The organism is Pseudomonas sp. F3-2 (assembly GCF_038804275.1).
GTDB lineage: Bacteria > Pseudomonadota > Gammaproteobacteria > Pseudomonadales > Pseudomonadaceae > Aquipseudomonas.
On record NZ_CP152388.1, the window covers coordinates 5,266,836 to 5,497,521 of the forward strand.

General features: G+C 60.7%; 184 protein-coding genes, 2 tRNA genes, 2 pseudogenes and 1 riboswitch (2 of these 189 only partly in view). Of the genes and pseudogenes, 91 read left to right on the forward strand and 97 right to left on the reverse strand.

The window, feature by feature from the left end; all coding sequences use genetic code 11:
• Nucleotides 1-383 carry the 5' end (the start) of a Flp pilus assembly protein CpaB gene (cpaB, locus tag AAGQ88_RS23620; protein WP_342653745.1) on the reverse strand. The gene continues 565 nt to the left of window position 1, outside the view, so the window shows 383 of its 948 coding nt (coding positions 1-383); its start codon is at nucleotides 381-383; its stop codon lies beyond the left edge, outside the window.
• A 316-nt stretch (nucleotides 384-699) separates the two neighbouring features.
• Between cpaB and AAGQ88_RS23625 the strand changes: the two genes are divergently transcribed.
• Nucleotides 700-894: a Flp family type IVb pilin gene (locus AAGQ88_RS23625; protein WP_342653746.1), complete on the forward strand. Its 195-nt coding sequence runs from the start codon at nucleotides 700-702 to the stop codon at nucleotides 892-894.
• A 55-nt stretch (nucleotides 895-949) separates the two neighbouring features.
• The gene (locus AAGQ88_RS23630) at nucleotides 950-1,360 is read left to right on the forward strand and encodes a response regulator (protein ID WP_342653747.1); all 411 of its coding nucleotides are present in this window, start codon (nucleotides 950-952) and stop codon (nucleotides 1,358-1,360) included.
• 90 nt (nucleotides 1,361-1,450) lie between these two features.
• Here AAGQ88_RS23630 and AAGQ88_RS23635 read toward each other — a convergent pair.
• The 3 genes and pseudogenes from AAGQ88_RS23635 to pbpC form a co-directional block, all read right to left on the reverse strand.
• A pseudogene (locus AAGQ88_RS23635) lies at nucleotides 1,451-3,128 on the reverse strand (POTRA domain-containing protein).
• A 187-nt stretch (nucleotides 3,129-3,315) separates the two neighbouring features.
• Nucleotides 3,316-4,866, reverse strand: coding sequence for a collagen-like triple helix repeat-containing protein (locus tag AAGQ88_RS23640; RefSeq protein WP_342653748.1), 1,551 nt, complete (start codon nucleotides 4,864-4,866; stop codon nucleotides 3,316-3,318).
• Nucleotides 4,867-5,193: 327 nt separating this feature from the next.
• The gene (gene pbpC / locus AAGQ88_RS23645; protein ID WP_342655875.1) at nucleotides 5,194-7,506 is read right to left on the reverse strand and encodes a peptidoglycan glycosyltransferase PbpC; all 2,313 of its coding nucleotides are present in this window, start codon (nucleotides 7,504-7,506) and stop codon (nucleotides 5,194-5,196) included.
• A 164-nt stretch (nucleotides 7,507-7,670) separates the two neighbouring features.
• On the opposite strand from pbpC, the gene AAGQ88_RS23650 reads away from it, so the two are divergent.
• Nucleotides 7,671-7,964: a hypothetical protein gene (locus tag AAGQ88_RS23650; protein ID WP_093464803.1), complete on the forward strand. Its 294-nt coding sequence runs from the start codon at nucleotides 7,671-7,673 to the stop codon at nucleotides 7,962-7,964.
• Nucleotides 7,965-8,132: 168 nt separating this feature from the next.
• On the opposite strand, the gene AAGQ88_RS23655 is transcribed toward AAGQ88_RS23650, so the two are convergent.
• Nucleotides 8,133-13,055 carry an alpha-2-macroglobulin gene (locus AAGQ88_RS23655; RefSeq protein ID WP_342653749.1) on the reverse strand — a complete coding sequence of 1,641 codons (4,923 nt, stop codon included), beginning with the start codon at nucleotides 13,053-13,055 and terminating at the stop codon, nucleotides 8,133-8,135.
• 149 nt (nucleotides 13,056-13,204) lie between these two features.
• Here AAGQ88_RS23655 and AAGQ88_RS23660 point away from each other — a divergent pair, with 149 nt between their 5' ends.
• Nucleotides 13,205-14,542: an MATE family efflux transporter gene (locus AAGQ88_RS23660; RefSeq protein ID WP_342653750.1), complete on the forward strand. Its 1,338-nt coding sequence runs from the start codon at nucleotides 13,205-13,207 to the stop codon at nucleotides 14,540-14,542.
• Here AAGQ88_RS23660 and AAGQ88_RS23665 read toward each other — a convergent pair.
• The 5 genes from AAGQ88_RS23665 to AAGQ88_RS23685 form a co-directional block, all read right to left on the reverse strand.
• Nucleotides 14,539-15,756, reverse strand: coding sequence for a contractile injection system protein, VgrG/Pvc8 family (locus tag AAGQ88_RS23665; RefSeq protein ID WP_342653751.1), 1,218 nt, complete (start codon nucleotides 15,754-15,756; stop codon nucleotides 14,539-14,541). The genes AAGQ88_RS23660 and AAGQ88_RS23665 overlap by 4 nt on opposite strands.
• A 228-nt stretch (nucleotides 15,757-15,984) precedes the next feature.
• Complete coding sequence (gene speA, locus AAGQ88_RS23670; protein WP_093464815.1) at nucleotides 15,985-17,898, reverse strand: arginine decarboxylase; 1,914 nt, start codon at nucleotides 17,896-17,898, stop codon at nucleotides 15,985-15,987.
• A 184-nt stretch (nucleotides 17,899-18,082) separates the two neighbouring features.
• Entirely contained in the window at nucleotides 18,083-18,454 is a 372-nt protein-coding gene (locus tag AAGQ88_RS23675; RefSeq protein WP_342653752.1) for a translation initiation factor Sui1, read from the reverse strand.
• 185 nt (nucleotides 18,455-18,639) lie between these two features.
• On the reverse strand, nucleotides 18,640-19,185 hold the full coding sequence (locus tag AAGQ88_RS23680; protein WP_342653753.1) for an NUDIX hydrolase: 546 nt from the start codon (nucleotides 19,183-19,185) through the stop codon (nucleotides 18,640-18,642).
• A 3-nt stretch (nucleotides 19,186-19,188) separates the two neighbouring features.
• Nucleotides 19,189-20,280 (reverse strand): DUF2333 family protein, encoded by a 1,092-nt coding sequence (locus AAGQ88_RS23685; RefSeq protein ID WP_285424149.1) that lies wholly within the window; start codon nucleotides 20,278-20,280, stop codon nucleotides 19,189-19,191.
• A 447-nt stretch (nucleotides 20,281-20,727) separates the two neighbouring features.
• On the opposite strand from AAGQ88_RS23685, the gene AAGQ88_RS23690 reads away from it, so the two are divergent.
• The 13 genes from AAGQ88_RS23690 to AAGQ88_RS23750 all read left to right on the forward strand — a co-directional run bounded on the left by AAGQ88_RS23690 (nucleotide 20,728) and on the right by AAGQ88_RS23750 (nucleotide 37,778).
• Nucleotides 20,728-22,392 carry a PleD family two-component system response regulator gene (locus tag AAGQ88_RS23690; RefSeq protein ID WP_342653754.1) on the forward strand — a complete coding sequence of 555 codons (1,665 nt, stop codon included), beginning with the start codon at nucleotides 20,728-20,730 and terminating at the stop codon, nucleotides 22,390-22,392.
• Between the two features lie 132 nt (nucleotides 22,393-22,524).
• Nucleotides 22,525-24,327, forward strand: a complete 1,803-nt coding sequence (locus AAGQ88_RS23695) for a protein-disulfide reductase DsbD (RefSeq protein WP_342653755.1) — start codon at nucleotides 22,525-22,527, stop codon at nucleotides 24,325-24,327.
• A 152-nt stretch (nucleotides 24,328-24,479) separates the two neighbouring features.
• Nucleotides 24,480-24,932, forward strand: a complete 453-nt coding sequence (aroQ, locus tag AAGQ88_RS23700; protein ID WP_074751988.1) for a type II 3-dehydroquinate dehydratase — start codon at nucleotides 24,480-24,482, stop codon at nucleotides 24,930-24,932.
• Nucleotides 24,933-25,012: 80 nt separating this feature from the next.
• A complete protein-coding gene (gene accB, locus AAGQ88_RS23705) occupies nucleotides 25,013-25,474 on the forward strand; it encodes an acetyl-CoA carboxylase biotin carboxyl carrier protein (protein ID WP_093464829.1) in 462 nt (153 codons plus the stop codon).
• A gap of 17 nt (nucleotides 25,475-25,491) precedes the next feature.
• Nucleotides 25,492-26,856 carry an acetyl-CoA carboxylase biotin carboxylase subunit gene (gene accC, locus AAGQ88_RS23710; RefSeq protein ID WP_342653756.1) on the forward strand — a complete coding sequence of 455 codons (1,365 nt, stop codon included), beginning with the start codon at nucleotides 25,492-25,494 and terminating at the stop codon, nucleotides 26,854-26,856.
• 303 nt (nucleotides 26,857-27,159) lie between these two features.
• Nucleotides 27,160-28,038 (forward strand): 50S ribosomal protein L11 methyltransferase, encoded by an 879-nt coding sequence (gene prmA, locus AAGQ88_RS23715; RefSeq protein ID WP_342653757.1) that lies wholly within the window; start codon nucleotides 27,160-27,162, stop codon nucleotides 28,036-28,038.
• A gap of 55 nt (nucleotides 28,039-28,093) precedes the next feature.
• The gene (locus AAGQ88_RS23720) at nucleotides 28,094-29,455 is read left to right on the forward strand and encodes a DUF3426 domain-containing protein (protein WP_342653758.1); all 1,362 of its coding nucleotides are present in this window, start codon (nucleotides 28,094-28,096) and stop codon (nucleotides 29,453-29,455) included.
• Between the two features lie 282 nt (nucleotides 29,456-29,737).
• On the forward strand, nucleotides 29,738-30,733 hold the full coding sequence (gene dusB, locus AAGQ88_RS23725; RefSeq protein ID WP_342653759.1) for a tRNA dihydrouridine synthase DusB: 996 nt from the start codon (nucleotides 29,738-29,740) through the stop codon (nucleotides 30,731-30,733).
• Between the two features lie 14 nt (nucleotides 30,734-30,747).
• The gene (gene fis, locus AAGQ88_RS23730) at nucleotides 30,748-31,068 is read left to right on the forward strand and encodes a DNA-binding transcriptional regulator Fis (RefSeq protein WP_007907419.1); all 321 of its coding nucleotides are present in this window, start codon (nucleotides 30,748-30,750) and stop codon (nucleotides 31,066-31,068) included.
• A gap of 74 nt (nucleotides 31,069-31,142) precedes the next feature.
• Nucleotides 31,143-32,750 (forward strand): bifunctional phosphoribosylaminoimidazolecarboxamide formyltransferase/IMP cyclohydrolase, encoded by a 1,608-nt coding sequence (gene purH, locus AAGQ88_RS23735; RefSeq protein ID WP_342653760.1) that lies wholly within the window; start codon nucleotides 31,143-31,145, stop codon nucleotides 32,748-32,750.
• Between the two features lie 175 nt (nucleotides 32,751-32,925).
• Nucleotides 32,926-34,221, forward strand: coding sequence for a phosphoribosylamine--glycine ligase (gene purD, locus AAGQ88_RS23740; protein ID WP_342653761.1), 1,296 nt, complete (start codon nucleotides 32,926-32,928; stop codon nucleotides 34,219-34,221).
• Nucleotides 34,222-34,319: 98 nt separating this feature from the next.
• Nucleotides 34,320-37,115 (forward strand): hybrid sensor histidine kinase/response regulator, encoded by a 2,796-nt coding sequence (locus AAGQ88_RS23745; RefSeq protein WP_285424140.1) that lies wholly within the window; start codon nucleotides 34,320-34,322, stop codon nucleotides 37,113-37,115.
• 66 nt (nucleotides 37,116-37,181) lie between these two features.
• The gene (locus AAGQ88_RS23750) at nucleotides 37,182-37,778 is read left to right on the forward strand and encodes a MarC family protein (protein WP_285424139.1); all 597 of its coding nucleotides are present in this window, start codon (nucleotides 37,182-37,184) and stop codon (nucleotides 37,776-37,778) included.
• Nucleotide 37,779: 1 nt separating this feature from the next.
• Here AAGQ88_RS23750 and AAGQ88_RS23755 read toward each other — a convergent pair whose 3' ends face one another.
• From AAGQ88_RS23755 to cobG, 6 genes are all read right to left on the reverse strand, one after another.
• Nucleotides 37,780-38,415 carry a hypothetical protein gene (locus AAGQ88_RS23755; RefSeq protein ID WP_342653762.1) on the reverse strand — a complete coding sequence of 212 codons (636 nt, stop codon included), beginning with the start codon at nucleotides 38,413-38,415 and terminating at the stop codon, nucleotides 37,780-37,782.
• 71 nt (nucleotides 38,416-38,486) lie between these two features.
• Nucleotides 38,487-39,299 (reverse strand): hypothetical protein, encoded by an 813-nt coding sequence (locus tag AAGQ88_RS23760; RefSeq protein WP_342653763.1) that lies wholly within the window; start codon nucleotides 39,297-39,299, stop codon nucleotides 38,487-38,489.
• A gap of 228 nt (nucleotides 39,300-39,527) precedes the next feature.
• Entirely contained in the window at nucleotides 39,528-41,240 is a 1,713-nt protein-coding gene (cobJ, locus tag AAGQ88_RS23765; RefSeq protein WP_342653764.1) for a precorrin-3B C(17)-methyltransferase, read from the reverse strand.
• The gene (locus tag AAGQ88_RS23770; protein ID WP_342655876.1) at nucleotides 41,240-41,971 is read right to left on the reverse strand and encodes a precorrin-2 C(20)-methyltransferase; all 732 of its coding nucleotides are present in this window, start codon (nucleotides 41,969-41,971) and stop codon (nucleotides 41,240-41,242) included. The genes cobJ and AAGQ88_RS23770 overlap by 1 nt, the downstream gene beginning before the upstream one ends.
• Nucleotides 41,971-42,597, reverse strand: a complete 627-nt coding sequence (locus tag AAGQ88_RS23775; protein WP_342653765.1) for a precorrin-8X methylmutase — start codon at nucleotides 42,595-42,597, stop codon at nucleotides 41,971-41,973. The genes AAGQ88_RS23770 and AAGQ88_RS23775 overlap by 1 nt, the downstream gene beginning before the upstream one ends.
• A complete protein-coding gene (gene cobG / locus AAGQ88_RS23780; protein ID WP_342653766.1) occupies nucleotides 42,590-43,942 on the reverse strand; it encodes a precorrin-3B synthase in 1,353 nt (450 codons plus the stop codon). Before cobG ends, AAGQ88_RS23775 begins: the two co-directional genes overlap by 8 nt.
• Nucleotides 43,943-44,311: 369 nt before the next feature.
• Here cobG and cbiE point away from each other — a divergent pair, with 369 nt between their 5' ends.
• The 20 genes from cbiE to ureC all read left to right on the forward strand — a co-directional run bounded on the left by cbiE (nucleotide 44,312) and on the right by ureC (nucleotide 61,879).
• Nucleotides 44,312-45,514: a precorrin-6y C5,15-methyltransferase (decarboxylating) subunit CbiE gene (cbiE, locus tag AAGQ88_RS23785; protein ID WP_342653767.1), complete on the forward strand. Its 1,203-nt coding sequence runs from the start codon at nucleotides 44,312-44,314 to the stop codon at nucleotides 45,512-45,514.
• The gene (locus AAGQ88_RS23790; protein ID WP_342653768.1) at nucleotides 45,514-46,611 is read left to right on the forward strand and encodes a cobalt-precorrin-5B (C(1))-methyltransferase; all 1,098 of its coding nucleotides are present in this window, start codon (nucleotides 45,514-45,516) and stop codon (nucleotides 46,609-46,611) included. The genes cbiE and AAGQ88_RS23790 overlap by 1 nt, the downstream gene beginning before the upstream one ends.
• Nucleotides 46,608-47,345 carry a cobalt-precorrin-6A reductase gene (locus AAGQ88_RS23795; RefSeq protein ID WP_342653769.1) on the forward strand — a complete coding sequence of 246 codons (738 nt, stop codon included), beginning with the start codon at nucleotides 46,608-46,610 and terminating at the stop codon, nucleotides 47,343-47,345. The genes AAGQ88_RS23790 and AAGQ88_RS23795 overlap by 4 nt, the downstream gene beginning before the upstream one ends.
• A 109-nt stretch (nucleotides 47,346-47,454) precedes the next feature.
• Nucleotides 47,455-47,757, forward strand: a complete 303-nt coding sequence (locus AAGQ88_RS23800) for a type II toxin-antitoxin system RelE/ParE family toxin (protein WP_342653770.1) — start codon at nucleotides 47,455-47,457, stop codon at nucleotides 47,755-47,757.
• Nucleotides 47,758-47,759: 2 nt separating this feature from the next.
• A complete protein-coding gene (locus AAGQ88_RS23805; protein WP_342653771.1) occupies nucleotides 47,760-48,050 on the forward strand; it encodes an addiction module antidote protein in 291 nt (96 codons plus the stop codon).
• A 70-nt stretch (nucleotides 48,051-48,120) separates the two neighbouring features.
• Nucleotides 48,121-48,549 carry a DUF2946 domain-containing protein gene (locus AAGQ88_RS23810; RefSeq protein ID WP_342653772.1) on the forward strand — a complete coding sequence of 143 codons (429 nt, stop codon included), beginning with the start codon at nucleotides 48,121-48,123 and terminating at the stop codon, nucleotides 48,547-48,549.
• A gap of 50 nt (nucleotides 48,550-48,599) precedes the next feature.
• Nucleotides 48,600-49,073, forward strand: coding sequence for a copper chaperone PCu(A)C (locus tag AAGQ88_RS23815; RefSeq protein WP_342653773.1), 474 nt, complete (start codon nucleotides 48,600-48,602; stop codon nucleotides 49,071-49,073).
• A gap of 109 nt (nucleotides 49,074-49,182) precedes the next feature.
• The gene (locus tag AAGQ88_RS23820; protein ID WP_342655877.1) at nucleotides 49,183-49,569 is read left to right on the forward strand and encodes a DUF2946 domain-containing protein; all 387 of its coding nucleotides are present in this window, start codon (nucleotides 49,183-49,185) and stop codon (nucleotides 49,567-49,569) included.
• A 78-nt stretch (nucleotides 49,570-49,647) separates the two neighbouring features.
• On the forward strand, nucleotides 49,648-51,024 hold the full coding sequence (locus AAGQ88_RS23825) for a PepSY domain-containing protein (protein ID WP_342653774.1): 1,377 nt from the start codon (nucleotides 49,648-49,650) through the stop codon (nucleotides 51,022-51,024).
• A 357-nt stretch (nucleotides 51,025-51,381) separates the two neighbouring features.
• Nucleotides 51,382-52,647, forward strand: a complete 1,266-nt coding sequence (gene urtA / locus AAGQ88_RS23830) for an urea ABC transporter substrate-binding protein (protein WP_093464894.1) — start codon at nucleotides 51,382-51,384, stop codon at nucleotides 52,645-52,647.
• Between the two features lie 213 nt (nucleotides 52,648-52,860).
• Nucleotides 52,861-54,450, forward strand: coding sequence for an urea ABC transporter permease subunit UrtB (gene urtB, locus AAGQ88_RS23835; protein WP_342653775.1), 1,590 nt, complete (start codon nucleotides 52,861-52,863; stop codon nucleotides 54,448-54,450).
• The gene (urtC, locus tag AAGQ88_RS23840; RefSeq protein ID WP_342653776.1) at nucleotides 54,450-55,529 is read left to right on the forward strand and encodes an urea ABC transporter permease subunit UrtC; all 1,080 of its coding nucleotides are present in this window, start codon (nucleotides 54,450-54,452) and stop codon (nucleotides 55,527-55,529) included. The genes urtB and urtC overlap by 1 nt, the downstream gene beginning before the upstream one ends.
• On the forward strand, nucleotides 55,526-56,380 hold the full coding sequence (urtD, locus tag AAGQ88_RS23845; protein WP_093464902.1) for an urea ABC transporter ATP-binding protein UrtD: 855 nt from the start codon (nucleotides 55,526-55,528) through the stop codon (nucleotides 56,378-56,380). Before urtC ends, urtD begins: the two co-directional genes overlap by 4 nt.
• Nucleotides 56,381-56,523: 143 nt before the next feature.
• Nucleotides 56,524-57,222, forward strand: a complete 699-nt coding sequence (gene urtE / locus AAGQ88_RS23850) for an urea ABC transporter ATP-binding subunit UrtE (protein ID WP_093464905.1) — start codon at nucleotides 56,524-56,526, stop codon at nucleotides 57,220-57,222.
• A 47-nt stretch (nucleotides 57,223-57,269) separates the two neighbouring features.
• Nucleotides 57,270-58,115 carry an urease accessory protein UreD gene (locus tag AAGQ88_RS23855; RefSeq protein WP_342653777.1) on the forward strand — a complete coding sequence of 282 codons (846 nt, stop codon included), beginning with the start codon at nucleotides 57,270-57,272 and terminating at the stop codon, nucleotides 58,113-58,115.
• Between the two features lie 195 nt (nucleotides 58,116-58,310).
• Nucleotides 58,311-58,613: an urease subunit gamma gene (locus tag AAGQ88_RS23860; RefSeq protein WP_093464911.1), complete on the forward strand. Its 303-nt coding sequence runs from the start codon at nucleotides 58,311-58,313 to the stop codon at nucleotides 58,611-58,613.
• A 28-nt stretch (nucleotides 58,614-58,641) separates the two neighbouring features.
• Nucleotides 58,642-59,184, forward strand: coding sequence for an N-acetyltransferase family protein (locus tag AAGQ88_RS23865; protein ID WP_342653778.1), 543 nt, complete (start codon nucleotides 58,642-58,644; stop codon nucleotides 59,182-59,184).
• Nucleotides 59,185-59,213: 29 nt separating this feature from the next.
• Nucleotides 59,214-59,750 carry a GNAT family N-acetyltransferase gene (locus AAGQ88_RS23870; protein WP_342653779.1) on the forward strand — a complete coding sequence of 179 codons (537 nt, stop codon included), beginning with the start codon at nucleotides 59,214-59,216 and terminating at the stop codon, nucleotides 59,748-59,750.
• Entirely contained in the window at nucleotides 59,747-60,052 is a 306-nt protein-coding gene (locus AAGQ88_RS23875; RefSeq protein WP_110951083.1) for an urease subunit beta, read from the forward strand. The genes AAGQ88_RS23870 and AAGQ88_RS23875 overlap by 4 nt, the downstream gene beginning before the upstream one ends.
• 126 nt (nucleotides 60,053-60,178) lie before the next feature.
• Complete coding sequence (gene ureC / locus AAGQ88_RS23880) at nucleotides 60,179-61,879, forward strand: urease subunit alpha (protein ID WP_342653780.1); 1,701 nt, start codon at nucleotides 60,179-60,181, stop codon at nucleotides 61,877-61,879.
• Between the two features lie 44 nt (nucleotides 61,880-61,923).
• On the opposite strand, the gene AAGQ88_RS23885 is transcribed toward ureC, so the two are convergent.
• Entirely contained in the window at nucleotides 61,924-62,280 is a 357-nt protein-coding gene (locus tag AAGQ88_RS23885) for a thioredoxin family protein (RefSeq protein ID WP_342653781.1), read from the reverse strand.
• A 148-nt stretch (nucleotides 62,281-62,428) separates the two neighbouring features.
• Between AAGQ88_RS23885 and AAGQ88_RS23890 the strand changes: the two genes are divergently transcribed.
• On the forward strand, nucleotides 62,429-62,653 hold the full coding sequence (locus tag AAGQ88_RS23890) for a hypothetical protein (protein ID WP_342653782.1): 225 nt from the start codon (nucleotides 62,429-62,431) through the stop codon (nucleotides 62,651-62,653).
• A 160-nt stretch (nucleotides 62,654-62,813) separates the two neighbouring features.
• Complete coding sequence (locus AAGQ88_RS23895; protein ID WP_285424120.1) at nucleotides 62,814-63,947, forward strand: HAMP domain-containing sensor histidine kinase; 1,134 nt, start codon at nucleotides 62,814-62,816, stop codon at nucleotides 63,945-63,947.
• 324 nt (nucleotides 63,948-64,271) lie between these two features.
• On the opposite strand, the gene AAGQ88_RS23900 is transcribed toward AAGQ88_RS23895, so the two are convergent.
• Nucleotides 64,272-64,571 (reverse strand): chaperone modulator CbpM, encoded by a 300-nt coding sequence (locus AAGQ88_RS23900; RefSeq protein ID WP_342653783.1) that lies wholly within the window; start codon nucleotides 64,569-64,571, stop codon nucleotides 64,272-64,274.
• Between the two features lie 2 nt (nucleotides 64,572-64,573).
• On the reverse strand, nucleotides 64,574-65,524 hold the full coding sequence (gene cbpA / locus AAGQ88_RS23905) for a curved DNA-binding protein (protein WP_285424118.1): 951 nt from the start codon (nucleotides 65,522-65,524) through the stop codon (nucleotides 64,574-64,576).
• 298 nt (nucleotides 65,525-65,822) lie between these two features.
• Between cbpA and AAGQ88_RS23910 the strand changes: the two genes are divergently transcribed.
• Nucleotides 65,823-67,088, forward strand: coding sequence for an Hsp70 family protein (locus AAGQ88_RS23910; RefSeq protein ID WP_342653784.1), 1,266 nt, complete (start codon nucleotides 65,823-65,825; stop codon nucleotides 67,086-67,088).
• Nucleotides 67,089-67,214: 126 nt separating this feature from the next.
• Here AAGQ88_RS23910 and AAGQ88_RS23915 read toward each other — a convergent pair whose 3' ends face one another.
• Both AAGQ88_RS23915 and AAGQ88_RS23920 read right to left on the reverse strand, forming a co-directional pair.
• Entirely contained in the window at nucleotides 67,215-68,225 is a 1,011-nt protein-coding gene (locus tag AAGQ88_RS23915; protein ID WP_093464944.1) for a hypothetical protein, read from the reverse strand.
• A 235-nt stretch (nucleotides 68,226-68,460) separates the two neighbouring features.
• A complete protein-coding gene (locus AAGQ88_RS23920; RefSeq protein ID WP_342653785.1) occupies nucleotides 68,461-68,751 on the reverse strand; it encodes a PsiF family protein in 291 nt (96 codons plus the stop codon).
• A 149-nt stretch (nucleotides 68,752-68,900) separates the two neighbouring features.
• Here AAGQ88_RS23920 and AAGQ88_RS23925 point away from each other — a divergent pair, with 149 nt between their 5' ends.
• Nucleotides 68,901-69,794 carry a DMT family transporter gene (locus AAGQ88_RS23925; RefSeq protein ID WP_342653786.1) on the forward strand — a complete coding sequence of 298 codons (894 nt, stop codon included), beginning with the start codon at nucleotides 68,901-68,903 and terminating at the stop codon, nucleotides 69,792-69,794.
• Here the strand turns inward: AAGQ88_RS23925 and AAGQ88_RS23930 are convergent, their stop codons facing one another.
• Together AAGQ88_RS23930 and AAGQ88_RS23935 are read right to left on the reverse strand one after the other, a co-directional pair.
• On the reverse strand, nucleotides 69,795-70,031 hold the full coding sequence (locus AAGQ88_RS23930) for a hypothetical protein (RefSeq protein ID WP_285424114.1): 237 nt from the start codon (nucleotides 70,029-70,031) through the stop codon (nucleotides 69,795-69,797). It lies immediately after the preceding gene.
• A gap of 59 nt (nucleotides 70,032-70,090) precedes the next feature.
• Nucleotides 70,091-70,981: a triacylglycerol lipase gene (locus AAGQ88_RS23935; protein WP_342653787.1), complete on the reverse strand. Its 891-nt coding sequence runs from the start codon at nucleotides 70,979-70,981 to the stop codon at nucleotides 70,091-70,093.
• Nucleotides 70,982-71,233: 252 nt separating this feature from the next.
• Between AAGQ88_RS23935 and osmE the strand changes: the two genes are divergently transcribed.
• Nucleotides 71,234-71,572, forward strand: coding sequence for an osmotically-inducible lipoprotein OsmE (gene osmE, locus AAGQ88_RS23940; protein WP_093464959.1), 339 nt, complete (start codon nucleotides 71,234-71,236; stop codon nucleotides 71,570-71,572).
• Nucleotides 71,573-71,751: 179 nt separating this feature from the next.
• Nucleotides 71,752-72,285: a ferritin-like domain-containing protein gene (locus AAGQ88_RS23945; RefSeq protein WP_285424113.1), complete on the forward strand. Its 534-nt coding sequence runs from the start codon at nucleotides 71,752-71,754 to the stop codon at nucleotides 72,283-72,285.
• Between the two features lie 818 nt (nucleotides 72,286-73,103).
• Here the strand turns inward: AAGQ88_RS23945 and AAGQ88_RS23950 are convergent.
• Complete coding sequence (locus AAGQ88_RS23950) at nucleotides 73,104-75,170, reverse strand: AsmA family protein (protein WP_285424112.1); 2,067 nt, start codon at nucleotides 75,168-75,170, stop codon at nucleotides 73,104-73,106.
• A gap of 306 nt (nucleotides 75,171-75,476) precedes the next feature.
• Between AAGQ88_RS23950 and AAGQ88_RS23955 the strand changes: the two genes are divergently transcribed.
• From AAGQ88_RS23955 to AAGQ88_RS23985, 7 genes are all read left to right on the forward strand, one after another.
• Nucleotides 75,477-75,746, forward strand: coding sequence for a hypothetical protein (locus AAGQ88_RS23955; RefSeq protein WP_285424111.1), 270 nt, complete (start codon nucleotides 75,477-75,479; stop codon nucleotides 75,744-75,746).
• A gap of 127 nt (nucleotides 75,747-75,873) precedes the next feature.
• A complete protein-coding gene (locus AAGQ88_RS23960) occupies nucleotides 75,874-76,506 on the forward strand; it encodes a TetR family transcriptional regulator (protein ID WP_093464970.1) in 633 nt (210 codons plus the stop codon).
• Between the two features lie 216 nt (nucleotides 76,507-76,722).
• The gene (gene ureE / locus AAGQ88_RS23965; RefSeq protein WP_342653788.1) at nucleotides 76,723-77,223 is read left to right on the forward strand and encodes an urease accessory protein UreE; all 501 of its coding nucleotides are present in this window, start codon (nucleotides 76,723-76,725) and stop codon (nucleotides 77,221-77,223) included.
• Nucleotides 77,220-77,894, forward strand: a complete 675-nt coding sequence (locus AAGQ88_RS23970) for an urease accessory protein UreF (protein WP_342653789.1) — start codon at nucleotides 77,220-77,222, stop codon at nucleotides 77,892-77,894. The genes ureE and AAGQ88_RS23970 overlap by 4 nt, the downstream gene beginning before the upstream one ends.
• A 63-nt stretch (nucleotides 77,895-77,957) precedes the next feature.
• On the forward strand, nucleotides 77,958-78,572 hold the full coding sequence (gene ureG / locus AAGQ88_RS23975; RefSeq protein ID WP_062378949.1) for an urease accessory protein UreG: 615 nt from the start codon (nucleotides 77,958-77,960) through the stop codon (nucleotides 78,570-78,572).
• Between the two features lie 42 nt (nucleotides 78,573-78,614).
• Nucleotides 78,615-79,187, forward strand: a complete 573-nt coding sequence (locus AAGQ88_RS23980; protein WP_342655878.1) for a HupE/UreJ family protein — start codon at nucleotides 78,615-78,617, stop codon at nucleotides 79,185-79,187.
• Between the two features lie 246 nt (nucleotides 79,188-79,433).
• Nucleotides 79,434-80,570 carry an AGE family epimerase/isomerase gene (locus AAGQ88_RS23985; protein WP_342653790.1) on the forward strand — a complete coding sequence of 379 codons (1,137 nt, stop codon included), beginning with the start codon at nucleotides 79,434-79,436 and terminating at the stop codon, nucleotides 80,568-80,570.
• 603 nt (nucleotides 80,571-81,173) lie between these two features.
• Here AAGQ88_RS23985 and AAGQ88_RS23990 read toward each other — a convergent pair.
• The 8 genes from AAGQ88_RS23990 to AAGQ88_RS24025 all read right to left on the reverse strand — a co-directional run bounded on the left by AAGQ88_RS23990 (nucleotide 81,174) and on the right by AAGQ88_RS24025 (nucleotide 91,188).
• Entirely contained in the window at nucleotides 81,174-81,944 is a 771-nt protein-coding gene (locus AAGQ88_RS23990) for an SDR family oxidoreductase (RefSeq protein ID WP_342653791.1), read from the reverse strand.
• An 813-nt stretch (nucleotides 81,945-82,757) separates the two neighbouring features.
• A complete protein-coding gene (locus AAGQ88_RS23995; protein ID WP_062378956.1) occupies nucleotides 82,758-83,474 on the reverse strand; it encodes an ABC transporter ATP-binding protein in 717 nt (238 codons plus the stop codon).
• A complete protein-coding gene (locus AAGQ88_RS24000) occupies nucleotides 83,471-84,346 on the reverse strand; it encodes an ATP-binding cassette domain-containing protein (protein WP_093464985.1) in 876 nt (291 codons plus the stop codon). Before AAGQ88_RS24000 ends, AAGQ88_RS23995 begins: the two co-directional genes overlap by 4 nt.
• Entirely contained in the window at nucleotides 84,346-85,641 is a 1,296-nt protein-coding gene (livM, locus tag AAGQ88_RS24005; protein ID WP_342653792.1) for a high-affinity branched-chain amino acid ABC transporter permease LivM, read from the reverse strand. Before livM ends, AAGQ88_RS24000 begins: the two co-directional genes overlap by 1 nt.
• Nucleotides 85,642-85,643: 2 nt before the next feature.
• Nucleotides 85,644-86,558, reverse strand: coding sequence for a branched-chain amino acid ABC transporter permease LivH (locus AAGQ88_RS24010; protein ID WP_342653793.1), 915 nt, complete (start codon nucleotides 86,556-86,558; stop codon nucleotides 85,644-85,646).
• A 186-nt stretch (nucleotides 86,559-86,744) separates the two neighbouring features.
• On the reverse strand, nucleotides 86,745-87,878 hold the full coding sequence (locus AAGQ88_RS24015) for an ABC transporter substrate-binding protein (protein WP_285424105.1): 1,134 nt from the start codon (nucleotides 87,876-87,878) through the stop codon (nucleotides 86,745-86,747).
• A gap of 357 nt (nucleotides 87,879-88,235) precedes the next feature.
• Nucleotides 88,236-89,519: an FAD-binding oxidoreductase gene (locus tag AAGQ88_RS24020; RefSeq protein WP_342653794.1), complete on the reverse strand. Its 1,284-nt coding sequence runs from the start codon at nucleotides 89,517-89,519 to the stop codon at nucleotides 88,236-88,238.
• Between the two features lie 178 nt (nucleotides 89,520-89,697).
• The gene (locus tag AAGQ88_RS24025; RefSeq protein WP_342653795.1) at nucleotides 89,698-91,188 is read right to left on the reverse strand and encodes an aldehyde dehydrogenase family protein; all 1,491 of its coding nucleotides are present in this window, start codon (nucleotides 91,186-91,188) and stop codon (nucleotides 89,698-89,700) included.
• A gap of 174 nt (nucleotides 91,189-91,362) precedes the next feature.
• On the opposite strand from AAGQ88_RS24025, the gene AAGQ88_RS24030 reads away from it, so the two are divergent.
• The 4 genes from AAGQ88_RS24030 (at nucleotide 91,363) to AAGQ88_RS24045 (ending at nucleotide 96,040) form a co-directional block, all read left to right on the forward strand.
• Entirely contained in the window at nucleotides 91,363-92,268 is a 906-nt protein-coding gene (locus tag AAGQ88_RS24030; protein ID WP_093465001.1) for a LysR family transcriptional regulator, read from the forward strand.
• Between the two features lie 378 nt (nucleotides 92,269-92,646).
• On the forward strand, nucleotides 92,647-93,846 hold the full coding sequence (pncB, locus tag AAGQ88_RS24035) for a nicotinate phosphoribosyltransferase (protein ID WP_342653796.1): 1,200 nt from the start codon (nucleotides 92,647-92,649) through the stop codon (nucleotides 93,844-93,846).
• 64 nt (nucleotides 93,847-93,910) lie between these two features.
• Nucleotides 93,911-94,738 carry an ammonia-dependent NAD(+) synthetase gene (gene nadE / locus AAGQ88_RS24040; protein ID WP_285424101.1) on the forward strand — a complete coding sequence of 276 codons (828 nt, stop codon included), beginning with the start codon at nucleotides 93,911-93,913 and terminating at the stop codon, nucleotides 94,736-94,738.
• A gap of 285 nt (nucleotides 94,739-95,023) precedes the next feature.
• The gene (locus AAGQ88_RS24045; RefSeq protein ID WP_342653797.1) at nucleotides 95,024-96,040 is read left to right on the forward strand and encodes a DUF1338 domain-containing protein; all 1,017 of its coding nucleotides are present in this window, start codon (nucleotides 95,024-95,026) and stop codon (nucleotides 96,038-96,040) included.
• Nucleotides 96,041-96,225: 185 nt separating this feature from the next.
• Here the strand turns inward: AAGQ88_RS24045 and azu are convergent, their stop codons facing one another.
• Nucleotides 96,226-96,672: an azurin gene (gene azu, locus AAGQ88_RS24050; RefSeq protein ID WP_093465009.1), complete on the reverse strand. Its 447-nt coding sequence runs from the start codon at nucleotides 96,670-96,672 to the stop codon at nucleotides 96,226-96,228.
• Between the two features lie 428 nt (nucleotides 96,673-97,100).
• Here azu and AAGQ88_RS24055 point away from each other — a divergent pair, with 428 nt between their 5' ends.
• Nucleotides 97,101-97,274, forward strand: coding sequence for a hypothetical protein (locus AAGQ88_RS24055; RefSeq protein WP_342653798.1), 174 nt, complete (start codon nucleotides 97,101-97,103; stop codon nucleotides 97,272-97,274).
• A gap of 154 nt (nucleotides 97,275-97,428) precedes the next feature.
• Here the strand turns inward: AAGQ88_RS24055 and AAGQ88_RS24060 are convergent, their stop codons facing one another.
• The 11 genes from AAGQ88_RS24060 to rnr all read right to left on the reverse strand — a co-directional run bounded on the left by AAGQ88_RS24060 (nucleotide 97,429) and on the right by rnr (nucleotide 114,241).
• Complete coding sequence (locus AAGQ88_RS24060) at nucleotides 97,429-98,325, reverse strand: transglutaminase family protein (protein ID WP_342653799.1); 897 nt, start codon at nucleotides 98,323-98,325, stop codon at nucleotides 97,429-97,431.
• Nucleotides 98,325-100,826, reverse strand: a complete 2,502-nt coding sequence (locus AAGQ88_RS24065; protein WP_342653800.1) for a circularly permuted type 2 ATP-grasp protein — start codon at nucleotides 100,824-100,826, stop codon at nucleotides 98,325-98,327. The genes AAGQ88_RS24060 and AAGQ88_RS24065 overlap by 1 nt, the downstream gene beginning before the upstream one ends.
• A 134-nt stretch (nucleotides 100,827-100,960) precedes the next feature.
• The gene (locus tag AAGQ88_RS24070) at nucleotides 100,961-104,254 is read right to left on the reverse strand and encodes a transglutaminase family protein (protein ID WP_342653801.1); all 3,294 of its coding nucleotides are present in this window, start codon (nucleotides 104,252-104,254) and stop codon (nucleotides 100,961-100,963) included.
• A 297-nt stretch (nucleotides 104,255-104,551) separates the two neighbouring features.
• Nucleotides 104,552-106,861 (reverse strand): YgiQ family radical SAM protein, encoded by a 2,310-nt coding sequence (locus tag AAGQ88_RS24075; protein WP_342653802.1) that lies wholly within the window; start codon nucleotides 106,859-106,861, stop codon nucleotides 104,552-104,554.
• A gap of 104 nt (nucleotides 106,862-106,965) precedes the next feature.
• On the reverse strand, nucleotides 106,966-108,363 hold the full coding sequence (gene dnaB / locus AAGQ88_RS24080; protein WP_093465019.1) for a replicative DNA helicase: 1,398 nt from the start codon (nucleotides 108,361-108,363) through the stop codon (nucleotides 106,966-106,968).
• Nucleotides 108,364-108,512: 149 nt separating this feature from the next.
• Nucleotides 108,513-108,959, reverse strand: coding sequence for a 50S ribosomal protein L9 (gene rplI, locus AAGQ88_RS24085; protein WP_062379016.1), 447 nt, complete (start codon nucleotides 108,957-108,959; stop codon nucleotides 108,513-108,515).
• A 20-nt stretch (nucleotides 108,960-108,979) separates the two neighbouring features.
• Nucleotides 108,980-109,876 (reverse strand): hypothetical protein, encoded by an 897-nt coding sequence (locus tag AAGQ88_RS24090; RefSeq protein WP_093465021.1) that lies wholly within the window; start codon nucleotides 109,874-109,876, stop codon nucleotides 108,980-108,982.
• A gap of 41 nt (nucleotides 109,877-109,917) precedes the next feature.
• Nucleotides 109,918-110,148, reverse strand: a complete 231-nt coding sequence (gene rpsR, locus AAGQ88_RS24095; RefSeq protein WP_037015707.1) for a 30S ribosomal protein S18 — start codon at nucleotides 110,146-110,148, stop codon at nucleotides 109,918-109,920.
• Between the two features lie 28 nt (nucleotides 110,149-110,176).
• Nucleotides 110,177-110,599: a 30S ribosomal protein S6 gene (gene rpsF / locus AAGQ88_RS24100; RefSeq protein ID WP_062379020.1), complete on the reverse strand. Its 423-nt coding sequence runs from the start codon at nucleotides 110,597-110,599 to the stop codon at nucleotides 110,177-110,179.
• A 250-nt stretch (nucleotides 110,600-110,849) separates the two neighbouring features.
• Nucleotides 110,850-111,611 (reverse strand): 23S rRNA (guanosine(2251)-2'-O)-methyltransferase RlmB, encoded by a 762-nt coding sequence (gene rlmB / locus AAGQ88_RS24105; RefSeq protein WP_093465024.1) that lies wholly within the window; start codon nucleotides 111,609-111,611, stop codon nucleotides 110,850-110,852.
• Nucleotides 111,608-114,241 (reverse strand): ribonuclease R, encoded by a 2,634-nt coding sequence (gene rnr, locus AAGQ88_RS24110; RefSeq protein WP_342653803.1) that lies wholly within the window; start codon nucleotides 114,239-114,241, stop codon nucleotides 111,608-111,610. Before rnr ends, rlmB begins: the two co-directional genes overlap by 4 nt.
• Before the next feature lie 227 nt (nucleotides 114,242-114,468).
• Here rnr and AAGQ88_RS24115 point away from each other — a divergent pair.
• A tRNA-Leu gene (locus AAGQ88_RS24115) sits at nucleotides 114,469-114,555 on the forward strand.
• A 274-nt stretch (nucleotides 114,556-114,829) separates the two neighbouring features.
• Nucleotides 114,830-114,916: transfer RNA gene (locus AAGQ88_RS24120), tRNA-Leu, on the forward strand.
• Between the two features lie 173 nt (nucleotides 114,917-115,089).
• Here the strand turns inward: AAGQ88_RS24120 and AAGQ88_RS24125 are convergent.
• The 12 genes from AAGQ88_RS24125 to AAGQ88_RS24180 all read right to left on the reverse strand — a co-directional run bounded on the left by AAGQ88_RS24125 (nucleotide 115,090) and on the right by AAGQ88_RS24180 (nucleotide 130,154).
• Nucleotides 115,090-117,024 carry a methyl-accepting chemotaxis protein gene (locus AAGQ88_RS24125; RefSeq protein WP_285424092.1) on the reverse strand — a complete coding sequence of 645 codons (1,935 nt, stop codon included), beginning with the start codon at nucleotides 117,022-117,024 and terminating at the stop codon, nucleotides 115,090-115,092.
• A 150-nt stretch (nucleotides 117,025-117,174) separates the two neighbouring features.
• Nucleotides 117,175-118,467, reverse strand: coding sequence for an adenylosuccinate synthase (locus tag AAGQ88_RS24130; RefSeq protein ID WP_093465033.1), 1,293 nt, complete (start codon nucleotides 118,465-118,467; stop codon nucleotides 117,175-117,177).
• Between the two features lie 53 nt (nucleotides 118,468-118,520).
• On the reverse strand, nucleotides 118,521-119,708 hold the full coding sequence (locus AAGQ88_RS24135; RefSeq protein WP_285424091.1) for an ATP phosphoribosyltransferase regulatory subunit: 1,188 nt from the start codon (nucleotides 119,706-119,708) through the stop codon (nucleotides 118,521-118,523).
• Nucleotides 119,709-120,001: 293 nt separating this feature from the next.
• Nucleotides 120,002-120,871, reverse strand: a complete 870-nt coding sequence (gene hflC / locus AAGQ88_RS24140) for a protease modulator HflC (RefSeq protein WP_093465039.1) — start codon at nucleotides 120,869-120,871, stop codon at nucleotides 120,002-120,004.
• Nucleotides 120,871-122,046 (reverse strand): FtsH protease activity modulator HflK, encoded by a 1,176-nt coding sequence (hflK, locus tag AAGQ88_RS24145; RefSeq protein WP_093465041.1) that lies wholly within the window; start codon nucleotides 122,044-122,046, stop codon nucleotides 120,871-120,873. The genes hflC and hflK overlap by 1 nt, the downstream gene beginning before the upstream one ends.
• Nucleotides 122,047-122,142: 96 nt before the next feature.
• Nucleotides 122,143-123,444, reverse strand: a complete 1,302-nt coding sequence (hflX, locus tag AAGQ88_RS24150) for a ribosome rescue GTPase HflX (RefSeq protein WP_342653804.1) — start codon at nucleotides 123,442-123,444, stop codon at nucleotides 122,143-122,145.
• Nucleotides 123,445-123,456: 12 nt separating this feature from the next.
• On the reverse strand, nucleotides 123,457-123,717 hold the full coding sequence (gene hfq, locus AAGQ88_RS24155) for an RNA chaperone Hfq (RefSeq protein ID WP_093465047.1): 261 nt from the start codon (nucleotides 123,715-123,717) through the stop codon (nucleotides 123,457-123,459).
• A gap of 90 nt (nucleotides 123,718-123,807) precedes the next feature.
• Nucleotides 123,808-124,779 carry a tRNA (adenosine(37)-N6)-dimethylallyltransferase MiaA gene (miaA, locus tag AAGQ88_RS24160; RefSeq protein WP_342653805.1) on the reverse strand — a complete coding sequence of 324 codons (972 nt, stop codon included), beginning with the start codon at nucleotides 124,777-124,779 and terminating at the stop codon, nucleotides 123,808-123,810.
• Complete coding sequence (mutL, locus tag AAGQ88_RS24165; protein ID WP_342653806.1) at nucleotides 124,779-126,761, reverse strand: DNA mismatch repair endonuclease MutL; 1,983 nt, start codon at nucleotides 126,759-126,761, stop codon at nucleotides 124,779-124,781. Before mutL ends, miaA begins: the two co-directional genes overlap by 1 nt.
• Nucleotides 126,758-128,197 (reverse strand): N-acetylmuramoyl-L-alanine amidase, encoded by a 1,440-nt coding sequence (locus AAGQ88_RS24170; protein WP_342653807.1) that lies wholly within the window; start codon nucleotides 128,195-128,197, stop codon nucleotides 126,758-126,760. The genes mutL and AAGQ88_RS24170 overlap by 4 nt, the downstream gene beginning before the upstream one ends.
• Before the next feature lie 2 nt (nucleotides 128,198-128,199).
• Nucleotides 128,200-128,670, reverse strand: coding sequence for a tRNA (adenosine(37)-N6)-threonylcarbamoyltransferase complex ATPase subunit type 1 TsaE (gene tsaE, locus AAGQ88_RS24175; RefSeq protein ID WP_285424086.1), 471 nt, complete (start codon nucleotides 128,668-128,670; stop codon nucleotides 128,200-128,202).
• Nucleotides 128,658-130,154, reverse strand: a complete 1,497-nt coding sequence (locus tag AAGQ88_RS24180; RefSeq protein ID WP_342653808.1) for an NAD(P)H-hydrate dehydratase — start codon at nucleotides 130,152-130,154, stop codon at nucleotides 128,658-128,660. The genes tsaE and AAGQ88_RS24180 overlap by 13 nt, the downstream gene beginning before the upstream one ends.
• A gap of 62 nt (nucleotides 130,155-130,216) precedes the next feature.
• On the opposite strand from AAGQ88_RS24180, the gene queG reads away from it, so the two are divergent.
• Complete coding sequence (queG, locus tag AAGQ88_RS24185; protein WP_342653809.1) at nucleotides 130,217-131,335, forward strand: tRNA epoxyqueuosine(34) reductase QueG; 1,119 nt, start codon at nucleotides 130,217-130,219, stop codon at nucleotides 131,333-131,335.
• Nucleotides 131,336-131,344: 9 nt separating this feature from the next.
• On the opposite strand, the gene AAGQ88_RS24190 is transcribed toward queG, so the two are convergent.
• Together AAGQ88_RS24190 and orn are read right to left on the reverse strand one after the other, a co-directional pair.
• On the reverse strand, nucleotides 131,345-131,956 hold the full coding sequence (locus AAGQ88_RS24190; protein WP_285424082.1) for a trimeric intracellular cation channel family protein: 612 nt from the start codon (nucleotides 131,954-131,956) through the stop codon (nucleotides 131,345-131,347).
• A gap of 111 nt (nucleotides 131,957-132,067) precedes the next feature.
• Nucleotides 132,068-132,604 carry an oligoribonuclease gene (gene orn, locus AAGQ88_RS24195; protein ID WP_285424081.1) on the reverse strand — a complete coding sequence of 179 codons (537 nt, stop codon included), beginning with the start codon at nucleotides 132,602-132,604 and terminating at the stop codon, nucleotides 132,068-132,070.
• Between the two features lie 113 nt (nucleotides 132,605-132,717).
• On the opposite strand from orn, the gene rsgA reads away from it, so the two are divergent.
• A complete protein-coding gene (gene rsgA / locus AAGQ88_RS24200) occupies nucleotides 132,718-133,749 on the forward strand; it encodes a small ribosomal subunit biogenesis GTPase RsgA (RefSeq protein WP_093465077.1) in 1,032 nt (343 codons plus the stop codon).
• Nucleotides 133,750-135,054: 1,305 nt separating this feature from the next.
• Here rsgA and motB read toward each other — a convergent pair.
• Together motB and motA are read right to left on the reverse strand one after the other, a co-directional pair.
• Nucleotides 135,055-136,092, reverse strand: coding sequence for a flagellar motor protein MotB (gene motB / locus AAGQ88_RS24205; protein ID WP_285426766.1), 1,038 nt, complete (start codon nucleotides 136,090-136,092; stop codon nucleotides 135,055-135,057).
• A gap of 3 nt (nucleotides 136,093-136,095) precedes the next feature.
• Entirely contained in the window at nucleotides 136,096-136,947 is an 852-nt protein-coding gene (motA, locus tag AAGQ88_RS24210) for a flagellar motor stator protein MotA (RefSeq protein ID WP_093465081.1), read from the reverse strand.
• A gap of 212 nt (nucleotides 136,948-137,159) precedes the next feature.
• Between motA and AAGQ88_RS24215 the strand changes: the two genes are divergently transcribed.
• The 4 genes from AAGQ88_RS24215 (at nucleotide 137,160) to AAGQ88_RS24230 (ending at nucleotide 142,548) form a co-directional block, all read left to right on the forward strand.
• On the forward strand, nucleotides 137,160-138,695 hold the full coding sequence (locus AAGQ88_RS24215; protein ID WP_342653810.1) for an HDOD domain-containing protein: 1,536 nt from the start codon (nucleotides 137,160-137,162) through the stop codon (nucleotides 138,693-138,695).
• A gap of 45 nt (nucleotides 138,696-138,740) precedes the next feature.
• Entirely contained in the window at nucleotides 138,741-139,556 is an 816-nt protein-coding gene (gene rhdA, locus AAGQ88_RS24220; RefSeq protein ID WP_342653811.1) for a thiosulfate sulfurtransferase, read from the forward strand.
• 53 nt (nucleotides 139,557-139,609) lie between these two features.
• Nucleotides 139,610-140,479, forward strand: coding sequence for an archaetidylserine decarboxylase (asd, locus tag AAGQ88_RS24225; RefSeq protein WP_177182162.1), 870 nt, complete (start codon nucleotides 139,610-139,612; stop codon nucleotides 140,477-140,479).
• A gap of 281 nt (nucleotides 140,480-140,760) precedes the next feature.
• The gene (locus tag AAGQ88_RS24230) at nucleotides 140,761-142,548 is read left to right on the forward strand and encodes a molecular chaperone (RefSeq protein WP_342653812.1); all 1,788 of its coding nucleotides are present in this window, start codon (nucleotides 140,761-140,763) and stop codon (nucleotides 142,546-142,548) included.
• A gap of 78 nt (nucleotides 142,549-142,626) precedes the next feature.
• Here the strand turns inward: AAGQ88_RS24230 and serB are convergent, their stop codons facing one another.
• Nucleotides 142,627-143,844: a phosphoserine phosphatase SerB gene (gene serB, locus AAGQ88_RS24235; RefSeq protein ID WP_342653813.1), complete on the reverse strand. Its 1,218-nt coding sequence runs from the start codon at nucleotides 143,842-143,844 to the stop codon at nucleotides 142,627-142,629.
• Nucleotides 143,845-143,974: 130 nt separating this feature from the next.
• Between serB and AAGQ88_RS24240 the strand changes: the two genes are divergently transcribed.
• Nucleotides 143,975-145,498, forward strand: coding sequence for a histidine kinase (locus tag AAGQ88_RS24240; RefSeq protein WP_285426761.1), 1,524 nt, complete (start codon nucleotides 143,975-143,977; stop codon nucleotides 145,496-145,498).
• A gap of 283 nt (nucleotides 145,499-145,781) precedes the next feature.
• On the opposite strand, the gene AAGQ88_RS24245 is transcribed toward AAGQ88_RS24240, so the two are convergent.
• The 10 genes from AAGQ88_RS24245 to AAGQ88_RS24290 form a co-directional block, all read right to left on the reverse strand.
• Nucleotides 145,782-146,489, reverse strand: coding sequence for a PqiC family protein (locus AAGQ88_RS24245; RefSeq protein WP_093465095.1), 708 nt, complete (start codon nucleotides 146,487-146,489; stop codon nucleotides 145,782-145,784).
• A gap of 180 nt (nucleotides 146,490-146,669) precedes the next feature.
• A complete protein-coding gene (gene parC / locus AAGQ88_RS24250) occupies nucleotides 146,670-148,928 on the reverse strand; it encodes a DNA topoisomerase IV subunit A (RefSeq protein ID WP_342653814.1) in 2,259 nt (752 codons plus the stop codon).
• 10 nt (nucleotides 148,929-148,938) lie between these two features.
• The gene (locus tag AAGQ88_RS24255) at nucleotides 148,939-149,421 is read right to left on the reverse strand and encodes a TIGR02281 family clan AA aspartic protease (RefSeq protein WP_342653815.1); all 483 of its coding nucleotides are present in this window, start codon (nucleotides 149,419-149,421) and stop codon (nucleotides 148,939-148,941) included.
• A gap of 35 nt (nucleotides 149,422-149,456) precedes the next feature.
• Nucleotides 149,457-150,434: an esterase-like activity of phytase family protein gene (locus tag AAGQ88_RS24260; protein WP_285426758.1), complete on the reverse strand. Its 978-nt coding sequence runs from the start codon at nucleotides 150,432-150,434 to the stop codon at nucleotides 149,457-149,459.
• Entirely contained in the window at nucleotides 150,434-152,338 is a 1,905-nt protein-coding gene (gene parE / locus AAGQ88_RS24265; RefSeq protein ID WP_093465103.1) for a DNA topoisomerase IV subunit B, read from the reverse strand. Before parE ends, AAGQ88_RS24260 begins: the two co-directional genes overlap by 1 nt.
• Nucleotides 152,339-152,424: 86 nt before the next feature.
• Entirely contained in the window at nucleotides 152,425-153,045 is a 621-nt protein-coding gene (locus AAGQ88_RS24270; protein ID WP_342653816.1) for a YqiA/YcfP family alpha/beta fold hydrolase, read from the reverse strand.
• Nucleotides 153,046-153,154: 109 nt separating this feature from the next.
• Complete coding sequence (cpdA, locus tag AAGQ88_RS24275; RefSeq protein WP_342653817.1) at nucleotides 153,155-153,964, reverse strand: 3',5'-cyclic-AMP phosphodiesterase; 810 nt, start codon at nucleotides 153,962-153,964, stop codon at nucleotides 153,155-153,157.
• Nucleotides 153,965-154,424: 460 nt separating this feature from the next.
• On the reverse strand, nucleotides 154,425-154,832 hold the full coding sequence (locus AAGQ88_RS24280) for a hypothetical protein (RefSeq protein ID WP_342653818.1): 408 nt from the start codon (nucleotides 154,830-154,832) through the stop codon (nucleotides 154,425-154,427).
• A gap of 147 nt (nucleotides 154,833-154,979) precedes the next feature.
• Nucleotides 154,980-155,432, reverse strand: coding sequence for a DUF1249 domain-containing protein (locus AAGQ88_RS24285; RefSeq protein ID WP_285426754.1), 453 nt, complete (start codon nucleotides 155,430-155,432; stop codon nucleotides 154,980-154,982).
• Nucleotides 155,423-156,040, reverse strand: coding sequence for an NUDIX domain-containing protein (locus tag AAGQ88_RS24290; protein WP_093465111.1), 618 nt, complete (start codon nucleotides 156,038-156,040; stop codon nucleotides 155,423-155,425). The genes AAGQ88_RS24285 and AAGQ88_RS24290 overlap by 10 nt, the downstream gene beginning before the upstream one ends.
• 221 nt (nucleotides 156,041-156,261) lie before the next feature.
• Here AAGQ88_RS24290 and AAGQ88_RS24295 point away from each other — a divergent pair, with 221 nt between their 5' ends.
• Complete coding sequence (locus tag AAGQ88_RS24295; protein ID WP_285426753.1) at nucleotides 156,262-157,008, forward strand: RsiV family protein; 747 nt, start codon at nucleotides 156,262-156,264, stop codon at nucleotides 157,006-157,008.
• Here AAGQ88_RS24295 and cytX read toward each other — a convergent pair.
• Together cytX and thiC are read right to left on the reverse strand one after the other, a co-directional pair.
• Entirely contained in the window at nucleotides 156,977-158,266 is a 1,290-nt protein-coding gene (cytX, locus tag AAGQ88_RS24300) for a putative hydroxymethylpyrimidine transporter CytX (RefSeq protein WP_285426752.1), read from the reverse strand. The genes AAGQ88_RS24295 and cytX overlap by 32 nt on opposite strands.
• A gap of 153 nt (nucleotides 158,267-158,419) precedes the next feature.
• Nucleotides 158,420-160,306, reverse strand: coding sequence for a phosphomethylpyrimidine synthase ThiC (thiC, locus tag AAGQ88_RS24305; RefSeq protein ID WP_285426751.1), 1,887 nt, complete (start codon nucleotides 160,304-160,306; stop codon nucleotides 158,420-158,422).
• 171 nt (nucleotides 160,307-160,477) lie between these two features.
• Nucleotides 160,478-160,582, reverse strand: a riboswitch (TPP riboswitch).
• A 166-nt stretch (nucleotides 160,583-160,748) separates the two neighbouring features.
• On the opposite strand from thiC, the gene AAGQ88_RS24310 reads away from it, so the two are divergent.
• Entirely contained in the window at nucleotides 160,749-162,188 is a 1,440-nt protein-coding gene (locus AAGQ88_RS24310) for a TolC family outer membrane protein (RefSeq protein ID WP_342653819.1), read from the forward strand.
• A 393-nt stretch (nucleotides 162,189-162,581) separates the two neighbouring features.
• On the opposite strand, the gene waaA is transcribed toward AAGQ88_RS24310, so the two are convergent.
• Together waaA and AAGQ88_RS24320 are read right to left on the reverse strand one after the other, a co-directional pair.
• Entirely contained in the window at nucleotides 162,582-163,856 is a 1,275-nt protein-coding gene (waaA, locus tag AAGQ88_RS24315) for a lipid IV(A) 3-deoxy-D-manno-octulosonic acid transferase (RefSeq protein ID WP_342653820.1), read from the reverse strand.
• 14 nt (nucleotides 163,857-163,870) lie between these two features.
• Nucleotides 163,871-164,755, reverse strand: coding sequence for a LysR family transcriptional regulator (locus tag AAGQ88_RS24320; protein ID WP_342653821.1), 885 nt, complete (start codon nucleotides 164,753-164,755; stop codon nucleotides 163,871-163,873).
• A 106-nt stretch (nucleotides 164,756-164,861) separates the two neighbouring features.
• Here AAGQ88_RS24320 and AAGQ88_RS24325 point away from each other — a divergent pair, with 106 nt between their 5' ends.
• From AAGQ88_RS24325 to AAGQ88_RS24340, 4 genes are all read left to right on the forward strand, one after another.
• Complete coding sequence (locus tag AAGQ88_RS24325) at nucleotides 164,862-165,194, forward strand: SMR family transporter (protein WP_093465145.1); 333 nt, start codon at nucleotides 164,862-164,864, stop codon at nucleotides 165,192-165,194.
• A 62-nt stretch (nucleotides 165,195-165,256) separates the two neighbouring features.
• Nucleotides 165,257-166,432 carry an FAD-dependent oxidoreductase gene (locus tag AAGQ88_RS24330; RefSeq protein WP_342653822.1) on the forward strand — a complete coding sequence of 392 codons (1,176 nt, stop codon included), beginning with the start codon at nucleotides 165,257-165,259 and terminating at the stop codon, nucleotides 166,430-166,432.
• A complete protein-coding gene (locus AAGQ88_RS24335) occupies nucleotides 166,429-167,238 on the forward strand; it encodes an aldo/keto reductase (protein ID WP_342653823.1) in 810 nt (269 codons plus the stop codon). Before AAGQ88_RS24330 ends, AAGQ88_RS24335 begins: the two co-directional genes overlap by 4 nt.
• Before the next feature lie 36 nt (nucleotides 167,239-167,274).
• Nucleotides 167,275-168,237: a metal ABC transporter ATPase gene (locus AAGQ88_RS24340; protein WP_285426745.1), complete on the forward strand. Its 963-nt coding sequence runs from the start codon at nucleotides 167,275-167,277 to the stop codon at nucleotides 168,235-168,237.
• 10 nt (nucleotides 168,238-168,247) lie between these two features.
• On the opposite strand, the gene AAGQ88_RS24345 is transcribed toward AAGQ88_RS24340, so the two are convergent.
• The 7 genes from AAGQ88_RS24345 to msbA all read right to left on the reverse strand — a co-directional run bounded on the left by AAGQ88_RS24345 (nucleotide 168,248) and on the right by msbA (nucleotide 176,512).
• Nucleotides 168,248-169,066, reverse strand: coding sequence for a hypothetical protein (locus tag AAGQ88_RS24345; protein WP_342653824.1), 819 nt, complete (start codon nucleotides 169,064-169,066; stop codon nucleotides 168,248-168,250).
• Between the two features lie 66 nt (nucleotides 169,067-169,132).
• On the reverse strand, nucleotides 169,133-169,852 hold the full coding sequence (locus AAGQ88_RS24350; protein ID WP_342653825.1) for a hypothetical protein: 720 nt from the start codon (nucleotides 169,850-169,852) through the stop codon (nucleotides 169,133-169,135).
• A complete protein-coding gene (locus tag AAGQ88_RS24355) occupies nucleotides 169,853-170,827 on the reverse strand; it encodes a glycosyltransferase (protein ID WP_342653826.1) in 975 nt (324 codons plus the stop codon).
• Nucleotides 170,828-170,876: 49 nt separating this feature from the next.
• Nucleotides 170,877-172,298, reverse strand: coding sequence for a bifunctional D-glycero-beta-D-manno-heptose-7-phosphate kinase/D-glycero-beta-D-manno-heptose 1-phosphate adenylyltransferase HldE (gene hldE, locus AAGQ88_RS24360; RefSeq protein WP_285426741.1), 1,422 nt, complete (start codon nucleotides 172,296-172,298; stop codon nucleotides 170,877-170,879).
• A gap of 96 nt (nucleotides 172,299-172,394) precedes the next feature.
• On the reverse strand, nucleotides 172,395-173,795 hold the full coding sequence (locus AAGQ88_RS24365) for a PIG-L family deacetylase (protein ID WP_342653827.1): 1,401 nt from the start codon (nucleotides 173,793-173,795) through the stop codon (nucleotides 172,395-172,397).
• Between the two features lie 6 nt (nucleotides 173,796-173,801).
• Entirely contained in the window at nucleotides 173,802-174,698 is an 897-nt protein-coding gene (locus AAGQ88_RS24370; RefSeq protein ID WP_342653828.1) for a GNAT family N-acetyltransferase, read from the reverse strand.
• Complete coding sequence (gene msbA, locus AAGQ88_RS24375) at nucleotides 174,692-176,512, reverse strand: lipid A export permease/ATP-binding protein MsbA (protein ID WP_285426738.1); 1,821 nt, start codon at nucleotides 176,510-176,512, stop codon at nucleotides 174,692-174,694. Before msbA ends, AAGQ88_RS24370 begins: the two co-directional genes overlap by 7 nt.
• Nucleotides 176,513-176,629: 117 nt before the next feature.
• Between msbA and AAGQ88_RS24380 the strand changes: the two genes are divergently transcribed.
• Entirely contained in the window at nucleotides 176,630-177,286 is a 657-nt protein-coding gene (locus AAGQ88_RS24380) for a lipopolysaccharide kinase InaA family protein (protein WP_342653829.1), read from the forward strand.
• Between the two features lie 7 nt (nucleotides 177,287-177,293).
• Here the strand turns inward: AAGQ88_RS24380 and AAGQ88_RS24385 are convergent, their stop codons facing one another.
• The 4 genes from AAGQ88_RS24385 to AAGQ88_RS24400 form a co-directional block, all read right to left on the reverse strand.
• Nucleotides 177,294-178,145: a lipopolysaccharide core biosynthesis protein gene (locus AAGQ88_RS24385; RefSeq protein ID WP_342653830.1), complete on the reverse strand. Its 852-nt coding sequence runs from the start codon at nucleotides 178,143-178,145 to the stop codon at nucleotides 177,294-177,296.
• Nucleotides 178,135-179,271, reverse strand: a complete 1,137-nt coding sequence (locus tag AAGQ88_RS24390; protein ID WP_342653831.1) for an O-antigen ligase family protein — start codon at nucleotides 179,269-179,271, stop codon at nucleotides 178,135-178,137. Before AAGQ88_RS24390 ends, AAGQ88_RS24385 begins: the two co-directional genes overlap by 11 nt.
• 160 nt (nucleotides 179,272-179,431) lie before the next feature.
• Nucleotides 179,432-180,562, reverse strand: a complete 1,131-nt coding sequence (locus AAGQ88_RS24395) for a glycosyltransferase (RefSeq protein WP_342653832.1) — start codon at nucleotides 180,560-180,562, stop codon at nucleotides 179,432-179,434.
• Entirely contained in the window at nucleotides 180,546-182,303 is a 1,758-nt protein-coding gene (locus tag AAGQ88_RS24400; protein ID WP_285426733.1) for a carbamoyltransferase, read from the reverse strand. Before AAGQ88_RS24400 ends, AAGQ88_RS24395 begins: the two co-directional genes overlap by 17 nt.
• 354 nt (nucleotides 182,304-182,657) lie before the next feature.
• On the opposite strand from AAGQ88_RS24400, the pseudogene AAGQ88_RS24405 reads away from it, so the two are divergent.
• Nucleotides 182,658-182,738, forward strand: a pseudogene (locus AAGQ88_RS24405) (NYN domain-containing protein); the annotation flags it as partial.
• Nucleotides 182,739-182,878: 140 nt separating this feature from the next.
• Nucleotides 182,879-188,896 (forward strand): membrane-targeted effector domain-containing toxin, encoded by a 6,018-nt coding sequence (locus AAGQ88_RS24410; RefSeq protein WP_342653833.1) that lies wholly within the window; start codon nucleotides 182,879-182,881, stop codon nucleotides 188,894-188,896.
• Between the two features lie 46 nt (nucleotides 188,897-188,942).
• On the opposite strand, the gene AAGQ88_RS24415 is transcribed toward AAGQ88_RS24410, so the two are convergent.
• From AAGQ88_RS24415 to glnE, 8 genes are all read right to left on the reverse strand, one after another.
• Entirely contained in the window at nucleotides 188,943-190,394 is a 1,452-nt protein-coding gene (locus tag AAGQ88_RS24415; protein ID WP_342653834.1) for a lipopolysaccharide kinase InaA family protein, read from the reverse strand.
• Between the two features lie 92 nt (nucleotides 190,395-190,486).
• On the reverse strand, nucleotides 190,487-191,242 hold the full coding sequence (locus AAGQ88_RS24420) for a lipopolysaccharide kinase InaA family protein (RefSeq protein WP_342653835.1): 756 nt from the start codon (nucleotides 191,240-191,242) through the stop codon (nucleotides 190,487-190,489).
• Entirely contained in the window at nucleotides 191,239-191,973 is a 735-nt protein-coding gene (locus AAGQ88_RS24425) for a lipopolysaccharide kinase InaA family protein (RefSeq protein WP_093465197.1), read from the reverse strand. Before AAGQ88_RS24425 ends, AAGQ88_RS24420 begins: the two co-directional genes overlap by 4 nt.
• Nucleotides 191,973-192,779, reverse strand: coding sequence for a lipopolysaccharide core heptose(I) kinase RfaP (rfaP, locus tag AAGQ88_RS24430; protein WP_285426729.1), 807 nt, complete (start codon nucleotides 192,777-192,779; stop codon nucleotides 191,973-191,975). The genes AAGQ88_RS24425 and rfaP overlap by 1 nt, the downstream gene beginning before the upstream one ends.
• Complete coding sequence (locus tag AAGQ88_RS24435; protein ID WP_285426728.1) at nucleotides 192,776-193,900, reverse strand: glycosyltransferase family 4 protein; 1,125 nt, start codon at nucleotides 193,898-193,900, stop codon at nucleotides 192,776-192,778. Before AAGQ88_RS24435 ends, rfaP begins: the two co-directional genes overlap by 4 nt.
• Nucleotides 193,900-194,964 carry a lipopolysaccharide heptosyltransferase I gene (gene waaC / locus AAGQ88_RS24440; RefSeq protein ID WP_342653836.1) on the reverse strand — a complete coding sequence of 355 codons (1,065 nt, stop codon included), beginning with the start codon at nucleotides 194,962-194,964 and terminating at the stop codon, nucleotides 193,900-193,902. The genes AAGQ88_RS24435 and waaC overlap by 1 nt, the downstream gene beginning before the upstream one ends.
• A gap of 1 nt (nucleotide 194,965) precedes the next feature.
• The gene (gene waaF / locus AAGQ88_RS24445; RefSeq protein WP_342653837.1) at nucleotides 194,966-196,000 is read right to left on the reverse strand and encodes a lipopolysaccharide heptosyltransferase II; all 1,035 of its coding nucleotides are present in this window, start codon (nucleotides 195,998-196,000) and stop codon (nucleotides 194,966-194,968) included.
• A 275-nt stretch (nucleotides 196,001-196,275) separates the two neighbouring features.
• Nucleotides 196,276-199,227: a bifunctional [glutamate--ammonia ligase]-adenylyl-L-tyrosine phosphorylase/[glutamate--ammonia-ligase] adenylyltransferase gene (gene glnE / locus AAGQ88_RS24450; RefSeq protein WP_342653838.1), complete on the reverse strand. Its 2,952-nt coding sequence runs from the start codon at nucleotides 199,225-199,227 to the stop codon at nucleotides 196,276-196,278.
• A gap of 385 nt (nucleotides 199,228-199,612) precedes the next feature.
• On the opposite strand from glnE, the gene aceE reads away from it, so the two are divergent.
• The 5 genes from aceE to AAGQ88_RS24475 all read left to right on the forward strand — a co-directional run bounded on the left by aceE (nucleotide 199,613) and on the right by AAGQ88_RS24475 (nucleotide 209,489).
• Complete coding sequence (gene aceE / locus AAGQ88_RS24455; RefSeq protein WP_093465215.1) at nucleotides 199,613-202,258, forward strand: pyruvate dehydrogenase (acetyl-transferring), homodimeric type; 2,646 nt, start codon at nucleotides 199,613-199,615, stop codon at nucleotides 202,256-202,258.
• Nucleotides 202,259-202,406: 148 nt separating this feature from the next.
• Nucleotides 202,407-204,068: a dihydrolipoyllysine-residue acetyltransferase gene (gene aceF, locus AAGQ88_RS24460; protein ID WP_342653839.1), complete on the forward strand. Its 1,662-nt coding sequence runs from the start codon at nucleotides 202,407-202,409 to the stop codon at nucleotides 204,066-204,068.
• A 420-nt stretch (nucleotides 204,069-204,488) separates the two neighbouring features.
• Nucleotides 204,489-207,182 carry an EAL domain-containing protein gene (locus AAGQ88_RS24465; protein ID WP_285426722.1) on the forward strand — a complete coding sequence of 898 codons (2,694 nt, stop codon included), beginning with the start codon at nucleotides 204,489-204,491 and terminating at the stop codon, nucleotides 207,180-207,182.
• 128 nt (nucleotides 207,183-207,310) lie between these two features.
• Nucleotides 207,311-207,970, forward strand: a complete 660-nt coding sequence (gene msrA, locus AAGQ88_RS24470; RefSeq protein ID WP_342653840.1) for a peptide-methionine (S)-S-oxide reductase MsrA — start codon at nucleotides 207,311-207,313, stop codon at nucleotides 207,968-207,970.
• Between the two features lie 193 nt (nucleotides 207,971-208,163).
• Nucleotides 208,164-209,489, forward strand: a complete 1,326-nt coding sequence (locus AAGQ88_RS24475; protein ID WP_342653841.1) for a hypothetical protein — start codon at nucleotides 208,164-208,166, stop codon at nucleotides 209,487-209,489.
• Between the two features lie 87 nt (nucleotides 209,490-209,576).
• Here the strand turns inward: AAGQ88_RS24475 and rlmJ are convergent, their stop codons facing one another.
• The gene (gene rlmJ, locus AAGQ88_RS24480; RefSeq protein ID WP_342653842.1) at nucleotides 209,577-210,419 is read right to left on the reverse strand and encodes a 23S rRNA (adenine(2030)-N(6))-methyltransferase RlmJ; all 843 of its coding nucleotides are present in this window, start codon (nucleotides 210,417-210,419) and stop codon (nucleotides 209,577-209,579) included.
• 333 nt (nucleotides 210,420-210,752) lie between these two features.
• Between rlmJ and AAGQ88_RS24485 the strand changes: the two genes are divergently transcribed.
• Entirely contained in the window at nucleotides 210,753-211,019 is a 267-nt protein-coding gene (locus tag AAGQ88_RS24485) for a hypothetical protein (RefSeq protein WP_342653843.1), read from the forward strand.
• A 114-nt stretch (nucleotides 211,020-211,133) separates the two neighbouring features.
• Here the strand turns inward: AAGQ88_RS24485 and AAGQ88_RS24490 are convergent, their stop codons facing one another.
• Both AAGQ88_RS24490 and AAGQ88_RS24495 read right to left on the reverse strand, forming a co-directional pair.
• The gene (locus AAGQ88_RS24490; RefSeq protein WP_093465236.1) at nucleotides 211,134-212,237 is read right to left on the reverse strand and encodes a GlxA family transcriptional regulator; all 1,104 of its coding nucleotides are present in this window, start codon (nucleotides 212,235-212,237) and stop codon (nucleotides 211,134-211,136) included.
• An 816-nt stretch (nucleotides 212,238-213,053) separates the two neighbouring features.
• On the reverse strand, nucleotides 213,054-214,430 hold the full coding sequence (locus tag AAGQ88_RS24495) for an L-serine ammonia-lyase (protein WP_342653844.1): 1,377 nt from the start codon (nucleotides 214,428-214,430) through the stop codon (nucleotides 213,054-213,056).
• A 477-nt stretch (nucleotides 214,431-214,907) separates the two neighbouring features.
• On the opposite strand from AAGQ88_RS24495, the gene AAGQ88_RS24500 reads away from it, so the two are divergent.
• The 12 genes from AAGQ88_RS24500 to yccS form a co-directional block, all read left to right on the forward strand.
• Complete coding sequence (locus AAGQ88_RS24500; protein ID WP_285422656.1) at nucleotides 214,908-215,855, forward strand: choline ABC transporter substrate-binding protein; 948 nt, start codon at nucleotides 214,908-214,910, stop codon at nucleotides 215,853-215,855.
• A gap of 64 nt (nucleotides 215,856-215,919) precedes the next feature.
• Nucleotides 215,920-216,768: a choline ABC transporter permease subunit gene (choW, locus tag AAGQ88_RS24505; RefSeq protein ID WP_177182163.1), complete on the forward strand. Its 849-nt coding sequence runs from the start codon at nucleotides 215,920-215,922 to the stop codon at nucleotides 216,766-216,768.
• Nucleotides 216,765-217,946 carry a choline ABC transporter ATP-binding protein gene (gene choV / locus AAGQ88_RS24510; protein ID WP_093465246.1) on the forward strand — a complete coding sequence of 394 codons (1,182 nt, stop codon included), beginning with the start codon at nucleotides 216,765-216,767 and terminating at the stop codon, nucleotides 217,944-217,946. The genes choW and choV overlap by 4 nt, the downstream gene beginning before the upstream one ends.
• A gap of 309 nt (nucleotides 217,947-218,255) precedes the next feature.
• A complete protein-coding gene (betI, locus tag AAGQ88_RS24515; protein ID WP_093465249.1) occupies nucleotides 218,256-218,855 on the forward strand; it encodes a transcriptional regulator BetI in 600 nt (199 codons plus the stop codon).
• Nucleotides 218,856-218,939: 84 nt separating this feature from the next.
• A complete protein-coding gene (betB, locus tag AAGQ88_RS24520; RefSeq protein WP_342653845.1) occupies nucleotides 218,940-220,412 on the forward strand; it encodes a betaine-aldehyde dehydrogenase in 1,473 nt (490 codons plus the stop codon).
• Nucleotides 220,413-220,648: 236 nt separating this feature from the next.
• On the forward strand, nucleotides 220,649-222,349 hold the full coding sequence (gene betA / locus AAGQ88_RS24525; protein ID WP_342653846.1) for a choline dehydrogenase: 1,701 nt from the start codon (nucleotides 220,649-220,651) through the stop codon (nucleotides 222,347-222,349).
• A 235-nt stretch (nucleotides 222,350-222,584) separates the two neighbouring features.
• Nucleotides 222,585-224,027, forward strand: coding sequence for a TldD/PmbA family protein (locus AAGQ88_RS24530; protein ID WP_342653847.1), 1,443 nt, complete (start codon nucleotides 222,585-222,587; stop codon nucleotides 224,025-224,027).
• On the forward strand, nucleotides 224,027-225,352 hold the full coding sequence (locus AAGQ88_RS24535; protein WP_342653848.1) for a TldD/PmbA family protein: 1,326 nt from the start codon (nucleotides 224,027-224,029) through the stop codon (nucleotides 225,350-225,352). Before AAGQ88_RS24530 ends, AAGQ88_RS24535 begins: the two co-directional genes overlap by 1 nt.
• A gap of 73 nt (nucleotides 225,353-225,425) precedes the next feature.
• Complete coding sequence (gene mdtD, locus AAGQ88_RS24540; RefSeq protein ID WP_285422662.1) at nucleotides 225,426-226,868, forward strand: multidrug transporter subunit MdtD; 1,443 nt, start codon at nucleotides 225,426-225,428, stop codon at nucleotides 226,866-226,868.
• Nucleotides 226,869-227,111: 243 nt separating this feature from the next.
• Complete coding sequence (gene dbpA / locus AAGQ88_RS24545) at nucleotides 227,112-228,491, forward strand: ATP-dependent RNA helicase DbpA (protein ID WP_093465267.1); 1,380 nt, start codon at nucleotides 227,112-227,114, stop codon at nucleotides 228,489-228,491.
• 126 nt (nucleotides 228,492-228,617) lie between these two features.
• Nucleotides 228,618-229,796, forward strand: coding sequence for an NAD(P)/FAD-dependent oxidoreductase (locus tag AAGQ88_RS24550; RefSeq protein WP_342653849.1), 1,179 nt, complete (start codon nucleotides 228,618-228,620; stop codon nucleotides 229,794-229,796).
• A gap of 314 nt (nucleotides 229,797-230,110) precedes the next feature.
• Nucleotides 230,111-230,686, forward strand: the start of a protein-coding gene (yccS, locus tag AAGQ88_RS24555) for a YccS family putative transporter (protein WP_285422665.1). It continues 1,632 nt past the right edge of the window; only the first 576 of its 2,208 coding nucleotides appear in the window; its start codon is at nucleotides 230,111-230,113; its stop codon lies off the right edge, out of view.

A 230,686-nucleotide genomic window follows, 5' to 3' on the forward strand; every position in this document is an offset into this window, starting at 1 on the left:
GCCAGGGTGCCGCCAGCCTCGAAGCTGCTGTCGGTCAACCAGGTGCCGGCTGACAGCGGCCGCCAGGACATGCGCCCCACGGCGTCTTCGGGTTTGCTGAAGCTGCCGGGCGGTGCGACCTTCAGGCGTTCGACGATCAGATCGTCGGCAGTGATCGGCTGGTAGGCAGGGACATCCCGTCCCAGAACCAGAACGGACTGACGGGTGGGATCTTCCGAGGGTTTTTCCGCAACGACGGGAGTGGCAGCAGGCGCGGCGGCCGGATCCAGCGGCGCTTGAGGAGCAGGCGCAGTCTGGCGGCTCAGTACCAGTCCCCAATACCCTGCGAACAGGGCGCCCAGCAAAAACAGCACAGCAAGCCCCATGGTGACGCGACTGTTCATACGGCCCTCCCGTGCCTACTACAACTTCGAAAACGTTGGCAGTCCATCTGTCACTCAGTGGGCTTCGAACATTCATCCATTTCGGTATCAACGTTAGTTCACGTCATCCAAAACGCCATCAGATGTAGGAAATTTCAGCTAAGGGAATCCGTTCGAAGGCAGGAAGGCATGGGCCGATCCTGGGCACTAATACTTTCTGATTAATGCTTTCTCGTGATTGTGTAGTGGCGCAACGGGGTCAATGCTGTCAGCACGACGGATTGATAAACGCTTCATGCGTGTTTTGCCGCGCCCCCTGGCGCCGAGGAGAAGTCTGATGTTCCTTTGGTTATATATTTCCGCCCACATTCGCCGTTTCGTGAAGAATGAAGAAGCGGCTTCCGCCATCGAGTACGCCGTGATCGCGACGATGGTCGCTATTGTGGTAATCAGCTTTGTCACGCCGCTGGGCAATGCGGTAAAAGACAAATTCAACGATATAGTCACAGGCCTCGGCGGGAAGGCTATCTAGCGATTGAGCACCCCACTCAGGTTTACGCTTCCATGTTCCCGGCAAGGTAATGACGATGCCCTCCAAGCCCACACGCCAACAATTACTGCTCGTTGACGATGAAGAGGACGCCAACGAGGAATTGGCCGAGCTGCTGGAGGGCGAAGGCTTTTGCTGCTTCACGGCATCGTCCGTCAAAATCGCGTTGCAGCTATTGACCGCTCATCCGGATATCGCCCTGGTGATCACCGATCTGCGGATGCCGGAAGAAAGCGGCATCTCGCTGATCAAGCGACTGCGCGAACACACTTCGCGCCAGCATTTGCCCGTGATCGTCACTTCGGGCCATGCAGACATGGAGGACGTCAGCGACCTGCTGCGCCTGCAGGTGCTCGACCTGTTCCGCAAACCTATCTATCACGTTCGCTTGCTGGAAACGCTCAACAATCTTTTTCCAGAACCCAAGGTCTATCAAGTCGGCCAATAGCGCCTCATTCTTTGAGCGTCTGTCGGTTCGCAGTCTCCGTTTCCGCATCCTCTCACTCGCCTGCCGGCCGAGTGAGAGAAGGTGCATTTCTTACAGCTGATAACTGAAGCTCAGTGTGAACCTGGGGTTGCGGTTGTTACTGTCCAGGCCCACGTCGGACATCGGCTTGGCGGCCTCAAGCGCGATGTTGTAGTAGCGGGCATCGCCGAACCGCAGCCCCACGGCTGATGACGAAAGCTTCGAATCCTTGACCGGCAGGTCGTTGAACCAGCTGCGCGCCGCATCCAGCACGACATAGGGCTGCAGCACTTTCACCCAGTTGCCATCTCGCTTGAAGCTGTAGTTGACCTCGTACGCCGCCCCCCAGCCTTTGTCGCCCGACGCTTGATCGGTGGGGTAGCCACGCCCGAAATTCTGCCCGCCGAACTGCGCACGCTCGCTGTCCGGCAAGGAGTCATCGCTCCAGTACAGCGCCGCTGAAAACACGCCCTGCCAGTTTTCAAAGAACTTGTCGCTCTGCACGCCGGAAAGCCTCGCGCGCAGAAAATCCAGGTCGTAGACGTTGTCGTCGGTTTTCGCGCCCATGCCGTCGATGCCCTGATAGACACCCGCGCTGAGAATTCGCAGCTGGCGATCCGTGGATTTGCGCCAGTCGCCCTCGATCGCCAGCGCACGAATGTCGGTCTTGCTTTCAACGCTCAGAGGGGCGCCGATGACGCTGTAGCGCGTCTTGTCATTGACGGCATAAAGACGCGCGCCGGCGCTCAGCCACTCGTTCTGCGCGGCGATCAACGGATGAGTGATGCCCACGGAAAAACGATCGTTGTCGCGGCGTTGCCTGAGCTCAAGCCCGTTGTCCAGCGCCACACGGGTGCTGGGCTCGCTGCGGTAGTGCGAGCCTGAAACGCTGAGCTGCGTGCCTTCGGCATTGAGGTACTGCGTGTAGTCGAGGCGGTAGTAATGCTCCTTGTCATCGCCCGGCGGAAACAGCCCGCTGAGGGTCAACTGCTCGGCCATCGAGGTCTGCGCATTGCTGCTCAGACCAAGCAACGCCTGCAAGCCGTCGCGGCTGTCATCCGTGGTGCTCAACGTGCTGGTGAAGGGTTTGCGCGCCGCCTGCGCGAGCAGCGTCGTCGCGCCATCGGTGGTTCCCGGAGGCGGCACCTGAGCTTGCAGCGTCAGGCCTGGCACGCGACTCATCAATGCGGTGTAACGCTCGAAGGTCTTGCGTGTGAGCGGCCGCTCCTGCCTGATGTTGTCCACCAGTTGCTGCAAATAGGCCGCGACGTTACCCACGTCGCCGTCGAGCCGGTAATCCCGCACGTAGCCCTCGACCAGCACCACGCGCACCAGGCCCTCCTCAAAGCCCTGCTGCGGCAGAAAGGCGTACGACAACAGATAGCCGTCTTCCTGATAACGCCGGGTGATCGCGCGCGTTGCGTCGATCAGTTCCGCCAGCGTCGCATCGCGACCGATCAATGCCTGATAGGCCGCGCCCAATTGCTCCAGCGGGGTAGACCGTACCGCCCTCGATGCGGATTTTGCGCACCGCCACCTTGGTGCCCATCATCAGCGGCGTTGCGTCGGCGGGAGGCGTCGGGACTTGCAGCGCGGGCGTCTGCGGACGATAAGCGTCAGCGGGCAGGTTGGGTACAGGAAGGGTTCGTTCGCGGTCGTTGCTATTGAGGAAAGCAGGAAGCGGTTCGGCATTCGCGACAACCGGAGCGACGCAAATACCCAGCACCAGCACAGGTATACAAGCACGCATGAGGACACTCCATGGCCATACAGCAGCGGCATTGCACAGGCATAAAAAAAGACAGGGGATCATCCGACTCCCCTGTCTGAAACAAGCGTAGGCGTTGTACGAGAAGTCGCTACCCAAGCAAGCTGGAGAAAGAACACTGCATCGCGGACAACGGACTCGCGATAGTTCTCACACTGCCCAGCACTACTTACTTGCGGTTAGCCAACGCACCGTTCAAACCGCCGCCTAAAGCGCCTGTAACCCCGTTGAGCAGACCTCCCAGCCCACCCGCATTCGTGCCTGTGCCGTTCACCACGCCGCCGGTTTGCGCCACGGTATTGCCGACACTTGAAACCGTTGCGCCGAGCGCGGTCGTCACCTGGCTGCCGTTGCTGGCGCCAATCTGTCCGCCAAGGCCGCTGACGGCACCGCCCACCTGACCCAGCAGGCCGCTCACCGGACCACCCAAGCCTGTGGCTGCGCCGACGTTCTGGGTCAGGCCGGTCACGCCGTTAAGCACGGGTGTCACGCCAGCGGATACGTTTTGAGTCAGCGCTGCCACCGGCGCACCGATCGCAGTGTTCGCCACGCCGTTGCCACCCAGAATCGGCCCCAGCGAAGCCACCGTTACCCCGCCAGCACTGCCGTTGAGGCCGACCGCACCCAGCAGATTGCCGCCCGAGCCTGCCGTCAGCCCGCTGCCAGCGGCAACCACGACACCGCCGACATTTTCCAGCAGGCCACCACCCAGCGACGGCAAGGCAGGCAAGCCTGGCAAGCCCGGCAAACTGCCGCTGCCGCCGGAACCCGCATTGGCGTGCACATACCCTGCGGCGGTGCCGAGCACGTCACCCACTCCACTGAGCGACCCGCCCAAGCCACCGGTCACCGGGTTGTTCTGCGCGCCGTCTTTCAGGGTATCGCCGACGTTATTGAGCGTGCCCTTGACGTTCTGCAGCAGGCCGTTGACCGGCTGGCCCAGGCCCGTGGCGGCACCGACTTTGGCGGTGGTCGACTCAAGCATCGCCACCACAGGCACCAGTTTGTCGCCAAGCGCGTGGGTGGCAGAACCCAGCGGACCTGTCGTGGTGGCGACGCTCAACGTGTCGCCGAGCATCGTGACTTTCTGGCCGACGCCGTCGACCAGATCACCTGCGCCGCCGACCACCGTGCCCACCAGCGGCACCTGCTCGATGGCCGAATTGCGGGCGAACCGTGCAACGCCTGCACCCAACGACGACACGCCGCCGCCCAACTCGCCGGTCGCGCCGCCGACGCTGGAAAGCGTTGTGCCCAGGGCATTGCTGTCGGTGCCCAGCGTGCCCAGCCCGTCCACCAGGCCGCTGCTCACGCTGTTGGTGGCGTGTCCCACCGAGGACACCAGACCACCGGCGCCAGCCGTCAGGTCACCGGTGCCTGCGATTGAAAGAGACGAAACGCCCTCGCCTGCGCCAACCACCGCATCGCCGACCTGGCCGAGTACGGTGCCCAGATCGATACTGGTCTGCGCAGTAGTGCTGCGTACGACCGGCGGGCCTGGCGTGGTGGTGCCTCCACCTCCGCCCGTACCGCCCCCGCCCGTGCTGCCACCTCCACCGCTGCCACTGCCGCCGCCGGCAGTGCCTCCGGACGTGTCCGTGGTTGCTGAAGATCCGTTGACGTGGCTTTTCGAGCCACCCCCGCCACTGCTGCAGCCTCCAAGGCTGACGGCGAGAACCAGCGCCAATGCCGATGAGGCATAAAACATCCGGGTTTTCATAGGGAGAATCCTTCCTTAACGCATCGTTATCCTGCTCCCCGACGCCCGCCGAAAAGCATTTACCCTTGGGCCTCATATCAGCCCTCAGGCGCGGATCCAGCAATCCATAACTTGGTATTAACAACTTGTATGAATGCGCATGACAGCAACGTCTGACGAACATTTGTCCAACGAAATCAGCAAGATAGATAAAGTCAACGAGCCTTCAGGAAGGGGATCGAACGAAAGTTATATAGTCGTAATTGACTAGCCGAAGAGGCTAAAAAAGTGATGCCGGCGGCCGATGACCATTGCATGGGTTCGTCGTCCGTCACGATGAGCGCAGCTTCAATCCACCACGCTGAACTCTACCCGCGCCGTCTGCCCGCTCTCATCCAGGACGCTCAACTGATACCGCCCCAGCCGGGTGAACGTGTGGCTGTAGCTGTCCTGGTTCGCCGTGTCGCCAACCGGCGCGCCATCGATGAACCACCAGCGGCGACCCGTGCCGCCGAGCGCCGACAACTTCAGACGCAGCAATTGCTGACTGCCGGCCGGCAAGCGCAACTGATCGCCCTCACGGACACCGACGATGGACAGCGCCGGCGCAAGGCTCAAACCTTGCGGCGGGCAGGCCGGATCGCTGGCAGGCAAGCGCGCCTCTCGCCGCTCGGCCTTGGGCAACCACGGTTCCAGCGCCGAAGGCCAGAGCGCGACCTCGCGCGGCTGCGCCTGTGGACACCCGGCCGCGACGCGCAGGCCGGCCGGGTTCACCCAGATTTTTTCCGTCAGGCCCAACCCCAGTGGCTGGTCGGTCGCCTGCAGCGTCGGCGGCGTCGTGCCGTCCAACGTCCACGCAAAACGCTGACGTCGGCAGTTCGGATCGCTCTTGCTCATCGGCTGCCCCAGCGGCCAGCACACCGCCGCCACCCCCACGCTCAACGGCACCGGCAACACCGGCGCAGCAATGTTGCGCTGAGCATCGCGGTTAACCAGCAGGTCGTGAACCTGCAACATCAAGGGTGCAGCCGAGGCGAGCCCGAACTGCCCCGGCACCGGTGTGCCGTCCGGTCTGCCAATCCAGACACCGATCAGAAATCTGGGGCCCACGCCGATCGACCACGCGTCGCGAAAGCCATAACTGGTGCCGGTTTTCCACGCCAGTTGAGGACGTTGGACGAGCGCTGCGTGCGGGTCCAGATCAGGGCGTGACTGACCGCTCAATATGCGCCGGATGATCCACGCCGCACCCGGCGACATCATGGGTCGGTCGCGCAGGCGATCGTCGGGCTGCAAGCGGATATCGGCACTGCGCCCTCCTCGCGCGAACGCGCTGTAACCGCCGACCAGATCTTCCAGACGACTGCCCCCGCCGCCGAGAATCAACGCGAGATTAGGCTCGGCCAGTGGCGGCAGGGTCAATGGCACGCCGCCGTTGCGCAGTTCGGCCGCAAAGCGCTTCGGGCCGTAGGCTTCGAGCAGCTGAACCGCGGGCAGGTTGAGCGACATCGACAGCGCCGAACTGGCGGCGACGGGCCCGTTGAAACCTGATGAGAAGTTGCCCGGCCGATAATCGCCATATCGCCTCGGCACGTCCTGCAGCAGCGATTCGGAGTGGATCAGCCCGGCGTCCATGGCTTTGCCGTACAGGAAGGGTTTGAGCGTAGAGCCGGGCGAGCGCAGGGCACTGACCATGTCCACATGACCGAAGCGTCTGGCGTCGCCGATGTCCACTGAACCGACGTAGGCGCGCACCGCCATGTTCTGCGCCTCGACCACCAGGATCGCCGCCGAAGTCCGCTCAGGCAACCGCGCACGCCAGCCCATCAGCAGGTCTTCGAGCCTGCGCTGCAAGCCGGCGTCGAGCGTGGTCCGAATCAGCGGCGGGCTGTCGGGTCGGTTCAAGCGACGGGCCAGCAGCGGCGCCAGACTCGGCTCCTGCCGCGGCGCCAGCAACAAGGGTTCTTCGAGCGCTTCGTCGACCGCCTGCTGCGGCCAGGTGCCAAACTCGGCGAGGCGTCTGAGCACCTTGTCCCGCGCGGCCTGGGCACGTTGCGGATGCCGATCGGGACGCAGCCGGCTCGGCGCCTGCGGCAACACGGCCAGCAAGGCGGCATCGGCGCGGGTCAATTGCCGGGGCGATTTGCCAAGGTACGCCCAGCTCGCTGCGGCGACGCCCTGCAAAGTACCGCCAAAGGGCGCGCGATTGAGATACAGCAGCAGAATGTCCTGCTTGGACAGGTGCCACTCCAGCTGCGCAGTACGCCATAACTGGCGCAACTTGCCGGGCAACGTGCGTGAATGAGGATCGAGCAGCCGGGCGACTTGCATCGACAGCGTGCTGCCGCCAGACACCACGTGACCGCCGCTGAGGTTCTGCCAGGTCGCCCGCGCCAGCGCCATCGGGTTCACCCCCGGATGCTGGTAGAACCAGCGGTCTTCGTAAGTCAGCAACGCCTCAAGGTAATACGGCGAGACCTGATCGATCGTCACCGGATAGCGCCAGACGCCGTTGGCATCGGCAAAACGCCAGAGGGGAGTGCCGTCTTCAGCCAGCACCACGCGCGCCAGATCGTCCTTGGGCAGCGGCAGCGGCCAGATGCGGTCCGCGAGCCAGAGCAGCAGACATACCAGCAAAAACCCTGCAACAGCCCACCGCAGTGCGCGACGAGAGGCCAGCCAGAGATTCGACGTCCTGCAGCCGTTCACAAGAAATCCGCGTTTCATGCCCGACTGCCTTTATGCTTCACGGAACTCGCCACGGGCAGGAACGGCCAAAGCGAACAGTCCTTGTTTCGATCCCTCTTTTTCATCAGGAAGCAGATATGCAGGTAGAAAGCGTTTTCGAATGGCTCGGCCAGGTAATCGGTGCCGTGATCCGCTTCGTCGTCGACGGGCTCAGCTGGTTGTTCAACATGTTCACTCATGCCGGTGGCAATTTTGTCGAAGGATTGTCGCGTACGCTTGGCATGGACACGTCGCTGATCAGCATCGTCGCGCTGATCATCGGCCTGATGCTGCTCTACTCGGCCATCCGCGCCTTCATGCGCGCCTCGATCATCATGGGGATCATCTGGCTGTTTCTCGGGCTGTGGCTGCTGAGCTGGATTATTCATTGATCAACAGATTTGCCCAGTAGGAGCGTGGCTCGTCCCGCGATCTGCCGGGAACCGGCAGCAAACCCTGCGCAGGGGTCCGTCTGAGACTCCGCATTCACAGGGTTACGACGACTTCGTCGCCGATCGCCGGACAAGCCACGCTCCAACAGAACATCGCATCTGCGCGTCCTACTTCTTCCCTTTCACCACCAACTGAGCAGGCGCATCGCCCAGTGCTTGCCAGTTTGGCCGGTACATCGACTCCACTTGCGGCGGCGGCACACGGTAGGTGCCCGGTGTCACAGCTCGCGCCAGGTACAGCAAGTGCACGGTGTTGAATCCCTGCAGGTCCAGCGCCGCAACGTAACGATCGCCACGGAATTCCTGATGCTTGACCCCCGCGTTCTCCATGGACTCACGCCACTGTTTCACTGACTCGCTGGCGTCCTCGAGGCTGGCGGAGCTTTGCGCAAGATTCTGGTTCTCGATCTCAAGACCTGCGGGCAGCAGGTCCACGACCAGCGCATCCGGCACACGCTCCTTGGCTTTGACCTCCAGATGCACCAGCACCAGCTCACCGCTTTTCAGCGCGTTGAGGTTCAGCGCCTCGCCATCCATGCTTAGGTACTCGCGACGGATGCCCAGGTTCTCGCCGCCCGCCACGGGAGGCTGGGACGGATAGCCGGAAATCGTCATCTGCTGATAGAGCGTCTGACTGCCGCCGTTCTGCACGGTCAACGGCGACGCCAGCACCGAGCTGTCGAGTTTGACGCCAGGCTGGTCGTTGCTCAGTTCACGATTGTTGCTGCCGCTGTTAAGCGTCGCGGCCCACCGGCCTTCCGGCTTGCCGAGCAGATCACGCCCGGCGAGGAACAGCGAGTTGCGCTCCTGTGTCGACAGGTAGCGGCTGGCGGCAACCTGATCGGACAGTGCGAACAGCCGCTCCTCGACCTTGTCGGACGCCAGTTTGTTTTCTTCGAGCAACGCCAGAATCAGCGCCTGATCACGCAGCGGGCTGCCATAGTCGGCCAGCCAGTCATCGGCCTTGCGCCCCGCCGCCAGACCGGCCATCAGTGCCTGATCGGCGCGCGGCTTGTCGCCCATTTTTTCCAGCGCGATAGACAGCTGCACCAGTGGCAAGCCAGAGCGAGCGTCCGTACGGCGTTCGAACAGGCTGCGCAACGCACCCAGCGGCGCCTGCTGGCTGCGCGACAGAACGAGGCCAGCATAGGCCTGCACCGCGAAGCGAGTGTGATCGGCGTTTTCGCTGTAATTGACCTCGATCTGATTGCGCTCCTGCAGATAACGCAGCAGGCGCTCGTTGGCCTTCTTCAGGGCATCCGGCGGCACCGCGTAGCCTTGATCGCGAGCCCGCAACAGGAAATCGGTGACGTAGGCCGTGAGCCAGTATTCCTCTTCGCCGTCCGCGCCCCACAAGCCGAAGCTGCCGTTGTAACGCTGCATGCCGAGCAGGCGCTCGATGCCAAGCTCGATCTTGCGTTTGCGCTCGGCATCGGACTCACCCTCCAGACCAAGACGCTTGAGCGTCGCGGCATCCGCGTACAGTGCCGGGTACAGACCGCTTGTGGTCTGCTCCAGACATCCGTAGGGGTAAGCTTTCAGGGCGCGAATCTGCTCACCGAGGTTCAGCGGCGGACGGCTGGACACCGACAGCAAGGCCTCGCGCCCCGCCGGCTCGAACGCCTCGAGTGCGCCTTCCGGCAAGCTCCACGCCTGATCCTTGAGCACCGCGCGATACTGCCTGAGCATCGCCGGGTATGCAGGGCGCACGCCCAGGGTCCATTCGCGGGTGAACGCCGGCAGGTTCTCGCCCGGCAGGTCCAGCCCGTTGACAGTGACTCTGATCACGCCCTGGCCGAAACCGCCCTGGGCCTTCACCGGAATCTGCAACGTCGTGCGCTGCCCCTGGCTCAGGCTCAGTGCCTTGCTGCCTTCGCCTTCGGCCAGACTCAACTGACCGTCGACAGTCACCTGCACGTTGAGCTTCTGAGCCTTGCCAGACAGGTTCGACAGGTCCAGCGCGACCTTGGTCTGATCGCCTCCGGCCAGGAAGCGCGGCGCTGAAAGTTCGGCAATCAGCGGCGCTGCGACGACCGTTTTAGCCTCAGCCATCCCGTAGCGCTCGTCGGTCCAGGCCTGCGCCATGATCCGCAGTTCGCCATTGAAGTCGGGAATGTCGACGCTCACTTCGGCGTCGCCTTGCTCGTTCAGCGTCACGGGCGCGCTTTGCAGCGCGACGATGGTTACGCTGGTTTCGGGACGCTTGCCGCCCTTGGCCAGCGCAGCGTCGCCGCCGAACGCCAGACTCGCCAGACGATTGCGACCGGCTTCGATCAGTTGGCCGTAGACATCCAGTTGGTCGGCGCCATACGCCTTGCGCCCGAACAGGCTGGCGAACGGATCCGGCGTGGCGTATTCGGTGATGTTGAGAATGCCGACGTCCACCGCTGCAACCAGCACGTGCACATCCCTGGGAATCGAGCCATCGGCGTTCTTCGCGTTGACCTTGAGTTTCAGCGGCTGCTTGGGCCGCATCTTCTCAGGCGCGGTGATACTGACTGCCAGCTTGCGCTGCGAACGGTCCAGCGGCAGGTGCAGGACACCCACGGCGCGCTTTGGCGTAACGTTGGCTTTGCGCTCGCCAGGACGCACCACCAGGGCGCTGACGTACAGGTCATGCCGCGCCCATTTCTTGTCCAGCGGAACATCGAAGGCCTTGCCTTCAGCCGGCACATCGATCTCTTGCCACCACAGCGGGCCTTCGCTGGACTCGACCAACAGGTAGCCTTTGCCCGCAGCGGGTGGCGTCACTGTCACCTTCGCGGTGTCGCCGTCGGCGTAGGCCGGTTTGTCCAGCGCCAGTTTGACCTGATCAGGCCGCACCGCGCCGCCTTCGGCGTTGTCCTGCCAGCGATAACCGGCCCAGAACCGCACACTGCTGATCAGACCGGTGGCCGGATCCTCGACTTCAACGCGATACGGACCCCACTCCACCGGGAAACTGATCTTTGCCGTCGAGTCCTTCTTCACGCTGAGGGTCTCTTCGGAAAGATTGAGGAATTTCTCGTTGTAGTGATAGCTCCAGCCATCGCTGTCGGAATAATTCCAGTAGTAGTCGCGACGCTCGCGCACCAGGCGCACCTTGAGGTTGTCGGCAGCCAGCTTGTGCCCTTGGGCATCGGCCATCAGCACTTCGAACTCCACCGGAGCGTCACCGTCGGTGGCCTCACCGTCGAACAGCCCGCGCAGGCCCGGCATGGTTTCAGCCGGCCAGACCGGCTGAGTCAGGCGCCGGGTGATCGGCCGACCGCCCGACTCCTGCAGGCTGGCCTGCAGCACCAGTTCCAGCGGCGAGCGAGCCTTGGCCCACTGGCTGTCGATACTCAGATCGAGCTTGCCGTTGGCGTCCAGTGTGCTGTCTTCGATCTCGAGATCCTGCTTGAGGTCTTCTTCGGTCACGGAACCGAACTGATAACCCGGCAGCGCAGGTACAGCATCACGCAGCGGCCGCACGTACAGCTGGCCGGTCAGCCGGTTGCCCGATGCCGGGGCACCGTAGAGATAGCGACCATTGATGGCCACGTCCAGCGGCGCGTCAGGCGTCAACGGCGTTTCGCTGCCCTTGAGCTCCAGCGCCATGCGCTCTGGCAGAAAATCCTCAACCTGGAACTCGTAAAGCTGCGGCTTGCCGTCACCCAGATCGAAGACCAGTTGCCAACGACCGGTCGGGGCTTCTTCCGACAACTGCAATTGGTATTGATACAGTCCGGAAGCATCGGCGTCCCACACGAACTTGCGACTGACCTGCTCATCCGGACGACGCACTTCCACTGTGATCGGCTGCGGTTTCACGCTTTTGCCGTCGCTGTCGCGCAGCAGGCCATTGAGCAGCACCACCTCGCCCGGCCGATACAGGTCGCGCGGGCCAAAAATGAAGAACTGCAACGGGTGGGCCTGCGGGCCGGTGATATCGAATTCGGCCAGGTCCAGCGCAGCGGTGTTCAGACGCAACAGGCTGGTCTGTTCTCCCTGATGAGCGAGCAGCACTTGAGCCTTGGCGGGCAGCGGCAGTTCAGCATGACCTGCGTTGTCAGTCTTGCCCTGGCCGACCACCCGGCCTTTGTCGTCGTACAGTTCCAGATCGACGCCGCCGAGCGCTTTGCCGCCTTCGAGGGCCTGAGTAAAGACGTCCACCCGGTTGGCGTAGCGATGCGCCGACAAGCCGATATCGCTGAGCGTGAACAGCGTCGCGGGCTGGGAATAGTGGTAAGTGCCCGACGCGCGCATCACTGCCAGATAGACGCCGGGCTGCTGCAGTTGCTTGAGGCCCGCGATTGGCAGCAACACCGTTTCACGGGTGTTGCGCGCAGGATTGAGGTCGAACCGGCCGCCGTAGACCAGATCGGCCATGGGCAGCAGTTCCTGGGACTCGTAGCTCTGCAGGCTGGACGAACCTTCCCACGCGCTCAGGAATGCAGGCAATGAATCAGGCTTGATGCGAAAGAATTCAACGTCCACTTTGTCGACGTTCAGCGCGATCACTGGCAGACCTTCCGCCAGGCGCGTCGGCAGCAGACTGCCGCGGCTGGCAAACCCGACCGTGGCTTGCAGATCGGACGTCTCGAGCCGGGCCGAATACTCGGCAGCCAGCGCGTTGTTGTTCACCGCCACCAAGCCAGGATCGATCGTCAGCACCAGCTTGCGCTTGGGCTCCAGGTGCCGCAGTCGCAACTCCATCAGGTTGTCGGACAGCTCCCATGCGCCATCCACTTTGCCGTCCTTGCTGTCGACCAGGTGCACCTTTTCGGCAAATTTCTGATCCGGATTCAGGGGCACCGAGAAACTCAACGACAGCGTGCTGGCGCCGTCGAGCTGAACTTCCGAGACATCGACCACGGTCAGCTCGCGTCCGGCGTATCGCTTGCTCAGCGCAGGAAGGTCGACGGCAGGTTTGGGTTTCGCGGTTTCGACCGCCGCTGCTTGAGGGGCCGCAGGCTGGGCCGGGGCGGGTGCGGGTTTATCGGACGTGGAGGAATCGCAGGCACTGAGCAGTACCAGCGCGCAGGCCAGGAACAATCCTTTGTTAAGCATGAGGCACTCATTGGGCGGCAGTGATGAGGGAGCAGAAGTTATAGCACCGCAATCCCGTTCGTGAAGCGCGGCGCGGGAATAGACCGTGGCTTTGTGCGTTCGTTCTCATGCCAGTCGGCTTACAATGCCGGCCTTCTGCGGGAGTCTTCATGTCCAATTTCATCACTGACTGGCGCGACCGCGTCACTCACCGACAGGTGTGGGCGCTGGCTGCGCCCATGATTCTGTCGAATATATCGGTGCCACTGGTTTCGCTGGTGGACAGCACCGTGATCGGCCACCTGCCGCACGCTCATCAGCTGGGTGCCGTGGCGGTGGGCGGTACCTTGTACAGCTTTCTGGCCTGGGCCATGGGCTTTCTGCGCATGGGCACCACCGGATTCGCTGCGCAGGCGGCAGGCCGCAACGACGGAGCGGCGCTGCGCCAGGTCCTGCTGCAGGGGTTGCTGCTGGCGATGGGGTTCGCTGTTCTGCTGGGCCTGATCGGTTTGCCCTTCCAGCATCTGGCGCTCGGAATGATGCAGCCCTCGCCCGACCTTGACGACCTGACCCGCGAGTTCTTTCACACGCGCCTGTTCGGCCTGCCGGCTGCACTGGCCAGCTATGCGCTGGTCGGCTGGTTCCTCGGACTGCAAAACGCGCGGGCGCCGCTGGTGATTCTGCTCACCACCAACGCGGTCAACATCGCCCTGAACCTGTGGTTCGTCATCGGACTGGACTGGGGCGTCGTCGGCAGCGCGCGGGCGTCGGTGCTGGCTGAGTGGGTCGGCGCGCTGCTCGGCCTGGCGCTGACACACAAGGGGCTGCGCGACTATCCGGGGCAACTGGCGCTGTCGGCCCTCAAGCGTTGGCAAAGCTGGCGGCCCCTGCTGGCGGTGAACCGCGACATCTTCATTCGCAGCCTGGTGCTGCAATCGGTGTTCTTCCTGGTCACGGTGCAGGGTGCGCGGCTGGGTGATGCGACCGTGGCCGCCAACGCGCTGCTGCTCAACGGGCTGCTGGTGATGGCCCACGCACTGGACGGCCTGGCCCATGCGGTGGAAGCGCTTTGCGGACACGCGATCGGGGCAAAGGATCGGGACGCGCTGCGTCGCTCGCTGAATGTCGCCGGTGGCTGGTCGTTGATCTGCAGTGTCGCCTTCGCGGTGATTTTTCTGTTCGCCGGGCACCTGTTCGTCGAGATGCAGACCAACATCGAAGCCGTGCGTCAAATCGCCTTCGTTTACCTGCCGTATCTGGCCGTGTTGCCGCTGCTGGCCGTCTGGAGTTACCTGCTGGACGGCCTGTTCATCGGCGCCACCCGCGCCCGGGAAATGCGCAATGCAATGCTGGTCACCGCAGCGCTGACCGTCCCGTTCGCCTGGATGGCGAGCGGCTTCGGCAATCACGGGCTGTGGCTGGTTTTCCTGCTGTTCATGACGCTGCGTGCGCTGACGCTGGGGTACATCGCCAGACGCCTGAACAGCAGCGGCGGATGGTTCGATTAACACGGCCCCGCGCCCGAGCCTGGAAATGGCGGGTGGTCATTGCGGCGCTCGGCGGCATCGGCGATGGAGGTCAGCATGATCCTCAGCCCGCTCAGGGAAATGCTTTTTGAATCGATGGTCACTTCGCTGTTGCCGACCCGAAAACGCATTTCCGAATGTTCGGCCATGCGCACGACCAGTCTGTCGTCGACGCACACTTCGTTCGTGTCACCCATCAGCATGGAAGGGTTGATCCGCGTGGTGATCATGCGCCGTGACGCGTCCGGATCGGGGCATGTCTGCGGGTTGATGTCGGGGTCCCACAGCCTGTCGCTGATGTAAGGACGATCCGGATCGCCATCGACGAAATCAACCACGACCTCCATCCCGCCCCACCACTGCTCGGGGCGTCGATCAAGATGGTCGGCCAGCACGATCCAGCAATCGTTGAAACGCGCGCCCTCGCCCTGATGGCCCCACTCAAAACGCACTTTTATCCGGCCCTTTTCATCGTGCGTGGCGAGCGAAAACAGCTCGCCCGCCACACAGGCGCGTTGCAGGGTGGCGCGTCTGCGCAGGGGCGAGGCGGTTTTGCCGGCCGCATTGCCACGTGATCGACTGCTTGCGCGGGGCGGCTGCGCACTCGGACGATCAGGCGGCGCATCGACGAAGATGACAACGTGCCGCTTCGGCGAATGCTCGAAGCGATAGTGCACGCCCTCCTCTTCGCATAACCGCTGAAGCAGCTGAAGATCGCTCTCGAAATACTGCGCGCAGTAGTCACGAGTCGCGCAGGGCTGAGCGCGCTGCCAGAGGTAAAGGCCATCGACGATGCCATGCTCGTGCAACAGCTGCGCGATTATTGTTCTGGCACACATGCCTTGAAAGATCCGGCGGTTGTGCCGGAAAGCCATCAGGCCCAGTCGAGGACCAAACGTGATGTCGTAACGGATCGGCGCCTGCCCTGGCGACTGGGATTGCCCCGACCCGCCACTGCTGCGCACGATGCTCTGAATGTGCCCGTGGATACAGGGTTGCCTGGGGTGCGGATGCAGGAAGCCCGCGCTGAACAGGAACTCGTGCGCATCCAGCGGACCCTGCTCGGTGATGATCTGCAGCTCAAAGAAATAAGGGCGGTTGAACGGCTCGGCGCCCTTGCATGACAGCACCTCGAATGAGCGTTTGGGGCGCTGAATGTCCAGACGCAGACGCGTGGCGTTGACAGGGGATTGCATGGCGCGGATGACCTCGGCTGATGAGTGGCCGCGGATTCTGGCGGAGAAAATGCACCAAGTAGAGGGCACAAATGCAGAACAGGAAAGGACCTACAGCAGAGGACAGCAATGCAGGAAAAATCTGTAGGAGTCGTTTTCTTTCCTGCTCTGCCAACGTCGTATTTGATCGTCGGCAGCCAAAAAAAAACGGGCCCGTGAAGGGCCCGTTTCGTTCAGCCGGCAGGCGTGTCAGGAAGACAGGTACGAGGACCGTGTCAGTCCCAGACGCAGCGCGTCCAGATACTGGGTGCGCTCGCGCGGGCTGATCTTGGCGCTCGCGACTTTGTCCCGGTAATGGGTCATCAGCTCCTCCGGCGACAGGTGCACGTAACGCAGCATGTCTTCGATGGTGTCGTGGGTTTCGATACCGGCCGAGTAGGCGCTGCCATCGGCATTCTGGTAGATGTTCACCGAGTCGGTATCGCCGAACAGGTTGTGCATGTCGCCCAGAATTTCCTGATACGCGCCCACCAGGAACACACCCAGCAGATAGTCTTCGCCTTCGTTCAAAGCGTGAACGGGCAAGCTGGTTTCGATGCTTTGCTCGTCGACGTACTGGTTGATCTTGCCGTCGGAGTCACAGGTCAGATCCTGCAACACCGCGCGACGCAGCGGCTCTTCGTCCAGACGGTGCAGCGGGATGATCGGCAGCACCTGATCGATCGCCCAGGTGTCCGGCAGGCTCTGGAACACCGAGAAGTTGCAGATGTACTTGTCGGCCAGCTTGTCATTGAGCTCGTCCAGCACCTGACGATGCGAACGCTGACGCGCCTTGAGCGAGTTGTGCAGGCGACGACAGACCGCGAAATAACACTGCTCGCCCAACGCTTTTTGCGCCAGGGTGATCTTGCCGTCCGAATACTGCGCCGCGATGTCGCTCATATAGTGCGTTGCACGCCAGTACGTTTCGGTGACCATCTCGATGTCGGTCGGGCCGAGCAGGTCAACCAGCCACTGCAGGGTTTCGGGCAGGCTTTCCTTGTCAGTGATTTCCGGCACTTCGTCGTTGTGACGTTCGACGTCGGTGACCTGAATCACCAGCATCGCGTGGTGCGCCGTCAGCGAGCGGCCGCTTTCGGAGAAAATGTGCGGATGCGGCAGACCCTGCGCATCACAGAACTCTTTCAACATGCCCACTACGACACCGGCGTAGTCATCCATGTCGTAGTTGATCGAGCTGGCATTGCGCGAGTGCGTACCGTCGTAATCCACACCCAGCCCGCCGCCCACGTCGATGTGATCCACCGGCAGGCCCAGATTGCGCAGCTCGCCGTAGTAGCGAATCGCTTCTTTGAAGCCGTGCTGATAGTCCGCCAGGTTGGCGATCTGCGAACCCATGTGGAAGTGCAACAGCCGAATGCCCTGGTCCAGGCCCGCCTTGGTGAAGCGCTCGACCACCGACAGCAATTGCGCGGCGGACAGGCCGAACTTCGATTTTTCACCACCTGTGTCGGCCCACTTGCTCGACGCCAGCGACGACAGGCGCACGCGCAGCCCGACCTGTGGCGCCACCTTGAGCTCAGCGGCCTCTTCAATCACCAGCTCGACTTCGGATTCTTTCTCGATGACGATGAAAACGTTGTGGCCCAGCTTTTGACCCATCAATGCCAGACGGATGAACTCGCGGTCCTTGTAACCGTTGCAGACGATGGTGCCGCCCTTGGGGGCCAGCGCCAGCACTGCCATCAGTTCTGGCTTGGAGCCGGCCTCCAGGCCGATGGAAACGTCTTGCGTGGCGATGATGTTCTCGACCACCGCTTCCTGCTGGTTGACCTTGATCGGGTAGAGCGCGGTGTACTTGCTCTGGTATTCGAGGCGCGCGATGTTTTCGTCGAACGCACCGGTCAACTGACGCACGCGGTCTTGCAGGATGTCAGGAAAGCGGACCAGCAGCGGCAGAGACAAGCCGCTTTTGCGCAGCTCGTCGACTTGCTCGTACAGGTCGATGGGCGAACTGCCCGGGCCATTGGGGCGAACTTCAACGCGGCCGGCTTCGTTGATTGCAAAGTAACCGGCCCCCCAATGACGAATTCCGTAGACACTGCGGCTGTCCGCCACGGTCCATTGGCTGCCATCGTCTTTGCGTGTGCGTCGTACGGACATCGAAGTCCCCTATATAGAAGTCATAAAGCGCCAGCCATGACCGGCTGGGCGCAGTGTAAAGAGTGGAAATGACGGTTTGGCGCCAGCTCGCATGGGGCAGTAGACCCACGAGAACAGACAGAGTTTGCTTTAACGGGGCAGCGCCAGACCGACAGCGGAAACCGGGGCGGGAAGACCAGACGACTCAGCCGCCCGACTTTTTCGCCTTGAAGCCTTGCTTGACCAACTCGGCCAGCAGCGTCTCGACGTGATCGCCCTGGATCTCGATCACGCCATCCTTGAGCGCGCCGCCAGTGCCGCATCGACGCTTGAGCGTAGTCGCCAGTTCCTTGAGCGCGTCTTCGGCCAGTGCCACGCCGGTGATGGTCGTCACCGTCTTGCCGCCACGGCCTTTGCTTTCGCGGCGAACACGGGCGATGCCATCACCCTGCGGGATGACCGACGTTTTGCAGGTGCAGGCGTCGACAGGCTGACGGCATTCGGGACAATGCCGACCGGCGTCGGTTGAAAATACCAGGCCACCGAGGGCGGCGAAGGATGCGGCTTTTTTGGCCACTGGCAATCCTCTTCTTGAGGACCAAAGTCTGGTCGGGCAGAGCGTCAGAACACCAGTCTGCGGGCCGACCGCGAAGCCCCACTCAGGCAGGGGCAGCGCTACTGGACCGCAAGGGCGGTCCAGCTTGAAAAGTCGCGCAGTGTAACGGCAAAAAGCGGCGTTGCTAAGTGCAAATATGCGCCAATTTACGGGACATTTGCGACGTCGCCCAAATAGCGCTTCAACGCGGCCAAAGAGTCCGGGCAATAAGGCTTTTCGACGGTTTCGAGCAGCACCTGCTCGATGCCGATAAACCGCGCCTGGATAACTTCCTCAGGCTGCAAATTCAAGGGTCCGTCCCAGACCGCTGAAAACACCGCGCACCACAGACGGTTGCCTGGCTGATCGAAGAAGAACCGCTCGTGAGCCGTGAGTTCGACGCCCGACACACCCAGTTCTTCCTCCAGCTCACGCGCGGCGGACTCCGCGTACGTTTCATCCGCCTGAACCATGCCTCCGGCCGCCACATCCCAGTAGCCCGGATAGATCGCCTTGCTCAGCGTGCGCTGGTGCACGCAAAGCTCCCCGGAGGAATTGAACAGCAGGATGTAGGTGCCACGCCCGATCAGTCCTCGTTCGCGCAACTCGGCACGCGGCAGCGCACCGAGCAGTTGATCCTGACGATCAACCCACGCGATCAGCTCGGCATCGGAGGCCGCACGATGAGCCACTTCCTGATCCGAAACCGGCACCGATCAGCCCTGGGACAACAACTGGCGCAGGTCGATCACCGCCGCGTTGGCTCGCGACAGGTAATTGGCCATGACCAGAGAGTGGTTGGCGAACACGCCGAACGGGCTGCCGTTGAGAATCACCGGGCTCCACATCGGCTCCTGCGAAGCCTCCAGCTCGCGAATGATCTGACGCACGCTGACCGTTGCGTTTTTCTTCGCCAGCACGTCAGCGAAGTCCACTTCGATTGCACGCAGCAGATGCGACAGCGCCCAGGCCTGACCACGCGCTTCATAGAACACGTTGTCGATCTGCATCCATGGGGTCTCGACGATCTCTTCGTCCACCTGCGGCACTTCGCCCGGTTTCACGGTCACGGTGGACTGCGCTTCGGTTTTCAGCGTGCTGTTGAGTTTGACGCGGCCAACGCTGGCAGACAGACGCTGAGACAGCGAACCCAGGCGCGTGCCCACGTCGCCCAGCCAGTTATTGAGGTTGTCGGCACGGGTGTAGAACAGTGCGCCTTTCTGGTTCGGGTCGGACAGGCGTGCCTGATATCGGCTCAATGCAGCGATACCATCGCGGTACTGCGATTCGCTCGAAGGCAGCACCCAGCTTTTGTTGTCGAAGTTGAACAGCGGTTCGGCGCGCGCCAGATCGCCATCTTCAGCCGACTGCGACTGGGAGCGGGCGAAGTCCTTGCGCAGGGCCCGGCTCAGGTCACGGACTTGAACCAGCACGCCGTATTCCCAGCTTGGCGTGTTGTCCATCCACAATCCCGGAGGAAAACGGTCGTTGGAAATGTAGCCGCCGGGCTTGTCCAGCAGCGTCGAAGCGACGGTCTTGAGGGTTTCGACGGTGGTGTAACCGATCACCATCTGCTTGCCTTCGCGCTCAGCGGCCGCTTGCGCCTGCTGCTGAACCGGGAACAGCGCCGGTTCGCTGCTCCACCAGATACCCAGCACGATGGTCACGACCAGATAGATGCCAACCACCGCGCCCACCGCACGGCTGAAGAACAGACCGCCCCAATAACCCCGAGGCGCCTTGCCCACCGGCTTCTCGTCAACGCGTTCAGTTCCCGCGCTGCCCGAGCGCTTCTTCCAATCCAGCATGGCCTTGTCCTTTCAGTCACGAATTCAGTGCTTCTGACCGCAACCTTACAGCAAGGTGCGTTTGGCAGGAACGCGACCCGTTGTCCAGTTGCGTTACCGACGCGTCCGGGAACGTCATCGTCGCGCCTGCGCATGGTGACCTGCATGTACCGTCAGACACAAAGCGAAGCTGTTGGGCGTTAGTCGGAACGGGGCCTGCCCGACGCTCTTCGCATGAACTCAGGGATTTCCCGGCTCAAGTCGGGAAGCTGAGGCGCCTGTTTTTACGTGCCACTCATCAAATTTCCATCAGCGCTGGCACAGAACTCGCAATGAAAGCTGGAAAATTGACGCCCCGAGGCCTGAAAAAATGACAACAAAATGACTTGCGGTGCACTTGGGCGATAAAAGTAGTGCTAGCATAGCGCCAGCATTTGTATCGGGGTTTCCCCTATAAGTAGTCAGGTTATGACTGAAGCAGAAGATCCGAGCCGCGACCGCCTCAAACACCACTTCGCCCAGCGCGTCATCCACCAGGCACGTCAGATCCTGGAGGTATGGCAGCGCCTGCAGCAAAGCGAATGGTCGGCCTCGGACATGGCGGAATTGAGCGAAGCCAATCAGCGGCTATTGCGCTTTGCGGAGCGTTTCGAGCAGTTCGAGCATGCGCAGCTGGCGACGGCAATCGGGCAGTCGCTGGCCGATGTGGAAGCCAATCGCGGCCGGCTGAGCAGCGTGCTGATCACGGACCTCAATCGCCTGATGCAGCGGCTGTCCCGCACCGGTCTGAGGCATGGCGACCGACTGGATCAGACTTCCTTGCCGCCCCTTCGCAAACCGATTTACATCGTGTTGCAAGACCACGAACGAGGAGAACGGCTGGCCAAACAGCTGGAATTCTTCGGCCTGAGCGCGCAGTCGCTGGACAGCGTCAACGCCTTCCACGCAACGCTCGCCGAACGATTGCCTGCGGCGGTGGTGATGGACGTGGACTTCGGCGGCACCGGCGAAGGCCTCAAGCTCGCGTCGAAAATGCAGGAAGGGCTTGAGCAGAAACTGCCGCTGCTGTTTTTCAGTCATCACGAGACCGACACACCGACGCGACTGGCCGCCGTCCGCGCAGGCGGCGAAGAGTTTCTGACCGGCACACTCGAAGCCTCGAGCCTGCTGGAGAAGATCGAAATCCTCACCCGCGTGGCCCAATATGAGCCCTACAAGGTGCTCGTGATCGATGACTCCCGCGCCCAGGCCACGCACACCGAGCGCCTGCTCAACAGCGCCGGGATCGTCACGCGGACATTGTTCGATCCCATCCAGACAATGGCCGAGCTGGCGGACTTCCAGCCTGACCTGATCATTCTCGACATGTACATGCCCGGTTGCACGGGCACCGAACTGGCGAAGGTCATTCGCCACAACGATCGCTACGTCAGCGTGCCGATCATTTATCTGTCCGCCGAAGACGATCTGGACAAACAACTCGACGCCATGAGCGAAGGCGGCGATGACTTCCTGACCAAACCGATCAAGCCGCGCCATCTGATCACCACTGTTCGCAACCGCGCTGCGCGAGCGCGCAACCTCAAGGCACGGATGGTGCGCGACAGTCTGACGGGGCTGTACAACCACACGCACATCCTGCAATTACTGGAAGATTGCAGCTTTCGGGCGCGTCGCGAAAGCAAGCCGCTGAGCTTTGCGATGCTCGATATCGATCATTTCAAGAAGGTCAACGACAGCCACGGCCACCCAATGGGCGATCGGGTGATCAAAAGCCTCGCGCTGTTTCTCAAGCAGCGGCTGCGCAAGACTGACTACATCGGTCGTTACGGCGGTGAGGAATTTGCCGTCGTCATGCCCGACACCGATCTGCAGGCCGCTCATGACGTCCTCGATGAAATCCGTCGTCGCTTCGCCGAAATCCATTACCCCGCTCAGCCTGTCGACCTGTTCTGCACGTTCAGCGCCGGTGTCGTCGAGCTGGGCGAACACGACGATGCACTGATGATGGCGTCTCAGGCCGACGAGGCGCTGTACCGGGCGAAAAAGGCCGGCCGCAATCAGGTGCATGGGTTGCAGGAAGGATTCACCTCGTCCGGCGCGAGCAAGCACACGCAGGTTGATATCGTTTAGTCACCCGCGCCATCGCCGGCGAGCCCGCGCCACGGGCTTCGGCCGCACGCAAATATCCCGCACGACTCGGTGCGCCTGCACGCCTGCAAACACTCCGCTATCATGCGCGGACTTTTGTCATGCGAGACCACCATGCGCCGCCTGTTTTGTCTGATACTGCTGACCTTCGCCCTGCCCGCCTTCAGCGCGAGTCTGCTGGATAACAGGCCTGGCTCGACGTTCGGCAGCCCGGCACTGGGCAGCGCCGTCGACAACAGCAAGGACTTTCTCCCGGTTCGTGAGGCATTCCAGCTCAACCTCATCGACAGCACTGCCGAGTCGATCAAGCTGCAATTCGTCGCCACCGAAGGCTATTACCTCTATCGCCACCGCTTTCAGTTCCGCACCGAACCGGCCGACATTGGCCTGGGTGCGGCCCAGTTACCCGACGGCGAGAAGAAGCACGATGAGTACTTCGGCGATGTCGAGGTGTATCACGGCATTCTGGACATCAACCTGCCGCGCAAGGCTGGCGACACACGCCCCTTCACGCTGGTCGTGACCTATCAGGGCTGCGCCGACAAAGGCCTGTGCTACCCGCCGGAAACAGAACGCCTGAGCATCGCAGGGACAACCGCTGCCAAATCGGACCCTTCGCTACCCCCGAGCGCAGGCGTGGCGGACTTCAGCTGGAAACAACTCGCGCTTTTTTTCCTCGCCGGAATCGGCCTGACCTTCACGCCGTGCGTGTTGCCGATGCTGCCGATTCTTTCCGGCGTGGTACTGCGCGGGCAGATTGGCGGCCTGCGCGGGTTCTCGCTCTCACTCGCTTACGTGCTGCCGATGGCGATCTGTTTCGCCATGCTTGGCGCGCTGATGGGCATGTTCGGCGCAAGCCTCAATTTGCAGGCACGACTGCAATCGGCCTGGGTGCTGGTCCCTTTTTCGCTGTTCTTCGTGATATTCGCCATCGCCATGTTCGGCGCGTTCGAGTTGCGTCTGCCTCGCGCCCTGAACGATCGTCTGGACCGCATCGCCGGCAACACGCAGGGCGGCTCGCTGTGGGGCGCCGCAGTGCTGGGCGTGGTTTCGAGTCTGCTGGTTTCGCCTTGCGTGTCGGCTCCGCTGGCGGGCGCGCTGCTTTATATAAGTGCCAGCGGCGATACCGTGGGCGGCGCGCTGAAACTGTTCGCGCTAGGGCTGGGCATGGGCGCACCGATGGTGTTAGTCGCGACGGGTGGCGCGGCCTGGCTGCCGAAGAGCGGGCCTTGGCTGGTCACGGTCAAGAACGCGATTGGCGTTTTACTGCTGGCGCTGGCGATCGGCTTGCTCAGTCGGGTCATTCCCGGCCAGGCCACCTTGCTGCTGATCGGCCTGCTGTGGGCGGGCGTCGCGTTGTTTCTGGGTGCGCTGGAGTTCGGAGAAAAATCCACCCGTGGCCGTCTTGCGCAACTGCTGGGCCTGTTTTTGCTGGTCTACGCTCTGTCCTGCTGGTACGGCGCGCTGAGTGGGCGCACCGACCCGTTGCGCCCATTGGGTAACGACAAGGCGGCCTCTGGAACACAGACTTCCGCCCCCGATACGACCGGCCGTTGGCAGACAATCAGTAAGACGAGTGAGCTGGAACAGATCCTCGAAGATTCGAAAAACGCCGGACAACCGGTGCTGGTGGGCTGGTACGCCGACTGGTGCATCAGTTGCAAAGTGATCGAACATGACGTGCTGCCGGACCCGAAGATCGTCAGCCAGCTTACGGGGTTTCGTCTGATTCGCTTTGACATGACGGACAGCAATGCTGAGCAACGTGCGCTGCTCGACCGTTACAAATTGTTCGGACCGCCCGCGCTGCTGTTTTTCGGAAAAGATGGAAACGAGCTGGAAAATGTTCGTGTCGTCGGCGAAATCAACGTTCAGGCCTTCTCTGAGCGCCTGTCTAGAGCAAATGACCAAATTTAGTCTCATAGTCACAAACTTTGCGTGAATATCGGACATCGTGCTGAATATTGCCGGTAACTGGACAGTCCATTGCGGTTTCCGGCATAGTCGCTGCGCATCAACGGCTCGCATCTGATGCGAGCGTCGAAAACGCACACAACAAGGAACACACGATGGCGACTTTTCTGGTTCTTCACGGACCTAACCTGAACCTGCTAGGCACCCGGGAACCGGGCATCTATGGCTCGATCACGTTGGCCGACATCAACCAGGATCTGGAAAAACGTGCGCGCGAAGCCGGTCACCATCTGATGTATCTGCAGAGCAACGCCGAGTACGAATTGATCGACCGCATCCACGCTGCCCGCGATGAAGGCGTGGACTTTATCCTGATCAATCCGGCCGCTTTTACTCACACAAGTGTTGCAATACGTGACGCGTTGCTGGGAGTGAGCATCCCATTCATCGAAGTGCACCTCTCGAACGTGCACAAACGCGAACCTTTCCGCCATCACTCCTACTTTTCAGATGTCGCTGTAGGAGTGATCTGCGGCCTTGGCGCCAGCGGATACCGACTGGCCCTGGAGGCCGCCCTGGAACAACTGGCCACCCGTTCAAAGGCGTGAACGGCGCAGTTTCGCACTGAGCCACACAGCCTGAACCGGCTACCGAATACCCCTGACCGTCCCCTGGGAGTTGATGATTAATGGATATCCGTAAAGTCAAGAAACTGATCGAACTGCTGGAAGAGTCTGGCATCGACGAGCTGGAAATCCGTGAAGGCGAAGAATCCGTTCGTATCAGCCGTCACAGCAAGACTCCGGCACAGCAATACTACGCGCCGGCCCCGGTCGCAGCGCCTGCTGCACCTGCTCCGGCCGCTGCTCCGGCCGCCGCTGCCGCTGCCGAAGCACCAGCCGCAGCCAAGCTCAACGGCACCGTTGCCCGCTCGCCAATGGTCGGCACGTTCTACCGCAAAGCTTCGCCATCCTCGCCAGCCTTCGTTGAAGTCGGCCAGACCGTGAAGAAAGGCGACACCCTCTGCATCGTCGAAGCGATGAAAATGATGAACCACATCGAAGCCGAAACCAGCGGCGTGATCGAGTCCATCCTCGTCGAAGACGGCCAGCCGGTTGAGTATGACCAGCCGCTGTTCACCATCGTTTGAACCGCGGAGAGCCAACGATGTTGAAACCTGCGAAGTTGGAAAAAGTTCTGATCGCCAACCGCGGTGAAATCGCCCTGCGGATCCTGCGTGCCTGCAAAGAGCTGGGCATCAAGACCGTCGCCGTTTACTCCAAGGCTGACAAGGACCTGATGCACCTGGGTCTGGCCGACGAATCCGTCTGCATCGGTCCGGCATCGGCTGCTCAGTCCTACCTGCACATCCCGGCGATCATCGCGGCTGCCGAAGTGACCGGCGCCACGGCGATCCACCCTGGCTATGGCTTCCTGGCTGAAAACGCCGATTTCGCCGAGCAGGTCGAGAAATCCGGTTTTGCCTTCATTGGCCCCAAAGCCGACACCATTCGCCTGATGGGCGACAAGGTTTCGGCCAAGGACGCAATGATCAAAGCGAACGTGCCTACCGTTCCGGGCTCTGACGGCCCACTGCCGGAAGACGAAGAAGAAGCGCTGCGTATCGGCCGCAAGGTCGGCTACCCGGTGATCATCAAGGCCGCTGGCGGCGGCGGTGGTCGCGGCATGCGCGTGGTGCACAAGGAAGAGGACCTGATCGCCTCGGCCAAACTGACCCGCAGCGAAGCGGGTGCAGCGTTCGGCAACCCGATGGTCTACCTGGAGAAGTTCCTGACCAACCCGCGTCACGTGGAAGTTCAGGTACTGTCCGATGGCCAGGGCCACGCCATCCATCTGGGCGACCGCGACTGCTCGCTGCAACGCCGCCACCAGAAGGTGCTTGAAGAAGCGCCGGCTCCGGGCATCGACGAGAAAGCCCGCGCCGAAGTGCTGGCTCGCTGCGTCAAAGCGTGCATCGACATCGGTTACCGCGGTGCCGGTACGTTCGAATTCCTCTACGAGAACGGCGCGTTCTATTTCATCGAAATGAACACCCGCGTACAGGTCGAGCACCCGGTTTCGGAAATGGTCACCGGCATCGACATCGTCAAGGAGATGCTCAGCATCGCCGCTGGCAATCCGCTGTCGTACACCCAGGATGACGTGAAGATTCACGGTCACGCGCTTGAGTGCCGGATCAACGCCGAAGACCCGAAAACCTTCATGCCGAGCCCAGGCACGGTTAAGCATTTCCACGCACCGGGCGGCAACGGCGTTCGCGTCGATTCGCACCTGTACAGCGGTTATGCGGTTCCACCGAACTATGACTCGCTGATCGGCAAGCTGATCACCTGGGGCAAGGACCGCGACGAAGCCATGGCGCGCATGCGCAACGCCCTGGACGAAATCGTGGTAGACGGGATCAGGACCAACATCCCGCTGCACCGTGATCTGACCCGTGATGAAGGCTTCTGCAAAGGCGGCGTCAACATCCACTACCTGGAACACAAACTGGCCGGTGAGAAACACTGATCCGCCAGCACGTGCCACAGACCACAAAGCCGCTTTCGAGCGGCTTTGTTGTGTTTGAGGGGCGCGATCCCGTAGGACCGGCTTCAGCCGGGAAGCCCCCTGTGTGGACGACATCAACCTTGCGTTATGACGCCTGACGCTTTCCCGGCCAAAGCCGGTCATGCGTGTTCACCACCCCGCCAGATCACAGGCACCTCACAGATCGCGACACCCACTTTGTTGTTTCCCCGCGAACCCCGTAAACTTGCCGGTCTTTCGTGGCGCTGCGCCGCTCATTCTTTTCAAATTCGAAGGTAACCCGCCATGCCCTGGCTGCAAGTCCGTCTCGCCATCAGCCCAGAACAAGCCGAAACCTACGAAGACGCCCTTCTCGAAGTCGGCGCCGTATCGGTCACGTTCATGGATGCCGAGGACCAGCCGATCTTCGAACCCGAGCTGAACACCACGCCACTGTGGTCCCACACTCACTTGCTCGCGTTGTTCGAAGCGGACACCAACGCTGATCAGGTGCTGGCTCACCTGACCCTGCTCACAGGTGCCGAGCTGCCGGAACATACGCACGAAGTCATCGAAGATCAGGACTGGGAACGCAGCTGGATGGACAACTTCCAGCCGATGCGTTTTGGTCAGCGCCTGTGGATCGTGCCCAGCTGGCACGCCGCGCCTGAGCCGGACGCAGTCAATCTGCTGCTCGACCCGGGTCTGGCTTTCGGCACTGGCACACACCCGACCACGGCCTTGTGCCTGGAATGGCTCGACGGTCAGGACCTGAGCAATTGCAACGTGCTGGATTTCGGCTGTGGCTCAGGCATTCTCGCCATCGCTGCGCTGCTGCTGGGCGCCAGGCACGCCATAGGCACGGACATCGATGTTCAGGCGCTGGAAGCCTCCCGCGACAATGCCGGACGCAACCATGTCGCGCCGGAAAAATTCCCGCTGTACCTGCCTGAAGACCTGCCGCAAGAACCGGCCGACGTACTGGTCGCGAATATTTTGGCCGGACCGCTGGTTTCTCTGGCACCTCAGCTGGCCAGCCTGGTCAAACCCGGTGGCCGCCTGGCGCTGTCCGGTATTCTTGCCGAGCAAGGCGATGAAGTGGCTGCCGCCTATGCCGACACATTCGACCTTGACCCGATCGCCAACCGCGATGGCTGGGTGCGGATCACCGGTCGTCGTCGCTAGAAACCATTTGCCCTAAGATCCCGATTTCAGGCGCTCGTTAACCCCGGATACCCGCATGACCGACAGTTTCGTCACTCAGTGCCCGCATTGCCAGACCAGCTTCCGTGTCAGCCACGCCCAGTTGAGCGTGGCACGAGGCATGGTTCGCTGCGGCTCGTGCCTGCAAGTGTTCAACGCTGCCAGACAACTACTGGAACAACGCGCCGGGGCGCAGAACACCGCTCAAACCACCGAATCAGGGGTAACGCCGCCGGAGCCGGTCGAGGCCAGGCCCGAAGTCATTGCGCCGCAGTCGGTCGTGCTTGCTCCGCCCGCGCCTTTGCCGGTCAGGCAGGACCCACGCCCGGTCGACCTCGACAGCCTTGACCTGGATGATCTGGACGTCGAGCTCGCCCGTCTCGAACAGCGGGAAATCCAGCTGCCGGAATCCTTCGGGCGCGCGAGCCAGACCCGCGATCACGACGCCGTCGAATCATTCAGCGCGCGCCGTGATGAGCCGGATGTCGGTCAGGAATCGTGGGATCAGGGTCTCGGCCACGACGATGTCAGCCAGTTGCCAGAGCTGCGCGCCGAGGTGATCGAAGACCACGACGGCCCGGACCTCCATGAAGATCGGGCAGATCCGCACGTCGATGAGCACGAAGACCATCGCACTGAGCCTTCCTTCTCATTGACCCCTGACGATGACCTGGACGACGAGCCCGCCCGCGCTCAACGGTTGCGCAACGATGCCGAGCCTGACGAGCCGCACACTTCCGAGCGCTTTTCTGCTCTGGACGATGATGACGAGCGAGATCGCCATGACCATGAAGAAGACGACCACCCAGAGCCGCCTCACGGCAAACGTGGGCGAAGCGAACCCGGGCTGCGCGATCAGGCGTTGCTGGATCTGACGGATGACCCGCTGCAACTTGCCTGGCAGAAACCCAAACCCCGCTGGGGCCGGCGCATACTGTGGATGTTCCTGGTGCTGATCGCGTTGGCCGTATTGGCGGGCCAGTACATCTGGTATCACTTCGATGAGCTCGCGCGGCAGGATCAATATCGTCCCTGGTTCCAGCAGATCTGCCCGGAAGTGGGCTGTAAGGTTCCGTCGAAAGTCGATATCAAGCTGCTCAAGAGCAGCAATCTGGTGGTGCGCAGCCATCCTGAATTCCAGGGCGCATTGGTCGTGGACGCCATCATCTACAATCGCGCATCGTTCTCGCAGCCCTTCCCGCTGCTCGAACTGCGATTTGCCGATGCCAGTGGTCAGCTGATTGCCAGTCGTCGGTTCAAGCCCGGCGAATACCTGAGCGGCGAACTCGCCGGCAAGGATGAAATGCCGCCGCAGACGCCTATTCACATCGCGCTGGACATTCTCGATCCGGGAGCGAAGGCGGTGAATTACAGTTTGAGTTTTCGCTCGCCGGAGTAAAATCCGGGTTTGATGGCCGCCTGTCCCACGCACTGAAATGCGGCAGCGCGATCAGGCCAGCGCCGCCCGAAATCCGACGACAGTTTTATGACAATGCGCACCCGAACCTAACTGTTCGCGATAAGAAAGCAGCTGTTCAGATTTTATCCAATTCAGCCTTTATCCAGTCATCGAGAGCGGGTATCATGCCCACCCTTTTTCATACTCTGGGTCCCGTCTGATTGGGTGCAGAAGCACTTTTCGGACCAGACCTCGTGATTCGGCCCCACAACAGGTCACCCTATGTCGGCGGTACGCATCGGCCCATACACATTGCAAAACGGCTTGATCCTCGCCCCCATGGCGGGCGTCACCGACCAGCCCTTCCGGCAGCTTTGCCGCCAGCTCGGCGCGGGCCTCGTGGTCTCGGAAATGGTCACCAGTGACATGAGCCTGTGGAACAGCCGCAAATCCCGGCTGCGCATGATTCACGAGGGTGATCCCGAGCCACGCTCGGTCCAGATCGCCGGCGGAGACCCGCAGATGCTTGCGGATGCAGCACGTGCCAACGTCGAACTTGGCGCACAGATCATCGATATCAACATGGGCTGTCCGGCAAAGAAGGTCTGCAACAAGGCCGCTGGGTCCGCACTGTTGAAAGATGAACAGTTGGTGACCGAAATCCTGCATGCAGTGGTTGCAGCAGTCGAGGTACCGGTCACCCTGAAGATTCGCACCGGCTGGGACCGGGCGAACAAAAATGGTCTGACGGTCGCCCGGATCGCCGAACAAGCCGGAATACAGGCATTGGCGGTACATGGCCGGACCCGCGCGGATCTCTACACCGGCGAAGCCGAGTACGACACGATCGCGGCGATCAAGCAGGCGGTGTCGATTCCGGTATTTGCCAACGGCGATATCGATTCACCGGAAAAAGCCCGGCACGTCCTCGACGCGACCGGTGCAGACGGGTTGTTGATTGGCCGGGCCGCCCAGGGGCGCCCATGGATTTTTCGCGAGATAGAACATTACCTGCGCACCGGGGAGAAACTTCCTGCGCTGCCAATGGGTGAAGTGGAACGCATTCTGCTAGAGCATCTGGCGGGGCTCCACACGTTCTATGGCGATGTGATGGGCGTGCGGATCGCACGCAAGCATGTCGGCTGGTATCTCGCAACCTTGCCGGGCGCCAGGGAGTTTCGCGCCCATTTCAATCGTTTGGAAGATACGGAAGCACAGTGCGCCAACGTTCGGGAGTTCTTCTCCCAACGCGATAAAAGCCCGGAAGCAGGGAACTAAGAAGAGGTGGCCGCATGACGATGATGACAGAGACTTTAGTGAGTGGAACAACGCCCGTGAGCGACAACGTCAATTTGAAACAACACCTGAATACGCCAAGCGAAGAGGGCCAGACCCTGCGCGGAAGCGTCGAGAAGGCGTTGCACAATTATTTCGCTCACCTTGAAGGTGCTGCCGTCACTGATGTCTACAACCTTGTGCTCTCGGAAGTCGAAGCGCCGTTGCTCGAGTGCGTGATGAACTACGTCAAGGGCAACCAGACCAAGGCGTCCGAGCTGCTGGGGCTGAACCGTGGCACCCTGCGCAAGAAACTCAAGCAGTACGATCTGCTGTAAGCATCCAAAACACAAAAAGCGACCTGACCGGGTCGCTTTTTTGCTGAATTCTTTTGCTTTTGATGGAAGTTGAGATGACCGACCAGACTACCCGCCTGCCGATCCGCCGCGCCTTGATCAGCGTATCCAACAAGACCGGGATCCTTGAATTCGCCCGTGAACTCGAAGCCCTCGGCGTCGAGATCCTTTCCACCGGCGGTACCTTCAAGCTGCTCAAGGACAACGGCGTCGCAGCGGTAGAAGTCGCGGATTACACCGGCTTCGCAGAAATGATGGACGGTCGCGTCAAGACCCTGCATCCGAAAATCCACGGCGGCATCCTGGGCCGTCGCGGCACCGACGACGCCATCATGGCCGAACACGGCATCAAGCCGATCGACCTGGTTGCCGTCAACCTCTATCCGTTCGAAGCGACTGTTTCCAAGCCAGGCTGCGACCTGCCGACCGCCATCGAGAACATCGACATCGGCGGCCCGACCATGGTCCGTTCGGCTGCAAAAAACCACAAAGACGTCGCGATCGTGGTCAACGCCAGCGATTACGGCCAAGTGCTGGAGAACCTCAAGGCAGGTGGCCTGACCTACGCTCAGCGTTTCGACCTGATGCTCAAGGCCTTCGAACACACTGCGGCCTACGACGGCATGATCGCCAACTACTTGGGCAGCGTCGATCAGAGCGCTGAAACCCTGTCGACCGAAGGCCGCAGCGAGTTCCCGCGCACCTTCAACACCCAGTTCATCAAGGCGCAGGAAATGCGCTACGGCGAGAACCCGCATCAGAGCGCGGCGTTCTATGTCGAAGCCAAACCGGCCGAAGTCGGCATCGCCACAGCGACTCAGTTGCAAGGCAAGGAACTGTCCTACAACAACGTCGCCGATATCGACGCAGCGCTCGAGTGCGTGAAGAGCTTCGTCAAACCGGCATGCGTCATCGTCAAGCACGCCAACCCGTGCGGCGTGGCGGTCAGCCCTGACGCTGAAGGCGGCATTCGCCAGGCGTACGAACTGGCCTACGCCACCGACAGCGAGTCGGCATTCGGCGGCATCATTGCCTTCAACCGCGAACTGGACGCAGAGACCGCCAAGGCCATCGTCGAGCGCCAGTTCGTCGAAGTGATCATCGCCCCGAGCGTCAGCGCCGAAGCTCAGGCCATCGTCGCCAGCAAAGCCAACGTGCGTCTGCTGACCAGCGGCCAGTGGGATGCAGAGCGCGCCCCGGCGTGGGACTACAAACGTGTCAACGGCGGCCTGCTGGTGCAAAGCCGCGACATCGGCATGATCACCGCGGACGACCTGAAAGTCGTGACCAAACGCGCGCCAACCGAGCAGGAAATCCATGACCTGATCTTCGCGTGGAAAGTGGCCAAGTACGTCAAATCCAACGCCATCGTCTACGCCAAGAATCGCCAGACCATCGGCGTCGGCGCAGGCCAGATGAGCCGTGTGAACTCTGCGCGCATCGCGGCCATCAAGGCTGAGCACGCCGGTCTGCAGGTTCAGGGCGCGGTCATGGCATCGGACGCATTCTTCCCGTTCCGTGACGGCATCGACAACGCGGCCAAGGTCGGCATCACTGCGGTGATCCAGCCAGGCGGCTCGATGCGTGACAACGAAGTGATTGCCGCTGCCGATGAAGCCGGGATTGCAATGGTGTTCACGGGCATGCGCCACTTCCGCCATTGATACAGCGATTAACTGTGGGAGCGAGCTTGCTCGCGAATGCAATCGGTCAGAGACACCATGTCGTCTGACACACCGCTTTCGCGAGTAAGCTCGCTCCTCCAGAGTTGGTACGCGACGCTCAGATCGTCGACGTGCCAGCGACACCCACAGAATTAGCGTCATCGAGGTTTTTGAAATGAATGTTTTGATCATCGGCAGCGGCGGCCGTGAACACGCTCTGGCCTGGAAGGTCGCGCAGGACGCTCGTGTCGAGAAGGTCTTCGTCGCGCCGGGCAACGCTGGCACCGCCATCGAGGCCAAGTGCGAGAACGTCGCCATCGACGTCCTCGCGCTGGAACAACTGGCTGACTTCGCCGAAAAGAACGTCGCACTGACCATCGTCGGTCCGGAAGTCCCGTTGGTCGCCGGTGTCGTGGACCTGTTTCGCGCCCGTGGATTGAAATGCTTCGGCCCGACCCAGGGCGCGGCGCAACTGGAAGGTTCGAAGGCGTTCACCAAGGATTTCCTGGCGCGCCACAAGATCCCCACCGCCGACTACCAGAACTTCACCGAGATCGAGCCTGCCCTGGCCTATCTGCGTGAAAAAGGCGCGCCTATCGTGATCAAGGCCGATGGCCTTGCTGCGGGTAAAGGCGTCATCGTCGCCATGACGCTCCAGGAAGCAGAAGAAGCCGTGCGCGACATGCTCGCAGGTAACGCCTTTGGTGATGCCGGCTCACGCGTCGTGATCGAGGAATTCCTCGATGGCGAAGAAGCCAGCTTCATCGTCATGGTGGATGGCAAGAACGTGTTGCCAATGGCCACCAGCCAGGACCATAAACGTGTCGGCGATGGCGACAGCGGCCCGAATACCGGCGGCATGGGCGCCTACTCCCCTGCTCCGGTCGTGACCGCCGATGTGCATCAGCGCGTGATGGACCAGGTCATCTGGCCGACCGTCAGAGGCATGGCCGACGAAGGCAACGTTTACACCGGCTTCCTCTATGCTGGGTTGATGATCGACAAGGCAGGCAATCCGAAAGTCATCGAATTCAACTGCCGCTTTGGCGATCCTGAAACCCAGCCGGTCATGCTGCGCCTGCAGTCGAGCCTGGTCGAGCTGGTCGAAGCAGCATTGGCGCAAACGCTGGATACCACCGAAGCTCAGTGGGATCCACGCCCAAGCCTCGGAATCGTACTGGCCGCAGGCGGCTACCCTGGCGATTACGCGAAGGGTGAGCAGATCAATGGTCTGGATGCGGCAGCCCAGCTGTCGGGCAAAGTGTTTCACGCCGGTACCGCTCTGAAAGAGGGTCAGGTCGTGACTTCGGGTGGTCGGGTTCTGTGCGCGACCGCGCTGGGCGACAGCGTAGGCGACGCTCAGAAACACGCGTACGAACTGGCTGCAAAGATTGACTGGCAAGGCTGTTTCTACCGCAAGGACATTGGCTACCGTGCCATTGCCCGGGAACGCGGCGAACATCTGGAGTAAGTCTCGGTTCGGGCAGTCATCTCTGTTACCGCAGATGACTGCCCGCTCTTGCGGTGGCCTCCAGAGTTAACTGGCTTCATTCACGAAGGGATTTCGCCGTGCGCTGGCTCAGGATTGCCACACGTTTGACAGTTACCCTGCTGACCCTGCTCTGGATATCATCGGCATCGGCCGAGGTCAGCGCAGGATGGTCAGCGCTTGTCGACGATCAGGCGAACCTGCAACTCAGCGACATCCGCTCCTCCCATTACGATTCCCAATTCAGCCCGGTAGAGCTCGACAAGGTTCGCGCCACCGAGCGTGACGCCGCACTCTGGCTGCGCTACCGCCTGGCCCCCTCGAATCACGAAAAACTGGTGCGCATCTTCGCGCCGGACCTCGCCACCGTGGACATGTATGTGCTCGAGGGCGACAGCCTGATCGGCCACTCACGCTCCGGCAACAAGGTGCCGCGCGAGGCGCAACCTTTACCTTCCGTGGACTTTCTGCTCCCCGTCCCGCTCAGCGACAAACCGCTGGATGTGTATCTGCGGCTGAAGTCCGAGCAGGAGCTGCGTCCCAATATTTCGCTGGAATCAGCCGTCTCCAGCGCCGCCGATGAACGACGCCCGCTGCTGCTGGGGCTCTTCTTTGGCTCCCTGGCGATGCTGATCGTGCAGAACATCACGCGCTTCGCCCAATCGCGTTCGGTCAGCAGCCTGTGGCTGGCGGCCTGCGAAACGTTTTTGGGGCTCAGCGCGCTGCTGTTGCTCAACCTGCAGGCGCCCTGGTTGCCTCACTGGCATCTCGCCCAGACGCCCAGCGCGCACCTCGCGCTGCTGCTCGCCGCTGCCACCGGCCTGATGTTCGCCTACTGTTTCTTCGTTCAGCGTGGCGTCGAAGCGCTTAACCGCCTGTTGATGAGCGTGCTGTTGATCGTCGGCTTCGGCGCGCTGCTGGTGCTGTTCGTCGACACCCTGCCGTTGAACATTCTGACCTTCCTGCTGGTGGCGCTGACGACCGTGACGATCACGCTGGTCTCGGTCTTCCACCTGCAAAAGGGCTATTCACCGGCGCGTCCCTTTGTCATCGCGATGATCGTGTTCAACCTGGGCAATCTGGTGATACTGCCCGCGATGCTGTGGCTGACGAGCATCGCGGCGCAGACGTTGATCATCGCCGTGCTGGCCGTCTTCTGCCTGTGCGGCCTGCTGATGAGCATTGCCCTGAGCGAGCGCCATCGCAGCATCACCGAAAACAATTTCAGCATCAGCCGCGAACTGGCGGCCAGCACCGCCGAAATCAACGCCAAAGCAGAGTTTCTCGCCAAGATCAGCCACGAGATCCGCACGCCCATGAACGGCGTGCTCGGGATGACCGAGCTGCTTCTGGGTACGCCGCTGTCAGTCAAACAGCGCGATTACGTGCAGACGATCCACAGCGCCGGGAACGAACTGCTGACGCTGATCAACGAAATCCTCGACATCACCAAGCTCGAATCGGGGCAGATCGAGCTGGATGACGTTCAGTTCGACCTCAACGCCATGATCGAAGACTGCCTGAGTATCTTCCGCGCCAAGGCCGAGCAGCAGAGTGTCGAGCTGATCAGCTTCATCCAGCCTCAGGTCCCGCGGGTGATCAGCGGCGACCCCACGCGCCTGCGACAGACCCTGCTCAGCTTGCTGGAGAACGCGTTAAAGAAGACCGACGAGGGCGAGATTCTGTTGGTCGTCGCCCTCGACTCACGCGGCGGAAAACCGCGCCTTCGCATCGCCGTGCAGGACAGCGGCACACCACTGACGCCCAAGGAACGCGACGCGCTGCTGCACGCCGAACTGCACAGCAAGAATTTCCTGGCAGCCAGTAAAGTCGGCGGCCATCTCGGGCTGGTGATCGCCCGGCAGTTGATCCTGCTGATGAATGGCGAATTCGGTATTCAAAGCGGTACCAATCAGGGCAGCACGCTGTGGCTGAGCCTGCCGCTGGACGCCGAACGTCTGGAGCAACCGGCAGCGGACCTGGACAGCCCGCTCAAGGGCGCGCGGGTGTTGGTGGTCGACGATAACGATACGTGCCGCAAGGTGCTGGTGCAGCAATGCAGCGCCTGGGGGCTGAACGTCAGCGCCGTGCCGTCGGGCAAGGAAGCGCTGGCGCTGCTCAGAACCAAGGCTCACCTGCGGGACTATTTCGACATCGTGCTGCTCGATCAGAACATGCCCGGCATGACCGGCATGCAACTGGCCGCGAAGATCAAGGAAGACCCGAGCCTCAACCACGACATCCTGCTGATCATGCTGACCGGCATCAGCAACGCGCCGAGCAAGGTTATCGCCCGCAATGCCGGCGTGAAACGCATTCTCGCCAAGCCGGTGGCGGGCTATACCCTGAAGACCACGCTGGCCGATGAGTTGAACCAGCGCAACAAAGGCAACGCGACCTACCAGCCTGCTGCGGCCGTGAACAACGAAGTCGACGTGCCTTCGGATTTCAGGATTCTGGTGGCCGAGGACAACAGCATCTCCACCAAAGTCATCCGCGGCATGCTCGGCAAGCTGAACCTGCAGCCCGACACCGCCAGCAATGGCGAAGAAGCTCTGAGCGCCATGAAAGCCCAGCGCTATGACCTGGTGCTGATGGACTGCGAAATGCCCATTCTCGATGGTTTTTCGGCGACTCAACAGCTGCGCGCCTGGGAGATGGGCAACCAGCGAGTGCGTACGCCCGTGGTCGCGCTGACGGCGCATATTCTCGCCGAACACAAGGACCGCGCGCGCCAGTCGGGAATGGACGGGCATATGTCCAAACCGGTCGAACTGTCTCAGTTGCGCGAGCTGGTGGAGTACTGGGTCGAGCAACGCGCCCTGAACCAGGCAGCCCGACAGGCACACGACGAAGACCGTTATCAGCAAAACTGACGCTCAACGGGTTGTGGCGCCTGATAGACTTGCCCCCGTCCCAGTCTGCCGCGATGAGCCAAAACCATGCTTCACGTGTTGTTCAGCGTTTATTTGAAGATGCTGGTGCTCTACAGCCCATTCTTCGTCCTCTCCTGCTTCATCACTCTGAGCCGCGGATATTCACGTAAGGAGCGTCGTCACCTGGCGTGGAAAATCGCCCTCGCGACCCTGGTCTCCAGCGTGTTGCTGTACCTCTTCGGGCGTGTGATCTTCGGCGTTTTCGGCATTACCGCCGACGCCTTCCGAATCGGCGCCGGCAGCGTGCTGTTCATTTCCGCACTGGGCATGGCGCAAGGCAAATCAGGGGTCCAGACCGACAACGTCCAGCAGGACGTGGCGATCGTTCCGCTCACCATTCCTATCACGGTGGGCCCCGGGACCATCGGGGCATTGCTGGTCATGGGCGTGAGCCAGCCTCATTGGGATGACAAGCTCACGGCCATCGTCAGTATCGCGCTGGCGAGCCTGACCGTCGGCGTCGTGCTGTATCTGTCCAACAGCATCGAGCGCATCCTCGGCGACCAGGGATTGCAAATCGTCAGCCGACTGATGGGGCTGTTCGTCTGCGCCTTGGCCGCGCAGATCATCTTTACCGGCATCAGGGGTTACCTGCTGCCGTAGTTCACACCAGAGCGCGGGTGAGCACGTGCTCCAGCCGATTGTCGAGGTAGCGCGCCAACTCGTCGCGCCGACCCTGGTTGATGTCTCGGTTGAGCACATACCGGCCTCCTTTGACGTGCAGAATCACCCGCTTGCCACCGACGTGCACCGCATCGGTATTGAAACTCAGATAAACGCCGCACATCAGCACCACGACCTCTCCGGCAGCGGTTTTTTCGCAAGGCGCCAGTTGCAAAAATCGGCCCTTGCCTGCCACGGCCGAGTGATCGAAAAAAGCGCTCACGGTGCGATTCAGCCGGGCGGCGGAAAAACACCTGCGGACCATATGAGCAAGTTGCCCCGACCCGTAGGAGCCCACTATCTGAAAGAGCTCGTCGGCCCAATCGTCTGGATGACCGAGGACTCTGGATTCGGGGGTAATGAAGCTGGTGCGCTGCAAGCCGTAGGCTGCCAGCCGCTGGGTATAGACGTGCATCCAGACCGACCAGAATTCATCCCTGTCGTACGTGTTGCTGGCCGTCATGTCTGCCACGGTGATCACGTTCAGAATCGAGCTTTTCTCCTCGGCCGACATGCCGGGGGAAAAGGTCATGAGGTTACCGTAAGCAAACGCGGCTTCTACGCGCTGTGACGCCATTGCACACCTTCCTGGTGTTGTCGGCAAAAAAGGCGCATGGGCCAGCCGGTGGCACCATGCGCTCGCACATGTCAGCCACCCAGCGGCAGGTTCAGGATGTTATCGAACATGTAGTCATCCAGGCGGTCTGCCAGTCGCTGCTTGCCCCTTTGAAACCGCCCTTCGTTCAGCACCAGCTTGTCACCCGCTGACGCCACATCCACATCGCTCGACTGCCACTCCCAGAACAGAACGTTCGAGACGCTGTGGGATGTAATGAAGTAGATATTGGTGCTGACCAATACCACGTCGCCCTGTGGTGACTCCATGCAGACAGCGATATTGAATTTGCCATCCTGATGAGTACGGGACTCTTTCTGGAACAAACGAAGCGGCTCGCCGCCCTGACGCAGGCTGTTGACCGCATCTGACGCCAGATTCAGCAGCACTGCAGTGGATATGCCCGGAACGGCAGCCGCGGCGAGCGCGTTGGCGAGGATTTCCAGGCCAACCTGGTCCATTGTGAACTTGCGTGAGCTTGCGGAGTGCGCGCGCATGGAGTCGGCGAAGCCCGCCCACCCCAGGCCCTTCATGATGTCGGTCTTGTCTTTGTACCAGGCCTTGCGGCGCTCGGAGAGGTTGGCGATCTTACGCGTGCGATGCACCGCGGCCAGGTCCGAATAAAGCAGCGAGTTGGTGACGTAGTCCTTATGCTCGGCGGACATGTTGCCACTGAAAATGATGAGATGTTCTGGAGCGACCACCGCACTTTGCGGACCGCTGCTCTCGGACGAGTCAAAGCCTGGGCTCAGGCGCCCGGATGAAGCATCGATTGCATCCAAGGGTGATGGATGGCGGGTAGTGTCGAGGTTCAGGGGCTGACGATCGTACAGGGTGTGAATCATAAAAAAGTCCTTTTAGCAGATTGCCCTTCATGGGTGGGCTCAAGCTAACAAACACCACCCACGCACTCCACCCTCCACATGTGACCAATTCTTAGCAGACGCTTACCGCATTTCCGGCCTACGGACGCGGTTCTTTTGTCCTTCGCAAGTCAGGGTAACGGCTGACAGAAACACCAGTCGTTTCCCCTTCCGCAGTTGAGAGTCCCTTGCCCATTGCGAGTCACATGCTTACTTGACCGGTTTATCGCCATACCAACGTGGCGTGTAGACCCATTGCGAACCATCGGCGCGGGGAAACACGCTCGTGGTCGATGAACCCACCAGCACCATCGTGCGCATATCGACCTGCTCAGGCGTCAGCTCTCCCAAGGTGATGATGCGCAACGTCTGCCCCGGGCGGCCGATGTCTCGGCCCAGCGTGATCGGGGTCTGCGGGCTACGGTGCTGACGCACGATTTCCAGCGCCCGCCCCAGTTGCCAGGGACGCGAACGGGAGATCGGGTTGTAGAACGCCAGTGCGAGATCGGCCTGACAGGCGAGGTCCAGGCGCTTTTCGATGATGTCCCAAGGCTTGAGGTTGTCGGACAGGGACATCACGCAGAAGTCGTGCCCCAGCGGCGCGCCGGCCTGAGCCGCGGTCGCCAGCGAGGCCGATACGCCCGGCAGGATTGCCAGATCGACCGCGTGCCACTCGCTGTTATCGGATTCATGCAGCGCTTCAAGCACGGCCGCCGCCATCGCAAAGACACCGGGATCGCCGGATGAAACGACAACCACAGAACGGCCTTGCGCGGCCAACTCGAAGGCATGCCGGGCGCGCTGCATCTCCTCTCGATTATCCGTGCAATGAAGCACCTGATCGGCGCGAAACGGACCAGCCATGCGCACGTACGTTTCGTAGCCCAGCACGTCATTCGCACGCGCCAGTTCGGCCTTCACGGCAGGGACCATGAACTCAGCAGCGCCCGGGCCGAGGCCGATGACAGCCAGGCGGCCACGGCTACGGCCTATCCGTTGGACATCCAGCGGCTGTGCCGCGACTGCGATCGCGAGCCCTTTCATGGGAGTCAACGGGGGCAACAGCTGCGGCAACGCCTGTTGCGCCATCTCGCTGGCCGACGTCTGCTCCACGAAGCGCAGCGGTACGCCCAGTGCGTGAGCGGCGGCGTGCAGCGCAGCATTCGCCATCTCGCCGCTGTTCGCCACCAGACAGGCCAGCGACTGCAATGCGATGCGCGAATCGTGCAGCGCAGTCTTCACCGCCTCGGCCGGATCGGGCAGCGATCCATCAACGGCGACCACAACGTTGCGCGGATAGATCAGCAGCTCATGAGCTGAGGGGTCGCGCTCGCGGTAACCGACATGAATCGCAAGCTGGGCATGTTCGTCCTCAGGCAGTTGAGCCTGCGCCAGCCAGGGCGCCGCACCCTCGATGCGGACGCTTTCGCCGGACAGCAGATCGCTGACGAATCGCTTGCCCAGTTCCAGATCGCCCAGCGCGTAGCCTGGAGGCGGGTTCAGCAGGCAAGTGCCGAACCGCAGTTCGCCACTGGTGGTAATCGCAGCAGAGGTGTTCAGCGCAGCGGCGATTTCCCGGGCCATGACGTTGACCCCGCCCAGCCCGCCCAACAGCGGCACGACAGCGCTGCCATCTTCAGCGACCGCCAGGACCGGCGGCTCGGCGCCCTTCTCCAGCAAGACCGGCGCAAGCGTGCGGATGACGATGCCTGCCGCGCACAACGCGACGATAGGCGTGTCCTGCTGATACAGCTGCCGCAGCGTTGCGCCGAACTCCGAATAGGTGCGGTCCACGCCGTCGACACGCTCGGCCAGGCCGTGGATCAGCGCGTCCGGATACAGCTGTTGAATTCGCCGCGCTGTGGCCAACGCACCTTTGCCCAACACGACGATTGCCGGCGCCTTGCCGTCAGAGGCGCCCATCAACCTTGCCACCTTTCGCCCGGGACGATGATCAGCGAGAAATAAGGCGACGACATCGGATCGACTTCCGCCAGCGACACGACCTTCTGGTTCGCCATGGTCGCGCGCTCGACATACAGCGCCCGCTCGGCCAGCCCGGTCTCGACCAGCACTTGGCGCACTTTCGGCAGATTGCGGCCCAGCTTCATGATCACCGCCGCATCAGCGTCCACCAGCTTGCGCTTCAGCTCATCGGCCGACAGCACGCCAGAGAGCACGGACAAGCTCTGATTGCGGTACACCAACGGCGCGCCCAATACCGACGCGCCGCCAAGCATCGAGCACACACCGGGAACGACCTCGGCTTCGTATCGCTCGGCCAGCCGGTCGTGCAGGTACATGTAGGAACCGTAGAAGAACGGATCGCCCTCGCAAATGACCGCCACATCGCGACCTGCATCCAGGTGCGCGGCAACGTCCAGGCTGGCGGTGTCGTAGAAATCACTGATGATCTGTTCGTAGGACATCGGTGCAGGCAACGTTTCGGTGGTCACCGGATACACCAGCGGCATGAGCGTCTGCGCGGCCTGCAGGTGGGCCTCGATGATCCCGAAGGCGTTGCCCTTCTTGCCCTTGGCGACGAAGTACGCCACCACCGGCGACTCGCGCAGCAGACGCAGCGCCTTGACGGTGATCAGCTCCGGATCACCCGGCCCGACACCCAGTCCGATCAAACGACCGCGAGCCTGCATCATTCGATCTCCGTCGCGAGGGCGTTGACGGCGGCGGCCGCCATGGCGCTGCCTCCGCGGCGCCCCTGCATGATCACGTAAGGCACGCCGCGACTGTCGGCCGCAAGCATGTCCTTGGACTCGGCCGCGCCGACGAAGCCCACCGGAAAGCCCAGGATGAGTGCAGGTTTCGGCGCACCGGCGTCGATCATCTCCAGCAAATAGAACAGCGCGGTGGGCGCGTTGCCGATCACCACCACCGCGCCCTCCAGATGAGGACGCCACAGCTCCAGCGCCGCCGCCGAGCGGGTGTTGCCCAGCTCACGTGCAAGCTCGGGAACGCTGTCGTTCTTCAGGGTGCAGATCACCTGATTATTGGCCGGCAGCCGCGCGCGAGTGACACCTTCGGCAACCATGTGCGCATCGCACAGAATCGGAGCACCAGCGGCCAAAGCCCTACGCCCCGCCGCACCCGCGCCTGGAGAGAAGCGCAAACCTTCGGCCGCATCGACCATGCCGCAGGCGTGAATCACGCGTACGGCGAGTTTTTCCAGATCGGCCGGGATGTGCTCAAGCCGGGCTTCGGCGCGAATGATCGCGAAGGAGTTGCGATAAATCTCCTGACCGTCGCGAATGTAATCAATCATTGGTGCTGCTCCGTGAGTCGGCGATCAACAACGCGCCAACTGCTTCAATAGTGAGGTCACGCTCACGCAGTTGGCCAAATCCCGGCCGGTCTGCGTGACGAAAATAGAGGTCGTAGCGGCCGTCGGCAACGGCCAGCAAGGTCACCGGCGCGACGTGCGCAGCGGCGCATGAGCGCGTGCATCCGGACAGGTGAATCGCCTGACTGACGCCGTTGCTTTGCAACAAGGCTGCCAGCTTCAGGGCGTCGGCCTTGGTGTCCGCCAGCCCCTTTGCGCACGCCGCCGAGCCTGTGCAAGCGATGAGTTTCGACAGCGGCTCATTGGCGTCGCACAACAGGCCCGCGGCCCGCAGGCCGTCGAGTGCCGACCCTGACAGGTGCGCCGGGACATTGCGCAGCATGACGCTCTGCCACGGCGTCATGGCCAGCGTGCCGTCGCTTAGCTCGACAGACAGCTTCGCTGTGCTGCGCAACATGGACGGCGTCAAACGCCCCAAAGGCACGACGCCGCCCACGGAGGTGAGGCCCGGCTGTAACTGAGGTTGAACGCCGATGTGGGCGTTAGTCTGGGCGGGACGCCGTTGCCAGCCGGTGATAAGCGGGTCGGTATCAAGCGGCTGTGGCAATCGCGCGGCGAGCAGCTCAATGAAACGCGACGCGCCGATGTCCTTGAGCAGATCTCGCATCCGGACCTGGTCGGGACGCGCCTGATCGAGGAACAATTCGAGCACGGCGATGACCATTTCGTGCGCCGAATCGAGCGTCACGGCCGCCAGCGGCGAATGGCTCGCCGGACAACCGGCAAGGCCGAAACCAATGAGCGTCTGGCCGCCAATGACCAGCGCAGACATCCACAGATCGTGCGAATGTTCGAGCATCGCCAAGCCTTCACCGCCATCCAGCGACAACGCAAACTTGGGCGAGAGTTCATGCAGGCGCGGGTGATTTTCCAATGACTGCAAAATGCGAGCGCCCAGTGGCCGGACGTCAAGCACCTGGTGCGGATCGACCCCAGCCATTGGGCTGAGCATCAGATTGCGCACGTCATCGCTGGCAGCATTGCTGGGCCCAAGACCGGCGGCCAGGAGCATCGCAATCAAACTGTCGGCGTCCGTTCCGATGCCGCGAATCTGCAAGTTGGCGCGGTTGGTTGCCTCGATCACCCCGCCTGCAAACCGCTCGGCGGCGTCAGCGACAGCCTGCGCCTGCTCAGCCGAAATCACCCCGCCGGGCAGTTTGATCCGACAGATTCCGCCATCCAGCGCCGGCACGATACGCAACAACCCCGGACAGGCCGAGGGGCGTAGGGGTGCGGCAAGCGGGCGAGCGGACAACGGCTCGGTCAAGGGTTCACCTGATGGGATCGGACTGGGCATCGTGAAACGGATGGTTACAGGGGCCGTATTATGCCTGCTTTGGATGCAGGCATGAAAAGACGGTCTGTCGGATGGGATGTAATCGTGGTGATGAACGCACAGGGTTCGGACATGGCTTCAGGGTTCTGCTGCTCCAAGAGCAACGGACGATAGGGAGGCGCCGTGTGTGACGTCAGCAAACACCGCTCGCCAACCGGCCCGATTACGAAAGTTTCGGAAATCACCCACTTCGGCGTACATAAAGCCTTACGAATCGGGCCAGTCGGCGCGGTATCATGCCGACCTTATTCGCAGGTCCTGTAAAAGGCCCTTCGCATGCATCGGGTTTGAGGGCAATACATGGCGCCGTGGCTGACAGTCGTGGGAATCGGAGAAGACGGCTACAAAGGGTTGGGCAGGAATGCCCGGCACGCGCTGCTGCAGGCGCGTCAGGTGTTTGGCAGCTCGCGCCAGCTCGACCTTCTGCCGCTCTGCATCCAGGCTGAACGTCGCTTGTGGCCCAGTCCTTTTTCCTTGCAGCCTGTGCTGGAGCAGCGCGGCGAGCCGCTGTGCGTCCTGGCCAGCGGCGACCCGATGCTGTTCGGGGTGGGCGTCAGCCTGTCACGCCAGGTGCCCGCGGATGAGATGCGCGTGATTCCCGCGCCTTCTTCCTATTCTCTGGCCGCCGCCCGCCTGGGCTGGGCGTTGCAGGACGTCGTGACGCTGTCGGTCGTCGCCCGGCCACTGGCAGCGCTGAGTGCCCATCTGCATGACGGCGTACGCCTGCTGGTGCTGAGCAATGATGGCCAGAGCCCGGCGACCATTGCCGCGCTGCTGAGCGAACGTGGCTTCGGGCCGAGTCAAATGAGCGTACTGGAGCATCTGGGCGGCGACGCCGAGCGACGCGTTGACGCAATCGCCAGCGAGTGGGGAAACCCCGAAATCGCGGCATTGAATCTGGTAGCGATCGACTGCCGAGCACAACCAGACACCTTGCGTCTTTCGCGAGTGGGCGGCTTGCCGGATGAGGCTTTTCGCCACGACGGCCAGCTTACCAAGCGTGACGTCCGCGCCATCACGCTTGCCCGCCTGGCGCCTGTGCCAGGCGAACTGTTATGGGATGTCGGCGCGGGTTGCGGCTCGATCGGCATCGAATGGATGCGAGCACATCCGGGTTGCCGCGCGATCGCGATCGAGTCCGACGAGGGCCGTCAGCGTCTGATCGAGTACAACCGCGATGCGCTGGGCGTTCCCGGCCTGCAGCTGGTGCGTGGTCGAGCGCCGGACGCACTGCAGGGCCTCGAGCCGCCGGACGCTGTGTTCATCGGTGGAGGCGTCACCCGCGAGGGCGTGCTGGAAGCCTGCTGGCAGCAACTGCGCTCCGGTGGTCGGCTGATCGCCAATGCCGTCACGCTGCAAAGCGAAGCGATGCTCGTCAACTGGCGCGAACGCCACGGCGGCGAGCTGACCCGCATCCACGTGGCGCACGCCAGGCCGTTGGGCGAGTTCGACACCTGGCGTCAGGCGCTGCCTATCACCCTGCTCGAAGCGATCAAGCCCTGATGCGCGAAGAGACCGGCGAGCAACCTGCGCCGCTGCGCAGCGGCCTGACCACGGGAAGCTGCGCCACCGCGACGTCGCTGGCTGCCGCGCAACTGCTGCTGACGGGGCAAGCGCACGACGGCATCGAAATCACACTGCCCAAGGGCAGGCAGGTTCAGATGCGGCTGGAGTTCTGTCGCCTGCTTGCCGATGGCGCCGAAGCCGGAACGATCAAGGACGCCGGTGATGATCCCGATGTCACCCATGGCGCCCTGCTGTCTTCAAGGGTTCGTCTGATACCTGAACCCGGCGTGCGGTTTGTCGCAGGTCCGGGCGTAGGAACTGTCACCCGGCCGGGATTGGTGCTGGGCGTCGGGGAACCGGCGATCAACCCGGTGCCACGCCGAATGATGATTGAACACCTGACGCGCCTGGCGGACGAATCCGGTTATCGCGCAGGCTTCGAGGTCACGGTCAGCGTCGAAAACGGCAGCGAGCTGGCGCTCAAGACCATGAATCCTCGACTGGGAATCCTCGGCGGCCTGTCGATTCTGGGCACCAGTGGCATCGTTCGACCGTTTTCCTGCGCGGCCTATATCGCCTCGATCCATCAAGGCATCGATGTCGCCAAGACCAATGGATATGCGCACATTGCCGCCTGTACCGGCAACGCCAGCGAAGACACCATGCGCCGCGTGTATGCGCTGCCTGACATCGCGCTAATCGAGATGGGCGACTTCGTCGGCGCGGTGCTCAAGCACCTGCGCAAAGTGCCCGTGGACAAACTCAGCCTGTGCGGAGGCTTCGGCAAAATCAGCAAACTGGCTGCCGGGCATATGGACCTGCACAGCCGGCACTCCAGCATCGATCTTGAGCAACTGGCGCAGTGGGCCGCCGATGTCGGGGCTGATCAGGCGCTGCAATTGAACATCCGTGAAGCCAATACCAGCCAACAGGCGCTGGCGATGGCGAGCGCGGCGGGGATCGCGCTGGGCGATGCGGTTTGCCAGCACGCCTTGGCCTTTGCCCGCAGCGTCGTGCCGGCGCAGGTTCAGGTCGAAGTATTCGCCATTGATCGCCAGGGCGGCATCGTCGGCCGCGCCGGAGCTTTCCAGTGAGCGCCGGGGCAGACAAACGCGTGTTATTGCTGGGCGGCGTGACCGAAGCACTCGCCATCGCCCGAACCCTGGGCCCGCGGCACATCTACAGCCTGGCGGGCGTCGGGCGAGTACCGAACGATCTGCAGTGTCAGGTGCGCGTGGGCGGATATGGAGGCGCAGAAGGCCTGGCGCAATTCATCCGCGCCGAGGGGATCAATCTGATTGTCGACGCCACTCATCCTTACGCCGCGCAAATCAGCCGCAACGCCGTGGCCGCTGCCCGGATCGCCGGCATCGCGTGCTGGGCGCTACGCCGCCCCGCCTGGCAGGCGGGCCCTGGCGATGGCTGGCGAGAGGTCGGCGACTGGGCAGAATTAATGACCGCCCTCGCCCCTTTCCAGCGCCCGCTGTTCACCCTCGGCCGCGAACCGTTGCAGCACATCCACGAGATTCCGGAGCATCAATTCTGGACGATGCGGGCGCTCGAAGCCTGCCCTGGCAACGCACGATGCGAAGTGATCGGGGCGCGCGGGCCGTTTCTTCTGGCCGATGAGCGAGATCTGTTTGCGCGTCGCGACATCGACGTGCTCATCAGCAAAAACAGCGGAAGCAGCGCCACCGAACCCAAGCTTGAAGTCGCACGGGAACGCGGCCTGCCAGTGCTGATACTCAAGCGACCGGACTTGCCTGAGGCGGACAGCATGTTTGGGGATGTAGGGGCGTTGCGGGAGGCGTTGCGCGAATTTTCCTGAGTGCCGCCTTCTACCCTTTTGACATCCTCACGGCTAATACGAAAGTTCCGACCTGATCCAGCGGCTGCACCTGACTTCGGGAAAGTATCCTCCAAGATACATTTCCCGTATGATTTTTTTCGAGCGCTCCACCTCATTCTCAAGATGGCTCAGGTCCCTGAAAGACAAGGCCGGACAGCAGCGCATCTTCGCCAGAATAGACGCCGCCACCGAAGGCAATTTTGGTGACTGCCAGCCTGTCGGTGATGGTGTTTTTGAAATGCGCATACATTACGGTCCTGGCTACCGGGTTTATTTGACGCGCCGTGACAAGGTGATCTATCTGCTGTTAATAGGTGGCGATAAATCGAGTCAGGCTCGGGACATCCATCAAGCCAGAGAAATGGCGAAGAGCCTCGGTAAGAGGAAATGAATGTGAAAGAAGAATTCAAACCCTATGACACGGCGGAATATCTAGAGACGCCTGAGGACATGGCGGGGTATCTGGATGCATGTCTGGAAGAAGATTCAGGTGACGGAGCGCTCGTCCGGAAGGCACTTGGCAACATTGCTCGTGCCTATGGGATGACTCAAATCGCCAAGGACAGCGGACTGGGTAGAGAAAGTCTGTACAAAGCCCTCAGCACAAACGGCAATCCAGAGTTCGCCACCATCATGAAAGTGATCAAAGCGTTGGGGCTGAAACTGCATGCATCAACTGCATGAATGGCGGAAGCACTACCCGCGACACAACGCCGCACCCCAGTTTTTTACTTATCAAGACCGTTCAGGCTAAATGGCCGACATGAAAGAACAACAAAAGAACGTCATACGCCTTAAACGTCGCCGAGCTATCGCCTGGATTGCGTGTTTCGCGCTGCTGTTCGGGATGCTGGCGATGCCGATGACGCCGACCATGCCGCGTTCGCAGGGCGAACAATGGGCATGGGGCAGTTTTTGTACCGGCAGCGGCGGCTCCCGTGTGCTCGCTACGCAAATCAGTACCGGCGATCAGCACATGCCTGCCCCTCAGCCCCCCACGATCATGCAGCACTGCGCCTGCTGCTCAGGCTCTCTGACGATGGTCGCGGTCCCGACGGGCATGGGTTTCGGATTGTTTTCACTCGTTGAACCCGTACGCTTCCCGACGGCGGTGGTGGTCTTTCATGCCCCGCCGCGCCTGCAGTGGCCGACGCTCAATCCGCGTGCGTCTCCAAGAGTCTGACCGTTCGCTCGCGCTGTAACCTGCGTACTGAATGAAATGGAGACTGCGTTGTGTTGAAGATATTCACGCTGTTGGCGGCATTGCTGTTGCCGACCTGCTATGCCGAAGCTCATGATTTTACGAAGGGCCCGCTGACGATCGCCTCGCCCTGGTCGATGGAGCTGCCGCCTAATGCGCCCACCGTGGCCGCATACTTCGTGATCAGTAACACCGGTGCGGCCGATCGCCTGACCGGCGTGGACAGCCCGATCGCAGGGTCCGCTCAGTTGCACGAGCACGTGAGCAAGGACGGTCTGATGAAAATGCAGCACGTCGAGACCGTCGAAATCCCGCCCGCAAGTCAGGTCACGTTCGCGCCGATGGCCTACCACGTCATGCTGCTGGATCTCAAAGACCGCTCCAGACTGGTTGACGGTCAGCGCTTCCCGCTGACCCTGCATTTCGAGAAGAGCGGCGATGTGACCGTCGACGTTCAGGTGCAGAAGCAGGCCCCGGATAGCACTGCTGCGACCCACGTCCATTAACGCTTCACCACGCTGGCTCTGAAAACGCTTGAGCACCACACCCGCAGCACGCAACCGAACAGCCAACGCTCCTCGCAGAATGCAGGGCGCGTGGCTGAGCCTGTTTGCGATGCTCATGATCTTCATCGGGCCGCTGATTTCCCAGTCGATGCCGATGGAACATCACACCGGGATGCCCGCCACGATGGAGATGTCGATGCCGTCAGGCATGGACATGCCCGGCGCGATGGAGATGGAGATGGGCGCAAGCGAACACAGCGCACACCAACAGCGCAACGACGCCGCCGCCGATATCGATCATGTCATCTGGGCCAAGTGCGGATACTGCACGCTGCTGTTCAGTTGCCCGGCGCTGACCCAGACGCTGGCCGTCGTCGCACCGGTTCCACCCAGACCCGCCGATTTCTACAACGCCGTTCCGCAACGGGGCCATGCCCAGCGCAATGTCTTCGCGAACGCACGCAGCCGCGCCCCTCCGCTTTCGTCAGTCGCCTGATTCGAACAATCCGCAATCGCTGACCCTTCAGGGCTCGGCGTATTGCGCCGTGTTTATCCCTGACGGGAGCGCTTCACCATGTCCAGAACAAATGTGTCGTTCTACAACCTCGCGTGGCGATGGCATTTTTATGCCGGTCTGTTCGTCGCGCCTTTCATGATCCTGCTGGCGTTGACCGGGATCATTTACCTGTTCAAGCCGCAGCTGGATCCGTTGATGTACGGCGAGCTGCTGACCGTCAAACCCGGTCACCACATGCTGACGGCCGATGATCAGCAGAAGCGGGTCCTTGAAGCCTACCCCGATGCGCCGATCAGCAAGTACCTGCCCCCCGTGAATGCCCAGAGCAGTGCCCAGTTCGTGATCAAGCGCGAGGCGCGTGACGTTAACCTGTTCATCGACCCTTACACCGGCAAGATTCTCGGCACCCAGGATGCCAAGGACAATCTGCAAGCCATCGCCCGCGAGCTGCACGGCGAACTGATGATCGGCACTGTCGGTGATCGGCTGGTGGAGCTCGCAGCGGGCTGGGGGATCGTGCTGGTGGTTTCCGGTCTGTACCTGTGGTGGCCGCGCGGACGCTCGTCGGCCGGCGTGCTGTGGCCACGCGTCTCGGCCCGGGGCCGTGTGCTGTGGAGAGACCTGCACGCAGTAACCGGATTCTGGGGCTCGGTGGCGCTGCTGTTCATGCTCCTCAGTGGCATGACCTGGACCGGCATGTGGGGAAAAATGTACGCCGATGTCTGGAACACCTTCCCGGCCGCCATGTGGAACGAGGTGCCGAAATCTGACAAGCAGGCAGGGGATCTGAACAACGCCAGCGTCCAGACCGTGCCTTGGGCGATGGAAAACACCCCGATGCCGGTTTCTACCGGGGGCGACCATGCCGAACACATGCATCATCACAGTACGTCCAGCGCCCCCGCCGCGCCGACGATCACCTTGCAGCGTATCGTCGACATCGCGCACGAGCGCGCCATTGAGCCGGGCTACAGCATTACAGCGCCGAAAACGGCCGATGGCGTCTTCACCGTTTCCGTCTTTGCCGACGACCCGCGCAACGACGCCACGCTGCATGTGGACCAATACAGCGGCAAGGTACTGGCGGACGTGCGATACACCGATTACAGCGCGGTGTCGAAAGCGACCGAACTGGGCGTCATGCTGCATGAGGGCAAGATGTTCGGCTGGGTGAATCAGGCGATCATTCTGTTCATCTGCCTGATGGTGCTGCTCAGCTCGGTGAGTGGCATCGTCATCTGGTGGAAGCGTCGGCCACAAAACGGGTTCGGTGTTCCGCCGCTGCGCCATGACCTCCCCCGCTGGAAAATCGCGACGATCGTGATGGTGATCCTCGGCGTGGCCTTTCCGCTCGTCGGGATTTCCATGATGGCAATATGGTTGCTCGATCGGATAGCCATTTCGCGCTTTGCCAAAACGGTAACAACAGCTTAGATTGCGTCCTGCGGGGCCTGGAACCTTTTGGGTGGTTTAGTGATGAATTCCTCCTCATTTCCGGTTTCAGGCCCCGCCCTTCTCTTTGCCCGCTCACTGATGCGGCGCGCCTCACGCTCCTGATGCCGTAAAAACCTGTCGACCCGGACAACATCTGCGCACCAGTTCAGCGCACCTTGCGCACCATCCCGCCAGCCAGACCCCAGATTGGTGCGACCGGCGCCGTCTTCGCGACGCTTTCATTCGATTTTGCGACGTTTACACGCTTGGCCCAGCCTTTGCTAAAGCCTAAGCAGACTCAACATCTGCACCGCCAACAGCCGTCATTATTAAAAAATCAAAGAATGGAGCTAGCCAATGAAGCGTCGTAGTTTGCTTAAAGCGTTCACCTTGTCCGCATCGATCGCCGCGATGGGTTTGACCTGGACGGCTCAGGCCGCTGACACCATCAAGGTCGGCATTCTGCATTCTTTGTCCGGCACCATGGCCATCTCCGAAACGTCCCTCAAGGACATGGCGCTGATGACGATCGATGAAATCAACGCAAAAGGTGGCGTCAACGGCAAGAAACTGGAAGCGGTGGTCGTCGACCCTGCGTCCAACTGGCCGCTGTTCGCTGAGAAGGCCCGTCAGTTGATCACTCAGGACAAAGTGTCAGTGGTGTTCGGCTGCTGGACCTCGGTATCGCGTAAATCGGTACTGCCAGTGTTTGAAGAGCTCAATGGCCTGCTGTTCTACCCGGTGCAATACGAAGGTGAAGAGATGTCGCCGAACGTGTTCTACACCGGCGCTGCGCCTAACCAGCAAGCGATTCCTGCGGTCGAGTACCTGATGAGCGAAGACGGCGGCGCAGCCAAGCGCTTCTTCCTGCTGGGCACCGACTACGTCTATCCGCGTACCACGAACAAGATTCTGCGCTCCTTCCTGCACTCCAAAGGCGTGAAGGACAGCGACATCGAAGAGGTCTACACCCCGTTCGGCCACAGCGATTACCAGACCATCGTGGCGAACATCAAGAAGTTCTCCGCAGGCGGCAAAACCGCTGTAATTTCCACCGTCAACGGCGACTCCAACGTACCGTTCTACAAAGAACTGGGTAACCAGGGTCTGAAAGCGACCGATGTTCCGGTGGTTGCGTTCTCCGTGGGTGAAGAAGAACTGCGCGGCGTCGACACCAAGCCTTTGGTGGGCAACCTGGCTGCCTGGAACTACTTCGAATCGGTCAAGAATCCGGTCAACACCAAGTTCGTCGCAGACTGGAAGGCGTACGCCAAAGCCCACAACCTGCCGAACGCTGACAAGGCAGTGACCAACGACCCGATGGAAGCCACTTATGTCGGCATCCATATGTGGGCCCAGGCGGTCGAGAAAGCCAAGTCCACTGACGTCGACAAAGTCCGCGAAGCCATGGCCGGCCAGACCTTCGCAGCGCCGTCGGGCTTCACGTTGACCATGGACAAGACCAACCACCACCTGCACAAGCCGGTGATGATTGGCGAGATCAAATCCGACGGCCAGTTCAACGTCGTCTGGAAGACCAAAGAGCCAATCCGTGCCCAGCCTTGGAGCCCGTTCATTCCAGGCAACGACAAGAAGCCTGACTACGCGGTGAAGAGTAACTGACACATTGTCGGGCCCCGCGCCCGACACCTCCTGTAGGAGCGCGGCTTGTCCCGCGATCTGGCGCGAAGCGGCAGTAAATCCATCACATGCGGTGTATCTCTCACACCGTGTTTGCAGGTTTTACGACGGTTCCCCCGCCGATCACGGGACAAGCCTCGCTCCTACAGAGTTTCCCGCGGCGTCATGTCATGCGGGTGCTTTCAGGACACCGATATGCTCAGATATATCCACCACCTTATCCTCGCGCTGTGCCTGCTGCTGCCCTTGGCAGCCCATGCAAGCGACGCCGGTGACTTTGTCGCGGCCGAATCCTCGCAACGCGCAGAACTGCTGGAAAACTGGGCCGCCAGGCCCGATCCGGCGCGCGTTGAATTATTGATTGCCCTGCAGGAAGGCCGTGTGGCCGCTGACAGCAGCAATCGCGCCTTCATCCAGAATGGCGACACTTTCACGGCGGTCGACCCTAATGCCCCGGCATTGGCCGACGCCCCGAACCCTGACGAACCCGAGACGATCAGCCTGAACAACCGCCTGCGCGGTCTGGTTGAAACCGCGCTGGCTAGTCACCAGTTGCTTGCGGCCGACGCGAAACTGCGTCTGGCCGCAGCGCTGACCCTGCAAAAAACTGCGCGTCCGGCGCAGCTTCCACTGCTGATGCAACAAGTCGCCAGCGAGAAGGATGATGCGGTGCATTCGGCACTGACCCTTGCGCTGGCGAACCTGCAGCTGGTGGACACCAGCCCGACGGTACGCTTGGCCGCAGTGCGCCTGTTGGGTGAAACCGGCGATCCGCTGGCCCGCACGCGGCTGGAAAATCTGCTGGAGCCCAATGTCGAAACCGATCCTACGGTGCGCCTGGCGGCAGAAACCAGTCTGGCCCAAGTGAAGCGCAAACTGATGATCGGCGAGATTCTCGGCCAGGCGTTCAGTGGCATGTCGCTGGGCTCGATTCTGCTGCTCGCAGCACTGGGTCTGGCCATTACGTTCGGTCTGCTGGGCGTGATCAACATGGCTCACGGCGAGATGCTGATGCTTGGGGCCTACGCCACTTACGTCGTGCAGATCATGTTCCAGCGATACGCGCCCGGCGCGATCGAGTTCTATCCGCTGGTGGCGCTGCCGGTCGCGTTCTTCGTGACCGCGTGCATCGGCATGGCGCTGGAGCGCACGGTCATCCGTCACCTGTACGGCCGCCCGCTGGAAACCTTGCTGGCAACGTGGGGCATCAGCCTGATGCTGATTCAGCTGATCCGCGTGGTGTTCGGCGCACAGAACGTTGAGGTGGCGAACCCGGAATGGCTGTCCGGCGGGATTCAAGTGCTGCCGAATCTGGTGCTGCCGTACAACCGGATCATCATTATCGGCTTCGCGCTGTTCGTGGTGCTGCTGACCTGGCTGCTGCTGAACAAGACGCGCCTGGGCCTGAACGTCCGGGCCGTGACCCAGAACCGCAACATGGCCGCCTGCTGCGGCGTGCCAACCGGCCGCATCGACATGATGGCGTTCGGGCTTGGCTCCGGCATCGCAGGTCTGGGCGGCGTGGCCCTGAGCCAGATCGGTAACGTCGGCCCGGATCTCGGCCAGAGTTACATCATCGACTCGTTCCTGGTGGTGGTGCTCGGCGGCGTCGGTCAACTGGCCGGCAGCGTGACGGCGGCCTTCGGCCTGGGCATCGCCAACAAGATTCTCGAACCGCAGATCGGTGCGGTACTGGGCAAGATCCTGATCCTGGCGCTGATCATTCTGTTCATTCAGAAACGTCCGCAAGGCCTCTTCGCACTCAAAGGACGGGTGATCGACTGATGAACCAGCCAATGATGGTCACCGCCGCGCAACGCGCTGGCACCAAAGTCACGATCTCAATGGGCGTGGTCATCCTCGCCCTGCTGATCGCCCTGCCGCTGCTGTCGCTGCTGCCCGAAAGCAACCCGCTGCAAGTCTCGGCCTACACGCTGACGCTGGTGGGCAAGATTCTGTGTTACGCCATCGTTGCCCTCGCGCTGGACCTGGTCTGGGGTTACGCGGGTTTGCTGTCGCTGGGTCACGGGCTGTTTTTCGCGCTGGGCGGCTACGCCATGGGCATGTACCTGATGCGTGAAGCGTCCGGCGACAGTCTGCCGGCGTTCATGACCTTTCTGTCGTGGACCGAACTGCCGTGGTACTGGGTCGGCACTCAGCATTTCCTCTGGGCCATGTGCCTGGTGGTGCTGGCGCCAGGCCTGCTGGCGCTGGTGTTCGGTTTCTTCGCCTTCCGCTCGCGCATCAAGGGCGTGTATTTCTCGATCATGACCCAGGCGCTGACCTTCGCTGGCATGTTGCTGTTCTTCCGCAACGAGACCGGTTTTGGCGGCAACAACGGTTTCACCAACTTCCGTAGCATTCTGGGCTTCAGCATCACTTCCCAAGGCACTCGCGCCGTGTTGTTCCTGCTCACGGTGGCATTGCTGGCGGGCAGTCTGTTCGTGGGCTGGAAGCTGGCGCGCAGCAAGTTCGGCCGCGTGCTGACGGCCGTGCGCGACGCCGAGAACCGCTTGATGTTCTGCGGCTACGACCCGCGTGGCTTCAAGCTGTTCGTCTGGGTTTTGAGCGCGGTGTTGTGCGGCCTGGCGGGCGCGCTTTACGTGCCGCAAGTCGGCATCATCAACCCGAGCGAGATGTCGCCCACCAACTCCATCGAGGCGGCGGTCTGGGTGGCGCTGGGCGGACGCGGCACGTTGATCGGGCCGCTGCTGGGCGCAGGTCTGGTCAATGGCATGAAAAGCTGGTTCACCGTGGCGTTCCCTGAATACTGGCTGTTCTTCCTCGGCGCGCTGTTCATCGTCGTGACGTTGTACCTGCCCAAAGGCGTTATCGGCCTGATCAAGAAAAGGGGCGAGCAATGAAAAGCACTCCGACTCCGGCATTCGATCCGGTGCTGGACCCTAACAGCGACGCCGGCACCAGTCGCGATGCCATCGGGCTGGGTCAGGTCGCAGGCCCGGGCCTGAACACTCGTCACGGCACCATCCTGACGCTGGAGAACATCAGCGTCAGCTTCGATGGCTTCAAAGCGCTCAACGATCTGCATTTGTACATCGGTGTCGGTGAGCTGCGCTGCATCATCGGGCCCAACGGTGCGGGCAAGACCACGCTGATGGACGTGATCACCGGCAAGACGCGCCCAAGCCACGGCACCGCCTGGTTCGGCGAGACGCTGGACCTGACGAAGATGAGCGAGGTGGAAATCGCTCAGGCGGGGATTGGCCGCAAGTTCCAGAAACCGACCGTGTTCGAGGCGCTGAGCGTGTTCGAGAATCTGGAACTGGCGCAGAAAACCGATAAATCGGTGTGGGCCAGTCTGCGGGCAAGGCTCAACGGTGAACAGCGCGATCGCATCAACGAAGTGCTGGAAACCATTCGCCTGACCGCGTCGGTCTCGCGCCCGGCAGGTCTGTTGTCCCACGGCCAGAAGCAGTTTCTGGAGATCGGCATGCTGCTGGTTCAGGACCCGCAGTTGCTGCTGCTCGACGAGCCGGTGGCGGGCATGACCGATGCCGAAACCGAGTTCACCGCCGAGCTGTTCAAGACGCTGGCGGGCAAGCATTCGTTGATGGTCGTCGAGCACGACATGGGCTTTGTCGGCACCATCGCCGACCACGTCACCGTGCTGCACCAGGGCAGCGTGCTGGCCGAGGGGTCGCTTGAAGAAGTGCAGGCCGATGAGCGAGTGATCGAGGTTTATCTCGGCCGGTGAGTGACAACACGGATGATCGTTCCCACGCTCCGCGTGGGAATGCATCCGCTGACGCTCCGCGTCAGAGAGGGGACGCAGAGCGTCCATTGCGGCATTCCCACGCAGAGCGTGGGAACGATCATCAAGTTTCTGGGTAACAAGCCATGCTCCAGATCGAAAAGCTTCACCAGTACTACGGCGGCAGCCACATCCTGCGCGGTCTGTCCTTTGACGTGAAGATCGGTGAGGTCACGTGCCTGCTGGGCCGAAACGGCGTAGGCAAGACCACGCTGCTCAAGGTGTTGATGGGCCTGCTGCCCGCCAAGGAAGGCGTGGTGCAATGGGAAGGCAAGCCGATTACCGGTTTCAAGCCGCATCAGCGCGTGCAGTCGGGCATTGCCTACGTGCCGCAAGGGCGTGAAATCTTCGGTCGCCTGACCGTCGAGGAAAACCTGCTGATGGGTCTGTCGCGCTTCCCCGGCTCCGAAGCCAAGGAAGTCCCGGCGTTCATCTACGAACTGTTTCCAGTGCTCTTGCAGATGAAACAACGCCGTGGCGGCGACCTTTCAGGGGGTCAGCAACAGCAGCTGGCGATTGGTCGCGCATTGGCCAGCCGCCCGCGCTTGCTGATTCTCGATGAGCCCACCGAAGGGATTCAGCCATCGGTCATCAAGGAAATCGGCGCCGTGATCAAGAAGCTGGCTGCCCGGGGCGACATGGCCATTCTGCTGGTCGAACAGTTCTACGACTTCGCCGCTGAGCTGGCCGATCAGTACATCGTCATGTCCCGAGGCGAAATCATTCAGCAAGGCCGCGGCGAAAACATGGAGGCCGAAGGCGTGCGTGGTCTGGTCACCATTTGACGCGCTGATCGGATAAGGTAGACGCCCGCTAAAACGATAATGAACCCATGAATCTTCCTGCCCACACCGCGCTGTTCACTCCCAGCTGGCATGCCGAGCTGGAGCTGGGCTATGGGCGCTTCGGCGACAGCACGCGACCTGTTCAGCGTCGCCACAAAGGTCCGCTTCGGGTGCAGAAACACCTGTACGCCGAAGGTCCGGAAGTCTGTCAGCACATCATCGTCCATCCGCCCGGAGGCATTGCCGGTGGCGACCGTCTGGACATCAGCGCCAGCGTCGGCGCCAATGCCTGGGCGCAACTGACCAGCCCGGGCGCTGCCAAGTGGTATCGCGCAGCGGGCCCGGCGTATCAACAACTGAACATCCGTGTGGCCGCGGGCGCGACGCTGGAATGGCTGCCGCAGGAGACGATCGTTTTCAGTCAGGCCAAGGCCGAACTCACGACGCAGATCGATCTTGAGGGCGATGCCCGTCTGCTTTACTGGGACGTGGTTGCACTGGGGCGCCCGGCCAGTGGCGAGCGCTTCGATCAGGGCCACTTTCAGGCGCATCTGGATATTCGCCGCGACTGCAAGTTGCTGTGGCACGAGCGCCAGCGCATCACCGGCGACGATGGACTGCTGGATTCTCCCGTTGGCCTTGGCGGTAAACCGGTGTTCGCGACGCTGATCGTGACCGGCGAAATCGATGCTGAATTGATGGAGCGTTGCCGCGCGCTGGCTGACCATTCGCCTGTACGCGGTGACTTGAGCCAGCTGCCGGGCTTGATCGTTGCTCGCTGTCTGGCCGACGAAGCCCTCCATGCGCGGGCCTGGCTGATCGAACTATGGAAGCTGCTGCGCCCTGCCCTGCTGGGCCGGGAGGCGGTGGCGCCGAGGATCTGGAGTACGTAACGACACCGTTCCCTTGTAGGAGTGTGGCTTGTCCCACGATCTGCCGGGGACCGGCAGCAAGCCCGGAAAGCGCGGTGTGTCAGACATACCCGGCCAGTAGGAATTACGATTGCTTCGCAACCGATCGCGGGACAAGCCACGCTCCTACAGAGGTCGCAGCGCTTTCATTTATTTGGTTTTGAAACGGAAAACAACATGGACCTGACTCCACGCGAAAAAGACAAGATGCTGATTTTCACCGCCGGTCTGGTCGCCGAGCGGCGGTTGGCACGGGGTCTGAAGCTCAATTACCCGGAAGCGATGGCATTCATTTCCGCAGCCCTGCTGGAAGGCGCGCGCGATGGCCAGACCGTCGCCGAACTGATGCACTACGGCACCACGCTGCTGACCCGCGAACAAGTGATGGACGGGATCCCTGAAATGATCCCGGAAATTCAGGTGGAAGCGACCTTCCCGGACGGTACCAAACTGGTCACCGTGCACCAACCGATTGCCTGATACGTCTCTGGAACAAGTGAAAACGAACATGACTTATACGATTCGTGACGCACTGCTGACTGACATGCCTGCCGTGCTGGACATCTACAACGACGCCGTTCTCAACACCACCGCGATCTGGAACGAACAGCCCGTGGACCTGGCCAATCGCGAGGCCTGGTTCGCCGCGCGTCAGGCCCAGGCTTACCCGATTCTGGTAGCAATCGATGACCTTCAACAGGTGGTGGGTTATTCGTCATTCGGCGACTGGCGCCCCTTTGAGGGCTTTCGTCACACCGTCGAACATTCGGTGTACGTGCGCGCCGATCAACGCGGCAAAGGATTGGGTCCGCTGCTGATGAGCGCACTGATCGAGCGGGCCCGCGCCTGCGACAAACACATGATGGTCGCCGCCATCGAAAGCGGGAATGCAGCGTCGATCGCCCTGCACGAACGCCAGGGCTTCATCACCACCGGCCAGATGCCGCAGGTCGGTACCAAGTTCGGGCGCTGGCTGGACCTGACTTTCATGCAACTGGACCTGTCGCCGGGTGCGTCCGCCCCGCCTTCGCAGGCCCCTGCAAACACCTGATCCGTTCCCCTCTGAAAGGACTTCTGCTCATGAACGCCGCTCAGCTCCGACGTGTCACCAGTGAAAGCTTTGCGCACTATCGCCACGGCCTGGTGGCGCTGTTACTTGACGCAGTGCATCACGGCGCGTCAGTCGGTTTCATGGCTGACCTGGGCGCCGACGAGGCCTATGGCTGGTGGGAAGACATCAAGACAGAGGTGGAACACGGCAAGGTATTGATGTGGGTGGTGGTGCAGGAAGAACAGGTCCTGGCCACGGTGCAACTGGCCCTCTGTCAAAAGGCCAATGGCCTGAACCGCGCCGAAGTGCAGAAACTGCTCGTGCTCCATCACGCGCGCCGTCGAGGGCTGGCGACGCAACTGATGCAGGCTGTCGAGCAGGCCGCGCAGCAGCACCAGCGCGGCCTGTTGTATCTGGATACCCTCGCGGGTTCGCCTGCGGAAGATTTCTATCGCGCGCTGAGTTACGAGCTGTCCGGCAAACTCCCGGATTACGCCTGCAACCCGGACGGCGAATATCACGCCACCGCCATTTACTACAAGTTACTGTCGAGGAAGAGCGCATGATTCCTGGTGAATACCAGATCCAGCCCGGCGAGATCGAGCTCAACGCCGGACGCCGGACAATCACCCTCAGCGTGGCCAACAGCGGCGACCGGCCGATCCAGGTTGGCTCGCATTTCCATTTTTTCGAAACCAACGACGCGCTGACCTTCGACCGCGCGGCCAGTCGCGGCATGCGCCTGAACATTCCCGCCGGCACCGCCGTGCGCTTCGAGCCGGGTCAAGCGCGTGAGGTCGAGCTGGTGGACCTGGCCGGATTGAGGCGGGTTTTCGGTTTTGCCGGACGCGTGATGGGGAATCTCTGATCTCCGTCCTCTGAACTGACGTCATCGCGAGCAAGCTCACTCCTACAAGTCACATAACGCCCTGTAGGAGAGCTGGTTCGCGATAGGCCGCGCTGCGGTCATCCAGAACACATCTAAGGATGCAGCATGAAAATTTCCAGACAAGCCTACGCCGACATGTTCGGCCCTACCGTCGGCGACCGTGTGCGTCTGGCGGACACTGAGCTGTGGATCGAGGTCGAGCAGGACTTCACTGTCTATGGCGAAGAAGTCAAATTCGGCGGCGGCAAAGTCATTCGGGACGGCATGGGCCAAGGCCAGTTACTCGCCGCCGAAGTGGTCGACACGCTGATCACCAACGCCCTGATCGTCGATCACTGGGGCATCGTCAAAGCTGACGTGGGCCTCAAGGACGGCCGCATCGCCGCAATCGGCAAAGCGGGCAACCCCGATATACAGCCGGACGTCACGATCGCCATTGGCGCCGCAACCGAAATCATCGCTGGCGAAGGCATGATCCTCACCGCTGGCGGCGTCGACACGCACATCCACTTCATCTGCCCGCAGCAGATCGAAGAAGCGCTGATGAGTGGCGTGACCACCATGATCGGCGGCGGCACGGGGCCGGCAACCGGCACCAACGCAACGACCGTCACGCCCGGACCGTGGCACATGAAACGCATGCTCCAGGCCGCCGAGGCCTTCCCGATGAACATCGGCTTCACCGGCAAGGGCAACGTCAGCCTGCCGGAGCCGTTGATCGAGCAGGTGAAAGCCGGCGCCATTGGCCTCAAACTCCACGAAGACTGGGGCACGACGCCTGCGGCCATCGATAACTGCCTCAGCGTTGCCGATCAATACGATGTTCAGGTGGCGATTCACACCGACACCCTGAACGAGTCTGGCTTCGTCGAAACCACCCTTGGCGCGTTCAAGAATCGCACCATCCATACCTACCACACCGAAGGCGCCGGTGGCGGTCACGCGCCGGACATCATCAAGGCCTGCGGCTTCCCCAACGTGCTGCCGAGTTCGACCAACCCGACCCGGCCGTTCACCCGCAACACCATCGACGAGCACCTGGACATGCTGATGGTCTGCCATCACCTGGACCCGAGCATCGCCGAGGACGTGGCCTTCGCCGAGAGCCGCATCCGTCGGGAAACCATTGCCGCCGAAGACATCCTTCACGACCTGGGCGCGTTCTCGATGCTCAGCTCTGACAGTCAGGCTATGGGCCGCGTCGGCGAGGTGATCATGCGCACCTGGCAGACCGCCGACAAAATGAAGCGCCAGCGCGGGCCGCTGCCGGGCGACGGCGAAGGCAACGACAACTTCCGCGCCAAGCGCTACATCGCCAAATACACGATCAACCCGGCAATCACCCACGGCATCAGTCACGAAGTGGGCTCGATCGAAGTCGGTAAATGGGCCGACCTGGTGCTCTGGCGCCCGGCGTTCTTCGGCGTCAAACCGACGCTGATCCTCAAGGGGGGTTCCATCGCCGCCAGTTTGATGGGCGACGCCAACGCGTCGATCCCGACGCCTCAACCCGTCCACTACCGCCCGATGTTCGCCAGTTACGGCAGCTCGCTGCACGCCAGCAGCATCACCTTCATCAGCCAGGCGGCAATGGACGCAGGCGTTCCCGAGCAACTGGGCCTGAAGAAACAGATCGGCGTGGTCAAAGGCTGCCGCAGCGTCACCAAGGCGGACCTGATCCACAACGATTACCTGCCCAGGATCGACGTCGATCCGCAGACCTACCAGGTCAAGGCAGATGGCGTGTTGTTGTGGTGTGAGCCTGCTGACGTACTGCCGATGGCGCAGCGGTACTTTCTGTTCTGACCGGCTGTCCTGACCGGCGGCGGAGGAGACGTAGCGCGTCTCCTCTACTCCAGCTTTTTATCGATTTTTTTCTTGATGTCTTCTTTGATGTAACCGCCTATCACCTCTTCTATCTGCAACAAGAGAAGGGTGGGCGCCGACTGAATGTCGTAGCGAGTAGCAATCTCCTTGTTAGCTGCGAAATTCACCTCGAAGAACTTCAGCCCTACCTTCTCCTTATAATCTGCGGCGAGCTCCGTCAGGACATCGCTCATCCGTTCGCTGGCTTTCTTCTTCTCGTCACCACTGGCTTTGATCCCATTGGTAAACAGCACCACGGAAACCGCGCCACCTTGGGTGACATAGGGTGATAGCCACACATTTTGGTCAAAATTTTCGTCAGTTAATGTCGTCACGTCCATGATCAGTTCCTCGCTGCTAAGCCATTCGTAAACTGCGTTCGCACAACATCCGTGCTCGTACCTGAACAAATCGTCCTGCGGCCAATGCCTCGGGCACCCTGTGCGGTTTAACCGTAAGCCTGTAGAAACGCGCCGTCTACTGTCAGAAATGACAGTAACCCAGGCGAAAACCCGTTGTTCTTGCTGGCCCAACATCCCGCCAGGATGGACCGGCCTTTCCCAGCGCCATGCCAGCTACGACTACCTGCCAAAGATCGACGTCGATCCGCAGGCCTGTCAGGTCAAGGCAGATGGCGTGTTGTTGTGGTGTGAGCCTGCTGACGTACTGCCGATGGCGCAGCGGTATTTCCTGCCACAACGCCCATCCCTGTAGCAGTTCGGCTCGGTGGCAGCGATCCCGAGAACACCCGGCCGGCAAACCGTGCTGCTACAAGGTGTTGCGCTGGTCATTAAATCCGTTGTACTTCCTGCAACAACATGGCGTTAAGATGGCCGCCTCGCCCCTCATCGCCCCACCAGCAAGGTAGTCCCCCATGCGTCTTTCCGATTTCATTGTTGGGAACGTAGACCGTATCGTCGACGAGTGGGAAACGTTTGCCGCAACGCTGACGCCGGCTGCCGATTCGATGAGCTCGGTGGAGCTGCGCGACCACGCCAAGGCGATCCTGCTTGCTGCGGCGCGGGACATGAATACCGCGCAGACCCAGGCCGAACAGATCGCCAAGGCTCAGGGAGAGGACGTCGGCAAGTCGCCCACGCTGGATCAGGCAGCCGCCAGTCATGGCGAGCTTCGTCACACGGTCGGTTTTGATCTGGTGCAGATGACTTCCGAGTTCCGGCACTTGCGTGCCACCGTGATTCGCTTCTGGGTCGAAAGCCTGGGCGCGCCACAGATCAGCCATTTTTCCGACATGATCCGGTTCAACGAGGCCATCGACGAAGCGTTGGCCGAATCCACCGCGGCCTACGCCGATCGCGTCACGCGCTCTCGGGACATCTTTCTCGCGATTCTCGGTCACGACCTGCGCGCGCCCCTGCAGGCCATCAGCATGTCGTCGGAAATCCTGATGCGCAAAGCCGGCTTGAGTGATGCCGATATGGCTTATGTGACCCGGATCAAGAGCAGCAGCCGGCACATGGCAACAATGGTCAGCGACTTGCTGGAGTTCGTCCGCAGTCGACTGGGCGTGTCTTTGCCCATCGAGCGCAAGCCGATGGAGATGACCGTGGCCTGCCGCGATGCCATCGATGAAGCCAGCGCGGGGCATCCGGGCTGCGATCCCGATTTCACCAGCAGCGGCGACACTCAAGGCGACTGGGACCGCTCACGGATCGATCAGATGCTGCAGAACCTGATCGGCAACGCCCTGCAACACGGCGCTTCGACCCACAAGATCACGGTGTCCTTGGTGGGCAGCGAAAGCCACGTCAGCCTTTCCGTGCACAATGATGGCGAGCCCATTGCTCAAGAGGCGATCGGCAGCATTTTCGATCCGCTGGTGCGCTCGCTCAACGAAGAAGCTGGCACCCGCAACCCCTCCACCAGCCTGGGATTGGGGCTGTACATCGTCAAGGAAGTGGTCAACGCTCATAACGGCAGCATCACCGTGACGTCGAACTTCGGCGACGGGACCACCTTTATGGTGGTGTTGCCGAAGAGAGCCTGACCTGGAGAACGCGCACTCCCGCGCCGCATAACTCAAGTGCACCGCGCTCGAATGTAGGACCGGCTTCAGCCGGGAAAGCGCAGGGCTCACGCCGCGAATATGAGGGTGCGCCAACCGGCCTCTTCCCGGCTAAAGCCGGTCCTACAACGCATGTCCCGCGCACAACTGCAGTGCTATGCCGCGTAACCCAAGTGCACCGCGCTCGAATGTAGGACCGGCTTCAGCCGGGAAAGCGCAGGGCGTTACGCCGCGAATGTGATGGTGCGCCAACCGGCCTCTTCCCGGCTGAGGCCGGTCCGGATTCAGGACAGGCAGCAGAACCCCTCAGCCTTCCAGAAACCGTCCCAGCCGCTGTTTGAGCATGCGGTTTTCGGCGCGCACCTGTTCGAGCTCGTCCAGCAGATTCAACGCCAGCGCCACCCCGTCCCATTCCAGTTCCAGATCGTTGTGAAGCTTGACCGCGCGCTTGGCAACCGACAACGAATAGGTGTCGAACACCCAATCGTCCGGTCGCTGTCCCTGGGGCTCGAGAATGCCGTGCTCGACAATCTCGATGACGAAGGCGGCCGGCAAATCGACCACCTGACAGAATTCCTGCATGCCTACGACCAGGGTATCGCTCATGATCAGCTACTCCAGTGAGCCCTCGGATCGAATGCGGCCTTGTCGGCCAGCTTCTCCCAAAGGGCTTTGGTGGCGTCATCGGTGGACTTGGGCATGACGATCTTCAACTGCGCAAACAGATCGCCGCGCTGGCCCTGCTTATTCAACAGACCGTTACCTTTGACCCGCAGTCGCTGGCCGCTCTGGCTGTCCGGACGAATGGTCAGGTTGATCTTGCCTGTCAGCGTCGGCACCGCCACTTTCGCGCCCAGTGCCGCTTCCCACGGCGCCAGGGGCACCGTGATGATCAGGTCGTGGCCTTCGACATCGAATTTGGGGTGCGGCGCCAATCGGATGGTCAGGTACAAATCGCCGTTCTCACCGCCCGCGATGCCCGGTGCACCCTGGCCCTTGAGCCGGATGCGCTCGCCATCGGTGACGCCGGCCGGGATCTTCACGTTCAGGGTCTTGGTGATATCGGCCATCCGCTGACCATTGGCACTGTGCTGCGGCACCTTGAAGCTGACCTGCTTGGACTCGGTCGACAGCGTTTCCTCAAGAAATATAGCCAGTTCCATTTCCACGTCTTGCCCTCTACGGCCGGTGCTGCGCGTACGCCCGCCCTGTTGCCCACGATTGCCGAAGATCGAGCTGAAGAAGTCGGAAAAGTCTCCGCCCTCGAAACCGCCGCTGTTGAATCCGCCGCCTCCCGCGCCGCGCCCCTGCCACCCTGGAGGCGGCTGGAACCGGCCCTGCTGGCCGTACTTGCGGATGTCGTCGTACTCGGCGCGCTTTTCAGGGTCGCTCAGCGCTTCATAGGCCTCGGACGCTTCTTTGAATTTGTCTTCCGCGCCAGGCTCTTTGCTGACATCGGGGTGATACTTGCGCGCGAGCTTGCGATAGGCGGTCTTGATGGTTTTCTCGTCCGCCGTCGGCTCTACGCCAAGAATCTTGTAATAGTCTTTGAAGTCCATCTAACGGTCACCCATTCCGGAGTATCCAGCACAGTTGCGTACCGCGTTACCAGATGAGAACGCCGGTCGCGCTGAATGTTGCAAGGTTATCGGCACACGGCCTCACGTGCTTGAAACGGGTTTCAAACCGGGCCGAATGCAATGAAGAGTTGCCTGCAAGATTGGGGGTGCCGGGCGCTGATTCAAGCTGTCGTTGTGAAATAGACGCCTGTTGCGCGAAAAACCGACGTCGCGCCCTACGAATCCGGCGCCCACTCGCATACACTGCGCGGCCGTTTTTTTGACCGGAACGCAGAACATGAGCACCCCATCCCCAGCCCGTGCCCTTGGCATCGACTTCGGCACCTCCAACTCCACGGTCGGCTGGCTGCGCCCAGGAGCGGAAACGCTGATCGCGCTGGAGGACGACAAGATCACCCTGCCTTCGGTGGTGTTCTTCAACATGGAGGAGCGCCGCCCGGTCTATGGCCGGCTGGCCCTGCATGAATACCTGGAAGGGTATGAAGGCCGCCTGATGCGCTCGCTCAAGAGTTTGCTCGGTTCCAAGCTGATCAAGCACGACACCAGCGTGCTGGGCACCGCGATGCCGTTCAAGGACTTGCTCGGGCTGTTCATCGGCGAACTGAAAAAGCGCGCGGAAGCGGCGGCCGGTCAGTCGTTCGAGCACGTGGTACTGGGTCGGCCGGTGCATTTTGTCGACGACGACGCTGCGGCCGATCAGGAAGCCCAGGACACCCTGGCCGAGGTCGCACGCAAGATCGGATTCAAGGAGGTCTCGTTTCAGTTCGAGCCTATTGCGGCGGCTTTCGACTATGAGTCGACGCTTGAGCGTGAAGAGCTCGTGCTGATCGTCGACATCGGCGGGGGTACGTCGGACTTCTCGCTGGTACGCCTGTCCCCGCAGCGTCGGCGGGTCGATGACCGCCAGAGCGATATCCTGGCCACCGGCGGCGTGCACATCGGCGGAACCGATTTCGACAAGCAACTGAGCCTGCAAGGTGTAATGCCGCTGTTCGGTTACGGCAGCCGGATGAAAAGCGGCGCCTACATGCCTACCAGCACACACATGAACCTGGCGACCTGGCACACCATCAACTCGGTCTACTCGCAGAAGTCGCAGCTGGCGCTGGGTAGCATGCGCTATGACATCGAGGACACGCTGGGCATCGATCGCCTGTTCAAGCTGATCGAACAGCGCGCCGGGCACTGGCTGGCGATGGAAGTGGAAGAGACCAAGATTCAGCTCACCCACGCTGCCAATCGCGTCGTGCCAATGGACCGCATCGAAACCGGCCTGAACGTCGATTTGACCCGCGAGCTGTTCGAGTCATCGATCGATGCGTTGCTGGAGCGTGTGCGCGAGAGCGTCACCCGCCTGCTGAGCGACGCCGGGGTGGGTGTGACGGATGTCGACACGGTGTTCTTCACCGGCGGTTCGAGCGGCATTCCGGCGCTGCGCAACAGCGTGTCGGCCATGCTGCCCAACGCCCGACACGTCGAAGGCAATATCTTCGGCAGTATCGGCAGCGGCCTGGCGATCGAAGCGAAGAAGCGCTACGGCTGAGACGCCACTGCACGGAACCGTAGGAGCGCGCTTGCCCGCGAAGAGGTCTGAACCGGCGACATGGATGTCGTCCTACAGAACTCGATCGCGGGCAAGCACGCTCCTACAGGCAGAGTTTTCCGGCAGTCAGACCAGCTCTGCCTTGCGCAACTCGCTTTTCAGATACGCGTAATAGATCGGCCCGGCCACTACGCCCGGCAGGCCGAACGCTGCCTCGAATATCAACATCGCCAGCAGCAACTCCCACGACTTGGCGCTGATCTGCCCACCGACGATCCGTGCGTTGAGGAAATACTCGACCTTGTGGATCACGATCAGATAACCCAGCGCCGCGAGCGCGACCCAGATCGACAGCGACATGCCGACGATGAAAATCAGCGTGTTGGACATCAGGTTGCCCACCACCGGCAGCAGCCCGAGCAGGAAGGTCAGGACGATCAGCGTCTTGGTCAGCGGCAGGTGCACGCCACACAACGGCAGGATCACCGCCAGGAAAACCGACGTGAACGCGGTGTTGAGCAGCGATATCTTGATCTGTGCAAAAACGATGTTGCGAAACGCCTGGCTCAGCAGGTGCAGACGCTCGAACAGCGCGGCGGCCAGCGGCTTGCGTTTTGTGACATCGGGAATGCGTTGCAGCGCGATGATTGCGCCCAGCACCATGCCGATCAGCAGGGTGACGAACATGTGCGCAGCGCCCTTGCCCAGCAACTGCAACTCGCCGATGTGCTTGGTCAGCCAGGCGCTGAGCGACACCTGGAATTCGGTGGCGCTGGCGGGCAGGTAATTGTCGATGAAGGGCGGCAGCTGACCGCGTGCGCGATCAACCAGAATCATGAATTTGTCGAGCGAAGCGCCCGGATTCTCGGCTTCGTGCAGCACGAAACTGATCGCACCGGCAAACAGCAACGCCAGCACACTGACCACCAGCGTGCCCAGCAATGCCACTGCCAGCCAACGCGCCCGTTCGCCGGCGATCAGACGTTGCAGTTGCGGGGTGAGCATGTCGACCAGTTCATAAACCAGCAAACCGGCGAGAAGGCTGGGCAGGAGTTTGAGCGGTAACACCAGCAGCAGACCACCGAACACCAGGATGCAACTGGCCAGATACACATGACGCGGCGAAAACGTTGGCATACAGCCTCAAAACGAGCGGCTTGAAAAGATGGGCAGTCTGCCAGCCTTCCCGGTCGAGAACCAGCGTCGAGACGCGTCGTTAGTCGCGCGGACTGCCATGCAGCGACCTGTGGACGCGACTTCATTTGCCATCGGCCAATGCGGGCATCACACCCGCATCGGTTTCAATGCCGCCAGGCGAAAGAATTCGCTCTCTCAGCCCCTGCACCTTGGCAATAATCGGGTGACAAATGCGTCACTTTTTCTTCAGGCAATCGCTCATGAAAGCCTTGCGCTCATCGCCCTTCAACGCCTGTGTCGACGCGGTGGCGTTGCAGGTTTTCATCTTCTCCTGCTGAGTCGCGGCGGGCGCTGGCGCGGCCTTCAGGCAGGTACTCATGAAGGCCTTGCGCTCGTCGCCCTTCAACGATTTGGCCGCCGCATCGGCGTTGCAGGTGGTCATTTTCTGCTGTTGCGCGGTGGCGGCAAAACCTTGAGCACACATCAGCAAGCCCATGACCAGTAATGAAGCACGCAGCATTTTCATCGACTTTCTCCAGGACCGCCGCGCCCCGCGCAGCTTTCTGAGGAGTGTAGTCAAAAATGTTGCGGTATATTTCAAGCAATCCGCACCGTGGACTGGACGCCCGTTGCGACAAGCCGATAATGGCGCCTCATTCAACTCGCGGCGCCGCCATGCAATACCTTTATCCACTGCTCACGGTCATGATCTGGGCAGGCAATAACGTCATTACCAAAGCAGCCGCAGGTCGAATATTCCCTGCGGAGATCGGATTTTATCGCTGGGTGCTGGCCGGTTTGCTGTTCACCCCGTTCCTTCTCGGACCCGTGCTGCGCAATCGCGCGAAGATCAAACCGGTGATCGGCAAGATCGCGATTCTCGGCGTGCTGGGCATGGCGATCTATCAGAGCCTGGCGTACTACGCCGCCAACATCACCACGGCTACCAACATGGGGATCATCTTGTCCCTGGTACCCGTCATGACGCTGGGCATGTCGATCGCCACGCTCGGCACGGCACTGACTGCCGGGGCTTTGATCGGCGCGATCGTCTCGTTTGCAGGCGTTTTGCTGGTAGTTTCTCAGGGAAGTTGGGGCGTACTGATCGCCCACGGCGTGAATCTGGGTGATCTGATGATGCTGATCGCGACCCTTGCCTACGCAACCTACAGCACGCTGCTGAAGAAGTGGCAGCTGCGCTTGCCGCCGCTGCAGCTGCTTTACCTGCAGATACTGGTGGCCATCGTCGCGCTGTTTCCACTGTTTGCGCTGTCGCCAAAAACCGGGCTCAACCCCAGCAACATTCCGCTGGTGCTGTATGCGTGCATCCCGACATCAATGGTGGCGCCGTTCCTGTGGATGAAGGCCATCGGCATTCTGGGCCCGAGCCGCACGACATTGTTCTTCAACCTGGTGCCGATCCTCACCGCGCTGGTCGCGGCGCTGGCGCTGGGCGAGCAACTGGCGTCGTATCACTTCATCGGCGGAGCACTGACGCTTGGCGGCGTGATCCTGGCGGAACGCTGGACCACGCCATTGCGCACAAAGCCCATCCGCCGCCCTGAATGATCAGGCTTCGTCGGCGCTGCCGGCAGCGTGAATCGAGACGTCGGTGATTCCCGCCACATGGGGCAGGTCCACGTGCGGGTTGCCTGCATCCAGCGGATCGTCATCGACCGCAACATGGTGCTTGTGCGCCAGCTCGTGGACCACCTCGATGATGGGCACATCCAGATCGTCGATCACATCGACATGATGTTCGCCCGCCAGTGTGTATTCGATTTCGTACGTTTCTCTTTCGCTCATCGCCTCACTTCCTTAGCGATCCCTGATGGATCGACTGATCACGAACAACGGCTGCAATGTCAAAGACCAGCGGCTTTCAAACGTGCGGCGTGCTCGAGAAACAACCCCACGGGATTGGCTCCCTTGCCCACCAGACCGAGGTGCTGGTTGACGATATCGAAATGGTCGAGCGGGTAGTCATCACCGATGACAGTGCCCAGGTGCGAACTGAATCGCCCGACCATGCCATCAGATTGACCCCGCTCTTTCGTGAACGTGCGAGCGAATATTCGGCAGGTGAGATTAGTGGTATCGAACCGGTTCTTACCGCGATCCGTTCGCCCTGGCTGCAAGGTGCCCGACCAGGAGTAATAGCGCACACCGTTGACCAGCTCCTCGCCCTGCCCGCCCCATGTTTTCGGCAACCCCTGAGGAAACAACGTGTTGAAGCGTGCCACGCCGCGGGTGGTCAGCGAGTGATGCGCGGCGTCGACATCGGTGGGCAGCCGGGTTCCGCGGTAGCCGGTGTCCAGCAGGCCCATGAGCAAAGTGGTCAGGCGAATCGCTGCGTTGACCAGACGTCCTTTTACGGTGTGCGGGGGATAGTGCGCTTCCAGATAATCCGCCAGTTCCGAGCCATGGTTGGGTCCCGCAATGGAAGTGACCGACGCGACAAGGTCGGGACGAACCCCGGCCACGTAGCGGATGGTCAGGGCGCCCTGGCTGTGGCCGATCAGGTTGACCTTGGCAGCACCGGTTTCTCTGAGAATTTCCTGTACGCGCGCCAACAGTTGCTCGCCGCGTATTTCGGTGGAGTTGACCGCCGAGACCATTACCGGGATCACCGTCGCCCCGCCCTTGCGCAGCGCCGGCACGATGCCGAACCAGTAGGGGTAAACCACCAGTTTCACGAATCCCAACAAACCTGGCACCAGCACGATCGGATAACGCGTGGCCTGTTCTTGCGTCATGAGCGACTGATCCTTGTGCTGCATTTTAGAAGCGAGCTTGCCCGGGGAGGCCTCTGGCCGGCGACGGCTTGTTGCGCTTGCATCGACAACTGCGTGAGAAAGCGCGCCCATACAGACACTAGCCGCAAACCATGCCTCTATCATGACAAATGCGTGTAATGCCCCATCGCCATCAATTCGATCGAACTCTTTCACTTGCCCGCCGCTCATAACTGCATCGGCCAACGTGGCCTTTCCTGTGGAGTGACGGTTATGTACAAGCAATCTCTGGCAGTCGTGTTCGCAATGGCCGCAATGGCCGGCTGTACGTCGACAACCCTGCAGAACCCGGTGGACTTCGCGACCTATCGCAATGAGCCGCTGGTCAAGCAAGTCGACACCGGCATGACCGAGCAGCAGGTTCTGACCATCGGCGGCGAGCCGTCCACACGCTTGCAGCGCAAGGTGCATCCAGGCACCTGCAACAACTACATCCTCAACAAAGAAGGTCATCAGCAGGCCTACTACGTGAACTTCGACGCCAATGGCCGCGTGGACAGCAAAGGCTTCATGACCTGCGAGCAGCGTGAAACCAACGAGAAAACGATGTAACGCGACGCAAGCCCAGTGGTTGGAGTGGCAGCGCGGCGGCGACCTCGAAAACAAATAAAACTTTTGCCCGCGCACGCCACTCACACCTTAAGACCCGATCTTGCCGGGCCGCTGTCAGGCATCACACGACAGCGGCATCAAGAGCGAGACGGCAACCGGATTAGCCCCTGGAGATAATGATGAGCGAAGTACAGCAATTAACCGACATCAGCACCCTGCGAGAGCGCGCGCGCCACAACGTTGAAAACGGTGCCGTGACCGAAGGCTACGATGGCGACCGTGAAGAAATCATTCGCCTGCTCAATGCATCGCTGGCGACCGAATGGGTTTGCGTGCTCCGCTACAAGCGCCATTACTACATGGCCAAAGGTGTGAAAGCCCAGGTAGCGGCGGCCGAATTTCTGGAGCACGCCGAGCAGGAAGCCGAGCATGCCGACAAGCTGGCTGAACGTATCGTGCAACTGGGCGGCGAGCCCGAGCTCAACCCCGACCTGTTGTCGAAGAACTCCCACGCGCAATACGTCGCGGGCAACACGCTGAAAGAAATGGTCACCGAGGACTTGATTGCTGAACGTATTGCAATCGACAGCTATCGCGAGATCATCCAGTACATCGGCGACAAGGACCCAACCACCCGCCGGATCTTCGAAGAGATCCTGGCGCAGGAAGAAGAACACGCCGATGACATGGCGGATATTCTTGACGGTCTCTAATGTCGAGCAGCAATGCAAAAGCCAGGACCTGAGTCCTGGCTTTTTTGTGGGTCGCAAATATGTGCACGCTGCAAAAGTGTGGGAGTGAGCCATCTGTCTTTAACGCCCCCTTAGTTCTACGGCGTAACAGTCGACGCCTTCCCGGCTAAAGCCGGTCCTACGAAAAACTTGCAGCCGCTGTAGGACCGGCTTCAGCCGGGAACAGGCCGGTTCATGCTGTGAAGATGTAGCGGCCGGAATTCAGTCTTCGCGAGCAAGCTCGCTCCCACCGGTTCGTGTGCCTGGCGCGAGACCATGCCATGCCGCAATGCCCTTGTGGGAGTGAGCTTGCTCAAGAAGAGGCCGGTACATCCGTTGGAGATGTAGCGTCTGGAAATCAGTCTTCGCGAGCAAGCTCGCTCCCACCGGTTCGGGTGCCTGGCGCGAGACCATGCCATGCCGCAATGCCCTTGTGGGAGTGAGCTTGCTCACGAAGAGGCCAATTCATCCGTTGGAGATGTAGCGGCCGGAATTCAGTCTTCGCGAGCATGCTCGCTCCCACCGGTTCGGGTGCCTGGCGCGAGACCATGCCATGCCGCAATGCCCTTGTGGGATTGAGCTTGATCAGGGCAGCCATCGGACGAAGGCTGACTTCCAACCACTGCATCTCAACGGCCTGCACCGGCTCTTCCCGGCTAATGTCGGTCTTACGGTCGCCGCTAGCTTTTCGTAGGACCGGCTTTAGCCGGGAAGGCGTACGTCGTCGATCGATGGGACGGTAAGACAGTTGGCTCAGTCCCAGAAGCTGGATCAGCGCATGTCGAGACTACATGTCGAAACTACTGAACAGTCTTTGGCGCCTTGCCCGAACGCATTTGCTCGAGCAATGGAGCGCACTGGTTCGGTTCACCGCCGCTCGGCGCGACCAGCGCCAGCAAGCCGGCAGCAGGGCCTACCGCTGCGCCCAACAGAACCATGCCCGCGCCGCGCAACAGCAGCGGGCCTGATTGCACGCCGGCGCTCGGTTTGATGAACGGTCCGCGAACATACAGCGGCGAGCGCAGCGAGAACACGCGGAAGCCTTTGGACTCGGGACTGACTTTCATGTCCAGTTGCTCAGTCTTCATGTTGGCTGTGCCGTCGATATAGATGATCGCGTTTTCGGTGTCGAACACGAACAGCTTGGTCGTCGCCAGCCCGTCCTTGATGCCCAGATCGGATGCCGCGCAGTTGATCTTCACTTCCTTATCGCCGAACAGCGTACCGACGATGTAATTACCGACGTTAAGGCCCGCAATCTCCATCAGGTCGCGGCTGATCGCACCATCGTTGACCAGCATCTTCAGCTCGCCGTTCGCGGTCCCCAGCAACGCCGCGACCGAGTTGCCCTTGCCACTGATGTCGGCATCGCCATTGAGCTCACCGAAACTGGTTTTCATCGGCTCGAACGTCGGGAACAGCTGCTTGAGCTTGAAGTTGCGCGCCGTCAGTTTCGCACGGCCTTCCAGTGGCTGGGTGTGGCCGTTAAGTTTGATATCGGCATCGAGCTTGCCCCCTGCAACGCCGAAACGCAGTGGCTGCAAGCTCAACTGCCCGTCGTTGAGGACCACGTGGGTGTAAAGGTCGGTGAACGGCAACTCGGCACTTTGCACAATCTTCTTGCCGGTAAATTCCACGTCGGCGTCCATCGCGCTCCAGCGGTCGGTCTTGAACTCCTCGACAGGCAAGACTTTGTCCGCTGGCTGCTTGCTCTCGCCGCCACGGCTTTTCTGTTCGGCGTTAGAATCGGCGCCAATCAGTGGCTTGAGGTCAGCCATCAGCAGTTGATTTGAAACCAGGGCGCCCGTGAGTTTGGGCCGTGGCTGACTGGCGACGAACCCGAGATCGCCATGGATGTCGCTGTCGCCGATCTTGCCGTTGAAGCCTTTGTATTGAAACGAGGCACCCGCCGCATCGTGCAGCTTGGCAATCAAGCGACCATCGGTTGAATACGGTGGAGAATCGGGCAACGTCACGCCGGTCAAGGGGTACAGATTCCCCAGGCTGTCGCCGGAGAGCTTCAGCCGCAGGTCCAGTTCGCCCAGATTCTGTGGATCGGTGACAGTGCCGGCCACTGCAACGCGCGTATTGCCCGCGCTGACATCCGCCTGCACCGGGAAAGGCAAGGCTGCATCTTTGAGTGCCAGCAGGCCGCCGACTTTGCCGGTGCCGTTGAGCTTTTGCCCGTGATACTGACCTTTGGCGGTGAAACCAAATGCGTAGTCCTGAGCCGAGGCACCTTTGTCCTGGACCTTCTTGGCTTCGCTGCTGCCGACGATGTCACTGAACGGAATCGGCTTGCCCAATGGATCGATCACCACATCGACCGCAGTGTTGATCATCTGATCGTTGTAGCTGACGAACCCCTTGTCGAACCCTATCGAGCCGATATCCAGCACCCAGCTTGACGGCTCGGCGTTCGGGTCACTTTTCGGCAGGTCGAATACCCAGTTGGCGCGACCATCGGCCAGCCGCTCGATTCTGGCGTTGGGTTCGGTCAGATCAATGCGCGGAATCACCACGCGCTGGGCAAGCAGCGGCAAGGGCGAGAGGCGCAGTTCGACACGCTTGAGCGTGACCATTTGCGGATTTTTCGACCAATCGGGATTACCCAGCGCAATGTCTTCAGCCGACATGTGAGGCCAAGGCACCCAGGCCCGCCAACCGCCTTCGTCAGGCTCGCGGCGCCAGAGCACGGCCAGGTTGCCATTGATCGCGAACGGTCGATGCAACTCGGCAGAGACCTTTTCATTGATGGTCGGCTTGAGCCGGTTCCAGTCGAAAGTGGCGATCACAATGATCAGGATGGCCAGCAAAAGCACCATAATGGCGGCTGTCCAGGCGAAAATCTTACGGCCTCGCGTCATTGCGTTTTCTCCCCAAATACCGACGCCCCTTCCTGGCTGCGTCTTACACGTCTTAAGCCCTTCGACTGACAAAAGCCCTGTGGGTTTGATGAAATCTGGAAATGACTGCTCACAAAGTTCCGTACGCGCTCGCGACCCGCTGCCAGGCGGGCTTTTCAAAAACGCTGAAAGCCGCGTCCTGCAAGGCCTCGGCGGCCGAATCATTTTTGTCGATGGTCACCATCAGCTCTTTGAACTTCTTTATCCGGAGTGCCCCGGTAAAATTGCCAACATGTTCACTGACCACCCTTTTAGAGACACCACTTCATGAAACGCCAACTGATCGCCCTGACCCTTTCACTTCTCGCCTCGAGCGCATTCGCAATGCCTGCCAGCGAACAGCCGGTGCTCGGCGAAGTGAAGTCGGCTCAGCAGGTTGGCCTGCCAACCCTGGCTCAGGAAGGTCCGGACCGCTTGATCAACCAATATCAACGTGTTGCGGGTGACGATAACTGCAACAACCTGGCTCGCCGTTATCAGCGCGTTGCCGACAACGGCCCTGATCGCCTGATTCAGCAATATCAGCGCGTCTCCTGAGTCTGCTGTCTCCCGAAAAGCCCGGCCGGTGTGCCGGGCTTTTTCATGCCTGAACAAACCCGGTTCGACGCAGCGCAAACGCATTTGTTAGAGTGCTGCCCATCCTTACTTCAGATACGCACGCCTCATGTTGCCCCGCGCCGAACAGAAACAGCAGACCCGCCACGCCCTGCTCGATGCAGCCAGGGGTCTGATGGAGAGCGGGCGAGGCTTCGGCAGTTTGAGCCTGCGCGAGGTGGCCAAATCCGCCGGGATCGTGCCCACCGGCTTCTATCGGCATTTCGACGATATGGATCATCTGGGCCTGGCGCTGGTCAGCGAGGTCGGCCAGACGTTCCGCGAAACCATTCGCCTGGTGCGCCACAACGAAAACATCAACAGCGGCATCATCGATGCGTCGGTGCGCATCTTCCTTGACGTGGTCGCAGCCAATCGCTCTCAGTTTCTGTTCCTCGCCCGCGAGCAATATGGCGGCTCGCTCAAGGTGCGTCAGGCGCTCGGTACGCTGCGTGAAGCGATCATTGCCGACCTGGCGACCGATCTGGCGTCGATGCCCAAGTTCCAGCACCTGAACACCGATGACCTTTCCGTGATGGCCGATCTGGTGGTCAAGAGCGTATTCGCAATGCTGCCCGAACTGATCGACCCGCCCCCTCTTACGCTGGCGGAGCACCTGACGCCCCGCGCCAAGATCACCCAGCAGTTACGCTTCATCTTTATAGGCGCCAAGCGCTGGCAGGGGTTGGGCAGCACCGAGTAAATCCGCCTGTCGCAGCAATGCGTCTTGTCTGTGAATCCCGTTCACTCAGCAATCGCCCCATATCAGTGCGTTGGTTTTCATAAAGCACCAAGATCGCCCACTCCTGCGCCCCATCCTCAACCACATCTGCACTGTCTGTAGGCAAATTCTGTTTGCGCTGCCTGTTGGCAAGCCACTTGCTCTGCCAATTGCATCGCACATTGCTGGAATTTTCCGATGCTGGTGATTCATAAACGAATCGAACCCCAAGCCGAATGGGCCGCCGAGCTGCATTTGAATTTCGAAGCCCGGAGCAAAAGCCGCCTGCGCTGTTTCAGCGCCGAAGGTGAAGATGTCGGGCTGTTCCTTGAGCGCGGTCAGCAGCCATTGCGCGACGGCGACTTTCTTGAAGCTGAGGACGGACGCGTGGTGCGTGTCTGCGCTCGCCCCGAGCAGCTCATGCATGTGAGCTGCAGCAGTGCATTCGAATTGACCCGCGCCGCCTACCACTTGGGCAACCGTCACGTCGCATTGCAAGTCGGCGACGGCTGGCTGCGGCTGCTCGACGATTACGTGCTCAAGGCGATGCTCGACCAGTTGGGAGCAACGACCGAGTCCATCGAAGCGCCGTTTCAACCGGAACACGGCGCCTACGGCGGCGGTCACCACCACTCGCGTGCGGGTGAAGAGGACTTCAATTACGCGCCGCGCATTCACCAGTTCGGCGAACGCAAATGAACAAGGCCTGGGCGCTGCTGCGTCTGGCCAGTCCGCAGCTGCCGATCGGCGGCTACAGCTATTCCCAGGGACTGGAGATGGCGATTGAACAGCGCGTGGTCACCGATCCGCCCAGTGCCGCGCGCTGGATTGGCGATCAGTTGCTGCTCAACCTCGCGCGTTTCGAGGCCCCGCTGTTGCTGGCTCACTGCAACGCGGCGGCGCAAAACGACTGGGCCGCTTTGATGCAGTTGAGTGAAGAACACCGCGCCAGCCGCGAAACCCGCGAGCTGCATCTGGAAAGTCGCCAGATGGGTTATTCGCTCCAGCAACTGCTCAATGGCCTGCCTGAACTCGATGAGCCGGCGCGAGACTTTCTGCAGCGGATCGGCGAACCGCATCTGGCCCTCGGCTGGGCGCTGGCCGCGCGAGCCTGGCAAATCAGTCCGCAGGATGCGCTGGCGGCGTGGCTCTGGAGCTGGCTGGAAAACCAGCTCGCGGTATTGATGAAAACCCTGCCGCTGGGCCAGCAAGCCGCGCAGCGCCTGACCAGCGAGCTGTTGCCGTTGCTGCAGAACGCCCAGCAGAACGCCTCGGCACTCGATCCCGAACACATCGGCAGCGCCGCGTTCGGCCTGTCGCTGGCAAGCATGGCGCATGAGCGGCAGTACAGTCGGCTGTTTCGGTCCTGACGATGCAGGTCCTGACCGTCGCACCCCCAAGAATTGCAAAAAAAGATCAACGGAGAGCACTGAATGAACAGCCAACCCTTGCGTGTCGGTATCGGCGGCCCGGTCGGATCGGGCAAGACCGCGCTGACCCTCGCCCTGTGCCTGGCCCTGCGCGAGCGCTATAACCTCGCGGTCGTGACCAACGACATCTACACCCGCGAAGACGCCGATTTTCTGGTGCGTAACGAAGCGCTGGCGCCCGAGCGCATTATCGGCGTCGAGACCGGCGGCTGCCCGCACACGGCGATTCGCGAAGATGCGTCGATCAATCTTGAGGCGGTGGATCAACTGAATCGCCGCTTTGAGGGACTGGATCTGATCATCGTCGAATCCGGTGGCGATAACCTGTCGGCGACGTTCAGCCCGGAGCTGTCGGACCTCACCATTTACGTGATCGACGTGTCGGCGGGCGACAAACTGCCGCGCAAGGGCGGCCCCGGCATCTGCAAATCAGATCTGCTGGTGATCAACAAGATCGACCTGGCCCCGCTGGTGGGTGCTTCGCTGGAGATGATGGACCGCGACACCAAAAAGATGCGTGGCGACAAGCCGTTCGTGTTCAGCAATCAGAAAACCGGCCATGGCCTGGAGGACATCATCGCCTTCATCGAGCGCCAGGGCCTGCTGACCGCTGCCTGATTTCATCCATTCCAAGGCCCTCAAGGAAAACTCTTCATGTCCATGAACTACAAAAAATTCCTCGGCGCAGCCACGTTGTTGCTTGCCCCCGCTGTGGCGTTCGCGCATCCGGGCCACGATGAAAGTGGTCTGGTTGCCGGCATCAGCCATCCCCTCGGCGGGCTCGATCACTTACTGGCGATGATTGCCGTCGGCCTGTGGGCCGCGCAGCAGAAAGGCGCCGCTCGCTGGGCACTGCCCTGCACATTCGTCGGCACCATGTTGATCGGCGGCCTGCTGGGTTTTGAAGGCCTCGACGTGCCGGGACTGGAAAGCGGCATCGCGGCCTCCGTGTTTGCGCTGGGCCTGGCAGTCGCGCTGGCCGTGCGTCCTCCACTGTTCATGGCAGTCGGTGCAACGGCCCTGTTCGCGATGTTCCACGGCGTGGCGCATGGCCTGGAACTGCCTGAAATGTCGAGCCCTTGGGGCTATGCCCTTGGATTCGTCGGCGCGACCGCAGCTCTGCACGCCGCCGGTTACGCCGTAGTGAGGTTTCTGCCGACCGCCGCCGCACCGCTCGTTCGGATTGCCGGTGCAGTGTCGGCGGCGACCGGCGTCTGGTTGTTCGCGGGCTGATCTGAAAGGACGCTAATCCTGTAGGAGCGTGGCTTGTCCCGCGATCTGGCGCGCAGCGGCGGCAGAATCGGATGGCGCGGTATGTCAGGCAGACTGCATGCCCAGGTTTGACGACGACTTCGTCGCCGATCGCGGGACAAGCCACGCTCCTACAAACCGCGCAGATCAATCGATCCGCCATTCACCCCGTCATGCACGCCTCCTGCTACCATGTCGCGCAATCTGCCCCTGCCGTGACGCCATCCAATGCCTGACGCTTCCCTCTCTACCGCCAAGTCCTCACTGTCCGCCCTATTCGCCGAGGTGCAACAACACTTCATGCGGGTGGTCGTGCCGTTGTGGCAGGGTCCGGGATGGAATGCGCAGATGGCGTTGCCGTTCGAGGCGGTCGACGCCCAACATCAGCCTTTGCCGCCGCAGCGCTACCGGGCCATGGCCTGTGCGCGTCAGCTTTTTCTGTTTTCCAGCCTGATAGGTCATTCGGCCGTGCCAGAAGCAGGCGAACGCGCCGCTGCGCTCTTCCGTTCGTTACAGCGGCACTTTCACGACGCCGAGCATGGCGGCTGGTTCTACAGCATCGATCCACAGGGCGCGCCGCTGGATCGTCGCAAAGACCTCTACACCCACGCCTTCATCGTGTTCGCCTGCGCGCACTACTGGGGCAAGGTCCGCGAGCCGCTGGTCGAATCGGTACTCAATGCTGCGCTGACGGTCATCGCCGAGCGCTTTGCCGATGGGGACGGGTTGTACGAATCCGTGCTGGCCGAAGACTGGTCATCGCTTGACGCTGGTCCTCTGCAAAACCCTCTGATGCATTTGGCCGAAGCGTTTCTGGCCACCCTCGAGGTGCGGGAAGACGCCGACACACTGGCGGCGCTCGATGCGCTGGCGCAAGGCATGCAGCGGCGTTTCGTCGATGTCGAACTCGGCGTCATGCTGGAGAAACCGCTGGACGCTGTGGATAACTGGTCTGAGCCGGGTCATCAATTCGAGTGGTTTTATCTGCTGGAATCTTCAGCGCATTTGCGTGGCACGCCTTTGCACGGCTCGCTCACGACGGCGTTTGCTCACGCACAGGCGCAGGGTGTCGACAACGAAACGGGCGCGGTCGCCGCGATGCTGGAAGTGGACGGTTCGGTCAAGGACGGCACCCAGCGCATCTGGGCTCAGGCTGAATACCTGAGGGCGCTGACGCTGCGTCCGGGCAGCGAAGATCTGCTCGCGCGCCAACTCAACGCCTTGCAGCAACGCTTCCTGCATCCCGGCGGCTGGAATGAGTGTCTGGACAGTCAGGGCCAGATCAGCCGCAGCGACATGCCTTCCACCACGCCGTATCACCTGGCGACCTGTTACCTCGGCCTGGCCGAGTACTTCAACGCCTGAGCTGATTTCATGAGGGATCGGGCTCGCTCGCGGAGAGAGGAGTACACCCGCTGGGAATGCAGCGACTGAAATACCGTCTTCGTGAGCAAGCTCACTCCCACAATTCGACACCGTTCGACGCCTGATTCTGCGCCGTGCCCAACCCCCTGTGGGAGCGAGCTTGCTCGCGAATAGGCGAGGACAATGCTAGAGATTCGACGATTGCCAACTGTCTTTAACGCCCCCTCTGTTCAACGGCGTTAGACCCGACACCTTCCCGGCTAAAACCGGTCCTACGAAAAGCTTGCAACGTCTGTAGGACCGGCTTTAGCCGGGAAGAGGCCGGTGCTTGCTGTGGAGATGTAGCGCCCGGAAATCAGCCTTCGTGAGCAAGCTCACTCCCACATGGGCCGCGTATGCCGCGAGACAGCGCTGGGTCTATCCAACACGGCGACACCGCAGGTTTTCTGGCACGCGGAGCACCTGTAGGAGCGAGCTTGCTCGCGAAGAGGCAATCACATCCGCTAAAGATTCAGCGGTTGAACCCCCTCTTCGTAAGCAACTTCACTCCCACACGAGCGTCGTCAACACCCTCCCAGCGCGTGAGACGGTCGGGGAAACGACTTACTTCTCGCCGCGACTGCGATCAATCGAGAAACCTGCCCAGGTCTGGCTGACCGGCATCAGTTCCAGGCTGTTGACGTTGACGTGCGCCGGTGTGTTCATGATCCAGAAAATCGTCTCGGCGATGTCCCGGGGCTGGATCGGCTCGGCGCCGGCGTAGGTCGCGTCGTATTTGGACTGATCGCCACCGAAACGCACCAGCGAAAACTCGCTTTCGCACAGGCCAGGCTCTAGATTGGTCACGCGCACGCCAGTGCCGACAAGGTCGTTGCGCAGGTTAAGCGAGAATTGCCCGACGAATGCCTTGGTGCCGCCGTACACGTTGCCACCCGGATACGGATAGTTGCCCGCCACCGAACCCAGGTTGACGATGCTGGCGCCACGCCCGTAAGCGATCAGTCGAGACAGCAGCGTGCGGGTGGTGTAGACGAGCCCTTTGACGTTGGTGTCGATCATCGTGTCCCAGTCGTCCAGATCGCACTTGGGCGCAGGATCGATACCCAGCGCAAGACCGGCGTTGTTGATCAGGCCACGGATCTTCGCAAACTCGGCAGGCAGGCCTTCGACGGCCTTCTCGACCGCCTCACGATCGCGCACATCCAGTGTCAGGGTCTGAACCTTGGTCTGCTTCGACAACTCAGCGCTCAGCGCCTGCAGACGCTCTTCACGGCGACCGGTCAGCACCAGTGACCAGCCGGCCTCTGCGAAACGGCGTGCGCAGGCTTCGCCAAACCCGGAAGTAGCACCGGTAATGAACACGGTAGAAGTCATATCGTTCTCCTGACTGAGGGTTGCGGCTTATAGGGATAAGCGTTGGGTTAACGCAATCTGCGTTTGATGTAGGAAAGTTCTGGAGAATGCCCGTGCTGGCGGCTCTGGATCAAGTCTTCGCGCAACCATCGTCGTACGACATTGAGGCAGTACAAAAAACGTACAGCTGCAGCAAAGCCTTGCAACTTAAGGCCTGCACGCGGTTTTGCCCACCTTATCCACAGCCAGACTCACAAAATCCGGGGGCAACTCATTTGTTTGCATGCCCCGTCATACACGGCCTGTGGGCAACTCACGGGAGAGTTTCGCTTGACCTGCACGGACGTATCTGACACCTGACCGAGGGCAGACCTGCTCAAGTGGACAGGATCGAGGGCCACAAGCCAGAGATTGCGCTACCTGCGGCGGCCTTTCCAAGGGTTGCACACAGAGTTATCCACAGGACTGCGGACACCACCAACTGTATAAAAAACCAGCTTATAAAGCGTTGACAAACACCCTCAAAATACAGGCCGAAATCATTGATCAAAAATCAACCAATGCTCTGAAAGCCCCGTATTCAAAGGCTTGTAGCCAACTGCCACCAACTTATTCACAGTCAGTTCCACAGTAAAACTGAACAAGTCAAAACCGTGACAAAACAACCATTTGCAGCGGCTAACTGTCGCGCTTTGAGAGCACTGCAAAATTGTTTTCCACAATTGCCTGACGCTGTGTACAACGGCCCCTAATCACCGGCGGACCCCACCTAAAACAAAAACGCCCCGGGCGTGCAACCCGGGGCGTCAGCGTTCAAACCCATGTAATCAGAAATCAATGCCCGCCGAGGTAGGCGTTCCGGACTTCTTCGTTGGTCAGCAGCTCCTTGCCGGTGCCCGTCAGACGAATCTCGCCGTTCACCATCACGTAGGCGCGATCCGACAGCTTCAACGCATGGTTCGCATTCTGCTCGACCAGAAAAATCGTCATCCCTGTCTGCGCCAACTCACGCAGCGTGGAGAAGATCTGCTTGACGATGATCGGCGCTAGGCCAAGGCTTGGCTCGTCCAACAACAGCAGCTTGGGACGACTCATCAATGCACGGGCGATGGCCAGCATCTGCTGCTCGCCGCCGGACATGGTCATCGCCCGCTGATTACGACGCTCCTTGAGGCGCGGAAACAGCTCGAACATGCGCTGCATGTCCTCGCTGGCATACTTATCCCCAATCGGGATCGTGCCCATCATCAGGTTTTCTTCCACCGACATGTCGGGGAATACGCGGCGGCCTTCGGGCGATTGCGCGATGCCGTTGGACGCGATGTAGTGCGACGACTTGTGGGTGATGTCGGTGCCCTGATAGATGATCTGCCCGCTGGCCGCCCTTGGCTGGCCGAAGATCGACATCAGCAGCGTGGATTTACCCGCGCCGTTAGAGCCGATCAGGCTGACGGTTTCGCCCTCGTCGATGTGCAGCGATACTTTCTTGAGGGCCTGGATCGGCCCGTAGTACACGTCGATCTCTTTCAGTTCGAGGATCGGCTTACTCATACCAACTCCTCTTCATCAGCACCCAGGTACGCGGCGATCACTTTCGGATCGTTGCGAATCTGCTCCGGTTTGCCTTTGGCAATCACGTTGCCGTGGTCAAGCACGACGATATCGTCGGAAATCCCCATGACCATGCCCATGTCGTGTTCGATCAGCACGATGGTCATGTCGTGTTCGTCACGCAGATGGCGAATCATGCCGCTCAGCGCTTCGGTTTCCTGTGGGTTGAGGCCTGCGGCCGGTTCGTCCAGACAGATGACCTGCGGACGCGTACACATGGCGCGGGCGATCTCCAGTCGGCGCTGCTGGCCGTAGGACAATTCGCCAGCCAGGCGGTTGGCGCAGTCCACCAGATCCACCACTTCAAGCCAGTAGAAGGCCGTATTCATGGCGTCTTCTTCGGCCTTGCGGTAGCCCTTGGTATTGAGAATGCCGGCAATCATGTTGCGATTGACCCACATGTGTTGGGCAACCAGCAGGTTCTCGACGACCGACATTTCCTTGAACAGACGAATGTTCTGGAACGTGCGCGCCAGACCCGCCCGGTTCACCAGATGCGTGCCGCCGAACATTTTGTAGAACAGACGGCTGCCGAAGCGCTTGGGCGACGCGAAGTCGCTGGCGCGGAACTGCTCGCCCAGCAGCTGGATGACGTTGGTCTTCTTGCCGCGGGCGTTCAACTCGATGCGCCCGCCGGTGGCTTTGTAGAAGCCGGTCAGGCAGTTGAACACCGTGGTCTTGCCGGCTCCGTTGGGGCCGATCAGGGCGAAGATCGAATTGCGGCGCACCTCGAGGCTGACGTCGCTGAGGGCCTTGATGCCACCGAAGTGCATCATCAGGTTTTCGACGGAAAGAACGATTTCGTCGCTCATCACGCGCCCTCCACTTTTGCCAGCACGCCTTTGCGTGGTTGTACACCGGTACGGCTGATGCGAATCAGGCCACGTGGACGCCAGATCATCATCAGCACCATCAGGATGCCAAACAGCAGCACGCGGTATTCAGCGAAGCTGCGCAGCATTTCCGGAGCGACGGTCAGCACGAACGCGGCGATCACCACGCCCACGGTTGAGCCCATGCCGCCGAGCACGACGATGGCCAGGATCAGCGCGGATTCGAAAAAGGTGAACGACGTCGGGTTGACGAAGCCTTGATAGCTGGCGAAGAACACGCCCGCCAGACCCGCCGTCGACGCACCGATGGTAAACGCCGAAAGCTTGACCAGCACGTGGTTCAGGCCCATGGAGCGACAGGCGATCTCATCTTCACGCAATGCTTCCCAGGCGCGACCAACCGGCATGCGGGTCAGGCGGTGCTTGATGTACAGCACGGCCAGCACGACGAGGAACAGCACGGTGTAGATGAATATGAATTTCAGGTCCGGGTTGTATTCGAAACCGAAATATTCGTGGATGGGAATGCCGCCGTCTTTGGCACGCCGACCGAACTCCAGGCCGAAGAACGTCGGCGACGGCACGGGAACGCCGTTCGGGCCGCCTGTGAACGACAGCCAGTTGTTGAGCACCAGACGGATGATTTCGCCGAAACCCAAGGTCACGATCGCCAGGTAGTCGCCATGCATGCGCAACACCGGGAAGCCGAGAATGCAGCCCGCAAACGCCGCAGCGATGGCCGCCAATGGCAATGCCGACCAGAAACCCAGGCCCAGATACTGATAACCCAGCGCCAGACCGTAGGCGCCGATGGCGTAGAACGCCACATAACCCAGATCGAGCAGGCCGGCCAGGCCCACCACGATGTTCAGACCCAGACCGAGCAATACGTAGATCAGCCCGAGGATGACCACGGTCAGCAGGTACTTGTCGGCGAACACCGGGAAAATCACCGCGATCAGAATCATCAGCGGGATGATGAAGCGCAGCCGTGTCTTGTAGCCCGGCGGCAGTACATGCACGCCGGAGCCCGAGCTTTCGAAACTCTGAGCGATGGCCACGCCCTTGGGTGTCTGCAGAAACAGACTCATGAGGAAGCGGCCGACCGCTACCACGCCGACCAGCGCCGCTACACGACCCGGCTGCATGTTGAAGCCATAGCCGTCCAGCACGATGCCGACGATGGGACCGAACACGATCAGCGCCAGCAAGCCGGCGACCACTGCGTCGATCAGGCTTTGTTTGATATCGATGGGTTTAGTAGGTGCAGACATGGTTATACCTTCGCCACGAGTGGGCGACCCAGCAGGCCTTGAGGACGGAAGATCAGAATCACTACCAGCAGGCCGAAACTGAACACGTCTTTGTAGTCGGAGTTGATCAGACCGGAGAATTGCGACTCGGCAACCCCCAGGATCAACCCGCCGAGCATCGCGCCCGGCAACGAGCCAATGCCGCCCAGTACCGCGGCGGTGAAGGCCTTGATGCCGATGACGAACCCGGCGAAAAAGTCGAAGGTGCCGTAGTTCATGGTGATCAACACGCCGGCCAATGCCGCCATGGCTGCACCGATGACGAATACGTAGGAGATGATCCGGTCAGTGTTGATGCCCAGGATCGACGCCATTTTGCGGTCCTGCTGCGTCGCGCGGCACATGCGGCCCAGCTTGGTGTACTTGATGATATAGGTCAGTACGCCCATGCCAATGAATGCGGCAATCAGGATGAAGATCTTGGTGTAGGTGATCTGCACGAAACCGCTGCCTACTTCGAAGCGCATGGCGCCTTCGAGCAGGGTGGGAACGCCTTGCTGGCGAGGGCCCTGGGCGATCTGTGCGTAGTTTTGCAGAATCAGGGAAATACCGATGGCACTGATCAGCGGCGCCAGACGGGTCGAGTTACGCAGCGGTTTGTAAGCCACGCGCTCGATGACGAAACCGTACATACCGGTCACCACGATGGTGAAGATCAGCGTGCCGAGAATCAGGAACGGGAACGACTCGATGCCGAAGAAGGACAGCACGGCCAGGCCGATCGCTGCAAGGTAGGCGGAGATCATGTACACGTCGCCGTGGGCGAAGTTGATCATGCCGATGATGCCGTAAACCATCGTGTAACCGATGGCGATCAGGCCGTAAACCGAACCGAGGGTCAGGCCGTTGACCATTTGCTGCAGGAAAATACCATCCATCACGCACGCTCACGAACTTGAAAGGCCAACCTGGCGCGTACCGGTTTGTCTCCTCGTGAGAGACAGCGGGACGGCACGATGGCAACAGAAGAAATCCGGGGCAGCGCCTGCGCAGCCCCGATTACCGGAGAGCGTCGAGTCGAGGTCCGAATTCCGCGACACGACGCTTCCGACTAGGAGCTCAACTCACTTCTGCTTTTCGAGCTGGTGATATTTGCCGTCCTTGTCCCACTGGTAAACCACGTAGTCGGAGACTTTCAGGTCGCCTTTGGTGTCCCAGGCTTTCTCGCCCATGACAGTTTTGACCGGGTGGGCTTTCAGGAACTTGGCAGCGTCTTCGCCTTTGTTGGACTTGGCGCCGTTGAAGCCGGCAGCCAGGGCCTGAACCGAAGCGTACGCATACAGGGTGTAGCCTTCAGGCTCGTAACCCTTCTTGCGGAACTCTTCCACTACAGCCTTGCTGTCTGGCAGCAGGCGCGGGTCGGCACCGAAGGTCATGTACACGCCATCAACGTATTGCGCGCCACCAGCGGTAGTGACCAGCTCGTCGGTCACAACGCCATCGTCGGACATGAACTTGACGTCTTTCAGACCTTGTTCACGCAGCTGGCGGACCAGAGGACCGGCTTCCGGGTGCAGGCCGCCGAAGTAGACGACATCAGCGCCGGTAGAGCGGATTTTGGTGACCAGGGCGCTGAAGTCTTTCTCGCCACGGGTCAGACCTTCTTCCAGCACAGGCTTCACACCGCGAGCGGTCAGCTGTTTGGCGGTGGCGTCAGCCAGGCCTTTGCCGTAGGTGTCTTTGTCGTTGATGACCGCGACTTTCTTGGCTTTGAGCACGTCGACGATGTAGTCACCGGCAACGACGCCTTGCTGGTCGTCACGACCACACATACGGAACATGGCGCTCAGGCCGCGTTCGGTAACGGTCGGGTTGGTGGAGCCTGGGGTGATCGCGATGATGCCGGCTTCGTCATAGACTTCAGAAGCTGGAATGGTGGAAGAGGAGCAGAAGTGACCGACGACGCCAGCTACTTTGTCCGACGCCGCCTTGTTGGCGACCGCTACGGCCTGCTTGGGCTCGCACGCGTCGTCGTATGCGGTAATCGCGATTTTCTCGCCGTTGACACCGCCTGCAGCGTTGATCGCGTCGGCTGCTGCTTGAGCGCCTTTCATGTACTGCTCGCCAAACGAGGCGTTAGCACCGGTCATCGGGCCTGCAACGCCGATCTTGATGTCAGCCTGCGCAAAAGTAGCCGCACCCATTGCAGTAGCGACTGCGAGTGCCAGAAAGCCTTTCCTGTAAAACGTCTGCGACATGAGTTGGTGCTCCTAGGTTTTTTAATTAGCACTGCGACCACAGAGTTGCTCTGAGCAAGTGGCGTGCCATCGGTTTTTTATTCTGAAAAAAGTCATCGTTTTGTTGTTATGCGACTGATTCGAGCCCTTTTTAACTGGGCGTGCAACCGTCTAAACCGCGCAAGGTGCAACCCTGCGACATTGAAAGAGCAACCCTCCCGAATAATGCGCGCAACCGCGCCAAACTGACCTGTACAACCCTGTTGTTACAGCCTGCGTCACCGAACTGCACACCGCCGGTGCGGGGCCGCTACGGGACGCACCATTTCAGGTTAGTGGATGCACGACAAAGCGTTGGTCCAAGGTAGACATGCGGCCTCAGATGACAACTCTGAGGCACTGACCGGCATGGTATAGCGAAAAGCCAGCTTCGTACAAAGCACTGCGCAAACCGATAGCCGAGAGCGGCTGCATGTCGGCAAAAGGAATGGGCAGGACGGTCTTGTCACCGGTGCACAGGTAATCGGCGAACGCTTTGCCCACCACTGTGCCGGTGGTATTGCCGCGCCCGTTGAAACCGGTAACCGCGACCAATCCTGGTGCAGGCTCGAACACCCGCAGCAAATGATCGGGCGTAAATGCAATGCAGCCCGTCCAGGTGCATTCCCACTCGACATTCTTCAGATACGGAAAATAGTGCTGCTGGACGCGATCGGCCCAGGCCTTGAGGAACCAGCCCGGTTTCTGATTGCCATTGCCCAGACTGCCCAGCAACAGGCGTCCGTCGGCGTCGCGGCGAATACTGCTCAACACCTGACGGGTATCCCAGGAACCCTGGCCGCCCGGCAAAATCTGCTGCGCGGCCTCTTCGGTCAAAGGCGCCGAAGCCACCTGATAGTAATAGCCGGGGAAGAAATGCCGACGCAGCTCGGTCCACTCACCCTCGGTGTAGGCATTGGAAGCAATGACCACCTGATCGGCGAGGACCGAGCCGTTTTGCGTGATCACGCACCAGCGTTGGCCCTGTCGCTCCAGCTGCTTGACCGGCGAATGATCGAAACGCAGCCCGCCCAGTTTCGTGACGGCAGCGGCCAACCCGCTGGTATACGCCATCGGGTTGATGGTGCCTGCGCGCATGTCCAACAGTGCCGACGTGATTTGCCGGGTGCCGGTCGCCTCCTGGCAGGCTTTGCCGGTGAGCAGTTCGACCGGTGCGCCGCGGCGCTTCCATTGCTCCTCGCGGCTGCGCAGGTCGAGTTCACCTTTGGCGTTATGCGCCATGTGCAAGGTGCCTTTGCGCGTGGCCTGGCATTCGATGCCATATTTTTCGATCAGGCTGAACACCAGAGATGGCGCGTTGCCGAGCATGGTGTTGAGCTGACTGCCGACTTTCTCGCCGAAACCGGCTTCGATCTCATCAGGCGGAATCCACAGGCCGGCGTTCACCAGTCCTACGTTACGCCCCGAACCGCCCTGCCCCGTACGATGGGCCTCGACGATAACCACGCTCTTGCCTTGCTCGAGCAGATGAATCGCGGCCGATAACCCGGTGATCCCCGCGCCGATCACGCAGACATCAGCCGTAACCTCCCCTTTCAACGCCGCCGCCTCAGGCCTCTGCGGCGTCAGCGTTTCCCATAAGCATTCTTCGCGTAACGGCATCGCACAACCTCGGAAAGAGACAACGATGATTCAAATTCGGTGTTGTTTGTTATGACGCTATCGCGAGCAAGCTCGCTCCCACAAAGTGGATACGGCCGGAAGGTGCGCACCATTTTTTGTGGGAGCGAGCTTGCTCGCGAATAAGGTCAACGCGGCACTTTTATTGGCCGCGCTTCAATCAATCAAACGTAATCCCTTGCGCCAACGGCAGTTCGCGGGAGTAGTTCACGGTGGCGGTCTGGCGGCGCATGTAGCCTTTCCAGGAATCGGAGCCCGACTCACGGCCGCCGCCGGTTTCCTTCTCTCCGCCGAACGCGCCGCCAATCTCTGCACCACTCGGGCCAATGTTGACGTTGGCGATGCCGCAATCGCTGCCCAGCGCCGAGATGAACTGCTCCGCTTCACGCACGTCGGTGGTGAAGATGCACGAGGACAAGCCTTGCGGCACGTCGTTGTTCAAGCGCACCGCCTCCACGAACTCGTCGTAGCCGACCACATACAGGATCGGTGCGAACGTCTCGCTGCGCACCACGTCGCTCTGCTCCGGCATCTCGACGATGGCAGGCGACACGTAATAGGCGTTCGGGAACTGCTCGTCCAACTGGCGCTTGCCACCAAAGACCTTGCCGCCTTCGCTCAATGCCTGCCCCAGCGCTTCCTGCATGTTGTCGTAACTTTGCTTGTCGATCAGCGGGCCCACCAGATTGCCCTCCAGCGGATGGCCGATGCGCACTTTGGCGTATGCGGTCTTCAGACGCTCGACGAACTCAGCCTTGACCGAGTTGTGCGCGATCAGACGACGCAGGGTGGTGCAACGCTGACCGGCGGTGCCAACGGCACTGAACAACACGGCGCGAACGGCCAGATCCAGATCGGCACTCGGGGTCAGGATCATGGCGTTGTTGCCGCCCAGTTCGAGGATGCTGCGAGCGAAACGCGCGGCGATTTTCGGCGCCACTTCCCGGCCCATGCGCGTACTGCCCGTGGCACTGATCAGCGCAACGCGGGCGTCGTCGACCAGCGTCTCGCCGGCTTCACGGCCCCCGACAACGCACTGAGCAAGGTAGGGCGGAGCATCGGAAAACTCACCGGCAACGCGATCGAACAGCGCCTGGCAAGCCAAGGCGGTCAGCGGGGTCTTCTCCGAAGGTTTCCAGATCACCGAGTTACCGCACACCAACGCCAGCGCGGTGTTCCATGACCAGACGGCCACCGGGAAGTTGAACGCACTGATCACACCCACGACGCCCAGCGGGTGCCAGGTTTCACGCATGTGGTGGCCAGGACGTTCGGACGCGATGGTCAGGCCGTAAATCTGACGGGACAACCCGACAGCGAAGTCGCAGATGTCGATCATTTCCTGCACTTCACCCAGGCCTTCCTGAGTGATCTTGCCGGCTTCCCAGGAAACCAGTTCGCCCAGATCGGCCTTGTGCTTGCGCAGGGCCTCGCCGAACAGGCGAATCAACTCGCCACGGCGCGGCGCAGGCACTTTGCGCCAAGCCTGAAAAGCATGTTCGGCGCGGGTGATGCGCTGCTCGACTTCAGCGGCGCCTTCCCAGCTTACCGACGCAACCTGGCTGCCATCGATCGGGGTGTGCACAGGCTTGTCGCCCTTCTGATAAAGAGCAGGGTCAACGCCGAGGCGGGTGAGCAGGTCGTTTAGCATGGTATCTCCTGAGTTCGGATGGGCCGTAAACGCGAATGCGCAATACTGAAGTGGGTGCGGCCATACGGTGATAGCGTCAGCCTGTAGTAATAGCTGGATGGAAGTGGCTGAACAAACGACGATTAAGCGAGATATCATTCCGTTTTTTCATGCTGACTGCGGGCAAGCCTGAATATGCTGAACAAACGCCACCTTCCCTCGGTGACCGCGCTGCAATGCTTCGAAGCGGTCACCCGCCATCTGAGTTTCACTCGCGCCGCCGAGGAGCTGAACCTGACCCAGAGCGCTGTCAGCAAACAGGTCGCGCAGCTTGAGGAACTGGTGCAGCACCTGTTGTTCCGGCGCGTGCGGCGCCGTTTGCAGCTGACGCCCGCCGGCGCGTTGTACCTGAGCGAAGTTCGCAAGGTCCTGACGCAGATGGAGATGTCGACGCATTTTCTGCGTTCCTACGGCGGCGAAACCGAAGTGCTGCGTGTATCGACACCTTCGACCTTCGGGGCGCGCTGGCTGGTGCCGCGGTTGAAGGGTTGGCGATTGCGGCATCCGCACATTCATCTGGATCTGGTCAATGAACAGGAGAGCGACGACCTGGCGCAGAGTCGCTGTGACATGTCGTTCTACTTTGGCCAGGGGGCCCGTCCGGGCGCTGAAAGCGTTAAGCTGTTCAGCGAGGAACTGGTTGCCGTCTGCGCGCCTGACATCCTGCCGGACAAGCCTTTCACCGATCCGACGCAATTGGCCGAGCTGGTGCTGCTGCAGAACGCTCACCGACCGCAAGCCTGGCATGACTGGTTCGACAGCCAGGGCCATCAGACTGAACACAGCTATCACGGCCCGCGCTTTGAAACGTTCTACATGTGCATACGGGCGGCGCAGGTCGGCTGCGGCGTGGCGCTGCTGCCGCGCTTTCTGGTGGAAGAAGAGCTGGCTGACGGCAAGCTGATCATCCCCTGGCAGCACGCACTTCCCAGCCACGACGCTTACTACCTGGCGTATCCGGAACATGCAGCGGAAGTCCCGAAAATTCGAGTGTTCGTGGAGTGGATGCTGGAGCAGCTCAACGAGCCCACACCGCAGTGACGACTCGCGTTCGTGTCAAATACCGCAATAACAACGCACACTCGTAGGACCGGCTTCAGCCGGGAAGCAGCCGGTATGAGCACCATCGATTCTGCAGCAAGCCTCCTGACGCATTCCCGGCTGAAGCCGGTCCTACAAATTGGAGCTTCGGCAGTCCACGCACAGGCGTTTCAGCCCGTGTTTATCAGGTGCACCCAATCAATGGCTGAAACATTTCTGCCCCTCTCGCACGACGACTGGCATTATGTCCGCCATCGTCAATAACAGGCCGGACGTAGTGGCAGGAAGCCAACATTGGTGCTGCCACAAGGCTGTATGCGACATCGACCCGATTCCACGGCCGCACCCTGGGCGGCCACTGCTGGCTGGAGCGACACAATGAGTGAGAGCGCTTTCGCGGATCGCATCGTGCAAAACCTGCTCGATACCGACCTCTACAAGCTGAGCATGATGCAGGCTGTGCTGCACAACTACCCGAACGTGGATGTGGAGTGGGAGTTTCGCTGCCGCAACAACGAAGATCTTCGCCCTTATCTGACACAAATCCGTCAGCAGATCGAACAGCTCTGCGACCTGTCCCTGAGCGTGGAAGAAACCGGTTTTCTGGAACGCATCAACTTCATGAAGCCGGATTTTCTGCGCTTTCTCGGCCTGTTCCGCTTCAACCTTCGCTACGTGCATACCAGCATCGAAAACGATGAGCTGTGCATCCGACTTGCCGGCCCCTGGTTGCACGTGATCCTGTTCGAAGTGCCGATCCTGGCCATCGTCAGCGAAGTGCGCAACCGCCACCGCAATCCTGAAACGCTGCTCAGTCAGGCGCGCGATCAGCTGTATCGCAAGTTCGACTGGCTGACCGCGACCGCCACCGCAGACGAACTCGCCGATCTGAAGGTTGCCGATTTCGGCACGCGTCGACGCTTCTCTTTTGCCGTGCAGGAAGACGTCGTCTCGGTCCTGAAAAAGGACTTCCCCGGACAGTTCGTCGGGACCAGCAACGTCCATCTGGCGCGAAAGTTCGACCTCAAGCCGCTGGGCACGATGGCCCATGAATGGATCATGGCGCACCAGCAACTGGGGCCGCGCCTGATCGACAGCCAGATCGCCGCGCTCGATTGTTGGGTCCGCGAATACCGGGGGCTGCTGGGCATCGCTTTGACCGACTGCATCACCACCGACGCCTTCCTGAACGACTTCGACCTGTTCTTCGCCAAGCTCTTCGACGGCCTGCGCCACGACTCGGGTGATCCGGTGCAGTGGGCGGAAAAATGCATCCGGCATTACCAGAAACTCGGCATCGATCCGATGAGCAAGACGCTGGTGTTTTCCGACGGCCTGAACCTGCCCAAAGCCCTGGAAATATTCCGGGCGTTGCGTGGTCGGATCAATGTCAGCTTCGGCATCGGCACTAACCTGACCGCCGACGTCCCCGGTATCGCACCGATGAGCATCGTGCTGAAGATGACTGCCTGTGCTGGCCAGCCCGTCGCGAAGATCTCCGACGAGCCCGGAAAAACGCAGTGCAAGGACCCGGAATTCGTGTCCTACCTGCGTCATGTATTCAAGGTGCCAGCCTGACTCGAGCACCGCTTTTCACTTTCTTGAAATGCCTCTTTTTCTTCTTCCTCATGAGGAGTCAATCATGCAAGCCGTACAGCTCGAGATCGCCAGAGAACTCAAGGTTCAGGCCCCCTTCGCCACTCAGGGCGAGCTAGAAACCGAAGTTGCACGTCGTATTCAGTTCATCAAGGACTGCCTGCAAAACGCTCGCCTGAAGGTGCTGGTACTGGGAATCAGCGGCGGCGTCGACTCGCTGACCGCAGGCCTGATGGCCCAGCGCGCGGTGAAGGAGTTGCGCGACAGCACCGGCGACAACGCCTATCAGTTCATTGCCGTACGCCTGCCGTATCACATTCAGCACGACGAGCACGAGGCCACGGCCTCGGTGGACTTCATCAATCCGGACGAACGCCACACCGTCGACATCGCGCCGTCGGTGAAGGCACTGGTCGAGCAGGTCAAAGCGTTCGAGGGTCAGCCCGACGCTGCGGTCGACTTCGTCAAAGGCAACGTCAAGGCCCGCACGCGGATGGTCGCGCAGTACACCATCGCAGGCGTACGTGGCGGGCTGGTCATCGGCACCGATCATGCCGCCGAAGCGGTCATGGGCTTCTTCACCAAGTTCGGCGACGGCGCCTGCGACCTGGCGCCGTTGAGCGGCCTGGTGAAAAACCAGGTGCGCGCGATTGCCCGCAGCTTCGGCGCGCCGGAGTTTCTGGTCGAGAAAGTACCGACGGCCGACCTCGAGGACCTCGTACCGGGCAAGCCAGACGAGGCATCCCACGGCGTGACCTATGCCGAGATCGATGCATTCCTGCACGGCCAGCCTTTGCGTCAGGAGGCCTTCGACATCATCGTCAACACCTATCGCAAGACTCAGCACAAACGCGACTTGCCTTACGCGCCGTAAAGCAAGCGCATTGATGGGTCCGAAAACGCGCAAAACCTGTGGGAGCGAGCGGTGTCCTGGCCGCATCTGGACGAAAAGGCCAGCCATCCAAAACATTTTGGGTGGCTGAACCCGATTCCTCGCGGGCGAGTTCGCTCCTGCAGTTGATTCGGAGGATGTCAGCTGGTCGGCATGCAAGGGGCATTCAATAGAAAACGGAATGAACCCGTCGTTTTTTTTCGCTTGATGGCGTTCGTCATCGCAGCTTACATAGCGTCCTGACATTCTTGCCCAGAGCCGCTATCCATGACCGCTTTCCAAGGCCTTTTCAATCTTGTTGCGTCCACCGTTGGCCAGCCCGCTGCTGACTGGCTCGAACACCGTGTCGAGGTTCCTCAAGGCTTGCAGGACTTCTCCTGGTCGCAAGACGCGATCCATCGCGTCTGGATCGCTCAGGCCCTGAACCTGTGTCTGTTCCACAAGCTGGTGGAAGCCGTGCCGGACGGTCTGCGTTATGTGAACGAACAATTTGAATCGGGCCGCAAGGTGGTGTTCGACCACGGCGCGATCCGCACCGTCGACTGGGCTGACAACGGCGAACTGCCGCGCGGCCGCCTCGCGTTTTCCCGCCTGCTGGAGCCGCTGGGTTTTACCGACGTGCGCACCTATCCGCTGACAAAACTGAACATGACCGGCTGGGGCTATCGTCAGATGGACCTGCCCGAGCAGATCGCGCAGTTCTTCGTCTCCGAATTGCATCCCGGCCGCCTGAGCGAGGCATTCCAGCAGGCAGTCGGCCGCGTCGTCAGCTCAAGCCGTGACCCGCTGGGCAGCGAGGACCTGAGCACCCTCAAACGTCTGCACGCCACTCGCCACTGCAGCCTGGACGAAGCCAGGCGTCTGCTGCCCGGCCTTTATCGCGCCTTTGCCCGTCAGCACGGCGTCGTCAGCGAAGCTGACTATCGCCAACTGCTCAGCGAAAGCGCAGAAATGGCCTGGATTGCAACCGAAGGCAACAGCTTCAACCACCTCACCGATCGAGTCGCCGATCTGGAAGCAACGGTCGAGGAACAGATTCGCCGCGAGCGGCCCATGAAGGACAGCATCGAGGTGTCTACGTCAGGTCGCGTGATGCAGACCGCCTACAAGGCTTGCACGGTGAGTCGCGAGCTGCTGAATGCCGAAGGCGTGCTCAAGACGCATCAGGTGCCGGGGTCGTTCGTCGAGTTCATCCAACGCAAGATCGACCCGGACAACGGCAAGATCGACCTGAATTTCGACAGCAGTAATGCACAGGGGATTTTCAAGATGACCGCGTCTTGAGGGCTTTCTCAATTAGCGAAACCTGTGAATACCTGTAGGAGCTGGCTTGCCCTGCGACCGGCTGCGCAGCAGCCGTAAATCAGCAGCTTCGGTGTGTCAGGAAGACCGATGTTGCAGCATTTACGACGACCCTGTCGCCGGTCGCGGGACAAGCCACGCTCCTACAGGAAATCAAACGACGAATATTACTTCAGCGTGATCGTGCCTTTCATCATGCTGATGTGGCCGGGGAACGAGCAGAAGAAGCCGTATTTCTCGGCCGGATCGAGTTTCGAAACATCGAGCGTCACCTTATCGGTTTCGCCTGCGCCAATGATTTTGGTGTGGGCGATGACGCGCGCATCACCTTCTTTCAGATATTGCTTGTCGATGCCGGCGCTCAGGCCATCGGTGGCGATTGGCTGCATATCGGCTTCTTTGCTGATCACCAGGTTATGGCCCATGACGTTCTTGGGCAGGCTGCCGGAGTGTTTCAGGTTGACGGTGAACTCCTTGCAGCTCTTGTCGATTTCGATGGCCTTGGTGGAAAAGGTCATCTGGTCAGTGGAGTCGACCTCGACCGAACATTCCGCCGCCAGCAAATGCCCGCTGGCCAGGGTCAGGAAGGATGCGACTACAAGCTTGCGAATCATGGTACGTCTCCTAGTGGGTACTGCTGATTTTTGTATACAAAGACTGCCCTAACTTTGAACAATTTATCAACACCTGATTATGAAACTGTTCAGAAGGGCTCTATCAGGGCCATCGAGACAATCAAGCGGCGGGCAGCACTGTGGCCTTCTATCATCGCTCTGTCACTCATCTATCAGGACGATCATCATGCAACTCAACCACTTTTTCCGCAGCCTGCTCGCGGCCTATGCCTGTGGCGCTGGCGGCGATTACGACAGCGCGCGTCAGGACTATAGCCATTACGCCCAGGCCGGTCGCAATGCCTGAGCACGCGACACGCGCAGGTTTTTTGCCGGACAGCACATTGGCCCCCGCGAAAATACAGGCCCGAGTGAGCGCCGAACTCAGGCAGAATGAACGGACTTATTGCCCCACTTGAGGACTGCCCATGGCCAAACCCAACTATTCCTTCGCCAAACGCCAACGCGATCTGGCCAAGGAGCAGAAGAAAGAGGAAAAGGCTCAACGCAAACAGGCTGAAAAAGCCGAAGCGCTGGCCGAGGGTGACGCGGCGGACGAACATACCGCCGAGCAGCCAGGCGAAGAAAAACCGGCTGAATGAATTGATTGGAGACCGCTGACCTGCCTGCTGCGGGTCGGAATCACCCCTTGCTGAATGCGCTTGTCCGCGATGGACCTGTCCGCCGATACAGATGTGCCGGACTCACCTGCGCATCGCGGGCAAGTCCCCGACTGCAACCGATATCACGCCCGTCTTACTCTGCAATCGGCATCACGGTAACCCGGACTTCGGGGTCGTGATTACCCCCTCCCAGAATCACGCCACGCAGCGGCGAGACGTCAGAAAAGTCTCTGCCCCACGCCAGACTAATGTGCTCCAGCGCAGGCTGAATGTTGTTGGTCGGATCAAAATCCACCCAGCCGAGCAATGGACAGAAAACCGAAACCCAGGCATGCGATGCGTCAGCGCCGATCAGCCGGGGCTGGCCCGGCGGTGGTTGGGTAAGCAAATAGCCGCTGACGTAACGCGCCGCAAGCCCGCGGGAGCGCAGGCACGCCAGCATCAGATGGGCGAAGTCCTGACACACGCCACGGCGCGTTTCCAGCACTTGCACCAAAGGGGTCGCGACCTGGGTGGCTTCGCCATCGAACGTGAACTCGTCGAAGATTTTCTCCATCAATGCCTGCGCACACAGCAGCATCGGGCGCCCCGCCGGGAAGCAACTTTCCGAGAACGCCACGAACGACTGCTTCAAGTGCACATAGGGCGATTCGAAGCGATAACGACAGGCGTCGAGGATGTCCGGCGACATTTTCGACGCGCTGTAGGTCAAGGTGCCACGCGTGTGATCCCACGAAGCCGACTGCTGGAAATCCAGCGCGGGACGCTCCAGCACTTCGACGTGCAGTCGCGCATTGACCTGCAGTTCATCGTGGGGACGCTCGAATGCAAGGCGCGTCAGCGGGTTGCCGAAGACATCCAGCTCATCGCGGCGCGTGGTCGGTGTCGGGCTGATCTGCAGATCCTGTTCGAGGCATCGCTGCCACGGGCTGCATCTGGGCCACAGATGCGCGAGCTGCTGAGCGAGCGAAACCGGACTGTCGTATTTGTAGTGAGTGTCGTGAAGGATCTGGTAATGAGCGCTGTTCATCAGACGGACACCGTGCGCTGGCTGACATCATCGACATGGGCGAAATGGCGCAACGCCAGCCGGTCAGACACCTGACCGCTGATATCCCCAACGCTTTGCAGAAGATCGGCCAGCCCGTGCAGCGCAGCCTGGACACTGCTCTCGCCGAACAGGCCATTTTCCAGGCATCCCAGATCAAACACCGCCAGACGCTGGGTCAGCACAGTCAGGCTGTTGTCCGCCGGCGCACCGAAATCGTCGTTCAGGCGTTTGAGTGATCGCGCCACCAGCTTGAGCTGGAACAGCACGGCATGCGGGTTCTGGTCATCGAGCAGCAGCAGGTCGAGCACAGGAATCAACTGCGGCAGCGCCAGGTAACGCGAGCGGTACGTGATGCTGCTGTTGCCCAGCTCAAGCAGCCAGTCCAGTGCGTCCTGGTCGAACACGGCATCGCTGCGCAGAAAAGCCGCCAGCGTTGTGCTGAGGAATTGCAGGCGCTCGATGCGACGCCCGATCATCAAGAAGCGCCAGCCTTCGTCGCGGGTCATGTCATCCAGTGCAAAGCCGGACAACGCAGCCAGCGACATCACCAGCCGATTGAGAAAGTCCAGCAGCTCACCGAAGTCCGGGGCGTCGGTTTCAAGGCTCATCGCTTCGCGCTGCAGCTCGACCAGCGCCTGCCAGTTCTCTCGGGACAACTTGCCACGCACCTGAGAGGCTGCCCACTGCAGCCGCTGCAGGTTTGAACGAAGACTGAACGGCCACTCATCGCCGAGCAAAGCGGCCAGCAGACGCTCGTGCAGCGCCGTGCCTGTTTCCTCGTCTTCGCGGGGCAGCAGGTTCAACCGCTCGCCCAGTTCGACGGCGGCTTGCAGCGCAGCGGGGTCATCGCCGTCGACATAACGCGCCAGCATGATGCGCAGCAGCCGCGCACTGTCGTCGCACCGTTCGCAATAACGGCCGAACCAGAACAAGTTCTCGACGACACGCGAGGGCAGATAGGGATCGCGGCGAATCAGGTCATGCACGCCCAGGGACCGACGACCTTTCCACGGCTCGCTGCCCAGCGTCCGCTCACCCAGCACCCACGTGTCCTTGCTGGCCCCGCCGCGCTGCATCGACACCACGTCGGCATCGGCATCGGCGGCGACGCGGGTCAGCCCACCCGGCAGCACGCGGTATCCGTCTGCCGTCGCCACCGCATAGACGCGCATGCCGATGGCACGAGGTTGCAGCTGGCCGTCCTCGCCCTGCCAGACCGGCGCGTGGGACAACTGCGCCAGTTCCTGAGCGACGTAGGCGTAGGGCCTGGCCTGCATGCGCGCCGCCAATGCCTGGCGCTGACCCTCGTCAAGATCGCGACCGAAGACCGGGGCAAAACTCTGAGACGGGAAAGCCGGTTTGATCAACAGCTCGGGCAGCTTCTCGAGTGCCTGAGCGAGCACCGGCGGCTCGCCGCACCACCACGTTGCAATGGACGGCAGTATCAATTCTTCGCCGAACAGGTGTTCATTGATTTTCGGCAGGAAACCCAACAGGCCCGGCGACTCCAGCACACCGCTGCCCAGCGCGTTCGCCACCAGTACCCGACCTTGACGCACGGCTTCGAGCAGGCCCGGCACCCCGAGCGCGGAATCCGTTCGCAGCTCTAGCGGATCACAGAAGTCATCGTCCAGACGCCGCATGATGGCGTGCACCCGGCGCAGCCCGCTCAAGGTCTTGAGGTACACCGTGGCGTCGCGCACGGTCAGGTCGCTGCCCTCTACCAGCGGATAGCCCAGCTGCCCTGCCAGGTAAAGATGTTCGAAATAGCTTTCGTTGAAGCGACCCGGTGTCAGCAGGACGACCAGCGGCGCTTCGTGGCTGCTCGGCGCCTGACGCGCAAGGGTTTCTTGCAGCGAGCGGAAAAAGCCCGACAGGTGCTGCACTTCCAGATCGCGGTACAACTCCGGAAAAGCCCGCGACACGATGAGGCGGTTTTCCAGCGCGTAGCCTGCGCCCGAGGGAGCCTGAGTCCGGTCGGCGGTGACCCACCAGCGTCCATCCGGCGTGCGCGCCAGATCCACCGCATAAACATGCAGAAACGTGCCTTCCGGTGGCTTCATCCCTTGGCAAGGCCAGAGGAAATTGTTGTGACCAAAGACCAGCTCAGCCGGCAGCAAACCGTCGGCAATGAGTTGCTGCGGGCCGTAGAGATCAGCCAGAACGGCATTGAGCAATCGCGCGCGCTGGGCAATTCCGGCAGCGACCTGTTGCCACTCGTCGACCGGAATCAGATGCGGCAGCAGATCCAGTTCCCACGGACGATCCGCGCCCTTGGGGTCGGCGTAGACGTTGTAGGTGACACCATTTTCCTGAATCTGCCGGGCGAGCAACGCCTGACGCTGGATCAATTGCGCGGGCGTGCTGCGCTGCAAATGCTCGTACAGGCGCAACCAATGCGGCCGAACCGCGCCGCTGGCGTCGAGCATTTCGTGATAAGTGCCCGCAGAAAGCGGATATCGGTCAAGCAGGTCAGGCATGGAAGGCTCGGCAGACAACTAAAGGAGTCAGATTAGCGCAGACACAATGACACGCAGAGGCTCGCTTCCTTGCGGCCGCTTGCGGTGCCGGATCGCCTGACGATCGGGTCAGGCGATCGGTCCGGGCCGTGATCTTATCGGTGCAGACGCAGATCCAGCGTCATGGGCAGTTCATCGTTGATGGTCAGCGCAGGGACGGACAGCTTGCCGGGCGTGTGGCCGACGCGGAAGAACCGCGACAGGCGTCGGCTTTCGGCCTCGTTGGCGTTCACCGGCAGGGTCTCGTAATTGCGACCTCCAGGATGCGCGACATGATACTCGCAGCCGCCCAGAGAACGCTGCATCCAGGTGTCGAGGATGTCGAATACCAGCGGCGCATGCACCGGAATCGTCGGCTGCAGGGCGTTGAAGGGTTGCCAGGCCCGATAGCGCACGCCGGCCACGAATTCACCCACTCGCCCGGTGGGCTGCAGCGGCACGGGAACGCCGTTGCAGGTCAGCATGTAGCGCTGCGGCGGCAGACCGGTCACCTTCAACTGCAGGCGTTCAAGAGACGAGTCGACATAACGCACCGCGCCACCGGCGGCGCCCTCTTCGCCCAGCACGTGCCAGGGTTCCAGGGCCTGACGCAGCTCCAGTTCGATGCCGCTGACCGCGTAATCGCCGACCTTGGGGAATCGAAACTCCAGATGCGCGGCGAACCACTCTGCGCGCACCGGGTAACCCGCAGCGTTGAGCTCGACGATCACATCGGCAAAATCCTGCTCGATGAAGTGAGGCAGCATGAAGCGGTCGTGCAACTCGGTGCCCCACCGCGCCAGTTTTGCCGGGGCGTAAGGCTCACGCCAGAACCGCGCCACCAGCGCGCGCAACAGCAACTGCTGCGCAAGGCTCATTCGCGCGTGGGGCGGCATCTCGAATGCACGAAGCTCCAGTAGCCCCAGCCGCCCCGTTGCACCGTCTGGCGAGTAGAGCTTGTCGATGCAGAACTCGGCGCGGTGCGTGTTGCCGGTCACGTCGATGAGCAGGTTGCGCAGCAGCCGGTCCACCAGCCATGGCGAACATTCCTCGCCAGGCGCTGGCATCTGCGAGAAGGCGATTTCCAGCTCGTAAAGCGAGTCGTTGCGCGCCTCATCGACACGCGGCGCCTGCGAGGTCGGCCCGATGAACAGCCCGGAAAACAGATAGGACAACGAGGGATGGTTGTGCCAGTAGCTCAACAGACTGCGCAGCAGATCAGGTCGGCGCAGGAAGGGCGAGTCGCCCGGTGTCGCGCCGCCGAGCACGAAATGGTTGCCGCCGCCGGTGCCGGTGTGGCGCCCGTCGATCATGAATTTTTCGGTGGTCAGGCGGGTCAGCCGCGCCTGCTCGTACAGGAACTCGGTGCGCTCGACCAGCTCGTCCCACGTGGACGACGGCTGCACGTTGACCTCGATCACACCTGGATCCGGCGTGATGCGGAAGTTGGCCAGACGCGGATCGCTCGGCGGCTCATAGCCTTCCAGCAGCAGCGGACAATGCAGTTCCTGCGCAGTCGATTCAATGGCAGCGACCAGTTCCAGATAGGCCTCGAGCGACTGCAATGGCGGCATGAACACATAAAGCCGGCCACCTCGCACCTCGGCACTCAACGCCGTACGGGTCAACCAGTCGGCGGACTCGTCGATGACTGGCGTCCGCTCCGCTTCCGGGTCGGCCTGCTCGGTCAGCCCGTCCAGCCGGGACTGAAGCGCTTCACGGTCCGGCAGGTCCGGGAATTCCTGATTGGGGTCATTGGGGTGAATGTACGGATACTCGGCTGCCTTGACCCAGGGCTGCGAGGCGAGCGGAAGACGGTAGCCCAGGGCAGAGTCGCCCGGCACCAGCCGACAATGCTCGTCGCGCAGATACCAGCGCCCGCTTTGCCAGCGATCATCGGCGGCCGTGCGGGCCAGTGGCAGCACGTGCCCCACGACTTTGTCGAGCCCTTGGGAAAACACTCTGTTCAGCCGCGCACGCTCGAGTTCGTCGCCAAGCCGGGAGTCTTCGGCGGTGACGTTCTGCGGCAGCGCGCCCTCGCGCCACAGATAGTAGAAGTTGTCTTCGTAAGCAGGGAACACGTAGCGGGCAGGCAATTTCAGCCGTTCGGCAACGCTGCGCAGGAAGCGCCCGGCCGTCTCGCTGTCGGCGCCGTAGTCTTCGCTTTCATCGGCGATCAAGGCGTTGTTGCGCCATACCGGCTCGCCGTCACGTCGCCAGAAGCAGTTCAGCGACCAGCGCGGCAACTGCTCGCCCGGATACCATTTGCCCTGGCCAAAGTGGACGATGCCCTGAGGCGCATAATGCTTGCGCATGCGCTGGAACAGTTCAGCCGACAACGCCCGTTTCTTCGGGCCGAGCGCGGCGGTGTTCCATTCGCTGCCGTCACGATCGTCAATGGACACGAATGTCGGCTCGCCGCCCATGGTCAGGCGCACGTCATGGGCGGACAGGTCAGTGTCGATCTGACGACCCAGCGCCTGAATCTCCAGCCACTGCTCTTCGGTATAAGGCTTGGTGACACGCGGCGCCTCCCAGATGCGCTCCACCGACATGTCATGACTGAATTGGGTTTCGCACGGTTCGACCAGACCACTGATCGGCGCTGCAGAAGACGGCTCGGGACTGCAGGCCAGCGGAATGTGGCCTTCGCCTGCGAACAGTCCCGACGTCGCGTCCAGACCGATCCAGCCTGCACCCGGCAGATACACCTCGCACCAGGCGTGCAGATCGGTGAAGTCGACATCGGTGCCGGAAGGACCGTCCAGCGCCGCAACGTCGGCTTTGAGCTGGATCAGATAGCCGGACACAAAACGCGCTGCCAGCCCCAGATGACGCAGCAACTGCACCAGCAGCCAGGCGGAATCGCGGCAGGAACCGGAAGCGTTTTCCAGCGTGAACTCAGGCGTCTGAATGCCCGGCTCCATGCGAATCAGATAACCGATGTCGTTGGCCAGCCGCTGATTGAGATTGACCAGAAAGTCGATGGCCGGAATCGGCGTGCGGTCGATACTGTTCAAGTACGCCTGAAACTTCGGCGTCAGCGGGAGTTTTTCCAGATACGGCAACAGCTCGTGATGCTCTTCCCGGGCGTAGGTGAACGGGATGTTCTCAGCGTACGGCTCAAGGAAGAAATCGAAAGGGTTGAACACCGCCATTTCGGCGACAAGGTCGACCTCGATGCGCAACTCGTCGGTCTTTTCCGGAAACACCAGGCGGGCCAGGTAATTACCCTGCGGATCCTGTTGCCAATTGATGAAGTGATTGTCAGGCAGGACTTTCAGCGAATAGGACAACACACGCGTGCGGCTGTGAGCCGCAGGACGCAAGCGCACGATCTGCGGACCCAGTTCTACCGCTCGTTCGTAGCGGTAATGCGTGACGTGGTGCAAGGCAATGTGAATCGACACGGCGTGCCTCCTGCGAGCCTGGACGGTAGCGGAACCGCGCAAGACTTATGCCATCCAGGCAAGTCAGGCGCCTTCGGCGTTGATGATGCTCGCTCAGCTAAGCACAGCACCAAAATCGCGCCAGCTTCGGCGGACGGTGCAAGGGTCGCACGGAAATGAGGCGGGTGGGGTTATTTACGCGGGAACCGCCAATTTGCCGGGGGCCACGGTGCGAATCGTGGTCATTGGCGCGCAGGTTTTGAAAGGGAGAAAGTAAAACGCCAGCTCGAAAGCTGGCGTTTTTCACTGCGGCATCATTCAGCGTGGAAACACCGGCTGACGGGACGGCTTCTTGCTCTTGCCGCCCTTCCCGCCTTTCGCAGCGTCAGCGCGCTCCTTGGCCGCCTGCTTGTTGCGAGCAGCCGCAGCGGCCTTGGCCTCTTCACGCTTGTCCCACGGTTTGCTGCCGTCGCTGCCACGCTGGGGCAGGCCGGTGTGCTGGGTGAGAATCTTGGTAGTCTTGGCGACCTTGTGGCTTCCCACCGGCGTCGAGTTCTTGCGACGCGCGCTCTGGTAGCTGTCGGTTTCCGGCTGATGCAGCGGAATCAGCTGGTTCTTGCCCGAGCCGATGAGGTCGGAACGGCCCATGCGCTCGAGCGCTTCACGCAGCATTGGCCAGCCTTTCGGATCGTGATAACGCAAGAACGCCTTGTGCAGACGACGCTGTTCTTCGCTCTTGACGATGGTCACCGGGTCGCTTTTGTACGTGACCTTGCGCAGCGGGTTCTTGCCCGAGTGGTACATGGCAGTCGCGCTGGCCATCGGCGACGGGTAGAACGCCTGCACCTGGTCGGCGCGGAAACCGTTGCCTTTGAGCCACAGCGCCAGATTCATCATGTCCTCATCGGTCGTGCCCGGATGAGCCGCGATGAAGTAAGGAATCAGGTACTGCTCTTTGCCCGCTTCCTTGGAGAACTTCTCGAACATGCGCTTGAAGCGGTCGTAAGAGCCAATGCCCGGCTTCATCATCTGATTGAGCGGGCCTTCCTCAGTATGCTCCGGCGCGATCTTCAGATAGCCGCCGACATGGTGCGTGACCAGTTCCTTGACGTACTCCGGCGACTCGACTGCCAGGTCGTAGCGCAGGCCCGAGGCGATCAGGATCTTCTTCACGCCCGGCAGCTCGCGAGCGCTGCGATACAGCTGAATCAATGCCGAGTGATCGGTGTTCAGGTTCGGGCAGATGCCCGGGAATACGCAGGACGGCTTACGGCATGCGGATTCGATTTCCGGGCTTTTACAGGCGATGCGGTACATGTTGGCGGTCGGGCCACCGAGGTCGGAAATCACGCCCGTGAAGCCTGGCACCTTGTCACGGATCTCTTCGATTTCGCGAATGATCGAGTCATGGGAGCGGTTCTGGATGATCCGGCCTTCATGTTCGGTGATCGAGCAGAACGTACAGCCGCCGAAGCAGCCACGCATGATGTTCACCGAGAAGCGGATCATGTCGTACGCCGGGATTTTCTCCTTGCCGTACGCCGGATGAGGAACACGTGCGTATGGCATGCCAAACACGTAGTCCATTTCTTCGGTGGTCATCGGAATGGGCGGCGGATTGAACCAGACATCGACCTCGCCATGCCGCTGTACCAGCGCCCGCGCGTTACCCGGGTTGGTTTCCAGGTGCAGCACGCGGTTGGCGTGAGCATAAAGAACGGCGTCGTTTCGCACCTTTTCCATGGACGGCAGGCGGATGACGGTTTTTTCGCGGGTCATGCGCGGGCTCGCCAGGATCTGCACGACCTTGGCTTCATTCGGGTCTTCGACCGGCCCTTTTTCCTGCTCGATGGCGCAGGCCTGCGTGTCCTGCGTGTTGACGTATGGGTTGATGATCTTGTCGATCTTGCCCGGACGATCAATGCGCGTGGAGTCGACCTCGTACCAGCCCTCAGGCGTGTCACGACGAATGAACGCAGTGCCGCGCACGTCGGTGATGCTTTCGATCGACTCACCATAAGAAAGGCGATTGGCGACCTCAACGATGGCCCGCTCGGCGTTGCCGTACAGCAGGATGTCAGCGCAGGCGTCGATCAGGATGGAGTTGCGGACCTTGTCCTGCCAATAGTCGTAATGCGCGATCCGGCGCAGGGAGGCCTCGATGCCGCCGAGCACGATCGGCACATTCTTGTACGCTTCCTTGCAGCGCTGGCTGTAGACCAGGCTGGCGCGATCGGGACGCTTGCCCGCCATGCCACCCGGCGTATAGGCATCGTCCGAACGGATTTTCTTGTCGGCGGTGTAGCGGTTGATCATCGAATCCATGTTGCCAGCCGCGACGCCGAAGAACAGATTCGGCTCGCCCAGCTTCATGAAGTCGTCTTTGGACTTCCAGTCCGGCTGAGCAATGATGCCGACACGAAAGCCTTGCGACTCCAGCAGCCGGCCAATGATCGCCATGCCGAACGACGGATGGTCGACGTAGGCATCGCCGGTGACGATGATAATGTCGCAGGAATCCCAGCCAAGCTGATCCATTTCTTCCCGGCTCATCGGCAGGAAAGGCGCTGGCCCGAAACATTCGGCCCAGTACTTCGGATAGTCAAATAACGGCTTGGCTGCTTGCATGTCGATGACCAGTGTTCGTAATCAGGGAGGCGAGTTTCTCGTGGAAAATCGCGGGCGCGGAGAATAGCACAAAAAATAACCAATTCCGACCATTCGGCTAGGTTTTACTCGTCATCATCAAAGTTGTAACTGCCCGGCGCCAGGTTCTCGAAGCGCGTGTATTTACCAATGAAGGCCAGCCGCACGAAGCCGATCGGACCGTTCCGCTGTTTACCGATGATGATCTCAGCGATGCCCTTGTGCTCGGTCTCCGGGTGATACACCTCATCCCGGTAAACGAACATGATGACGTCGGCGTCCTGCTCGATCGCTCCGGATTCACGCAAGTCGGAGTTGACCGGCCGCTTGTTCGGGCGCTGTTCGAGGGAGCGGTTCAGCTGAGAAAGGGCGACCACCGGGCAGTTGAATTCTTTGGCCAACGCTTTGAGGGATCGCGAAATTTCGGAAATTTCGTTGGTCCGGTTGTCACCACTCGAGCCCGGAATCTGCATCAGTTGCAGGTAGTCGATCATGATCAGGCCGACATCGCCATGCTCGCGCACCAGGCGCCGGGTGCGCGCCCGCATCTCGGACGGGCTGATGCCTGCGGTATCGTCGATGAACAGTTTGCGGTCATTGAGCAGATTGACCGCCGATGTCAGCCGCGGCCAATCGTCGTCGTCCAACTGACCGGAACGCACCTTGGTCTGGTCGATACGCCCGAGCGAAGACAGCATACGCATGATCAGCGATTCACCTGGCATCTCAAGCGAGTAGACCAGAACCGCTTTTTCGCTGCGCAACACCGCGTTCTCGACCAGGTTCATCGCGAACGTGGTCTTACCCATCGACGGTCGTCCGGCGACGATGATCAAGTCCGAAGGCTGCAGGCCGCTGGTCTTCTCGTCCAGATCGGTGTAACCGGTGGAAAGGCCGGTGATGCCCTCGCCCAGGTTAAACAGCGTGTCGATGCGATCGATGGCTTTGGTCAGCAGATCGTTGACGCCGACCGGTCCGCCCGTCTTGGGCCGCGCCTCGGCGATCTGGAAGATCTGCCGCTCGGCCTCATCGAGAATCTCTTCTGCGGTGCGCCCTTCGGGATTGAACGCGCTGTCGGCAATCTCGTTACTGATGCCGATCAACTGACGCAACGTCGCGCGCTGGCGCACGATCTGCGCGTAGGCCTTGATGTTGGCGACCGAGGGAATGTTCTTCGCCAGTTCCGACAGATAACCGAGACCGCCGACCTGAGAGGTCTGGCCTTCTTTGTCCAGTTGCTCGGACAGCGTCACGACGTCGATTGGCAGGTTCTGATCAGCCAGCTTGGCGATGGCGCGGAAGATCAGACGGTGGTCATGACGATAGAAGTCGCCATCCGAAACCTGATCCAGCACGCGCTCCCAGGCATTGTTGTCCAGCATCAGACCACCGAGCACGGCCTGTTCGGCCTCGATGGAATGCGGAGGCACCTTGAGGGCAGCGGTTTGCAGATCGTATTGCTCGGGAGCGGAAATATCGTTCATGGCCACACGGAATCAGGGGGGTTGAATCAGGATACTCAGAAATGACAAAGGGCACGACCTGCGAACAGGATCGTGCCCAATGCTAACCGGCTGATGAGCGAGTCGCCAACCGATCAGACGCCCGCACCGAAGCGCGGGAATCGAACTGCTTAAGCAGCCACCACAACAACGCGAACGGTAGCTTCAACATCGCTGTGCAGGTGCACGGCAACGTCGTATTCGCCAACGTTACGGATGGTGCCGTTCGGCAGACGAACTTCAGCTTTGGCAACTTCAACGCCGGAGGCGGTCAGTGCGTCAGCGATGTCGTGAGTGCCGATCGAACCGAACAGCTTGCCTTCGTCACCAGCAGTTGCAGTGATGGTCACTTCCAGCTCAGCCAGTTGAGCAGCGCGAGTTTCAGCAGAAGCTTTCTTCTCGGCAGCGGCTTTTTCCAGCTCAGCGCGACGCTCTTCAAACGCGGCCAGGTTGGCAGCGGTTGCAGCGGTGGCTTTGCCGAAAGGCAGCAGGTAGTTACGACCGTAGCCAGCCTTAACGTTTACTTTATCGCCCAGGTTGCCCAGGTTGGCGATTTTTTCCAGCAGGATGAGTTCCATTTGGTAATAACCTCTTAACTTTAACCTTCACCGTTCGCAGAACCGTCATCGGCATCTTTCGACGCCAGCCGGCCGCGAAAATCAATCAGGCTGTCGACAATGGCAAACACCACCAGCAACGGATAAATCAGCTGCATGAACAGCAGAAGCGTGACGTACAACCCCACCAGCCAGAAACGGGTCAGGCGCTTTGCAGCCACCAGACCGTGAATCAGAGCCAGCCCCGCGAACATCAGCGGCACGCTGCACAACGGTGTCAGCATCGCCAGTTGCGGACCGAAGTTCGGCCCCACCAACATGCACACCAGCAGCACCAGCATCGGTGCCCGCGGGAGTCTCAGGCTGCGAAACTCGCGACCGAAACCACCCGGGTTATACAACAGCGCCTGCCAGTAACGCCCAAGGATCAGGCATACCACGCTGACGATCTGCAACAACGCTGCGATCAGGCCGTTCAGGACCGGTGTAATCAGTGCTCCCAGTCGCGCTCGCTCTTCTACCGACATCTGCTGGTAGACATCACCGAAGACGTGGGGCAGAAGTTTCTGCAACTCCCCCGCCATGGCTTCGATGGGCTCGCGGAAAACCGCTCCCAGAATCACTGCGTACAACAATCCCGCCACTACGCTGACCAGCAGCACGCGGACCCAGGACTCGCTGGCGCGCAACACGGCCGCCAACCCCCATGAACCCAGCAACACCATCAGGGTGCGAGGTTCACCGAAATACCACCAGACCAACGCCGGTAGCAGAGCCCAGGCGAGAACGCTCAAGGCGTCACTCAACCCGCGTCGCAGGAGCACAAGGCACCCTGCGGCAGCACTCAACCAGAACAACAGCGGCAACGCCGCACATCCCACCACTACGAGAGTGGCTTGCACGCGGCCGCGCATGATGAATTCAGCCAAGGCGCGCATGCGATTTATCCCTTACTGCTTTTTGTCGACTGAACCTGGTCTCAGCGGCCGTGGCTGTCGGTGTAGGCCAGCAGGGCCAGGAAGCGGGCGCGCTTGATAGCGGTAGCCAGCTGACGCTGATAACGAGCTTTGGTACCGGTAATACGGCTAGGAACGATCTTGCCGGTTTCAGATACGTAGGCTTTCAGGGTGTTGAGATCTTTGTAATCGATCTCCTTCACATTTTCAGCTGTGAAGCGGCAGAATTTACGACGACGGAAGAAACGTGCCATGTAATAGGCTCCTCAAAAGGTCCGTGGATTACTCGTCAGCGTTATCGCTGTTGTCGCTGTCATCACTGTCAACGCCTTCAGCGTCGGAGTGCTCAGGACGGTCGCGACGCTCACGGCGCTCACTGCGGTTCTCTTCAGCCTTGAGCATTTCGGACTGGCCGGTAACGGCTTCGTCGCGACGGATGACAAGGTTACGGATCACGGCATCGTTGTAACGGAAGTTGTCTTCCAGCTCGGCCAGAGCCTTGCCAGTGCACTCAACGTTCAGCATCACGTAGTGAGCCTTGTGAACATTGTTGATTGCGTAGGCCAGTTGACGACGGCCCCAATCTTCCAGACGGTGGATCTTGCCGCCGTCTTCTTCGATCAGCTTGGTGTAACGCTCAACCATGCCGCCGACTTGCTCGCTCTGGTCCGGGTGAACCAGAAAGATGATTTCGTAATGACGCATGAATGCTCCTTACGGGTTGTAGCCTGCCGCCAAAGCGGTCAGACAAGGAGTGAATAACACTGGTTTATCTTGCACAGGGACAGGCACAAAAGCGCCTGCCATGACAGCAAGGGGCGCAATTGTAGAGAAGCACCAGAGGCGGCGCAAGGAAATTGGTGATTATTTGAACAAAGGCAGGCTTGAGCTGTAAGCCGCAAACGACAAGCTGATCGCGGGTGGTTTCAGCTTACCGTTTGCCGCCTGAAACTCGTTACTTCCGTGAAGCGGCCGCCTTGACGCTGCGCTGGCGCATGGCTTCGAACAGGCAGACGCCGGTCGCCACCGACACATTGAGGCTGCTGACACTGCCTGCCATTGGCAGACGGACCAGATAATCACAATGTTCGCGGGTCAGTCGGCGCATGCCCTTACCCTCGGCGCCCATGATCATGATGGTCGGGCCGGTCAAGTCCTGCTGATACAGTTCCTGTTCGGCCTCACCGGCCGTGCCAACGACCCACAGACCGCGCTGTTGAAGTTTCTCAAGCGTACGCGCGAGGTTGGTCACCGCGACCAGCGGAATCACTTCCGCTGCACCGCAAGCGACTTTGCGCACCGTTGGCGTCAGCGTCGCGGACTTGTCCTTGGGCACGATCACCGCCAGCGCACCGGCCGCATCGGCGGTGCGCAGGCAGGCGCCGAGGTTATGCGGATCGGTGACACCGTCCAGCACCAGAATCAAAGGCGCGCCTTCCGTGCGATCCAGCAACTCGTCCAGCATCGCCTCGCCCCAGACCTGGCTCGGACTTACGTCCGCCACCACGCCCTGGTGAACACCCTCGACCCAAGCGTCCATCTCACGACGCTCGGCCTGCCCGACGGAAACCCGATTCTGGGCAGCCAGATCAATCAAGACCTGAACCCGTGGATCGCTGCGCCCCTCAGCCAGCCAGATCTGCTTGACCCGCTTGGGATGGTGACGCAACAACGCTTCTACAGCATGCACGCCGTAGATTTTTTCCAACGCACTCATGACTTGGCCTTAGGTTTGCGCACCCCACCGCTCTTCGCGGCAGGCGCCGAGCCCGATTTCGGCGGACCCTTACGATGTTTGCTCGGTTTTGCCGTCTTGCCTGCCGGAGCGGAATCACTCCTTGCCGGCTTTCCCGACGATGCCTTGCTACCGCCCTTAGCTTCTGCCAACAAAGCTTTTTTCAGTTCCCGACTCTTACGGACTTCAGCGTTTTTCGCGGCGGCATCACTGGGGCGGTAGGCCTCGACGACCGGTTCCTTGTTGGCACTGCGGCGACTCGGACGGGACGCGGTGGCCTTTTCCTTTTCTTTCTCTTTGGGCTGCTGGGCGGCAACCGGTTCAGCCGCTTTGCGCTTGCGACCGACCGGAGCGCTAGTCGTCTTCTCGGACATCTCGAAGTCGATCTTGCGCTCGTCCAGGTCAACCCGCATGACGCGCACTTCGACCGTATCTCCCAGTCGGAAGCTACGACCGCTGCGTTCGCCTGCCAGACGATGATGAACCGGATCGAAATGGTAGTAGTCCCCCGGCAATGCCGTGACGTGGACCAGACCCTCGACGTAGATGTCAGTCAGCTCGACGAACAGGCCGAAGCCGGTCACAGCCGTGATCACGCCCGGGAACGACTCGCCCACGCGGTCCTTCATGAACTCGCACTTGAGCCAGTTCACGACATCACGAGTGGCCTCGTCGGCACGGCGTTCACTCATCGAGCACTGCTCGCCCAATTGCTCGAGCACCGCCTCGTCGTAAGGATAAATGCGCGCTTTCGGAATGGTCGCAGCGCCTGCGCGGCGAACATGCGGCGTTTCCTGCTTGGAGCGAATCACGCTGCGAATCGCGCGGTGAGTCAGCAAGTCCGGATAACGACGAATCGGCGAAGTGAAGTGGGTATACGCCTCGTAATTCAGGCCGAAGTGGCCGTTATTGTCCGAGCTGTACACTGCCTGACTCAACGAGCGCAGCATGACGGTCTGGATCAGGTGGTAATCCGGACGATCCTTGATGGTTTCAAGCAGCGCCTGATAATCCTTGGGCGTCGGACCGTCTTTGCCTTTGTGCAGCGACAAGCCCAGTTCGCCAAGGAACGCGCGAAGTTTTTCCAGACGCTCAGGCGGCGGACCATCGTGAACGCGATAGAGGGCCGGAATTTCATGCTTCTTGAGGAATTCGGCAGTCGCCACGTTCGCCGCCAGCATGCACTCTTCGATCAGCTTGTGGGCATCGTTGCGTGTGGTTGGACGGATTTCGGCAATCTTGCGCTCGGACCCGAAAATGATCCGGGTTTCCTGGGTTTCGAAGTCGATTGCGCCGCGAGTGTGACGAGCGCCCAACAGCACCTTGTACAGCGCATACAGCTGTTTGAGATCGGGCACGACCTCGCTGTACTCACCGCGAAGCTGCTTGGCTTCGGTCGTTTTCGGGTGTTCGAGAATCGAGCTGACCTTGTTGTAGGTCAGGCGCGCATGGGAGTGGATGACCGCCTCGTAGAACACGTAATCGGTCATTTCGCCGGTCTTGGAGATGGTCATCTCACAGACCATCGCCAGACGATCGACGTGCGGGTTCAGCGAGCAAAGACCGTTCGACAGCTGCTCTGGCAACATCGGCACCACGCGCTCGGGGAAGTACACCGAGTTGCCGCGCACCTGGGATTCGGCGTCCAGCGCCGAGCCGATCTTCACGTAGCTGGAGACGTCGGCAATTGCCACGTAAAGCTTCCAGCCACCGGAGAACAGGCGCAACTTGCCCGGTTTGGCTTCGCAATAAACGGCGTCGTCAAAATCGCGGGCGTCTTCGCCATCGATCGTGACGAAAGGCAAATGGCGCAGATCGACGCGATGCTCTTTGTCTTTCTCTTCGACTTCCGGCTTGAGCCTGGCGGCCTCTTTGAGCACAGCCTCAGGCCAGACGTGAGGAATGTCGTAGGTACGCAGCGCGACATCGATTTCCATGCCCGGCGCCATGTAGTTACCCACGACTTCGACCACATCGCCTTGCGGCTGGAAGCGTGGCGTTGGCCAGTGGGTGATTTTCACTTCGACGAACTGGCCGATCTTCGCGTCGGCATTGCGGCCGGGCGTCACCAGCACTTCCTGCTGGATTTTCGGATTGTCCGGCACGACGAAACCGATCCCGCTCTCTTCGAAATAGCGGCCGACCACGGTTTCGTGGGCACGGGAGATGACCTCGACAATGACGCCTTCGCGGCGACCACGGCGATCCAGGCCCGAAACACGCGCGAGCGCACGGTCACCGTCGAACACCAGACGCATCTGGGCGGGGCTCATGAACAGGTCGTCGGAGCCGTCGTCCGGCACCAGGAATCCGAAGCCGTCACGGTGACCACTGATGCGGCCCAGGATCAGATCGAGCTTGTCGACAGGGGCGTAAGTGCCGCGGCGCGTATAGATCAGCTGAGCATCGCGCTCCATGGCGCGAAGACGGCGGCGCAAGGCCTCGATCTGATCTTCAGTCGTCAGGCCAAATTCTTCCACCAACTGCTCGCGGGCCGCAGGGGATCCGCGCTCGGAAAGGTGCGCCAGAATCAGCTCACGACTAGGAATGGGGTTTTCGTATTTTTCCGCTTCACGAGCGGCCTCGGGATCGAGGGACTGCCAATCGGCCATTAGAATGAGTTCACCTTATCTGTATGCAATTAGTTTGGCATATACCAGATTGAAACGCGAAGACAGCGTTTGCTGAGACATTTCGCTATTTCAAAAAAAATTTCACCTCGGGGGTTTACAGCCCCCAAACTCATCCGTAAGATGCGCCCCACAACGACGGCACTGCCACGTTGTAGTTGAAAATCAGACGGCTTTTTGAAAAATTAGTCGAATGAAATCAACGCCTTGCCCAGATGGTGAAATTGGTAGACACGCCAGCTTCAGGTGCTGGTGACCTTACGGTCGTGGAAGTTCGAGTCTTCTTCTGGGCACCAATTCAACGAAACCGAGCCAAGTGCTCGGTTTTGTGCTTTTTGCGGTTTGAAAACCTGTCACCGCTGAAAAACAGCCCTGAGCGTAGATCAGTTCCTCTTCTCTGTCCTCAACAGCAATCGAATGCCATGGGCGTGACCTCCTCATTGGAGACACAGGCCTGCCTGCTCGGGCCATCCTAAAACTCCGCTCCAAACACTCAACCTGCAACGCTCGATCGATATTTCGAAAAATTCAGTTGCATTGAAACGAAAAATCTAATTAAATCAGCGCCATGCCCAGGTGGTGAAATTGGTAGACACGCCAGCTTCAGGTGCTGGTGACCTTACGGTCGTGGAAGTTCGAGTCTTCTCCTGGGCACCAAATCAAACGAAACCGAGCCAAGTGCTCGGTTTTGTGCTTTCTGGGGTTCGTAATTTCACAGCCGACGCTCGCCTCATCTGCAGGCCGAGCGTGCTCGCGATCGCCCTGCACCCAGCCTGATGCATTGCGATTGCGAGCAAACTTACGTTTGCACTCAGTCGATCAAAACCGGATCAGGCACGGAACTGCCCCAAGCTCGCTTTCAGCTGTGCCGCCAGTTTGTCCAGCGTCTTGCCACTCGCCGTCGTCTCGACAACTGCCTGCGCCGCTTTCTCGGCCTGGGCATGGATCACTTCCACGCGCCCTCTCACCGCTTGCGCCCCCTTGGCCTGATGCTCAGCCGCTCGCGTCGCCAGCCCGATGGCGGCATGCACCTGCTCGACCGAAGCCTGAACCGTTTGCTGCAGCCGCGCACTGTCACGCAGCACGGCCAGCCCTTCCTTGGCCTGACGACCCGCAAGTCCAATGGTCGCGACCGCCTCTTTCGCGCCAGACTGCAGCTTGGCGATGTGTTCCTGAATGTCACCGGTCGAGCTTTGCGTCTTGCTGGCCAACGCGCGGACCTCATCGGCTACCACGGCGAACCCGCGCCCGGTCTCGCCCGCTCGAGCCGCTTCAATCGCTGCGTTGAGCGCCAGCAAGTTGGTCTGCTCAGCGATGCCATGAATCACTTCGAGCACCACCTCGATCTGCTCGCTCTGTTGCGCCAGGCGCTCAATGACCTGCGCCCCGGTTTCGACCTGACCGGCCAGCGCCTCGATCAAATTGCCGACCTGATTGGAGGTGCGCGTGTTCTCGTCCGTCGCCTGACGAATATCGATCACCTGACGCAAAGCCGCTTGCATGGCCTGGCTTTCCGCTTGTGCTTCGTCGGCCATCTGCGACAGCGCCTGAAGACTCGCCGCCACTTCGTCCCGTTGCAGCTCGGCAGCGGCATCAGCTCCGGCATTGCGCTTGCTCATCGCACCGATCTCTACGCCCGTCTGCTGAGCGACGTCGCCCGCCTCTCGCACGATCGGTTGCAGCTTATCGACGAAGCGGTTGACCGCTGCCGCCATCTCACCAATTTCGTCGTTGCTGTTGAGCTTCACACGTTTGGTCAGATCACCCTCACCGGCGGCCAGATCATCCAGCGCGCGGTTGAGCAATTGCAGTCGCAGCACCACTCGGCGCCCGAGAACGATCGCCAGCGCAATCAACACACCCAAGCCCACCAGCGCCAGACCGACGCCGATTCTCCAACGCAACGTCGAGGCCGCCTCCTGCACCGCCGAACCGGTATTGGTCGCCATCGCCGAAGCGGACGACTGCGCGTTTTGCAGGCGCGAACGCAACGCTGCCGAGCTTTCAGTCGCGGCCCCACCCAGACTGTCGGAAACCAATTGCTCGCCACTGCCGATCAACGCCGTGAAGCGCTTGTCCAGAGCTGCGAGGTTGTCTTCCACAGCACGGGTCGAGACGCCCATGCGCACTTTGCCGATTTCCACGCCGTTGGGGCTGATGGACGCTTCGACGTAGTAAACGGAAGGATCTTTTTGCGCAGCGTTCAGGACCTTGTCCATCGCCCGATCGCCCTCGCCTTTGGCCAGGAGCGCCTTGATCGATTCGTTCTCACGATTGAGGTAACGGGTGAGGTGTTCGCCCTGCGCGTCGTCGTAGACGACAAACAGCACGTTAGGATTGCGTTGAGCGCGCCGGGCAAATTCCGACAATGTCGGAGTGTCCCCATCCCACATCGCGCGCGGGGCGACGGCAGCAAGAAGCTCGGCCATGTCGGTCGCCGAATCCTTCAAGTCCTTTTCCAGCGTCGTACGCAACTGACCCTGCTCGTCCTTCAGACGGGCGGAAAGGCCTGCGCTCAATCGCTGACGCGTATTGCGCGATAAACCTTCCAGACTGGATGTTACGTCGCGGCTCGCCTGCTCCAGTTCCCCGGACAAGTGTTGCGAATCTACACTCAGGCGCGTAGCCAGATCGGCTTCAAGCGCAGTGACAGTGCTCCGGGTAAGGGCGACCGCCACCAGCACCTGCACCAAAAGGGCAATGCCGAGGGCAATGAATACGGGCCGCAGCAAGCGGCTGCGCAGAAGAGAAAGAACGGCCGACACAGGAGATCCCCCCACAACGAACGCCATTAAAATGATGGCATCTTTTATGACGGTATTTACAGCAAGGGTCGTGCCGTTGTGCTGATGGATATCAAGCGGGCAAAACAAAGGGCCGCCTGAGCGACCCTTCGTTTGTATTTCAACGACTTATCAAGCGAATGGGTGACGCAGAACGATGGTCTCGTTGCGATCCGGGCCCGTCGAAATAATGTCGATCGGTGCGCCGACCAGCTCTTCCAGGCGCTTGATGTAGGCGCGAGCGTTGGCAGGCAGCTCTTCCAGGGTCTTGGCGCCCAGGGTCGATTCCGACCAGCCCGGCACCTGCTCGTAGACAGGCTCCAGACCAATGTAACTGTCGGCATCGGTCGGAGCATCGATCACAGCACCGTTTTCGTTCTTGTAACCCACACAGATGTTGATGGTTTCAAGACCGTCCAGCACGTCCAGCTTGGTCAGGCAGATGCCCGAGATGCTGTTGACGTCGATGGCGCGACGCAGAATGACGGCGTCGAACCAGCCGCAACGACGGGCACGGCCGGTGGTCGCACCGAACTCGTGGCCACGCTTGGCCAGGAAGGCACCCACGTCGTCGAACAGTTCGGTCGGGAACGGACCGGAACCGACGCGAGTGGTGTAAGCCTTGGTGATGCCCAGGATGTAGTCGATGAACATCGGGCCCACACCGGAACCGGTAGCGATACCGCCAGCCGTGGTGTTGGAGCTGGTGACGTACGGGTAGGTACCGTGGTCGATGTCCAGCAGCGAACCTTGAGCGCCTTCGAACATGATGTCTTTGCCGGCGCGACGCATTTCATGCAGCGCAGCGGTGACGTCGAGCATCATCGGCTTGAGCAGTTCGGCGTATTCCATGCACTCGTCGAGCGTCTTCTGGAAGTCGACCGCAGGCTCTTTGTAGTAATTGACCAGTACGAAGTTGTGGTAATCCAGCAGCTCGCCCAGCTTGGCGGCGAAGCGCTCGCGATGGAACAGATCACCGATGCGCAGGCCGCGGCGTGCAACCTTGTCTTCGTAAGCCGGGCCAATGCCACGACCGGTGGTGCCGATCTTGTGCTCGCCACGAGCTTTCTCACGCGCCTGATCCAGTGCGACGTGGTAGGACAGGATCAGCGGGCAGGAAGGGCTGATGCGCAGACGCTCGCGCACAGGGATGCCCTTCTCTTCGAGCTTGTTGATTTCACGCATGAGTGCGTCAGGCGCCACGACCACACCGTTACCGATCAGGCACTGCACGCCTTCGCGCAGCACACCGGACGGAATCAGGTGCAGAACGGTTTTCTCGCCATCGATCACCAGGGTGTGACCGGCGTTGTGGCCGCCTTGATAGCGAACTACCGCGGTAGCATGTTCGGTCAGCAGATCAACGATCTTGCCTTTGCCCTCATCACCCCATTGGGTGCCCAGGACTACGACATTCTTACCCATAACACTTGTCCTCATTCACGCAAACTGGTGCCGGCTGCCGCCGACTGGAAAACTCAAGAGGCCAGCGGCATTACCTGCCAAAGCTCGCCGTGCTGAATCAATTGCCGATCACAGTCGGCTTCTTTCGCTGCCTGAACCTGCTGGCCCGGCAATGCCTGGACGACGCGCTGACCTTCGCCGCGCAGCTGACAGACTTTCTGCCAGAGCGCCGCATCGGTACTGTCGGGCATCCAGATACCGCCAGACGGTAACTCGATCTCTGCCCGCCCCAGCGTGACCAGGGTCTTCAGATCGGTGGAAAAGCCCGTCGCCGGACGCGCGCGCCCGAAGTCCGCACCGATGTCATCATAGCGACCACCTTGTGCGATCGACTGACCGACACCCGGCACAAATACCGCAAACACTACGCCCGTATGGTAGTGGTAGCCGCGCAACTCACCCAGGTCGAAGTACAACGGTAGCTCAGGAAAACGCGCCGACAGACGTTCGGCGATTTCCAGCAGATCATCCAGCGCTTCGAGCACCGGCCCAGGCGCCGCTGCCAGACGCTCGCGCGCCTGCACCAGCACTTCACGGCCGCCACACAGGCCGACCAGCGAACGCAGCATGCCGGCCAGATCCGCCGAGAGACCTTCGGTCAGGGCGATGACTTCATCGATGGCCTTGCGCTGGAGCGCATCGAACAGTTGCTGCTCGACCTCGCCGGACAAGCCTGCCGCACGGGCCAGACCTCGATAGATGCCGACATGCCCCAGATCCATGTGGACGTCGGGCACGTCCGCCAGTTGCAACATTGCCAGCATCAGGCTGATGACTTCGACGTCGCTGCTCGGGCTTGCATCGCCATACAACTCGGCGCCCAGCTGAATCGGGCTGCGCGAGGATGACAGTGCACGTGGTTGCGCGTGCAGCACGCTGCCGGCATAGCACAGACGACTCGGACCTTCGCGACGCAGCGTGTGCGCGTCGATGCGGGCGACCTGCGGCGTGATGTCCGCCCGGAAACCCATCTGCCGACCCGATTGCGGATCGACCACTTTAAAGGTGCGCAGATCCAGATCCTGGCCAGCACCTGTGAGCAGTGATTCGAGGTATTCGATGTGCGGGGTCACGACGAACTCGTAGCCCCAGCTTTGAAACAGATCCAACACCTGACGACGCGCCACTTCTATGCGCGCAGCTTCCGGCGGCAGTACTTCTTCGATGCCATCCGGCAGCAGCCAGCGGTCAACCGTTGCCATTACGCCTTTCCCCTATGATCCGGGCAGCCAACCCCTCGGGGCGAGCCTTGAGTGAAGCAGACAGCATTCTGCGGGCGCCAGACCGGAAACAACCCAACGCCTTGTGCGCCGCAGCTTTGCGAACACTGTCCTCGAAAAAACTGCCGCGCACGAATCACGCCACGGCCAATCAATCGTGTAGACGCAAAAAAGCCGGGAATTTCCCGGCTGCCGCATCATACACACGTTTTAGCGCGCGATCACCCCGCCGGGCAGTTTTGCCGCCCGGCGGAGCCATCGTTCGCGGGTCGCGATTACGGCTTGGCTTTCTCCAGATAGCGGAAAAACTCGCTGCCCGGATCGAGCACCATCACATCGCTCTTGTTGGCAAAGCTTTCGCGGTAGGCGCGCAGGCTGCGATAGAACGCGTAGAACTCCTGGTCCTGACCATAGGCCTTCGAGTAGATCGCGGCGGCTTGTGCATCACCGTCACCGCGCGCCTCTTCGGACTCGCGATAGGCTTCAGCCAGCAGCACACGACGTTGACGATCGGCATCGGCACGTATGCCTTCAGCCAGCTCGTTACCCTTGGCGCGATGCTCACGCGCCTCACGCTCACGCTCGGTGCTCATGCGCTCGAACACGCTGCGGTTCACTTCCTTCGGCAGATCGATAGCCTTGACCCGGACGTCAATGACCTCGATGCCCAGCTCTTTCCCGGCCATCGTATTCAGCGAAGCGGTGATATCGGCCATCAATGCGTCACGCTCACCCGACACCACTTCGTGCAGGGTGCGCTTGCCGAACTGGTCACGCAGACCGGATTCAAGACGGCGCGACAGACGCTCATCGGCGATTTGCTTCAGGCCCGATGTCGCGGTGTAGAAACGCTCAGCGTCCTTCACGCGCCATTTGGCATAGGCATCGACCATCACCGCTTTCTTTTCCAGCGTCAGGAAACGCTGAGTCGGTGCATCGAGGGTCAGCAGGCGGCCGTCGAACTTGCGCACCTGGTTCACGTAAGGAATCTTCACGTGCAGGCCCGGTGGAACATCGGCCTGAACCACTCGACCGAACTGCAGCAAAACTGCCCGCTCGGTCTGGGCAACGATATAGAAGCTGTTCCACGCAACGACTGCCAGCACGACACAGACGATCAGGGCGACCAGAGATTTATTGCTCATCAGCGAGTCTCCCTAGTGCGCGTGTCGCGTTGCTGTTGCATGTCCGCGGCCCGAGAGCCCGGATCGACTACGGTCGCTGCTGCGCCGGTAGACGGAGCAGAGCCAGTGCGGCTGCTTTCGATCATTTTGTCCAATGGCAGGTAAAGCAGGTTGTTCTGACCCTTGTCGCCGGTCACGAGCACCTTGCTTGTGTTGCTGAAGACTTCTTGCATGGTGTCCAGATACAGACGCTCGCGAGTGACTTCAGGAGCCTTGCGATACTCGGAGACAAGCTTGGTGAAGCGGTCCGCCTCACCCTTGGCACGCGACACCACTTCATCGCGGTAACCGTTGGCGTCCTCGACAATGCGCTGAGCCTGACCACGAGCCTCTGGAATCACACCGTTGGCGTAGGTTTCGGCCTGGTTGCGCGAGCGTTGCTCGTCTTCACGGGCACGGATCACGTCATCGAACGCTTCCTGAACTTCACGCGGCGCCGCAGCGCTCTGTACGTTCACCTGGGTCACGGTGATGCCGGTGCGATACGTATCGAGGAAACGCTGCAAGCGCTCCTTGATCTCGCTGGCCATCAATTCACGACCTTCGGTGAGCACCTGATCCATTGCGGTAGAGCCGACAACGTGGCGCAGTGCACTTTCAGTTGCATGCTGCAGACTGACTTCAGGCTGATCCACGTTCAGCACGAAATCCTGCAGATTGGTGATCTTGTACTGCACGGTCAGAGGCACCTCGACGATGTTTTCGTCTTCGGTCAGCATCTGGCCCTGCTTGCTGTACGCACGTTCGCGCGTCACGTTTTCGAGATACTTGCGATCAAATGGCGGGAAATAGATGTTCAGACCCGAACCGACCGTTTCGTAGTATTTGCCGAAGCGCAGGACAACGGCCTGCTCCTGCTCGTCGACCACGTAAATTGCGTTGTAGAGCCAGATCGCGAGCAGCACGACCAGACCGATGCCGAGCAGGCCAAAGCCACCGCCCTTGCCCGAACCGCCGCCACTGCCGCCGCCGTCACCACTGCGTTTCTTGCCACCACCGAACAACCCATTCAGGCTTTCCTGCAGCTTTCGGAAGGCCTCGTCGAGATCTGGTGGCCCCTTGCGGTCGCCGCCCTTGCGCTTGCCACCCCAAGGATCCTGATTATTCGAGTTGCCACCCGGCTCATTCCAAGCCATAGCGCTCTCCATCTGATAAAGCAAAGACGCGCCCGCGGCGCGCCGACCAATGCTACAGAATGCCCGTCAAAGCAGCACAACCGCTTTTTCAGGCTTTTATTGCAAAGTGTGTTGCTCGATGAATTCCAGCGGCTGCAGTCCTTCGCGACTCACCAGGCGATTGAGTTCAACTCGGGGTAAACGCACAGCCAACAGGCTCTGGCCTTCTTCATCATGCTCTTCGCTCTGTACCGCACCCAACTGGAAAAACTGGGCGCGCAACCGGGCGAAGCGTTGCGACAGGCGCAAAGTTCCAACGAACAGGTCGTTGCCCAGCAGCTCGGCAATCGCTTGCCGAAGCAGATCCAGACCACGACCGTCACGAGCAGAAACCCAGACCCGTTGCGGCTTGCCATCGGCATCGCGTTGTATCTGGGGCTCGACCCCTTCGAGCAAATCGAGTTTGTTATACACCTCGAGCATCGGCAAGTCCTGGGCACCGATCTCGCCCAGCACCACCATCACCTGCTCAATCTGCTCCATGCGCTCAGGCTCGTGAGAGTCGATGACATGCAGCAGCAGATCCGAATTGCTCGACTCTTCGAGCGTAGCCCGAAAGGCCTCGACCAGCTTGTGCGGCAGATGGCGGATGAAACCCACCGTGTCCGCGAGTACGATCGGGCCAAGGTCGTTGAGCTCGAGGCGACGCAGGGTCGGGTCGAGCGTTGCGAACAGTTGGTCAGCAGCGTAGACGTCAGAATCGGTGACCGCATTGAAGAGGGTCGATTTGCCGGCGTTGGTATAACCGACGATGGAAACAGTGGGAATATCGGCCCGTGAACGACCGCGACGCGCCTGATCACGCTGGCTGCGGACTTTCTCAAGCCTGCCTTTGATCTGACGCAGACGAACCCGCAACAGACGACGGTCCGTTTCCAGCTGAGTTTCACCCGGTCCACGCAGGCCGATACCGCCGCCCTGACGCTCAAGGTGAGTCCAGCCACGAACCAGACGGGTACTCATGTGCTCAAGCTGAGCCAGTTCGACTTGCAGCTTGCCTTCGTGAGTGCGCGCGCGCTGGGCGAAGATGTCGAGAATCAGGCCCGTACGGTCAAGCACGCGACACTCGAATACTCGCTCGAGGTTGCGTTCCTGACTGGGTGTAAGGACGTGATTGAAAATGACGATATCCGATTTTTCGGCTTTGACCAGATCGCGCAGTTCCTGGACCTTGCCGCTGCCTACCAGATATTTGGCCGTTGGCCGATGCCGTGGCACGTTTACGAATGCGACGATATCGGCGCCTGCCGAAAGAGCCAGTTCCCGGAACTCCTGCGGATCTTCGCGCGCCTCAGGGTCCTGACCATCCAAGTGAACGAGGATGGCCCGTTCACCACCACCGTGGCGCTCAAAGAACAAAGCAGACTCCTATCAGGCGTTACCTGGCTCTGCGTCAGCCTGGTCGGATTCGGACGCGCTAGGCAGACGAATAGGACGAACCGGAACGACGGTGGAGATGGCGTGCTTGTAAACCATCTGGCTGACAGTGTTCTTCAGCAAGATCACGAACTGGTCGAAGGACTCGATGGTGCCTTGCAGCTTGATGCCGTTTACCAGATAAATCGAAACCCCAACCTTTTCTTTACGCAAAGTGTTCAGGTAAGGGTCTTGTAGCGAATGCCCTTTTGACATGTGCCGCACTCCTTTAAGGATCAATAGAATAAATTCGAAAACATTGGCTTGGGCCGTTACCCCCCAAGGATAGACGGCTATTGCAAGGACTCAGCTCAATATGGAGACCGATCCCAGGTATTTCAAGGCGCGTGGCAGATTGTCGCAAGCCAGGCTGTCCAACCAGTGTAAATCTTCCCAGCTTCGCAACCAGGTGAACTGTCTCTTGGCCAACTGGCGCGTGGCGATGATGCCGCGTTCCTGCATCTGGTCATGGGTCAGTTTGCCGTCCAGATAGTCCCAGACCTGGCGATACCCTACAGCTCTTATAGACGGTAAATCCGAGTGAAGGTCCCCTCTCGAACGCAGCGCTATAACTTCTTCCACGAATCCCTCATCGAGCATTTGCCTGAAACGAAGAGCGATCCGGTCATGCAACACCTTGCGATCCGTCGGTGCTATCGCGAGATTTGCGACAGTATAGGGCAATTGATGACGCCCCGAAGCGCTAGCTTGAGCAGTTTGCGCACTTTGTTGCTCGCGATGTGCGGTCATGCTCATCCCGCTGACCCGATAAACTTCCAGCGCCCGAACCAGACGCTGCGGATCATTGGGATGAATTCTGGCCGCCGACACCGGATCGATGCTCGCCAGCTCATCGTGCAACGCCTGCCAGCCACGACTGGCCGCCTCGGCTTCAAGTTGTGCACGAACCTGAGCGTCAGCTGCCGGCATGTCCGCCAGGCCTTCCAATAGAGCTTTGAAATACAACATGGTGCCACCGACCAGCAGAGGAATTTTTCCTCGAGCGGTGATTTCAGCCATCGCCTGCAGAGCATCACTGCGAAAGTCTGCGGCCGAATAACTCTGCGACGGGTCGAGGATATCGATCAGCCGATGTGGATACTTGTCCAAAAGCGCTTTTGAAGGCTTTGCCGTGCCGATGTCCATGCCGCGATAAACGAGCGCGGAATCGACGCTGATCAACTCGCAGGGCAGCACTTTGGTCAGCTCGATGGCCAGGTCGGTCTTGCCAGCGGCAGTCGGCCCCATCAAAAAGATGGCCGGAGGAAGAGCACTCATCAGCGACCGCGCAGAAATAGTTTGTCGAGGTCGTCCAGGCCCAATTGGGTCCAGGTCGGTCGTCCATGGTTGCACTGACCACTTCGCTCGGTGTTTTCCATGTCGCGCAGCAGGCCGTTCATTTCCGGAATCGCCAGACGCCGGTTGGCCCGCACGGCGCCATGGCACGCCATCGTTCCCAGCAGCTCGTTCATGTGAGCCTGAACCCGGTCACTGGTGCCGTATTCCATCAGGTCAGCGAGAACGTCGTGCACCAGCCGGTTTGCCTCGGCCTGCTTCAACAACGCCGGGATCTGCCGGATCGCCAGGCTCTCGGGACCGAGACGCTGCAATTCGAAACCCAGCTGCTGGAAGGTGGCCATGTGTTCTTCAGCGCAATCGGCCTCACGCTGACTGACGGCGATGGACTCGGGCACCAGCAGCGGCTGCCCGCTCAAGCCTTCGCTGGCCATCGCGATTTTCAGGCGCTCGTACATGATCCGCTCGTGGGCGGCGTGCATGTCGACCAGCACAAGGCCGTGGGCGTTTTCAGCAAGGATATAGATGCCTTTGAGCTGCGCGAGCGCGTAGCCAAGGGGCGGGATATCGCCCTGAGACTCAGGCAGATCAACGCGCGTCCCGGGCTCGGGGTTGGCCGGAGTACCCGGCAATGGCGCAAAAAACGTGCTGTAGGCGGCGCGCGCCTCTTCGGCCGGCAACACCGACGCCGGACGCGGCGTGTACTGATATTGATAACCGGCGCCACTGCCTGAGCTGCTTGCTCCAGCGGGTGGATTCCAGGCCGGACCTTGCGGGGTCTCGAGCACATTATTGGCCAGACGCATTTCGCCCTGTGGGCCGAACTCACCCGCTTCTGGCCCGCTGGGGCGCACAAGCGCAGTGACCGACGTGGTCCCCGCCAGTTGATCCTCGGGGCGCACGTCGCCCAGCGCACGGTGCAACGTCCCGTAAAGGAAATCGTGAACCATGCGGCCGTCACGGAAGCGGACTTCGTGCTTGGTGGGGTGAACGTTGACGTCGACGACGGCTGGATCGACCTCGAAAAAGAGCACGAAGGTCGGGTGGCGCCCGTTGAACAGCACATCGCGATAGGCCTGACGCACCGCGTGGGCAACCAGCTTGTCTCGCACGGCCCGGCCGTTGACGAAGAAATACTGCAAGTCCGCCTGACTTCTGGAGAACGTCGGCAAACCGACCCAGCCCCAGAGTTTCAGGCCGTTGCGTTCAACCTCGATTGGCAGCGCCTGCTCAAGAAATCCCGGCCCGCACACTGCCGACACACGTCTGGCGCGGGCAACGTCATCACGGGCCTCGTGCAGGCTGAGAATGGTCTTGCCGTTGTGGCGCAGGTGAAAAGCCACATCGAAGCGCGCCAGCGCCATGCGCTTGATCACTTCCTGCAAATGATCGAATTCGGTCTTCTCAGCCTTGAGAAACTTGCGCCGCGCGGGTGTGTTGAAAAACAGATCGCGCACTTCCACCGACGTGCCCACCGGGTGCGCGGCTGGCTGGACGCGGGAAGCCATGTCGCGGCCTTCGGTCTCCACCTGCCAGGCTTGATCGGCGTCACGGGTGCGCGAGGTCAGTGTCAGGCGGGCTACGGAACTGATCGACGCCAGCGCCTCGCCGCGAAATCCGAGGCTCATGACACGCTCGAGGTCTTCGAGCTCGCGAATCTTGCTGGTGGCGTGCCGCGCGAGGGCCAGTGGCAGATCGTCCGCCGAAATGCCGCCGCCGTCGTCGCGCACGCGCAACAGCTTGATACCCGCCTGCTCAACGTCGACATCAATGCGTCGCGCACCGGAGTCCAGACTGTTTTCCAGCAGTTCTTTGATGACCGATGCCGGACGCTCGACCACTTCACCGGCAGCGATCTGGTTGGCAAGCCTTGGGCTGAGCAATTGAATACGCGCAGCTTCGGCCGCATTGTCGGCACCGGAGGAAACCTCGAAGCCCTGATCGTCCAGCAGCAGGTCGGTCATGGCTCACCCGCCAGTTCTGCGCTCGGAATCTTCAGTTGCTGCCCGACTTTCAATTCGTCCGAACCCAGATTGTTGGCGTTGCGCAGCGCCGCCATGCTCATGTCGTAACGCACGGCAATCATGCTCAGCGATTCGCCGGAGCGGACCGTGTGCTCGCGCGGCCCCATCGCCAGCTTGCCGTTGTCTCGCAGCCACGCGATGTAGGTGCCTTGCGGAGGATTCTGCTGGAAGAACTGCTTCACGCCTGCGGTGATCGAGCGGGCCAGCGCCTGCTGGTGACTCGTCCCCTCGAGCTTGTTGGCCTCGGCGGCGTTGGAAATAAAACCGGTCTCGACCAGGATCGACGGAATGTCAGGGGACTTCAGCACCATGAACCCTGCTTGCTCCACCCGGGACTTGTGCAGCGAAGTGACGCGGCCGATGTTGGTCAGCACTTTCTGCCCGACATTGAGGCTGGAGGTCAGCGAAGCGGTCATGGACAGGTCCAGCAACACGCCGGCAAGCATGCGGTCCTTGTCATCCAGGCTCACAGCGCCAGCACCGCCGATCAAGTCGGAACGGTTTTCACTGTCGGCCAGCCAGCGGGCGGTCTCGGACGTTGCGCCGCGCTCGGAGAGGGCAAAGACCGAGGCGCCGAACGCTGCAGAAGACGGCGCGGCGTCGGCGTGAATCGAGACGAACAGGTCGGCACCTTTGGCGCGGGCGATCTCAGTGCGTTTGCGCAACGGAATGAAGTAGTCGCCAGTGCGGGTCAGCTCAGCGCGATAGCCTTTCTCGGCGTTGATCTGACGCTGCAATTCTTTGGCGATCGCCAGCACGACGTTCTTTTCTTTCTGACCACGACCGCCGGAGGCGCCCGGATCTTCACCGCCGTGGCCGGCGTCGACCACGACTACGATGTCGCGCTTGCCATTCGGCACTGGAGGCAGCTTGATTTCCGGCTTGGACGGGCTGACCGGCACGGCTGGTGTCGCCGGCGCCGCCGTGGCAGGCGTGTCGGCAACGGTCGGCGTCGGGTTGGCATCGGCCGGATTGTCATACAGATCGACCACCAGGCGATTGCCGTACTGCTGGTTCGGGGCCAGCGTGAAGCTTTTCGGAGTCACGGCTTTCTTGAGGTCGATAACCACGCGCAGGTCGTCAGGCGTACGCTGGGCGGAGCGCATGCTGGTAATCGGGGTGTTGGCGGTCGGAATGTTGAGCGAACCACCCAGCATGGCGCCGTTGATGTCGATGACCAGACGATCCGGGGACTGGAGCGTGAAAACACTGTGCTGGACCGGGCCAGACAGGTCGAACACCAGTCGAGTGTTATCCGGAGCGCGCCATAAGCGGACACTTCGTACCTGTGTAGCGGCCAACGCGTCGACAGCCAATGTCGTCAGCAACAGTCCTATCACAGTAACCAGCGCGCGCATGCGCATACCTAACCCCATATCTATTTGATTTCCAAAGCCAAAGCGGCACACCACTTCTCGCCGCGCGAGCTTTTCGGGCTTAAGGTCAGCGCTCGACCTTCCGCGTGCGGCCTAATGGTAATGATCAGGTCAGGCTTTGGCAAAAAGCCTGCACCCAAATCAGGCCACTCGATCAAGCAAAGCGCTTCTCCTTCGAAGTAGTCGCGTATGCCGAGGAATTCTAGCTCTTCTGGATCAACAAGTCGGTAAAGATCAAAGTGATACGCGCGATTTCTCCCGATTTCGTAAGGTTCTACAAGCGTGAAGGTCGGGCTTTTTACCGCGCCAACGTGACCCAAGCCGCGGATGATTCCGCGCGATAACGTCGTCTTGCCAGCCCCCAGATCGCCCTCAAGAAAAATAATCCCATTGCTTTCAGTGACTTGGGCGATTCGCGCACCAAAGTGGGTCATGGCCTCTTCACCGATCAGGTGCAGGGTTAACTCAGACACGGTTGTTGCTCCTCCAGAAGCTGACGAATAACAGGAATCAGATCAGCGGCAGCCAGCCCGCGCCCGCTCGCTCCGCACTTTTCTCCGGCCAGCGCATGAAGCCAGACGGCCAGACACGCGGCGTCGAACGGGGCCATTTTTTGCGCCAGCAATGCCCCGATCACCCCGGCCAGAACGTCACCCAGCCCGCCTGTCGCCATCGCCGGATGCCCGTGATCGGCCAACGCGAGTCGTCCGTCCGGGCTGGCGATCAGACTGCCGCTGCCTTTGAGCACGCAGACCGCATTGAATTTCCTGGCCAGCGCCTTCGCCGCCGCGGGGCGATCACTCTGAATTTCCCTGGTGCTCACGCCTAACAAGCGCGCAGCTTCGCCGGGATGAGGCGTGATCACACAGTTTTCTGGCAGCTTCACCTGTCCGGACGCGAGCTGGTTCAAGGCGTCAGCGTCCCAGACTTGCGGCCGATCGGCATTGGCGGCGGCAGAAAGAAGCGCCCGCCCCCAACTGTGTTGCCCAAGGCCAGGGCCGACCACCAGAACGGACGCCGGCTCGATCAACCCGTGAAGCTGGTTGGCTGAGCTGACGCCTGCGCTCATTACTTCAGGGAAGCGTGCCAGGGCGGCAGTGATGTGCTCAGGCCGGGTTGCCAGCGTGACCATGCCTGCACCACAACGCAGGGTGCTTTCAGTGCTCAGTAACGCCGCACCGCCAAAACCCAGATCGCCGCCGATCACCAGAACACGCCCGTACATGCCTTTGTGCGCAGTGCGCGGGCGCGCATCGAGTTTCGGTAGATTGAACGTGTCCAGCCGCGTGACGGAGGCCTGCGCCTGCGCAACGACATCGGCGTTCGCTTGCAGATCATCGAATACCAGCTCACCGACCACATCCGGCGCATCGCCCGTGAACAGCCCGATCTTGAGACCGATGAATGTCACGGTGAGGTCAGCGCTTACCGCCTGACCCAGCAACCTGCCGGTGTCGGCACACAATCCGGACGGGATATCCACCGCCATGACAGGCAGACCGCAGTCATTAATGGCCTGGATCGCCTCGCTGTACGGCGAACGAATGTCCCCCTTGAGCCCGGTCCCGAGCAGCGCATCGACGACAATCCCGATAAGCGCCTGCTGCTGCCAGCGCTTGATGTCGACGCCTGCTGCTCGCGCTTCTTTATAAGCAGACTCGGCATCGCCGCTCAGCGCCGAAACATCGCCTACTGCCAGCACACTGACCTGCCAGCCGGCTCGCTGGGCCAAAGCAGCAATCAGATAGCCGTCACCGGCGTTGTTGCCATGCCCTGCCATCACGGTTAGTTGCCTGGCATCCGGCCATTGCCGGCGCAGTGCACGCCAGGCGGCATGGGCGGCACGCTGCATCAGCTCGAATCCGGGCGTGCCGGCGGCGATCAGGCGCGCATCGAGGTCGCGCACCTGCGCGGCGCTGTACAGTGCGTCGGGAAATGGGGGTTTGCTGTGCAACATGCGTCTTTGAGCTCCGATGTCTGGCAGAATTATACGCACCTGCGCCCCGGTGTCCTCTTTGCATGTCCGCGATAACTGTAGATCCATCCACAAACTCAGCGCCGCTCACGACGGCCGAGCTGTCCGACCTTGCTCGATCGATCAAGGACTGGGGCCGCGAGCTCGGCTTCCAGCAAATCGGCATCTCGGGGCTGGATCTGGCGGAACAAGAGCAGCACTTGCAGCGCTGGCTTGAAGCCGGGTATCACGGCGAGATGGACTATATGGCAGCTCACGGCAGCAAACGTTCGCATCCCGACGAACTGGTCCCGGGGACGCTGCGGGTCGTTTCGCTGCGCATGGACTATCTGCCCGGCGATACTGAGATGGCTCAGCGCCTGAGTCAGCCGGAGAAAGCCTACGTCTCTCGCTACGCCTTGGGGCGCGACTATCACAAGCTGATTCGCAAGCGGGTCCAGCAGCTGGCCGAGCGCATCCAGCAGGACATTGGCCCATTTGGTTTCAGGGCCTTTGTCGACAGCGCGCCCGTGCTGGAAAAAGCCATCGCAGAACAGGCCGGACTCGGCTGGATCGGTAAAAACACATTGGTGCTCAACCGCAAGGCAGGCAGCTATTTCTTTCTGAGCGAGCTGTTCGTCGACCTGCCGCTGCCGGTGGACGCTCCCCACGCCACTGAGCATTGCGGCCGTTGCAGCGCATGCCTGGACATATGCCCGACCAATGCCTTCGTCGGGCCTTATGTGCTGGACGCCAGACGCTGCATCTCTTACCTGACCATCGAATTGAAAACCTCGATCCCGGAAGAGCTGCGCGCCCTGATCGGCAATCGGGTATTCGGATGCGACGATTGCCAGATTGTCTGCCCATGGAATCGTTTCGCCAGGCCGACCGATCAGAATGACTTCAAACCCCGCCACGGGCTGGACAACGCCGAGTTGACCACGCTGTTTTTATGGGATGAAACGACCTTCCTCAGTAATACCGAAGGCTCGCCGCTGCGACGCGCGGGTTACGAGCGCTGGCTCAGGAATCTGGCGGTCGGGCTGGGCAATGCACCGTCGAGCATTCCGGTGATCGAAGCGTTGAAAGCACGACTGACCTATCCCTCGGACATGGTGCGCGAACATGTGGAATGGGCGTTGCGCCAGCATGAAGCCCGGCAGAACGCTGCAACGGTGTAGACCGCTTTATCAATGCCCATCTTTGTAAATGAACTTGGGCATTTCCCAGTGAAAACGAATGGCCAGTAAGCGCAGCAGCAGCCCGCCGAACAAGGTGATGAGGGTGCCCTGCTCGATGGGCAATCCCCATTGCTGGCACGCGATGAAACACCACGCGGCGGCAAACGAGACGCTGGCGTAGAGCTCACGACGAAAAATCAACGGGATGTCGTTGCAGAAGATGTCTCGCAAGATGCCGCCGAACACACCCGTGATGACGCCGCTTACCGCGGCGACCAGCAGGCTCAGCCCCATGTCCAGCGCGGTCATGCAGCCGATGAGCGTGAAGGCGACCAATCCCAGCGCATCAAGCACCAGAAACAGCGAGCGCAAGTGACGCATCAGCGGCGCGATGAAGATGGTCACCAGCGCCGCAACGCTGGTGAGAATCAGGTATTCCGGGTGTTTGACCCAAGTGAGCGGGTAATGCCCCAGGAGCACGTCACGCACCGAACCGCCGCCCAGCGCGGTGACGCACGCAATCAGCACGACGCCGAACCAGTCCATACCGCGACGTCCAGCGGACAAGGCGCCGGTCATGGCCTCAGCGGTGATGGCGATCAGGTAGAGCATCAACAGCATGGCGGCAGTCCCTGCGAAAAGAGGCGCAGTCTAACCACTGCGCCGGAGCACCTAAAGAGGGCAACGACGCAGATGTCGCTTGGGTAGCAACCTGCAGACGCGGGGCTGAGGTCAGACTTTGATGAAGTGTTCGCGATAGAAACGCAGCTCGGCGATCGATTCTCGAATGTCGTCCAGCGCCAGGTGCGTGCTGCCTTTTTTGAACTTCAACTCAGGCGACCAGCGTGCGGCCAGTTCCTTGAGGGTCGAGACGTCCAGATTGCGGTAGTGGAAATAGTTTTCCAGCGTCGGCATGCGCTTATAAAGGAAGCGGCGGTCCTGACAGATGCTGTTGCCGCAGATCGGCGAGCTGCGTTCCGGCACCCATTGCTTGATGAAGTCCAGGGTCATCGCCTCGGCTTCTGCCGTGGAAATTTTGCTGTCACGTACCCGTTGGGTCAGGCCCGAGCCGCCGTGCTGACGCGTGTTCCACTCATCCATGCCGTTCAGAAGCTCATCGCTCTGATGAACGGCGATCACCGGGCCTTCTGCCAGCGTGTTCAATTCGCTGTCGGTGATGATGGTGGCCATCTCGATGATGACGTCGTTATCCGGGTCAAGACCGGTCATTTCCAGGTCGATCCAGATCAGGTTCTGCTTGTTCTGCATAAGTCGGCTCCTCAACGTAGGCGCGCAGTTTAGCTCAGGCTGGCATGCTAGACTCCCCCGCGCTTCACTCTTCGGATGCTTTACGCATCATATAAATGGAACACTGAACACCCATGGCCAAACGCCAACTTAACCGCCGCCAGAACTGGCGCATCGAAAAGATTCAGGGCGAACGCGCCGCGCGTGCCGCCAAACGTGAATCTCAAGCACTGGAAACACTGGAAGGCGGCGATCTGGGCCCTGAACAGACAGGCCTGGTCATCGCGCATTTTGGCGTGCAGGTGGAAGTCGAGGCCCAGGAAGGTGAGTTGAGCGGGCAGGTATTCCGCTGCCATCTGCGGGCAAACCTGCCGGCGCTGGTCACGGGTGACAGAGTGGTCTGGCGGGCTGGCAATCAGGGCATTGGCGTCATCGTTGCGCAGCTGCCGCGCACTACCGAACTCTGCCGCCCCGACACGCGAGGCCAGCTCAAGCCGGTTGCGGCCAACGTCGACCTGATCGTGATCGTCTTCGCGCCGATGCCCGAGCCACATGCCAACCTGATCGACCGCTACCTGGTTGCAGCCGAACACGCTGGCATTCGTCCGCTGTTGCTGTTGAACAAGTTCGACCTCATCGATGAGCAAAACGCCCCGGCGCTGAATGCGCTGCTGGCGGTCTATCGCACGCTCGGTTATCCGGTGCTCGAAGTCTCGGCGCATCACGGCAACGGCATGCAGCAGTTGCAAGACCAGCTCGACGGCCATATCAGCGTGTTCGTGGGCCAGTCAGGCGTAGGCAAGTCATCGCTGGTCAACAGCCTGCTGCCAGAAGTCGGAACGAGGGTCGGCCCCCTGTCGGAGTATTCCGGGCAAGGCACACATACCACGACCACTGCACGCCTTTTCCATTTTCCGCGTGGCGGCGATTTGATTGACTCGCCCGGTATCCGTGAGTTTGGCCTGGGCCACGTCAGCCGTGCCGACGTCGAAGCAGGCTTCATCGAATTCAACGACCTGCTTGGCCGCTGCCGCTTCCGCGATTGCAAGCATGACCGCGAACCCGGCTGCGCGCTGCTCAAGGCGCTGGAAGACGGCCGCGTGCAGCAGCAACGTATGAACAGTTATCGATCGATCATCGCAAGCTTGCCCGAGAGCAGTTACTGAGGCCGAGACGAGAGCGCCTGAATTCATGCCCTTCGCCGGCCAACTCAGGGAAAAGCTCGCCCGCGAAGGCCTGATTTGCCACCCTCTGTTGAGCGGATGAACCGGCCCTTTTCGCGAGCAAGCTCGCTCCCACGGAGGGAAAAGCCGCTGCAGATGCGGCGCCCACGAATCCGCCTTCGCGGGCAAGCGCGCTCCTACAGAAGTGCAACAGCTTGGGATGTGGAGAAGCCTGGTCTTTCAGCCAGCCGAGATCCGGCGGGAGTGAGGCAACTGTCTTCAAAGAGCTCTTCGATCAGCGGCGCGATACCCGACGCGTTCCCGGCTAAAGCCGGTCCTACGAAAAGCTTGCAGCGTCAGTAAGACCGGCTTCAGCCGGGAAGAGGTCGGCCCTGCCGCCACATCTCCAGAGACTGTAGGAATGCCTTCGCGAGCAAGCTCGCTCTTACAGTGCGGGCAACAGCTTGGGATGTGGGGAAGCCTGGTCTTTCAGCCAGCCGAGATCCGGCGGGAGTGAGCCAACTGTCTTCAAAGAGCTCTTCGATCAGCGGCGCGATACCCGACGCGTTCCCGGCTGAAGCCGGTCCTACGAAAAGCTTGCAGCGTCAGTAGGACCGGCTTCAGCCGGGAAGAGGCCGGCCCTGCCTCTGCATATCCAGAGACTGTAGGAATGCCTTCGCGGGCAAGCTCACTCCTACAGTGCGGGCAACACCTTGGGATGTGGAGAAACCTGGTCTTTCAGCCAACCGAGATCCGGTGGGAGTGAGCCAACTGTCTTTGAAGACCTCTTCGATCAGCGGCGCGATACCCGACGCGTTCCCGGCTAAAGCCGGTCCTACGAAAAGCTTGCAGCGTCAGTAGGACCGGCTTCAGCCGGGAAGAGGCCGGCCCTGCCGCCACATCTCCAGAGACTGTAGGAATGCCTTCGCGAGCAAGCTCGCTCTTACAGTGCGGGCAACAGCTTGGGATGTGGGGAAGCCTGGTCTTTCAGCCAACCGAAATCCGGTGGGAGTGAGCCAACTGTCTTTAAAGAGCTCTTCGATCAACGGCGCGATACCCGACGCGTTCTCGGCTGAAGCCGGTCCTACGAAAAGCCTGCAGCGTCAGTAGGACCGGCTTCAGCCGGGAAGAGGCCGGCCCTGCCTCTGCATATCCAGAGACTGTAGAAGTGCCTTCGCGAGCAAGCTCGCTCCTACAGTGCGGGCAACAGCTTGGGATGTGGGGAAGCCTGGTTTTTCAGCCAACCGAGATCCGGTGGGAGTGAGCTTGCTCACGAAGAGGCCGGGCCAGGCGACCTCTGCGTCAGAGTCAGTTCTTGGTTTCGTCGATCTTCAACTGGCCTTGATCGAAGATGTTCAGCTTTTGACGGATTTCATGCGGCTGGGCGTAGGCCTGTGGGTCGACGGCTGGCGCACTGATGGATGCGCCAGGTTTGCCGGCCGGAGCCGTCGGTGAGGCGGGGGCAGGTGCGGCGTCCGTTTTGGGGGCTTCGCCTGCGTTCTGATCGCCTTCGATACGACTCTGCGCCTTTTTGGTCAGGACCACGATGTCGATGCGACGGTTGATCGGGTTTTCCGGGTGGTCCTTGTCATACAGCGAGGACGAGGCGTAGCCGACGACGCGCGCCACTTGCGGATCAGGATAACCCCCGGCGACCAGCGCACGCCGTGCGGCGTTGGCGCGGTTGGCCGACAGTTCCCAGTTGCCGAAGCCGTTGTTGCCGACATAAGGCGTCGCGTCGGTATGGCCACTGATGCTGACCTTGTTCGGCACCGCCTTGATGGTGTCTGCCATCGCCAGCAGGATGTCTTCGAAATACGGTTTCAGACGCGCACTGCCGATGTCGAACATTGGGCGGTTTTCAGCATCCATGATCTGAATGCGCAGGCCGTCCTGCGTAATTTCAAAGAGGATCTGGTCCTTGAACTTCGCCAGTTGCGGGTTCTCGTTGACCTTGGTCTGCAGCTCTTGCAGCAGCATTTCCAGACGCTCCTGCTCGACCTGTTCGGCCGCAGAATCCTGTTTGTCGGCGTCGACAGGCACGCGATCCGGTGCGGGAGTCGACTTGACCTCAGGGTTGAGCGTCTGGTCAGGCGACATTTCCGGCGAGCCGCCCAAATCGATGACGTAAGGCGATCCGCTGTCGGAGAAGCCCACGGGGTCCTTGAAATAACCGGCAATGGCGATCAATTGCTCAGGCGTAGCCGAGGACATCAACCACAGCACCAGGAAGAAGGCCATCATTGCCGTAGCGAAGTCGGCGAAGGCAATTTTCCAGGCGCCGCCGTGGTGCCCTCCGCCGAAGCGCTTGACGCGCTTGACGATAATCGGCTGATTATTTTCCATGGATCAACGACCGCGAACAGCTTGTTCCAGCTCGCTGAAGCTGGGGCGATGGGCGGGATACAGGACCTTGCGACCGAACTCTACGGCCAGTGACGGCGGCACACCCGAGGCGGATGCCACGAGCGAAGCCTTGATCGCTTCGAAAACGTTCATTTCTTCCTTGGCATCGTGCGCCAGGGAAGTGGCCAGCGGGCCGAAGAAGCCATACGCCGCGAGAATACCGAAGAAGGTACCGACCAGTGCCGCACCTACGTGCATACCGATCGCGGCCTTGTCGCCGGAACCCAGCGACGCCATGGTCACCACGATACCCAGTACCGCCGCGACGATACCGAAACCGGGCATGCCGTCAGCGACGCCGGTCACGGCGTGGGAAGGATGCTCGAGCTCTTCTTTCATGCTCAGCAGTTCCATGTCGAACAGCCCTTCGAGCTCGTGCGGCGCCATGTTGCCGGACGACATGATGCGCAGGTAATCGCAGATGAATGCGATCATCTTGGTGTCTTTCAGAATGCTGGGATATTTGGCGAAGATCGGGCTGTTCTCCGGCTCTTCGATATCGCCCTCGATCGCCATCATGCCTTCGCGGCGGCTTTTGTTGAGGATCTCGTAGATCAGCCCCAGCACTTCCAGATAAAAAGCGTGGGTGAAGCGCGAACTGAACATCTTCAAGGATTTCTTGATGACGTGCATGGTCATGTAACCCGGGTTCGCCTGCAAAAATGCGCCGAACGCCGCACCACCGATGATCAATACCTCGAAAGGCTGGATCAGCGCAGCGATTTGACCGTGGGAGAGTACGTAGCCGCCGAGGACGCTCGCGAAAACGACGATGATGCCGATAATTTTTGCCATAGAGAAAGATTACTTACTTAAGTCGGGTTCAAGGTCATTGTGCGAATAGCGTTCAAAACTCTTGTTCTACTTATCGGCATGAGTGCGCCAGACTATAGTCAAATCAAGCGAAAATCCTGACTGGCGTCTGATCCGGGCACCGCAACGCGAAGGCCATCATGATGCCATCATTCGACATTGATCAAAACCACCCAGCCGTATGGGCCTTGTGAATGCACTCTGAAAAAGCCTCGTCGCTCCCCGTCCCGCAAACGCTCGAAAGCTGGATAAAGCAACTCGATGGACTGGCCTTGCCAGTGCCAGCGCTGGCCCACAGCAAAGTGCAGGCAGCACTGACGGACAGCCGTCGTTCGCTGCGTGACATCGCCGACCTGATGCAGGACAGCCCGGCACTGGTGCTCAGCGTCTTGCGCGAGGCCAATCTGCACACCGGCGGCCTGACAGAGCCTGCGGAAAGCCTTGAGGTGGCGCTCAATCGCCTGGGACTTGCCCGCACCGAAACGCTGCTTGCGCGCTTGCCCAGTGCGCAACTGCAGGACATTCCGGTGGCGCTGCGCCAACTGCAACTGATCAGCCAGCACGCCACGCAACAGGCTTACGGCCTGTTCGCCAACCAGCTTGCGCGTCTGTGGCAGGACATCCATCTGGGCAGCCTTTTGTTTCTCTCGCCTCTTTGGCCGATGGCGCTGGCGCACCCCAAGCTGCTGGAAGAATGGGAGCTGAGGGTCATTCACAAAGGCGAGTCGGCCAAAACGGTGGAAAAAGCCCTGTTTGGCGTGCGCCTGCTGCACCTGTGCCAGGCGCTGGCTACCCACTGGCATCTGCCGATCTGGGTGACGCAGGGCTATAACCTGCTGATCGGCGAGCAGCGCAATCTGGTCAAGGTGCTGCGAATCGCCCACGAGAACGACGATCCTCTCAAGCAGCAACAGCAACTGGACGCCGACCTGCCCTTGCGCCGCTGGCTCAATCAGCCGGCCAACACCATCCTGCTGGCGAACGGCCTCGCGCTGTCGGCGCAACAGGCCTGGGACACGCCTCACAACCTGCGCTGGCAGCTGTTGACCAGCCTTTATCTGCAACAGCCTTTGATGGATTTGCAGCAACAGGTGCACCAGAACGCAGCCGCCAGCGGTCGTCAACATGCTGCGCCAGGCGTCTGGCATCCGGCTGAAGCGCTGTTGTGGCCATGGGATGCGCGCAGAGTCCACAAAGGTCTGCTGCCCGCCTCGCCTCCCACTCCCGAAGCCTTGCAGGTGTGGCGCAAACACTGCGCGGACCTGCTCAAGGAGCCCAGCCTGTTCACCAACGCCATGCACCTGACGACCTGCGCCAGAGACGCGCTGGTCGCCTGCGGCATGCAACGGGTGGCGCTGCTGATGATCGATCGCAAGACCGACAGCCTGCGCGTGCATCAGATTGCCGGCCTGGATAAATCCGCCGCCGCCCTGCTCGTCCCCTACAAAGACAGCACAGTGTTGCAGCGCCTGATGGCGCAGGCCACTCAACTGCGTCTGACACCAAGCAACAATGCGCAGTTTTCGGCGCTGATGCCGCCGCAGTTGCGCAACCTGTTCAGCGGCGAGAACCTGCTTGTTCGCTCGCTCGCAAGCAATGGACGCGTTGTGATGCTGGTGGTCGCCGATCAAGGCGGCGGGCTGTTCTCGGAAATGTCAGTGCAAGCATTCGGGAAAACCGGGCAGTGTATCGAGAAGGCTCTGACGACCTTTAGCCATCGCAATGGTTGATGGCTGAGCTACAATTCGCCTCTTTTTCCGATCTGGAGACGTCACATGTCTGCCTTCTCAAGCTTGCCACTGGTGATCGAGCCCGCGGATCTGCAGGCACGCCTCGGCGCTTCAGAGCTGATTCTGGTCGACCTGACCAGCCCCGCCCGTTACGAGGCCGGCCACCTTCCCGGCGCCCGCTTCGTCGACCCCAAACGTACGCAACTGGGGCTGCCGCCCGCACCGGGCTTGCTGCCGACTCAGGCGCAGCTCGAAGCGTTGTTCGGCGAACTCGGCCATAACCCCGATGCGGTCTATGTGGTCTATGACGACGAAGGCGGCGGTTGGGCCGGACGTTTCATCTGGCTGCTGGATGTCATCGGACACTCGAAATACCACTATCTCGACGGCGGACTGCTGTCGTGGCAGGCCGAAGGCTTGCCGCTGACCACGGAAGTACCCGCTCTTGCCGGCGGACCGGTTCCGCTGACGCTGCATGACGAACCCACCGCCACCCGCGAATATCTGCAAAGCCGCCTCGGCGCTGCGGATCTGGCCATCTGGGACGCACGCGGCCCAACCGAATACTCAGGCGAGAAAGTGGTCGCGGCCAAAGGCGGTCACATTCCGGGTGCCGTAAACTTCGAGTGGACGGCGGGCATGGATCAGGCGCGCAACCTGCGCATTCGCCGGGATATGCCGCAAATCCTCGAAAGCCTGGGCATCACGCCGGACAAAGAAGTCATCACCCATTGCCAGACCCACCATCGCTCCGGCTTCACCTATCTGGTGGCCAAAGCGCTGGGCTACCCACGCATCAAAGGCTATGCCGGATCATGGGGCGAATGGGGCAATCATCCGGATACACCGGTCGAGAAATAACGGGGCGCCCACTGGGCGTCGCAGCGTTTTTCCCTTTTTCAAACGCTTTAGGAATCTTGATGAAACAGCGTCTGTTCATTCTTTTTCAATATCTGCTTCCTCACCATCTGCTGTCGCGGCTCGCCGGCTGCGTGGCCGAATGCCGCGTGCGCTGGTTCAAGAACGCATTCACGCAATGGTTCGCACGCCGATACCAGGTCGACATGTCCCAGGCTCAAGTGGAGGACGTCACGGCGTACCAGCACTTCAACGACTTCTTCACGCGGGCGCTGAAACCGGGGGCTCGCCCTCTGGACCAGACGCCGGGCGCGATCCTCTGCCCCGCTGACGGCGCCGTCAGCCAACTGGGCCCGATCGAGCACGGGCGGATCTTTCAGGCCAAAGGCCACAGCTACAGCGTGCTGGAACTGCTCGGTGGCGATGCGCGCCTGGCCGCGCCGTTCATGGGCGGCGAGTTCGCCACCGTTTATCTGTCGCCCAAGGATTACCACCGCGTGCACATGCCGCTGGCCGGTACGCTGCGTGAGATGGTTTACGTGCCGGGTCGTCTGTTCTCAGTCAACCAGACCACTGCCGAAAACGTTCCGGAGCTGTTCGCCCGCAATGAACGTGCAGTCTGCCTGTTCGACACCGAGCGTGGCCCGATGGCCGTGGTGCTGGTGGGTGCGATGATTGTGGCCTCCATCGAAACGGTCTGGGCCGGGTTGGTCACGCCACCGAAACGCGAGCTCAAGACCTTCCGTTACGATGAGGCTGCACGTGCGCCGATTCATCTGGAGAAGGGCGCCGAAATGGGTCGCTTCAAACTGGGCTCCACCGCCATCGTGCTGTTCGGGCCGAATCAGGTGAAATGGGCCGAAACGCTGGCGGCAGGATCGCCCGTGCAGATGGGTCAGGCAATGGCATTGCCGACACAGGCGTGATTCTTGCGTACAAAAATCTTGAAACGCTTTTCTGGCGCTGCTCGGCCTTTCGTCGACAGCGCCGATGCGCGTCACAATTCAGATGGATCGGCCGCGCGACAATGTCACTTTGATATTAAAGCTGCGATGTCGAGCTGATGCTGCTAGAGTCGTTCATCGGTGTTGTAGGAAACTTCGTTTTCAATTGACGTAAACTTGCTCGTTTCGCTCGGCCAACGTGCCCCTCGCACCGTTGAAATCGCCGCCGACCGTGCCGGTAGTTGTTGGAGTTTGCCTGTCACATGAGTAATTTAAGTCTTCCTCTGTTGTTGCGCGCACCTGTGCCGACGCAGTCGAGCCTGTCGTTCTGTGACGCGACGCCAAAAGACCTCAAACGCTGGATCGCCACGCTGCCCAAAGCGAACCTCGGCGAAATGGCCCGCCAGCTGTATCAGGGCCTGGGCGAGCTCAACCAGCTGCTCACCCCCAGCGACAACCGCATGCAATTGCTCGAGCTGCTGCGCCCGGAAGTGTCGTTCGTGTGCAAGCATCTGGAGCGGCATTTCCTCAACCAGTCTGTCGTACTGGAAGAGCGTCCTCGCAAGGTCGCCAACCTGTGTCAGGCCCTGCAGAACCATCTGGCAATCGGCTACAAACAGATCATCGCCCGTGTTGCGCCCAAGCTCAGCAGAGACCGCATTCCGCTCCTCACCACCGCATTGCAGCGGGCCTTGCACTGTCTGAACGGCCCACTGATCCGTGCCAACCAGCTTTATTGTCCGGTGCAGGACGGCTTGTGGCTTGAGTTGCACCAGATCTACCAGATCGCGCGCCAGCACCAGTTGCACAATATTCCGGTTGCCGACAATCAGGCTCATCACACGCGCACGCTGACTGTCGAACAGACCTACACGGTCGCACTGTTGATGGGTTGCTCGCGCTGCAATCAGATGCGTCAGCACAACATCGGCAAGCTTGCCGACGCACTGGATGCGTGGAGCTCGATGGTCACGCTGCAGCAGCCGCTGGTCGAGGGCTCCAGCCTGTATGCCGTGTCGCCGAGCACTGACACTGCGCCGCGCTACACCTCGCTGTACGCCGAGGACCAGCGTGGCAACTTGCTTGGCATCGACCCACGCCCCTTGTCCGCCGCGCTGCAGCGCTACATCGAAACGCCTGTCGAGCAGCGATCGCAGTCATATCTGCACGTGCCACCAGGTTTGTCTGCGGACGTTCTGCAACATCTGGCCGCTGCCTGGGGAGACGTTTCAGAACGGGCATTCCAGCGCACGCCGGGCCAGGGCACGCTGACCGTCTGCGTCGGCATGAGCGCTTTGCATTACTTCGTCGGCGGCCAGAAGTGCTTCAGCGATCTGCTGCAGGTAGCCGCGGTGAGCAAAACGGCGGAATACACGCTGCAACCGCTGGAGCTGACTCGGCACGACCCGTGGGCGCAAGCCGTAGATGTGCAACGCAGCGGCACGTCGAGCACCCTGCTGCCGTTTGAAGAAATCGAATATCAGCGTGAAGAAACAGAAGCCAGCGCTGCCGCCGATGCTCAGAAGAGCTTCCCGACGTACAGCCTGCACATCGTCAATCACAGCCCCGGCGGTTATTGTCTGGCCTGGCCCAAGGAAGTCCCCGACCAGCTTCAGGCCGGAGAAATGATCGGCATTCAGGACCATGGCCATGGCTGGAGCATCGCGGTAGTGCGCTGGGTTCGCCAGGTGCGCAGTGGTGGCACACAAATGGGTGTCGAATTGATCGCGCCGTTCGCGCAGGCCTGTGGCATGCAACTGCTGCGGGCCGAGCAGAGCAGTCAGTACCTGCGCGCGCTTTTGCTTCCGGAAGTGCGCGCCATCGATGTGCCGGCAACGGTGGTCGCCCCTCGCCTGCCGTTCGACGATGGCTGCAAGGTCATGATCAACACCAGCGGAGAGGAACGTCGGGCCAGCCTGAGCAATCGTCGGGCGACGACCGGGAGCTACAACCAGTTCGAGTATCAGATGCTCGAAGGGCCGAAGAAGAACGTCGCACAGAACGAATCCGCGCCGGAACAGGAATTCGATTCGCTCTGGACGGTTCTGTAATAGCCCACCGCTCCCAACGCTCCCCTCAAACCGTGCGCGCGCGTCCGCAGGTTTGAGGGATAGCCGATCAGCAACGGTTTACGCGTTTCGCCCTTCCCGGTCGCGGAAGCCGAGCAGATAAAGCACACCATCGAGCCCCAGCGTCGAGATCGCCTGCTTGGCCGACTGTTTGACCAGCGGCTTGGCCCGGAATGCCACGCCCAGTCCGGCAATCGCCAGCATCGGCAGGTCATTGGCGCCGTCGCCGACGGCAATGGTCTGCTCCAGACTCAACCCTTCCTTGCTCGCCAGCTCGCGCAGCAGATCCGCCTTGCGCTGAGCGTCGACGATAGGCTCGACGGCAACGCCGGTGCATTTGCCATTCACGACTTCAAGCTCGTTGGCGAAGATGTAATCGATGCCCAGCTTGGCCTGCAACTGACGGGCAAAGTAGGTGAAGCCGCCCGACAGAATCGCGGTTTTGTAGCCCAGACGCTTGAGTTCGGCAAACAGTGTTTCGGCGCCCTCGGTCAGACGCAGCGATGCGCCAATTTCGTCCAGCACCTTGATGTCCAGCCCTTTGAGCAGCGCCAGGCGCTCTTTGAAGCTGGCGCGAAAATCCAGCTCGCCGCGCATGGCGCGCTCGGTGATTTCGGACACGCGCTCGCCAACGCCGTGAGCCTTGGCCAACTCGTCGATGACTTCGGCTTCGATCAGCGTCGAATCCATGTCGAACACGGCCAGACGACGATTGCGACGGAAAATGGAGTCCTGCTGGAAGGCGATGTCGACGTTCAGCTCCTGAGCCACATGCAGGAACTCTGCGCGCATCTGCTGAGCGTCGGCGGGCTCGCCACGCACGGAAAACTCGATGCAGCCCTTGCCCTTGTCACTTGGCATGTCCAGCGGCATCCGGCCGGAGAGGCGGTCGATACGATCAATGTTCAGTCCGTACCTTTCGGTGATCGAACTGACCGTCTGCAATTGCTCGGCCGTGACCTTGCGGGTCAAGAGCGTGACGATGTGCCGGTCCTTGCCCTGGTCGTCGACCCAATGCTGGTAGTCGTCTTCACTGACATGCGTGAACAGGACCTGTTGGCCCAGTTCGTCGGCCTTCTCCTGAACCTGATCGAGTACCGTCGAGCCGCTTTCGGTGTCCGGAATCTCTACAAGAATGCCGAACGACAGCGTGTCATGGATCACTGCCTGACCAATATCCAGAACATCGACGCCACCTTGGGCCAGCACGCCGGTGATGGCCGCAGTGAGACCCGGACGGTCTTCACCGGTGATGTTTATCAGGACAATTTCGCGCAAGGCGCACCCCCGCAGTGGAAAAAAACCGCATTCTACTCACTTTCAGTGACCACCGGGCACAGCGAGCGCTTTGCCGCTACTGGGTCGCTCGCTATACTGCGCGGCAACTTCTCCAAGAGAGCCGTGCTCAGTGAACCGGCCCACGCCAGTAAAAACCGATAATTTCTTCTTGCTGATCTTCCGGGCATTGCGTCATCGACGTGTACCGATTGCTTTGCGCATCGCCAGCCACAACGTGATTCTCGTCGCGCTGGCGCTGGTGATCTACGCCTGCGTGATGGGATTGCAGTTCAAGCAAGCCATGCACGAACAGGCGGACGCATTGGGGCAGGCCCTGACCACGCAAACAGCGACCTCCGCGACAGAGCTGCTGGTGTCCAACGACATCCTCAGCCTCAACGTGCTGCTGGGCAATCTGGTCAAAAACCCGCTGGTCGCTCACGCCGCTATTTATAGCGTGGATAACCGCATTCTTGCCGAAGCCGGCCAGCGCCCGAAAAACGGCCTGCTGGGCGAAGCCGAAGGGCTCTACGAGATCAAGGTCACGTTCCAGGATGTCGTCGCGGGCACCCTGCGCATCAGTCTGGATATGACCCAATTCCAGCAGCCGCTGACCATCAGCCTGCAAAGCATGGGCATTCTCGCCGGTATTCTGCTGGCGCTGGCATTGGCGCTCAGCCTGCGCCTGGGGCGTCACATTTCCACGCCCATGCTGCAATTGCGCATGTGGTTGCGCTACATCGACCCCTACACGCCGGCAACGGATCGTCAGGATGAAATCGGCGATCTGGCCCGTCAGCTCAAGGCATCTTACGCACCGCCTGAGCCGGAACCGGAGCCGGTTCCTGAGCCCGAGCACGCCGACGATGACAGCTCGCCTGAGTTCGACACCAGTGATCTGGGTGATCACGATTTCGATGATGCGCCCAAGCCGCGCGCTACGGCGATCCCGGCAAGGCGTATCGTTGCCGAGGAAGACGAAGAGGACGAAGACGACCCGTTTGCCGATCTGCGCGACGACTCCGCGGTGGCCCAGAAGCCTGCGCCGCGGCCGATGCTCCCGGTCGTTCCTTCACAGCCGCAATACAGCGCAGTGCTTGCCGTGCAACTGGGCTCTCAGGAACAACTGCGTCGCCTGCCACGCGCCCGCTTGACCGAGCTGCTGGAGCGTTATCGCGACTGTATCGATCAGGCTGCTTCGCTGTACGACAGCGAGCTTCACACGCTGAACGACGGCAGCTCGCTGATGGTGTTCAGCACCCAGGACAGCGGCGATGATTACCTGACCAACGCAATCTGCTGTGGCGAGCTTCTTCGTGCATTGAGCCACGCCTTGCAGATTGAAGTCGCAGACAGCGGCATCACCTTGCAATTGCAGCTGGGTCTGACGCTGGGTGAAGGCCTGCACGGCATGAACCAGATCGACCTGCTGTTGACCGAAACCGCTCAGGACGCACTGGCGCTGTCGCAACACAGCCGCAACCTGCTGCTGGTGGAACGCAAGATCAGCGAAGACCACACCATTCGTCAGCGTGCACGCATTCGCCCCATCGCCAGCCCGGAAGGTGCCAGCTGCGTCGAACGCCTGATGGAGCCCTATCCATCGATGCTCGAACGCCAACTCGCGCGCATGCACGAAGCGCGCAAGGTATGACCCTCAGCTGAAACACTGCGGGACCTGATGATGGTCCCGCTGTCAGCTTCTGATTCTGGCCGGAGGCCGTAGGAGCTTGGCTTGCCAGCGATCTGGCGCGCAGCGGCAGCGAAACCTGACACCTTGGCTGCACCCGATACACCGCATGCTCAGGATTGACTGCTGCTTTGCAGCAGATGGTCAGCAAGCTGGACTCCTACGCCCTACCGGTCGAATCAAGAGCACTGGAACATCACCCACAAAAAAGCCCGCATCACTGCGGGCTTTTTTGTTTGCGCCTGGATCAGAAGCGGAACACTTCTAGATCGGTGCGAATCGGGGAAGCCATGGGAATCTTTGGCTTGTCCTGATCGGTTCGGGTCTTGGCCGGTTGGGCAGCCTTTCTCGGTTCGTCTGCAACCAGCGGCTGGCTGGCAATCGGCTTCACCGCCACGCTCAACTGATCGGCCAGACGCTGCAGCAATACGCCTTGCGCTTTGACCTGAGCAGCGGAAGTGCCAGCATGCGGCTCTTCAAGGTGAACCAGTTTGCTGTCGCGAACGGTGCCCCGGCGATCCAGCAGACGCCATTGCGCATCGAGCACAGCTGGCTGGTTCTCGCCCGAGTCCAGACGGGTGATCGACAGCACGACTTGCACGTCCGGCGTGAAGTTGGCAGCAGCCGGCGCCATCACCACGCGCTGGCTATCAAGCTTCCAAGCCAGCTGGCGAAGCAACAGTTGATCGATATCGGCCGACAGACTGCCCGCCCACCGACCGTCCGTCGAAGCCGTCAGACTGCCGTCTGGCTGGCGCTGCAGTAATGTTTCCCGTTGCAGATAATCAGCAACGGCAACCGGACCCAGCAAAACTGCGACTCCGGCACTTTGTTTCGGTTGCCCAGGTTCGCCGCTGTCCAGCTGATAGAGCGAAGTGGGTTGATGAACGCTGCACCCGGCCAAACCTAAAACGCCAGTCAACAGCAGAACAACAGGAACGCGTAGAAAATTCATCATTCCGTCCAAGTGGGCGCCCAAGGCGCGCCACGATGTCAAATACTCAAGAAACCATGAAGGCACTCAGCCACGCCTGCACCTCAAGACGTCATATCATCCGTGAATATGCGCGATGACTCCAGCGATTCTGCGTCGATCTTCGTGACGAAACGAAGATCGGACGCTCAAATCAGCTTCTTAAGCACCAGTTTCCACCAACAGGGCATCAACGCGCTGAAATCCGCGTGGTAGCTTATTGCCACGTCTTCCGCGCTCGCCTTTGTAATGTTCCAGATCGTCAGCTTTGAGAGAAAGCGTACGTTTGCCAGCCTGCAGCACCAGAGTGGCGCCTTCCGGAACCACCGCCAGGTCGGTCACGAACTCTTCTCGGCTGGCAACGCGCTCGCCAGGAATGCCGATGATCTTGTTGCCTTTACCCTTGCCCAGCTGCGGCAGATCGGCAATTTTGAACACCAGCAGGCGCCCCTCGGTCGTGACCGCCGCCAGCCAGTTCTGCTCCCGATCTGGCACAGGACGCGGCAAGATGACCTTGGCACCCGTCGGCAGGCTCAACAGCGCCTTGCCCGCCTTGTTCTTCGCCTGCAGGTCCTCGCCCTTCACGACGAAACCGTAACCGGCGTCGGAGGCGATCACGTACAGCGCGTCATCATCGGGCAGCAGCACGCATTCGAACGTCGCCGCAGGTGGCGGCGTCAGGCGACCGGTGAGAGGATCGCCCTGGCCTCGGGCAGAAGGCAACGTATGCGCTGCCAGCGAATAGCTGCGCCCGGTCGAGTCAATGAACACAGCGAACTGATTCGAACGCCCCGCCGCTGCTGCCTTGAATCCGTCGCCAGCCTTGTAGGAGAGCCCTGTTGCATCGATGTCATGACCTTTGGCGCAACGCACCCAGCCTTTTTCTGACAGCACGACCGTCACCGGCTCAGTCGGCATGAGCTCGTTTTCTGACAACGCCTTGGCTTCGGCGCGCTCCACGATTGGCGAGCGGCGATCATCGCCATAGGTTTCGGCGTCCGCGATCAGTTCGGAACGCACCAGCTTGCGTAGCTTGGTCTCGCTGCCCAGCAGCGCCAGCAGCTTGGCCTGTTCCTTGAGCAGTTCGTCCTGCTCGCCGCGCAGCTTCATTTCTTCCAGACGCGCCAACTGACGCAGTCGGGTGTCGAGGATGTAGTCGGCCTGGATCTCCGAGAGCTCGAAGCGGGCAATCAGCTCGGCCTTCGGATGCTCAGCGGTGCGGATGATGTGGATCACCTCATCCAGATTCAGGTAAGCGGTCAGCAAACCTTCCAACAGGTGCAGGCGCTTCTGCACTTTGTCCAGACGGAATTGCAAGCGACGACGCACCGTGTTGATGCGGAATGTCAGCCACTCAGACAGCAGCGCCTTGAGGTTCTTGAGCTGCGGCTTGCCGTCCAGGCCGATGATGTTGATGTTCACCCGGTAACTGGATTCAAGCTCCGTAGTGGCGAACAGGTGTTGCATCAGCTCTTCAGGATCGACGCGATTAGAGCGCGGAATGATCACGATGCGGCATGGGTGCTCATGATCGGACTCATCACGCAGGTCCGCGACCATCGGCAGCTTCTTGGCCTGCATCTGCGCGGCGATCTGCTCCAGCACCTTAGCGCCGGAAACCTGATGCGGCAGCGCGGTGACCACGATGTCGCCATCCTCGACACGGTAAACGGCACGCATGCGTACCGAGCCGCGACCACTTTCGTAGATCTTCAGCAGATCGGCGCGCGGCGTGATGATTTCGGCTTCGGTCGGGTAGTCCGGCCCTTGCACGTGCTCACACAGCTGCTCGATGGTGGCCTTGGGCTCATCGAGCAAACGCACGCAGGCAGACGCGACTTCACGCAGGTTGTGCGGCGGAACGTCGGTCGCCATGCCCACGGCGATACCGGTGGTGCCATTGAGCAGGATATTCGGCAAACGTGCCGGCAATACTGCTGGTTCGTCCAGCGTACCGTCGAAGTTGGGGACCCAGTCAGCGGTGCCTTGACCCAGCTCGGTCAGCAGCACTTCCGAATAGCGCGACAGGCGCGCCTCGGTGTAGCGCATGGCAGCGAACGACTTGGGATCATCCGGCGCACCCCAGTTCCCTTGACCATCGACCAGCGTGTAGCGATAGCTGAACGACTGAGCCATCAGCACCATGGCCTCATAGCATGCGGAGTCACCGTGCGGGTGGAACTTGCCGAGTACGTCACCGACCGTGCGCGCCGATTTCTTGTGCTTGGCGTCGGCGTCCAGGCCCAGTTCGCTCATGGCGTAGACAATCCGCCGCTGCACGGGCTTCAAGCCGTCACCAATGTGCGGCAAGGCGCGGTCCATGATCACGTACATGGAATAGTTGAGGTAGGCCTGTTCGGTGAAGTCAGCCAGTGATCGGCGTTCTACGCCATCCAGGCTGAGGTCAAGGGAGTCGCTCATGCGGGCCTCATCATTTTGTCGTCTGACGCAGCAGCAATGTGCCGCCGCGCTGTGTGAATTCGAGTTGTTTCATGGCGCTCATGCCAAGCAGCACCTGCTCACCGTCCAGGCCGGGCACCACCAGGGCGCGCACATTGCTCAAGACGATGTCGCCAATTTGCAGCCGTTGCAGCGTGGTCCGGAACGCCTCGGTGCGGCCATTGGCCGTACTCACCTGAACCCGCTCGCCACGCTCCAGGCGCAACGTGTTCGCCACCTCTTCGGGAATGGCGACATTGGTCGCTCCCGTGTCGAGCATGAACTGCACCGGGTGCGAGTCGATCTGCCCGCTCATGACGAAGTGCCCCTGACGGTTGCTCGTCAATTGCACTTCGACATAGCCATCACCCTGCCGTGAAGTAACGCTAGTGTTCGGGTTTTCCTGTCGCTGCTCCCAATCGCCGAAAAAACGCGTGGCCAGAAACAGCCCCGCAGCCCAGACGATGATCAGCATGAGACGCCCGGCGCGTCTGCCGGGTGGCGCCTGTGTCAAGGCTTGCCGCCCCAGCCACCGGCTGGCGCAGCGAAGCGCCAGACGATCGGACGCTTTTCTCCGTCGGCGCGAGCGCCAAAGTTATTGTCGACCCCGACCCACGCACCGCTGTCATCGATCACCAGCGCTTCGGTCAGGCCGTATTTCTGGTCATACAGGCGGTTGGGTTGCAGCGCTTCCTTTGCGAATGACCAGCACGCTTCGAGCTGCCCGGTCTCCAGAGAGCGTCGGCAGATGCGGTAGGCTGCGCGCTCAAGCGCGAACAACTTGCCCTTGTACAACGAAATATCCGCAAAGTCTTTGCCAACGGCCTTCCCGCCCACTTGCGGCGGCAGAATGTCATTGCCTGACTCGACCCGCAGAATACAGCTCGCATCACAGGCCCAGCCGTCTTTACCTAGGCGCGCCGTCAACAGACCTCGCTTGTCACGCTCGGCGGCCAGCCATAACTGATCACCTGCCGGATTGATCGCGATGCCTTCGAAAATCGCATTGAAGTGCTGCAGCATCCCCGCCGACTGCGCTTCCTTGACCAGCTTGCCCGGCAATTCCAGCCAGACCGGCGCCCCGCTGACAGGCACCTTGAGCACCGTGGCGTAAGCCTCGCTGACCAGATAACGGTTGCCGGCGGCATCGCAGCTCACGCCCTCGAAATCCAGATCGCCGCCACGAAGAATCGCCGAAGCCTTGGCCATCGCACGCAAGGTCGCTGACAGCCCGCTGTCTGGAATCGGCGGGATCTCGATCACCTGGCCACGGGCTTTCCAGACCGTCGCCGAGGTGTCGAGGCTATACAGCAAGGTGTCATCGCGGTCAGAAACCGTCCACAACACTCCATTGCACGACGCCAGCCCCGACAGATTGCCGCCGATCATGTCGTCGACCGGGTGCTCGGACAACAATTTCAGTTCGGGCAACGGTGCGGCGAAGACTGGGGCAGCGAGCAACAACAGGGCTGCAAACCAGGCTCGCATCAGACCAGCACCTCAGCAAGGTTGCCCTTGGATTCGAGCCAGGTCTTGCGGTCGCCTGCACGTTTCTTCGCCAACAGCATGTCCATGATTTCCGAAGTGGCCTCGAAATCATCCAGCGTCAGCTGGACAAGACGACGGGTGTTCGGGTCCATGGTGGTTTCACGCAGCTGCGGCGGGTTCATCTCGCCCAGACCTTTGAATCGCGTGACCTGAGGCTTGCCGCGCTTCTTCTCGGCCACCAGACGATCGAGGATGCCATCGCGCTCAGCTTCATCCAGTGCGTAATAAATGTCCTTGCCCAGGTCGATGCGGTAGAGCGGCGGCATTGCGACGTACACGTGGCCGGCGTCGACCAGCGGACGGAAATGCTGCACGAACAGGGCGCACAGCAAGGTGGCGATGTGCAGGCCGTCGGAGTCGGCATCGGCGAGGATGCAGATCTTGCCGTATCGCAACTGGCTCATGTCGGCCGCGCCTGGATCAACCCCGATGGCGACCGCGATGTTGTGGACTTCCTGGCTGGCGAGCACTTCACCGCCATCGACTTCCCAGGTGTTCAGAATTTTCCCGCGAAGCGGCAGGATGGCCTGAAACTCCTTGTCGCGCGCCTGCTTGGCCGAACCGCCGGCAGAATCACCCTCGACCAGAAACAGTTCGGCGCGCATCGGATCCTGACCGGCGCAATCGGCCAGTTTGCCCGGCAGCGCCGGACCTTGAGTGATGCGTTTTCGCTCGACTTTCTTGCTTGCCTTGAGTCGGCGTCCGGCGTTGTTGATCGCCAGTTCCGCCAACTGCATGCCCATTTCAGGGTGAGCGTTGAGCCACAGGCTGAATGCGTCCTTGACCACGCCGGAGACGAACGCCGCCGCCTCACGAGACGACAGACGCTCTTTGGTCTGACCGGAGAACTGGGGCTCTTGCATCTTCATCGACAGAACGAACGCGATCCGCTCCCAGACGTCTTCCGGCGCCAGCTTCACGCCACGCGGCAGCAGATTGCGGAACTCACAGAATTCGCGCATGGCATCGAGCAAGCCCTGGCGCAGACCATTGACGTGAGTACCGCCCTGCGCGGTCGGGATCAGGTTGACGTAGCTTTCCTGAACGCTGTCGCCACCCTCAGGCAGCCAGAGCAACGCCCAGTCGACGGCTTCCTTGTTACCCGCGAACGAACCACAGAAGGGCTCGTCGGGCAGGCGCAGGAACTCATTCACCGAGTCCTGCAGATACGAGCGCAGCCCGTCTTCGTAATGCCACTCGACTTTCTCGCCGGTGCCCTTGTCCTCGAAGCTGACCAAGAGGCCCGGGCACAGGACAGCCTTGGCCTTGAGCACGTGTTTGAGGCGGCTGACGGAGAACTTGGGGCTGTCGAAATATTTCGGGTCCGGCGCAAAGAATACGCTGGTGCCTGTATTGCGCTTGCCCACTGTGCCGACGACGGCCAACTCGCTGGCCTTGAAGCCATCGGCGAAGGTCATTTCATATTCGTTGCCGTCGCGCTTGACCCGCACCCGCACTTGGGTGGAGAGCGCGTTGACTACCGAAATACCCACCCCATGCAGACCGCCGGAGAACTGGTAGTTCTTGTTGGAGAACTTACCGCCCGCGTGCAGCTTGGTGAGGATCAGTTCGACACCGGAAACGCCTTCTTCCGGGTGGATGTCCACTGGCATGCCGCGACCGTCATCGGCCACTTCAAGGGAGTTATCGGCGTGGAGGATGACCTGCACCGATCTGGCGTGCCCCGCCAGCGCTTCGTCGACGCTGTTGTCGATGACTTCCTGCGCCAGGTGGTTCGGCCGCGTGGTGTCGGTGTACATGCCCGGCCGTTTGCGGACCGGGTCGAGGCCCGAGAGGACTTCGATGGCGTCTGCGTTATAAGAGCTAGCGCTGGGATTGGCCATGGGGTCTCGTCATCAAGTCGTTCATGAAATTTCGGAGTGACACTGTTCTACATTGTTGTTTCAGCAAATGCGTCGATCCGGTCGGGTTACAGCACCGACAGATCGATCGCCTGGAGCAATTCCGGCGCGAAACCGGCAAATCCGAGCAGAGCGGGCAGTTTCGACGCGAATCCTTGAAAACCGTGATCGCCCCCGGCCTCGATGCGTAACGCGCAAGCCCGGTAAAATGCCTGCGCGCGACGATAATCCAGAGTTTCATCGCCGGTCTGCAGCCACACCTGGATACGCTGAGGATCTTGCGGGGCCGGCACTTCGAGCTCTGCCAGCGCTGCCACGTGATCGTGCGTCAGCTCCCAGCTCTCGCCGGTATAAAGATTTTGTTGGGTGCCCAGAAAGCCGTCGAACAACTGATGCGGATTCACCGCCGGGTTGATCAGCACGGCCTTGAGGCCATGACGCTCCGCCAGGTGAGTCGCATAGTAGCCGCCGAGCGAGCTGCCGACCAGTAATGGCCGCCCGCCCAGTTCTTCAATGGCGTTCTCCAGTTGGGCCACTGCCTGACGCGGATGATGGTGCAGCTCTGGCACCCGCAACTGCTCGCTCAAACCCAGGGTTTTCATCAGCTCAGCCAGCTGTGTGGCTTTTTTCGACATCCCTGAGCTGTTCAAGCCATGTATATAAAGAAGCGTCGGGTGATCCTGGTTCACGCGGTTATCTCCAGAAGCAGCGCATCAACACGCAAAGCCACGCAGTTTACAGGGACAACCCAGGGAAAACTCGTTTGTTGATCAACCGCTGAGGTTCGAAGCATTTCCATCAATAACCGGCACCACTGAGGTCGACTTCGAACAGACTGGGGTCAATCCGCGATACGCCGGTTTCGATCCGGCCGTCATCGTGCAGCCGCAACCAGCGATATCCCGGCGCCAGCGCGTCGAGCTTGAAATCCTCACTGTCGGGCGCGAACTGAATACAAGTGGACGGCGACGCCATCAACCTCAAGCCGTCACGTTGCTGATCGTATTCTTGATGCACGTGGCCCCAAAGCAGCGCCCGAGCCTGAGGAAAGCGTTCCAACACGGAGAACAGAGCCTCGGGGTTACGCAACCCGATCGGCTCCATCCACGCCGCGCCAATGGGCACCGGATGATGGTGCAAGCAAACCAGATGATGAAGCTGAGGTGCTTCGCTCAACGCCTGAGCAAGCAGTTGCAGCTGTTTGTCTTCCAGATAGCCCGGCACGGAGCCCGGAACGGCAGAGTCCAGCATCGTGATACGCCAGTTCCCAACGTCCACGACAGGCTCAAGAAAGTCACTCTGCTGAGCGGCAATCGCCATTTCCCGAAGTTCGTCATGGTTGCCAGGCAGCCAGCGCTTGGGCGCGGACAGGCGCTCACTCGACTGGCGAAACGCCTGATAAGACTCGACGGAGCCGTCCTGAGACAAATCACCCGTGGCGAGCACCAGGTCGATCGCCGACTGCTCGGCCAGCACTCGATCAACGACGGCGCTCAGGCTGTCGCGCGTGGCCATGCCCAAGAGCTTGCCGTCCGCTTCAGCAAACAGGTGGCTGTCCGACAGTTGCACCACCAGGACGGAGGACGAATTCAGAGGTGTGCTCGGCAATGGCCATCTCCTTGAGCGGGTATGGCCGGATTATGGTGGCTGGAGCGCCGACGGGCAAATGCCGAAGTGAGGGCTAGCTCTCAGTTGTGGTGCTTGGGAGCTGAAGTTTTTCGGCGCAGGGCGCGCTCCTTGAAAAGGCGATCAAGAGTAAGGCCTCCTGCAAAAAGACCTATCACTGCGCTAATCAAAAGCCAGGGCAATACTCTTTCGTAACTCACATCTGAATATAAGAACCCAATTGGCAGCGGGCCGAAAAGCCCGATCAGAAAACCCGTCCCACCACCCAACGACCATCCCCAAGATATATATCGCGACATATAAATGCCTAGAACAAATCCGGTTAAACTTAAAGACCACTGGAGAGAGTCTAGAAGCCGCACACCTTGGTAACACACCAACTGGATAAAGATAGGGCATATCGTACCCAGGAGAGCTCCGTAAAGAATCGCCTTAAGCCTGTTCATCTCCAGAAAACCGGACAGTTCATCAAAATTGAGTCGTCGACACCGCCTGCCGCGAAAATCTCCTCAACATAGCTGGCGCAATTATTTGGGATAATTCGCCAGTACCAAGGCTTGGCGCTCAATTCTTCAAGTTTTCGCTGCGCCTGCGCCGGGAACGGTATGAAGACACTGCGCTTGAACAGCTCAGTCTTTCCGCCCTCCGTGAGATACCTTCTATATTCCGCCTCCGTCAAATAATAAGGGCGATTCTCCCAACCATCGACGTGGAAATAATAATAACCAGCCTTCAACAGGGCATGCCCACAGAAATTTGGCCCATCACCGCTGACGACTACGAGCCATGTATGTCGCCATTCAAAAGGGATGGCGTTGCACGAATCGAGATTACGCCCCACATAACTCATACAGACCTCTGAAGTAAGTCGAGCGCCAAAACCTAACTTCAGAAGGCTGAAAAATAAAGCGCAAACCCCAGCGCGACGAAACTTTCAGAAACAGCCTACAAGGCCGGAAGACTTGAGCGTTAAGTCAGCTGGAAAAACCCTACAACTTCAGCGCACCGACTCAAACTCGTGCCCACACGCCAGGCAGTGACTCAACCACTCCCCCAGGAACAGATTGAGCTGGGCTTTTTCGTCCGGCTGATGCATGTCGGCGTTCGGGTAAGGATAAATGCCCTGAAAACGCCGCGCGTGTTCGGCGCCGATGACTTCGGCCATGCGCGCGTCGTGATAGACCTGGACTTCCAGCACAGGCACAGGCAGCCAGGGCAGGCTGTGCTCCTGGCGCACCTGTAGCGTGGTGGTGTAAGGACAGTCGAGTATGACCTCGACCGCCAGCACGCCCAGCATCTGATCGCCTTGCGTGACGGCGACCTTGCGTGAGCGCTGTGCATTGCGCATATCGGGTAACAAACGCATCAAGCGCGCGTAGTTCGCCTCGCAGGCTGCTTGCAGCCCGGCGAGGTCGACACGATAGCGCTCGCGCAGAAGATTCACGACCATAGCCCCCTTATCTCGGCGCGATTGAGCGCCAGCCATTGTATTGCGATGATAGTTGCCGCATTGACGATGCGTCCGTCTTTCACAGCCTGCATGGCATCTTCGAAGGACCAGACCGACACACGGATGTCTTCGGCTTCCTCTTCCAGGCCATGCAGCCCCCCTGCGCCTTCACTGTCGCATTTGCCCAGGTAGAGATGAACGAACTCGTTGCTGCCTCCGGGCGAAGGGAAATACTTGGTGATCGGCCAGAGTGCCTCGAAGACAAGCCCAGCTTCCTCCTCTCCCTCACGGTGAGCAACCTGTTCAGGCTCCTCTTTTTTGTCGATCAGGCCTGCAACCATTTCGATCAGCCAGGGGTTGGGGTACTTGCCCACCACGCCCACCCGGAACTGCTCGATCAGCACGACCTGATCGCGCTTGGCATCGTAAGGCAGCACGCAGACAGCGTCGTGTCTGACAAACAGCTCGCGCTTGATTTCCGGGCTCATGCCGCCGTCGAACAGTTCGTGGCGCAGGTGCAGTCGATCCAGCTGGTAGAACCCCTTGAAGCAGGTTTCGCGCTGTGTGATCTCGTGCTTCGTCGGTATCGATTTCGGGGTATCAGTCATACTTCTCTCACTGCTTGAGCACCTGTGTCCTGGCTCCATCCTAACGCGCTGCTGCGCTGGATGCAGCCCTTTGAGTTGGCAAATCCGGCCCTCAGGGTAGACGACGGCAAGCGAAAGGTTCTCTAATCGGCCCAGTGGCGAACTGATTGCGCCACCCGTAGTCGAAGCTGGTTGCCGTTACATCCGAGTGATGGCCCTTTATGCCAATGCCAAGGATCAACATGTCGTTTCTGAAGATCATTTCACTGGCCTGTCTGGCCCTGATACTGGGCGCCTGCCAAAGCCTTTTCCAACCCAATCTGCGCAGTCCGCTGACCGTTCAGCGTGACGCCTCCGAGCTGATCAAGCCCGGCTGCACCACAGACGATTGCCCGCTGGTGAACATCGACACCGTGCATTTCCCGGACGAGCCCAAACTGGATGCAATCGTTCAGCGCACGCTCCTGCAATTGACCCGCAGCGACACCGATGGCCCCGTTCCGCCAACGATCAAGGCATATCAGGAGCAATTCCTGAGCCGTGCACCGGCGCGCAACAGCAGTTACCTTCAAGCCAAAGTACGCGAGCAGCATGACGGAATCGTCGTCGTGGAGCTGTCGAGCTACCTGGATACCGGTGGCGCTCACGGCAATCCGGGCCGCGCGTTCATCAACTATTCGCGCCAGCAGCAGCGCGTTCTGACGCTGGCCGACATGCTGGTACCGGGCCAGGAAAGCGCGTTCTGGGAAAAGGCCGAACTCGCGCATCAAGCCTGGCAAGTGAGCACCAAGCTGGACAAAGACGCCGACTTTCAGAAGATGTGGCCATTCAAGCGAACTTCAAACGTCGCCCTGACGTACGGTGCCGTTATCCTGAAATACCCGGTGGACACCATCGCACCTTATTCGATGGGCCACATCGAGCTGAAGATTCCTTATCCACAGCTCAACGGGATCATCAAGCCTGAGCTGTTTCCGGGCCGGAGCTAATGGCTTTACTCAGGATCATCTGCAACACGCCAGCGACGACGAGCGCTGGCAGTGTTGCGCCGATATCCGGATAAAGATTGGCGAGCAGATGGTAGGTGAAAATCCCGCCGAGCCACGCCAGCAAGGTCATCCAGCGCAGACCGGTCGTCGCGGCGCCATGGCTGCGACGGCGCAGGATGAAATGATCCACCAGCACCACGCCGAACAGCGGCGCGAACACCGAGCCGATCAACAACAGGAAGTTCTGGTACTGCGCCAACGGGGCGAAGCACGCAATCACCGTGCAGATGATGCCGATCGCCAGCGCCAGATGTTCAACCTTGGCCTTCAACAGAATCCCGCTTGAAACGGCAGCCGAATGAATGTCGGCGAACGCATTTTCCGATTCATCCAGCAGGATCAGCAACAGCGGAACGCCCATCCCTGCACCCGCCAGCGCCAGCAATAACGCATTGGCTTCGCCACTGGGTGCGAACGCGAGGGTGTAGGCGACGCCCAACGTCATCAGCCAGAAATTGCCGATGAAGAACCCCAGGACTGTCCCGCCGAATACGCCCGTCGCGCGTTTGCCGAAACGGGAGTAATCGGCAATGAGCGGCAGCCAGGATAGCGGCATCGCAATGGCGATATCGAAGCCAACCGCAAAAGGCAGCGAACCATCGCCGGCCCGGGACCAGAGCGCGGCCAGATCAGCTTTGGCGAATAGATTCCAGGTCAGCCACGCGCACGCCGCGAGCAGCAGCCAGATGCCCCACTTGCGCAAAATCTGCCGCACGAATGTGAGCGGCCCACTGACCGCGAGCAGGGTCGCCAGGCCGCCGAACAGCAGCGTCCACAGCAGCGGACTTGTCCACAGACTGCCTTCGCTGAATGCCCCGGCAGCGAGCAAACTGGCCGCGTCGCGCATCACGATGATCTCGAACGAACCCCAACCGACCAGTTGCAAGAGGTTGAGAATCGCCGGCACGCCCGCGCCTCTGGTGCCGAGGCTGAGCTTGAGCGCGGCCATCGACGACAGGCCGGTGTCGCTGCCGATTACGCCGACAGCCGCGAGCAGCAAGACGCCCACCAGAGTGCCCAGGACGATCGCGAGCATCGAGCCAGACATGCCGAGCCCCGGCGCCAGCAACGCACCGGTTTGCAGCACCATCAGGCCGATGCCGAGGGAGAACCACAGGGAAAACAGATCGCGCCCGCCGAAAACCCGCTTGCTGGCGGGGACAGGAATATCGGGTGAGTAGGTGCTGGGTGTGTTCACGTCGCAATCTCAATTGTTTAGACGACGATCATTCCCACGCTCTGCGTGGGAATGCCGCCCGGGGTGCTCAGCGCCCCCTTGACGCAATGCGTCAAGAAGGGGCGTTACCACGCGGAGCGTGGGAACGATCAATCAACAGGGGGTAAAACCGCGTCAGACCTTTTTGTAAAGCTGACTGCCTTCCTGCCTGAAGCGCTCGGCCTGTTCGCGCATGCCTTCGGCCACGGACAGATCAACCGCCTCGATTTTCTGATTGGCCGCGTATTCGCGCACTTCCTGTGTGATCTTCATCGAGCAGAACTTCGGCCCGCACATGGAGCAGAAATGCGCGACCTTCGCCGAGTCCTTCGGCAGGGTTTCATCGTGATAGGAACGGGCCGTATCCGGATCAAGCCCAAGGTTGAACTGGTCTTCCCAACGGAATTCGAAGCGCGCCTTGCTCAAGGCGTTGTCGCGAATCTGTGCGCCAGGATGCCCTTTCGCCAGGTCAGCTGCGTGGGCAGCAATCTTGTAAGTAATGATCCCGGTCTTCACGTCATCCTTGTTTGGCAGACCCAAGTGTTCCTTAGGCGTGACATAGCAGAGCATCGCGCAACCGAACCAACCGATCATGGCGGCGCCGATACCGGACGTGATGTGGTCATAGCCGGGGGCGATGTCGGTGGTCAGCGGGCCGAGGGTGTAGAACGGCGCCTCGTCACAGCATTCCAGCTGCTTGTCCATGTTCTCTTTGATCAGTTGCATCGGCACATGGCCCGGGCCTTCGATCATGCACTGGACGTCATGCTTCCAGGCAATCTTGGTGAGCTCGCCAAGGGTCTCCAGTTCGCCGAACTGCGCTTCGTCGTTGGCGTCGGCAATCGATCCCGGACGCAGGCCATCGCCCAGCGAGAAGCTGACGTCGTAGGCCTTCATGATTTCGCAAATTTCATCGAAGTGGGTGTAGAGGAAGTTTTCCTTGTGATGCGCCAGACACCACTTGGCCATGATCGAGCCGCCACGGCTGACGATCCCGGTGACGCGCTTGGCCGTCAGCGGCACATAGCGCAGCAGCACGCCCGCATGGATGGTGAAGTAGTCGACGCCCTGCTCCGCCTGCTCGATCAGCGTGTCGCGGAACAGCTCCCACGTCAGGTTTTCAGCGACACCACCGACTTTTTCCAGCGCCTGATAGATCGGCACAGTGCCAATCGGGACCGGCGAGTTGCGAATGATCCACTCGCGGGTTTCGTGGATGTGCTTGCCGGTGGACAGGTCCATCACCGTATCCGAGCCCCAGCGAATGCCCCAGGTCAGTTTCGCCACTTCTTCTTCGATGGACGATCCCAGCGCGCTGTTGCCGATATTGCCGTTGATCTTCACCAGGAAGTTGCGGCCGATGATCATCGGCTCCAGTTCCACATGATTGATGTTGGCGGGGATGATCGCGCGGCCTCGGGCGATTTCTTCGCGCACGAACTCAGGGGTGATTTCTTTCGGGATGCTCGCGCCGAAGCTGTGGCCGGCGTGTTGCTGCTTCAAAAGACCGGCAGCGCGAGCTTCCTGCAGCTTCATGTTTTCGCGGATGGCGACGTATTCCATCTCGGCGGTGATGATCCCCTGACGCGCGTAGTGCATCTGGCTGACGTTGGCCCCGGCCTTGGCGCGGCGCGGGTTGCGCACGTGGGCGAAGCGCAATTTGGTCAGCTCGGCATCGGCCAGGCGCTGTTGACCGAAGTCGGAACTCAGGCCATCGAGGCGTTCAGTGTCGCCACGGTCATTGATCCACGCCGAGCGCACGTCGCCCAGGCCTTTGCGCACGTCGATGATGACGTTGGGATCGGTGTAGGGGCCCGAGGTGTCGTACACGCAGACTGGCGCGTTGATCTCGCCACCGAAGTCTGTGGGCGTGACGTCCAGGCTGATTTCACGCATCGGCACGCGGATGTCCGGGCGCGAGCCCTGAACGTAGATTTTCTGCGAACGGGTGAACGGCTGAACCGACCCCGAATCGACCTGGGCGGACTCACTCAGATTGGCGTTTTTTAGTGTTGTACTCATCACGGGCTCTCCAGACATCATCCAGCGGCGGATTGATTTGTCGGAGCATGAGCCTGATTCGAACGGACGGATGCACCCTGGAATAGACACGGATGCTGAGAATCGAAAGACGAGGACTGTTCAGAATTTGAACAAAGACGACCCCGGACGACACTCAAGAGGACTCGCCGGGAGACGAGAAATCTTGTTCCCTACGCAGGCGCTAACCTGATCAGGTTCAACGGGATCCGGATTATCCGATCTCAGCCTCACAGCAAGGCACCCCGACAAGAACGGCGTCAGTCTAGACGTCGCGTGTGGCAAACGCCAAGCGCGGAATTCAAACGCTTGTTAAATGGCTGTTTTGCCGGATTGTTGTCGACATCGTCCGGAACTACACTCGCTACGCGACGCCAAAGCCATCGGACCAAGATTTGGCGACAACAACTACTAGGGAATGTCTATGCTGCGCAAACTTTCACTGGCCATTGCCGTGTCGTGTGCTTCGAGTGCGATGGCCGGGGCAGCTGACTTGCCACTGCCGACCAAGACCGGTCTGGTGAGCGTTTATCAGGAAGCGGTCAACAACAACGCCGACCTGGCGGCCGCGCGCGCCAACTACGACGCGCAGAAAGAGATTGTGCCTCAGGCTCGCGCAGGCCTGCTGCCGAACATTTCGGGCGGCGCCGACATCAACGACACCCGCACCAAGATCGACGAACCCTCTGCCGTGATCAACCGCAGCGGCACGGTCTACCGCGCGACGCTGAGTCAGCCGATCTTTCGCGCCGATCGCTGGTTTCAACTCAAGGCTGCGAAGAACGTCAATGAGCAGGCAATTCTCCAACTGTCCGCAACCGAGCAGAACCTGATCCTGCAAAGCGCCGAAGATTATTTCGCAGTGCTGCGCGCCCAGGACAATCTGGCCTCGACCAAAGCTGAGGAAGCCGCATTCAAGCGTCAGCTTGATCAAGCCAACGAGCGGTTCGATGTCGGGCTTTCGGACAAGACCGATGTGCTTCAGGCGCAAGCCAGTTATGACACGGCCCGCGCAGCACGCATCGTTGCCAAGCGTCAGGTGGATGATGCGTTTCAGGCGCTGATTACCCTGACCAACCGGGACTACAACTCGATCGAAGGCATCGTTCACACATTGCCGGTGCTGGCGCCGACGCCTAACGACGCCAAATCGTGGGTCGATACGGCGACCCAACAGAACCTCAACCTGCTGGCCAGCAATTACGCTGTCAGCGCTGCGGAAGAAACCCTGCGCCAGCGCAAGGCCGGTCATGCGCCGACAGTCGATGCCGTGGCGCAGTACGAAAAAGGCGACAATGACCCGCTGGGCTTCACCAACCCCAACTACACCGGGCAAAGCTTTCATGGCAGCGTCGAGCAGCGCACCGTCGGCCTGCAGGTGAACATTCCGATCTACAGCGGCGGCCTGACCAGCTCGCAAGTCCGCGAAGCCTATGCCCGCCTCGGCCAGACCGAGCAGCAACGCGAAGGACTGCGCCGCCAGGTGGTGGAAGACACCCGCAACCTGCACCGCGCGGTGAACACCGACGTGGAGCAGGTGCAGGCGCGCAAGCAGTCGATCATTTCCAACCAGAGCGCGCTGGAAGCCACGGAAATCGGCTATCAGGTCGGCACACGCAACATCGTTGACGTGCTGGATGCGCAGCGTCAGCTCTACGCCTCGGTGCGCGACTACAACAACACGCGCTACGACTACATCCTCGACAACCTGCGCCTGAAACAGGCCGCTGGCACCTTGAGCCCCGGCGACTTGCAGGATCTGTCGCGCTTCCTGAAACCGGACTACAACCCGGACAAAGACTTCCTCCCGCCTGATCTGGCGAAAGAAGCCGCGAAGAATTTCGAAAGGCCGACCGAGCGATAATCCGACGTCAGACCCGCAGGATCGAGGGTCTGGCGCTGGATGAGCTGCGGTGGATAGTCAGCCTTCGCGAGCAAGCTCGCTCCTACAGGGTTTGTGTCGTGGCTCGATACCAGTCAGCGACGCATTCCCCTTGTAGGAGCGCGCTTGCCCGCGATCTGCCGGGGACCGGCAGCAAAACCGGTGAACGCGGTATGTCAGGCATAATGCGTTGGGTTGGTTTGGCGAGTGCTGCGCAGCCGATCGTCCGAGTGCGGCCCAGAGCAAGCTCGCGCCTACAGGACGTGCGTTCGAGCCACGGCCTGGCGACCCGACTAACCTGTGGGAGTGAGCTTGCTCACGAACAGGCTGGTGCATCCGGCGGGGATGCAGCGTCAGGACCCGGTTGCCGCGGAATCAGTGCAGCAAGCTGCCGATACCGTTCAGCAATTTCTGCAGCGCGCCCTGATTGGCTTTCATCACCGCCAGCCCTGCATCGGCCATAGCCTTCGCGGCTTCGGGGTGTTCGATCAGTCGCTTGACCGATGCAGCCAAGGCTGCCGAGTCGCTTGCCTCCTCCAACGCTCCCGCACCGCGCAGCATCGCGGCAATTTCGAGGAAGTTGAACAGGTGCGGACCGCTCAACACCGGTTTATCCAACGCCGCTGGCTCAAGCAGGTTATGCCCGCCATTGGGCACCAGACTCCCGCCGACGAACGCGATGTCCGCCAACGCATAGAGAAACAGCAGTTCGCCCATGGTATCGCCGACGAGCACCGACGTTGCCTGCGTAACGGGATCGCCCGTGGAGCGTCGAACGCTGGAAAAACCTTGCTGGCGAGTGAGTTCGAACACGCTGCCGAAACGCTCGGGATGACGCGGCACCACGATGAGCAAGGCGTCGGGGTGCGATTGCAGCACGTCGCGATGGGCGGACAACACCACTTCATCCTCGCCGGCATGGGTGCTGGCTGCGATCCATACCGGGCGCTGAACAAGTCCCCAAGCCTCGCGCTGCTGCTCCGCGCGCTCCAGCAGTTGCGGGTCAATCGTCAGATCGAACTTGATCGACCCCGTGACGACCACCGACTCCGCACGCGCGCCCAGATCGAGAAAGCGCTGAGCCTCGACCTGCGTCTGTGAGGCAATCAGGCTCATCTCGGCGAGCATCGGCCGCGTAAGCCTGGCGAACCGTGCATATCCCCGCGCGGAACGCTCTGACAACCGGGCGTTGGCGAGGACCGTCGGTATTCCCCGCTTCGCGCACTGATGGATGTGATTGGGCCAAAGCTCGGTTTCCATGATTACACCGATCTTCGGCTGAACATGATCAAGAAACCGCGAGGCCGCCCACGGAAAGTCGTAAGGCAGGTAGCAATGCTGCACGCGCGGCTCGTTGGCGAACATCGACTGAATGCGTTCGGAGCCGGTCGGCGTCATGCAGGTGATGGTCACCGGAAGCTGGGGGTATCGCGTCAGCAGCGCTCGAATCATGGGCGCTGCAGCGATGCTCTCGCCCACCGACACGGCATGAACCCAGATACCGCCACGCTGCATGGCAGGCAGCCCAAAGGCGAAGCGCTCACCGATTCGTTGCGCGTACGCCGGCGCCTTGCGGGCACGAAGCCAGAGGCGCAGTGCAATAAAAGGCAGTCCAAGATGAAACAGGAAGGTGTAGAGAGTTCTATTCATGGGCGCGGAGTTTATCAGCCAATGGCCTTCAAATGATGAGTGAAACATTCGGCGAGCCAGCGCGCGGCAGGCCCGAGTGGCTCATCGCGTCGCCAGACCATTTCCACCACCAGCGCCGGCGGCGTCCATTCGCTGCTCAGCTCGATCATCTGATTTTGATAGGTCGGGTATTGCACCACGTGTCGCGGCAGCCAGGCCCAGCCCAGTCCTCTCATCAGCAGTTCTGCCATGGCGTAGAAACTGTCGGCACGCCACACCTGCGGGCTCAGTTGCTCACCGCCGGGGTAACCGCTCTGCTGCGGCGTAATGAGCAGCTGTCGATGCCGCGCCAACTGCTGGCGCGTGACAAGCGGCTGATCCGCCAACGGGTGACTGGTTGCACAGACCGTAACCATCTCAACGCTGCCCAGCGCTCGCCTCTCCAGGGTTTGAGGCATCTGTTCATGATGGAACAGCAGACCGAGATCGGCGCGACGCTCCAGCAGTTTGCGGGCAACGTCGCCCTGAGCGCCGCTGGCCAGTTGCACCTCGACACTCGGAAAACGATCGTCCAGCGCCTCAAGGCTGTCCAGCACTGGCTGATAAGGCATGGCCTCGTCGAGCGCCAGACGCAGGCGCGCTTCCTGCCCCCGCATCAGCGCCAGCGCCCGGCCATCCAGTCGTTCGCACTGGCGCAGCAGCTCCCGGGCTTCTTCCAGCAACGCACTGCCCGCTTCGGTGAGACGCGGCTGCCGACCACTGCTGCGGTCGAACAGACTCACTCCCAAGTCGGATTCGAGCATCGCGATCGCGCTGCTGACCGCCGACTGCGCGCGTTTCGAAGCGCGCGCCACGGCAGAAAACGAGCGCTGCTCAGCGACGCTGACGAATAACTGGATTTGCTCAAGACTCCATTGCATCAGCCACAACCTATCAGCCACTCAGATAGGTAATGACTTTACCGCATCTGAGCAACGCCTAGAATGGGCTCAGGAATCAAGAACGCTTGTCACTGAGAGTCTCGCCATGCCTGCTTACTACCTGCTCGCCATCGCCATCTGCGCTGAAGTCATCGGTACCGTCTCGATGAAGGCGGTCAAAGGCTTCAGCACCCCGCTGCCGTTGCTGCTCGTCATCGTTGGCTACGCCGTCGCCTTCTGGATGCTGACCCTGGTCGTGCGCACCATTCCGGTGGGCGTTGCCTACGCGGTATGGGCAGGCATGGGCATCGTCATGGTGAGCATTGCAGCGCTGTTCATTTACGGACAGAAACTGGATCTGCCCGCCATCGCCGGCATGGGCCTGATCGTCGCGGGCGTGGTGGTCATCCAGCTGTTCTCGAAAACGGCGGGTCATTAAAGGGGTCATTGAAAAGCGGCTTCCCCTATAATGGCCGCTTCGATTCGCCATTCGAGGTGCGCATGTCATCCGCTATTTCCACTGACGTCCTGATTGTCGGCGCTGGCGTTGCCGGGCTCTGGCTCAACGCACGTCTGCGCCGACAGGGCTTTTCGACAGTCGTGGTGGAAAACGCCGGCCTTGGCGGCGGGCAGACGTTCAAGTCTCAGGGGATCATTCACGGTGGCGCTAAGTACGCTTTGCACGGCGCGCTGTCCGGCGCCTCGGAAGCCATTGCCGACATGCCTCGGCGCTGGCGTGAGGCGCTCGCTGGCAAAGGCGAGCTGAATCTGTCCGGCGTACGCCTGCTGTCTGAAGCCCATTATCTGTGGTCGCCAGGCACCATCGCAGGCAATCTCACCAGTTTTTTCGCGAGCAAAGCCGTGCGTGGCCGAGTCGACCAGGTCAAGGGCTCGGAGCTGCCGCCAGCGCTGCAGGACCCCCGCTTCAAGGGCAAGGTTTATCGCCTGGCCGAGTTGGTCATCGACGTCCCGAGCCTCGTTGAAAACCTGGCCCAGCTTGCCGGCGACAGCCTGCTGGCCGGAGCCCTCATCGAACCGTTGCGTCACGAAGGCGAGCTGGTGGGCTTGCGTGTAGACGGTCGCGACATCCACGCCCAGCGCATCGTCCTCAGCGCGGGCGGTGGCAATGCCGAGCTGCTCAGCACCCTCGGTGTCAGCCATCCAGCCATGCAGCGTCGTCCGCTGCACATGGTGCTGGTCAAGGGTCCGACGCTCAAGCCGCTGTATGCGCATTGCCTGGGCGGCGGGCCGAAGCCGCGCATTACCGTGACCACGCACCCCTCAGCGGACGGCCAATGGGTGTGGTATCTGGGCGGCGATATTGCCGAGGCCGAAGGTGTTGCCCGCGACCCGGCGGAGCAGATCGCCGCTGCGAAAAAAGAACTCTCGCAACTGCTGCCATGGGTCGATCTCAGTCAGGCGCAATTCGCCACGCTGCGGGTCGACCGCGCAGAACCTCAGCAGACCGGCCTCGTGCGCCCGGACAACGCTTTCCTCGACGTGCAAGGTCGGCTGATGGTCGGCTGGCCCACCAAGCTGGCGCTGGCGCCGGATTTCGCCGACCGCGTGCTGGCGTCACTGTCCCGTGACGCCATTCACCCGATCCCGCAACCCACGCACAGCGACTTCCCCAAGCCGCCGCTCGCCACTCCTGTCTGGGATCTGCTGCTGCCATGAAAACCCTGCACGACTTGCATCGCCCGCTGGGCAATCTCGGCATCAATGTGTCACCGATCGGTCTGGGCACGGTCAAGCTGGGCCGTGATCAAGGTGTGAAATACCCTAACGGCTTCACGATCCCCGATGATCACGAGGCGCAGATGCTGCTCAAGCTGACGCGGGATCTGGGTATCAACCTGATCGACACCGCCCCTGCCTATGGACGCAGCGAGGAACGGCTTGGCCCTTTGTTGCGCGGGCAGCGCCAGGATTGGGTGATCGTCAGCAAGGTGGGCGAAGAGTTCGAAGCAGGTCAATCCAGCCACGACTTCAGCGCAGCCCACACGCGGCTGTCGGTGGAGCGCAGCCTCAAGCGGCTGGAAACCGACTTCATCGATCTGGTGCTGGTGCACTCGGACGGCAACGACCTGGACGTACTCACTGAGTGCGAGGTTTACCAGACGCTGGCCGACCTCAAGCGCGAAGGCAAGATTCGAGGCTTCGGGTTTTCCGGCAAAACCGTCGAGGGCGGGTTGCGAGCGTTGCAAGACGGCGATTGCGCAATGGTCACCTACAACCTCAACGAGCAAGGCGAAAAGCCGGTCCTCGACTACGCTGCTGCTCACGGCAAAGCGATACTGATAAAAAAAGCGCTGGCGAGCGGGCACGTTTGCCTGAGTCCCGGTGTCGATCCTGTGCAAGCCAGTTTCGAGCTGCTGTTTGGGCATCCCGGCGTCACTGGTGCTATCGTCGGGACGATCAATCCGCTGCACCTGGCCCATAACGTGGCAACCGCCGCTGCCGTGATTCGTCGCCAAGCCTGACTCGGGCGGCCGACCCCAACGCAAGAAGGAGCCGATATGCCGCGAACGTTGATTCGGAAAAACCCCAGCAACTTCAAGACCCTGCCGTTGTTTGTCGAAGCCACTCCCGAAAGCCTCAGCTACCAGAGCGTCGGGATGCCGCTGAATTTCGCCCAGACCCTCTCTCGCCGCCGCAAGATCGAAGTTGAGAACAGCGAGCGCTTTTCCACTGAGCTCGCCAACCTCGGCGTCTCGGTGCGCCTGACGCTCAACTGGCAGAACCGTGATTACTGGGTGCTCGTGCGCCAGCGTCGGCAGGATCGCGGCGATGTGGTGTTGAAGCTGATTTCCGGATATGTCCCTGCGCACGAGCTGAACCTGCCGCTGCACACGGCCATTCAGGAAGTGGCCGAAGAATGCCTGATCGAGACGCCGCAAGGCTGGTTGGGCGGCCGCTTCAACGACACCTGGCTGCCCGCGCCCTACGCCGCAGCTCTGCATTACCGTGAAGCCATGCCCTTTCGCCTGAGCCCGCTTTCGGGTGCCGCTCGCCCGGTACGCTGCGGCAGCATGACCCTGATCGAACGCCCCCGCGCGTATGTGCACCTGCCTACTGCCTCACTGCAACTGATCTACGACATGCGCCTGGAAGTGCCGAAAGAAGCGCGGCCGCTCAGTCTTTTTCACGTCGATGAGAGCCTTGAGAACGACCAGCTGGTTGCGCGACTCAATCGCAGCAAACCCGACCTGTACTTGATGCCACTGGAAAATGGCGCGCCGCTGCCTCAGCTGTTCACCCTGAAAAACGACAAGCTTTCACCGGCCGGCACCCGGGGCCTTTATCTGGCAGAAAGCTTTGCCGCGCAGGATGGCTGGGTGGTGCGCGACGAACGCATTCGCTGGAAGGACTGGATCGTCCAGCAAGGGCTGGCGCCCGGCAAGAAAACCCGCTCGCCCATGAAGCGGCTGCGAGTCAAAGCGCGCCAGCTTGTCAGGAAGATCCGCGAGCTGAAGGGTTAACGCGGGGCGTTTACTGCTCTGGCAAGTCTCGGAGCCGTCGATCCAGAAACGTGCGCACGCGCGCGAAGGCGTGGAAGTAGCGATTCTCACGCTTGCCCATGCCACGTTTCGGCGAGAAGGACTCGTCCGCATACGCGCCGGTGATGCGAACGCGTGAAGCAGTGGTGTTCATCAGGCACACCTTGGCGCCGGCTTGCTGAAGGACGAATTTGAGCAGCCGCTCGGAGTGCAGCTTCCTTCCCGTGGCCTCGCAGAACGCGAATATCCGCTCGATGCGGTTGCCGTAGGCTCTGTAGACATCCTGTCCACAAATCGCGAAGCGGTCATTCAGGCCGCCCCACCATTGCCAGTCCGGAATGTAGACATTCATGCGACGTGCCAGCGGGCGCTTGAATACATATGCCGGCAGCGGCTTGTGGTAGAAATTATCCGGGCGGGCAAACACCACGAAGTCTGGCTCGAACGTCTCGACCATCGCTGTCACTTCGCGCAGGGAGTTAAGCTGATAGATCAGATTGCGTAACGAAACGTGCTCATCACCCCACGTGTCGCCCTGCTCTTTGACGCGCTCGAAATCCCAGCGGTCCAGCACACCCTCCGTGAAGTCAAGCCGACCAGACATGCCCTGGAAAACGGCATAGTTGTCAGCATCAAGCGCAGCCGCTTCACCTGAGCGCGGGTTGTGAACTTCGTCGATTTTATAAAGATGATAGAAACAGCGAACCTCAGCAGTCGATGGCAACTGCGCGAGGATGTTTTCTTCAATGGACGGGAAGCAGATCTCGGAATTACGAGGAATCCCGAAGAACGCGACTGCGATTTTCAACACGTCATTTCACTCCGCCAACCCATCCATGTTCCACACTCAACGCTTTCATATGTAAACGTGAGCCACTCATTTGAGGCGCAGGATTTTCTGCCACCAGGCGCGCGGTTGCAACGCGATACGGACCACGTTCGACTGCATCAGCCACTCGCGCTCATAGTCCCAGGCGTGGCCACTCCAGAGTTTTCCCGCTTCATTGGAAAAACCCAAGGTCAATAACTCAAATGAATAACCGTGGTGCCGACGCAGCCAGTCCAGTAACACCAATACGTTGAAGCCAGTGGACGGGCCGACGTAGCGCTTGCCTCCCGGACGTTCGACCGGGTAGTTCCAGAGCGCGGGCAGTGGGATGCGATCATGGTACAGCGCGACATCGGGCAGCGGGCTGATGTCGCCGGTGCAACCCACCAACAGGGTGAAACAGCGGGCCTGTGGGTGCTGCATCAGCCGGTTGATCTCAGGCCGGGCGGGAAGGCCAAAAAAATACCGGTCCGGGCCGTTGAAGCCATGCACGAACAGGTTGACCGTCGTGGGGGTCAGCAAGTCGGCCTTGATGCATTGATTGAACGTCACGACGGTGTCGTTGGCGTCAAGGCCGAGCGCTTGGACGTCCGCCTGGCGGATGGCCGGGTTATTGGCGACGAGAATCACGCGAGCGCTGCGACGCAGACTCTCCTGCAGCCGTGGAGGCAGGATGCCCAGCACATCCTGATGTCCGCCCGGAAGTTTCTCCAGATCCAGCGAGTACCGATCAAGCGAGTCCTGAGCCGGGTTTTGTTGCTCCACCATTCAGCCAGCCACCTTCATCCCGTAACGCAGTTTTGCCCAGAGACGAGCGATCGTACCGGGCGGCGTCCAGGGGCGCATGTCGGCCTGTATCGCTGCGGCCAGATCACGGCCCACACGTGTGAATGAATAGCGGGTTTGCGCAAACGTCTGGCCGTTGCGGGCGATGGTTTCGGCGAGTTCAGGGTTGTCTTGCAGCCACTTGAGCTTGTCCAGCGCTTCGCTTTCCGAGCGATACAGCACAACGTTATGCATGTCCTGGAAGCCGAGCAGTTCGTCTTCCTCGCCCTGACTCCACGCCAGCAGCACGCAGCCGCAGGCCATGGCCTCGAAGTTCTTGATCATGAACTCGCCCATGCCGATGTCAGCACTCACGAAGATACGAATGCGGTTGAGCATGTGCAGGTAGTCTTCGCCGGATTCAGTGCGCGTTACCAGCATGCCGGTCTGGGCGGCCATGTGTTCGAGAAACGCTTTGCGGCGGCCGTATTCAGTGCTTTTCAGACTGCCCAGGAAGCCAAGCGGTATGTCTCGTTCAGTCTCGGTATTGCACAGCATCGCGTCGTCGTACCCTTTAGAGACGAACACCGCATCGATGCCTTCATCGCGAAAGCGACGGGCCACGACGCTGCCCGATACGATCACGCGGGCCCACGGCAGCCGGTTGTAGAGCAACGAATACCGGCCGCGGTATTTACTCTCGGGCATGTAATTCTGATAGGCATCGTGTTCAAGGAACACCAGGCCCGGCACGCATTTGAGCACCGGCACCTGCGGGGCGAGACGTTTCAGTCTGGAGAAAATCACCACGCGATCGAAGCGTTGATAATCGACCGACGCCAGAAACGTCCCCAACTTCAGCTGCTGAGCCTTGCTGAGGCGATAGATGATGCACTCGTCACAATGGTGCTGCACGATCTCGTACAGGCGGTCCAGTATCACGCGCTGCTCATCCATCACCACCAGCATGACTCTCATCGAACTGCCTTACCTTAAAATTACGCCAAAAGGTGCAGTAAAGCCGAAGTCAGCGGCTCCGGATTTTCTCCACGATCGCTGTCGTCGAACTGTTCTCCACCAACCCAAGCACTTTGACCGTTCCGCCATAGGCAGTGACGATGTCAGCGCCCACGACCTGATCAACCGAGTAATCCCCTCCTTTGACCAGCACGTCCGGGCGGACATGGGTCAGCAGATTCTCGGGAGTGCCTTCTGAAAAGCTGACCACCCAATCCACTGCGCCAAGGCCTGCAAGCACCGCCATGCGACGATCGACGCTGTTGATCGGCCGACCCGGTCCTTTCAGGCGACTGACCGAGGCGTCGTCATTCACTGCGACGATCAGCCGGTCTCCCTGCGCCCTCGCCTGCTCCAGATAAGCCACATGGCCTGCGTGGAGAATGTCGAAGCAACCGTTGGTGAAAACGATCTTCTCGCCATGGGCGCGGGCGTCATCGGTCGCGAGCAGCAACTGGTCCAGCGTCAGCACGCCGCGCTCGGAACCCTCCGCCCGCTGGATCGCGCGGCGAAGTTCTGGCGCGCTGATGGCCGCCGTGCCCAGTTTGCCTACGACGATACCGGCTGCCAGATTCGCCAATGCGACGGCATGCGGCAGGTCTTCTCCTGCCGCAATGGCGGCTGCCAATGTGGAAATCACGGTGTCACCCGCGCCAGTCACATCGAAAACCTCGCGTGCGCGGGCAGGCAGATGAAGAGCTGAATGGTCTGGACGCAACAAGGTCATGCCGTGTTCGCCACGGGTGACCAGCAATGCCCCCAGCTCCAAATCAGCCATCAGACGGGCACCTCTGGCCACAAGTTCCGCTTCGTCGGAACAATGTCCAACGATAGCTTCGAACTCGCTCAGGTTAGGTGTGATCAGCGTGGCGCCACGATAGATCGTGAAATCCTTGCCTTTGGGGTCAGCCAGCACGGGAATGCCGCGCTCGCGGGCGGCCTGAATCAGCGCTTGATGGTTTTTCAGGGCGCCTTTGCCGTAGTCGGACAGCACCATGACTCTCACGCCGTCGAGCAACGCGTCGACTTCCTGGCTGAGTGCGACAGGGTCGGTGGTGAACGACTCTTCGAAATCGATCCGCAGCAGTTGCTGATGGCGGCTCATGACGCGCAGCTTGACGATGGTGGGCTGGTGCGCGATGCGCTGGAAGCAGGCATTCACGCCAGCGGCCTTCAGGCTGTCGGCGAGGCTCACGGCCGCTTCGTCCTCACCGGTCACACCGACCAATGAAGCCTTGGCACCAAGCGCTGCAATGTTCAACGCAACGTTGGCTGCGCCACCCGGACGGTCTTCGATCTGATCGACCTTGACCACGGGAACAGGCGCTTCAGGGGAAATTCTCGACGTTCCGCCATGCCAATAGCGGTCGAGCATGACGTCGCCGACTACCAACACTGGTGCCTGATCAAAACGCGGCATGGACAACTTCATCGAACAACCCGTAGCTGAAATGGACAAGGGCGGAATCTTAGCACAGCCTGTATCGGACGGCGCTCAGCTCCCGGGAATTGCCCTGTGTGACCCGTTTCAGTCGGCGAAAGGCCGCACCATGAACACCTCATGGCGACGCACGGCCTTGCGGAAGAACTCGTCTTCCCCCGTCGCAGGCCAGTGGCGGCCGACCAGCACGCGCTGGATCCAGCGCCGCACCAGCCGCTTGAACGGCGGACGCCCCTGCAGATCGTGCTGCATGGCCAGCGCCATTGCTTTGTCCATCTGCGTCGACGCGTCCAGCGACGGGCTCCAGAGGCTGTCGCTCGAAGTCTGGTAGACAAACGGCGGCAACGCTACGCCACTGCCTGCCCGGCCCATCGGCCAGCGGTCGTTGTCGTGGAGGTGATTGGCGTAAAGCAGCGCGACCGACGGTTTCCAGGTGCTCTGCGCAACGGCCTGATACAGCGCCTGCGTTGTCGCGACGTGGTCGGCATGGGGGTCGAGCTCTGGGTGCGGCATCACAATCACCTCTGGCTTGAAACGCTGGAGCAGCGCCACCAGATCGGCCACCAGATTGTCCCAACAAGGGTTTCCATCCGCGTCGCCCGGCAGCGCGAATGGATTGTGGCGGCGCGCCGTGCGGATATCGCTCTCCTGCGACTCTCGCGAACCGAAGGATTGTGTGGGCGCTTCGCGCATCGCGGGCAATTGCAGGCAGTAGTAGCCCAGTTGCACGCAGCGGTCCTGCGCGACGCCACCCCACAGCGGAACCGCCAGGCTGTCCCAGGTCCGCAGACGTCCCTTCAACCGGGCCGCTTCAGCCGGGTTCAGGCCCAGCCGCTGATAGCCCTCGGCCTCGATCTCGCCTTGCGTAAGGGTCACGATGGTCGGTTCGACCGCCTTGCTGTACAGCCCGAATGCCGCCAGCTCGGCGTCATCGGCATGAGGCGCCAGCACCATGACGCGCTTGTCGGCGTAATCCGGGTGGCTGAGGACATAGAGTTTCGTCGGGGTCGAGACGCGGCAGTGATGCCCTTCAAGCCGCAAACCGTCAGCCGTCAGCGCTGCGTGCTGCCCTGAAAGATTCAGATAGCGCTTGCCACGCGCCCCCCGCTCGAACTCCTGTCGGTCGTCGCCGATGCTGACATACGGATCGACCCAGCGCCCAAGCCACGTGCTTCGCAGCTCAAGCTCGAGCACCAGCGTCTGCCCCGCGTCCACGGACGAGTCGAGGCGCAAGGTGCCGTTGACCAGGCTGACAGGGCGAACGTCGGCATCAGCAGGAAACGTATAGAGGTAGTCGCTCGCCGGCGAATAGAAAAGGTGATCCGAGAACCACGCCTCGTGCGCGACCCAGCAGACAACCAGCAGGATCGGAATCCACCACCAGGCGATGAACAGACCGGCCGCGACGAGGGCTGCCAGGATGAAAAGCATCGCCACACGTTTGGCGCGTCGATGCTTTTTGAGAAGTGCTTGTTTATGCCCGCTCATGTGAGATCAGACCTTGTAGACCGGCACCGTCCGGCACCAACGATCTTTATATTCGCGGTCGGAACGCCCGAAAGAATAGCGCAGCGGTTTGTCGAGCGATCGGGCGTCGGACCAGGCGTTTTGCGTGTTGACGTAACTCAGCACGCTGCCAGGACTCAATGCCTGCTGTTGAGGATCGACGCCGCCGTTGACGTATTCGACCGACACCCAGTTGGGCGACTCGACGCGATACAGCACCTGAATCGCGATCGCTTGCTCGTCGAGCATGATCACCGAGCCCGTCATGAACTCACGCATCAGGGTGAACACATCGCCCAGATGCGCTTTGCCGGGCACTTCGAAGTTCCAGCGGGCCTGAAACAGCCGCTCGTACATCGCCGCAAGCTCGGCAGGCGTGAAATCCAGCACGGGACGCAATACCGCACCCGCCTCTTCGAGCAAACGCTGCTCGCGACGCTGGTTGTAACGAAATTTCTTCGAGTAATCCTCAGGCTCGCGCGCAAGGGCCAGGCTTTCGGCCTGCGGCTTGAGCGTTGTGACCAAGGGCAGACTCAGCTCCGAGACGTAGCTCATGCGCTGGCGCACTGGTACACGAACGTCCTGCGCAACGGGGAGAATGACTTCGGCGTTGCCGAGGTCGAAAAATCCCCGCTTGCCCTGCTGCTTGAGCACCTTTCTGGACAACGCCAGATCTCGCCCCCAGCAAGCGACCGCAGCAACGATGTCGCCATCAGCCTGCCAGCCCAGGTACCTGACAGGTATGCCGACCAGTCCTGCGAGACGTTCGATCACCCGAGGATGGGTCGCCACGCTGCCGCCAAACCGGCTCCATGCCTGCTCGTAGGCAGCTGCATCGATAACCGTCCAGCCTCGTTCACGCCAGAATCGCAACGCATTCAACATGCATCGATTACCTGACCGGCGTTGCTGGCGGGCTCATCTTCGAACTGTTTGGCGTGCAGACGCGTGTAATAACCGTTTTGTGCCAGCAGAGAGGCGTGCGTCCCGCGCTCAACGATACGGCCCTCATCCATGACGAGGATCAGATCGGCCTTCTCGATAGTGGTCAGACGGTGGGCAATCACCAGCGTGGTCCGCCCCTTCATGACCTTATCCAGCGCGTGCTGAATGTGGCGCTCGGACTCGGTGTCCAGCGCCGAGGTGGCTTCGTCGAGGATCAACAGCGGTGCGTTCTTGAGCAGCGCGCGGGCAATTGCCAGGCGCTGACGCTGACCACCGGACAGCAAGACGCCGTTCTCACCCACCAGCGTCTGGTACTTCTGCGGCAGCTTGTCGATGAACTCATCGGCAAAGGCGTCCGCCGACACCTGCTGAATGTCCTCCAGCGGCGCCCCTGCCAGATCACCGTACGCGATGTTGTTGGCAATCGTGTCGTTGAACAGCGTGACGTGCTGCGTCACCAGCGCGATATGCCGGCGCAGGTTGCGCAGCGTGTAGTCTTCGATCGCAGTCTCATCGAGCAGAATCTGGCCTTGACTGTGATCGTAGAAGCGCGGGATCAGACCGGCCAGCGTGGATTTACCGCTGCCTGAACGACCGACCAGCGCAACCATCTGACCTGCTTCGGCGACGAAACTGACGTCATCAAGGACGCGCTTTTCCGTGCCCGGGTAGGTGAACGACAGGTTCTTGACCTCCAGCCGGCCGCTGACCTGTTCACGTTCAACGGTGCCGCTGTCGTGTTCAGGCGTTTCGTCGAGCTGTTCGAAAATGCTTTCGGCCCCGGCAACGCCCTTCTGGATGGTCGAACTGACCTCGGACAACTGCCGGATTGGCTTGGGCAGCAAACCGGCCATGGTGATGTAGGCCACCAGATCGCCCGCTGAAGAATCTCCGCGCAGATAAAGCACCAGAAACATCACGATGGCCATGCCGGTGTACGTCACCAACTGCAACATCGGGGTGTAGACCGCGCCCGTCTTGGTCATCGTCAACTGTTTTTTGGTGTTGCTGCGGCTCGCCTTTTCAAAGCGGCCTTTTTCGTAATCTTCCCCGCCGAAACTGCGCACGACGCGATACCCGTGGATGGTCTCGGACGCCACGTGGGTGACGTCGCCCATCGCGACCTGAATCTTCTTGCTCTGTTTGCGGAATTTGCGGCTGGTGCTGTTCACCATCACTGCGATGAGCGGCAGGATGGCCAGCATGACCAGGGTCAGCTCCCAGTTCATCCACAGCAACGCGCCGAACAGGAAAATGACTGTCATGCCTTCGCGGATGACCACCTTGATGGCGTCGGTCGCGGCCCCCGTCACCATGGTGACGTTGAACGTAATACGGGAAATCAGGTGGCCGGAGTTGTGGTTGTCGAAATAACGGTTCGGCAACGTCAGCAACTTGTTGAACAGCACCAGACGCAGATCGTGCACCAGCCCCAGTGAGACTTGTGCCAGGAAGTAGTTGCCCAGATAGGAACCTGCGCCCTGCCAGATGGCGATCAGTACGATCATCAAGGGCACGGCCTGCAACAATTGAAGGTCGCCCAGGTAGGGCACGCCGGGAAACAGTCGCGCCTCTGGATTGGCCAGACCGTCGACGAAATACTTGAGGATGTAAGCGAGCATCGGCTGGGTCGATGCGAAGATCAGGAAGCCCACGATACTCAGAACGAACAGGCCGATATACGGCCTGACGTACGTCAGCAACCGGAAATAGATGGCCAGAGTGGATTTGCCGCGAGGTTCAGGACTGCTCATGGGGATCCGCGTAAAAAAATGAGTCGGCTATCTTAACACAGCTCTCCGAATGGCGAGCCGGGGAGCCAAGCCCGTCCGAGTCGGGTAAGATGGCGAATTTTTCAGGTAGTAGAACTGATGCACTCGATGAAACACAGCGACTATCTGGCCTTGCGAGAAAACGCGACAGTGCTGGAAGCCGATGGGTCGGGAGACAAGGTCCTGCTGCTCGCCAATGGTGACATCCTCAAGCTGTTCCGTCGCAAGCGCCTGCTGAGCTCGGCACTGCTGTTCCCTTATGCCAAGCGCTTCGCCGACAACATTGCTGCCCTTGAACAACGGCAGATTCGCTGCCCGCACATGGTCGACACCTACCGCATCGGCAGCATCAAAAGAGATGCCGTGCGGTATGAACCACTGGCGGGAATCACCCTGCGTCAGGCCATCAAGCAGAATAACGAAGGCGATGCCTTGCGCGCCAAGCTGGGCGCCTTCATCGCACGGCTGCATGATCAGGGCGTCTACTTCCGCTCCCTGCATCTGGGCAACGTCATTCTTACCCCCGATAACGCGCTGGGCCTGATCGACATCTCGGACATGCGCTGCCAGAACCCGTCGCTGAGCCGCAGCAAACGGCTGCGCAACTTTCAGCACCTGCTTCGTTACAAGGAAGATCGCGCCTGGCTGTTGGGCGAGGATGCCGGCGCGACATTCCTGAACGCTTACATCCAGAGCCTTGAGGCCCCGATCCGGAGCCCGCGCTTCGTCTCAGACCTTCAGGCCATGCTCGGCTGACACGACGTCAGCCGCGTGGCAGCAGCTCATCAAGCTGCTCGGCGGTCAGTTTCGGCACGACGCTATGGGGCAAGCGGCTTTCCAGCGACAGGTTGAAAACCTGCAAGCCGGTGCGCGGCACGATCCTTTTCGCCATCAACTTAAAGCTGGGCAAGATGTATTGCTCGAAATCCTCATCCAGGCTGCTCGGCAGCGCAGCCTGACCCTGCTCGTAGAACCGCCCGCCCTGCTGACGCAAATCCACGCCGATCAGAAACGCCTGGCGAAACCCCAGGTGGCAAGACAACTGAAGCCCTGCAAAAGGGATGGTCCGGCTGCCGAAATAGCCCCGCGCCAGATTCAGGCTGAACCCGATCCGGTTGGGTTTACGCCGCAACAGCGAGAAGTTCGAGATCAGTTCAGGATCGTGACGGATCGACCAGGCATACGCGCGATCGGAGAGGATCGGTTTGCGGTCGCTGCGATTGACCCGCTCCAGCAGGTAGACCTTTTTGCCCTGCAAAGCCGTGCGGTCAGCCGCGTGAATCTGCTCGAGCACGTCCAGACTCATTGCCAAACGCTCGCCATGAAGCGCGCCCTTGATCGCAAGTTCCGGGCGCCCAATGACGAAGTTCGGATCATCACAGAGGTAGAAGAAGGGGCGGATGCCCTGCTCGATGCACCGCAGCACGGAGCCATTCATGGCGATGACCGGACAGGTCCGATAATCATGCAGTGGGAAATGGCTGGCAGACGGACCTGACGCGAGCAGGAAAACCGGCCCGCTGAAGGCGTCGCGTACCGTCGCAAAGTCCTGGAGCTGCAACTCCAGATCCGCTGCGATCAGCCAGCGAGCATCTCCCCTGCTCTCAACCTTCACGTTGCGCAACCTCCCTCGACACGGCGATGGCACCGGCGAGCGGGAGCCACAGCCACATCCACACAAGCCCCGGCGTGCCGATGAATGTGTGCAGTTCTACCACCATGACAACCGCGATACCCGCGAGCATTGCGATCCACAGGCCAGCCTCTTTCGAACGCGCCAGCGCACGGGACAGGCTGACCGCAGCGAATGCCATCGTGATCACAAGCAGGGCGAGACCGACGATACCCAGCTGATAGAGCACTTCCAGATAAAGACTGTGAGTGTTGCCGACGATTTGCCCTGTGTGCAGGCGCACCTGACCCAGCGCCGTGCCCGCGCCTCGGCCGAACCACCAGTGGTCCGTCAGGCGCGAAAAGATCATGCTCCAGACTTCATTACGCCCGGTGACGCCACGCACGTTCACTTCGAACATCAGCTCCCGGAAGCCCAGAATCGCAATCGCCACGATACCGACGGCAATGGCGATCAACAGGCTGCGCCGGACTTTCCCCTGAGTCATCACACAGACCAGCAGCAGGCAGCCGGCCGCGCACCCCATCCACGCGCTGCGGGCAAAGGTGAAATAGATGTACACCGCGAGAACCGCGCAGCACAGCAGCCAGAAGAGGCTTTCCCGGCGCTTCTCAGCCGTCAGCATCAGCCACGCGCCTGCGATCAGGAAGAAAGCGTAGTGCATGCCTGCCACGATGGTATTGCCGAAATCGGCGACATTGACCACGCCAGAGGTGGCCAGCTTCATCTCGCGATAACCAAACTTGAAGGCGCCGTGGGTCATGAGATTGACCATCGAAAACAGCGCGAAGCCTGTCGCGAGGCAGACGCCGATCTGCATGATGCGCGTCCAGTTAAGGACGGACAGCGGCTTTATTGCACTGACCGCTGCGATAAACAGGCAGATGAGTACCAATCGACGCGTGGACTGAAAGTTATCCCCGGAAAAGAAGCTGTTCAGAAACATATAGCCCAGCAGCACCGCCGTCGCGATGATCAGCGGGTTCAGCGAAAACGAACGGCGGTTGAACAGCCCGAACGAGGCCAGCAGCGAAAGGAGCAAGGCAATGCGGATAAACGATGCCCACGCACTTGATGAGCCCGGCCACCAGAATGAGCCGAGGAACATGGCAAGTATCGCAAGAGCAGCAAAGAGTGATGAGCAAAGACGAAAGCGAGACGACCAAACACTACTGACCATTACAAATCCGATAGATCAACTTGAAAGCAATACGAGCCCGCACTGACGGTGAACTCGCCCTTGGTTCTTTTTGCCAGTTAAAAGCGGGTTATATATCCGGCAGGCAATCGGTGACTTGCGGCAAACGCCAGAAGACCTTGCGCACGGCGTCATCCGAAAAGGTGTCGTGCAGGCGCTGCATCATCAACGAAGCACACGATTGCCGCTGCTCGGCATCCAGCCGCGACAGATGCACCAACCCCTGAGCCAGATGCTCGCCATCGCCCAGAGGAAAGAGAATGCCCACACCTTCGACGACTTCCTTTGCCCCGCCGCAGGCCGTCGCGATGAGCGGCACGCCCGCAACCATAGCCTCGAGCAGCACCATGCCGAACGGCTCATGATCCGAACTCAGGGCAAACACATCGAACGCCTTGAAATAGCGACTGGCCTGGGGCACTTGCCCCAACAGCATCACCTGATGGCCGATACCCAGCTCCATTGCCAGCTCTTTGAGGTCCTGCTCCAGCCGTCCGGTACCGAGAATAACCAACTGGCTGTCGGCCGGAAGATTCGGCAATGCCTGAGCGAACCCGCGCAGCAGCGTGGCCTGATCCTTGTCCGGATGCAGCCGTCCGACGTTGCCGACCACCCACGCATCCTGAGCGAGCCCAAGTGCTTCGCGGGCCTGTTCACGGGGCAACAGCGTAGTCGCGAGCCCGTCCACGTCGATGCGGTTATAAAGCGTCTGAATTCGGCCGGTCGGCCATTTCGGCAGAGCCTTTCGCAGATCATCACGCACGGCATCGGACACCCCGAGAAGGCTCAGGCGCATGCGGAACAGGTGCGCGAACAGCTTGCGACTGCGTCGGGTGTAATCACCGTAGGCGTGATGCACGCCGATCACCGGCAAACCGGTGGCTAACAGCGCGATATAAACCGGTTTGAAACGATGAGCGATGCAGAAGACAAAATCCCGCGAAGCAGCGATTTTCCGCAGATCACGAATGGCGCCCAGCTTCAGGCCACGGATGGCCTTGGAGCTGTACTCCATGAACAACACTTCGTCCGAGGCGCAGGCGGATGCCACCTCAGGGTCAGCGGCTCCGGTCAGGAATACCGTGGTGACACGGTATCCCTTGCCTGCGAACAGGCTGGCATATTGCCGGGCGCAGTCCAGAAACGGCCCGTCATAGCCGTGACAGAACTGCAGAACATGGCGCTCAGCCGAGCGTGTCATAGGAGTCTGCGCCGTCTTTGACCACCAGGATGTCTTCCATGATCAGGTACTGCAGATCCGAGCCGAAGAACATATTCAAGGCATCGGTGGGCGAGCAGATCATTGGCTCGCCACGACGGTTCAGCGAGGTGTTGAGCGACACGCCGTTGCCGGTGAGGTTCTCCAGCGCTTTCATCATGTCGTAGTAGCGCGGATTGTATTCGCGCTTGAGCACCTGGGCGCGAGAAGTGCCGTCTTCATGGACGACTTCCGGAACACGGGTCTTCCACTCTTCAGCCACTTCGAACGTGAAGGTCATGAAGGGCGCCGGGTGATCGATCTTGATCATCTGTGGAGCGACGGTGTCGAGCATCGACGGGCAGAAAGGCCTCCAGCGCTCGCGGAACTTGATCTGATGGTTGATGCGATCGGCCACGCCGGCCACGCTTGGGCAACCGATGATGGAACGACCGCCGAGCGCGCGTGGACCGAACTCCATACGCCCCTGGAACCAGGCCACGGGATTGCCATCGACCATGATTTTGGCGATCTGCTCAGGCATGTTCTCGAGCTTGCGCCATTTCGGCTGGCTCGGATGGCGTGCGCAGGCGGCAATGACATCTTCGTTGCTGTACGAAGGGCCAAGGTACACGTGCTCCATCTTCTCGACTGGCACGCCGCGAGCATGGGACACGTACGCAGCGGCGCCGACAGCGGTCCCGGCATCACCGGAAGCAGGCTGCACGAACAGTTCTTTCACCTCGGGACGCGCGATGATCTTCTGGTTGAGCTTGACGTTCAGCGCGCAACCGCCCGCGAAGGCAATTTTGCCGGTTTCCTTGAGGATGTCGCCCAGATAGTGATCCATCATCTGCAGCGCCAGCTTCTCGAACAGCGCCTGCATGCTGGCGGCGTAATGGATGTAAGGCTCGTCAGCGATGTCGCCCTCTCGTTTCGGGCCCAGCCACTCGATCAGCTTCGGCGAGAAATAGAAGCCCTTGCCCTTCTCTTTATAACGACGCAGGCCGATGACGTTGGCGTACTCGGTATTGATGACCAGTTCGCCGTTCTCGAAACTGGCCAGACGCGAGAAGTCGTACTTGCTGGCGTCGCCATAAGGCGCCATGCCCATGACCTTGAACTCGCCATCGAGCATCTCGAAACCGAGGAACTCAGTGATCGCACCGTACAGGCCGCCCAAGGAATCGGGATCGTAGAATTCCTTGATCTTGTGGATCTTGCCGTTTTCGCCATAGCCGAAGAACGTCGTGGCGTATTCACCTTTGCCGTCGATACCGAGGATCGCGGTCTTCTCTTGAAAGCCGGAGCAGTGATAAGCGCTGGAGGCGTGGGCCAGGTGGTGCTCGACCGGTTCGATCTTTATCTTTTTCGGATCGAAACCCAGCTGCTCCAGACACCAGACTATCTTGTTGCGATAGCGCTTGTAGCGACGGTTACCCATCAGGATGGCGTCGAGCGCACGATCCGGGGCGTACCAGTAACGCTTGGCGTAGTGCCAGCGCGCCTCACCGAACAGGCTGATCGGGGCGAACGGGATGGCCACGACATCGACGTCCGAGGGCTTGATGCCCGCCTGCTCGAGGCAGAACTTGGCCGATTCGTACGGCATGCGGTTCTTGGCATGCTTGTCGCGAACGAAACGCTCTTCTTCGGCAGCAGCAATCAGCTTGCCGTCGATGTACAGGGCCGCGGAAGGATCATGGCTAAGGGCGCCGGACAGGCCAAGGATCGTCAATGCCACTAGGGTCTAGCCTCTTCAGTCTGCATGCAGGCGTCATGCGCCTGACAAATAAGGTGTGCCTGGCGCGAGTGCGGCGGGCAGCTAAAGGGCGGGATTATAGCGTAACGGCGCCGGATTTGGTCGCGGGTAAATGAAGCGTGTTGCGATCTATTCAGATGGGTGTGGCTTACGCATATTCAGCTGAGCGGACTTATCTCGAAACATCCCTGAGTGGCAGGGGACGTTGACAGCCAGCACCTTCGCCCTGAGAATTCGCCCACGACTCAACCCTGTACACGGTGATTCAGTTCAACGACAGTCAGGGTGAAAAAACCGGCCAGCCAGCCGGTTTTTTCGTTTCCCAAGGATGGAAAAATGCGCACGGCCTGCTTTGTTGACGGATATAACCTTTATTACGGAATGCTACGCGGTACGCCTTATAAATGGCTCGACCTGCACTCCGTTCAAGCCACGCGATAACTATATAGCACCTCACCCCATCAGCGTTCTGATTGATTCGAAGCTCAACGAATCGACGGGCCCGGCGCCCGGCTCTGCGACCCTTCGCGGAGTTCATGACAGGAACGCAACACGCCATGGAAACACAGACACTTAACCCGCCCGCGCTCGATCGTCTGACGACGCTGGCCAGGGTACTTGAAGCCGAGCTCGATCATCTGCCTGCGGCCAGTATCAGTACGGATGACCAGATCGGGATGACGCCAACGGAGCAGGTCGAACATCTGCACGCGCGCATCGCGCAGTTCTGGAGCCAGGCCAGTGCCCGGGACATTTCGCGACGTGAATTATTTGTGACGGGGCTCGAACTGGCCCTGCGCGACGATGTGTCATTGAGCATCGAGGAAGGCGAGTTGCACGCCGATTATCAACGCTGCCTGCCGGGGGCTGACGAGCAAGCGCGCGTCGAATTCAGCTCGTTGCAGTTGCAGATCGACGATGGGCGCTGGATCGAGATCGCCGGCGCGATCATCTCCACCGCAGAGAACGGCCAGACGTTGCTGTCCTTGCCGGGGCAAAGCGGTGAAGGCTTCACTTCAAAACAGGCGATGACGGACGAGCTAACCCGACGCATCAACCATCCCGTTCTGCGCCTGCCTTTGCTGCGCACGCTGCCGGAAAGCACTCGCGACGCCTGGTCGGGCATTCAGGCTGAGGGTGACCTCTTCCTGGAAAACTGGACTGCCTCGGACTGGCGGCTGACACGCATCAAGGGCTCGGCCTTCGACTACGCCTTCGACCGCCTGCTGGACAAGCAGCACGGCGACATCAACGAGCTGTTCGCAACGAGCGTCGCGGGCACCGAAGCTTTCGCCTCGCGTCTGGATGCCCTGATGCGCATGCCGAAATCCTGGGGGCCTGACGGCATGATCGTTGCGATCGATCATCGCCTCTGGCTGCGCAGTGAACGCCAGAAGTGGCCTGACTGGCTGAAGATGGCAACGGTGCAGGAGCGTCAGCACTATGCCCGCGCGCTGGAGGAAACCGGCCAGGCGATCAGCGTGCTGACCAGCGTGATGGGCGACGCGGCTTCGCCAGAGCAGTACGCCCGCAGCCACCTGCGCGCACGCATCGCCAACGACCTGGGTCATGACGTCGATCCTGACCAGTTGCGCTTGTCGACCCAGCGCCCGCTGCCCGGCGTGGCGCAGACCTACACCAACAGCCGCTCGCTGACCCAGCTCGGGCTGATCGGCTTGCACCCCGGCGACTCGTTGGCGGGGTCGAGCTTTCTGACTGACACGCAGGTCACGCTGAACGGCCGCCCGCTCACGTCGGCTCACGAGCGTTTGACACTCGCGTATCTGGCCAAGCTCATCGACGAACTGGATCTGCGCAGCGCGTTTGGCCAGGCGCAACGGCAGATCTACGGCTCGGAAACGACTCAGCGACAGATGCGCGAGGTCATGCATCGTCAACTGTTGACCCACGGCTATGCTGCGGCGCTTCAGGGGCATCTTTCGCCAGACGGGTATGCGCTGATCGAGTCCTTGAATCCGGCGACCACGGCGCCGAAAAATCACAACGTCACGATCCAGCGACTGGTGCTCAACGGGCGCGATACGCTGGGCGGCGTTCTGGTGCTGCGCACGCTCAACGACGCGGGCGAGCTCGACAGTCTGATGCTGTACGCGGCGGACATTCCGCGTGCTCAGCGCTTTCAACACTTCACCAGTGAACGCCAGCTGCTCAATGAACTGGTGAGCTGGAGTCGCAGCACGCAATTGAGCGAGTTTCTCGTGGCCCACGTCGCGCCCACGCATCAGGCCGCGCTGGTAACCCAATTGCAACGGTTGGCTGAGCTCCCGGCACCACCGGAGAACTTCGTCAGCTACTCGACCTGTCCCGATTATGACGCAGGCCTGCGCGGGCTGGTGTCGGCGCACATACAAATGAAGCTGGCCGAGCAACGTCAGCACACGCCCGATTGGTACTTGAACGCCTCGAAGGAACAGCGTCAGCAACTGGTAGCGCTGGAGGATGCGCTCGTTGCCGTGCGCTCACGCTACGAAGCACAGCCCCACACTCACGTGCCGGATTTCGAGGCGTTCGTGCACAGCCATGCTTCACGCAAGATCAACGAACTGCTGGGGCTGCCCGACGGTGCTGTCGATCCCGATCAGATCATCATCACCTCACCGCGAGAAACCCTGAGCTATACGCGCATGCTGCGTGACGGCTATGACGACAGCCTGAGCCTGCTCACGGCAACCGCCGATACCACGGCATCGTTCACTGGCCCTGCCGGCCTGGACCTGAGCAAGCTGACCCCGAGCAAAGTCGCTCGCTCTGTGCACGGTCAATGGGTGCTCGACAAATACGTTGAGAAAGTCCGCAGCCAACTGCTCGATCCTCAAAGCGAAGGCTATGCCTGGCGCAGACGTCAGAGCCTGCTCCTGACGCAATTGCAGATGAGCGCCGATGCATTGCGCAGCCTGCTCAAAGGGCAGATCGATGCCGGGCAGCATCAATGGCTGAGCCGTACTCTCGAACAGCTGCATGCAACGGACCCGGTCCTGCGCGCCCGTTTCCCGGTTTATCCGCTGCAACTGAAAGTCGATGTGCTGGCGGTTGCCGTGAAGGTCGAAATCCTGCATGGCTGTTATTTGCTGCGCCCTGAAGGCCCGGACGCAGCGTCGCAGGCCTTGCTTTACACACCGCAGGCGCCTGACGGATACGCGTTTCGCCCACTCGAATCGTTCAGCAACACCTTGCTGCGCGACGGCATGGGCGACTACTACCTCAAGCGCGGTCGTGCTGGCGCCGGGCGTTCACTGGCGTTCGCACTGGCCGACCTGAAGAAGGGCAAAGGCATGGCGCCCGCCTTCGCGGATCGGCCTCTCACCGATCTGCACGATGTGTGCTTCAACCACATTATCGAACGCAAGATCGCCGACGCACAGGCCACGACTACCGGCCGCGCCGACATGCTCGCCCGGCTGATCTGGAGCAGCGTGGAGATGGTCGCAATCGTGCTGACCCTGCCCTTTCCGCCGGCGAGCTTCGCAGTCGGCATGGTCATGGCCGGTGTCGACAGCTACCGCGCATTGGCAGCGTTGCATGAGCGCGACCATGAAGCCGCAAGTCTGTATGTCCTCAGCGCATGGCTGAATACAGCAGGTTCGGCGGGCGATCTGTATTCGGGAATGAAGGGCCTCGGCGGCGTGCTGAAAAGGGTCGCACGCAGCGATCAATCTGTCCCCACATCCAGCCTGCCGGGCGTTAAAACCGAAGGCCCTCTCACACCGGTGATCGTGCAGGATGAAGTGTTCTGGGCGGCAGCGTCTGAAACCCGTCGTCACGTACCGCTGTACCGCACGCATGCATTGATGCCGGACACCTTGCAGCCCACCGGTCATTTCGCCGAAACCGACATCAGTGGAGTCTGGAAAGCCTTGCAGCAAGACAGCGCGAACCCCGCTTACGTCGTAAGCATCTCGCTGGCCGAAGGCACGCCCCTGGATGCTGCCCATGCACAGGGCGTGACGATGCTGCGCGGCAAGTGTTACATCACGATGCACGACCAGATTTTTCAGGTCCAGTACGACGCCAGCATGCGTATCTGGCAGATCGTGGATCCGGGCAATCCGTTCGCCTTTTTCGGCAGGCAGCCGGTACGACGCAATGAGCAGGGTCTGTGGGAAACCCTCGAACCATTGAAGTTGCGCGGCGGGGTCCTGCCCGTCTATCAGTCGCTTGACGAGACCGCCGCAGGACCGACCACTGCCGCGAACAGCCTGAGCGACTACGAGATGCCCGAAGGCCTGCAGCCTTACGTGTTTGGCATCGTCAGCGTCCGACAGGCCGAGAGCTACAGCGACAGCACTGGCCATCTTCGTTTCATGTTCGACGACATTTTCCTGGCCGGACGCGAAACCTACTCCACGCTGCGTCAAAACCTGTACCGCGACGCAGCGGCGTTCTTCGAACATCCTGCTCTGAAGACCAAGCCAGAGCTGCCTCAACTGGAGAGCGAAACCTCCGTCGAAGCATTCCTGAAGGCGGCGTTCAAGGACGCCAATGGTCTGGTCATCGGCGAGGCGCCGACGCTGATCGCCAGCAAACAGTTGCTGATCGACAACATGCCGCTGCTTGCCGAGCAGAAAATCGAGGTGCTTTATCTGGAGCATTTGCAGACTGATCAGCACGTGCACAAGCTACAGAAATACAAAGCGCTGGGGAGCAAGACCCGCAGCGGTTCGCATCAGCTCAAACACTATCTGGACACCGTCAACGACGGCGCGCTGAAGAGCCGCAGCGACAAATACGATTACTACCACGTGATCAAGGCCGCCCATCGGCACGGCATTGAGGTCAAGCCGTTCAGCTCCTCAGTCAGCTATGACTTCGCCGACAACGAGGTGAGCGCGGCACTGGGCGACCCGCTCGCGCAGCACAAGATGTCAGCGTTTTTCGGCAACAAGGTCATCAGCGACGACGTTCAGGCTCAGCCTCAACGCCGCTGGATTGCCCTGCTCGACCATCGGATCGCCAACGACTGGCAGCACCAGCCGGGCATCAGTGAATTGCAGGGGGTGATCAGTCTTCGTGTCGTCGAGGTGCCGCAGGGCCAGGCTCAACTGATTGCCCGCGACACCGATGATGCCCTCGGCGCGGCACAGACCCGAGGCGATTTCCGGGTAGAAATCCCATGCGCCCACGCCACGCCGACGGCAGGCACGAGCGCAACGGCAGCAGAGCCTTCGACTGCGCTGGATGATGCGCTGTACAACTTGCTGGAGCGCCGCTCACCTCTGGAATGGGGTCTGGACCCGCAGCGCAAATCCTTCGTCTCGCAGCGCAAGCTGGCGGCCAATCTCTACGCCGGTGAACACGGTTTCCAGTGGCATGCCGACGGCTACTGGGCGCGAGCGCAGGCTTCCCAATGGCCGAAGAACCCGGCACTCAACGCCATTCAGATATCGCTGATCGATGACAGCTATCAGTTACCCGTAGCGATGCGACCGGTCTTTCATGAGCTCGCCTACTTCCGGCATCGGGGCCTGAACCCGAATTACTTCTTTCCGGAAACCGAGCTGGCAGAAGTTCGCAAGACGTTCTTCGAACTGGGCGCCTCGCTGCAAAAAAGCGCCCGCGAACTGCTGTCCGCCGAGGTGCCCACTCGCGTGGCCATGCCGGACATCAAGGCTGACACGCCGATCAGCATGTTTCTGGAAGAGCTGTACGAAAATACTTCTGGCGTTGTCATTGGCGAATCCCATGCTGCGATTGCGAGCAAGCGCCTGATCCTCGACAACCTGGAGTATCTGTCAAAGCAAAACGTGAAGACGCTCTACATGGAGCATCTGCTGACGGACCTGCATCAGGCTGACCTCGATCTGTTCGCCGAAACAGGCTTGATGAGCAAGACCCTGCTGCATGACATCAAGGCCATGGACAAGGGCTTCCGCACCGACAAGGAGGGCGTCTATACCTTCGAGAACTTGTTGCTGCAAGCCCGACGCCACGGTGTCGAGGTGCGTGCGATCGATTGCGCGGCGTCCTACTTCATTCGCAATCTGCCGACGACGTCCGACTCGACGCGCCAGCAGGTATTCAGCTATTTCGCCTCGCGCACGATCCGCAAACATCAAAGCGTCATCGGGGCGCACAAATGGATAGCGCTGGTCGGCAATTCCCACGCCAACACCTTCAAGAACAGCGTGCCCGGCATTGCCGAGCTGGAGCGCGCCATCGGTGTGCGTGTGATGGACGTGGCGCCAGGCAAAGGCCGCGGCATCATGCTCGATCCGGGCGAGGAAGTGAGTCAGGGTATCGCGAGCGGGCAGGTGTTTCTCAAGAACGATTTCAGGGTTGAAATCGAGCTTCGGCCCCGCGCGCAACTGGCGATTCCGGTCGGCGACCGCCTCTATAATCCCGGCATGTTTTTGCTGGAACAGAGCGATTCGGCGCGACCGGTGATCATCCATCGCTCTCGGGACAGAACGCTCAAGCGAACGCCTGTGCGACTCAATGGCGAAGGCAGGTTTTACATCGAGCGAGACGCATGGCCTCAGGTGCATCTCAAGCCCTTCGATGACCTCGCGTCGCTGACTGACGCACTCGTGCAGATGAAACTCAAACACGTGGCCTGAGCGTGAACGGGCGCGATTCACCCTGCGGTGAGTCGCGCCCTCAGGCTTATTCGAGCGTTTTCGAGACGGTGGGAATACGCTGTTCCAGCAATTGGTGCAGCGCACTGTCGGCGGGCCAGTTGCGCATGAAACGCGCGCGATCCCTGGCGAACGCAGCGGCGAATGCACTCTGGGAGCCGTGCTGACACATGGCGTCCAGATCGATCAACGCCCATCGATCCTGCTGCCAGAACACGTTATGTCCCTTCAGATCGCCGTGGCTGATGCGTTCACGAATCAGCTGTGCAAACAGCGTGTCCAGCGCCTGCAACTCACTTTCGGGAGCATCTGCATTAGCCACGTAGGGCGCAAACCGCTCGATGATGTCGGGGCCCGGCAGGTGCTCGGTTATCAGATACGCTTTGCGCCGCAGCCAGAAGAACCGCTGCTCCAGCAGCGCGAGCGGCCTGGGCGTTGCGATGCCGAGAAACATCAGGCGATTGCCTTCACGCCATGAATGCCAGGCACGGCTGGGGCGCCAGAACCGCTTGAGCCAGTGCGCGAAATTCTTGATGTTGTAACGCTTGATCACCAGCGCTCGCCCCCCGACGTCGGCTTTTGCCACGCTGGCCGCGCCACCGGTCTTGTACAGATGACCGCTGTCGATCAGCGCATCAGCGTTGTCGAGCACCGGCAGCATCGCGGCTTCTTCCTCGCGACGGATTGCGCGCAAGGCAAACGGCCCGTCTTTAACGGCGAAGAGGCTGCATTCCCGGCCGATCTTGGTCAGATAATCTTTCAGCCGCCAGCTGCGCACTTTGTCGATCTGCTTCTGCAGGGCCTCGACCGGCAGACCGTGCTCGCCGTTGCTCAGCAGGTAGTAGACCAGCAATTCTTCAGTGAAGGGTTCCAGCGATTTAGGCAGCTGGGCGAAGAACACGCCGAGGTTTTCCAGCACTTTCTGCCGGGACAATGGCTTGCCGGCCTCCTCCACACGAATACCCGCGCCGTCGATCAAGTACAGCTTGCCGTCCTGACGCAGCAGGTTGTCCAGGTGAAGGTCTTCCTGCCAAAGCCCCTTGGCGTGCATCTGGCCGACGGCGGCTAACGCGTCACCCAGCACGGCTTGCTGTTCATCAGCCAGCGCTGGCAGATACTCCACCGCCTTCCAAGCCTCGCCCAGGCTCTGAGCCTGATCGAGAAACTCGAACAGCAGCCAGCCGCCCTCGCCGTCCTCGAGCCCGTCGGCGAGCAGCAACGGGGTGGTCAGGCCCTGAGCAGCGAGCAACTGGACACCGGCGCGCTCGCGCTGAAAATGCCGGGGCGCCTTCGGGCCGACCAGCAATTTGGCCAGCACCGGCCGGCCCCGCCAGATTCCCGCGCCCACATAACGCTGCCCCGGCAGCACGCGCAGCAGGCTCAACAGCTGCAATTCGGCCGGACCCGCAGCGTCGGCCAGCGCAATGCTCATTGGCAGCGCTGGCGTGCGACCGGCGTTTTTCAGTTCAGACAAACGCATCGGCGCCCTCTTTCATCAGCTCGAACCCTAATCAGTGGCCCATCAGGCACGCAGCTCACTGTCACAGACCTGCATGCCAATCCAAATCCTGCTTACCGGCCGCTGCGCTTATGACTGCCTCGTTTCGCCAGCCGCTGCCACCATGCATCCACCAGTCCGCTGTCGCCGGGGGCCTGAAGGTAGGCGGACAGCATTTCGCGGATCTCGGCCTCATTCCAGACCGGCGCCCGACGCAGCAATGGCTCGATGTCCTTGACCCGATCACGCTGGCCGAAGATCGACTTGCGGGTTTTCTCGAGATCGATCAACTGCGCCAGATAGGCGCCGCCACGGGCCTTGAGGAAAATATGTTTGGGGTAAAAACAGCCATGCACCTGACCCGCCTGATGCAGCGTACGGGCCAGCGTGCCACACGCCTGCAGAATCGCCAGGCGCTGGGTCGCGGTCAGGTCGTTCCACTGCTGCAGCAAAGTATCGAGATCGGTCCAGCCGTCCAGCGCGCGGGTCATCAGGATCGCGCGGCGCTCGCCGTCGACCTTCTTCTCGCCGTAGAACACGGCGCGCAGCGCCGGGATGCCGAGCTTCTGATACAGGCTGATATTGCGAAACTCGCGGGAGAACGAAGGCTCGCCCAGCGGGTGATGCAGCGTGCGCGTCAAGTAATTGCTCTGACGCTTGAGGTAGTAACCGGAGCCTTCCAGCTCCAGCCGGAACACGCTGCTCCAGCCGCCGCGTCCGGTATTGGGCTCGTCCACGGCATCGAGTTCGACATCCCACAGCGAATCGAAATCAGCCAGACCATGACGCTCGAGCAAGCCTCGGTCGGCGTCTGCGATGAAAACACTCATTCACGCCCCTCGAAAAAACCGACGATATGACGGATGCGCTTCTTGTCCGAATCGTTCAAGCGTTCGCGCCCGCGATACTGCAGATAAAAGCGCAGACGCTGAGTCGCGGAAAGGTGATATTTGGCGACCTTGTCCAGGCAGGCCAGATCCTTGGTGATGCGATAACGCAACATGAAGCTGACCCAGAACGCGCCGTTGGGGCAGTCGATCAGGAATACGGTCGATTGATCATCCACCAGCAGATTGCGCCACTTCAGGTCATTGTGGGTGAAGTGGTGGTCGTGCATGGTCCGGGTATAACGCGCGACCTGCCGGCTGATGGCGTCGACCCAGGCGCGGTCATGCAGGCGAAGATCCTTGTGTTTGGCCAGATCGGACAGATCCTCGGTGCGCGGCAGCTCGCGGGTGATCAACGCGCCGCGATCATAAGCGGCGCCATTACGCTCCAGTCCCCAGGCCACGACCTCGGCGGTCGGAATGCCCCATTTCGCGAAACGCTTGAGGTTCTGCCACTCGGACTTGACCCGTGGTCGGCCCAGGTAACGGCGCAAGCCCTTGCCTGCCGCCACATAGCGTTTGACGTAGTAGTTCACGCCGTTGCGCTCCACCCGGATCACTTCCGACAGCGGATCACGGGTCAGGCGCTCGCCTTTGAGGGCGAATACGGCGTCCAGCGTGCCGAAATCGTCAGCCAGCTCAGCGTAGGCGGATTCAAGATTCCAGCCCGCCATCAGAGCGCATCCCCATAGCGCAGTTTGCGCTGATACAGCTTCTCGGCCTTGCCCTCCAGCCAGCTGAGCAGCGCAGACTCTTCGGCCAGAATCCTGCGCAGCGGCTGCTGAAAGTAGCCCTTGAGAAAGCGCAGTTTGTCGCGGCGCGTCAGGCCGATATCCATCGCTGAAAAATACAGCGCCGCCAGATCCTTGTTGCGCCAGCGCATCGGGATTGCAGAGCGGGTCTGGGCACGGTGCAGGTCGATGACCGACAGTTTGAAGTCTTCGGGCGTGACCGGCTTGTCGGTGTGCAGCAGGAAATGGCAGATGTAGCAGTCGCGATGATTGACGCCGGCGCGATGCATCATGCCGACCAGCCGCGCAACTTCGGCAATGTAGGCGCGCTTCATCCGCGGCTCTGGCGGCTGGTTGCGCCAGTTGATGCTGACGTCTTCCAGGCTTTCGGTCGGCGCCAGCTCCTCGGTGATGATGAACGAATGCTGCGCGGCAGGATTGTTGCCGCGCTCGCCATAGGCCACGGACGTCATGGTGGGTACGCCGACTTCATGCAAACGGTTGATCGCCTGCCATTCCTGGCCGGCGCCGAGCACCGGCAACTTGGCCGACAGAAGATTCTTCGCCACTTCGCCCCAGCCAATGCCGCGATGGATTTTGACGAAATAACCGCGCCCGTCGACTTCCGTGCGCAGCGTGCGCCGGCCTTCGAGCTCGCGATAGACCTGGCCCTGCAGCGCCTCGACGGCCTCGAACGCATCGCGTCCGGCCCACAGGCTCTTGAAGGGTTCAGCAAGGATCAGTTTCATCCGTGGTGCTCCGCCAGAATCACATCCGCAGCGTGCTGCGGCATGCTGTAAAGATCAGCCGTGTCGGCGAATGCCAGCCCGTTCCGGCTCCAGGTGCTGCGCGCGGCATCGTCCTTGAGCATGCGGGCCAGGTACTGATTGAGCTGGCTTTGCTCCAGCGGTTCGTCGAGTACCAGGCCGCTGTCGGCCTCAGCGATGTAGTGAGCATAACCACACACCGCGCTGACCAGCACCGGCAGGCCGGCCACCAGCGCTTCAAGCAGCACAGTGCCGGTGTTCTCGTTGTAAGCCGGATGAATGAGCAGGTCCGCCCCCAACAGGAAACGCGGGATGTCGCTGCGCCCCTTCATGAAGGTGACGTTGTCGCTCAACCCGAGCGCCGTGCTTTGCAGCTGGAATACTTTGGGGTCGTCCTGCCCGATTACAAACAGTCGCGTGCGTTTTTTCAGTTCCGGGGGCAGCGCCGCGAGCGCCTTGAGGCTGCGATCGACGCCTTTGGTCTTGAAGCCCGAGCCGATCTGCACCAACAGCAAGTCGTCATCGGCCAGATTGAATTCGCGACGAAACTCGGCACGGATCTGGGCAGCATTGGCGGGCGCGCGGCGATCCTGAGAAATCCCGGGCGGCAACAGATGAAACCGTTCGAGCGGGGTGTCGTAGTGCTTGATGAACAGCGGCTGCTGGACTTCGGAAATCATCAGCACTTCGGTTTTCGCATCCTTGGCGAACACGGCGCGCTCGTAGTCGGCGAAATGGCGATAACGGCCCCAGTACTTGTACAGGCCGTGGCGCAGGTTCTGCGCTTTGTCCTCATAGCAACCGTCGGCGGCGTAGTACACGTCCAGCCCAGGCATTTTGTTGAAGCCGATCAGACGATCCACGGGACGCCTGGCCAGGTCGGCATTCATCCAGTCGGTCAGTTTTTCGTTACGACGGTGGTTGAAGATCGCCTTGACCGGCGCCACCAGCACTTCGAAGCCAGGAGGCACGTCACCTTCCCAGATCAGCGTGTAGACGCGGATCGAATGGCCGCGCTGCTGACACTCCAGCGCGATGCGCATGAAGTCGCGCTGCAGGCCGCCGAAAGGAAAGTATTTATAAAGCACGAATGCCAGTTGCATCAGGGATGTTCCTTTGCCAGCAACAGCGAACCCAACTGGCTCGCTACTCGCTCGGGATTCAGGCGAGTGAAGCACATCGGCCACTCGCGTTCGGTATCGAACTGACGCTTGTCTTCAGGCGTCGGTTGATAAGTGCATTTCTTTTGCAGGCACGGCGCGCAGGCCGGGTAATCGCCCGCGAGGTGAACCTGCGATTTGCCATAAGCGCCGGTCAGGCCGGGGTTGGTCGGGCCGAACAGCGACAACGTCGGCACATCCAGCGCAGCGGCCAGATGACCCAGCCCGGTGTCGACGGCAACGCAGCCCTGAGCGCCAGCCAGCACTCTGGCAACGCCCGCCAGATTCAGTTTGGGCAGGACGTGCGCTTTATCAAGGCCAACGGCGATGCGCTCGGCGCGCGCCTTTTCCGCAGGGTTGCCCCAAGGCAGATGCACTTCGAGCCCTTGACCGATCATGCGCTCGGCAAGCTGGCGCCAATACACCTCTGGCCAATGCTTGGTCACCCAGGTGGTGCCATGCAGGAACAGCACGTAAGGCGCGCCACCATCGGCATCGAGCAGACGGCTGCGATCCAGCCCGTAGTCACCGAGTCCTGCCGGGACGTCATAGCCCAACGCCTGAGCGAACAACTGACGCAAACGCTCGACTGCATGCTGACCACGGGCCACGGGATACGGCCGGTCGTAGAAGCGCGCGGCCAGTGGCTCACGCGCAGAATGTTTGTCCAGCCCGGCGATCGGCGCCTTGACGTAGCGCGTCAGCCAGGCGCTCTTCAACAAGCCCTGGGCGTCGATCACCAGATCGTACCGGGTCTCGCGCAGACGCTGCTTGAACTGACGCCACTCGCCCGTTTTCAGGGTCTGCCAAAGGTTTTTACGCCACCGCCGAATCGCCACCGGGATCACCGTGGAGACAGCCGGATGCCACGTCGGAATTTCGGAAAAACCCTCTTCCACCACCCAGTCGAACTGGATGCCAGGCAGTGCGCGGGCAGCGTCGGTCAGGGCAGGCAATGTATGGATCACATCACCCAGCGACGAGGTTTTGATCAGCAGTACCCGCAAGTCAGGCGACCTCGACCGGCGTGCCGCCCAGGCGACCGAGGGCTTGAATCACCGATTCGGGCTCCAGCAGGCGCAAGCAGTTGTAGTGACCGAAACGACAGGTGCGCTCGAAGCACGGGCTGCATTCGATGCCCAACTGAACGATTTCGACCTGATCGGCCAGCGGCGGGGTGAAGCCCGGTGATGTCGAGCCATAGACGGCAACGAGGGGCCGATTCAGTGCAGCGGCGACATGCATCAGGCCCGAATCGTTGGACACCACGCCGTCGGCGCAGGACAGCAAGTCGATGGCCTCGGCCAGAGAAGTGCCGCCGCTGAGGTTGGTCGATTCCTCGCGCAGCCCCGGAATCAACCGCTCCCGAATGCTCTCGCCGACCGCGTGGTCGTTCTTCGAGCCGAACAGCCACACTTGCCAGCCCTCACGAATCTTCGCTTCGGCGACACTGGCGTAATGCTCGGATGGCCAGCGCTTGGATTCGCCGAACTCCGCGCCCGGACACAGTGCGAGCACGGGACGATCCAGCGCCAGGCCGAACTTGGCCAGCGCGGCATCACGACTGGCGGGCTCGATGCGCAAAGCGGGTTTTGGGTACGGACGCGGCAGCTCGGCGTCCTTGTCGTAGGCCAGCGCCATGAAGCGCTCGATCATCAGCGGGTATTTCTGCTTATCCAGCGTGCGCACATCGTTGAGCAGGCCATAGCGGAACTCGCCACGCCAGCCGGTGCGCTTCGGGATGCCCGCGAAGAACGGCACGAGTGCCGATTTCAACGAGTTCGGCAGCAGGATCGCCTGGTCGTACTGGCCTTTGAGGGATTTACCGATACGGCGACGGGTCGCCAGCTCCAGCGCACCATGGCCGAGCGGAAAGCTCAAGGCCGTGCGTACCTCTGGCATGCGCTCAAGGATCGGCCGGCTCCACTCGGGCGCCAATACATCGATTTGGCATTGCGGGTGACGCTGTTTCAGGCACTGGAACAGCGTTTGCGCCATCACCATGTCACCGACCCAGCTGGGCCCTACGATCAGAATTCTCATGCTCAATCCAAAAACGACCAGAAACGAGCAGGGAGGCTCATCAGACTGCGTGACGCTTCCACACAGCCTGACGCCTCCCTGTCATAGCTTTATATAGGTCCATTACATCCAGACCTTGCAGCGCTTTCACTGATGTCATCGCGAGCAAGCTCACTCCTGCAGGGGTAATTGACCACTGCAGGAACAATCGCGCGTCTACAGGGGATATTCAATCTCTGTAGGAGTGAGCTCGCTCGCGATGAGGCCCCAGGATTCAGTGAAGAATCCTTCATGCCTTAACTCAACCCCAACTGCGCCCAGATCCGCATCACTTCGCGCCGCTCGGCGGCAAACTGATCGCCGGAGACAACGCCCGCATCCTTCTGCAGAGCCTGTCGATGGGCCGCTGAGCGGTAGGCTTTATACACCTCGCGCAGCAGGCTGGCATCGGCGGCAGGCATCAGACCCGCCTCTTCCAGGCCCTCGAGAATCCGGATGTTATCGGTGTAGCGAAGCAGTGCGGGATGCTCTCTGGACCACGCCAGGGCCGCGTATTGCACCATAAATTCGATATCGACGATACCACCGGCGTCCTGCTTGAGATCGAAGGAGGCCGTGGCTTCGAAGGCATTTGGCCCCTTGCCCGCCGCAGTGGCCCGAGTCCCGAGGTTGTCGCGCATTTTAGCGCGCATCTCGCTGACCTCCTGGCGCAACTTGTCCAGATCGCGCTCGCGCCCCAGTACGGCGGCACGCACAGCCTGGAACCCGCGACCCACATCGGCACTGCCGACCAGCACCCGCGCGCGGACCAGCGCCTGATGCTCCCAGGTCCAGGCCTCGTTCTCCTGATAACGGGAAAACGCGCCGAGCGAGCTGACCAGCAGCCCGGCGGCACCGGAAGGCCGCAAGCGCATGTCCACCTCATACAGCTGGCCGGAGTTGGTCTGCGTCGTGATCAAGTGAATGATCCGCTGCCCCAACCGGGTAAAGAACTGCGCGCCGTCGATGGGTTTGGGACCGTCAGTTTCGGCCTGCGGGTCGCCATCATGAATGAACACCAGGTCCAGATCCGAACCATGGCCCAATTCGATGCCGCCGACTTTCCCATAACCGACGATCACGAAACCCGGATCGCACACGCTGCCATCAGGCCGACGCGGCGCGCCGTGCCGGGCAACCGTGTGACGCCATGCCAGCGCCAGCACCTGCTCCAGGATCGCCTCGGCCAGCCAGGTCAGGTAATCGCTGACCTTCATAAGCGGCAGGCTGCCGGTGATCTCCGAGGCGGCCACGCGCAACCGGTGCGCGAGCTTGAAATGCCGCAGCGCCTCCATCTGCTGTTCGAGGTCGTCCTCGGGAATACGCGTCAAACGCTCGCGCAGCTCGGCGGCCAGTTCCGGAGCCTGCGGCGGGCTGAACAGACGGCCTTCATTGAGCAATTCATCGAGCAGCAGCGGGAAACGCGCAATCTGCTCGGCAATCCACGGGCTGGCTGCACACAGCGTGAGCAGACGGCGTAACGCGCCAGGGTTTTCAGTCAGCAAGACCAGATAGGCCGAACGCCGCGCCACGGCTTCGACCAGCGGCAGGACCCGCTCAAGGATCAGATCAGGATTGTCGTGCTCGACCGCTTGCGCCAGCAGGCGAGGAATGAAGGCGTCCAGGCGTTCGCGTCCCAGCCGCTGCATCGAGCGTAATTGGGAGCTGTTGCGCAGATTGTTGAGGTGCTTCAAGGCCTTTTCCGCGTCCGCGAACCCGCCTTCCTGCAATTGGCGGCAGGCGCTTTCCTCGTTCTGGGACTCTTCCCACAAAGGCAGCCACTCACCTCCGACGATCTCCTCGCCACCTTCTGGCTGACCTTCTTCCTCATCCGGGTCGGCGATGACCTGACGGAAATGCCAGTCGACCCGGCCACGCCAATACATGAGCTTTTCGTGAAAGCTGTTCCAGTCGGCAAAGCCCATGATGAACGCGATACGCGCCTGATCCTGCGCGCCATCGGGCAACATCTGGGTCTGACGGTCGGCGATCGCCTGGATGGCGTGCTCGGTGTAACGCAGAAACTCATAACCCTGGCGCAGTTCGTCAATCACCGTCGCGGGCAAGTAGCCTTGCCCTTCGAGCGTACGCAGCACCTTGAGCAACGGCCGCTGCTGCAGGCTGAGGTCGCGCCCGCCATGGATCAACTGAAAGGCCTGCGCGATGAATTCGACTTCGCGAATGCCGCCCGAGCCCAGCTTGATGTTCTCGGCCATGCCTTTGCGCCGGACCTCCTGCTGAATCAGCTGCTTCATGGTGCGCAGCGCTTCGATCGCGGAGAAGTCCAGATAACGCCGATAGACGAACGGGCGCAGCATTTCCAGCAGCTCGTCACCCTTGGCCCGATCGCCGCCGACCACCCGCGCCTTGATCATCGCGTAGCGTTCCCAGTCACGGCCCTGATCCTGGTAATACTGCTCCAGCGCGTTGAAGCTCAGCACCAGCGCGCCGGAGGAGCCATACGGACGCAGGCGCATGTCAACGCGAAACACAAAGCCATCCACCGTCACCGGGTCCAGCGCCTTGATCAGCCGCTGGCCGAGCCGGATGAAAAACTCCTGGTTATCCAGCGCCCGCTTCACGCCTTGCGTCTCGCCGCCTTCGGGATAGGCGAAGATCAGATCGATGTCCGAAGAAAGATTCAGCTCCACGGCGCCCAGCTTGCCCATGCCGAGGATGACCATCTGTTGCGGCTCGCCTGTCCGACGGCCGGTCGGCGTGCCGAATTGCTGGCAATGACGCTCATAAAGCCATCGATAGGCAAGGTCGATGCTGCCATCGGCCATGTCGGAAAGGTCGCGGCAGGTTTCGACAAGATCGGCCTGCCTGGTCAGGTCACGCCAGATAATTCGCACTTGCTGGCGCGTGCGTTGACGACGTAGATTACGCCCCAGTTCATCGTCGGTGGTCGCTTCAACGACCGCTCGCGCAATCTGGCCGTGTAATTCGCCAGCGCCAAAACTGCGCTCCAGCTCGCCGGATTCGGCCAGTTCGAGGAGCATCAGTGGATCGCGGGCCACATGCTCGGCCACGAAATCACTGGCGCTGCAGACGCGGTCGAACGCCGCCAGTCGAGCGTGCGGCCAAGTGTCGAACCTAGCCTTGTCGACGTCCGTCAGTGCGTCGAGCGATGCGCGGAACGACTGTTGTGCACGAGTGACCAACGGCAGCAGGATGGCCGGCAACTCAGCCAGCGAGGGTAGGCTCATGGTCTATCCTAGATCGGCGTTCGAAAGACTACCTGCCCCGGTAGCCACACCTGTCGCTGACAGGACTGTCGAACAAAGGTTAAAAATTGCTGGCGATTAGTTTTCTTTGACTGCCAGCATTGGTTTTAAGGTTTTTCATTTGATCTTTTAACCAGAATTACCGTTTTATCTGACACAGCAACGCGAGCGAAAACATCGCTAAGCTGTAGTTTTACTACTGTATATACAAGTCAAAAAGCTGAATTAGCCGAAGATTTGTAGTAAAACTACACAACGCCGGGTACCACTCCGGTCATCCAAGAATTTTTACGTCGTCTGCCCACAAGGCCAGTCGCAACAAACTCAGGCAACCGATTCTGGAAGCCTTTCCGCCCTGGAGCAAGCCATGCAAGACCTCGATCCCGTCGAAACCCAGGAATGGCTGGACGCCCTGGAATCGGTTCTCGACAAAGAAGGCGAAGACCGTGCTCATTACCTGATGACCCGTATGGGTGAGCTGGCCACAAGAAGTGGTTCGCAGCTGCCTTACGCCATCACTACGCCTTATCGCAACACCATTCCTGTTACCCACGAAGCACGCATGCCTGGCGACCTGTTCATGGAACGCCGCATTCGCTCGTTGGTACGTTGGAACGCCCTGGCAATGGTTGTGAAAACCAACATCGGCGATCCGGATCTGGGCGGTCACATCTCCAGCTTCGCTTCCAGTGCAACCCTGTACGACATCGGCTTCAACTATTTCTTCCAGGCCCCGACCGACGAACACGGCGGCGACCTGATCTACTTCCAGGGTCACGCATCGCCAGGCGTCTACGCCCGTGCGTTCATGGAAGGCCGTATTTCCGAAGAGCAAATGACCAACTTCCGTCAGGAAGTCGATGGCAACGGCCTGTCTTCTTATCCACACCCGTGGCTCATGAAAGACTTCTGGCAGTTCCCGACCGTTTCGATGGGTCTGGGTCCGATCCAGGCGATCTATCAGGCGCGCTTCATGAAGTACCTGGAGCACCGCGGTTATATCCCGGAAGGCAAGCAGAAAGTCTGGTGCTTCCTGGGCGACGGCGAGACCGACGAGCCGGAATCCCTGGGCGCCATCGCCCTGGCCGGTCGCGAGAAGCTGGACAACCTGATCTTCGTGGTCAACTGCAACCTGCAGCGCCTCGACGGCCCGGTGCGCGGCAACGCCAAGATCATCCAGGAACTGGAAGGCGTTTTCCGTGGCGCCCAGTGGAACGTGACCAAAGTCATCTGGGGCCGTTTCTGGGACCCACTGCTGGCCAAGGACGTCGACGGTATCCTGCAACGTCGCATGGACGAAGTCATCGACGGCGAGTACCAGAACTACAAGGCCAAAGACGGCGCTTTCGTACGTGAGCACTTCTTCAACACGCCAGAACTCAAGGCGATGGTTGCGGACATGTCCGACGACGAAATCTGGAAACTCAACCGTGGCGGCCACGACCCGTACAAGGTTTACGCGGCTTATCATCAGGCGGTTAACCACAAGGGTCAGCCGACCGTGGTTCTGGCCAAGACCATCAAGGGTTATGGCACCGGCGCCGGTGAAGCGAAGAACACTGCGCACAACACCAAGAAAGTCGACGTGGATAGCCTGCGTCACTTCCGCGACCGCTTCGACATCCCGGTCAAAGACGATCAGCTGGAATCCCTGCCATTCTTCAAACCGGAAGAAGGCAGCGCCGAAGCCCGTTACCTGAGCGAGCGTCGTGCTGCGCTGGGCGGCTTCGTACCACAGCGTCGCGCCGAGAGCTTCAGCCTGCCGACGCCGCCGCTGGAAACTCTCAAGGCCATCCTTGACGGCACCGGCGACCGCGAAATCTCCACCACCATGGCCTTCGTGCGCATCCTGACGCAGCTGGTCAAGGACAAGGAAGTGGGTCAGCGCATCGTTCCGATCATCCCGGACGAAGCCCGTACCTTCGGTATGGAAGGCATGTTCCGTCAGTTGGGCATCTACTCTTCCGTAGGCCAGCTGTACGAGCCGGTCGACAAAGAACAAGTGATGTTCTACCGCGAGGACAAGAAAGGTCAGATCCTCGAAGAAGGCATCAACGAAGCAGGCGCGATGTCCTCCTTCATCGCTGCAGGTACTTCGTACAGCAGCCACAACCAGCCGATGATTCCGTTCTACATCTTCTATTCGATGTTCGGTTTCCAGCGTATCGGCGACCTGGCATGGGCCGCAGGCGACAGCCGCACCCGTGGCTTCCTGGTCGGCGGCACCGCCGGTCGTACCACCCTGAACGGTGAAGGTCTGCAGCACGAAGACGGTCACAGCCACATCCTGGCTTCGACCATCCCGAACTGCCGCACCTACGATCCGACCTACGGCTACGAGCTGGCGGTGATCATTCAGGACGGCATGAAGAAGATGTTCGAAGAACAGCAGGACGTCTTTTACTACCTGACCGTGATGAACGAATCCTACGTCCAGCCAGCCATGCCGGCCGGTTCCGAAGAAGGCATCGTCAAGGGCATGTACCTGCTCGAAGAAGACACCAAGGAAGCGGCGCACCACGTGCAGCTCCTGGGTTCGGGCACTATCCTGCGCGAAGTACGCGAAGCGGCGAAGATCCTGCGCGAGCAGTTCAACGTCGGTGCCGATGTCTGGAGCGTTACCAGCTTCAACGAACTGCGTCGCGACGGCCTGGCCGTAGAGCGCAGCAACCGCCTGAAGCCCGGCCAGAAGCCACAACTGAGCTACGTTGAAGAATGCCTCAACGGCCGTAAAGGTCCGGTGATCGCTTCGACCGACTACATGAAGCTCTTCGCTGACCAGATCCGTCAGTGGGTTCCGACCAAGGAATACAAAGTCTTGGGCACCGACGGTTTCGGCCGTTCCGACAGCCGCAAGAAGCTGCGTAACTTCTTCGAAGTCGACCGTCACTTCGTTGTGCTGGCCGCCCTGGAAGCCTTGGCCGATCGCGGCGATATCGAACCGAAGGTCGTGGCCGAAGCCATTGCCAAGTTCGGCATCGACCCTGAAAAACGCAACCCGCTGGACTGCTGAGCGTCTGCGTAAAGATCGTATAGAGCGCTGACAGATTGCGCGGAACAGCCGGCGATGCGGAATTTACTTCGGTAAATGAGCATTCAGGCTGTTTCGTCGCAACTGGAACAGCGCAGTCGAGGAACAGGTTCTCCTGAGGAGAGACATTGTGAGTGAGCTAATTCGCGTACCCGACATCGGCAACGGTGAAGGTGAAGTCATTGAGTTGTTCGTGAAGGTCGGTGATCGCATCGAAGCGGACCAGAGCGTTCTGACGCTGGAGTCTGACAAGGCGAGCATGGAAATCCCGGCTCCCAAGGCCGGCGTCATCAAGGCCATGAAGGTCAAGCTGGGCGACCGCCTGAAAGAAGGCGACGAGCTGTTCGAACTGGAAGCAGAAGGCGAAGCTGCCGCCGCACCGGCTGCTGAACCGGCTGCCGCTGCGCCTGCTCCGGCTGCACCTGCTGCTGAAAAACCGGCTGAAGCCGCTGCCCCTGCTGCGCCAGCTCCAGCCGCCGAAGCGGCTGTTCAGGACATCCACGTTCCGGACATCGGTTCGTCGGGCAAGGCTCGCATCATCGAGCTGATGGTCAAGGTCGGTGACAGCATCGAGGCTGACCAGTCCCTGATCACCCTGGAATCCGACAAAGCATCGATGGAGATTCCGTCTCCAGCGGCAGGCGTTGTCGAGAGCATCAGCGTCAAGGTCGAAGATGAAGTCGGCACTGGCGACCTGATCCTGAAACTGAAGGTCGCTGGCGCTGCGCCGGCCGCCGCTCCTGCTCCGGCAGCAGCACCGGCTCCGGCCAAGGCTGAAGCCCCTGCTGCCGCCCCGGCCGCCGCTCCAGCCGCCGCTCCAGCTGCAAAAACTGAAGCCGCTCCTGCTCCGGCTGCTGCACCTGCAGCCAGCGGTGCCAAGGTTCATGCAGGTCCGGCTGTTCGTCAGCTGGCGCGTGAATTCGGCGTCGAGCTCAGCGCCGTGACGGCCACCGGCCCGCATGGTCGCGTGCTGAAAGAAGACGTGCAGGCTTACGTCAAATCGATCATGACCAAGTCCAAGGACGCGCCAGCCGCTGGCGGCGCTGCCGGCGGCATGGGCATCCCACCGATTCCGGAAGTCGATTTCAGCCGTTTCGGCGAAATCGAAGAAGTGCCGATGACCCGCCTGATGCAACTGGGCGCGACCGGTCTGCACCGCAGCTGGCTGAACATCCCGCACGTGACTCAGTTCGATCAGGCCGACATCACCGACCTGGAAGCTTTCCGCGTTGCGCAGAAAGCCGTCGCTGAAAAGGCCGGCGTGAAACTGACCGTGCTGCCACTGCTGCTCAAGTCCATCGCGCACCTGCTCAAGGAACTGCCGGACTTCAACAGCTCGCTGGCGCCAAGCGGGAAAGCGGTCATTCGCAAGAAGTACTTCCACATCGGGTTCGCGGTGGATACTCCGGACGGCCTGCTGGTCCCTGTGATCAAGAACGTCGACCAGAAGAGCCTGCTGCAACTGGCTGCGGAAGCTGCCGAGCTGGCTGAAAAAGCGCGCTCCAAAAAGCTGTCGGCCAACGACATGCAGGGCGCCTGCTTCACCATCTCAAGCCTGGGTCACATTGGCGGCACCGGCTTCACGCCGATCGTCAACGCGCCGGAAGTCGCGATCCTGGGCGTGTCCAAGGCCACCATGCAACCGGTCTGGGACGGCAAGGGATTCCAGCCGCGCCTGATGCTGCCACTGTCGCTGTCCTACGATCACCGCGTGATCAACGGCGCCGCTGCTGCGCGCTTCACCAAGCGTCTGGGCGAAGTGCTGGCGGATATCCGCACGATCCTGCTGTAAGCCTCAAAAGGCCCGCTCTTCATTGAGCGGGCCTTCGCAGTTTTTCGAGCTGCCACGCTCGTACCTCAACCCCGCTTATCTGGCGGGGCTTTTTTTGGGCGGATGTTTTATGGGGTTGACGCTCTCCCTTGGCCGTTGGAGCGCGGCTGCCTGCAATCTGCCGGGTACCCGTTGCAGAACCTTCGAAGACCCAAGTACCTGCGCGGGACCCGTCCAGACACTAATAACAACCACTTACCGCCCCATTCCGACAAATCCGACCAACAACCTTCAGTTAATCCCGGTTTTGCCGACAGATTTATAGCACTAAGCCATCGCGCTCACTTGTCAGCCCGTTCGCCATGATGCAACCTTGCGACACGCGATTTAACGATGGGCTCCTTGCCCATGCGCGACCGTACTCTTAAAGCGAGTTCCTTCATGAAAAGCCAACCTGATGCTGCCGGAAGACCGGCGGCCGAGGTCGTGACGCAGCTGCCGGTGCCCTCGCGGCTCGGCATGCTGCGTTTCGAGCGGCTTAATGAAGCCAGTTGGGCCATGCTTTATCTGGACCCCAACTGCGAAAAGCACTTCAGCATGCCAGCGATGGAGCTGTGCGCGCTGATCGGCTCGCCTTACGCCAGCCTGATGGAGCCTGAAGCGCGCTATCAACTGCACGACGCGGTGCAGATGCAGTTGGCGAGCAATACCCATTATCTGATCCGCTACACCTTGCACACGCTGCGCGGTCCTCTGGGCCTGCTCGAGATCGGCGAAGGCTATAAGCAACATAACCGGCACTTGCTGCGCGGCTACCTGATGGTGGTCGATGAAGTCTTCGACGCCAGCGAGCTGGCTTTTAGCCCGGACCTGGAAGTGCAGAATTCGCGCCTGCAAATCGCTTTGGAGCTGAACCAGCGCGCTCAGCACGAGCAGCTGCAGCATCTGGAGCGCGTGCGCGCACAACAGAGCCTGATTCTGCGCCTGGCGCGCCATCGCTACAGCTCCAACAATTCGTTGCAAGAAGCGGCCGAACTGATCACCAAAAGCGCCTGCGAGATTTACGACATCGACCGCGCCGCGATCTGGAATCTCAACGGCAAGACGCTGGAACCCATTGCCGAATACCGGCGCGAAACGGATCAGTACCACAAGCCCGCGCCGATCGACATCAGCTGTTACCCCAGCTATCTGGAAGCCTTGCACACCAGTCGCGCCATCGATGCCAACGACGTGCAGCTCGACCCGCGCACGCGCGAACTGGCCCAGAGCCTGGGCCCTCGTGACATCAACGCCATCCTCGACGCCAGTATCCGCATAGATGGCCAGGTGGTCGGCGTGTTGTGCCTTGAGCAAACCGGCACGCCGCGGGACTGGCAGTCCGATGAAATTGCGTTCGCTGGGGAGCTGGCCGACCAGTTTGCCCAGGCGATCAATAACCACAACCGCCGCACCGCCACCAACGCCCTGCACCTGTTTCAGCGCGCCGTGGAGCAAAGTGCGAACGCCTTCCTGCTGGTCAATTGCGACGGCGTCGTGGAGTACGTCAACCCAAGCTTCACCGAGATCACCCAGTACACCGCTGATGAAGTCCACGGGCATCGCTTGTCGGAACTGCCAGCACTGGAAAACCTCGGTTCGCTGCTGCTCGACGCCAATTCAAGCCTGGCGAGCGGCAATAGCTGGCAGGGCGAATTCAAGAGCCGGCGCAAGAACCTCGAACCCTACTGGGGCCAGCTGTCGATCTCCAAGGTGTACGGCGATAACCGCGAGCTGACCCATTACATCGGCATCTACGAAGACATCACCCAGGCCAAGCTCTCGCAACAGCGCATCGAGCGGCTGGCATACACCGACAACCTGACCAATCTGGGCAACCGCCCGGCGTTCATTCGCACGCTCGACGAGCACTTCGCGCGCGACGTGGAGACGCCGATCAGCCTGCTGCTGGTGGACATCGACAATTTCAAGCGCATCAACGACAGCCTCGGCCACCAGACCGGTGACAAACTGCTGATCAGCCTGGCCCGGCGTCTGCGCAACAGCCTCAGCCCGACCGGCATTCTGGCGCGCTTCGCCAGTAACGAGTTCGCCGTGCTGCTGGACGATACCGGCCCGGAGGAAGGCCAGCGCATTGCCAGTCAGGTGCTGACAACGCTGGACAAGCCGATGTTCGTCGACAACCAGTTGATCAGCGTCACCGGCTCGGTTGGCCTTGCGTGCGCGCCCATCCATGGCCGCGACCCGCAGACACTGATGAAGAACGCCGGCCTTGCGCTGCACAAGGCCAAGGCCAACGGCAAGCACCAGGTGCAAGTGTTCACCGAGGCGCTGAACGCCGAGGCCAGCTACAAACTGTTCGTCGAAAACAACCTGCGCCGCGCGCTGACTCAGAACGAACTCGAGGTCTTCTATCAGCCCAAGCTGTGCCTGCGAACAGGTCGCCTTCTGGGCATGGAGGCGCTGCTGCGCTGGAATCATCCCGAGAAAGGCATGATCCGTCCGGACCAGTTCATCAGCGTGGCCGAAGAGACCGGGCTGATCATTCCGATCGGCAAATGGGTGGCGCGCCAGTCCTGCCGCATGAGCAAGCAACTGACCGCCGCCGGTTACGGCAAACTGCATGTGGCCATCAACGTATCGCCCAAACAGTTTTCGGACCCGGAGCTGGTCGACTCGCTCGCCAACATTCTGCGCGAGGAGCAACTCGATCCGTCGCTGCTTGAACTGGAGCTGACCGAGGGCCTGCTGCTGGAGGCCACCGAAGACACGCGCCTGCAACTGGAGTCGTTGAAAACCCTCGGCCTGACCCTGGCGATGGACGACTTCGGCACCGGCTATTCGTCGTTCAGTTACCTGAAGAAATTCCCCATCGACGTGATCAAGATCGATCGTAGCTTCATCCGCGATATCCCGGATGATCAGGACGACATGGAAATCACGTCGGCGGTGATCGCCATGGCGCACAACCTCAAGCTGACGGTGGTCGCCGAAGGGATCGAAACCGCCGAGCAGCTGGCCTTTCTGCGTCGCCATCGTTGCGATGTGGGTCAGGGCTACCTGTTCGACAAGCCAATTCCAGGTGAGGACCTGATCAACGCCCTCAGGCGTTATCCACGCGGTCCTGCAGCCTGAGGCCTTCCCCACGCACTTGTGGTACGGCACACTTGCCGCCCTGCATTGTATCCGCTGAAACTGACCCCATATCTGCCATTCACTGACAAACCCTGTCGGTTGTCCTGCCCCCAGAGAGGATTTGCCTCATGGTCTTGCGCTCGGAAATTCTTGTGAACAAAAACGAACTCCCTACCGCCCAGCAGGCTTTGCCGGGCCGTGAAACCCCGATGGCTTTGCCAGAAACCCACTTCGTCAACGGCCGTCCACTGCTGGGACCGTTCTTCGAAAACGTCGAATTCGCGATTTTCGGCCTGGGCTGCTTCTGGGGCGCCGAGCGTCGCTTCTGGCAACGTGAAGGCGTGGTCAGCACGGTCGTCGGCTACGCGGGCGGCTTCACACCCAACCCGACCTATGAAGAAGTCTGCTCCGGCCTGACCGGCCACAGCGAAGTCGTATTAGTGGTGTACGAGCCGGAAAAAGTCAGCTACGAAGCGCTGCTGGCGATGTTCTGGGAACTGCACAATCCAACTCAGGGCATGCGCCAAGGCAACGACATCGGCACGCAATACCGCTCGGTGATCTATGCCACCACCCCGGAGCAACTGGCCGCAGCCAAGGCCAGCGCCGAGGTGTTTCAGGCTGAATTGACCAAGGCCGGCCACGGCACCATCACCACAGAAATCGACCAGGCCCCAACCGTGTACTTCGCCGAGGCGTACCACCAGCAATACCTGGCGAAGAATCCACAGGGCTATTGCGGCATTGGCGGCACGGGCGTTTGCATGCCCGCTTCGTTAAATCCTTGAAACGCTGAAAGCCAGATAAAGGCTTAGAACTTTCAGTCTGCCATGGCGGTAATGGGTCGCGCTTCGCCGCAGACTGAAAGTTTAAAGCTCCTGCCTATTCGAAATTAGAACGTTCAATTCAATCGCGAAGGAATCTAATCCTACTTCGACGGCATGACTACGCTGATCAATACCTGACATGGAGATCAATGTAATGACTAAGCAAAGTCACACCTCAGACCAGAAAGCGGTACCTGACCCGGCGTTTGTAAGCGATGTCGAGAGTGGCAATGAATATATTACTCAGCTCTTGGTCCTGCCAGACAAGAGCATCATCATGAGCATTGATTCCGGTGGCACTGTGCCTTCGCGCTACTGCAAGACAGACTCGGAGGGGCAAGTTGATTCGAGTTTCGGCAAAGAAGGTTATCTGACGCTTCCCTTCGATCCTGATGTAAACCCCTTTCTGACAACTGGCCTGCACAGTTTGCCCGGTACTGGAAAAGTGTTGATTCGGTTGCTGGTAAGGTTGACCTCCAATGATAATGGAGTTCCGGTCACCGTTCCTGCAACGGCCCGTATTTCAGAAGATGGAACGCTGGATGAAAGTTATGGGAAGGGCGGAGTGCAGCACTACCTCCTGCCATTTGAAGATAATAAAAAGCTGAGCGATGCGTTAGCCCCATTGGACCGTTACTCAGCGCAAAATGAGGGTATACAAAATAGGTGTGACTGGGGCGGCTTCATTCCTCTTGCAGAGGGCGGATGCTTTATAGCAGCCGAAACTTTCCAATTAGGTACAGAGCCGTGGAATTACAAACTCCACACCTATTTAATAAAACTTACAGAATCGGGCGAACTTGATACCGCGTTCAACGAACAGGGCTACGTCAGACTGATGCCCGAGAAAAGATGGTTTCCAACCGGACTTCACCTTGCTTCACCAGAAGGCGATTCGTTTATTGTGAGTGGCGAGGTGCCCGCAACCGCTGAAGTGCGTGAAGGAGAAAGTTTCGTCATTAAAGTCGACAGCAGTGGCAACCTCGACCACAGTTTCGCAGAGGATGGCTATTTCAAAAAATTCACCGAAGTCGGCTATTTTCCTTGTCAACGGATGATTCCGGTAAAAGAGAACCTCATCATTGTGGGTAACGTGGCGGGAGGCATCTTCCTGGCGTCTTTGAACAACCAAGGGGAAATACCTGATGAGTTCAATGGCGGAGAAATAAAAATCATCTATCCCGAGACAGGGCCTGACCTGCCCTTATCTGACGCTTTTTTAGACTCTGAAGACAGAATTGTCGTCTGTGGACGTTATTTGACCCCATTTGGAGAGCCTAACTTTGGCATGATCGGGCGCTTTGATGCGGAGTCAGGTGAACCTGATCCCGGATTCGGCGATAAATACGGCTTGGCGAATGTGGAGGGAGCGGGATGGTGTACCGCAGGTGCATTGCAGGAGAGCAACTACTTATTCGGTATCAGACGTACCCTCGATGGCGGCACAGTGGTCCGATGGCTAGCTGACTCACAAACCTAGCCGCCGCGCCTGTCTACCAACCCCATCAGCCCGCCTCGAACCACCGAGAAGTTCGAGGCGGGCTTTGGCCTTCGCACATCACGTGAATCAACTCTCCGCTATCAACCAATCCATCTTCCAGTCACCCTGAGTCTGACCCAGCTTCTCGGCCAGCCACGGCAGTAGCTCGCGTAGCTCTTCTTCCAGGCCCCATGGCGGATTGGCGATCGCAAGCCCGGAGCCGTTGAGGCTGTTGGGCGTTTCCAGCGGATGCACCAGCAGCTCCACGCGCAACAGCTTCGGCGCGCCGGTTTCGGCGAGGTCCTGATAGAAGCGTTTCAGGGCGCGCTGGTCTTTGACCGGATACCAGATGGCGGCGACAGTCTGGCGCATGCGCGCGATGGCCTCCTTGAGCGCAACGGAGCAACGCTTCATCTCGTCCAGTTGCTCGAAAGGCGGATCAATGAGCATGACCGCGCGCTTTTCCTGAACCGGCAGCAGCGCCCGGGGCACATACCAGCCCTCACCCAGATGCACCGCGACGCGACGGTCGTATTTCATGTTGTCTTTGAGCAGCGCGCCATCTTCGGGGTGCTTTTCGTTGAGCAGCACACGGTCCTGCTCACGGGTCAGGCGACGCGCCAACTCCGGGGAGCCGGGGTAGTAACGCAGCTCACCGGTCTTGCGGTTCATGTGACGAATGACGTCCATGTAACCCGCGGCCATCGGCGGCACGTCTTCGGCATCCCACAGACGGCCGATGCCTTCGATCCATTCACCGGTACGTGTCGCCTGATCGCCCTGCAGGTCGTACAGCCCCAGGCCAGCATGGGTGTCGAGATAGGCAAAAGGCTGCTCTTTGCGCGACATCAGCGCGATCAATCGAGTCAGGACGATGTGTTTGAAAACGTCGGCGTGGTTGCCGGCGTGGAAGGCGTGACGGTAGTTCATGGCGGCTCCTGGAAGGCTGCGGAGTTTACCAAAACAGCCGCCGTCGCGCAGACCGCTCATTCCCTTCGGCACACGGGGCACCCAAATGGCAGGCAAAAAAATCCCCGGTTAAGCCGTTACAAAACCGGGGCTGAGGCACTTGCGCAGGCTAGAGGGTGACCAAACCATGACCTGCGCAATTTTGAATGAGGCCATTATGCCGAATTAACTAAACAGTTACATAGCCGAAAACGACACCGTTGTGCGTATGCCAGACATTGCCGACGACAGGTATTGCCGAGCCCATCGGGCCCCACCAGAATCGAATCATTCCCAATAAAAGGAGCCAACGTCATGATGCATGCGGACCTGATCGACCAGGACGATCTCATCGGCCAACTCAGATCCATCGGCTTTGAAACGCCCTCCGGCGCCAGCGCCGAACAGGCGTGCGCCCAAGCCGTCTGCGGTCTGACCGAAGACCGCGCCCGAGCGCTGCGACAATTGGTGGAAAGAATGCTCAGCGGCAGTGCGACCATCCTCCCGGCGGTGCGTCAGGCGATTGATCAGCAGCTGTTGCCGGCGCTGGCGACTTATAACAAGGCCCGCCCCGAGGCGTAATTCTGTCGGAGCGCGCTTGCCCGCGATGGAGGTTGCCTGCACCGATGTGTCGATTGACACGCCGCAATCGCGGGCAAGCGCGCTCCTACAGCACGCACATAATGCGTGAGCCAGTCACAACCTCACACTCGCAAACGTCGACTCGTTACGCGCCTGGCTCAGTGCAGACAGCGGGCCCGACAGCGGCGCAAGCACCATCGCTTGCGGGATCGGCATCATCGCCACTTGCTGTGCCGTGTTGGAGCCGACGCGTTCGTCACGCGGTGGAATGCCGAAATATTCGCGGTAGCACTTGGAGAAGTGCGGCGTGGAAACGAAGCCGCAGACCGACGCCACTTCGATGATCGACATCGGCGTTTGCTTGAGCAGCTGACGCGCGCGGATCAGGCGCAGCTTGAGGTAGTAGCGTGACGGCGAACAGTGCAGGTATTTCTGGAACAGCCTTTCCAGCTGACGCCTGGACACCGAGACATACACCGCGAGCTCGTCGAGGTCGATCGGCTCCTCAAGGTTCGCCTCCATCAGGGCGACGATCTCCTGAAGCTTCGGCTGATTAGTGCCGAGCATGTGTTTGAGCGGCACGCGCTGATGATCCTGCTCATTACGGATACGCTCGTAGACGAACATTTCCGAGATTGCAGCGGACAGTTCACGCCCGTGATCGCGGCTGATCAGGTGCAGCATCATGTCCAGCGGCGCCGTGCCGCCCGAACTGGTGAAGCGGTTGCGATCGAGGGTGAACAGGCGAGTGCTCATGGCCACGCGCGGGAAAGCTTCCTGCATCGCGGCCAGACATTCCCAGTGCACGCTGCAATCGAAACCATCGAGCAGGCCCGCGCAGGCCAGTGCCCAGCTGCCGGTGCACACAGCGCCAAGGCGGCGGGATTGACGCGCCTGACTCTGCAGCCAGCTCACATGTTCGCGCGTGACCGTGCGCTGAATGCCGACGCCGCCGCAGACGATTACGGTGTCGAGCACCGGCGCCTTGTGCATGGCCGCGTCAGGGGTGATTTGCAGGCCGTCACTGGCCCAGACCTGGCCGCCGTCGACGCTCAGTGTGGTCCAGCGATACAGCTCACGGCCAGAAAGCTGGTTAGCCATACGCAGTGGCTCAACCGCTGATGCAAGGGAAATGAGTGTGAAATTGTCCAGCAGCAAAAAGCCGATGGATTGAGGCGCACGGTTCTGGGGTTGTGCCCCGGAGTTGAACGAAGTCATCACGGTATCTCCTCACACGAAAAGCGGTTGATGGCCCCAAGAAGAGGCTCTTGTTGTTTGCTCTCATCAGTGGAGAGCTTTGTTATTGCAACGCAAATGCCATGCCTAAACTTGAATGCGCATTCAATAAACCCTGATTGCGACGTCGCGATGCGTCTATTCGGGAGCGACATGAGCGTTCGATTAGCGACCTGCTGAACGCAAGGCCTTGTAAACAGTGGGCGGGCTGAGCAATTCAGTAGCACTTTTGTGAAGTGCCCAAATGCCAGCACCAGCTGGAGTGTCACCGCATGCACAGGTGACAGGCGGCGCAGCGGATAACGCAGGTGCGGCATGGCTTTGCGCCATGTCCAGCGGCCTCCGCGCCAAAAGGTAGCGGCGGGATCGAAACGTGAGCGAAAAGCGAGCAGCGCCATTTTGCGAGGATGCTTTGCCCCCATGATCGGCGACGGGCACGAGCCCTTCGTGAGCAAGCTCACTCCCACAGGTTAGGCGGGTCGGTAGGCCGTGGCTCGGACGCACGTCCTGTAGGAGCGCGCTTGCCCGCGAAGGCTGATTTCCAGACGCTGCATCTCCACAGCATGCACCGGCCTCTTCCCGGCTGAAGCCGGTCCTACAGACGCTGCAAGTTTTTCGTAGGACCGGCTTCAGCCGGGAAGGCGTCGGGTATTACGCCGCTGATCAAGGGGGGGGATTAAAGACAGTTGGCTCACTCCCATGGGTTGGCCGTTGCCAGTCATCGTGACTACGACGCAAACCCTGTGGGAGTGAGCTTGCTCACGAAGGCGTCAGATCAGGTGCCGCCGAATCAACGCCTCAACACTCAACCGCACTGACCGCCAATCCGCCGCGCGAGGTTTCTTTGTACTTGTCGTGCATGTCCGCGCCGGTGTCGCGCATGGTGCGGATGACGCGATCCAGGGAAATGAAGTGCTTACCGTCCCCGCGTAACGCCATCTGCGCAGCGTTGATGGCTTTCACGGCAGCAATCGCGTTGCGTTCGATACAGGGCACCTGAACCAGACCGCCAACCGGATCGCAGGTCAGGCCAAGGTTGTGTTCCAGACCGATCTCGGCGGCGTTGCACAGTTGCTCGGGAGTGGCCCCGAGGATATCCGCCAGCCCCGCGGCTGCCATGGCGCATGCCGACCCGACCTCGCCCTGACAGCCGACTTCAGCTCCGGAAATGGAGGCGTTCTTTTTGCAGAGAATGCCGATCGCCGCCGCGCCGAGGAAGTAATCCACCACGTTCGCTTCACTGACTTCATCACTGAACTTAACGAAGTAATGCAGCACGGCCGGAATGATCCCCGCTGCGCCGTTGGTGGGCGCCGTCACCATGCGCCCGCCTGCAGCGTTTTCTTCGTTGACCGCCAGGGCGAACAGGTTGACCCACTCCATTGCGCTCAACGTCGAGCCAATGACATTGGGTTTATTGAGTTCCTGAAGACTGCGATGCAGACGTGCCGCTCGACGGCGTACATTCAGCCCGCCTGGCAGGATGCCCTCTTCTTTCAGGCCATGCTCGACGCAATCCTGCATGGCCTTCCACAAGCGCATCAGGCCGGCGCGGATCTCCTCTTCACTGCGCCAGACCTTTTCGTTGGCCATCATCAATTCCGACACGCGCAGATTATTTGTCTCGCACAGCATCAGCAGCTCATCAGCGCTGGAAAAGTCGTAGGGCAGTACCGTGTTGTCGGCATCGAGAATGCCACTGGCGGCCTGCGCCTCGTCAACGACAAACCCTCCGCCGACCGAGTAATACGTGTCGCGAAACGCCTCACCACGTGCATCGAATGCAATTAGCGTCATGGCGTTGGGGTGATACGGCAGGTTTTCGTCGAGCAGCAACATGTCGCGCTGCCACACGAAGGCGACCGGATGATCGCCGTTGAGCATCAGCGTGTCTGTTTCGCGCAGCTCTGCGATGCGCTGGCCGATCTGCGATGGATCGATTGCGTCAGGCCACTCGCCCATCAGCCCCATGATCACTGCGTTGTCGCTGCCGTGACCGACGCCGGTTGCCGACAACGAGCCATACAACTGCACTTCGATGCGCGTGACCGACGCCAGCTGGCCACGCTCACGCAGCCCTTGCACGAATAACGCCGCTGCACGCATCGGCCCCACGGTGTGAGAACTGGAGGGCCCGATACCGATCTTGAACAGGTCGAAAACGCTGATAGCCATTAACCGCAAACCTCCGCAAAACAGGGTTCCCGGCGCGCCGCGCGGCCGGCGACGGAACTGCTACGCTGAAGCTGTCATCCGTCGAGATGGCGGCATCATCAGCCTTTTATCTCGAAGGGCGGCGTCTCACACCGACTCACTCATGTCCACGAACGTCGCCGCTGCACATGCGCGCGCAGGAGCCGACTCGCCAGAAAGAAGCCTCACTGTTTTCGACACTTTTTGCCGCATAGACACTCGAAAACCGGTCGGCGGGCGGGGAAAAAATCTGTAAGCGACGTCACTGACACTGGATACGACCCCCTATGTACTGGTTACGACGCACCCTGTAGGCGTTTGTTTTTCCCTGTTACATGATCGTTAACGACTCAATCGCCAGACGCAGTGATAGAGCTGTTTTCCCCCTTGACTCGCCGACACCAGAAAACGCGTCAGCCTCGGCTGATGACGAGAAGAAAACACCTAAGGAGTCCAACCATGAAAGGTTCACAAAAGCTGTTGCTGGGCGTTGTGCTGAGTCTGCCCGTTCTGGCTCAGGCCGCAGAGCCCGCCGCTTGCAAGATGGTCAATTTTTCTGACGTAGGCTGGACCGATATCACTGCGACGACCGCTGTCACCAGCGTGGTGCTGCAGTCGCTGGGTTACAAGACCAAAACCACCATGATTTCCGTGCCCGTGACCTACAAGTCGCTGGCCGATGGCAAGAACATGGACATCTTCCTCGGCAACTGGATGCCGACCATGGAAAACGACATCAAGGCCTATCGCGATGCCGGCACCGTTGAAACCGTCCGCGCCAACCTTGAAAACGCCAAATACACCCTCGCCGTTCCGCAAGCCCTCTACGACAAAGGCCTTCACGATTTCGCCGACATCGTCAAATTCAAGAAAGAGCTCGACGGCAAGATCTACGGCATCGAGCCTGGCAACGACGGCAACCGCCTGATCCAGAGCATGATCGACAAGAATGCCTTCGGCTTGAAAGACGCAGGCTTCAAGGTCGTGGAATCCAGCGAAGCGGGCATGCTGTCGCAAGTCGACCGCGCCACCAAACGCAACACCGACGTCGTGTTCCTGGGCTGGGAACCGCACCCGATGAACACCCGGTTCAAAATCCAGTACCTGACCGGTGGCGACGATTTCTTCGGCCCCAACTTCGGCCAGGCGACGGTCTACACCAACGTGCGCAAGGGCTACACCACCGAGTGCGCCAACGTTGGCCAACTGCTGAAAAATCTGTCCTTCACCTTGCCGATGGAAAGCTCCCTGATGGGCAACATTCTGGACGACAAGATGAAGCCTGATGCCGCAGCCAAGGCATGGCTGAAGAAGAACCCACAAGTACTCGACACCTGGCTGGCAGGTGTGACCACAGTGGACGGTAAACCTGGCCTGGAGGCCGCAAAAGCCGAGCTGACGAAGTAACTCGACACGCAGGCGGGTACGCCCGCCTGTTGTCCTCATTTCATCCCGCACGCGGACAACCGATATCATGCTGACTGATCACAAAATCCCCCTAGGCCAGTACATTGCAGGCTTCGTTGACTGGCTGACGCAACATGGCGCCAGCACGTTCGACGCCATCGCATCGTCGCTGGAAACCATGATCCACGGACTGACCTCGGGTCTGACCTGGTTCAACCCCTTCGTCTTGATCGGCCTGATAGCTCTGCTTGCCCATTACATCCAGCGCAAATGGGGCCTGACCGCCTTTGTCGTCATTTCCTTCCTGCTGATCCTGAACCTGGGTTATTGGCAGGAAACCATGGAGACCCTCGCGCAAGTGCTGTTCGCGACCCTGGTCTGCGTGGTCATCGGTGTGCCGCTGGGCATTGTTGCCGCGCACAAGCCGATGTTTTACACCTGCATGCGCCCGATCCTGGACCTGATGCAGACTGTCCCGACTTTCGTGTACCTGATCCCTACCCTGACCCTCTTCGGGCTCGGTGTGGTTCCTGGTCTGATTTCCACGGTGGTGTTCGCGATTGCCGCACCGATCCGTCTGACCTATCTGGGCATCTGCGACGTACCGCAGGAATTGCTCGACGCCGGCAAAGCCTTCGGCTGCTCCCGTCGTCAACTGCTTTCCCGAATCGAACTGCCTCACGCCATGCCCAGCATTGCGGCCGGTATCACTCAGTGCATCATGCTGTCGTTGTCGATGGTGGTGATTGCGGCACTGGTGGGCGCCGATGGCTTGGGCAAACCTGTGGTCAACGCACTGAACACTGCTGATATCGCACTGGGCTTCGAAGCAGGCCTTGCGATCGTATTGCTGGCGATCATGCTCGACCGTATCTGCAAACAACCCGACGCTAAAGTGAGGGCCGACGCATGAGCATCATCAAATTCGACCAGGTAGACGTCGTCTTCTCCAAAGACCCGCGTGAGGCTCTCAAGCTGCTGGATCAGGGCCTGACGCGGCCAGAAATCCTGAAGAAGACCGGACAGATCGTTGGCGTCGAAAAAGCCAGCCTGGAAATCAACAAGGGCGAGATCTGCGTGCTGATGGGCTTGTCCGGGTCGGGCAAATCCAGTCTGCTGCGCTGCATCAACGGCTTGAACACCGTCAGCCGCGGCTCGCTGTTCGTGGAGCACGAAGGCAAACAGATCAACATCGCCAACTGCACACCCGCCGAACTGAAAATGATGCGCACCAAGCGTATCGCCATGGTGTTCCAGAAGTTCGCCCTGATGCCGTGGCTGACGGTTCGCGAGAACATCAGCTTCGGTCTGGAAATGCAGGGCCGTCCCGAGAAAGAACGCCGCCAGCTGGTTGACGAGAAACTCGAACTGGTCGGCCTGACCCAATGGCGCAACAAGAAGCCCGACGAGCTCTCCGGCGGCATGCAGCAGCGCGTCGGTCTGGCCCGTGCGCTGGCGATGGACGCCGACATTCTGCTGATGGACGAGCCGTTCTCCGCGCTCGACCCGTTGATCCGCCAAGGCCTGCAGGACGAGCTGCTGGCACTGCAGAAGAAACTGAGCAAGACCATCGTGTTCGTGAGCCACGACCTGGACGAAGCGCTCAAGCTCGGCACGCGCATCGCGATCATGAAAGATGGCCGGATCATCCAGTACAGCGTGCCGGAAGAAATCGTGCTCAACCCGGCGGACGAATATGTGCGTACGTTCGTGGCCCACACCAACCCGCTCAACGTGCTGTGCGGCCGCAGCCTGATGCGCCCGATCAACGATTGCACGCGCATCAACGGCTCCCAGGTCTGCCTGGATCCGGGCGACGATTCCTGGATCGACCTGGCCGACGGCAACACCATCAAGGGCCTGCATCAGCACGGCGCGGCTGTTGATCTGCAAAGCTGGGAACCGGGGCAGTCCGTGGAAAACCTGGGCCGCAAACCGACGGTCGTGCATTCGGACATCGGCATGCGCGAGGCGCTGCAGATCCGCTACCACACCGGCAACAAACTGGTGCTGCAAGAGAACAACCAGCTGGTCGGCATCCTGGGCGACAGCGAGCTGTACCACGCCTTGCTTGGCAAGAATCACGGTTGATCGCGACACACGCTTAACGCAATACCTCTAGCAGATCTGATCTGATCGTTCCCACGCTCCGCGTGGGAATGCATCTCGGGACGCTCCGCGTCCAACGGTATGACGCGGAGCGTCAGGGGCGGGATTCCCACGCAGAGCGTGGGGAACGATCAGCACAGATGATCGACTTCGGCCTCGCAGACGCTGCCATTCACAACCTTTCCGCACGCCCATGGTTTTTTGTTGATTGAACGTTCAATTAAAAAGCACTAGACTGGAGGCCGTTTTTCAGTCCTTCACGATCACCCGGCGAGCCAAGGAGACTCACAGATGCCCAAGGTCGGTATGCAACCCATACGCCGTCAACAGCTGATTCAGGCCACCCTTTCGGCGGTCGATCAGGTCGGCATGGGCGACGCCAGCATTGCACTGATCGCCAAGCTGGCGGGCGTCTCCAACGGCATCATCAGTCACTACTTTCAGGACAAGAACGGCCTGATCGCAGCGACCATGCGCCATCTGATGAACGCGCTGATCATCAATGTCGCCGAGCGTCGTCAGGCGCTGACCGATGACAGCCCCCGCGCTCATCTGAAGGTGATCATCGAAGGCAACTTCGACGCCAGTCAGGTCAACGGACCGGCAATGAAAACCTGGCTCGCCTTCTGGGCAACCAGCATGCATTCGCCTTCGCTGCACCGCTTGCAACGCATCAACGATCACCGCCTGTATTCAAACCTGTGCTGCCAGTTCCGCCGCGTCCTGCCACTGGATGACGCACGCACCGCAGCACGCGGCCTGGCAGCGCTCATCGACGGTTTGTGGCTGCGCGGCGCGCTGTCGGGCGATGCGTTCGATACCGGACAGGCGCAACAGATCGCCTACGAATACATGGATTTGCAACTGGCAAAAGCGGCGCGCTGCTCCTGACAGAGACGGCGGCCGCCGAACAGCGATCGGCACTGCGCACGGCGCACCCGCTCAACGCCCATCACAGACAACTGCGAGGACTTTATGGCCCGTTTCGAATTGCAAAAACTCTACATTGACGGTGGTTACGTCGACGCCAGCAGCGACGCGACCTTTGAAGCCATCAACCCCGCCAACGGCGAAGTCCTTGCCAAGGTTCAGCGCGCGACCGAAGCCGACGTCGAGCGCGCTGTGGTCAGCGCCGAGAAAGGCCAGAAGATCTGGGCCGCCATGACCGCCATGGAGCGTTCGCGCATCCTGCGCCGTGCGGTTGACATCCTGCGCGAGCGCAACGACGAACTGGCCGCGCTGGAAACGCTGGACACTGGCAAATCCATTTCCGAAACCAAATACGTCGACATCGTTACCGGCGCTGACGTGCTTGAGTACTATGCCGGTCTGGTCCCGGCCATCGAAGGTGAGCAGATTCCGCTGCGCGACACTTCGTTCGTCTACACCCGCCGCGAACCACTGGGTGTGACCGTCGGCATCGGCGCGTGGAACTACCCGATCCAGATCGCCTTGTGGAAATCCGCGCCTGCGCTGGCGGCCGGTAACGCAATGATCTTCAAACCCAGCGAGGTCACCTCGCTCACGACCCTGAAACTGGCCGAAATCTACACCGAAGCAGGCGTTCCAGACGGCGTCTTCAACGTCCTGACCGGCAGCGGCCGCGAAGTCGGCACCTGGCTGACCGAGCACCCGCGCATCGAGAAGATTTCGTTCACTGGCGGGACCGATACCGGCAAGAAAGTGATGGCCAGCGCCTCCAGCTCCTCACTCAAGGAAGTGACGATGGAGCTGGGCGGCAAATCGCCGCTGATCATTTTCGAGGACGCCGATCTGGATCGCGCCGCGGATATCGCGATGATGGCCAACTTCTACAGCTCCGGTCAGGTCTGCACCAATGGCACTCGGGTATTCGTGCCGAGCGCGTTGAAGTCCGCCTTCGAAGCCAAAATCATCGAACGCGTCAGGCGCATCCGCGTCGGCAACCCGCAGGACGACAACACCAACTTTGGCCCACTGGTGAGCTTTGCGCACATGGAAAGCGTGTTGGGCTACATCGCCAAAGGCAAGGAAGAAGGCGCCCGTCTGTTGATCGGCGGCGATCGCCTGACCGAGGGCGAGTTCGGCAAAGGCGCCTTCGTCGCCCCGACCGTTTTCACCGATTGCCGCGACGACATGACCATCGTCAAAGAAGAAATCTTCGGCCCGGTCATGAGCATTCTGAGCTACGACACCGAGGAAGAAGTGATTCGCCGCGCCAACGACACCGATTTCGGCCTTGCCGCCGGCATCGTGACGCGAGACCTGAACCGCGCTCATCGCGTGATTCATCAGCTCGAAGCCGGTATCTGCTGGATCAACGCCTGGGGCGAGTCCGACGCGAAGATGCCGGTCGGCGGCTACAAACAGTCGGGCGTGGGCCGCGAAAACGGGATCAGCTCGTTGGCGCAGTACACCCGGATCAAATCGGTACAGGTCGAGCTGGGCGATTACGCCTCGGTGTTCTGACCCGCCTCACTCCTACAGTCGAACGCAATCACTGTAGGAGTGAGCTTGCTCGCGATGGCGTCGGTGCATCTTGCATCTCTGCCGACTGATCCGCCGCTATCGCGAGCAAGCCCACTCCTACAGGCCCAGAGGACAGTTCGGCTAGCGCATTAGCATCGGGTGCAAGGGGTCGAGCATGCCTATTGCTCCCCCCTGCTTCTCTCGACCGCCCACTTTCTGAAGAGGGAGCATCTTCAATGTCCCAAGAATTCGATTACATCATCATCGGCGCAGGCTCGGCCGGTAACACACTGGCAGCCCGTCTCACCGAAGACGCCGGCGTCACTGTTCTGCTGCTCGAAGCGGGCGGCCCGGATTACCGCGCCGACTTCCGCACCCAGATGCCGGCCGCGCTGGCCTTCCCGCTGCAAGGCCGTCGCTACAACTGGGCATACGAAACCGAGCCAGAGCCGCACATGAACAACCGTCGCATGGAATGCGGCCGTGGCAAGGGCCTGGGTGGCTCGTCGCTGATCAACGGCATGTGCTACATCCGTGGCAATGCGATGGACTACGACGGCTGGGCGAAAAACCCAGGACTGGAAGACTGGTCCTATCTCGACTGCCTGCCGTACTTCCGCAAGGCGGAAACCCGCGACATCGGCGCCAATGATTTTCACGGTGGCGATGGCCCGGTCAGCGTGACCACGCCCAAAGCCGGCAACAATCCGCTGTTCGCGGCGATGGTCGAAGCGGGCGTGCAGGCGGGGTATCCGCGTACCGACGACCTCAACGGTTACCAGCAGGAAGGCTTCGGTCCGATGGATCGTACGGTCACGCCATTCGGCCGCCGCGCGAGTACGGCGCGCGGTTATCTGGACGAGGCCAAGAAGCGCTCGACCCTGACCATCGTCACCCATGCCCTGACCGACCGGATCCTGTTCGACGGCAAGCGCGCCGTAGGCGTGGCTTATCTGGTGGGCGACAGCGACACCCGCATTGAAGCCCGCGCGCGCAAGGAAGTCTTGCTGTGCGGCGGCGCGATCGCTTCGCCGCAGATTCTTCAGCGCTCCGGCGTGGGTCCCGCGGCGCTGCTGCAGAAGCTCGATATCCCTGTGGTTCACGACCTGCCGGGCGTTGGCGAGAACCTTCAGGACCATCTGGAGATGTACCTGCAATACGCCTGCAAAGAACCGGTTTCCCTGTACCCGTCGCTGCTGTGGTGGAACCAGCCTGCCATCGGTGCTGAATGGATGTTTCTGGGCAAGGGCATCGGCGCCAGCAACCAGTTCGAAGCCGGCGGGTTCATTCGCTCGCGCAAGGAGTTCGAGTGGCCAAACATTCAGTATCACTTCCTGCCCGTTGCGATTAATTACAACGGCAGCAAAGGCGTGCGTGAACACGGCTTTCAGGCCCACGTAGGCTCGATGCGCTCGCCGAGCCGCGGCCGTGTGCAACTGAAGTCGAAAAACCCGCGCGAGTATCCGAGCATCCTTTTCAACTACATGTCCACCGAGCAGGACTGGCAAGAATTTCGTGACGGCATCCGCCTGACCCGCGAAATCATGCAACAGCCTGCGCTGGACAAATATCGTGGTCGCGAAATCAGCCCGGGCATCGAGGTCCAGACCGATGAGCAGCTGGATAAATTCGTCCGCGAGCACGCCGAGACGGCGTATCACCCGTCCTGCTCCTGCAAGATGGGCAACGACGAGATGGCCGTGGTCGATGGTCAGGGCCGCGTGCATGGAATGGAAGGCCTGCGCGTAGTGGACGCCTCGATCATGCCGCTGATCACGACCGGCAACCTCAACGCGCCGACCATCATGATTGCCGAGAAGATCGCCGACAAAATCCGCGGCCGCGCGCCTTTGCCGCGCAGCACCGCGAAGTACTACGTGGCAGGCGATGCGCCGGTGCGTGGCACGCCGATGCGGGAGATTGGCCACACAGCCTGAGGACGACGCGCACTCGTAGGAGTGTGGCTTGTCCCGCGATCGGCGGGGAACCCGTCGTAAAATCGGCAAACTCGGTGTACCCGGAAAACCGCATTTGCAGAGTTTGCTGCCGGTTCCCGGCAGATCGCGGGACAAGCCACGCTCCTACAGTGCGGGAATTCACGTCCCGCCGCAGGGCTCAAGCGCGCTATGATTCGGACCGTTGCCTGTCCGAATCGCCAAGGAGCTTTCCTGCATGTTCGACTTTTCCGCTCACCTCAAGCAGCGGTTCGCAGCCCTGCGCAGCGGCGCTCAGTTTTTCTCTCTGCGTTACGTCAAACAGACCAGCCAACACCTCTCGGTGCGCAAGAACATCGCCGAACCGCCACAACTGAGCACCGACGAAGGCGCGATGCTGACGGTGCGCATCAATGGCGTCGAGGCGTACGCCGCCACCAACGACCTCTCGCAACGCGGCCTGCAGGCGGCTCTTGAGCGCGCCGAAAACCAGGCCCGGATGCTGGCCTCGCACGCCTTGCTCGATCTGAGCGACCAGCCTGTCGCCACCAGCTGCGCGGATTATCTTTCACCCAATCTGAACAGCGCCTTTCCATCGTTGAGCGACTGCTACGCATTGCTTGGCAGTGAGTCCGCCAACGTTCCGCATGACGAACGCCTGGTGAACTGGCAGGTCAGTCTGGGATTGGAAAACGTCGAGCAGATCTATCTCAACAGCGCCGGAGCGCAGATCCGTCAGGCGCACCGTTTTGTGTTTCCCGGGCTGAGCGTGACCGCATACGACGGCCAGGACAGCCAGACCCGCAGCCTGGGCCGCGAGAATTTCGGCCAGCAGGGCGGCGCGGAAGTCATCGACGCTTGCGGCATCATCGGTGCTGCGAGGCAGGTCGCCGATCAGGCGTTGCAACTGATCATGGCGCCCAACACGCCCACCGGCCCGCGTGATTTGCTGTTGCTGCCCGATCAGATGATCCTGCAGATTCACGAATCCATCGGCCATCCGCTGGAGCTGGACCGCATCCTGGGCGACGAGCGCAATTACGCGGGCACCAGCTTCGTCAACGTCAGCGATTTCGGCAGCCTGCAATATGGCTCCAGCCTGCTTAACGTGACGTTCGATCCCGACATTCCCGAACAGCTCGCCAGTTACGGGTACGACGACGATGGCACGCCCGCCAGCAAGCAATTTCTGATCAGGGACGGCATTCTCGAACGGCCGTTGGGTGGCGCGCTGTCGCAGTACAGATCCGGCATGGAAGGCGTCGCCAACAGCCGCGCGTGCAGCTGGAACCGCGCGCCGATCGATCGCATGGCCAACCTCAACATCGAGCCGGGCGACCATCCGATGGAGCAACTGGTGAGCGGCATCGAGCACGGCATTCTGATGAGCACCAATCGCTCCTGGTCGATCGATGATGCGCGAAACAAATTCCAGTTCGGCTGCGAATGGGGTCAGTTGATCGAGAACGGCGAGATCAAGGGTGTGGTGAAAAACCCGAACTACCGCGCCATTTCCGCGCAATTCTGGCGCAGCCTCAGCGCGGTCGGCGATGCGAGCACATCCAAGGTGCTCGGCACGCCGAACTGCGGCAAGGGCGAGCCCAATCAGGTGGTTCGCGTGGGCCACGCTTCGCCAGCCTGCGTATTCGCCAATGTCGACGTTTTCGGAGGTGACGCCTGATGTCCCATCAAGATCAATTCCATGCACTCGCCGACGGGTTGAGCGCTGCCATCACATCCGAAGAGCGCTTCACGCTCAGCTACAACGCCGAAGCGTCGGATTTCATCCGTTTCAACCACGGCAAGGTCAGGCAGGCGGGGCATGTGCAGCAGGCCAGCGTCTATTTCAAGCTGATCGCCAACGGTCGCCACGCCAATCTGGACCTGACGCTGTCAGGCGAAAGCGACGTGGATCAACAGCGTTTGAAGCAAGCGCTCGAGCAACTGCGCGAAACCCTGACGCTGCTGCCGCAAGATCCTTATCTGTCGCTCAACGACGAGCCGTGGCACAGCAGCAACGTGCAAGACACGCCGCTGCCGGACAGCGCGCAGGTGGTGGACCGCATTGCGCAACTCGGCGAAGGGCTCGATCTGGTCGGCATCTATGCGGCAGGTCCGATCTACCGGGGTTTCGCCAGTTCCAGCGGCGCGCTGGGCTGGCATCAGGCCAACAGCTTCAACTTCGACTGGTCCCTGTTTCATGAAAACGGCCAGGCGGTGAAAGCCAACTACGCCGGTCACCAATGGGACGACGAGGCATTTACCCGCCGCTTTGCGCTGGCCCGCGAGCAACTTGAATTTCTCGGTCGCCCGGCGCACAAGCTTGCGCCCGGCCAATACCGCGCCTATCTCGCTCCGGCTGCGCTGGAGGAAGTCATCGGCATGCTCTGCTGGGGCGGCTTTTCTGCCCAGTCGCTGGCCAACAAAACCAGTCCGCTGCAACGGTTGTACGACGCTCATGCCGCGTTGAGCCCTCTGGTGAGTCTGGACGAGCAGGTGACCGGGTCGTTGTCGCCGGCGTTTTCCGGCGAAGGGTATCGGCGCTCCGATCTGTCGCTGGTGGCGGATGGCATCGCCAGAGACCGGCTGATCGATTCCCGCAGCGCTGCCGAATATGGCCTTGTCGCCAACGGCGCAGGCTGGGGAGAGTCGCCCAGCGCGCTGAGCATGAACGGTGGCACCCTGGCGCTGGACGACGTGCTCAAGGCGCTTGGTACCGGGCTGTACATCAGCAACCTCTGGTACCTGAATTTCTCCGACCGCAACGCCGGGCGCATGACCGGTATGACCCGCTTTGCAACCTTTTGGGTCGAAGACGGCAAGATCAAGGCACCGGTCAGCACCATGCGGTTCGACGATAGTATCTTCAGCCTGCTGGGCGACTCGCTAGAACAATTGACGGCGCAAAGGGAACTCATCCTGTCGACGAGTACCTACAGTCAACGTCAGACAGCCTCGAATCTGCTGCCGGGAGCGTTGATCAGCAAGCTGACACTGACGCTGTAGCCAGATGCAATCCATGCAGGTTTGAGCAAGCTCACGCCTGCAATGATCGACACAAAAGGACCTCGAACTTCATATGCCGACCTCGACGCCGCAGTTGGACGCCCGAACCTTGCGCTGGATGCCTTGGGTCATCGCCATCGCCTTTTTCATGCAGAGTCTGGACGGCACGATTCTCAACACCGCCCTGCCTTCGATGGCAGGTTCGCTGTCGGAAGATCCACTGCGCATGCAGTCGGTGATCATCGCGTACATGCTGACCATCGCGCTGCTGATTCCAGCCTCGGGCTGGATCTCCGACCGTTTTGGCATCAAGCGCATATTCTTCAGCGCCATTCTGTTGTTCAGCTTCGGTTCATTGCTGTGCGCGGCGTCCAACTCACTTGGCATGCTGGTCGCCGCCCGCGTGGTACAAGGCCTGGGCGGTGCCTTGATGATGCCAGTCGGGCGGCTCATCGTGCTGCGTGCCTATCCGCGGACCGAACTGGTGCGCATCCTGAGTTTCATCACCATGCCTGCGCTGCTCGGCCCGCTGCTGGGTCCGACGGTCGGCGGCTGGCTGGTGGAATACCTGAGCTGGCACTGGATTTTTCTGATCAATATTCCGGTCGGGATTCTGGGTTGCTTCGCCGTGCGCAAGTTCATCCCCGATCTGCAAGGCGGCGGGCGCACCCGTTTCGATCTGGTGGGTTTCGGGCTGTTCGGCGCATCGATGGTGCTGATCACCATCGCCCTGGAAGGTCTGGGTGAGCTGCATCTGCCGCACCTGCGCGTCGTGATGCTGCTGTTCGGCGGGATGGCTTGTCTGGCGGCGTACTGGCTGCGCGCGGGCCATGTCGAGGCGCCGCTGTTCTCTGCCTCGCTGTTCCGCACGCGCAGTTTCGCGGTGGGCATCATGGGGAACCTGTTCGCCCGCCTGGGCAGCGGCGCTTTGCCGTTTCTCGTGCCGCTGATGCTGCAAGTCGCCTTGGGTTATTCGCCGTCCCACGCCGGGATGAGCATGATCCCGCTGGCGCTGGCGGCGATGTTTGCCAAGCCGCTGGCGACGAGGGCCATCGAGCGACTGGGCTACCGCATCGTATTGACCGGCAACACCCTGTTGCTGGGCATCTTGCTGGCGAGCATGGCGCTGGTGAGCGCCGACACGCCCTACTGGTTTCTGCTGATTCATCTGGCCCTGCTGGGCGGCGTCAACTCGCTGCAATTCTCGGCGATGAACGCGGTGACGCTCATTGACCTGGACGACGCCAGCGCCGCCAGCGGTAACAGCCTGCTGTCGGTGGTGGCGCAGCTGTCGCTGAGCCTTGGCGTGGCGTGTGCGGCGGCGTTGCTGGGCGGTTTCACCGATGACGTGTCGACAGGCGAGGTCAGCAGTGTGCTGGGCGCCTTCCAGCTGACGTTCCTTTGCGTGGGTGTGCTGGCGATGCTGGCTGCTTCGATCTTCCTGCAACTGTCACCACGCATGCCCCCGGAAAACCCGCCGCGCAAGCCACAGACCGAGCCTGAGATCGAGGCGTGATGCACGTCCGGGGTAACAACGATCACCTGTAGTAGCGAGCTTGCTCGCGAGAGGCCGGTACATCCGCCGCAGCTTCGGTGGCTGAGACTCAGCATTCGCGAGCAAGCTCACTCCTACAGGTTTTGTGCCCGGCAGACTGCCGAGGCCTGCACACCGATTCCCTCACCATTTATCGCCCCCAGCCCCAAGCCGGGGCCTGCGACCTGATACACTGCGCGACATTTTGTTTTGCAGGCCCGTCCCGTGACTAACACCGCTTTCAACACGCTGCCCCTTTCCGCCGCCATGCTGGCTAACCTGGAGTCCCTTGGTTATGCCCAGATGACGCCGATTCAGGCGCAGAGCCTGCCGGTGATTCTCAAGGGCATGGACCTGATCGCCCAGGCCAAGACCGGCTCCGGCAAGACCGCGGCCTTCGGCATCGGCCTGCTGAACCCGATCAACCCGCGTTACTTCGGCTGCCAGGCACTGGTGCTGTGCCCGACACGAGAACTGGCCGATCAGGTGGCCAAGGAAATTCGTCGTCTGGCACGGTCCGAAGACAACATCAAGGTGCTGACCCTCTGCGGCGGCGTGCCTTTCGGCCCGCAGATCGGCTCGCTGGAGCATGGCGCGCACATCATCGTTGGCACACCGGGCCGCATCCAGCAGCACCTTCGCAAGGGCTCGCTGGTGCTGGATGGCCTGAACACACTGGTTCTCGACGAAGCCGACCGCATGCTCGACATGGGCTTCTACGACGCCATCGCCGACATCATCGAGCAGACGCCGGAGCGCCGTCAGACCTTGCTGTTCTCGGCCACTTACCCGGTCGGCATCAAGCAACTGGCCTCTAAATTCATGCGCGATCCGCAGACCGTGAAGGTCGAGGCGCTGCATGCCGACAGCCAGATCGAGCAGATTTTCTACGAAATCGCGCCCGAGCAACGTCTGGAAGCGGTGGTGAAGGTTCTCGACCATTTCCGTCCGCAATCCTGCGTTGCGTTCTGTTTCACCAAACAACAGGTTCAGGAAGTGGTCGATCACCTGTGCGCCAAAGGTATGTCGGCTGTCGGCCTGCACGGCGATCTGGAGCAGCGCGATCGCGATCAGGTATTGGCGATGTTCGCCAACCGAAGCACGTCTGTATTGGTGGCGACTGACGTGGCCGCTCGCGGCCTGGATATCGATGCCCTGGACATGGTGATCAACGTCGAGCTGGCCCGTGACTCCGAAATCCATATTCACCGCGTAGGCCGTACCGGCCGTGCAGGCGAGACCGGTATCGCGGTCAGCCTCGTTGCCCCAGGTGAAAGCCAGCGTGCGCGGGCTGTCGAAGAACTGCAGAAGGCGCCGCTGAACTGGCAGCAATACGACCAGTTGACGCGCAAAGAGGGCGGCAAGCTGCTCCCGCCGATGACAACGCTGTGCATTGGCTCGGGTCGCAAGGACAAGCTGCGTCCCGGCGACATTCTCGGCGCGCTGACCGGCGAAGCGGGGATTCCCGGCGCCCAAGTCGGCAAGATCGCGATCTTCGATTTCCAGGCCTACGTGGCCGTTGAGCGCAGCATCGCCAAACAGGCACTGGATCGCCTGAACAACGGCAAGATCAAGGGCAAGTCGTTGCGGGTGCGGATTCTTTAAAAGCACCTGAATACCCCCTGATCGTTCCCACGCTCTGCGTCGCTTGGACGCAGAGCGTCCGGGACGGCATTCCCACGCAGAGCGTGGGAACGATCATGTTTCGATATTCCCCCAGAGGACACCGCTTTGCCCGTTACTGACGTTGTGATCATCGGCGCCGGCGCCGCAGGTTTGATGTGCGCATTCACAGCTGCCAACCGCGGCCGCAAGGTCATGCTGATCGATCACGCCAATAAACCCGGCAAGAAAATTCTCATGTCGGGCGGCGGGCGGTGCAACTTCACGAACATGTACACCGAGCCAGCCAACTTCCTGTCGCAGAACCCGCACTTCTGCAAGTCGGCGCTGGCGCGCTATACCCAATGGGACTTCATCGCGCTGGTGGGCAAGCACGGCGTGCCGTACCACGAGAAGAAACTCGGCCAGCTGTTCTGCGATAACAAGTCGAGCGACATCCTTGGCCTGCTGCTCAGCGAATGCGATGACGCCGGGGTGAGCCTGCACATGGACACCTCCGTGCAGACCATCGAGAAGACCGAAAGCGGTTATCGGCTGGAAACCACGCTGGGTGCCATCAACTGCGAATCTCTGGTCATCGCCACCGGCGGGCTGTCGATCCCGACGCTGGGCGCAACCGGTTTCGGTTATCAGGTCGGCAAGCAATTCGGCCACACCCTGCTGCCGACCCGCGCCGGGCTGGTGCCATTTACCATTACCGACCAGCTCAAAGAGCTGTGCACCGAACTGTCCGGCACGTCGGTCGATTGTCTGGTGAGCTGCAACGACACCAGCTTTCGCGAGAACATCCTGTTTACGCATCGCGGCCTGAGTGGGCCAGCCATTCTGCAGATCTCATCGTTCTGGAACCCGGGCGATACGGTGGAAATCAATCTGCTGCCCGATCACGACGCTCATGAATGGCTGAGCACTCAGCAAGCGGAACGCCCGAACAGTGAGCTGAAGACATTGCTGGGCGAGCTGTTCACGAAAAAGATGGCCAACCTGATTGCCGAGCAGTGGTTCGTGTCCAGGCCCATGAAGCAGTACACCCACGCTGAGCTTGCCGACATCGCCGGGAAGCTGTCGAACTGGCAGGTGGTGCCGGCGGGCACCGAAGGTTATCGCACCGCAGAGGTCACGCTGGGCGGCATCGATACGCGCGAAGTGTCTTCCAAAACCATGGAATCGCTGAAATCGCCCAAGCTGTACTTTATCGGCGAAGTGCTGGATGTCAGCGGTCATCTCGGTGGCTTCAACTTCCAGTGGGCCTGGGCGTCCGCGTACGCGGCAGCGCAGTTTGTCTGACGTTCACCTTTTTGGCTGACAACGTAGCAACCCGCATCCGGACAGCATGCACCAGCCTCTTCCCGGCTGAAACCGGTCCTCCAGACGCTGCGAGCCTTTCGTAGGACAGACTTCGGCCGGGAAGGCGTCGGGTGTCACGCCATGGGTCGAAAGGGGGCGTTAAAGACAGTCGGCTCACTCCCACCGTTGTGTGCTTGAGCGACAACTTGCCCCCAGACTCGCGGAATAAATTTTGCTCAGCGGATGTACAGCACGCATCCGGCGCTGTACATATCCGTCAGCAGAATCAATCGCGAACAGGGCCGTCAGCGTTCATGGCATCGAAATCGTTGCGCAATACCTTCCGCCGCCTGTGGGCGCTGGACAAATTCTCCTACAGCGTCAGGGTGTTCATCGCGCTGACCGGCAGCATGGCGCTGTGTTGGTACCAGAACGAAATGTCGCTGCTGATCCCGCTTTTCCTCGGGGTCATCGCCAGCGCACTGTCCGAGACTGACGACAGCTGGCAAGGCCGCCTGAACGCGCTGGCCGTGACGCTGGTGTGCTTCAGCATCGCAGCACTCTCAGTGGAGCTGCTGTTCCCCTACCCCGTCGTCTTCATCTGCGCGTTCGCCCTGGCGGCGTTCTGCCTGACCATGCTGGGCGCTCTGGGTGAGCGTTACGGCGCCATCGCCTACGCCACGTTGATTCTCTCGGTCTACACCATGATCGGCGTGGATCAGCGCGGAGGCGAAGTCACGGATTTCTGGCATGAGCCGATGCTGCTGGTGGCTGGCGCCGCGTGGTACGGCCTGCTGTCGGTGTTGTGGCAGATGCTGTTCTCCAACCAGCCGGTGCAGCAAGCGCTGGCGCGACTGTTTCGCGAGCTCGGCCTGTACCTCAAGCTCAAG

What these genes read in the sequence shown, in the direction of transcription:
- AAGQ88_RS23625 (WP_342653746.1), top strand. Translation starts at nt 700, where the DNA reads ATGTTCCTTTGGTTATATATTTCCGCCCACATTCGCCGTTTCGTGAAG.
- AAGQ88_RS23630 (WP_342653747.1), top strand. Translation starts at nt 950, where the DNA reads ATGCCCTCCAAGCCCACACGCCAACAATTACTGCTCGTTGACGATGAA.
- AAGQ88_RS23640 (WP_342653748.1), bottom strand. Translation starts at nt 4,866, where the DNA reads ATGAAAACCCGGATGTTTTATGCCTCATCGGCATTGGCGCTGGTTCTC.
- AAGQ88_RS23650 (WP_093464803.1), top strand. Translation starts at nt 7,671, where the DNA reads ATGCAGGTAGAAAGCGTTTTCGAATGGCTCGGCCAGGTAATCGGTGCC.
- AAGQ88_RS23655 (WP_342653749.1), bottom strand. Translation starts at nt 13,055, where the DNA reads ATGCTTAACAAAGGATTGTTCCTGGCCTGCGCGCTGGTACTGCTCAGT.
- AAGQ88_RS23660 (WP_342653750.1), top strand. Translation starts at nt 13,205, where the DNA reads ATGTCCAATTTCATCACTGACTGGCGCGACCGCGTCACTCACCGACAG.
- AAGQ88_RS23665 (WP_342653751.1), bottom strand. Translation starts at nt 15,756, where the DNA reads ATGCAATCCCCTGTCAACGCCACGCGTCTGCGTCTGGACATTCAGCGC.
- speA (WP_093464815.1), bottom strand. Translation starts at nt 17,898, where the DNA reads ATGTCCGTACGACGCACACGCAAAGACGATGGCAGCCAATGGACCGTG.
- AAGQ88_RS23685 (WP_285424149.1), bottom strand. Translation starts at nt 20,280, where the DNA reads ATGCTGGATTGGAAGAAGCGCTCGGGCAGCGCGGGAACTGAACGCGTT.
- AAGQ88_RS23690 (WP_342653754.1), top strand. Translation starts at nt 20,728, where the DNA reads ATGACTGAAGCAGAAGATCCGAGCCGCGACCGCCTCAAACACCACTTC.
- AAGQ88_RS23695 (WP_342653755.1), top strand. Translation starts at nt 22,525, where the DNA reads ATGCGCCGCCTGTTTTGTCTGATACTGCTGACCTTCGCCCTGCCCGCC.
- aroQ (WP_074751988.1), top strand. Translation starts at nt 24,480, where the DNA reads ATGGCGACTTTTCTGGTTCTTCACGGACCTAACCTGAACCTGCTAGGC.
- accB (WP_093464829.1), top strand. Translation starts at nt 25,013, where the DNA reads ATGGATATCCGTAAAGTCAAGAAACTGATCGAACTGCTGGAAGAGTCT.
- accC (WP_342653756.1), top strand. Translation starts at nt 25,492, where the DNA reads ATGTTGAAACCTGCGAAGTTGGAAAAAGTTCTGATCGCCAACCGCGGT.
- prmA (WP_342653757.1), top strand. Translation starts at nt 27,160, where the DNA reads ATGCCCTGGCTGCAAGTCCGTCTCGCCATCAGCCCAGAACAAGCCGAA.
- AAGQ88_RS23720 (WP_342653758.1), top strand. Translation starts at nt 28,094, where the DNA reads ATGACCGACAGTTTCGTCACTCAGTGCCCGCATTGCCAGACCAGCTTC.
- dusB (WP_342653759.1), top strand. Translation starts at nt 29,738, where the DNA reads ATGTCGGCGGTACGCATCGGCCCATACACATTGCAAAACGGCTTGATC.
- fis (WP_007907419.1), top strand. Translation starts at nt 30,748, where the DNA reads ATGACGATGATGACAGAGACTTTAGTGAGTGGAACAACGCCCGTGAGC.
- purH (WP_342653760.1), top strand. Translation starts at nt 31,143, where the DNA reads ATGACCGACCAGACTACCCGCCTGCCGATCCGCCGCGCCTTGATCAGC.
- purD (WP_342653761.1), top strand. Translation starts at nt 32,926, where the DNA reads ATGAATGTTTTGATCATCGGCAGCGGCGGCCGTGAACACGCTCTGGCC.
- AAGQ88_RS23750 (WP_285424139.1), top strand. Translation starts at nt 37,182, where the DNA reads ATGCTTCACGTGTTGTTCAGCGTTTATTTGAAGATGCTGGTGCTCTAC.
- AAGQ88_RS23755 (WP_342653762.1), bottom strand. Translation starts at nt 38,415, where the DNA reads ATGGCGTCACAGCGCGTAGAAGCCGCGTTTGCTTACGGTAACCTCATG.
- AAGQ88_RS23760 (WP_342653763.1), bottom strand. Translation starts at nt 39,299, where the DNA reads ATGATTCACACCCTGTACGATCGTCAGCCCCTGAACCTCGACACTACC.
- cobJ (WP_342653764.1), bottom strand. Translation starts at nt 41,240, where the DNA reads ATGGGCGCCTCTGACGGCAAGGCGCCGGCAATCGTCGTGTTGGGCAAA.
- AAGQ88_RS23770 (WP_342655876.1), bottom strand. Translation starts at nt 41,971, where the DNA reads ATGCAGGCTCGCGGTCGTTTGATCGGACTGGGTGTCGGGCCGGGTGAT.
- AAGQ88_RS23775 (WP_342653765.1), bottom strand. Translation starts at nt 42,597, where the DNA reads ATGATTGATTACATTCGCGACGGTCAGGAGATTTATCGCAACTCCTTC.
- cbiE (WP_342653767.1), top strand. Translation starts at nt 44,312, where the DNA reads ATGGCGCCGTGGCTGACAGTCGTGGGAATCGGAGAAGACGGCTACAAA.
- AAGQ88_RS23790 (WP_342653768.1), top strand. Translation starts at nt 45,514, where the DNA reads ATGCGCGAAGAGACCGGCGAGCAACCTGCGCCGCTGCGCAGCGGCCTG.
- AAGQ88_RS23800 (WP_342653770.1), top strand. Translation starts at nt 47,455, where the DNA reads ATGATTTTTTTCGAGCGCTCCACCTCATTCTCAAGATGGCTCAGGTCC.
- AAGQ88_RS23810 (WP_342653772.1), top strand. Translation starts at nt 48,121, where the DNA reads ATGGCCGACATGAAAGAACAACAAAAGAACGTCATACGCCTTAAACGT.
- AAGQ88_RS23820 (WP_342655877.1), top strand. Translation starts at nt 49,183, where the DNA reads ATGCTCATGATCTTCATCGGGCCGCTGATTTCCCAGTCGATGCCGATG.
- AAGQ88_RS23825 (WP_342653774.1), top strand. Translation starts at nt 49,648, where the DNA reads ATGTCCAGAACAAATGTGTCGTTCTACAACCTCGCGTGGCGATGGCAT.
- urtA (WP_093464894.1), top strand. Translation starts at nt 51,382, where the DNA reads ATGAAGCGTCGTAGTTTGCTTAAAGCGTTCACCTTGTCCGCATCGATC.
- urtB (WP_342653775.1), top strand. Translation starts at nt 52,861, where the DNA reads ATGCTCAGATATATCCACCACCTTATCCTCGCGCTGTGCCTGCTGCTG.
- urtC (WP_342653776.1), top strand. Translation starts at nt 54,450, where the DNA reads ATGAACCAGCCAATGATGGTCACCGCCGCGCAACGCGCTGGCACCAAA.
- urtD (WP_093464902.1), top strand. Translation starts at nt 55,526, where the DNA reads ATGAAAAGCACTCCGACTCCGGCATTCGATCCGGTGCTGGACCCTAAC.
- urtE (WP_093464905.1), top strand. Translation starts at nt 56,524, where the DNA reads ATGCTCCAGATCGAAAAGCTTCACCAGTACTACGGCGGCAGCCACATC.
- AAGQ88_RS23855 (WP_342653777.1), top strand. Translation starts at nt 57,270, where the DNA reads ATGAATCTTCCTGCCCACACCGCGCTGTTCACTCCCAGCTGGCATGCC.
- AAGQ88_RS23860 (WP_093464911.1), top strand. Translation starts at nt 58,311, where the DNA reads ATGGACCTGACTCCACGCGAAAAAGACAAGATGCTGATTTTCACCGCC.
- AAGQ88_RS23865 (WP_342653778.1), top strand. Translation starts at nt 58,642, where the DNA reads ATGACTTATACGATTCGTGACGCACTGCTGACTGACATGCCTGCCGTG.
- AAGQ88_RS23870 (WP_342653779.1), top strand. Translation starts at nt 59,214, where the DNA reads ATGAACGCCGCTCAGCTCCGACGTGTCACCAGTGAAAGCTTTGCGCAC.
- AAGQ88_RS23875 (WP_110951083.1), top strand. Translation starts at nt 59,747, where the DNA reads ATGATTCCTGGTGAATACCAGATCCAGCCCGGCGAGATCGAGCTCAAC.
- ureC (WP_342653780.1), top strand. Translation starts at nt 60,179, where the DNA reads ATGAAAATTTCCAGACAAGCCTACGCCGACATGTTCGGCCCTACCGTC.
- AAGQ88_RS23885 (WP_342653781.1), bottom strand. Translation starts at nt 62,280, where the DNA reads ATGGACGTGACGACATTAACTGACGAAAATTTTGACCAAAATGTGTGG.
- AAGQ88_RS23890 (WP_342653782.1), top strand. Translation starts at nt 62,429, where the DNA reads ATGACAGTAACCCAGGCGAAAACCCGTTGTTCTTGCTGGCCCAACATC.
- AAGQ88_RS23895 (WP_285424120.1), top strand. Translation starts at nt 62,814, where the DNA reads ATGCGTCTTTCCGATTTCATTGTTGGGAACGTAGACCGTATCGTCGAC.
- AAGQ88_RS23900 (WP_342653783.1), bottom strand. Translation starts at nt 64,571, where the DNA reads ATGAGCGATACCCTGGTCGTAGGCATGCAGGAATTCTGTCAGGTGGTC.
- cbpA (WP_285424118.1), bottom strand. Translation starts at nt 65,524, where the DNA reads ATGGACTTCAAAGACTATTACAAGATTCTTGGCGTAGAGCCGACGGCG.
- AAGQ88_RS23910 (WP_342653784.1), top strand. Translation starts at nt 65,823, where the DNA reads ATGAGCACCCCATCCCCAGCCCGTGCCCTTGGCATCGACTTCGGCACC.
- AAGQ88_RS23915 (WP_093464944.1), bottom strand. Translation starts at nt 68,225, where the DNA reads ATGCCAACGTTTTCGCCGCGTCATGTGTATCTGGCCAGTTGCATCCTG.
- AAGQ88_RS23920 (WP_342653785.1), bottom strand. Translation starts at nt 68,751, where the DNA reads ATGAAAATGCTGCGTGCTTCATTACTGGTCATGGGCTTGCTGATGTGT.
- AAGQ88_RS23925 (WP_342653786.1), top strand. Translation starts at nt 68,901, where the DNA reads ATGCAATACCTTTATCCACTGCTCACGGTCATGATCTGGGCAGGCAAT.
- AAGQ88_RS23930 (WP_285424114.1), bottom strand. Translation starts at nt 70,031, where the DNA reads ATGAGCGAAAGAGAAACGTACGAAATCGAATACACACTGGCGGGCGAA.
- AAGQ88_RS23935 (WP_342653787.1), bottom strand. Translation starts at nt 70,981, where the DNA reads ATGACGCAAGAACAGGCCACGCGTTATCCGATCGTGCTGGTGCCAGGT.
- osmE (WP_093464959.1), top strand. Translation starts at nt 71,234, where the DNA reads ATGTACAAGCAATCTCTGGCAGTCGTGTTCGCAATGGCCGCAATGGCC.
- AAGQ88_RS23945 (WP_285424113.1), top strand. Translation starts at nt 71,752, where the DNA reads ATGAGCGAAGTACAGCAATTAACCGACATCAGCACCCTGCGAGAGCGC.
- AAGQ88_RS23950 (WP_285424112.1), bottom strand. Translation starts at nt 75,170, where the DNA reads ATGACGCGAGGCCGTAAGATTTTCGCCTGGACAGCCGCCATTATGGTG.
- AAGQ88_RS23955 (WP_285424111.1), top strand. Translation starts at nt 75,477, where the DNA reads ATGAAACGCCAACTGATCGCCCTGACCCTTTCACTTCTCGCCTCGAGC.
- AAGQ88_RS23960 (WP_093464970.1), top strand. Translation starts at nt 75,874, where the DNA reads ATGTTGCCCCGCGCCGAACAGAAACAGCAGACCCGCCACGCCCTGCTC.
- ureE (WP_342653788.1), top strand. Translation starts at nt 76,723, where the DNA reads ATGCTGGTGATTCATAAACGAATCGAACCCCAAGCCGAATGGGCCGCC.
- AAGQ88_RS23970 (WP_342653789.1), top strand. Translation starts at nt 77,220, where the DNA reads ATGAACAAGGCCTGGGCGCTGCTGCGTCTGGCCAGTCCGCAGCTGCCG.
- ureG (WP_062378949.1), top strand. Translation starts at nt 77,958, where the DNA reads ATGAACAGCCAACCCTTGCGTGTCGGTATCGGCGGCCCGGTCGGATCG.
- AAGQ88_RS23980 (WP_342655878.1), top strand. Translation starts at nt 78,615, where the DNA reads ATGAACTACAAAAAATTCCTCGGCGCAGCCACGTTGTTGCTTGCCCCC.
- AAGQ88_RS23985 (WP_342653790.1), top strand. Translation starts at nt 79,434, where the DNA reads ATGCCTGACGCTTCCCTCTCTACCGCCAAGTCCTCACTGTCCGCCCTA.
- AAGQ88_RS23990 (WP_342653791.1), bottom strand. Translation starts at nt 81,944, where the DNA reads ATGACTTCTACCGTGTTCATTACCGGTGCTACTTCCGGGTTTGGCGAA.
- AAGQ88_RS23995 (WP_062378956.1), bottom strand. Translation starts at nt 83,474, where the DNA reads ATGAGTAAGCCGATCCTCGAACTGAAAGAGATCGACGTGTACTACGGG.
- AAGQ88_RS24000 (WP_093464985.1), bottom strand. Translation starts at nt 84,346, where the DNA reads ATGAGCGACGAAATCGTTCTTTCCGTCGAAAACCTGATGATGCACTTC.
- livM (WP_342653792.1), bottom strand. Translation starts at nt 85,641, where the DNA reads ATGTCTGCACCTACTAAACCCATCGATATCAAACAAAGCCTGATCGAC.
- AAGQ88_RS24010 (WP_342653793.1), bottom strand. Translation starts at nt 86,558, where the DNA reads ATGGATGGTATTTTCCTGCAGCAAATGGTCAACGGCCTGACCCTCGGT.
- AAGQ88_RS24015 (WP_285424105.1), bottom strand. Translation starts at nt 87,878, where the DNA reads ATGTCGCAGACGTTTTACAGGAAAGGCTTTCTGGCACTCGCAGTCGCT.
- AAGQ88_RS24020 (WP_342653794.1), bottom strand. Translation starts at nt 89,519, where the DNA reads ATGCCGTTACGCGAAGAATGCTTATGGGAAACGCTGACGCCGCAGAGG.
- AAGQ88_RS24025 (WP_342653795.1), bottom strand. Translation starts at nt 91,188, where the DNA reads ATGCTAAACGACCTGCTCACCCGCCTCGGCGTTGACCCTGCTCTTTAT.
- AAGQ88_RS24030 (WP_093465001.1), top strand. Translation starts at nt 91,363, where the DNA reads ATGCTGAACAAACGCCACCTTCCCTCGGTGACCGCGCTGCAATGCTTC.
- pncB (WP_342653796.1), top strand. Translation starts at nt 92,647, where the DNA reads ATGAGTGAGAGCGCTTTCGCGGATCGCATCGTGCAAAACCTGCTCGAT.
- nadE (WP_285424101.1), top strand. Translation starts at nt 93,911, where the DNA reads ATGCAAGCCGTACAGCTCGAGATCGCCAGAGAACTCAAGGTTCAGGCC.
- AAGQ88_RS24045 (WP_342653797.1), top strand. Translation starts at nt 95,024, where the DNA reads ATGACCGCTTTCCAAGGCCTTTTCAATCTTGTTGCGTCCACCGTTGGC.
- azu (WP_093465009.1), bottom strand. Translation starts at nt 96,672, where the DNA reads ATGATTCGCAAGCTTGTAGTCGCATCCTTCCTGACCCTGGCCAGCGGG.
- AAGQ88_RS24055 (WP_342653798.1), top strand. Translation starts at nt 97,101, where the DNA reads ATGGCCAAACCCAACTATTCCTTCGCCAAACGCCAACGCGATCTGGCC.
- AAGQ88_RS24060 (WP_342653799.1), bottom strand. Translation starts at nt 98,325, where the DNA reads ATGAACAGCGCTCATTACCAGATCCTTCACGACACTCACTACAAATAC.
- AAGQ88_RS24065 (WP_342653800.1), bottom strand. Translation starts at nt 100,826, where the DNA reads ATGCCTGACCTGCTTGACCGATATCCGCTTTCTGCGGGCACTTATCAC.
- AAGQ88_RS24075 (WP_342653802.1), bottom strand. Translation starts at nt 106,861, where the DNA reads ATGCAAGCAGCCAAGCCGTTATTTGACTATCCGAAGTACTGGGCCGAA.
- dnaB (WP_093465019.1), bottom strand. Translation starts at nt 108,363, where the DNA reads ATGAACGATATTTCCGCTCCCGAGCAATACGATCTGCAAACCGCTGCC.
- rplI (WP_062379016.1), bottom strand. Translation starts at nt 108,959, where the DNA reads ATGGAACTCATCCTGCTGGAAAAAATCGCCAACCTGGGCAACCTGGGC.
- AAGQ88_RS24090 (WP_093465021.1), bottom strand. Translation starts at nt 109,876, where the DNA reads ATGCGCGCCTTGGCTGAATTCATCATGCGCGGCCGCGTGCAAGCCACT.
- rpsR (WP_037015707.1), bottom strand. Translation starts at nt 110,148, where the DNA reads ATGGCACGTTTCTTCCGTCGTCGTAAATTCTGCCGCTTCACAGCTGAA.
- rpsF (WP_062379020.1), bottom strand. Translation starts at nt 110,599, where the DNA reads ATGCGTCATTACGAAATCATCTTTCTGGTTCACCCGGACCAGAGCGAG.
- rlmB (WP_093465024.1), bottom strand. Translation starts at nt 111,611, where the DNA reads ATGAGTGCGTTGGAAAAAATCTACGGCGTGCATGCTGTAGAAGCGTTG.
- rnr (WP_342653803.1), bottom strand. Translation starts at nt 114,241, where the DNA reads ATGGCCGATTGGCAGTCCCTCGATCCCGAGGCCGCTCGTGAAGCGGAA.
- AAGQ88_RS24130 (WP_093465033.1), bottom strand. Translation starts at nt 118,467, where the DNA reads ATGGGTAAGAATGTCGTAGTCCTGGGCACCCAATGGGGTGATGAGGGC.
- AAGQ88_RS24135 (WP_285424091.1), bottom strand. Translation starts at nt 119,708, where the DNA reads ATGGCAACGGTTGACCGCTGGCTGCTGCCGGATGGCATCGAAGAAGTA.
- hflC (WP_093465039.1), bottom strand. Translation starts at nt 120,871, where the DNA reads ATGAGCAATAAATCTCTGGTCGCCCTGATCGTCTGTGTCGTGCTGGCA.
- hflK (WP_093465041.1), bottom strand. Translation starts at nt 122,046, where the DNA reads ATGGCTTGGAATGAGCCGGGTGGCAACTCGAATAATCAGGATCCTTGG.
- hfq (WP_093465047.1), bottom strand. Translation starts at nt 123,717, where the DNA reads ATGTCAAAAGGGCATTCGCTACAAGACCCTTACCTGAACACTTTGCGT.
- miaA (WP_342653805.1), bottom strand. Translation starts at nt 124,779, where the DNA reads ATGAGTGCTCTTCCTCCGGCCATCTTTTTGATGGGGCCGACTGCCGCT.
- mutL (WP_342653806.1), bottom strand. Translation starts at nt 126,761, where the DNA reads ATGACCGACCTGCTGCTGGACGATCAGGGCTTCGAGGTTTCCTCCGGT.
- AAGQ88_RS24170 (WP_342653807.1), bottom strand. Translation starts at nt 128,197, where the DNA reads ATGGGGTTAGGTATGCGCATGCGCGCGCTGGTTACTGTGATAGGACTG.
- AAGQ88_RS24180 (WP_342653808.1), bottom strand. Translation starts at nt 130,154, where the DNA reads ATGTTGCACAGCAAACCCCCATTTCCCGACGCACTGTACAGCGCCGCG.
- queG (WP_342653809.1), top strand. Translation starts at nt 130,217, where the DNA reads ATGTCCGCGATAACTGTAGATCCATCCACAAACTCAGCGCCGCTCACG.
- AAGQ88_RS24190 (WP_285424082.1), bottom strand. Translation starts at nt 131,956, where the DNA reads ATGCTGTTGATGCTCTACCTGATCGCCATCACCGCTGAGGCCATGACC.
- orn (WP_285424081.1), bottom strand. Translation starts at nt 132,604, where the DNA reads ATGCAGAACAAGCAGAACCTGATCTGGATCGACCTGGAAATGACCGGT.
- rsgA (WP_093465077.1), top strand. Translation starts at nt 132,718, where the DNA reads ATGGCCAAACGCCAACTTAACCGCCGCCAGAACTGGCGCATCGAAAAG.
- motB (WP_285426766.1), bottom strand. Translation starts at nt 136,092, where the DNA reads ATGGAAAATAATCAGCCGATTATCGTCAAGCGCGTCAAGCGCTTCGGC.
- motA (WP_093465081.1), bottom strand. Translation starts at nt 136,947, where the DNA reads ATGGCAAAAATTATCGGCATCATCGTCGTTTTCGCGAGCGTCCTCGGC.
- AAGQ88_RS24215 (WP_342653810.1), top strand. Translation starts at nt 137,160, where the DNA reads ATGCACTCTGAAAAAGCCTCGTCGCTCCCCGTCCCGCAAACGCTCGAA.
- rhdA (WP_342653811.1), top strand. Translation starts at nt 138,741, where the DNA reads ATGTCTGCCTTCTCAAGCTTGCCACTGGTGATCGAGCCCGCGGATCTG.
- AAGQ88_RS24230 (WP_342653812.1), top strand. Translation starts at nt 140,761, where the DNA reads ATGAGTAATTTAAGTCTTCCTCTGTTGTTGCGCGCACCTGTGCCGACG.
- AAGQ88_RS24245 (WP_093465095.1), bottom strand. Translation starts at nt 146,489, where the DNA reads ATGAATTTTCTACGCGTTCCTGTTGTTCTGCTGTTGACTGGCGTTTTA.
- parC (WP_342653814.1), bottom strand. Translation starts at nt 148,928, where the DNA reads ATGAGCGACTCCCTTGACCTCAGCCTGGATGGCGTAGAACGCCGATCA.
- AAGQ88_RS24255 (WP_342653815.1), bottom strand. Translation starts at nt 149,421, where the DNA reads ATGCTGATCATCGTCTGGGCTGCGGGGCTGTTTCTGGCCACGCGTTTT.
- AAGQ88_RS24260 (WP_285426758.1), bottom strand. Translation starts at nt 150,434, where the DNA reads ATGCGAGCCTGGTTTGCAGCCCTGTTGTTGCTCGCTGCCCCAGTCTTC.
- parE (WP_093465103.1), bottom strand. Translation starts at nt 152,338, where the DNA reads ATGGCCAATCCCAGCGCTAGCTCTTATAACGCAGACGCCATCGAAGTC.
- AAGQ88_RS24280 (WP_342653818.1), bottom strand. Translation starts at nt 154,832, where the DNA reads ATGAGTTATGTGGGGCGTAATCTCGATTCGTGCAACGCCATCCCTTTT.
- AAGQ88_RS24285 (WP_285426754.1), bottom strand. Translation starts at nt 155,432, where the DNA reads ATGGTCGTGAATCTTCTGCGCGAGCGCTATCGTGTCGACCTCGCCGGG.
- AAGQ88_RS24290 (WP_093465111.1), bottom strand. Translation starts at nt 156,040, where the DNA reads ATGACTGATACCCCGAAATCGATACCGACGAAGCACGAGATCACACAG.
- AAGQ88_RS24295 (WP_285426753.1), top strand. Translation starts at nt 156,262, where the DNA reads ATGTCGTTTCTGAAGATCATTTCACTGGCCTGTCTGGCCCTGATACTG.
- thiC (WP_285426751.1), bottom strand. Translation starts at nt 160,306, where the DNA reads ATGAGTACAACACTAAAAAACGCCAATCTGAGTGAGTCCGCCCAGGTC.
- AAGQ88_RS24310 (WP_342653819.1), top strand. Translation starts at nt 160,749, where the DNA reads ATGCTGCGCAAACTTTCACTGGCCATTGCCGTGTCGTGTGCTTCGAGT.
- waaA (WP_342653820.1), bottom strand. Translation starts at nt 163,856, where the DNA reads ATGAATAGAACTCTCTACACCTTCCTGTTTCATCTTGGACTGCCTTTT.
- AAGQ88_RS24320 (WP_342653821.1), bottom strand. Translation starts at nt 164,755, where the DNA reads ATGCAATGGAGTCTTGAGCAAATCCAGTTATTCGTCAGCGTCGCTGAG.
- AAGQ88_RS24325 (WP_093465145.1), top strand. Translation starts at nt 164,862, where the DNA reads ATGCCTGCTTACTACCTGCTCGCCATCGCCATCTGCGCTGAAGTCATC.
- AAGQ88_RS24330 (WP_342653822.1), top strand. Translation starts at nt 165,257, where the DNA reads ATGTCATCCGCTATTTCCACTGACGTCCTGATTGTCGGCGCTGGCGTT.
- AAGQ88_RS24335 (WP_342653823.1), top strand. Translation starts at nt 166,429, where the DNA reads ATGAAAACCCTGCACGACTTGCATCGCCCGCTGGGCAATCTCGGCATC.
- AAGQ88_RS24340 (WP_285426745.1), top strand. Translation starts at nt 167,275, where the DNA reads ATGCCGCGAACGTTGATTCGGAAAAACCCCAGCAACTTCAAGACCCTG.
- AAGQ88_RS24350 (WP_342653825.1), bottom strand. Translation starts at nt 169,852, where the DNA reads ATGGTGGAGCAACAAAACCCGGCTCAGGACTCGCTTGATCGGTACTCG.
- AAGQ88_RS24355 (WP_342653826.1), bottom strand. Translation starts at nt 170,827, where the DNA reads ATGAGAGTCATGCTGGTGGTGATGGATGAGCAGCGCGTGATACTGGAC.
- hldE (WP_285426741.1), bottom strand. Translation starts at nt 172,298, where the DNA reads ATGAAGTTGTCCATGCCGCGTTTTGATCAGGCACCAGTGTTGGTAGTC.
- AAGQ88_RS24365 (WP_342653827.1), bottom strand. Translation starts at nt 173,795, where the DNA reads ATGAGCGGGCATAAACAAGCACTTCTCAAAAAGCATCGACGCGCCAAA.
- AAGQ88_RS24370 (WP_342653828.1), bottom strand. Translation starts at nt 174,698, where the DNA reads ATGTTGAATGCGTTGCGATTCTGGCGTGAACGAGGCTGGACGGTTATC.
- msbA (WP_285426738.1), bottom strand. Translation starts at nt 176,512, where the DNA reads ATGAGCAGTCCTGAACCTCGCGGCAAATCCACTCTGGCCATCTATTTC.
- AAGQ88_RS24380 (WP_342653829.1), top strand. Translation starts at nt 176,630, where the DNA reads ATGCACTCGATGAAACACAGCGACTATCTGGCCTTGCGAGAAAACGCG.
- AAGQ88_RS24390 (WP_342653831.1), bottom strand. Translation starts at nt 179,271, where the DNA reads ATGTTCCTCGGCTCATTCTGGTGGCCGGGCTCATCAAGTGCGTGGGCA.
- AAGQ88_RS24395 (WP_342653832.1), bottom strand. Translation starts at nt 180,562, where the DNA reads ATGACACGCTCGGCTGAGCGCCATGTTCTGCAGTTCTGTCACGGCTAT.
- AAGQ88_RS24410 (WP_342653833.1), top strand. Translation starts at nt 182,879, where the DNA reads ATGGAAACACAGACACTTAACCCGCCCGCGCTCGATCGTCTGACGACG.
- AAGQ88_RS24415 (WP_342653834.1), bottom strand. Translation starts at nt 190,394, where the DNA reads ATGCGTTTGTCTGAACTGAAAAACGCCGGTCGCACGCCAGCGCTGCCA.
- AAGQ88_RS24420 (WP_342653835.1), bottom strand. Translation starts at nt 191,242, where the DNA reads ATGAGTGTTTTCATCGCAGACGCCGACCGAGGCTTGCTCGAGCGTCAT.
- AAGQ88_RS24425 (WP_093465197.1), bottom strand. Translation starts at nt 191,973, where the DNA reads ATGGCGGGCTGGAATCTTGAATCCGCCTACGCTGAGCTGGCTGACGAT.
- rfaP (WP_285426729.1), bottom strand. Translation starts at nt 192,779, where the DNA reads ATGAAACTGATCCTTGCTGAACCCTTCAAGAGCCTGTGGGCCGGACGC.
- AAGQ88_RS24435 (WP_285426728.1), bottom strand. Translation starts at nt 193,900, where the DNA reads ATGCAACTGGCATTCGTGCTTTATAAATACTTTCCTTTCGGCGGCCTG.
- waaF (WP_342653837.1), bottom strand. Translation starts at nt 196,000, where the DNA reads ATGAGAATTCTGATCGTAGGGCCCAGCTGGGTCGGTGACATGGTGATG.
- glnE (WP_342653838.1), bottom strand. Translation starts at nt 199,227, where the DNA reads ATGAGCCTACCCTCGCTGGCTGAGTTGCCGGCCATCCTGCTGCCGTTG.
- aceE (WP_093465215.1), top strand. Translation starts at nt 199,613, where the DNA reads ATGCAAGACCTCGATCCCGTCGAAACCCAGGAATGGCTGGACGCCCTG.
- AAGQ88_RS24465 (WP_285426722.1), top strand. Translation starts at nt 204,489, where the DNA reads ATGAAAAGCCAACCTGATGCTGCCGGAAGACCGGCGGCCGAGGTCGTG.
- msrA (WP_342653840.1), top strand. Translation starts at nt 207,311, where the DNA reads ATGGTCTTGCGCTCGGAAATTCTTGTGAACAAAAACGAACTCCCTACC.
- AAGQ88_RS24475 (WP_342653841.1), top strand. Translation starts at nt 208,164, where the DNA reads ATGACTAAGCAAAGTCACACCTCAGACCAGAAAGCGGTACCTGACCCG.
- rlmJ (WP_342653842.1), bottom strand. Translation starts at nt 210,419, where the DNA reads ATGAACTACCGTCACGCCTTCCACGCCGGCAACCACGCCGACGTTTTC.
- AAGQ88_RS24485 (WP_342653843.1), top strand. Translation starts at nt 210,753, where the DNA reads ATGATGCATGCGGACCTGATCGACCAGGACGATCTCATCGGCCAACTC.
- AAGQ88_RS24490 (WP_093465236.1), bottom strand. Translation starts at nt 212,237, where the DNA reads ATGACTTCGTTCAACTCCGGGGCACAACCCCAGAACCGTGCGCCTCAA.
- AAGQ88_RS24495 (WP_342653844.1), bottom strand. Translation starts at nt 214,430, where the DNA reads ATGGCTATCAGCGTTTTCGACCTGTTCAAGATCGGTATCGGGCCCTCC.
- AAGQ88_RS24500 (WP_285422656.1), top strand. Translation starts at nt 214,908, where the DNA reads ATGAAAGGTTCACAAAAGCTGTTGCTGGGCGTTGTGCTGAGTCTGCCC.
- choV (WP_093465246.1), top strand. Translation starts at nt 216,765, where the DNA reads ATGAGCATCATCAAATTCGACCAGGTAGACGTCGTCTTCTCCAAAGAC.
- betI (WP_093465249.1), top strand. Translation starts at nt 218,256, where the DNA reads ATGCCCAAGGTCGGTATGCAACCCATACGCCGTCAACAGCTGATTCAG.
- betB (WP_342653845.1), top strand. Translation starts at nt 218,940, where the DNA reads ATGGCCCGTTTCGAATTGCAAAAACTCTACATTGACGGTGGTTACGTC.
- betA (WP_342653846.1), top strand. Translation starts at nt 220,649, where the DNA reads ATGTCCCAAGAATTCGATTACATCATCATCGGCGCAGGCTCGGCCGGT.
- AAGQ88_RS24530 (WP_342653847.1), top strand. Translation starts at nt 222,585, where the DNA reads ATGTTCGACTTTTCCGCTCACCTCAAGCAGCGGTTCGCAGCCCTGCGC.
- AAGQ88_RS24535 (WP_342653848.1), top strand. Translation starts at nt 224,027, where the DNA reads ATGTCCCATCAAGATCAATTCCATGCACTCGCCGACGGGTTGAGCGCT.
- mdtD (WP_285422662.1), top strand. Translation starts at nt 225,426, where the DNA reads ATGCCGACCTCGACGCCGCAGTTGGACGCCCGAACCTTGCGCTGGATG.